We start from the raw sequence: 224,474 nt of genomic DNA, 5'->3' as shown, positions 1-224,474 counted from the left end.
GTGGGCGTGTCGGCCTTCGCGCACAAGGCCGGCCTGCACGCCAGCGCGATCAAGGTGGACCCCAACCTCTACCAGCACATCGACCCCGCCCAGGTGGGCAACGACATGCGGATGCTGGTCTCGGACATGGCCGGGCGCGCCTCGGTCGAGCTCAAGGGCCGCGAGCTGGGCTACGAGCTGAACGCGGTGGAGTCGCGTGAGCTGGTGGACCGGGTCAAGGAGCTGGAGTCGCGCGGCTACACCTTCGAGGCCGCCGACGCCTCCTTCGAGCTGCTGCTCAAGGACACGCTGGGCGGGCGCAGGCGGCACTTCACCGTCGAGTCGTGGCGGACCATCGTCGAGCGGCTGCCCACCGGCGAGGTGGTCAGCGAGGCCACGGTCAAGCTGCACGCCAAGGGCGAGCGCATCGTCGCCACCGGCGAGGGGAACGGCCCGGTCAACGCGCTGGACCGGGCGGTGCGGATGGCGCTGGAGAAGCTCTATCCCGAGCTGGCCAAGCTCGCCCTCACCGACTTCAAGGTGCGCATCCTGGAGGGCCACCAGGGCACCGACGCCATCACCCGGGTGCTGATCACCTCCAGCGACGGCGCGGGCGAGTGGGCCACGGTGGGCGTCGGTGAGAACCTCATCCAGGCGTCCTGGCAGGCCCTGGAGGAGGCGGTCACGTACGGCCTGCTCCGGGCCGGGCGCGAGCCGGACTGAGGCGACCGGCCCCGGCCCGGCCGCACGGCGGCCGGGTCACCCGGGGCGGCGTGGCGCGGTGGGCAGCGCACCACCGTGCCACGCCGCGGCGGTCAGGCCAGGCCGGACGGGCCGGCCCGGAAGCTGACGTCGCCGTCGGAGGTCTCCACGGTGACCTTGCCGCCGGAGCAGCTCACCCTGGGCGAGTCCACCCCGGGGACGACGATCGTGAGCAGCGGGTCGGCCGAGGCGGGCGAGAGCACCGCGGGTGCGGACCGCTTCTGCAGGTAGGCGGGGGAGACCCAGCCCTGGAACGGCCCCTTCGCCCCCTTGACCACCTTGAGCCCGCTCACCGGCGCGCACGAGGGCACCTTGAGCTGCACCAGCGTCGCCTTCCAGCCGTTCTTGTCCCGCACGACGACCCGCCCGGCCTTCGTGGAGACGGTGGACAGGTCGGCGGCGAAGTGCCAGATGTTGGAGATCTTGGAGCCCTTGACGGTCGAGTCGAGCACCGCCATCAGGTCCTCGCCGTGGTGGACGAGCACCGACCGGTTGCGGCTCACGCCGTACGCCTTGTCGGTGAGCCGGTAGGACTGCTCGTCCCGGCCGATCGTCGACTTGACCAGCGGGGAGACGGTCCCGCCGCGGAAGGCGGCGCCGGCCACCACCGGCACGTTGTGCGCCTGCGGGGTCATCGTCCAGTGCCGGTAGGCGGTGTCCTCGTAGGAGTCGAAGCCCACGTCCACCAGCACGTCGCGGCCCTGCGCGTAGTACGTCACGCCGAGGTGGTCCTCGTGGCCGTGGAACTTCAGGGCGGGGCCGAACCTGATCGAGTAGTAAGCGGACTTGGGGTCGTCCCAGGCCGTGCGCCCGTAGACGTACCCGGCGCCGCCGAACACCTTGACCGTCTGCTTCGGCTGCTCGAAGTGGCCGCCGGGCTTCACGTCCGCGCCGCCGTCGCCGATCGGCACCATCTGGCCGTTGGGCTGGGTGGAGTGGCTGATGAAGCCCTCCAGCGACTTCCACCGTCTGGAGATCTCGGCGGGCACCTTGCGGTCACAGGACTTCAGGTTGGCGATCGCGACCGCGAGCCGTTCGTGCACGTAGAGGGCGTAGCGGGGGGCCTGTTCGCGCAGCGCGCCCTGGGAGTCGACGTCCAGCCTGACCGTCTCGGTCAGCCGCCTGACCGCCAGGTCGGACCACTCGTCGCGGTTGTACCGGCAGCCGATGCCGAGCAGCGCGATGTCCTGGTCGATGCCGTGGTTGTGACCCTTCTCGTACAGCTTCGGGTCCGACAGCATGCGGGCGTGCTCGGACATCGTCCTGGTCAGCCAGTCGGCGCTGACGTGCTTGCTCAGGCACACCAGCGCGGGCGCGCGCAGCGCGATCGGGTGCTCCGCCCACGCGTCGGGGGCGGTGTTCCGGCCGCCGCGCGGGTTGTCCTGCACCCAGTCCTTGGCGATCTCGGTCGCCCTGGCGAGGTAGGCGGCGTCGCCGTTGACCTCGTAGTCGGCGACGAGGCGGCCCATCCAGCGCAGGGAGTGGAAGACCATGTCCCAGGACCGGTTCTTGTACGGGCTCCAGCGCCAGTTGACGTTCTTGGGGACCTTGACGGCGGGCAGGCCCAGGAAGGACAACTGGCCGCTCATGATGTCGCCCGAGGTCGGGGTGGCGGGCAACCAGTCGCCCTGGCACTCGGCGGTGCGCTTGACCTCGTCGGCACCGGCGGGCTGCGCCGGGCTCACCACTCCGCCGAAGGCGAGCAGGACGAGGAGGGAGAGGGAGAGGGCACGTGTGCGGCGGCGCACGCCAGTTTCCTTCCGGGTGGGACGACGGGAGCGGATCATGCTCCCGAATCCCATCGAACCGGTCAAGTCGCTGTGGTCACATCCGCCACATCGTTATCACTCTCCCAGCGGCCTCACGAGGACTTGGGCCCCGAGTTCTGCACCACCTCGAAGGACCACAGCTCCGAACCGGAGGCGGCAGGGCCACGGCCGTGTCCGTGTCCCTGCCCCTGCCCGGCTGCCTGCCCGTGCCCGTGTCCCTGCGCCGCGTCGCCCTCCCGCTCGCCGGCCGCCTGGGCGTGGCCGGCCTGGAACGCCTGGCTCTTCTGCCAGCGGTCGAAGTCCTCCTCGCTCCGCCAGCGGGTGTAGACGAGATAGCGGTCGGTGCCGTCGACCGGGCGCAGCAGCTCGAACCACTCGAACCCGTCGGACGCCTCCACCATCCCGGCCCGCCCGGAGAACCTGCGCTCCAGCTCCTCCCGCATCTCCGCGGGCACGGTCAGGACGTTGATCTTCACGACACTCGGCATGCGAGCTCCTTATCAAGGATGGGATCCCAGCATCCCACCACCGGCGCGACGGTCACTGGAGGGAACGCTCGCGCCGCCCGCGCGGTTCCATCCGGAGCTGCACGACGGTGGGCAGCCGTTCCACCTCCAGCGTGTCGCGCATCCGCGGGATCGCCTCGTTGCCGAGATGGTCGCGCAGCGCCATCACCGGCGTGTCCTCGTCGGTGACCAGGCGCAGCCGCATGCCGGGCGCCAGGCCGGTGCCGGTGACGGCGGCATGGGCGGCCTGGACGGAGGGGTAATGCTCGACGTCGGCCTCGATGGCGTGGGTGACGCCGCTCGACTCGATCTCCGTCGTGCCGGCCGGCCCGTGTTCGAGGCGCAGGCCGGTGCGCGTGTCCTTACGTCCCTGGGCGAGCAGCCAGCGCAGGCCCAGCAGGGCGACGATCACCGAGACGGCGGCGATCACGTACCAGATCCAGGGATTGTCGGCGAAGAGCCTGATCGTGCCGTGGCCGACCAGGAACCCCCATTTCTGCCCGAAGCCGAACAGGCCGAGCCCCCGGGCGAGCGTGAGCCCGCCGAGGGCGAGCAGTACCAGGCCGCAGAGGCCCAGCCCCCAGCGATTGCCGCGTGCGGTCGTGCGTTCCATGGTCACTTCCTTCGAACCGTCACGCCGACGTGCGGGGCGCTCGCCGGAGAGAGTGAATCGATCTTGTCGTGGATCGCCCGCCGTACCGTCTCCTCCAGGGTCCGGGTGTCCCGCAGCGGCGTGGTGGCCTTGACGTGCACGTAGCCGCCGCGCGCATGGCCGCGGGCGGCGGTGACGCCGTCCACGGACTCGGCGGCGCGGGCGAGCGAGCGGGCGAAACTGCGGCGCTGCATCCCCATGATCAGGTTCGGGTCGCCGGTGCGCAGCGCGATGTACCGGCCCCGGCCGGGCACCAGCGCCATCAGCAGCAGCAACAGTCCCAGGATGGCGGCGACGCCGGCGCCGAGCAGCAGCGCCGGGTTGTTCCACCTGGTGGTGAACGCCCAGTTCAGGATGCGGTCGTAGGGCACGATCCGGAACGGTGTGCCGAGCAGTGCGGAGATCACCTCGATCGCGCTGACGAGGCCGAGCAGCAGCAGCACGATCGCCGCGATGGTGCCGGGCACCGCGCGGCGCGGCCGGAAGGCGCGTACGGCGGCGCGGTTGGCCCGCCGGGAGTACCGGGCACCGGCCGGCGGCTCGGCGGGTCGCAGGTCGTTCCGGCCGTCCGCCCCGATCGCGGTCATGATCCACACTCCGGTCGCCGCGGACGCTCCGCGCGTCCTGGTTCGTCCTGTGTCCCCGGGCTCCCCTGCGTCTCCGGCCGCGAGTAGTCGGGAGCCAGCCGGTCGATCTCCGGCTCGTTCCGCTCGGTGTGCTCGGTCCGCTCGGTGGGCTTGGTGTGCTCGGTGGGCTTGGTGGGTTCGGTCTGCTTGGTCGTCCCGGTCTGCTCGGCGGGCTCGGTGGCGGCGGGTGCCGTGTCCTCGGGCGGTGTGCCCTCGGAGGCGAGGGGCGGCTGCTGGACGGGCATCAGGGCGGCGACGTCGATGTCGATGTGGCCGACGGAAAGGCCGGTCAGCTCGTGCACCCGGCTGGCGACATAGTGCCGGAGCTCGTCGGTGACCCGGCGGATCGGCGCCGGGTAGGCCACCGACACGTCGAGCCGCAACGTGGTCAGGCTTCCGTCGACGACCACCCGTGCGGGACGCCGCTTCCACGGCATCCCGCGATGGCGGACCTCGACCACCCCCGGGACCTCCTCGGCCGCCCGTTCGGCGATCTTGGAGACCACGTTCTCCGGAATCCGGATGGCGCCGCGCGCCTCCGGGGCGATCACCGTCGCCTCACGGCGAACGGCGAAAGGTCGATGGTGCCACCCTCCATCACCCGTCCGATGAGGACGCCGGCCGCCCCCAGGACGAGCACGATCACGAACGCCGGCCAACCACCGAACGCGCCGGCGAAGCCGAGCGCGATCCCTACGGCCAGGCCGACGAGCGGCCACAGCGGAAACGTATTCATCGTGAGTCCCCCCAACTCTCAAATGTTCAGGTCGTCGATCGCCACGTGGATCGGCCGTCCCCCGGCGAGCGGGGCCACGGCCTCGCGCACCTGGTCGGCGATCTCGGGTAGCGGCCGGCCGTAGTGGGCGACGACGGCGATCTCTATCTCGTCGTCCCGCACGGCCACGCCGTGGATCCGGTGGCCGGGCAGGTAGCTCGCCACCGTGCCGAACGGGCCGGTGGAGAGTCCCGCCACGTCCGGGCAGGACCGGACGCGTTCGGCCAGCTCACGGGCGAGTCGGTCGTCACCGGAGCCGGCTCCGCCCACCGTGCCGGTCTCGCCGGTCCCGGTGGCGGGGTCCTCGGACTCCGTGGCGGTCATGGTCGTGCCGGGCTCGGTACGAGGGGTCGGTCCCGGCTGAGGTTCCGCGGTCGCGGACGGATCCGCTCGCGGTGCGGCCGGCCGCCCGGCGGCGGATCCGGTCTCGGAAAGGTGCTCGGGCGCCTGCTCGGACCCGGACGAGGGCCCGGCCCCTGGGGTGGGTCCTGTGGAGTCGTTCGGGACGCCGTCCGGGACGCGTCCCCGGGGGCGGCGGCTCACCGGACTCGCGGCTCCTCGGGCTCCCGCTCTCTCTCCTCACCGGGGAAGCGCACATCGTCGATCTTGATGTTCACCTCGGTGACCTCCAGCCCGCACATGCGCTCCACAGCGGTGATCACGTTGCGGCGCACGGCGGCTGCGAGGTCCGGAATGGCGGTGCCGTATTCGACCACCAGAGCCACGTCGACGGCGGCCTGCCGCTCGCCGACCTCCACGGACACGCCCTGGTGAGCGGGGGACGTCTTGTCGCCGACCATGATCCCGCGCATCGCGCCGAGGGCCCGTGCGGTGCCGGCCCCCATCGCGTGTACGCCGGACACGTCGCGGGCGGCGAGACCCGCTATCTTCGCCACGACCGTGTCGCTGATCGTGGTCCTGCCTCGGCTGGTGGTAAGGGACTGCTCGCCCGATGCGACGGGCGACTGCGTACGGGCGCGTGGCACCCCGGCCTCTGTCGTGGCCTCATGCATGGTGTCGGGCACGGTGCGTTCCTTCCTCGGACAGTTATATACACCTCCATAACCGCAGGTCATCGGCACAATCAGGGTTGATCAGGTTTTTAGGGTATATTTCCAGGCATATTCCACTGAATGGGGCGAAACGTCACAAAACGGTCGAGGGCGTCAAGCGCCTCGCGGGCTCAGTAGGCTCGTGCCGTACGACATCCGACTCTCAGGGGTAGTCAGCAGTGCGCATAGCGAGGTTCTCCACCGGCGAAGGCGTGACGTTCGGCGTGGTCGACGGCGGTCCGGGACAGGAGTTCGTCCAGGCGATCTCCGGTCACCCGTTCGGCGCCATCCAGTTCTCCGGCGAGCGGCTCCCGCTCGCCGAGGTGCGGCTGGTCGCGCCCATCCTGCCGAGCAAGGTCGTCGCGATCGGCAAGAACTACGCGGAGCACGCGCGTGAGATGGGCGGCGAGCCCCCGGCCGAGCCGGTCATCTTCAGCAAGCCCTCCACGTCCGTGATCGGGCCGCGCGAGGCCATCGCCTACCCGGAGAAGCTCTCCGAGCGGGTCGACTTCGAAGGCGAGCTGGCCGTGGTCATCGGCCGGCTGTGCCGGGAGGTCCCGGTCGAGCGGGCGAGCGAGGTGATCTTCGGTTACACCTGCGCCAACGACGTCACCGCCCGCGACCTGCAGGCCAAGGACGGCCAGTGGACCAGGGCCAAGAGCTTCGACACCTTCTGCCCGCTGGGCCCGTGGATCCAGACCGAGCTCGACCCGAGCGACCTGGCGATCACCACGACGGTCAACGGCGAGATCCGGCAGAGCGCGCGCACCTCGCAGCTCATGCACGACGTCCCCGCGCTGGTCGCCTACGTGAGCGCGGTCATGACGCTCATCCCCGGCGACGTGATCCTCACCGGCACCCCCGCCGGGGTCGGCCCGCTGAGCGTCGGCGACGAGGTCGGCGTCGGCATCGAAGGAATCGGCACTCTCACCAACCGGGTGGTCTCCCGTGATTAGGGTTCGTTTCGCTCCCTCGCCCACCGGCATGTTCCATGTCGGCGGAGCCCGTTCCGCGCTGTACAACTGGGCGCTGGCCGAGCGGTCGGGCGGCCAGTTCGTGCTCAGGATCGAGGACACCGACGCCGCGCGCAACCGGCCCGAATGGACCGAGGGCATCATCTCCGCCCTGGCCTGGATCGGCATCAGCGGCGACAAGCCGGCCTTCGAAGGCCCCTACTTCCAGTCGAGCTACGAGACCCAGCACCGCGCCGCCGCCGAGAAGCTCTACGCCGGCGGCAAGGCATACTTCTGCGACTGCACCCGCGACCAGCTCGCCGAGCGCACCGGCTCCGAGCAGCGCGGATACGACGGCTTCTGCCGCGACCGCGGGCTGCGCCCCGGCCCGGCCAGGGCGCTGCGCTTCCGCACCCCCGACGAGGGCGCGACCGTGGTCGACGACGTGATCAGGGGCCGGGTGGAGTTCCCCAACAACGCGATGGAGGACTTCGTCATCGCCCGCGCCGACGGCTCCCCGCTCTACGTCCTCGCCAACGCGGTGGACGACATCGAGCAGCGGATCACCCACGTCGTGCGCGGCGAGGAGCACCTGACCAACGCGGGCAGGCAGCAGCTCCTGTGGCCCGCGCTCGGCGCCACGCCGCCGGTCTGGGCGCACCTGCCGGTCATCGTCAACGAGCAGCGCAAGAAGCTGTCCAAGCGCAGGGACAAGGTCGCCCTGGAGTCCTACCGGGACGAGGGCTACCTCCCGGAGGCCATGGTCAACTACCTGATGCTGCTCGGCTGGGGGCCGGGCGACGACCGGGAGCTCATGCCCTGGTCGGAGATGGCCCCGCTGTTCCGCCTGGAGGACGTCAACCCGTCCTCGGCGTTCTTCGACGAGAAGAAGCTGCGCGCCTTCAACGGCGAGTACATCCGGGCGCTGCCGCTCGCCGAGTTCGTCGCCCGCTGCCGGCCGTACCTCGACCCGAGCTGGGACGTCGAGGTGTTCGGCAGGGTCGCGGAGCTGGCGCAGACGCGGGTCGCGGTGCTGTCGGAGATCACCGCCAACGTCGACTTCCTCTTCCTGGCCGAGCCGGTCTTCGACCAGCAGAGCTGGGACAAGGCGATGAAGGCGGGCGCCGAGGAGATCCTCTCCGGTTACCTCGCCCGGCTGGAGACCGTCTCCTTCGACCCCGAGTCGCTCAAGACCGCCCTGGAGGAGGTCGGCCTCGAACACGGCCTCAAGCTGGGCAAGGCGCAGGCCCCCGTCCGGGTGGCGATCACCGGGCGGACGGTGGGCCTGCCGCTCTTCGAGTCGATCGAGGTGCTCGGCCGGGAGCGCGCGGCCGACCGGCTCCGCGCGGCCCTGGGCAGGCTGCGCGGCTGAGGCCGGTCACCGGCGCCGGCCGCCACGCGGAGGGCCGGGCGTCACAGGAGGCCGCGACGCTCCAGCAGGGGCTCGATGCGGGGGTCGCGGCCCCGGAAGTTGCGGAACGCCGTCATCGGGTCCAGGCTGCCGCCCCTGCTCAGCAGCTCCCGGCGGAAGTGGTCGCCGTTCTCCCGCAGCAGGCCGCCGTTCTCCTTGAACCACTCCACGCTGTCGGCGTCGAGCACCTCGCTCCAGATGTAGGAGTAGTAGCCCGCGCTGTAGCCACCGGCCCAGATGTGCGCGAAATAGGTGCTGCCGTAGCGCGGCGGCACCAGCGGCAGGTCCAGCCCGGCGTCCGCCAGCGCCCCGCGCTCGAAGGACACCGGGTCGGCCGGATCCTCCGTGAACGTGTGCCAGGCCCAGTCGAGCAGCGTGGCCGCGAGGTACTCCACCGTGGCGTAGCCCTGGTTGAACCGCTCGGCCTCCAGCATCCGATCCACCATCGCCTGCGGCATCGGCTCGCCGGTCTCGTGGTGGCGCGCGTAGTTGGCCAGCACCTCCGGCCAGACCGCCCACATCTCGTTGACCTGGGACGGGTACTCCACGAAGTCGCGCGGCACCGCCGTACCGGAGAAGCGCGGGAACGGCACCGCGGAGAACAGCCCGTGCAGCGCGTGGCCGAACTCGTGGAACATCGTGTTGACCTCGTCGAAGGTCATCAGCGTGGGCTCGCCGGGCGGCGGCTTGACGATGTTGAGGTTGTTGACCACGACCGGCTTCTCGCCCAGCAGGTCCGACTGCTTGACCAGGCTGTTCATCCACGCCCCACCCCGCTTGGACTCGCGGGCGTAGAAGTCGCCGAGGAAGAGGCCGAGCGGCGTGCCGTCCTCCTCGAACACCTCGAAGACGCGGGTGTCCGGGTGGTGTCCGGGCAGGTCGGGGCGCTCGGTGAAGGTCAGGCCGTAGAGCAGGCCGGCGGCGTGGAAGACGCCGTCGCGCAGCACCCTGTCCAGCTCGAAGTAGGGGCGCATGGTGGCGGTGTCCAGGTCGTAGCGGGCCTGGCGCACCTTTTCCGCGTAGAACGCCCAGTCCCAGGGGGCGATGTCGAACCCGGCCTCGGCGCGCAGGTCCTCGGCCTCCCGGTGCGCGTTGGCGACCGCGGGCGGCACCAGCTTGCCGAGCATGTCGGCGACGGCCTGGGTGCCGGGGGCGGTCTGGTCGGCCACCACGTACTCCGCGTGGTCGGCGTAGCCGAGGAGCCTGGCCCGCTCGGCGCGCAGTCTGGCCATCCGGACCACGATCTCGGCGTTCACCGTGGCGCCCCGGCCCACCGACGCCCGGTGCACCCGCTCGCGCAGCGCCCGGTTCGTCAGCGTGGCGAGCGGCGGCTGCCCGGTCGGCAGCACCAGCGGGATGACGTACTTGCCGTCCAGGCCGCGCGCCCTGGCCGTCTCGGCGGCGGCCTCCACGGAGACGCCGTCCAGCTCGGCCGGGTCCTCGACCACGATCGCGGCGGCGTTGGTGTCGGCCAGCAGGTTCTGCTCGAAGGCCGTCGCCAGCTCGGACAGCTCCCCGTTCAGCGTGACGAGCCGCTCCTTGTCGGCAGCGGACAGCTCGGCCCCGGCCCGCACGAAGTCGGTGTGGTAGCGGGTCAGCAGCCAGGACTCCGCGGGCGGCAGCGTGTCCTTCGCCGCGTGCAGCGTCTTGATCCGCTCGAAGAGCGCCCGGTCGAGGTGGATCGCGTCGCTGTGCTCGGTCAGCCGGGGCGTGATCTCCTTCTGGATCTCGCGCACCTCGGGCGTGCTGTCGGAGGACGCCTGGTTGAAGAAGACGGCGGAGACCCGGCCGAGGACCGCGCCCGAGCGCTCCAGCGCGCCGATGGTGTTCGCGAAGGTCGGCGGCTCGGGATCGCCGGCGATCGCGGCCACCTCGGCGAGCTGCTCGGCCATGCCGCGCTCGAAGGCCGGCAGGTAGTGCTCCGCGCGGATCTCCGCGAACGGAGGCAGCGAGTAGGGCAGCGTGCTCGCGGTGAAAAACGGATTTTCCGGCAAGATGTGGATCTCCTCACGCGTCGGCTCGGATGGCATCCTTCCTACTCGGCGACGCCCGCCGACGCCAAGTGGGTATTCGTTTTGGCCTTGGCGCCCAAGCTGGGCTATTCTTTCGGACGTCGCCAAGCGAGACTTCCCAGGGGAGACCGCTCGGTGGGGTATGGTGTAATTGGCAGCACGACTGATTCTGGTTCAGTTAGTCTAGGTTCGAGTCCTGGTACCCCAGCAAGTGAAGCCGGATGCTCCGCAACGAGCACCCGGCTTTTTCGCGTTCTCCCCGCCCATCCACCGATCGGTTGATGCCCGGGATCCACCGATCGAGCCGCCATCGAGGCGATCCGCCGGCCCGCCCCCGTGGCGCACGCTGTGGACCATGACGGTTATCGAAGTAGACGGCCTGCACAAGAGGTACGGCGAGCGGGTGGCGGTCGACGACGTGTCGTTCGACGTGGCCGCCGGGGAGATCTTCGGCATCCTCGGCCCCAACGGCGCGGGCAAGACCACCACGGTGGAGTGCGTCGAAGGGCTCAGACGCCCCGACCGCGGCACCGTGCGGGTGCTCGGCCTCGACCCGCGCGCGGACGCGGCCAAGCTGCGCCCCCGGGTGGGCGTCCAGCTCCAGGAGAGCCGCCTCCCCGACCGGCTGAAGGTCTGGGAGGCCCTCGACCTCTACAGCTCCTTCTACCCCCGCCCCGTGGACTGGCGGGCGCTGCTGGACGACTGGGGGCTCGCCGACCGGCGTGACGCCCCCTTCGGCAAGCTCTCCGGCGGCCAGAAGCAGCGGCTCTTCGTCGCGCTCGCCCTGATCGGCGACCCGGAGATCGTCCTGCTCGACGAACTGACCACCGGCCTCGACCCGCAGGCCAGGCGGGACACCTGGGAACTCGTCGAGCGGATCAGGGACGCCGGCGTCACGGTCGTCCTGGTCACCCACTTCATGGAGGAGGCCGAACGGCTCTGCGACCGGCTCATGGTCGTCGGCGCCGGGCGGGTCGTGGCGGTGGACACCCCCGAGGGGCTCATCGCCCGCGCCGCCCTCGCCCCGCGGGTCCGCTTCCGCTGTGTCCGGCCGTTCGACGAGCGGCTGCTGCGCGACCTGCCCGAGGTCACCGCCGTGCGGGTGCGGGGCTCCCACGTCGAGGTGGCGGGCGGCGGCGACCTGCTGCACGCGGTCACCTCCGCGCTGGCCGGGAACCAGGTCACCGTCGCCGACCTGCGCACCGAACAGCCCACCCTGGACGACGCCTACGTCGCCCTCGTCGGCGGGCGGGAGAACGTGTCATGACCCGGCTCACCCGCTACGAGCTGCGGCTCTTCCTGCGCGACCCGGCCGCCGTCATCGTCACCGTGCTGCTTCCCGTCGGCATGGTCGTCTTCTTCGGCGCGATCATCTCCCCGGCCGACGGGAACGACCCGATCGAGACGTTCTTCCCCGCCGCCGCGATCGCGCTCGGCCTGGCCCAGCTCGGCATGAACCTGCTGCCCACCACGCTGGTCGGCTACCGGGAGAAGGGCATACTGCGGCGCATGGCCACCACGCCGATCCCGCCCTCCCGGGTGCTGGGCGCACAGCTCCTGGTCGGTTCGCTGCTGGCGGTGGTCTCGATGGTCTCGGTGGTCGCCGTGGGGACGCTCGGGTTCGGGTTCGACCTGCCCAGGCGGCTTCCCGCGTTCGCGGTGACGTTCGTGCTCGGGGTGCTGGTGCTCTTCGCGGCCGGCCTGATCATCGCGGCGGTGGCGCCGAACGGGCGGGTGGCGAGCGGGGCCGGTGTCGTGCTCTTCTTCGTCAGCATCGTCTTCGGCGGGGTGTTCACCCCGGCCGAGAGCATGCCCGCCTTCATGCGGACCGTCGGGGACTACACGCCGGTGGGCGCCTTCGTGCAGGCCACCCGGGCGAGCTGGGCGGGGGAGTGGCCGCAGCCGCAGCATCTGGCCGCGATGGCGGTCACCGCCGTGGCGCTCGCGCTGCTCTCGGCGAAGATGTTCCGGTGGGAGTAAGCGGATGACGTGGCTGGTGCCCGACGAGGCGGCCGACCCGGGAGGCCGCCGGGGAAGGTGGATCTTCCTCGGCATCGGGTACGCGCTGCTCGCGGTCTCGGTGCTGTGGGCGGCGGCGCTGGACCGGCTGGACCCGGTCACCACCGGTCTGGCCGCGCTGGCCGCCGCCTGGCTGCCCTGGCTGCTGTGGGTCTACCCGCGCCGCGGGCGGCAGGCGCCGGTCGCGCTCTACTACGCCGGGCTGCTGGCCGTCGGCGGCATCCTGCTGGCCAGGAGCGACAGCTTCGCCCCCTTCGTCTCCCTGGGATACCCGCTCGGGCTCGCGCTCTTCCGGGCCAGGGTCATGATGGCCGCGGTCGCCGCCACCGCGATCACCATGGTGCTCGCGCAGACCTCCGCGACGGACGACGCCTCCGCGCTCGCCATACTGCTCGGCATCTCGGTGCCGCTGCTGATCGCCGGCTGGCAGCTGGGCTCGGAGAGCGAGCAGCGCAGGAAGGCGGGCGAGCGGCTCGCCGCGGCGCTGGAGGAGAACGCCGGCCTGCACGCCCGGCTCGTCGCCCAGGCCAGGGAGGCCGGCGTGCTGGACGAACGGCAGCGCCTCGCGAGGGAGATCCACGACACCATCGCCCAGGACCTCATCGCCCTCATCACCCAGTTGCGGGCGGCCGACGGCGCCGCGGACGAGGCGGACCGGCGGCGGCACACCGGACAGGCGCAGGCGCTCGCCGGACAGGCCCTCACCGAGGCCAGGCGGTCGGTGCGGGCGCTGCGCCCCGAGCCGCTGGAGGGCTCGGCGCTGTCCGACGCGCTCGTCCACCTGGCCGAACGGTGGAGCGAGACAGCGGGGATCGGGCACACCTTCGAGGTCACCGGCACCCCGAGCCGCCTGGCCGCCGGCATCGAGGTCACGCTCTACCGCGTCGCCCAGGAGGCCCTGGCCAACGTAGCCAAGCACGCGAACGCCACCAGGGCCGGGCTCACCCTGTCCTACCTGGACGACATGGTGCTGCTCGACGTGCGCGACGACGGCCGCGGCTTCGACCCCGGCGCGGCGGGCGGCGGCTTCGGCCTCGGCACCATGCGCCAGCGGGTACGCGGCGCGGGCGGCACGCTGTCCGTCGAGAGCGCCCCCGGCCAGGGCACGGCGGTCGCCGCCGCCGTCCCCGCCCTCCCCGCCGACCTCACCGACCCCATTGACCCCATTGACCCCGCCGACCCCGGCCAGTCCGCCGTCCCCACCGACCCTGGCCATCAGGCCGGGCCCGCCGTCTCCGCCGACCCCGGCCACCCCGCCGTCTCCGCTGACCCCGGCCACCCGGCCGCGCCCGTCCTCCCCGCCGGCCCTGCCGACCCCGGGCATCCCGGCGCGCCCCTCGTACAGGAGGCTCCGTGAGCACGCCCGTCAGAGTGCTGATCGTGGACGACCACCCGATCGTCCGCGACGGTCTGCGCGCCGCCTTCGGCCCCGTCCCCGACATCGAGGTCGCCGGCGAGGCCGCGGACGGGGCCGAGGCCGTACGGCTGGCCGCCGAGCTGGCGGTGGACGTGGTCCTGATGGACCTGCGGATGCCCGGGATGGACGGCGTGCGGGCCATCAGGCTGCTCAGGGAGGCGGCCCCGGCGATCAGGGTGCTCGTGCTCACCACCTTCGACTCCGACGCCGACGTGCTGCCCGCCATCGAGGCGGGCGCCACCGGTTACCTGCTCAAGGACGCGCCCACCGCCGAGCTGCTCCGCGCCGTGCGTGCCTCGCACCGCGGTGAGACAGTGCTCGCGCCCTCGGTGGCCGGCCTCCTGGTCGGCCAGGTGCGCCGCCCGGCGCGCGGCGCGCTCAGCCCGCGCGAGCTGGAGGTGCTGCGGCTGGTGGCCGGCGGCTCCACCAACAAGGAGGCCGCCGCCCGGCTGTTCATCAGCGAGGCCAGCATCAAGACCCACCTGCTGCACGTCTACGCCAAGCTCGACGTGCGGGATCGGGCCTCCGCCGTGGCGGAGGGCTACCGCCGCGGTCTGCTCGGTCCGGCGGATGGTCGTTAACGCGTTTTGTGGACCCTCGCGGGTGCGGTAGAGTTACACCTGTCGCCGGGGGGAAAGCCCCGGAAACACCGGGAGAGCGGAAACGCCCTCCCGGAGCTGTGCGCAAGGTCCCGTCGTCTAGTGGCCTAGGACGCCGCCCTCTCAAGGCGGTAACGCCGGTTCGAATCCGGTCGGGACTACATAGTGAAAACCCTCTGGGAGATTATCCCGGAGGGCTTTTTTATTGTCTGGACCGAAATGTCCGCCGCCCCCGGTCAGGCGCGGACCGGGGGCGGCGTCGCTCAGCCGCGCAGGTGCTGTTCGAGGACCTTGAGGACGCCGAGCGCCGCCGTGGGCCCGGCGTTGAGGTAGAACATGTCGTCGTCCACCGGGATCGCGGTCCCGCCCGCCACGGCGGTCAGCGTCGGCCACAGCGGGGCGCCGGTCAGCGTCCCGGCCGCGGCGGCGCCGCCCTGGACCCCGGAGAAGATCCAGTCGGCGTCGGCCAGGTCGAGCTGTTCGTTGCTGATGTCCTGCGAGGTCGCGTCGAACCGCTGGCTCCCCGGTCGGCCGAGCCCGGCGTCCTGCGTGCTCCTCTGGCTGGTCACCCGGCACCGGGGCGGGACCGCGTGACCGGGCCCGCCCGGCGCCGCTCCAGGAGGCCCGCGATCGTCGTGGCCGTCCTGCTGGCGGCCTGCGCGCTGCTGTGCGCGGTCACCGTCCTCACCGGCACCTACCGGATCGGCGCGGGCCAGGTGCTCGGCGTGCTTACCGGGGGCGGGTCGGGGACCGGCCGGTTCATCGTCCTCGGCCAGCGGCTGCCCAGGGTCACCGCGGCCGTGCTGGTCGGCGCCGCCCTCGGGCTGTCCGGGGCGATGTTCCAGAGCCTGTCCCGCAACCCGCTCGGCAGCCCCGACATCGTCGGATTCACCACCGGATCGGCCACCGGCGCGCTGGTCGCGCTCTTCGCCGGCGTGGGCGGCCTCGGCGTGGGCGCGGGCTCGCTGCTCGGCGGGCTGGCCACCGCCGCCGTGGTCTACCTGTTCACGCTCACCGGCGGCGGCACCGGCAACCGGCTCATCCTGGTCGGCATCGCCGTGGGAGCCATGCTCGCCTCGGTCAACGACTATCTGATCACCAGGGCCGACCTGGAAGCCGCGGAGAACGCCAAGACGTGGCTGTACGGCAGCCTCAACGCCGTCTCCTGGCCGCAGGTCGCCCCGCTGGCGCTCGCCCTGCTCGTGCTCGTGCCGCCCGCGCTGGCCACGGCCGGGCCGCTGCGCCTGATGGAGATGGGCGACGACACCGCCGCCGCGCTCGGGGTGAACCTCGCCCGCACCCGGCTCGCCGTCCTGCTGCTCGGCGTCGCGCTGACCGGGGCCGCCATCGCCGTCGCCGGGCCGATCGGCTTCATGGCACTGGCCGCCCCCCAGCTCGCCCGCAGGCTCACCCGCGCGCCCGGCATCGCCCCGGTGGCCGCGATGGCCATGGGCGCCTGCCTGCTCGCCGTCGCCGACCTGCTGGCCCAGCGGCTCCTCGCGCCGTTCCAGATCCCGGTCGGCCTGGTCACCGGGGCCCTGGGCGGGGCCTATCTGCTGTGGCTGCTGGCCGCCGACCGGACCCGCCCCCGGACCGCCTGAACGGCGTCCGGCGACGGGCCCGCGCGCTCAGTTGGCCGAGGACCTGGCCTTGAACAGGGCGCGCTTCGCGATCTTGCCCACCTGGCGGTCCGGGTGGGCCTGGGAGATGAGCTCAAGCAGCTCCTCGAGATGCGGGTGCGGCACCTTCCAGATGATCTCCAGCAGGCTGGACAGCGGCGCGGGGCCGATGTCGTGCAGGCTGCTGACGAACTCCTGGCGGCCCAGGCCGGCGGAGATGGTCCACATGTCCAGGATCAGCCAGTGGGTGTCCGCCTGGGTCGGCTCGGGGGCGTCGTCGACGTCGAGCTGGGTCAGGTGGGTGGCCGCGTAGGGACGCAGCGACGGCTCCTCCAGCGCCTCCAGCCACGCGGGCACGGCCGCCTCGCCGAGCATGCCGACCATGCTGGCCGCCTGGACCCTGATCAGGGCGTCGGCGTCGTCGTCGGCCGCCGCCTGGAGCAGCTCGCGGGCCGCGCGCTCGGGCTCGCGCAGCTTCATCCACGCCTCGAACTCGGCGTCGGCCTCGTCCTCGGGCAGCTCGGAGCTGAAGGAGAGCAGGTCGAGCGCCGTCATCGCGTCGATCGCCGGCCGGGCGTCCACCTCGATGTCCGCGTCGTCCACCAGGTGCACGACGCCTTCGACGCCGAGCGGCGTGAGCTGTGCGACGTCGTCCTCCACCGCGACCATGCCGTAGCCGGTCAGCCACTCGATCGTGGGCGACAGCGGGTCACCGTACGCGGCCTCCGCAGCGGCCCACGCCTCCGTGCCCAGGTCGTCGAGGTCGGCGGCGGCCTCGGCCAGCTCGGCGCGCAGCTCGGCCAGCGGGCGGGGGGCGCCGGCGAGCAGCAGCCGGACCAGGAACGCCCGGGTGAGCCCGGCCAGGGCCAGGGTGATCTCGTCGTCGTCCAGCTCGGGGTCGCCGTAGTCGATCGAGTGCAGGCCCTGCATCCAGGCGTCGAGCACGTCGTCGTCGTTGTCGAACGGCCAGGCGGCGGTGTCCTCGGCCACGCTCACCGTGTCGTCACCGACGGGGGTGAGGAACTCCAGGTCGACCGCGAGGTTCCAGACGTTCCACAGGGCGGGGACGGCCTGGGCGAGCGGCTCGCCGGACCGCTCGGGACGGGGGAGACCGGTGGCGGCCAGGGCCTGCACGATCTCCTCGTCGTCGAGCAGGCTGTCCTCGCCGACGGTGCGCTCGGCGCCGACCCAGACCGCGAGGTCACGGGCGGTGGCGATCAGGGGCACCGCGCGGGCGGCGACGGCCAGCTCGGAGTCTGGCCGGAGCCGGATCGTGGGCAGGTCGCCGAGGTCGTCGGCGAACGGCTCGAAGCTGCCCAGGCCCTCGTCCTCCTCCTCGTCTTCCTCCTCGTCCAGCTCGTCCTCGTCGGCGATGACGTCCTCCATCGCCTCGACGAAGTCGTCCTCGATCTCCTCCAGCTCGGCCAGCAGGTCGGCGATCGCGTCGGAGCTCTTCGCGAGCCGGCCGGTGTCGGACAGGAAGGCGAGGTAGGCCCGCACGGCGGGCACCATGCCGTCGGCGGCCCGGTCGGGATCCTCGACGACCTGCGGCATGCGGTCGAGAAGCACGGTGCGCAGATCGGCACGCCTCCACCGGCCGACGTCGTTGGAGGCGGTCAGGCGATGCCACAGGGCGGCATGGCCGACCAGGTCGGGATCGCTGTCTGGCGCGTGCTCAGGCGCCCAAAGGATGAACTCTTGGAGCAGGGGACGCAGCTCAGCGGCGGCTGCCTCGATGCGATCTGTCACCCGCCCAGGCTAGTCGGAGCGAAGGGTGCTCGGCCCCTCATATCCCTCGTCGGGGCATGGCTTTCGCGCATCCCTGCGTCCCGGACGTCCCCACCGCCCCGTGCGCGTCAGTTCGCCCGGCGCATCGACTCGGTGATGCGTTCGGCCGCGGCGACGACGGGAGCGGCGTGCAACCGGCCGGGAGTGCGGGTGAGCCGTTCGATCGGGCCTGAGACGGAGACTGCGGCGATCACCTTGCCGCCGAGGCCGCGGATGGCCGCGGAGACGCTCGCCACGCCCTGCTCGCGCTCGCCCACGCTGTGCGCCCAGCCGCGCCTGCGCACGCTGGCCAGGGTGGCGGCGGTGAACTTCGCGCCGCGCAGCCCCCGGTGCAGCCGGTCGGGCTCCTCCCAGGCGAGCAGCACCTGCGCGGCGGAACCCGCGGTCATCGGCAGCGCGGAGCCGACCGGTACGGTGTCCCGCAGGCCGCTGGCCCGCTCGGCGGCGGCCACGCACACCCGCTCGTCACCCTGGCGGCGGTAGAGCTGGGCGCTCTCGCCCGTGATGTCGCGCAGATGGGTCAGCACCGGGGTGGCCACGGCGAGCAGCCGGTCCTCGCCGGCCGCGGTGGACAACTCGGACAACCGGGGGCCGAGCACGAATCTGCCCTGCGTGTCGCGGGTGACGATCCTGTGGTGCTCCAGGGCCACGGCCAGCCGGTGCGCGGTGGGCCGGGCCAGGCCGGTCGCCTGCACGAGCTGCGCCAGGGAAGCCGGTCCGGCCTCCAGGGCATTGAGCACCAGAACGGCCTTGTCGAGTACGCCGACTCCGCTAGAGTTGTCCATAACCCGATACTGACGTCTCGCCATATGAGAAAGCAAGTTCACGTGGAGACGGGGCGCGGCATCGCAGGATGAAGGCATAGGGAGGCGAAGGCAATGGGCCGCACTTTGGCCGAGAAGGTCTGGGAGCAGCACGTCGTGCGACGTGCGGAGGGAGAGCCCGACCTGCTCTATATCGACCTGCACCTCGTGCACGAGGTGACCAGCCCGCAGGCGTTCGACGGCCTGCGCATGGCGGGGCGCCCGGTGCGCAGGCCGGAGCTGACCATCGCCACCGAGGACCACAACGTGCCGACCGTGCTCGGCCCGATCAGCGACCCCGTCTCCCGCACCCAGGTCGAGACCCTGCGGAAGAACTGCGCGGAGTTCGGGATCAGGCTGCACCCGATGGGCGACGCCGGGCAGGGCGTCGTGCACATCATCGGGCCGCAGTTCGGGCTCACCCAGCCGGGCATGACGATCGTGTGTGGCGATTCTCACACCTCCACGCACGGCGCGTTCGGCGGCATCGCGTTCGGCATCGGCACCTCCGAGGTCGAGCACGTGCTGGCCACCCAGACGCTGCCCGCCTACCGGCCGAAGACGATGGCCATCGAGGTCGCCGGCGAGCTCCCGGTGGGCGTGACCGCCAAGGACCTCATCCTCGCCATCATCGCCAAGATCGGCACCGGCGGCGGCCAGGGCCACATCGTCGAATACCGCGGCGAGGCCGTCAGGAAGCTGTCGATGGAAGGCCGGATGACGGTCTGCAACATGTCCATCGAGGCCGGGGCGCGGGCGGGCATGATCGCCCCGGACGAGACGACGTTCGCCTACCTCAAGGGCCGCCCGCACGCCCCCGAGGGCGAGGAGTGGGACCGCGCGGTCGAGTACTGGAAGTCGCTGCGCACCGACGACGACGCCGTCTTCGACACGGTTGTCGAGATCGACGCCTCCACCCTCACGCCGTTCGTCACCTGGGGCACCAACCCGGGCCAGGGCGTGCCGCTGGGCGCGGTGGTGCCGAGCCCCGAGGAGTTCGACGACCCCGTGGCCCGCTCCGCCGCCGAGCGCGCGCTCGCCTACATGGGGCTCAGCGCGGGCACGCCGCTGCGCGAGGTGGCCGTGGACACCGTCTTCGTCGGCTCGTGCACCAACGGCAGGATCGAGGACCTGCGCGCCGCCGCCGAGATCCTGCGCGGGCGCACGGTGGTCACCCGCACCCTCATCGTCCCCGGGTCGATGCAGGTCAAGAAGGCCGCCGAGGCCGAAGGACTGGACGACGTGTTCCGCGCGGCGGGCGCCGAGTGGCGCGAGGCCGGCTGTTCGATGTGCCTGGGCATGAACCCGGACACCCTCGCCCCCGGCGAGCGCAGCGCCTCCACGTCCAACCGGAACTTCGAGGGCAGGCAGGGCAAGGGGGGCCGCACCCACCTGGTCTCGCCCGCGGTCGCCGCCGCGACGGCCGTCACCGGCCGCCTGACCGCCCCCGCCGACCTCTGACAGGAGCCAGCCATGGAAGCCTTCACCACGCACACCGGGCGCGCGGTCCCGCTGCGCCGCAGCAACGTCGACACCGACCAGATCATCCCGGCCGTCTGGCTCAAGCAGGTCAGCCGCACCGGCTTCGAGAAGGGGCTCTTCTCCGCCTGGCGGGAGGACCCCGGTTTCGTCCTGAACGACCCGGCCTACGAGGGCGCCTCCGTCCTCGTCTCCGGCCCCGACTTCGGCACCGGCTCCTCCCGCGAGCACGCGGTGTGGGCGCTCCAGCAGTACGGCTTCCGCGTCGTGATCGCGGCCCGATTCGGGGACATCTTCCGCAACAACTCCACCAAGATGGGCCTGCTCCCCGTGGTGCTGCCCGGTGAGACCGTCGAGGCCATCCAGGCCGCCGTGGAGGCGGACCCGGCCCTGGAGGTGACCGTGGACCTCGCGGAACGCCAGGTCAGGTGGGCCGGCGAGGCGGCCGGCTTCGAGATCGACGACTACACCCGCTGGCGGCTGATGGAGGGCCTGGACGACATCGGGCTGACCCTGCGTGCGGAGGACGACATCTCGGAGTACGAGAATGGTCGGCAGTCATGGCTGCCGACAACCGTTTGACAGATTCCGCGAGCCCCGAAGAGCTGGCGCGGCGGTTGCGCGATGCGCACCGCCGCGTTCGCGCGCTGGCCGTTTCCCCCGCCGAGCGCGCCCGATTCGCCCGGCGCCTGCTGGCGATCTGCGAGGTCTCCAAGCGGGATATCCCGCACGCCGCGACCCGCCTCTCGGCCTTCCTGAACGATCTGGACGCGCTCCCCGGCGATCCGGACGGCCCCGAATATGACACGCCCAGTCGGCAAAACATTGCTAGTGGTGATTGAGTCCTCGGCGTTCGTCCCCTAATTTCAAGCGGGTAAGGGGTTTCTAACCGTTGCCTGGTGTGCTGGAACCCCATCCGTTAGAGGGGGAGCAACCGAGATGAACAAGCGGGAACTCGTCGACGCCATCGTGGATCGGGTCGGCGACAAGAAGACGGCCACCGAGGCCGTGAATGCCGTGCTGGAAACCATTCAGAAGGCGGTCGCTGCCGGGGACAAGGTCTCCATCACTGGATTCGGCGCCTTTGAGATGGTGCACAAGCCCTCCCGTACGGCGAGGAACCCTTCGACCGGCGCGCCCATCAAGGTGGACGAGAGCTGGGCCCCGAGGTTCCGCCCGGGCGCCGACTTCAAGGAAGTCGTCAACGTCGGCGGCAAGAAGGCCGCGAAGAAGAAGTAACGTTCCCGAGTGGTCGCCCGGGTCCTCCGCGGACCCGGGCGATCGGTGTTTCGGACACCCCTAATTCGGGCGTCAGGTCTCCGTGGGAAGCGGGAACGTGGACAGCGTGATCACGGTGATCCGGCCGTCGCCGTCCACCAGGATGTTGACCCGCTGCCCGGACCGCAGCAGCCGGAGCGGCCCGGCGTCGAAGGCCGCGGTGTCGAACGGGACCTGCGTCCCGTCGTCGAGGAAGACCGACCCCGATCGGGTCGCCGGATCGAAACTCCGCACGGTCGCCTGCACGAAAGCCACCCTAACCGCGCCCGCCCGCGAGGCGTCCGGGTGTGCGGTGTCGGTCCGCGAGGCGCCCGCCCGCGAGGCGCCCGCCCGCGAGGCGCCCGCCCGCGAGGCGTCCGGGCGTGAGGCGCCCGGGTGCGAGCGTCGGTCCGTGAGGCGCCAGGGTGCGAGCGTCGGTCCGTGAGGCGTCCGGGTGCGTGGGCCGGGTTTCAGCGGCTGATCAGCGCGGCCACCAGGGCCGTGCGTGGCCCCACCCCGAGCGCCAGGGCCGCCTCCAGGTCGGCGGGGGTGTCGACGTCGCGGCGCATCGACGGGATGCCGTCGAGGATCAGCTCCTTGGCGCCGCGGCCGAGATGCCTGGCCCGCGACTCGCCGCCGAACCCCGGCAGGAACGGCACGCCCGGCAGCGTCCCGTAGAACGTGGTGCCGATCTCGGCCGCGTCCGGCAGGAACGACACCTCGAACTCCGCCGCCGCGGCCAGCACGAGATCCAGCTCGGCGGGCCGCAACGCGGGCAGGTCGGCCTGCAACGCGCCGACCGGATCGTCCGGCGCCAGCCGTACGGCCTCGGCGGCGCCGTGCCGGAGGGCGGCGTTGAGGCCCGCCTCCGGATCGCCGACCACGTGCGCTCCCACGCCGGACAGCTCGCGCGCGGCGAGCGGGTCGGCGGTGACCACCACGACCCGCGCCACGCGCGGGCAGACGAGCGCCGCCTCCACCGTGTCGCAGGCGACCGCCACCGCCAGGGACTCGCGGTGGGCGCCCGCGGCCTCGGCCAGCCGGGTCTTGGCGGCGACCAGGGGTTTGACCGGTACCACCAAGGACCAGCCGGAATTCTCCGCTGCGTGCATAACCTTAAGCATCGCGCCTCGACAGTCCCCGCGGCGAACCGGGAGACTTGGGGCGCCCGCCGCGTGCCTTGGAGGAGCCGATGAGCCGCCCCGGTCGACCATCCCGCTTCTGGGAAGCGGTGGCTGTTGGGATCATGAAGCCGTTGATGCTGTTGTTCACCAGGCGTGACTGGCGGGGGAGCGAGCACCTGCCGCGCACCGGCGGCGTCATCGTGGCGACCAACCACCTGTCCTGGACCGATCCGGTGCTGGTGTCCCACTTCCTGTTCGACAACGGGCGGTGGCCGGTGTTCCTCGCCAAGTCCGGCGTCTTCGGCGTCCCGGTGGTCGGCAAGATCATCGCCTGGCTGCGCACGATCCCGGTCTACCGGGGCACCGGCGACGCCGCCCGGTCGCTCAGCGCCGCGGAGGAGGCGTTGCGCGGGGGCGCCTGCGTGGTCTTCTACCCCGAGGGCACCTGCACCCGCGACCCCGACCTGTGGCCGATGACCGGCAAGACCGGCGTGGCCAGGCTGGCGCTGGCCACCGGGGCGCCGGTGATCCCGGTGGCGCACTGGGGGGCCCAGGTGCTGCTGCCGTACGGGTCGAAGAAGCCGAGGCTCTTCCCGCGGACCACTTTCCGGTTGCTCGCCGGGCCGCCGGTGGACCTGTCCAGGTACGCGGGGCGGTCGCCGGACGGTGACGTGCTGCACGAGGCGACGGCCGACATCATGGCGGCGATCACGGTCCAGCTCGGCGAACTCCGGGGAAAGCAGCCGCCCGCGCGGCCCTTCGACTCGGAGTCCGGGCAGGCCCCCGAAAAGCACTCCGACCAGTGAGTTCGGCGTACGGTGAGGAAATGACCAAAGCTGCTGTTTTCGGAACCGGCTCCTGGGGCACCACGTTCGCGATGATCCTCGCCGAGGCCGGGACGCAGACCACGCTGTGGGGCCGCAGGGCCGAGAGCGTGGACGCCGTCAACCGGCGGCACGAGAACCCCGACTACCTGCCGGGCATCGAGCTGCCGCCCTCCCTGCGGGCGACCACCGACCCGGCCGAGGCGCTGGACGGTGCCGACTTCGCGGTGCTGGCGGTGCCCTCGCAGACGCTGCGGCGCAACCTCGCGGCCTGGGCGCCGCACATCGCGCCGGACACGGTGCTGGTGAGCCTGATGAAGGGCATCGAGCTGGGCACCACCAAACGGATGAGCGAGGTCATCCAGGAGGTGGCCGAGGTGCCCGACGAGCGGGTCGCCGTGATCTCCGGGCCCAACCTGGCCCCGGAGATCGCCCAGCGCCAGCCCGCCGCGACCGTGGTCGCCTGCACGGACGAGCGGGTGGTGGAGCGGCTCCAGGAGGCGTGCCACGTGCCGAGGTTCCGCCCGTACACCAATCCCGACGTGGTGGGCGTCGAGCTGGGCGGCGCGGTCAAGAACGTCATCGCGATCGCCGTCGGCGTGGCCAGCGGCATGGGGCTCGGCGACAACGCGCGGGCGATGCTGACGACCCGCGGGCTGGCCGAGATCGCCCGGCTGGGCGCGGCGCTCGGCTGCGACCCGCACACCTTCGCCGGCCTGGCCGGAATGGGCGATCTCGTGGCGACTTGCGCCTCCCCACTGTCGCGGAACCGCACTTTCGGCGAGAATCTTGGCCGGGGTATGACCATGGCCGAGGTCATGGCCGCGACCAAGCAGACCGCCGAAGGCGTCAAGTCCTGCGAGTCGGTGCTCGAACTGGCCAGAAAGCATGACGTGGAGATGCCGATCACCGAGGTCGTGGTGGGTGTGGTGCACGACGGAATGACTCCCAGCGAGGCCGCGATGCTGCTGATGTCGCGGACCCCCAAGCCGGAACGGTACGGAGTGTGACGAGTTCACGACGCATGCGCCGGAGATTCGGCGAGAACACCCGCTCGGTGCACCTCCCGGTGGCCGAGCCGCCCGCGCAGACCCCCCTCGGCCAGCCGGTGTGGCGCAACGCCGCCTGGGCCTTCGAGAACTCCGCGGACTACGCCGACGTGCTGGGCGGCCGTGCGCCCGGCTACGCCTACAGCAGGATCGACAACCCGACCACCGCCTCCTTCGCCGCGGCGGTGGCCTCGCTGGAGGGGGCCGCCGCCCCGGAGGACGTGGCCGGGCAGGCGTTCGCGTCCGGCATGGCCGCGGTCACCGCGGTCTTCATGACCTTCCTGCGCTCCGGCGCGCACGTCGTGGCCCCCGCTCCCGTGTACGACGGGACCTACTCGCTGCTGACCAACGTGCTCGGCCGGTTCGGCGTCACGGCGGACTTCGTCGACTACTCCGACCTGACCAGGGTGCACGCCGCGATCCGGTCCAGCACGAAGATCATCTACGCTGAGACGCTGGCCGACCCGACCATGACGGTGACCGACATCCGCGGGCTCTACCAGCTCGCCCGGGCCGCCGGCGCGGTGCTCGTGGTGGACTCCACCTTCGCCACCCCGGTGGTCTGCCGTCCCCTGGAGCACGGCGCCGACCTCGTCCTGCACTCGGCGACGAAGTACCTCGGCGGGCACGACGACTCCACCGGCGGCGTCGTCGTCGGCCGCCCCGCCCTGATCGACAAGCTGCGCGAGGTACGCGTCGACACCGGGGGCTCGCTCTCCCCGGACGACGCTTACCTGCTGCGCCGCGGCCTGGAGACGCTGCCGCTGCGGGTGCGCAGGATGTGCTCCACCGCGATGGTCTTCGCCGCCTCCGTCGCCAAGCACCCGGCCGTGCGCAAGGTGGACTACCCGGGCCTGCCCGGACACCCCGGCAACGAGCTGGCCCGCCGCCTCTTCGACGCCGGTCCCGAGGGCACCAGGTACGGCGGCTGCGTCACGGTCACCCCGCACGGCGGTTACGAGGCCGGCATGACCCTGGCCGACGGCCTGCGCCTCGCCGGCGTCGGGGCCTCGGTCGGCGGCACGCACACCAAGGCCGCGCACGTCGCCTCCAGCTCCCACCGCAGGCTCGGCGAGGCGGCCCTCGCCGCCTCCGGCGTGGACGCGGGAGCCGTGCGCTTCGCCATCGGCCTGGAGGACGCCGAGGACCTCATCGCCGACGTGACCAGGGCACTGGACGCCCTGCGCGTGGCGGGGCCGACACGCACCTGACAGCGGGATTGACCGCCCAGACGCGATAGATTCGGGCATCATGAACGAACAGCGCGAGTCCCGGCCGCGAGTCGCCATCGTCTTCGGCGGCCGCAACTCCGAGCATGCCGTCTCCCTCGTCGGGGCGGGAAGCGTGCTGGAGGCGATCGACCGGTCCAAATACGACGTCGTTCCGGTGGGCATCGCCCAGGACGGGCGCTGGGTGCTCGCCTCGGGTGAGCAGCGCTTCGCGATCGAGGCCGAGGTCGACGAGTCGGGCACCGCGCTGGCCCTGCCCTCCGGAGAGGGTGCGCTGCTGGCCATGGAGCCCGGCCGCATCCCGGTCGAACTCGGCAAGGTGGACGTGGTCTTCCCCGTGCTGCACGGCCCCTTCGGCGAGGACGGCACCATCCAGGGCCTGCTGGAGATGGCCGGGGTGCCCTACGTGGGCTCCGGGGTGCTGGCCAGCGCCGTGGGCATGGACAAGGCGTACATGAAGGTGGTGCTGGCCGCCTCCGGGCTGCCGGTCGGCCCGTACGTGGTGGTCCGGGACCGGGACTGGCGGCTGGAGCGGGAGCGGGTGCTCAAGGAGGTCGAGGAGCTCGGCTGGCCGGTGTTCGTCAAGCCCGCCAGGGCCGGGTCCAGCCAGGGCATCTCCAAGGCGTCCGACCGGGAGGAGTTGGAGCGGGCCGTCGAGTTCGCCCGCGGGCACGACCCGAAGGTGCTGGTCGAGGCGGCGATCGCGGGCCGCGAGGTCGAGTGCGCGGTGCTGGAGTCGCTCGGCGACGCGCCCCCGTCCGCCAGCGTGCCGGGAGAGGTGCTGCCGGCCGAGGACCACGAGTTCTTCGACTTCGCCGCGAAGTACTACGAAGGCCAGATGTCGCTGGCGGTCCCCGCCGACCTGCCCGCCGAGGTCGCCGAGAAGGTGCGCGCCATGGCCGTCCGGGCCTTCGAGGCGCTCGGCTGCGAAGGGCTGTCCCGGGTGGACTTCTTCTACACCCCGGACGGCGACCTGGTCGTCAACGAGATCAACACCATGCCGGGTTTCACCGCGCTGTCGGTGGCGCCGCAGCTCTGGGCGGCCACCGGCCTGCCGTACGCGGGCCTGGTGGACCACCTGATCCAGCTCGCCCTGCACCGCCCCAAGGGGCTGCGCTAGCCGGGCAGGGCCTTCTTGACCGGCCCGGAGAGGTCGGCCAGGACGTTGCCCGGCGTGTGCTCGCGGGAGATCGTCACCTCGACGTACCCCTCGCCGGTGACCGCCGTGAACAGCGTGGGGGTGCGCGGGTCGGGGAACCAGCCCACGCCGTCGATCTCGGTGAGCTGGTCCGTGGGGGCCATCGTCACCGGACGCGGCACCCCGCACCGCAACGCGATCTCCGCCGAGCCCCAGACCGCCACATAGGGCGACTTGGGCGTCGACTCCACCCGGTCCACCCCGTCCAGGGAACGCGGCAGCAATCCGTCCAGCTTCACGCAGGCCGCCGCCGTCGTCCCCTCGGGGGTCGGCGGCTCGACCTGCACGGCGCCGCCGCAACCGGCGAGCGCCAGCGCGGTCAGGGCCGCGGACCCGGCGGCGAGGGCGAACCTGCGAGTCATCAGATGTGCACGATGGGACACGTGAGAGTACGCGTGATCCCTTCGACCGCCTGGATCTGGGCCACCACCAGCTTGCCCAGCTCGTCGACGTTGTTGGCCTGGGTGCGCACGATGACGTCGTAGGGACCCGTGACGTCCTCGGCCTGGGTGACGCCGGGGATCGAGGCGATCTGACGCGCCACACCCGCGGCTTTACCGACCTCGGTCTGGATAAGGATGTAGGCCTGCACCATCACGTCCTCCCGGGCGGGCAGAGCTGGATTGGATCAGCGCCGAAGGGCCACCGTACCCTGTGTTGCGACAGGAGGTGCACCATCACAGTCGGAGATCTCGGCGAATTCGGAGTTGTTGCGCGGATTGCTGGGCGCTTGCCCCAGGGTGAGACGGTCCTGCTGGGCCCCGGGGACGATGCCGCACTGGTCGGCGCGCCCGACGGACGGGTTGTCATCTCGACGGACTTGTTACTTGAGGGTAGACATTTCCGTCGCGATTGGTCCAGCGGGTACCACATTGGGAGAAAAGCCGCAGCGCAGAACCTCGCCGACATCGTCGCCATGGGCGCCGACCCCACCGGGCTCGTGGTGGGACTCGGCGTCCCCGCCGACCTGGAGGCCACCTGGATCGACGCGCTGGCCGACGGCTTCCGTGACGAGTGCGCCCTGGTCGGCGCCACCGTCGCCGGGGGCGACACGGTCCGCTCCGACCTCATCGTGCTGGGTGTCACCGCGCTGGGCGACCTCGGCGGACGCGCCCCGGTCGTCCGCTCCGGCGCCCGCCCCGGCGACGTCGTGGCGGTCGCCGGCCGCCTCGGCCCCTCCGCCGCCGGCCTGGCCCTGCTCCTGGCCGGTGGTCCCGGTGCCTCCGGGGCCGTGGCGGGGGCCGGTGGGCCCGGGGTCGCGGTGGGTGCCGGTGGTCCTGGTGGCGCGGTGGGTGGGCCGGAGGAGACGGCGGACCCGTTCGCCTGGCTGGTGGACGCGCACCGGTGCCCCCGCCCGCCGTACGCGTGCGGTCCCGGCGCGGCCCGGCTCGGCGCGACCGCGATGCTCGACGTCAGCGACGGCCTGCTCCAGGACCTCGGCCATGTCTGCGCGGCGAGCGGCGTCTCGATCGACCTCGACCCGGACGCCTTCACGCCCTCCGCCCCGCTCAGTGCCGCCGCCGCCCACCTCGGCGCCGACCCGCTGGAGTGGATCCTCACCGGCGGCGAGGACCACGCGCTGGCCGCGACCTTCCCGCCGGAGGTACGGCTGCCGCCGGAATGGCTGGTCGTCGGCCGGGTCGGCGAGGGCCGGGAGGTGACCGTGCGGGGCCGTCCGCCGGGTCGTGCGGGCTGGGATCACTTCAAAGAGTGACTTTGTTAACGCTTGAGACTTACGTGAACGTTGTGACAATTGCGTATAGCAAGTGTTATGAAGATGGGCGGCCATGATTTCCGACGGGAAGGGCTGTGATGGGCCGCCACGGGGAAGAAGGATCGGAGCCCAGCCGCAGGCGCGGTCGCCGCAGGCCGCGCGCGGCTGAGACGCGTCCTGGCGCGAGCCTGCCAGATCCACAGCCCGCCGGAGACCGCCGGCGTTCTGACGACGAAGCCTCCGAGTGGACGGCCGAATGGCGGGCCGCCGACGACGAGTCTCCCGGGGAGACAACCGGCCCCTGGGCCACCACACCAGGGGAGACGACCGGTTCCTGGACCACCACACCTGGGGAGACGACCGGCTCCTGGAACCTCACGCCCGGCGACCCGCCGGGCTCCCGAGCCTCCGCGTCCGGCGAACCGGCGGCTTCCTGGGCCTTCACGCCCGGCGAACCGGCAGGTTCCCAGGCTTCCGCGCCCGGTGAGCCGGCGGGCGGGTGGGCCGCCGCTTCCGACGAGGCGGCGGACCGGTGGAGTGCCACCTCCCCCGGAGACCTGACCGGCCCGTGGACCGCCACTCCCGGCCGGGCCACGCCCCCGGGTGAGACCGCCGGCCGGCCGGCCGCCGAGTGGCCCGACCCGCACGCGGGGGACAGCCCCGCCGCGTTCTCCGGGGCGCAGGCATGGGGGCGGGGCGAACCGACCGCCTGGACGGACGACCCGGATACCGCCGGACGGACGCACGGCGGTGGTGCGTGGGGGGCGGACGACACGGATGCCGGTGGACGACCGCACGGCGGAGCGCGTGGGGCGGACGACTTCGGCGGTTTCGACGGTCAGCGCGGGGCGGGGAGTCTGGGAGACGCGCCGGCGGCGACCGGGGGCGGGTGGCCGCTCGGGCCTTCGGGCGAGCTCGTGGGGGAACCCGCCTGGCCGTTGGCCGCGCCGGTCTCCGCGGCGGGCGCCACGCCTCCGCCCGCCGGGCCGGCCTCCGGGCTCGACGACGAGAGCGAGGGGGAGACGACCGACCAGTGGGCGCCGGCCTGGGAGGTGCAGCCGACCGACCGGCTCGTCTACTCCAGCCGCACCGGCGCCGCGCCGGAGGAGCCCCCGGCGGCCGGACGCGGTGCCGCTCCGGGCTCGGGCCGGGCGGGACGGGGTACGGCCGAGGCCGCCGGCCTGCATGAAACGGGCTGGACCGAGCCGCCGTCGAAGGCGGAGGCGGGCGGCGACTTCCTCGATCCCGAGGTCGCCGGGCTGGACGTCCCGGCCAGGCGGCGCAGCCGTACCATGCTCCTCTCCGCGGCCGCGGTGGTCGTCCTGCTCGGCGGGACCGCGGCGGGCGTGCAGCTGATGTCCGGCTCGCCGGAGAAGGCGACCCCGCTGGCGTGTGACCGGGGTACGACGTGCGCCACGACGGGGCCGAACCAGGTCGTGCCGGACGACACCGATGAGCCCGTCCTGCCCGAGGAGACCGAGTCGGAGCCCGCCGAGGAGCAGCCCACGGCCGACGACTCCACCGCGCCCCCCGCGGACCCGATCTCCGCCCCGGCCGACGCGCCGCAGCGTACGACCCCCGCGAAACCCCGCAAGGAGCGCGCCGAGACCGGGCCCGACATGGAGTCCCAGGCGACGCCGCCCCCGGATGTCGACGACACGCAGCAGGGCGCGGTCCAACAGCCGCTGGACGCCTCCGCGCCCGCCGAGGACGGCGAGATCGGCACCCCCGCCAGCTCGGCCCCGCCCACCTCCGTACCGTCCGCCAGCCCGCGCCCGCCGACGAGGGACCCGCAGGAGCCGCAGGGGCCGCGACCGACGTCCGGTCCGTCGGGCGACGGCGACGGCCCCCACTGGCCGCCGATCGACATCGAGATCGGCTTCGACCTGCTCCGCGCCAAGCCCGCGAGCTACACGGCGTCGATCGTGCTCTCCAACGACTCCGGCAGCGACCTGGCCGGCACGGAGGTGAGCATCCCGGTCGGCGGCGTGGTCAGCGACGTCAAGGGCGTCACCTGGAAGCAGCGCGGCTCCACGCTCGTGCTCGACGCCCCCAAGGTCCGGGCCGGCAAGGACGTGGTGATCACCTTCACCGCCACCGGCACGGCCAAGCCGCCCACGTCCTGCTCGGCCCCCGGCACCTCCTGCAGGACCAGCTGACCCACCCGCCCTGCCCGGCCCCGGCACCTCCTGCAGGACCAGCTGACCCACCCGCCCTGCCCGGCCCCGGCACCTCCTTACAGAACCGCCGGACCAGTCGCGGCGCCTCCACCGCAGCGGGGGCGCCGCGACTCCCCGGCACGATCCGGCCCCGCCCGGCTCCGGGCCGCGCTGTGTCCCGGGCTGCGCGCCTGGTCTTCGGGGCGTCGTCGTGTGCCGTGTCCATTGGCCCATCCCGGCACGGCCTCGCTCGGCTCCGTGCCGGGCCGCGCTGTGTCCCGGGCTGTGCGCCGTGCCCACCGCCCTGGGTGGTGCCGTGTGTCGCGTGCCGTCCTCGGGCGGTGCCGTTGAGGGACGGGGCGGGGGAGGGGGGAGGGGGAGCGCGTTTGGTTGGATGTTGTTCATGACGGTTTCGACCCCTCCTCTCGTGCTGACGGTCGCCGGATCCGACTCGGGCGGCGGCGCGGGCATCCAGGCCGACCTCAAGACCATGCTGGCGCTCGGCGTACACGGCATGAGCGTCATCGCCGCGGTCACCGCGCAGAACTCGCTGGGCGTGCAGGGCTACTGGGAACTGCCGCCGGAGGCGGTGCGCGCCCAGCTCGACTCGGTGCTCGGCGACATCGGCGCCCAGGCGATCAAGACGGGCATGCTCGCCTCGCCCGCCCTCGTCGAAACGGTGGCGCGGGTCCTCGCCCAGGCGGGCGCGCCCGTCGTGGTGGATCCGGTCGGCGTCTCCAAGCACGGCGACACGCTGCTGGCGGCCGAGGCGGTCGAGACCGTCAAGTCCCTCCTCCTCCCCACCGCCACCGTGGCCACCCCCAACCTGTGGGAGGTCGCCCAGCTCACCGGCGTCAAGGTCGAGGACGAACGCGGCCTGCGCCGGGCGGCCGAGGCCGTCCTGGCCCTCGGCCCGACCTGGGCGCTGATCAAGGGCGGCCATCTGCCCGGCGAGCCCGTCGACCTGCTCACGGACGGCGACCAGGAGTTCCTCCTCACCGCCGGACGCCACGACAACCGCCACACTCACGGCACCGGCTGCACCCTGGCCTCCGCGATCGCCTCCCACCTCGCCCTGGGCGAGGACGTGCCCACCGCCGTCCGCAAGGCCAAGGAGTACGTCACCGGCGCCATCGCCCACGGCTTCCCCCTCGGCGCAGGCATCGGCCCCGTGGACCACGCCTGGCGCTGGCGCTGACCCCCATACCGGCCCCCCTTACCGGCCACCCCCGAGGATCGGACACCCGCTCACAGGGCCCCGCCCCGGCCCGCGCGGGCCTGTGAGCGGCGGCGGCGCGCCGTGGTGTCCACGCGCCCGGTGGACGGTGGCCGGTACGACGGCACACGTGGGCCTGTGACCGGCGGCGGCGCGCCGTGGTGTCCACGCGCCCGGTGGACGGTGGCCGGTACGACGGCACACGTGGGCCTGTGAGCGGTGGCCCAGCGCTCATGAGGCGAGCTTGAGCGACGTGGCGAGCCGGTTTGACGCGCCCGCCCCGCCAGACCTCCGCGAGCACGGTGGGCGATCACGTGCAAAGCAAAGACCCGGCGCTTCGGGAGGCGCCGGGTCCTTGGGAAGATCTTGGGGTCAGCGGGCGACCTTGCCCGCCTTGATGCACGAGGTGCACACGTTCAGCCGCTTCGGGGTGCCGCCGATCTTGGCCCGGACCGTCTGGATGTTGGGGTTCCAGCGGCGGCGGGTGCGGCGGTGCGAGTGCGAGATGTTGTTGCCGAACGTCGGCCCCTTGCCGCAGACGTCGCAGACGGAAGCCACGGTATCGCTCCTTAGATCAGTCGATAAGCCCGAGCCTCAGCCAGTGAGGACGGTCGTCGGGCATGCCGGGACAACCGGCCAGCCACACGAGGATATCCGATGCCCACCGATGCCCGCGCACGCGAGCCCGCCGGACAGGCGAAGAGGATAATCTCTCCAGTCACCGTAGCGCATAGGCGGCGCCCGCCGCTTCATCCCCCGGGGGATCGGCGCTGATCATCGGCGTGGCGCGGGCGGGACGTGGCGCGAATCTGTCGGCCGCGCAGGGTAAAACTGGATGGCGTGACGAGCTTTGACGAGCCGCTGTCCACGGCGCTCGACCGTAAGACGGCCGGGCTGCTGGAGGACGTGCTCGATCTGCGTACCGTGGGCGAGCTGCTGCGGCACTACCCGCGGCGCTATGCCGAGCGCGGCGAGCTGACCGCGATCGACGCGCTGGAGGTCGACGAGCACGTCACCGTGGTGGGCGAGGTGGCCAGGGTGATGCGCAAGCCGATGCGCAACAAGGGCGGCACCTGGCTGGAGGTCGAGGTCGCCGACGCCCGGCGCAACCGGATCTACCTGTCGTTCTTCGGCAAGGCGTCGCACGCGGCGGAGTCCAGGCTCAAGCCGGGGCGGCGCGGCATGTTCGCCGGCAAGGTCGGCATGTTCGGGCGCGGCGACCGGCCGCGCTGGCAGTTGGCCCAGCCCGACTACGAGCTGTTCGAGGAGGAGGGGGAGTCCGCCGGGGCGGAGGAGTTCGCGGCGGCGCCGGTGCCGATCTACCCGGCGGGCAAGGACCTCACCTCGTGGGTGATCCGCAGGGCCGTGGGCATGATCCTCGACACGCTCGGCCCGCTGGAGGATCCGCTGCCCGCCGGGCTGCGGGCCGCGCACCGGCTGCCGGGGCTGGCCGAGGCGCTGGTGGCGATCCACCGGCCCCGCGACTTCGGCGACGTGACCCGGGCGCGCGGCCGGCTGAAGTTCGACGAGGCGTTCCTGCTCCAGGCGGTGCTGCTGCGGCGGCGTTCCGCGGCGGCGGCGTGGCCGGCCAGGCCGCGCCCGCGCAGCGACGACGGGCTGCTCGCCGCCTTCGACGGGCGGCTGCCCTTCGACCTGACCGAGGGGCAGCGGAAGGTCGGCGAGGAGGTCGCCGCCGACCTGGCCAGCCCGCACCCGATGCACCGGCTGCTCCAGGGCGAGGTCGGCGCGGGCAAGACGGTGGTGGCGCTGCGCGCGATGCTCCAGGTGGTGGACGCGGGCGGCCAGGCCGTGCTGCTGGCGCCGACCGAGGTGCTCGCCCAGCAGCATCACCGCTCGATCAGCGCGATGCTGGGCGATCTCGCCACCGGCGGCATGTTCGGCGGCACGGCCGTGGCGCTGCTCACCGGTTCGCTGGGCGCGGCGGCGCGGCGTTCGGCCCTGCTCGACGCCGCCTCGGGGGCCGCGGGCATCGTCGTCGGCACGCACGCGGTGCTCCAGGACCGGGTGCAGTTCGCCGACCTCGGCCTGGTCGTGGTGGACGAGCAGCACAGGTTCGGCGTGGAGCAGCGTGACGCGCTGCGTGAGAAGGGCGGCGGCGGCCGTCCGCACGTGCTGGTGATGACGGCGACCCCCATCCCGCGCACGGTCGCGATGACGGTCTTCGGCGACCTGGAGGTCTCCACGCTCTCCCAGCTCCCCTCGGGCCGCGCCCCGATCACGACGCACGTGGTGCCGGCCGCCGAGAAGCCGCACTACCTGGAGCGCGTCTGGGAGCGCCTGCGAGAGGAGATCGCGCTCGGGCGGCAGGCGTACGTCGTCTGCCCGCGGATCGGCGACCAGGAGGGCGATGAGGGCGACCTGGAGGCCGATGTCGGGGCCGACGGCGACCGCCGGCCGCCGCTCGCCGTGACGGATGTCGCGCCGATGCTGGCCGAGGGGCCCCTGCACGGGCTGCGGGTCGAGGTGCTGCACGGCCGGCTCGCGCCGGAGGAGAAGGACGCGGTGATGCGGTCCTTCACCAGGGGCGAGATCGACGTGCTGGTGGCGACCACGGTGATCGAGGTGGGCGTCGACGTGCCCAACTCGTCGGTCATGGTGATCATGGATGCCGACCGTTTCGGCGTGTCCCAGCTCCACCAGCTGCGCGGGCGGGTGGGCCGCGGCGGGCTCCCCGGCCTGTGCCTGCTGGTCAGCGACTCGCTGCCGGCCACCCCCGCCAGGGCGCGGCTCGACGCGGTGGCGGAGACGCTCGACGGCTTCGCGCTGTCCCGGGTCGATCTGGAGCAGCGGCGCGAGGGCGACGTGCTGGGCGTGGCGCAGTCGGGCCGCAGGTCGTCGCTGAAGATGCTCCAACTGCTGCGCGACGAAGACGTCATCACGGCGGCGCGGGAGGAGGCGGCCGAGCTCCTGGCGGCCGACCCGGAGTTCGAGGCCCACCCGGTGCTGCGCGCCGAGATCGAGCGGCTGGTGGCCGACGAGCGCGCGGGCTACCTGGAGAAGACCTGAGCGGCCCGTGGGATCGCGGGCAGGCCACGAAGGGGTCTCGAAAGGCCACGAAGGGGTCTCGAATGAGAACGTGAGGGGGACTCGCACCGGCTCCTGGCCGCATGATGTGACCAGGGCCCAGCCGGGGACGGCCTCCCCCCGAATGCCGTCCCCGGCTGGGCCCCACCCTCGGGTCAGGTGCCGAGGGCACCGGCGTGCGGAAGGGCTCACGATCACGCCGGCCGGCCTTCCCCTGGGTCACCTGAAGGCCGCAGAACTCATCATGGGGGCCCGGCTCCCTGATGTGAACGACCCTTACACATTCCTCGCCACTCCTTGCTCACTCTTGAAGCTGTGACCGGGGGAGAACGTGGAGTAGCCGAGAAGTCCGCGCGGATCCGCCCGATAATGGGGGCTATGACGCGGGTGATCGCAGGAAGCGCCGGTGGCAGGCGGCTGGCGGTGCCGGCGGGCAAGGGCACGCGGCCGACGAGCGACCGGGCCAGGGAGGGGATCTTCTCCACGGTGGGCTCGCTGCTCGGCCCGCTGGACGGCACGCGGGTGCTGGACCTGTACGCCGGATCGGGCGCGGTCGGGCTCGAAGCGCTGTCGAGGGGGGCGGTCGCGGCGCTCCTGGTCGAGTCGGACGCCAAGGCCGCGAGGACGATCAGGGCCAACATCGACGCGCTGGGGCTGCCCGGCGCCGAGCTGGCCGCGGACAAGGTCGAGCGGGTGCTGGCCCGCGGCTGCGGCTCGCCGTACGACTTCGTGTTCGCCGACCCGCCGTACGCGGTGACCGACGCGCGGGTGAACGAGGTGCTGGAGCTGTTGCGGGACCACGGCTGGCTCGCGGCGGACGCACTGATCGCGGTTGAGCGGGAAAGTCGGGGAAATGACGTTAAATGGCCCTCCGGGTACGTAGAGGAGAGGGTGCGTCGATATGGCGAAGCGGCCGTTTGGTACGGTCGCGCCGCCGGGAACCCGTAGAACTGGGGGTGCGCCTTGCGCCGTGTCGTCTGCCCGGGGTCGTTCGACCCTGTGACCAATGGCCACCTGGACATCATCGGCCGGGCGTCCCGGCTGTATGACGAGGTGGTCGTCGCCGTTCTGATCAACATCGAGAAGAAAAGCCTGTTCACGGTGGAGGAGCGCATCGACATGCTCCAGTCCGTGACCAAGGAGTACGGGAACGTCCGGGTGGACAAGTTCCACGGATTGCTCGTGGACTACTGCAAGCAGCGCGGCATCCCCGCGATCGTCAAGGGGCTGCGCGCGATCAGCGACTTCGACTACGAGTTGCAGCAGGCGCAGCTCAACTACCGGATGTCCGGAGTGGAGACGCTGTTCATGTCCACGAACCCGGAATACTCCTTCCTGTCCTCCAGCCGGATCAAGGAGATCACCCGCTACGGCGGGGATGTGTCCGGCCTGGTGCCCGACCTGATCCACAAGCTCCTGGTCGAGCGGCTCAGGGGCTGACCCCCGGCTGGTATTCTTTCTATTCGGCCTTGCACGACGGCGTTGATTCGCCATGCCTGATGAGAGCAGGATGACTCTGCGTAGCCTCGATCCCCGAGCCCCCTGGGTGATCTCGACCCATGAGCTGGGTCGGCGACCGGGATCGATGCGGCAGATGGTCCGGTCTCTTCCGGCTCCGGAGAATCTCGGCGTCGACATGATCGGCGTCCCCAAGGACGCCGATGTCGAGCTGGACATCCGGCTTGAGTCGGTGATGGAGGGTGTGCTCGTCACGGGCACCGGGCGGGCCCCGCTGAGCGGGGAGTGCGCGAGGTGTCTGGAGCCGCTGACCTCGGAGATCGAGGCCGGGTTCCAGGAGCTTTTCTTCTACTCCGCGGAGGACGCCGCAGAGGACGACCAGATCCTCGACGGCGACCTGCTCGACCTCGAGCCGACCTTCCGTGACGCGGTGGTGCTCGCACTGCCGCTCAGCCCGGTCTGTCAGGATGACTGCCCGGGCCTGTGCACGGAGTGCGGGATCAGGCTGGCGGACGCCGGCCCTGATCACCGGCATGACAAAGTCGACGCCCGCTGGGCGCGACTGCAGGGTCTGATAAGCGAACACGACAACGATCAGGAGGGCTGACGTGGCCGTCCCCAAGCGGAAAACATCGCGGAGCAACACCCGCTCCCGCCGCGCGCAGTGGAAGGCCGCCGCGGTGGCGCTGGTGGACTGCCCGCAGTGCCGGCAGCCCAAGCGGCCTCACGTGGCGTGCCCGAGCTGTGGCACCTACAACCGCCGTCAGGTCATCGAGCCTTCGGCCTGATCGCGCGAGCCGGGCGGCGGCCGGCCGGGAGCCTCTGAGGGATCCGGCCGGCCGTACCGCAGGCGGCGCAAGCGGTGGCTGAACGCCCGCGGCTGTGGTGGACGCCGGGATCACGACGTGATCCTCCCGGCGCCCACCACGTCTTCGGGCACTGGCTCGTTTCCCCCCTCACGCCACCGCGTTCCTCGTGACGGAGCGTCGCGAGGGTTCACACGGTCGGATCAGCCGCCCGAGGAGGAAACGTGGGCGCAGGTGCCAAACCGGTGGCCGTCGAGGTCGCCAGAGACGAACTTGAGAAGGTCGTGATGGTGCGGCTGGACGCCGCACTGCTGGAGCGCGCGCTGACGCACCGCTCCTACGCGTACGAGAACGGCGGGCTGCCCACCAACGAGCGCCTGGAGTTCCTCGGCGACTCGGTGCTGGGGCTCGTCGTGACCGACACGCTCTATCGCAACCACCCCGACCTGCCCGAGGGGCAGCTCGCCAAGCTGCGCGCCGCGGTGGTCAACATGCGCGCGCTCGCCGACGTGGCCCGCTCGCTGGACCTCGGCAGGTTCCTGCGGCTCGGCCGGGGCGAGGAGGGCACGGGAGGCAGGGACAAGTCCTCGATCCTCGCCGACACCCTGGAGGCGCTGATCGGCACGGTCTACGTGGACAAGGGGCTGGACGAGGCGTTCCGGGTCGTGCACACGCTGTTCGACCCGCTGATCACCCGGTCCGCCTCGCTGGGCGCCGGGCTGGACTGGAAGACCTCGCTGCAGGAGCTGACCGCCTCCGAGACGCTCGGCGTGCCCGAGTACCACGTCGACGAGAGCGGTCCCGACCACGCCAAGTCGTTCACCGCCGTGGTGCGGGTGGGCGGCGAGGACTACGGCAGCGGTTCGGGGCGCAGCAAGAAGGAGGCGGAGCAGCAGGCGGCCGAGGCCGCGTGGACCCGCATCCGGGCGCTGCGCGACCAGGTCCAGAGCCCCGCCCAGGGCCCTGTTCAGAGCCCCGGCCAGAGCCCTGTCCAGGGGTCCGTCCAGAGCCCGGTTCAGAGCCAGCCGGCCAGGTGAGGCCCGATGCCCGAGCTGCCAGAGGTCGAGGTGGTCCGGCGGGGCCTTGAGCGCTGGGTCGCCGGTCGTACGGTGGCCAAGGCCGAGGTGCTCCACCCGCGTGCCGTCCGGCGGCACGTGCCGGGCGCCGACGAGTTCGCCGCGCGCCTGGAGGGCCGTACGATCGGCCGGGCCGAGCGCCGGGGTAAATACCTCTGGCTGCCGCTGAACGGCGGCGAGGAGGCTCTTCTGGCCCATCTGGGCATGAGTGGGCAACTGCTCGTGGTGGAGCCGGACTCGCCGCAGGAGAAGCATCTGCGGGTCCGGCTCCGGTTCGACGACGGCGGTCCCGACCTGCGCTTCGTCGACCAGCGCACGTTCGGCCACCTCCTGGTCACCGCCCTCGTACGGCACGACAGGCCGGTTCCCTCGCCGATCGCGCACATCGCGGCCGACCCGCTGGAGGCGGCCTTCGACGACGACGACTTCGCCCGCAGGCTGCGGCTGCGGCGGACCGAGATCAAGCGCGCCCTGCTCGACCAGTCGCTGATCAGCGGCGTGGGCAACATCTACGCCGACGAGTCGCTGTGGCGGGCCAGGCTGCACGGGGCCCGGCCGACCGGCGGGCTCACCCGGCCCAAGGTCGGCGAGCTGCTGGCGGCGGTTCGGGACGTGCTGGGCGAGGCGCTGGAGCAGGGCGGCACGTCCTTCGACAGCCTCTACGTCAACGTCAACGGCGAGAGCGGCTACTTCGACCGGTCACTCGCCGTGTACGGCAGGCGCGACCTGCCGTGCTCGCGGTGCGGGACACCGGTGATCAGGGAGCCGTTCATGAACCGATCCTCATATAGCTGCCCGCGTTGTCAACCCCGGCCGAGGGCGCGGGCGTGACCGGGGAGGAGGCGCCCGTCCGCCTCACCGCCTGGGTCCGCGGGCGGGTGCAGGGCGTGGGTTTCCGCTGGTGGACGCGGTCCCGGGCGCTGGAGCTCGGGCTGCTGGGATGGGCGAGGAACACCGCGGACGGCCGGGTGGAAATAGTCGCCGAGGGGTCTCGCGACTCCTGTGTCAAGCTCCTCGAACTCCTGCGCGGTTGCGACCCGCCGGGCCGGGTCGATGGAGTGGTGGAACGCTGGGGAGAAGCGCGAGGTGGCCTCAGCGGTTTCCGGGAGCGCTAGCCGCTTCCCCTAAACGCGCCAAATGAGGTATATTTGTATGTCGGGAGTGCCCGCTGGTGCATCTAGCCGGAGCGTTCAACTTGACCGGCCTCAGCACCGGTGCGACTCTTGATAGGAACCACGCGCACCCCTCCCGCGGCATGAAGTGCGCGAACCAGTCTGGTCACTCAGCGTGGAGGACCCTTTACCATGGCGAAGGCTCTACTCGGCCACGTCGGCGGTCCTGACCCTCGGATGGTCTCGGAAATGCGCCGTCTCCAGCAGCGAATCCGAGACCTGGAGGCAGAGCTCATCCGGCTCCAGGCACAGAACGACGCTCTTTCGGCACAAAGCCGGGAGGAGGCGTTCAACCGTCTGCAGGATCGCGAGCCGGCCCTCACCTGAGAGGTCGGGAAGCATCATCAAATAGTCCAGGGACGCCTCGCGGAGGCGTCCCTCGTCATGTGCGAGGCCCGTGGTGACCCACGGGCCTCAATCGTTTCCCCGCCCGTGTACCAGCGGACACGCGCCCGTGAACGGTAGTCTGCCCCAATGGGCAGGGGCGCCCGGGCCGTGCGCTGACGGGGAAGGGGACGCGGATCCGTGTATCTCAAGAACCTCACCCTGCGCGGCTTCAAGTCGTTCGCGTCGGCCACCTCGCTGAAGTTCGAGCCCGGCATCACCTGCGTGGTGGGCCCCAACGGCTCGGGCAAGTCCAACGTGGTGGACGCGCTGGCCTGGGTGATGGGCGAGCACAGCGCCAAGTCCCTGCGCGGCGGCAAGATGGAGGACGTGATCTTCGCGGGCACGTCCTCCCGGGCGCCGCTGGGCCGCGCCGAGGTCACCCTGACCATCGACAACACCGACGGCGCGCTGCCGATCGACTACACCGAGGTCACGATCAGCCGGCTGATGTTCCGGTCCGGCCAGAGCGAGTATGCGATCAACGGCGACACCTGCCGCCTGCTCGACATCCAGGAGCTGCTGTCGGACTCCGGGATCGGCCGTGAGATGCACGTCATCGTGGGGCAGGGCCAGCTCGACGCGGTGCTGCACGCGGGCCCCGAGGAGCGCAGGGCGTTCATCGAGGAGGCCGCGGGCGTCCTGAAGCACCGCAAGCGCAAGGAGAAGGCCCTGCGCAAGCTGGACGCGATGCAGGCCAACCTGACCCGCGTCCAGGACCTCGCCACCGAGCTGCGCCGCCAGCTCAAGCCGCTGGGCCGGCAGGCCGAGATCGCCAGGAAGGCCGCCGTCATCCAGGCCGACCTGCGCGACGCCCGGCTGCGGCTGCTCGCCGACGACGTGATCACGCTGCGCGAGACCCTGCACAGGGAGGCCGCCGACGAGGCCGCCGTGCTGGCCCGCCGTACACAGGTGGAGTCCGAGCTGGAGCGGTCCCAGTTGCGGGAGAGCGAGCTTGAGGCGGCCGAGGGCGCCGCGCAGCCGCGGCTGAAGTCCGCCCAGGAGACCTACTTCCGGCTGGCCTCGCTGCGCGACCGGCTGCGCGGGCTGTCCGGGCTGGCCGCCGAGCGCCACCGGCACGCCGCCGACGCCGCGGCCGTCGAGCGCAGGGGCCGGGACCCGGAGGACTACGAGCGGGAGGCGGGTGAGATCCGCGCCCAGGAGGAGGAGCTCGCCGAGGAGCTCGCCTCCGCGCAGGAGATGCTGGAGCACGCGGTGGCCGGGCGTTCCGCCGCCGAGGCGGCGCTGGCGGCCGAGGAGCGCAGGCTGGCCGCGGAGTCCCGCGCCGCGGCGGCCAGGCGCGAGGAGCTCGCCAGGATGCGCGGGCAGGTCGGCGCGGTGCGCGGCAGGGCGAACGCCGCGCAGGAGGAGATCGGCCGTCTGACCAGGTCCCTCGCCGACGCCGAGCAGCGGGCGGCCGACGCGCAGGCGGAGCACGACGCCCAGGCGGCGCAGGAGCCCGGCGCCGACCCCGCGCTGGCGGAGGAGCTGGAGCTGGCCCTGGAGCGGGTCGAGACGGCCAAGGAGGCCGTCGAGGCCGCCAGGGCCGCGGTCGAGCGGATGAGACAGGACGTGGAGCGGCCGCGCGCCGCGCTCGCGGCGGCGAAGTCCGCGGTGGGCACGGCGCGCGCCGCCGACCAGGAGGCGCAGCGCGCGATCGCCGCGCTCCAGGCCCGCAAGGAGGCCCTGGAGCTGGGCCTGCGGCAGGGCGTGGACGGCGCGGCGGCGCTGCTCGCCGGCGGCCTCGCCGGCGTGCTCGGCCCGCTGGCCACGATGGTGACCGTCAGGCAGGGCGCGGAGACCGCGATCGCCGCCGCCCTGGGCGCCGCGGCCGAGGCGGTGGCCGTCGGCTCGCTGCCCGCGGCGGTCGGCGCCGTGGAGTTCCTGCGGGAGCGGGAGGCCGGCCGGTCCAGCCTCGTCGTGGCGGCCCTCACCGGGCCGGTGCCCACCGGGCTCGCCGGCGCGCGCCCCGCCGACCGCCGGCCCGCGGTCGCCGGGGAGTGGGCGCTGGATCTCGTGTCCGTCCCCGAGAACCTGCGTCCGGCCGTGACCGCGCTGCTCGGCGACGTCGTCGTGGTGGACGACCTCGCGGGCGCCAGGGCGCTCGCCGAGGCGCACCCCGGGCTGCGGGCGGTCACCTGGGCCGGTGACCTGGTCGGCGCGCACGTCGTCCGGGGCGGCTCGGCGGACGGCGGCGGCTCCGCGCTCCAGCGGCGCGCCGTGCTCGACGAGGCGGTCACCGCGCTCGGCGAGGCGGAGGCCACCGCCGAGCTGACCGGCGAGCGGCTGGACGAGGCGATCGAGGCCGAGCGCGCCGCGCAGGCCGCGGTGGAGGCCGCCCAGGCGCGGGCCGCCGAGGCGCAGTCCGGCGTCAGCTCCGCGCAGAGCGGGGTGAGCGCCGCGCAGGCCGTGCTCGACCAGGTGCGGGCGAGGCAGCGCGACTCCGACCAGAAGGCGGCGGCCGTGGCCAGGCGGCTGGCGCAGCTCGCCGCCGCCGCCGAGGCGGCCCGCGCCGAGACCGTCCGCACGGCCCAGGGGGTGCGCGCCGCCGAGGAGGCGCGCGACCGCGACGTCGCCGGGCTGGCCGAGCTGGAGGAGCGCCTCGCGCGGGCCGAGTCCGAGATGGACCACGAGCCGGAGCCGACCACCGAGATCCGCGACGAGCTGGCGGCCACCTGCGAGGTCGCCAGGCAGTCGGAGCTGGAGACCCGGCTCGCCGTGCGCACGGCGGAGGAGCGGGTCAGGGGCATCTCCGGCCGGGCCGACGCGCTGCTCCGCGCCGCCGAGCGGGAGCGGGCCGATCGCGCGGGCGCGGCGGCCGAGCGGGCCCGCCGCCGCAGGCAGGCCGCCGTCGCGCAGGCCGTGGTACGCGGCGCCGATCGGGTGCTGACCGTGCTGGAGTCCTCGATCACCGCAGCCGCCGCCGAGCGGGACGACGCCGAGCTGGCCAGGGGCGAGATCGACACCTCGCTGAAGGCGACCAGGCTCCGGGTGCGGGAGCTCACCGCCGAGCTGGACAAACTGGTCAACCGGGCACACGGCAGCGAGGTCGCGCGGACCGAGCAGCGGCTGCGGCTGGAACAACTGGAGGCGCGGGCGGTCGAGGAGTTCGGCGTCGAGGGCGAGGCGCTGGTGGCCGAGTACGGCCCCGCCGTACCGGTGCCCGCCGAGCCGGAGCCGGTGCCCTACGTGCGGGCCGAGCAGGAGAAGCGCGCCAAGGTCGCCGAGCGGCAGATGGCCCAGCTCGGCAAGGTCAACCCGCTGGCCCTGGAGGAGTTCGCGGCCCTGGAGGAGCGGCACGCGTTCCTCACCTCCCAGCTCGAAGACCTGAAGAAGACCCGGCGTGACCTGCTGACCGTGGTCAAGGAGGTGGACGAGCGGGTCGAGCAGGTGTTCTCCGCCGCCTACGAGGACGTCGCCCGCGAGTTCGAGACCATCTTCACCAGGGTGTTCCCGGGCGGTGAGGGGCGGCTGCTGCTCACCGACCCCGCCGACATGCTGACCACCGGCGTCGAGGTGGAGGCCCGGCCGCCGGGCAAGAAGGTCAAGCGGCTGTCGCTGCTGTCCGGCGGGGAGCGGTCGCTGACCGCCGTGGCGTTCCTGATCTCCATCTTCAAGGCCAGGCCCTCGCCGTTCTACGTGATGGACGAGGTGGAGGCCGCCCTGGACGACACCAACACCCAGCGGCTGCTCACCCTTTTCGAAGAGCTCAGGCGCAGCTCCCAGCTCATCGTGATCACCCACCAGAAGCGCACCATGGAGATCGCCGACGCGCTCTACGGCGTTTCGATGCGCGGCGACGGCGTCACCCACGTGGTCAGCCAGCGCCTGCGGGAGCGCGAATCCGCCTGAGGCTGCCGGAAAAGGGTTTCCACCGGAGAGGCGGGGCGGGTCGGAGCATTTGCGCTTGTCTGGGAAACTAAGCGCTGTGGATGGTTACCTCGGCATCATCGTGATCGTGGTCGTCGTGGCCCTGCTGGCGGCGGGAGGACTCTTCCTGCTGTTCCGGCCGGGTGGCAAGGCCGCGCCGCCACCGGTCCAGCCGCCCGAGACCCACCCGGTCCCGAAGGAGAAGGAGGCGCCCGCGGAGGGCGTCGCCGCCCCCGAAGAGGCGGCGACCACCACCGTGCCGCCGCCTACCGTGCCGCCGCCCGCGGTGCCGGTGGAGCCGCCGGTCCTCAAACCGGAGATCGAGGTGCCGCCCCCGTCCGCGGGGCGGATGGTGCGGCTGCGCGCCCGCCTCGCCCGCTCCCAGAACGCGCTGGGCAAGGGCCTGCTCGACCTGCTCTCCCGTGACCGGCTCGACGACGACGTGTGGGAGGAGATCGAGGAGACCCTGATCTCGGCCGACGTGGGCGTCGCGCCGACCCAGACGATGGTCGAAGAGCTCCGCACCAAGGTCAAGGTGCTGGGCAGCCGCACGCCGTCGGAGGTGCGGGGCCTGCTGCGCGAGCAGCTCCTCGTCCAGATCGGCGCCGACCTGGACCGCACCCTGCACACCAAGCCGCACGGCGAGCGCCCGGCGGTCCTGCTGGTCGTCGGGGTCAACGGCACCGGCAAGACCACCACCACCGGCAAGCTGGCGAGATCCCTGATCGGCGACGGCAAGAAGGTCCTGCTCGGCGCGGCCGACACGTTCCGCGCCGCCGCCGCCGACCAGCTCCAGACCTGGGGCGAGCGGGTCGGCGCCGACGTGGTGCGCGGCCCCGAGGGCGGCGACCCGGCCTCGGTCGCCTTCGACGCCACCGCCAAGGGCATCGAGGACAAGGTCGACGTCGTCATCGTGGACACCGCCGGCCGCCTGCACACCAAGACCGGCCTGATGGACGAGCTGGGCAAGGTCAAGCGGGTCATCGAGAAGAAGGCCACGGTGGACGAGGTCCTGCTCGTCCTCGACGCCACCACGGGTCAGAACGGCATGCGCCAGGCCCAGGTCTTCGCCGAGGTGGTCGACGTCACCGGCATCGCCCTGACCAAGCTCGACGGCACCGCCAAGGGCGGCATCGTCATCTCCGTGCAGCGCGAGCTGGGCGTCCCGGTCAAGCTGGTCGGCCTCGGCGAGGGGCCGGACGATCTGGCCCCCTTCGATCCCGAGGTCTTCGTGGACGCCCTGCTGGGCGACTGACGCGTGCCCGGCGGGCCGGCCTTCCCGGCCCGCCCGCCGGTCAGTGCGGCTCCGGCGCGGCCAGGTGGGCGAACTCCGGGTGGTGCCAGGGCAACCGCACCGGATCGGCCGGCGGCTGCCCGGCGTGCAGCCGCTCCAGGAGGCCGACGAGGCCCCAGGGCACGACGTTCTCCCCGGTGGTCCGCAGGTCGGCGACGCTCCACCAGCGGTGCTCCCCGATGTCGCGGCGCTCGTGGTCGGTGAACCCGGACGTGTCCACGGTGAACCCGGTCACCCGCAGGAAGAAGTACGACTCCACCGAGTAGTAGAGCAGGCCGTCCCAGCCTCCCCGCCAGTGCCCGGCCCCGACGGCGACGACCCGGCCCAGGTTCTCCGGCGTGACGAGGTATCCGGTCTCCTCGCGCAGCTCGCGGGCCGCCGCGACCTCGACCGGCTCTCCCGGGTCGAGTCCGCCGCCCGGGGTGAACCAGGTGCCGTCCGAGCCGCGGAACAGCAGGATGCGGTCGTCCTGGTCGGCGAGGAGGACGCGGGCACTGGGGCGCATGATGATCTCGGTCACGAGACAGGAGACTAGGACGGGCCGGGCGGCGAGGGCGACCCCATTCGCTCGCCTCAAGGTCATCACGCAGCCACGCCGAGGTCACCGCCGGCGGCAACGATTCCGGCATGATCGTACAAATTGCCCGCCGTGTGGCCGGTGCGCCGCTCGCCGCGGTCCTCGCCGGGGTCCTCGCCACGGTTCTCGCCGGGGTCCTCGTGCCGGCCGGGACGGCCGCCGCGGCGACCGCGGAGACGGCACGCGGGCGCCCGGGGGCGGGCCGCCCTCCGGGTCAGGGGGAGGGGCGGATGCCGATGGGGACGACGAGGGGGGTGCCGGCCACCGGGTCAGAGATGATCTTGGCGTCCAGGTCGAAGACGTCGCGGAGCAGGGCTTCGGTGAGGACCTCGTGCGGGGTGCCGGCCGCGACGACCCGGCCCGCGCGCATGGCGACCAGGCGGTCGGCGTAGCGGGCGGCGAGGTTGAGGTCGTGCAGCACCATGACGATGGTGCGGCCGGCCTCGGCGTGCAGGCGGCGGACGAGCTCCAGCACCTCGACCTGGTGGGCGAGGTCGAGAAAGGTCGTCGGCTCGTCGAGCAGCAGCAACTCGGTGCCCTGGGCCAGCGCCATCGAGATCCAGGCGCGCTGCCGCTGGCCGCCGGACAGCTCGTCCAGCGGGCGGTCGGCCAGGTCGAGCAGCCCGGTCATGGACAGCGCCTCGGACACCGCGGACTCGTCGTCGGAGGACCACTGGCGGTACCACGTCTGGTGCGGATGGCGGCCCCTCGCCACCAGGTCGGCCACGGTCAGCCCCTCGGGGGCGACGGGAGCCTGGGGGAGCACGCCGAGGATCTTGGCGACCTCGCGGGTGGGGATCCGGTCGATCCGCTTGCCGTCGAGCAGCACCTCGCCGCCCGCCGGTTTGAGCAGCCGGCCCAGCGCGCGCAGCAGTGTGGACTTGCCGCACCCGTTGGGACCGATGATCGTGGTGACCGTGCCCGCTTCGATGCCGAGATCGAGGCCGTCCACGATGATCCGGTCGCCGTACCCGAGCCGGACACCGCTTGCCTGCAGTCTCATGAGCGTGCCTCCCGGCGGACGCGGATCAGAAGGTAGACGAGGTAGGGGGCGCCCAGGACGGCGGTGACGACGCCCACCGGGAGCTCGACGGGGGCGAAGAGCGTCCTCGCCACCAGGTCGGCGGCGTTCGCCAGCACGGCCCCGGCGACCGCGGAGACGAGGAGGGGCGGGTGGGACGTGCCGGCGAGCCGGAGCGCGATCTGCGGGGCGGCCAGCGCGACGAACGCGATCGGCCCCGCCGCGGCGGTGGCGACGGCGGCGAGGAGCACGGCGGCGAGCAGCATGAGCGCCCTGGCGAGGTTCATCCGCACGCCGAGCCCGGTGACCGTGTCGTCGCCGAACCGCAGCGCCCCCAGGGACCGGGTGCCGAAGAGCGTCGCGGGGACGAGTACGGCCAGCGCCAGCGCGACCGGTGTCACGTGCTCCCAGCCGCGGCCGTTCAGCGACCCGCTGATCCAGGTCATGGCCTTGCCCGCGTCCTCCACGTCGCCCACGGTGAGCAGCCAGTACTTCACGTTGGTGAACACCGCGGTCACGCCGATGCCGACCAGCACCAGGCGGTATCCGTCCAGGCCCCTGCGCCAGGCGAAGGCGTAGACGATCAGCGCTCCGGCCAGGCCGCCGAGCAGGGCCGTGGCGGGCACGCCCAGGCCGGCGAGGGCGCCGCTGGCGCCGCCGTACATGGCGCCGTTGGCGACCAGGACGGCGACGACGGTGACGCTGGCGCCGGTGGTCACGCCGAGGACGTCGGGGCTGGCCAGCGGGTTGCGGGCGATGGCCTGGGTGATGGCGCCGGACAGGCCGAGCGCGGCGCCGACGAGCGCGCCGGTCAGCGCCCTGGGCAGGCGCAGCTCCATGACGACGAAGTGGGTGGGGCCCTCGCCGGTGATCGCGGCCAGGACGTCGGCGAGGCTGAGCTGAATGTCGCCGATGCGCATGTTGAGCGCCATGAGCAGGGCGAGCAGCACGAGCCCGGTGATCGTGACCGCGACGGCGCGCGGGTGCAGCCGCCAGGAGGCCGAGGCGAGGCGGACGGCCCGGGTGCCCGCGCGCACCCGGCCGGAGGCGGCGGGGGTGCTCACAGGCGCACCGGCTTCCTGCGGCGGACCAGCGCGACGAAGAAGGGCGCGCCGATCAGGGCGAGCACCACGCCCACCTCCAGTTCCCCGGGCGGCGCCACCAGCCGCCCGATCACGTCGGCGAAGAGCAGCAGCGCCGCGCCCAGCAGCCCCGCGTACGGCAGCAGCCAGCGCTGGTCGGGGCCGGACAGCGGCCGGACGAGGTGCGGGACGATCAGGCCGACGAAGGCGATGGCCCCGCAGGCGGCGACGGCCGCCCCGGTGAGCAGGGTGACCGCGGCCACGCCGACGACGCGGGTGAGGGTGATGTGCCGGCCGAGCGCGCGGGCGACGTCCTCGCCGAGGGACAGGGCGTTCAGGCCGGGCGCGTTGATCAGGGCGAGCAGCAGCCCGGCGGCGACGAACGGCAGGACCTGCCAGACGATCGCGGTGCCCCGGCCCGCGATGGCGCCCACCTGCCAGAACCGGAAGACGTCCATGGCCTGCTGGTCGAGCAGGACGACGGCGGAGGTGAGGGCGTAGAGGAAGGCGCTCACCGCGGTGCCGGCCAGGGCCAGCGTCACCGGGGTGGGGCCGCCGCGCCCGCCGGCCATGCCGAGCGCGAAGACGCCCACGCTGGCGACCAGCGCCCCGGCCAGCCCGAACCAGATATAGGCGTAGAGATCGGTCACGCCGAAGGCTACGATGCCGATCACCATGAAGAACGCCGCGCCCTGGGTGACCCCGAGCAGGCCGGGATCGGCCAGCGGGTTCCTGGTGTGCCCCTGCATCAGCGCGCCGGCCACGCCGAGCGCGATCCCGGCGAGCACGCCGAGCGCGGTCCGCGGCACCCGCAGTGAGCGGATGATCAGATCGTTCTCGGTGCCGGTGGGGCCGGTGAGGGCGTGCCAGGTGTCGCCGAGCGGGACGGGCTTGGTGCCGAGGGTCAGGCTCAGCAGCGCGGCGACGGCGAGGGCGGCGACCAGCGTGAGGAGCACCAGGACGCGGCGGCGCCGGATCGCGGGCACTCCCCCGGGCAGTCGTCCGGGCGGCGCGTACGCGGTGGTGCTCACCCCTGTTCGTCCCTTCTCGTGTCGGCCGGCTGCCTGACGGCTTTTGGTGTTGGCCGGAACCCCAAGAAGTATGCCAGTTTAGGTATAGCTAATCTTAATGAGGTTAGCCTTACCTGATTTGAGGAGAACGGTCATCATGAGAGCGTTGCGAGCCCTGGTGCTCGGCGTGGCCGCGGTCGTGCTGTCCACCGGCCTTGCCGCATGCGGGTCGAGCGAACCCGCGCCGGCGGCCGGCCCCGCCACCGCGAGCCCCGCCGCGGGCGGCGCGGCGTTCCCGCGCACGGTCAAGCACGCGATGGGCGAGACCACCGTACCGGCCGAGCCGAAGCGGATCGTGGCGCTCGACCAGAGCTTCGTGGACGCGGCGCTCGCCCTCGGCGCGAACGTGGTGGGCTTCTCCACCTACCGCTCGATCCACGAGGCGCTGCCCGAGTACCTCGGCCCCGACCTGGCGCAGTACGGCAAGGAGGCCACGTCGGTCGGCACCCTGGAGGCGCCGAGCCTGGAGCAGATCATCGCGCTCAAGCCCGACCTGATCCTCTCGGCCAAGGTGCGGCACGAGGCCCTCTACGACAAGCTGGCCCAGATCGCGCCCACGGTCTTCAGCGAGACCACCGGCGCCATCTGGAAGGACAACCTGCGCCTCGTGGGCCAGGCCATCGGCAAGGAGGACCTCGCCGAGCAGAAGATCAAGGAGTACCAGGACCGCGCGGCCAAGATCGGCCAGGAGATCAAGGACAAGAACGGCGGGAAGCTGCCCACGATCTCCGTCGTGCGCTTCGCGGGCGAGCCGACGGTCCGGCTCTACGTGGAGAACTCCTACTCCGGGCTGGTGCTCAAGGACGTCGGCTTCCCCCGCCCCGAAGGCCAGCCCACCACCACCGAGACGATCGCGGTGGACGTCAGCCAGGAGAACATCGCCCAGCTAGACGCCGACGAGATCTTCGTCTCCACCTACGGCGACCCGTCCTCCGAGGCGCCTAAGGCGAAGTTCGTGAGCAACCCGCTCTGGGACCGGCTCAAGGGCGAGAAGCGCGACGTCAGCGACATCACCTGGATGACCGCGTGCGGCATTCTGGGCGCCCAGTCGATGCTCGACGACATCGCCGGCTTCTTCCAGGTGGACCCGGCCAAGGCCGCCTGACCCCGCTCCCGCGCCGAGGGCGCGCGTCCCGGAAGAGGACGCGCGCCCTTTCGCGCGTCTTCTCCCGCGGCCGGAGTGAACCGGGTAGGTGGTCACACACGTCTATCGATACGGGTTAACGCCCTCGTCTGAGGGCAGCGGACACGCACGGCCGGGCGAGGGAAGGGGGTCATCGGGCGCCGTGCGGCAGGCGGTGCGGGCCGGACTAGCCGAGGATCTGTGATGCTGACCACACTTTCCACTCAATCGAGTAAAGAGTGTTACGCTAATGAGACTTGTCCGGCCGTAGGCGTGACGACTGCCGCCTCGGGCACGGCGAGCTGGGAGCCCCCTGATCAGGCAGAACTCTTAACAGGGCGTTTATCGATGCCCTGTCACCATGAGACAAGCCATCAGAAGGATCAACGGTCCGTCATGGTTGCGTACGGACGGGGTAGCGGGGGGAAGAGCACGAGGGGGATTGGGATGATCTCTATAAGCGAAGAGCAGCGCCAGGCATGGTTCGAGCGTGACGTCGTGCCGGTGACGGCTCAGCTTTACGCCTCCGCCATGCGTCTCACCCGTAACTCGGCCGACGCCGAAGATCTCGTCCAGGAGACCGTGGCCAAGGCGTTCACGTCCTACCACCAGTTCCGCGAGGGGACGAATCTCAAGGCGTGGCTGCACCGCATCCTGACGAACAACTTCATCAACGACTACCGCAAGCGCCAGCGTTCGCCCAAGCTGTCGGCGACCGAGGACATCGAGGACTGGCAGCTCGCCGCCGCCGAGTCGCACATGTCCACCGGCCTGCGCTCCGCCGAGAACGAAGCTTTGGACCAGTTGCCCGACGGCGTCGTGATGGACGCGCTGCGCGCCCTGCCCCAGGACTTCCGCGAAGCGGTCTACCTCGCCGACGTGGAGGGTTTCCCCTACAAGGAGATCGCCGAGCGCATGGGCACCCCGATCGGCACGGTCATGTCGCGGCTGCACCGTGGCCGCCGGCAGCTCCGGGCGATGCTGGAGGAGTACGCGCGCGAGGTCGGCGCCGTGCGCGTCGCCGCGCCGTCCGCCGCCTGAGTCCGCCTGAGTCGGCCTGAGTCGGCCTCACGGCAGGTACATGTGCAGGCGCACGCGCAGGACCCCGCCCTCCGTGCGGATCTCCACCAGGTCGCAGAGCTGGCGGCTGATCCACAGCCCGTATCCCCTGGGAGACGCCGGCCCGGGCGGTAAGTAGCCGGGCAGCGGCACGTCCAGCCTGCCGGACTCGTCGGTGATCTCGCAGATCAGCTCGCGGCCCGCGGTCCAGATCGTCAGCCTTCCGTGCCCCGCCCCGTGCTCCACGGTGTTGGCGGCGATCTCCGAGACGCTCAGCACCAGCGACCCCGCGGTGTCCCGGTCCAGGCCGGCCGCGTGCGCGGTGTCCGCGACCGTCCTGCGCAGCCGGGCGAGGTCCCGCGAGGTGAACGCCATCCCGGCCGCCCGGGGCGGCGGGTCGGCGAACGGCACGCCGTCCCCGGCGGGCCGGTAGTCGGCCGGCCGGACATAGTCCGCGCTGGGCCGCAGGCCGTCGCCGTCGAGACACCAGGGGTGGGTGCGGGCCGTCTCCGCGAGCACGTCCGCGGGGGTGGCGGCGCGGTCGTACAGGCACAGGACGAGCACCGGGGCCTCCGCGAAGGCCAGGTTGATCGCCGACTCGTAGCGCAGCCACTCGCGCACGTCACGCTCGTCCCGCCCGGCCCACACCGGTTCGCCGATCAGCGTCGTGCCGCGCCTGGCCCACGGCTCCGCGTACTCGTGGTAGGCGGTGAGGGTGCGTGCCGGATGGGTGTACCAGGTGGGGCCGATCCGCCGGTCGATCCGCCCGAAGTCGTCGCCGAGCGCCGCCGAGAGCAGGCCCAGCTTGTCCCTGCCCGCGACGACGAGGGTGTCGCGCCCGTGGTCGAGCGACCGCCGGACGAAGGGCAGCACCGAGTGCAGGTAGGTCTGATCGGAGTCGTAGATCGCGGCTACGTGCGCGAACGACTCTGGGTCGAAGAACGCCCGCTCGGGCTGCACGCGCATGAACGTAACAAGCCCACGGCGGGGATGACAACGTCTCAGGCGGCGGCGATCAGCCCGACCGCGGCCAGCGCGGCGACCACGCCGGCCACCTGGAGCGCGTGCAGCCGCTCTCCGAGCACGTGCCTGGCCAGCAGCAACGTGCTCGCCGGGTAGAGCGAGACGAGCACGGCGACCAGGCTCAGCAGCCCGCGCTGCACGGCGAACAGGTAGAGCACGTTGGCCGCCATGTCGAGCACGCCCGCGGCCACGATGACGCGCAGCGTGCCCCGGCCCGGCCGCAGCGACCGGCGGGTGGACACCGCGAGCAGCGCCACCAGGCTGATCGAGACGAGCCGCGCCCCGAACAGCGACCACATGCCGGTGTCGGCGGGAGCCTGGTGGAGCAGGATGAAGAAGCCGCCGAAGCCGGCGCCGGAGGCGAGCGCGGCGATCAGCGGTCTGGCGGTGCCGGTCGAGGCGCTCCTGACCGGGTCGCGGCTCACCAGCGTCACCGCCAGCAGCGCGATCACCACTCCGGCCAGCGCGAGCGGCTCGGGCCGCTCCCCGGTGGCCAGTCCGAAGAGCACCGGCAGCGCCGCCGAGGTGGTCGCGGTGGCGGGGGCCACCACCGACATCACGCCGTTCGCCAGCGCCCAGTAGAAGAGCAGCAGCCCGGCGGCCCCGGCGAGACCGGCCGACATGCCCCACAGCACGCCCGCCCAGGACGGCACGCCGGGCAACAGGGGGAGCAGCGCGATCACGAACGCCATCCCGGCGCTCTGCGAGAGCACCACGACGGCGAACACGCGGGATCTGCGGGTGGCGAGGCCGCCGAAGAAGTCGGCCGTGCCGTAGACGACCGCGCACACGGTCGCCAGCACCACTGCGGTCACAGGGGGGCTCCAGTTCAATTGATTGCACCAGTAGTACAATGGAGAGTACAACACAGTGCACATACTTTTCACTACACTGCACTCATGCCGGATCAGGGGACGCTCACCGCCGCCATCGCCAACAACGTCCGGGCGCAGCGGGCCCACCGCGGGATGACGCTGGACGAGCTGGCCGCGCGGTCCGGGGTCAGCCGCGGGATGCTCGTCCAGGTGGAACAGGGCCGTACCAACCCGAGCGTGACCACGCTGGCCCGGATCGGCGACGCGCTGGGCGTGACCGTCGCCCGGCTGGTGGAGGTCGCCGACACGCCCGTGGTGCGGGTCGTGCGGGCCGCCGACGTCGTCGAGTTCCGGCACGGCGAGGGGTCGGCGCGGCTGCTCGTCGGCACCGACGCCCCGGCCATCCTGGAACTGTGGGACTGGCGGATCGCGCCCGGCGACCACCACGACGGGGGCGCCCACCCGCCGGGCACCCGCGAGATGCTCACCGTGCTCACCGGGCGCCTCACGCTCACGGTCTACGGCGAGAGCCACGTCGTGGGCGCCGACGAAGCCGTGGTGTTCAGCGCCGACCGCCCGCACCGCTACGCCAACGAGGGCGACGAGGAGCTCAGGCTGATGATGGTCGTCACCGAGCCGATGACGCCGCCGGACCTCTAGCGGACCACCGAGCGGACCACCGAGCGGACCGCCGAGCGGCCCGCCGAGCGGCCCGCCGAGCGGCCCGCCGAGCGGCCCGCCGGAGATCCGGACCCGCGGCCACGTCGCCGGGGATGCCCGGGTGCCGTCGCGGCGAGAACGGCCGCGTCTGCCCGGGTATGCCCCTAACAAACCCGACCCACTCGATCTGACTCGGTCTGATCGGCCGGAGAGATGGTGGGTACATTCCCTTTGTGCGTGTGCACTGGGGGTGACGGGTGAACGAAGCGGGCGCGGCGATCGGCAAGCTCCGGGTGGAGTTGGCCGCCCTCGGTGTCGCCGACGCCTACGAGATAGGCGACGACGCCACGCTCTCCGTGTGGGTCGGGCTGGTCGTGTGCTACCGCGACGGCTGCTACCGCTGGCGGGAGGGGGCGGTCCGGCGCAGCCATCTCGGTAATGACCCGGTCGGATGTGCTCTACGCGTGGCGCGTCGCTATGCGGAGGTGCGCGCCGATGTTCCACCCTGGTGGGAGGATCTCGCCAGGATCCTGCGAGGGGACGTGTCCGACCGGCGGTGATCCCTCGCCGTGTCTTCGGGGGGATGCGTGCGGTTCCGGGCTGTGGCGCTGGGGGTGTCACTTCTCTTAGCAGGGCAGCTCGTCGCGGGATGCGGCGGTCTGGTGGGTGGGTCGCGCCCGGCTCCGGCGCCCACGCCGCCCAGGAAGCCGGAGGACGTCGAGCGGCAGAAGCTGGCCGCCCGGCTGCGCGCCCAGCAGCCCATGCGCCGCCCGCCCACCGGGGTCTTCCGGGCCCGCCAGATCGACTGCCGCCGGCTCAAGTGCGTCGCCCTCACCTTCGACGACGGCCCGGGTGAGCATACCGGCCGGCTCCTGGACATGCTGGCCGCCTACCACGCCAAGGCCACCTTCTTCGTCGTGGGCGAGATGATCGTCCCGGAGCGCTGGAACCTGCTGCTGCGCATGGTCACCGACGGGCACGAGCTGGGCAACCACACCTGGGACCACCCCGCGCTGACCGGGTTGAGCCGCCGCGGCATCGAGGAGGAACTGCGCAGGACCGCGCACGCGGTGCACAGGGCGACCGGGATGCGGATGCGGCTGATGCGCCCGCCGTACGGGGCGACCGACGATCGGGTGCGCGAGGTGACCGAGCGGGAAGGGCTCGCCCAGGTGCTGTGGGACGTGGACACCTTCGACTGGCGGGACCGGAGGCCGGAGATCGTGGCGCGCCGCGCGCTCAGGGCGCGGGCGGGCTCCATCGTGCTGCTGCACGACATCCACCGCTCCAGCGTCAACGCGATGCCGGAGATCCTGCGCGACCTCACGGCCCGGGGGTTCACCTTCGTCACCGTCACCGAGCTCTTCGGCGCCCGGCCGATGCTGCCCGGCAGGCGCTACCCGGAGCCGTGACCGCACGTGGGAGCATGAGCCCATGGCATTCAGCGGGTTCCCCGACGAGGCGTTCGTCTTCTACGAGGGCCTGGCCGCGGACAACTCCAAGACCTACTGGACCCGGCACAGGACGACCTATGAGGAGGCCGTGCGCGCTCCCATGGTGGCGCTGGGGGAGGAGCTCACCGCGGAGTTCGGGACGGCACACCTGTTCCGCCCCTACCGGGATGTACGTTTTGCCAAGGACAAATCTCCGTACAAAACGCACCAAGGTCTCTATGCCCCGGTATTCGATGGCACCGGCTACTACGTCCAGCTCGACGCCGAGGGGATCTACGCGGGCGCCGGCTTCTACGCCGGGTCGAGTGACCAGCTCGGCCGGTTCCGTGACGCGGTGGCCGAGGAGCTGACCGGGCCGGCGCTGGAGAAGATCGTCGAAGGGCTTCGCGCGGCGGGCCACGCGATCGAGGGCGACCGCCTCAAGACCCGGCCGCGCGGCTTTCCCGCCGACCACCCCAGGATCGAGCTGCTGCGGCACCGGTCACTGCACGCCGGGCGGCGCTTCGAACCCGAGCCGTGGGTGTACACCCCGGAGGTGCAGGCCCGGGTCCGCGCCACCTGGCGGGAGCTCCGCCCGCTGGTCGAATGGCTCACCGACCACGCCAAGCCCTGAGCGGTCAGAAGCCGGCGGGCGGCGGAAGCGGGGCGATCTCCCGGGCGAAGTAGGCGGAGAACGGCTCGCCGATGGCGAAGATCGCGGTCAGCTCGGCCGTACAGGCCTCGATGACGCCGGGGGCTTCGATCCGGCGGGCGCCGGTGTGCTCCCCGGCGGCGTCGTACAGGATCTCGTACATGAGGCCGGAGCCGACGATGAGCTGTTCGGGGAGCCGGCCGTCCGCCTCGACGCCGGATAAGGCGGCGGCGTCCACGGCTCGGACGGTCTCCCCCGCGGCGGTGCGGGCCAGGAAGACGTGCATCTCCCACTGCAGGTAGGGGCTGACCGGCCGCTCGACGATCCGGGCCCGGCGCAGCCTGGCCAGCGAGGCGGACTGCGCCCGCAGCGCCGGGCGCATGCCGTCGATCAGGGCGCGGGACCGGGCCCAGTCGCCCTCGCGGGCGGCGGCCCAGCTCGGCACGTCGGGCTCGCGGAAGTACTGCATCCGCTCCAGCTTCCAGCACGGCTCGGTGCCGGCGCCGACCCGCGCGTTCACCTCGGCGTCGTAGACCTTCTTGGCGAGCACGGCGGCGGGGGTGTCACGGATCAGCCGGGAAAGGTGGGCACCGGGCGCTGCGACCTCGGTCACGGGCGGAACTCCTTCTCAGAGAGGTTGGGGCGACCCCCATCCCCCCCGAGTGCAGACCCATGCAAACACTCACGGCACGCCGTGGCAAGAAGATCCGGTAACACCTCGCAGGGAAAAACGTGACGGCCCGGTGAGCGCGGACGCTCACCGGGCCGCCGGGACGATCAGTTGGTGCGCTTGGCCCGGGCGGCGGCCCGGCCCCGGGTGGCGGCGTCGAGCACCACCTTGCGGATGCGCACCTTCTCGGAGGTGACCTCCACGCACTCGTCCTCGCGGATGAACTCCAGCGCCTGCTCCAGCGAGAGCACCCGCGGCGGGATGACCTTCTCGGTCTCCTCGCTGGTGGAGGAGCGCATGTTGGTGAGCTTCTTCTCCTTGGTGATGTTGACGTCCATGTCGTCGGACCGGGAGTTCTCCCCGACGATCATGCCCTCGTAGACCTCGGTGGTCGGGGAGACGAACAGCGTGCCGCGCTCCTGGAGGTTGAGCATCGCGAACGCGGTGACCACACCGGCCCGGTCGGCGACCAGGGAGCCGCTGTTACGGGTGCGCAGCTCGCCGAACCACGGCTCGTAGGCGTCGAAGACGTGGTGCACCAGGCCGGTGCCCCGGGTCTCGGTGAGGAACTCGGTCCGGAAGCCGATCAGCCCGCGGGCCGGGACGACGAACTCCATCCGGATCCAGCCGGTGCCGTGGTTGGTCATGTGCTCCATACGGCCCTTGCGCACCGCGAGGAGCTGGGTGATGGCGCCGAGGTACTCTTCCGGGCAGTCGACGGTCAGCCGCTCCACCGGCTCGTGCACCTTGCCGTCGATCTCGCGGGTGACGACCTGCGGCTTGCCGACGGTCAGCTCGTAACCCTCGCGGCGCATCTGCTCGACCAGGATGGCCAGCGCCAGCTCGCCACGGCCCTGGACCTCCCAGGCGTCCGGGCGGTCGGTCGGCAGCACGCGCAGCGACACGTTGCCGACCAGCTCCTTCTCCAGCCGGTCCTTGACCATCCGGGCGGTGACCTTGGAACCCTTGACCTTGCCGACGAGGGGCGAGGTGTTGGTGCCGATGGTCATCGAGATGGCCGGCTCGTCCACCGTGATGAGCGGCAGCGGGCGCGGGTCCTCCGGGTCGGTCAGCGTCTCGCCGATCATGATGTCCGGGATGCCGGCGATGGCGATGATGTCACCGGGACCGGCCTCCTCGGCCGGCTTGCGCTCCAGCGCCTCGGTCATCAGCAGCTCGCTGATCTTCACCCGCTGGACGCTGCCGTCGGTGCGGCACCAGGCGACCTGCTGGCCCTTCTTGATCGTGCCCTGGTGGACCCGGCACAGCGCGATCCTGCCGAGGTAGCTGGACGCGTCGAGGTTGGTGACGTGCGCCTGGAGCGGCGCGCTCGGGTCGTAGATCGGCGCGGGGATCGTCTTCATGATCGTCTGGAACAGCGGCTCCAGGTCCTCCGCGTCCGGCATGCCGCCGTCCTGCGGGCGGTTCAGGCTGGCGCGGCCGGCCTTGGCCGAGGCGTAGACGATCGGGAAGTCGATCTGCTCCTCGGTGGCGTCGAGGTCGATGAACAGCTCGTAGGTCTCGTCCACCACCTCGGCGATCCGGGCGTCGGGCCGGTCGACCTTGTTGATGCACAGGATGACCGGCATCTTCGCCGCCAGCGCCTTGCGCAACACGAACCTGGTCTGCGGCAGCGGTCCCTCGGAGGCGTCGACGAGCAGCACCACGCCGTCCACCATGGACAGCCCGCGCTCGACCTCGCCGCCGAAGTCGGCGTGGCCGGGGGTGTCGATGATGTTGATGGTGACGTCGTCGTGCCGGACGGCGGTGTTCTTCGCGAGAATGGTGATGCCCTTCTCGCGCTCTAGGTCGTTGGAATCCATGACCCGGTCTTCGACGTCCTGGTTGGCGCGGAACGCGCCGGACTGCCAGAGCATGGCGTCCACCAGCGTGGTCTTGCCGTGGTCGACGTGCGCGATGATCGCGATGTTACGCAGATCGTCGCGGCTGTTCAGTGGCATGATGGAGTCTCGCTCTGCGATCGTGGGGCCGCCGCCGGACTGTGCGGCGGGACCATTTTAATTGATCCACATTGACCCCGCCGACCTGCGCCGACGACGCCCACGTAGGCTCGTGCCCATGCCTCTCGCTCCGCATTTTCCGGTGACGCTGCGTACCAAGGACGGCATCCGCCTCGACGCGGTGCACACGCCGGCGCGCGGCGGCGGCGAGGTCGGCATCGTGGTCGGGCACGGGTTCACCGGCGGCTGGCGGGAGCGCACCACCCGGCGCATCGCCCACGTGCTCAGCGGCTTCGGCGGCGTGATCTGCTTCGACTTCCGCGGCCACGGCAGGTCCACCGGCCTGACCACCGTGGGCGACCTGGAGGTCCTCGACCTGGACGCCGCCGTACGGCACGCCAAGGTCACCGGTTACCCGAGGGTGGCCGTGGTGGGCTTCTCGATGGGCGGGGCGGTCGCCGTACGGCACGCGGGGCTGCACGGGGGCGTGGACGCCGTGGTGGCGGTGAGCGCGCCGGCCCGCTGGTACTACCGGGGCACCAGGCCGATGCGGCAGGTGCACTGGGCGATCGAGCGGCCGTTCGGCCGGTTCGCCGCGCGGGTGGTCAAGCGGACCAGGATCACCACGAGCCCGTGGGACCCGATCCCCATCCCGCCGCACGAGGCCGCCGCGCTCATCTCGCCCGTCCCGCTGCTCGTGGTGCACGGCGACGCCGACACGTTCTTCCCGCTGGAGCACGCCCACCAGCTCTACCAGGGCGCCCAGCAGCCCAAGGAACTCTGGGTGGAGCCGGGCTTCGGGCACGCCGAGACGGCGGCGACCCCGGAGCTCATCCGGCGAATCGGGCGTTGGATCAGGACAACCCTTACCGACACTTGATCGATGCGGACACTTCCCACCAAGTCGTCCGGGTGATCCTGAAGGTGGTCAATCCTTGACTGCGCGGGGGAACGCCGATGCGAAGCATCTATGTGGCGGGACTCGGCCGGGGGCACGGCCGGCAGCTCATCGAGCTAGGCATGATGGAGCTGCTGTCCAGGCGGGCCGAGCGAGTGGGGGTATATCGGACGATCACCTCGTCCGAGGACGGAGGTCCTGATCGAAACGTCGAGCTGATCCGCAGCCGCTACCGGCTCGCCGGGTACGGCATCGGTGCGACGGCGCAGGACGCCGCGCAGGCCCACCCGGACGAGCTGATCGCCCGTCTGGCCAAGGGCTGCCAGGACACCGGCGACGGCTGCGACGCGATGCTGGTGCTCGGCGACGCGCGGCGGGACGCGGCGTTCAACGCGCGCCTGGCGGCCGAGCTGGACGCCCCGGTGGTCGTGGTGGCCGGTGGGCGCGGCAGACGCGCCGACGAGACCGCGAGCGCGCTGCGCGAGGCGTGGGAGGTCTTCACCGGGCACGGCTGCACGGTGCTGGCGTTGATCGCCAACCGGATGCCGCAGAACGTGCCGGTCGATCCGCAGGCGCCCGTGCGCTGCTTCGTCATCCCGGAGAAGCCGTCGCTGGCCGCGCCCACGGTGCGACAGGTCGCGGCGGCGGCCAGGGCCACCCTGGTGCAGGGCGGCGACGACGGCATGCAGCGCGACGTGCTGGGCTTCGTGTTCGGCGGGGCGACGCTGCCGGTGTTCCTCGACCACCTGAAGGACGGCGACATGGTGGTCACGCCGGGGGACCGGGCCGACGTGCTGCTCGGCTCGCTGGCCTCGGACTCGGCCCAGGTGGTCCGCCCGGCGGGGGTGATGCTCACGCTCGGCGAGAAGCCCGCGTCGAACGTGCGCGCCCTCACCGCCCGGCTGGCCCCCGAGATGCCGGTGCTGTCGGCCGGCGGGGACAGCTTCTCGGTCGCCGCCCTGCTGGCCGGTCTGGAGGGACGGATCACGCCGGGCGACCACCGCAAGATCGAGGCCGCGCTCGGCCACTTCGCCGCGCACGTGGACGCGGACACACTGGCCGGTCACATCGAGCCCGCCCGGTCCGAGCGGATCACCTCCAAGATGTTCGAGCACATGCTCGTCGAACGGGGAAGGGCCGGCCGCAGGCACATCGTGCTGCCCGAGGGCCAGGAGGAACGGGTGCTGCGCGCCGCCGACCTGGTGGTCCGGCGCGGCATCGCCGAGCTGACCCTGCTCGGCCCGGTCGAGCCGATCCGCCGCCGCATCTACGCGCTCGACCTGGCGCTGCACGACGTCCGGGTGATCGACCCGCTCTCCTCGCCGCTCACCAGCACGTTCGCCGACCGGTACGCGCTGCTGCACGAGGACGAGGGCATGACGACCAGGAGGGCCGCCGACCTGCTCGGCGACCACGACTTCTTCGGCGCCATGATGGTCAGCAGCGGCATGGCGCACGGCATGGTGTCCGGGGTGACGCACACCACGGCGGCCACGCTCACGCCGGCGTTCCAGCTCATCAGGCCGGCGGGGGGACGCACCGCGGTCTCCACGGTGGTCTTCGCCTGCCTGGCGGACCGGGTGGTGCTCTTCGGCGACTGCTCGATGATCCCGGAGCCGGACGCCTCCCAACTGGCCGACATCGCGATCACGTCCGCCCGTACGGCGGAGCGGTTCGGGATCGAGCCGGTGGTCGCGATGCTCTCCTACTCCAGCGGCCCGGCGGGCGCGGGCGGCGACGTCGAGCGGGTGCGCCAGGCGGCCGAGATCGCCCGCCGCCGCGCGCCCGGGCTGCTGGTCGAGGGCCCGATGGGGTACGACGCGGCGATCGATCCGGACGCGCCGCCCGGGGCGGCGGCCGAGTCGCCGGTCGCCGGACGGGCCACGGTCCTGATATTTCCGGACCTGGAGATCTGCGAGAGCGCCTGCAAGGCCGTCCGCGCCTTCCCCGAGGCGATGGCCCTGGGGCCGGTGGTCCAGGGTCTCCGCCAGCCGGTCAACGACCTGCCCAGGGACGCGACCGTGGACGACATCGTCAACATGATCGCGGTCACCGGCATCCAGGCCCAGGGGATCGAGCTCTGAGGTTCCACGGAGGCGGCGGAAAATTTTCTTCGCCGCCTCCGAACTTCTGACGGACAGGGCGCGTCTACTTTCAGCGGATGGAACGAATCCACTGGGATATGTCCATTACCGGCGAAGCCGCTCGTACGCGGTGCCGGAGGACATCCTCGGTGGTGCCGGCAGCCCGGCGTCGCGGGGGCACGCGGGGAGGGGCGCCGGCCCGTCCACCCGCGGCGCGCGGAGCCACCGGCTCCGCGCGCCGCTCGCATCTCATCCCAGCCGGGCGATCGACTTGTACTCCAGGTAAGCGGCCAGCCCCTCGGGACCCAGCTCACGGCCGAGGCCGCTGGCCTTGTAACCGCCGAAGGGCACCCCGGCGTCCAGCGTGTTCATCATGTTCACGCCGTAGGTGCCGGCCCGGACCTGGCGGGCGATGTCCATGCCGTGCTCGGCGTCCGCCGTCCAGACCGAGCCGGCCAGGCCGTACTCGCTGTCGTTGGCGATCCGTACGGCGTCGGCCTCGTCCTCGTAGGGGATCACGGTGAGGACCGGGCCGAAGATCTCCTCACGGGCGATGCGCATGTCGTTGGTGGCGCCGGCGAAGACGGTCGGCGTGACGTACCAGCCGCGGTCGAAGGGCCGGCCGAGGCCGCCGACGACCGGCTTGGCGCCCTCGTCGATGCCGATCCTGATGTAGCCCTCGACCCGCTCCTGCTGGCGCTTGGCGACCAGCGGCCCGATGCCGGTGCCGGGGTCGGCGGGGTCGCCCACGACCTGCCCGGTCACCATCTCGCCGATCGCCTGGACCACCTCGTCGTACCTGCCGCGCGAGGCGAGGATGCGGGTCTGGGCCACGCACGCCTGGCCGTTGTTCATCAGTGACGCCATGGAGAGGAAGCCCATCGCCGAGGGCAGGTCGCAGTCGTCCAGGATGATCGCCGCGGACTTGCCGCCCAGTTCCAGGCTGCACCGCTTGAGCTGCTCGCCGCAGATGGCCGCGATGCGGCGGCCGGCCGCGGTGGACCCGGTGAAGGCGACCTTGTCGACGCCGGGGTGGGAGACCAGGTGCTCGCCCGCCTCGCGGCCGGCGGCCACGATGTTCACCACGCCCGCGGGGACGCCCGCCCGCGCGACGAGGTCGGCGAGCAGGTAGGAGTCGAGCGGCGTCTCGGGCGCGGGCTTGACCACCACGGTGCACCCGGCGATCAGGGCCGGGGCCAGCTTGGTCATGATGACGAACTGCGGCACGTTCCACGGCACGACGGCCGCGACCACGCCGACCGGCTCCCTGCGCACGGTGACCGGGCCGAACAGGCCGGGACGCTGGTCCTCCACCTCGAAGGCGCTTCCCAGCTCGGCGAAGTAGCGCAGCATGCCGAGCGGCTGCGGAGCCTGGGCGAGCTGGGAGAACGTGATGGGGGAGCCCATCTCGGCGGTGATCAGCTCGGCCATCTCGGCCTGGTGCTCGCCGTACAGCTCGGCCAGCCTGCCGACCACGGCGGCCCGCTCGGCCATGGTCATCCTGGGCCACGGGCCGTGGTCGAACGCCTCGCGGGCCGCGGCCACCGCGCGGTCCATGTCGGCGGGGGTGCCGTCCGGCACCCGCCCGACCACCTCTTCCGTGTGCGGGGAGATCACGTCGATCGTCGCGGTGCCCGCGGGGGCGACCCAGTCGCCCCCGATGAACAGCCGGTCGTGCTGGATCATGTCTCCTCCTGGTCGGGCGGGGGGTGTCTTGAACTAGTGCTTGGTTGTTTCGGTCAGTCTCCGCCCGGGTGCGAGAGCCGCACAAGGGCCGGATCCGCCAGTCACAGAATCATGTTCTACCAACGCGAATGCAAGTAGGCATTTTCCGCTTAGCCTTCTATCTCGTCACATCCGGGAGAAACTTCATTAAGAGTGCATGGGTTCCATCATTCGGGTGACAGGCGCCAAGATCTCCTTCTATAGTTCCGTGCGACCAGGCCGCACCAGTGGGGGCAGAGGGAGGGACGCGTGAGAGCAGGCCGCCCCGCAGCCCTGGCGCTCGCCCTCGCCGCCGTGCTGCTGTCCCCCACCCTCGCCGGCGCGTCCGCCGCGCAGCGGGCCAAGCCCACCCCGCAGGCCGAGCTGGACAAGCTCACCAAGCAGGCCGCCTCGCTCAACAAGCGCTACCGCGGCCAGGTGCAGAGCCTGGAGGACGTCCGCGTCCAGGCCAAGAAGGCCACCGACCGCGTCGCGAAGGTCCAGCGCACCCTCAGGGCCGCCGAGCGCGAGGTGACGACCTACGCGCAGACCACGTACATGGGCGGCACCCTCGACTCCGCCAGGCTCCTCGGCCTCGGCACCGACACCGGCTCCGTTCTCGGCACCGCCGCCACGATGTCCCACCTCGCCGGCGAGCGCGCCCGCAAGCTGGAGCAGATCAGGCTCCTCGTCGAGGAGTCGGAGAAGGCCAAGAAGGAAGCCGACGGCAAGATCGAGGAGCTGAAGGACGAGATCGCCACGCTCAAGTCCAAGCGCCGCGACATCGAGAAGCTCCTCGCCAAGTACGGCTTCCAGACCCCCGGCGGCACCGACGGCCTGACCTCCCGGATGGTCTCCGTGCGCAACCTGGTGCTCGGCAGCTACCCCATGCCCTACGGGTACGGCTGCCTGCGCCCCGGCGATCCCGGCGACCACGGCAGCGGCCGGGCCTGCGACTTCATGCTGAGCGCCGGCGGCCGCATGCCCGGCGCCGTCGACATGGAACGCGGCGACGCCCTCGCCCAGTGGGCCATCGACAACGGCGCCCGCGTCGGCGTCATGTACATCATCTGGAAACAGCGCTACTACGACGTCCGCACCGGCACCGGCTGGCGTCCCATGTCCGACCGCGGCGGCATCACCGCGAACCACTGGGACCACGTCCACGTCTCGGTCTTCTAACCGCCGGTGAGACGGACCGGTCTTTTCGGCCGGTGAGAACGGCCCGGTTCGCCGGTTCCCCGGTTCCCCGGTTCGTCGGTTCGTCGGTCGCCGGTCGCCGGGAAAACGGGGTGAGGCCGCGGGTTCGGTTTCGGTAGCCTCGGGCTCATCGCTCTCGTGGTCCAGCGGCCGAGGACACACACGCCCACCGCGGTGGGGTGGCGGGCGCCGGTTCGAATCCGGCCGGGAGCACTGCGCGGAGAGCGCGCCTGTGACGAGTGAGGGGAGCCGGTCGTGCGTTATCGCATCGCTGTCGTCATCCCCCCGTCGCGGTATGAGGTGATTCTGGTGTCTTCGTCGCTGCCCGGCGCCGGCTGCGCGGCCGGCGCGGGACGTCCGTGACGAACCCCTGACTCTGTCGCCCGGTGCCGTACCGGGATTCACGCCTGCCGTTCTGTCAGGGAATCGCGCTGTCCTGTCACCAGCGTCCTGAAAGGACATGGGACCGTGCGTGTCAACGTGCATCTCGACAACCCGCTGACCGGCGTCCGCAACCTGGGCATCCTCGCCCACGTCGACGCCGGCAAGACCACCGTCACCGAACGGATCCTCCACGTCACCGGCGCCACCCGCAGACAGGGCGAGGTGCACGAGGGGACGACCGTCACCGACTTCGACCCCCAGGAGCGCGATCGTGGGATCACCATCTTCGCCGCGGCGGTGAGCTGCGCCTGGGACGGCCACCGGATCAATCTGATCGACACCCCGGGCCACGTGGACTTCTCCGACGAGGTGGAGCGCGCGCTGCGGGTGCTCGACGGCGCGGTCGCGGTCTTCGACGCCGTCGCCGGGGTCGAGCCGCAGAGCGAGGCGGTGTGGCGGCAGGCCGACCGGCACGGCGTGCCGCGGATCGCCTTCGTCAACAAGCTGGACCGGGCCGGCGCCGACCTCGACACGGCCGTCGCGTCGATCCGCGACCGGTTGGGCGTGGTCCCGCTGGTGGTCCAGCTGCCGATCGGACGGGAGGACGGGTTCACCGGCGTGGTGGATCTGCTGCGGATGCGGTCCCTGGTCTGGGCCGCAGGGCGTGGCGGCTTGGAGGAGGGGCCGGTGCCGGAGGACCTGCGGGAGGAGGCGGAGCGGCGGCGCCGGCTGCTTGAGGAGACGGTGGCCGAGCTGCATCCGGGCGCGCTGGAGGAGTACTGCGCGGAGCCGGCGATCTCCGGGCCGACTCTGGCCGCCGCGCTGCGCGACCTGACCCTCGGCGGTGAGGGCGTGGTGGTGCTGTGCGGGTCGGCCTACCGCGACCGCGGGATCGAGCCGCTGCTGGACGCCGTGGTCGCCTACCTGCCCTCGCCGGCGGACATGCCGCCGGTATCCGGCGGGCACGACGGCGAGGTGCGGGAGCGCGCCGCCGACCCGGCGGCGCCGTTCGCCGCGCTCGTGTTCAAGGTGAACTCGACCGCCACCGGGCGGCTGACCTACCTGCGGGTGTACTCGGGAACGATGCGGAAGGGAGACGTCGTGCTGGACGCGGGCGCCGGGCGCACCGAGCGGATCAGCCGCGTCCTGCGGGTGCAGGCCGACCGGCACACCGAGGTGGACCTGGCGGCGGCCGGGGACATCGTCGCGGTGGCCGGGCCGAAGGCGGCCCGCACCGGCGCCACGCTGTGCGCGCCGGCCGCGCCGCTGGTCCTCGAACGGCCGGCCGTGGCCGATCCGGTGGTCTCCGTGGCGGTCGAGGCGCGCCGGAGCACCGACGCCGACCGGCTGGCGGCGGCGCTGGCCCGGCTGGTCGAGGAGGATCCGTCGACGGCGGTCCGGACCCACCCGGAGACCGGTCAGACGCTGCTGTCCGGGATGGGGGAGCTGCATCTGGAGGTCGCGGTGGAGAAGATCCGCCGGGTCCACGGGCTGGACGTCGGCATCGGCCGGCCCCAGGTGACCTACCGGGAGACGGTGGTCCGGGGCGTGTCCGGGCTGCTGTACCGGCACGTCAAGCAGGACGGCGGCGCCGGCCAGTTCGCCCATGTGGTGCTCGACGTCGAACCGCTGGCGGAGGGCTTCGTGTTCGGCTCGGCCGTCGTCGGCGGCCGGGTGCCGCAGGAGTACGTCCGGGCGGTGGCGGCGGGCTGCCGGAGCGCGCTGGCCGAGGGTCCCCTCGGCGGCCATCCGGTGACCGGTCTGCGGGTCACGCTGACCGACGGGGCGACCCATCCCAAGGACTCCTCGGAGATGGCGTTCCGCGCGGCCGGCCGGTTCGCGCTGCGCGAGGCGCTGCGGGCCTGCGTGATGGCGTTGCTGGAACCGGTGGCCGAGGTCACGGTCACCGTGCCGGAGGACGCCGTCGGCGGGGTGCTGGGCGACCTGGCGGCCCGGCGTGGCCGGGTCTCGGCCTCGGAGGCGCGGCAGGGCACGACGATGATCACCGCCACCGTGCCGCTGGCAGAGCTGTTCGGCTACGCGACCCGGCTGCGCAGCCGTACCCGGGGCCGCGGCACGTTCACCACCCGCCCGGCCGGCTACGCCCCCGCGCCGCCCCGGTGACCCACGGAGACCGGCCCGCCCGCACCCCGGGCGGGCCGGGCTGGTCAGCGGCCTGCTATGTGGCGCTTCAGCCAGTGGTAGGACGCCTTCGGAGTACGCCGCCCGCTGGCGAAGTCGACGTGCACCAGGCCGAACCGCTGGGTGAAACCCTCGGCCCACTCGAAGTTGTCGAGCAGCGACCAGACGTAGTAGCCGCGCACGTCCACCCCCTGCGCCATGGCGGCGTCCACCGCCTGGATGTGCGCGTCGAGGTAGTCGATCCGGTCGAGGTCCTCGACCACGCCGTCCGCGCCGGGGACGTCGGGGTAGGAGCAGCCGTTCTCGGTGACGTAGATCGGCGGCAGTTTCTCGCCGTACCCCTCCTTGAGGGAGACGAGCAGCTCGCGCAGGCCGTCGGGGACGACCGGCCAGCCGAAACCGGTGCGCGGGTGGCCGGTGAGCTCGGCGGCCTCGAACGGCAGCCCGGCCGCGGGGCCGGCGGCGGCGATCAGGGTGGGGTTGTAGTAGTTGACGCCCAGGCCGTCGAGCGGGGCGGCGATGACGTCCAGGTCGCCGTCCAGGACGAAGGGCATCGAGGACACGCCGAGCCCCGACATGTCGGGATAGGAGCCGGTCAGCACGGGGTCGTTGAACAGCCGGTTGTGCAGGGTGTCGTAGGCGCCGGCGGCGGCCAGGTCGGCGGGGGAGTCCGAGGCGGGCCGCACCGGGGTGCAGTTGTTGGTGATCAGCACCTGCCCCGCGCCGTGCGCGCGCAGCGCCTGTACGGCGAGGCCGTGGCCGAGCAACTGGTGGTGGGCGGCGGGCAGGGCGTCGATGAGCAGCGTCCGGCCGGGCGCGTGCAGGCCGAGCGCGTAGCCGTACGCCATGTGCACGAACGGCTCGTTGAGCGTGATCCACAGCCCCACCCGGTCGCTGAGTCGATCAGCCACCTTGGCCGCATATTCTGCGAAATATCCGGATGTGTTGCGGTTGAGCCAGCCGCCCTCGTCCTCCAGCGCCTGCGGCAGGTCCCAGTGGAACAGCGTCGCCGCCGGCACGATCCCGCACTCGCACAGGGCGTCCACGAGCCGGTCGTAGAAGTCAAGGCCGGCCCGGTTGACCGCGCCGCGCCCGTCCGGCTGGATCCGCGGCCAGGAGAGGGAGAAGCGGTAGGAGTCGGCGCCGAGGTCGGCCAGCAGCGCGACGTCCTCGGTCCACCGGTGGTAGTGGTCACAGGCCAGGTCGCCGGTCTGACCGTCCTTGATCCTGCCCGGCTGGTGGCTGAAGGTGTCCCAGATGGACGGACCCTTGCCGTCCGCCGTGGCGGCGCCCTCGATCTGGTAGGAGGCGGTGGCCGTTCCCCAGAGGAACATGGGCGGTCTCCCGTGTTGTGAGTATTACTCATGTTAGCGCCCGGCCTTCTGGGCGAGCGCATGATGGAAGGATGGCGAACGGAGAGACGCTGCGTCGACGTCCGGCTCAACGCCGCAGCGTGGAACGCGTCGAGCGGATGCTGGACGAGTGCGCCCGGTTGCTGGACGAGGTGGGACTCGACGCGCTGACCACCAAGGAGGTGGCGCGCCGCGCCGGGGTCCCGATCGGCACCTTCTACCAGTTCTTCCCCGACAAGCAGGGGCTGGTGCGGGCGCTCGCGGCACGCAGCCTGGAACTGCTCCTCGCCAGGTTCATCGCCCGGCTGGCCGAGGCGGACGCGGCGCACTGGACGGACGTGACCGACCTCGGGATCGACGAGTTCGCCGCGATGAAACGCGACACGCCGGGATTCGGCGCCATCGACCTCGGCGCCGCGCTCGGCGACGATCCGGTGACCAGGGCCGGGGAGCGGCTGTTCGAGGCGGTGCGGGAGCAGGACGCGGCGGTGGCCGACCGGCTGCGGGCGCTCCTCGGCGGCCCGGCCGGCGCCGACCTCGACCGCGCGCTGCTCGTCACCGTCGAGGCGGCCGGAGCCGTGCTGAAGTTCGCCTTCCGTGCCGCCCCCGAGGGCGACCCCGCCCTGATCGAGGAGTGCAAACGGCTGGCCCGCCGCTACCTCGCCGACCGTCTCCCCCAGGTCTAGGGCATGGTCTAGGGCTCCCCGAGCACCTTGACCTGGAGCCGACTCCAGGTGAGATCCTCGCCTTATGAGTGTGTACACACCAGGACAAGTGGTGGAGGAAACCGGCTTCAGTCTGGACACGTTGCGCTACTACGAGCGCATCGGCCTGCTGGAACCGATCAACCGCAACGCGGCGGGGCAACGGCGGTTCACCGAACACGACCTCGGCTGGCTCGGCATGGTCAGGTGCCTGCGCGACACCGGGATGCCGATCGCCGAGATGCTGAGATTCGCGCAGCTGACCAGGGACGGCGAGCACACGATCGCCGACCGCATCGAACTGCTGGCCGAGCACGACCGGCGGGTCGAGGCACAGGTGGCCCTGCTGCGGCAACAGCAGACGGCGATCCAGTACAAGATCGACTGGTATCGCGGCGTCCTGAGCCTGACCGCCGGCCAGAACGAGTCCGCCACCATGCCCTGACGCCCGCCCCTCCGACCGGGGCCGTCCACCGGCACGCCGCCTGCCGAGCCCCGCCCCGGCGCGCGGCCACCTCACCGGCGCGCGGAGAACTCTCCGCCCGCCGCGGACGCGGCCGGATCGGCCGTCGCCGGCAGGCTGGGTACCAGGTACTGCCGGCAGGCTGGGTGCCAGGTACTAAGGAAGGTGGGCGAAATAGGTCCTGGTCTCGCCGAGCCACCCCTTCTTTCCGTCGAGGTCGTCCAGCGCCTGGCCGATCTCGTCGTCCAGGAACCGGCGCTGCCTGCGGAAGTGGGCGGCCTCGTCACCGAGCTGCCCGAACCGGGTGGCCTGGGCGGCGTCCATGCCCGGTGAACCGGTGAGCTGCCCGGCTCTGATGTGGCGCTCGGCTTCCATCAGCTCCGCCGGGAGCCCGGCGACTCCCTCCCGCTCCCTGCCGGCCGCGCGCAGCAGTGCCACGTCGTCGCTCGCGCCGAGTTCGGCCAGGGCGCGCTGCTGACGCGGGGGGAGAAGGACGTGGTCCGGCAGGGACACGTCGAACATATGGTTGTCCAGCCGCCGTCGGGCGTAGGCGGATCCCTCGTACGCGAGGTCTTGCTCCCACCTCGCATTCGCCTCTTTCCGCACAGTTCGCACCGCATGCTCCAAGGGCTTCGCCACGCGGCGCAGCGCCGCCTCGTCCGTCTCCAGCTTGGCCCGTGTCCGGGCCAGTGACGCGACGGCCGCCTGATAGCTCTCCTGGGCGGTGGGCGCGGACCGTGGTTTCCGCAGCGGCTGGGTGAGACCTCTGAACATCTGGCCGATCTTCCGCATGCCGGTCCGCAGCAAGCTGATGACCCGGGTGACCATGCCGCCCAGCCTGCTGAGGATCGCGGCGCGCCAGGCGGGATTGGCCAGCGTCCCCACCGCGAGCCCGCCGCCGTACGCGGCGATCAGGTCCAGGTGCGACCGGACCCAGGTGTGCAGGTCGCCGGCGACCCGCAGCACGCCGCCCGCGATGTGGCCCTGCCTGGCCAGGCTCTCCGCCTGGCTGAGGACTCCGCCGGCTCCCGAGACGCGTTCGCTCGCCGCGTGGGCCGCCGGGCCGGTGTTCGCGGCGGCCAGTCGCTGGACGGACCCGCCGTCGGAGGCGATCTGCCGCTGCACCCCGGCGGATCCCTCCCAGGACGAGGCCGCCGGGGCGACACCGGGCACGTCCGGCATCCGCGTCAGGCCCATCAGCCGGTAACCGCTGTCCACCAGCACGTCGCCCATCAGGCCTCCATGACATGGGCGATGCCCGTGACGTTGGCGGTCTCGGCGGTGACGTCGTTGTCCGCCATGACCATCTGTCCCGCACCGGTGAAGCCGAGCTGCGCGGTCACCTCGTCCCAGGTCTCCATGAACGCGGAGAGGCACTCGAAGTAGGGACCGGCGACCTCTTCATGGGGCACCGGGGACTCTCCGTCGAGATGGCCGCCCATCTGCGTCCTGTACTGCGCGTGTTCCTCCGCCAGGCGTCGCAGGCCGCGCCCCGCGGCGTGGCTGCCCGCGGCGTCGATGACCTGGGCGTCGACCTGGGCGTCGTCCGTCATCCGTCGACTCCCCGTCCAGCGTGGCGTCGCCTTCCCGGCACTTCTCCGGCAGCCATTCGGAAACCTCCCGAACCGCATCGATCTCGTAGGTCATGGTTCATGCGGATGCAAGATCAATGTAGCGGAGAGGTAACCGACATTTCCGGCGGACCCGCTCTTTGAAGGTCAGGTGGCGTAGGCGCTGGCCTGGAGGGTGTACAGCTCGGCGTAGAGGCCGCCGAGGGCCATGAGCTGCTGGTGGGTGCCCTGCTCGGTGACCTTGCCGTGGTCCAGCACGTAGATCCGGTCGGCGTAGCGGACGCTGGCCAGGCGGTGGGTGATGAGCAGCACCGTGCGGCCCGTGGCGTGCCGCCTGATCCGCTCGAACAGCGCGTGCTCGGCCCGGGCGTCCAGCGCGGCGGTCGGCTCGTCGCAGATCAGCAGCGGCGCGTCCCGGTGGAAGCCGCGGGCCACCGCGATGCGCTGCCACTGTCCGCCGGACAGCTCCTTGCCGTTCTTGAACCGCCGGTCGAGCAGCGTGTCGTAGCCGTGGGGCAACTCGGCGACCACCTGGTCGGCGCCCGCGACCTCGGCGGCGCCCAGCAGTGCGGCCTCGCCCTTGTCGTCGCCCATCGTGATGTTGTGCTGGGCGGTGAGCGGCCAGCGGCTGTGGTCCTGCGCGATCACGGCGATGCGGGTGCGCAGGCGGTGCGGGTCGATGGTGGCGAGGTCGGCGCCGTCCCAGGTGACCCGGCCCTCGTCCGGCTCGTACAGAGCGGAGAGGATCTTGGCGAGGGTGGTCTTGCCCGAGCCGTTCTCCCCCACCAGGGCGACCACCTCGCCGCGGTCGATGTGCATCGACACGCCGCGCAGCGCCGGGCGGTCCGCGCCGGGGTAACCGAAGGTGACGCGACCGCCAGCGGCACGGTGCCCGTCGCGAGCAGCACGCCGAGCGCGACGAACACCGCGAGCGTGCCGATCCCGCTCAGCGCCTCGCCCACCACCCGGGCCACGGTCTGCCTGCGGGCGAGGCCGAGCATGACGTCCTGCTCGGCGCCGGCGACCCGGTCGTACAGCCGGAGCAGGAAGTCGCGCATGGTGAAGGAGCGGGTCTCGGCGGCCGTGCGCCGGTCGGCCATCAGCTCGGTGATGATCCACTTGCGGCGGCGGGCCGGGATCAGCGCGTAGTCGGTGGCGTAACCCATCCGGGCGGCGCGGACGGCCGCCCACGCGTCCGGCAGCACCGCGAGGACCAGCAGCGGCAGCAGCAGCGGGTGCAGGAAGCCGAGCACCCCGGCCACGGCCGCGAGCCCGATCACCCCGGTGAGCAGGTCGATCGTGGTGTCCACCACCGTGTCGGCCACCGCCATGCCGCGCAGCCGGGCACGCTGCAACTCGTCGTGGAACTCCGGGTCGTCGAAGGACACCAGGTCCACCTGGCTGGTCAGCCCGAAGAGCCGCCGCTCGGAGGCCCGGCTGACCTGCGGCCCGAGCCGCGCCTGCGCCCAGCCCGCGCCGGCCTGCAACGAACTGCGCAGAATGGCCGCGACCGCGACCAGGACCAGGTCGGGCACCGCGGCGCGCACCCGGTCGGGGGTCGGCCCCGCGCTGAAGAGCGCCTCCAGCACCCCGGTCGTGGCCAGCAGGCCGAACGCGGTGAAGACGCCGCCGAACAGGCTGAGCGCGATGGCCAGCGTCGTGTCCCGCGGGCTCGCCCCCCACGCCATCCGCACGGCGTGCCCGACGAGGAAGGGCAGCCTGCGGGCCACGGTGAGGAAGCCGGTCCCCGACAGGTCCTCCGCGTGGGCGAACCAGTCAGGCGCGTTGACCTCCGCGAGGTCGGGGACGTCGCCTCCGGATGCCTTCTCCGGGGGAGGCCGGTCGGTGCCGGTGCCGGGGGTGAGATCAGCCGCCATACCCGCAGTGTGAACGCGGCCACCGACAGTTCGCCATCGTTGTGACTTACGCCGGGACCGAAACCGGACAGAGGGTGGGCACACTCTGCTTATTGGTGTAACACTTTCCGTGACGGCTTGAACCGCCACACGCCGAGGGCTGATGACCGCGTACAGCAACCTCCCGCTCGAACCCAACGACTTCGTCGGGCGAGAGTCCGACCTCGAAGAGCTCGCTCATCTGATGACGGCCACCCGGATGATCACTCTTTGCGGCGCCGGCGGCATCGGGAAGACCCGGCTGGCCCTGCGCCTCGCGCGGCAGGTGGCCGGCCGTTTCCCCGACGGGGTCTGGCTGGTCGAGCTGGCCGACCTCAGCGACCCCGGCCAGCTCGCCGAGCGGATCGCGGCCCCGCTGGAGGTGACCGCGGAGAGCTCGGGCGAGTTCATGGAGGCGCTGCTGGCCGCGCTGGGCGAGGCCCGGTTGCTGCTCGTGGTGGACAACTGCGAGCACGTCATCGAGGAGTGCGCCCTGCTGTGCTCCCGGGTCACCGCCACCTGCCCGAACGTCGTGCTCCTCGCCACGAGCCGGGAGCCGCTGCGGGTGCCCGGCGAGTCCATCTGGCGGGTGCCGCCGCTGGCCCTCGGGCCGGCCGAGGCTCTCGCCGACGGCGCGGGGGGCACGCCGAGCGAGTCCGTGCGACTCTTCCTCGACCGGGCCGGCGCCTCCCGCCCCGACCTGACCTGGACCCAGGCGGACGTGGCGCGCATCGCGGAGCTGTGCGCCGAGCTGGAGGGCATCCCGCTCGCCATCGAACTCGCCGCCGCGATGACCCGCTACCTGTCCGTCGCCCAGATCCGCGAGCGGCTGAGCGACCGTTTCCGGCTGCTGACCTCCGGCGACCGTACGGCTCCCGCTCGCCAGCGCACCCTGCTCGCCACCGTGGAGTGGAGCTACCGGACCCTCAGCGAGCCCGAGCGGCTGCTGCTGCGCCGCCTTGCCGTCTTCACCGGCGGCTGGACTCTGGAGATGGCCGAGCTGGTCTGCGCGGGGGAGGGCGTCCGGCGGGAGGAGGTGCTGCGCACGCTCGCCATGCTGGTGGACAAGTCGCTGGTCGTCATGGACGGCGAGGTGGCGGGGGAGATCCGCTACCGGATGCTGGAGACGATCCGGGAGTATGCCGGGCTCAGGCTGGCCGACGGCGGCGAGGCGGACGAGCTGCGCCGCAGGCACCTCGGCTGCGTCCGCGAGCTGGCCCGCAGGTGCGGCGAGCTGATCGGCAAGCGCACCCGCGACACCTGGCCCGCCGTACGGCGGCAGCTCGCGGTGCTCGACGCGGTGCGGCCGAACATCAGGACCGCGCTGGTGTGGGCGGTGGAGACCGGCGACGTGGAGAGCGGCCTGCGGGTGCTGCTCGACCTGCGCTGGGCGCTGATCGGCAGCGGCAGGTTCGACGACGTGGCGCCGCTGCTCGACCGGATGCTCGACGAGGCCAAGGGCGTGCCGGAGGGCCTGGCGGGGGAGGCCATGGCACTCCGCGCCGAGCTGCACTTCTTCTCCGGCGACCTCGTCTCGGCCCGGCACTGGACGGCCGCCGCGCTGCGGCACTCCAGGGCGGGCGGCAGCCGTACCGGGGAGGTGCTGGCGCTGGTGCAGGCGGCGGTGGTCGATCCCGGCAATCCGGACGCGGGGGAGGACCCGCTCGGCGCGGCCCTCGCGCTGGCCCGGGCGGACGGCGACGTCTACCTGGAGTGCTACGCGCTCTATGCCAGGGGCATGCTCGCCCAGCGCGCGGGGCGGCTGCGCGACGCGGCGCGCTGCTATGCCGAGGTGCTGGAACGGCAGGGCGACGCGCGCGCCTGGGCGATGGCGATGGCGGTGATCGGCCTGGCCGAGGTGGCGCACGCGCGCGGCGACCTCGCGGGGGCGCTCGCGCACTACGAGCAGGCGCAGGAGCTCCTGGCCGAGCTGGACTACCGGGGCGAGCGGATCCGCTGCCTGACCGGGCTCGCCCGGGTGGCGATCTCGCTCGGCGACCACGCCACCGCGCGGCGGCGGCTGAGCGAGAGCCTGCGGCTCAGCAGGGGCCGCGGCCGGCACGCCAGGGCCGCCGAGCTGATCAGGGTGTTCGCCGAGCTGGCCGGGCGCGAGGGGGACCTGCCGCGGGCCGTGCGGCTGCTCGCGGCGGCGACGGCGATCCAGCAGCGCACCGGGCACCCGGCGGGGCCGGGCGAGGGGGGCAGGCTGGAGGAGCTGCTCGCCCCGGCCCGCGCCGAGCTGGGCGAGGCGATGGTGAACAAGCTGTGGAGCGAGGGGCTGGGCCTGCCCGCCGGCCACTCCATCGACTACGCGCTCTCCGGCACGCTGACGGGCGCACGCGGCGGGACGGGCGGCGGGACCTGCGGTGGGACCGGCGGCGGGGCGGTCGTCCGGGAGGAGGCGCGCCCGCCGGGCAGCGGCCTCACCGCCAGGGAGCTGGAGATCGCCGAGCTGATCGCCCGCGGCCTGACCAACAGGGGCATCGCCGACGAGCTGGTGATCAGCCCTGCCACCGCCGCCCGGCACGTGGCGAACATCCTCGCCAAGCTGGGCTTCTCCTCGCGTACACAGGTGGCCACCTGGATGCTGGAGCGGCGCCGGCGCTGACCCCGTCCGCCCGGTGGCCTACACACCTCGCGGGCCGGCGGGATACACGGGTGCTTACGCACTCTGACGCATGTGCCCGGGTCCGGCGCCGCCATACGTTGGCCTCGTGATCGCGGCGACGCTCCCTCGCCTTCCCGCTACTCTGGCCGGCGGCGGGCGGGTTTCCGCACCGGGGGATCCGGCGCCGCGGTCACCCAGGGGCGTCACCCGTCCCGCGGCGGTCGAGGCGTCCTCGGAGGGGTGGAGGCCGAGATCGCGGGGGCGGGTGACAGCGGGTCCGGGCCGTTCGGTCCGGGCCCGCCCCGAATACACATCTGCTTACATACATCTGCCGATGTCCACGCAGGGCGGGCGGCCTTACCTTCTGCTCCATGACACGCACCACTTCGCCGGTGGCGGGCACGGTCACCGAGGCGGTGTTCGGCGACGCCCACGAGCGGGGTGACCGCCCCGCCCTGATCGACCTCGGCGCGGGCCGGATGTACGGCTACCGCGATCTCGCCGACGAGGTGTGGCGGGCCGCGTCCGGGCTGGTCCGGCGCGGGGCGCGGCTGGGCCAGGTGGCGGCGGTGCGGGTGAGTTCGCTGGCGGTGCAGACCGTGGTGGTGCACGCGGTGATCGCGGCGGGCGGCGTCGCCGCGTCGGTCCCGCCGGGGACGGGTGGTGAGGAGGCGGCGCGGCTGCTCACCGGCTGGGACGCCCGGCTGCTCTTCACGACGCCCGACCTGGCGGAGTCGGCGGTGGCGGCGGCCGAAGGGTCGCGGGTCAGGCAGGTGATCTGCCGCGGCCCGGCGCGGGACACCCTCGACTTCGGCGAGCTGCTCGCCCTCGATCCCACCCCGCTCCCGGTGCTCGATCCGGCCGCCCCCGCGCTGCTGTCCGCGGACGGCGCCCGGCTGACCCATCACGACCTGCTCGGCCGGATCCGCGAGGTGGACGCGGTGGCCGGGCTGGAGACGTCCGACGTGGTGCTGGTCGCGGTGCCGGCCGGTGACGGGGCGGCGACCACCGACCTGGTCGCCCTCGCCCTGATGAGAGGGGCGCTGGTGGTGGCCGCGCCGGGCATGTCGGGCCCGGAGCTGGCCGGCGGGGTGCACGATTTCGGGGTGACGGTCGCGGCACTTACGGACGGTTCGATCACCCGTTCCTTCTGACACCGCCGCGGAGATCGGTTGCGCAGACGTTACCGGTGCACACCTTGACGACCGGTCGGGCCAAGTGGGTAACTGACAACGCTGTCAGTTACGTGCTGGTGGCGCTCGGGGGGCCGTTTCGCGCGTTCACGCAACCGTGGAACTCCAACCCGAAGGGATGGGTATCGATGCGACGACGGTGGATGCCGGCCGTCGCCCTGGTCGGCCTGCTCTCCCTCGCCGCCTGCGGTGGCGGCGGCGGTGACCAGGGCGCGACCGGTGGCGAGTCGGCCTCCCGGCAGGTCGAGGTCTACTCCTGGTGGACCGGCCCGGGTGAGGCCGACGGCCTGAAGGCGATGCGGGGGATCTTCGAGAAGCAGAATCCCGACCTGACGTTCTTCGACGCCGCGGTGGCGGGCGGTTCCGGCAACAATGCGAGGGCGGTGCTGGCGGCCAAGCTCCAGGCCGACACCCCGCCGGACACCTTCCAGGGCCACGCGGGCGCCGAGTTGCAGGGGTACATCAAGGCCGGCGACCTGGAGCCGGTCAACTTCCTCTACGACGAGCTGAAGCTCAAGGGCGTCTTCCCCGACCAGCTCGTCCAGCAGATCACGGTGAACGGGCAGATCTACTCGGTGCCGGTCAACATCCACCGCTCCAACGTGCTGTGGTTCAGCCCCTCCGTGCTGAGGGAGGCCGGCGTCGCCGGGCCGCCCGCGACGATCCCGGAGTTCGTCGCCGCGCTGGAGAAGGTCAAGGCCACCGGTAAGATCCCGCTCTCGATCGGCTCGGAGTGGACGCTCACCCACCTGCTGGAGAGCGTGCTCCTCGGCTCCCTGGGCCCCGACGCCTACACCGCGCTGTGGGCGCCCGGCGCCGACTGGAGCACCCCCCAGATCACCAGGGCGCTGACCGACTTCAAGACCATCGTGTCCTACGCGGGTCCGCCGCAGGACGACTGGCAGCCCGCGTCCAAGCAGGTCGCCGACGGCGAGGCCGCGTTCAACATCATGGGCGACTGGGCCTACGGCTTCTTCCACAACCCGCCGGACGGCGGGCTGGGCAAGCAGTCCAAGGTGGACTTCGACTGGGCCCCCGCGCCGGGCACGGACGGCACCTTCATGTGGCTGTCGGACAGCTTCACCCTGCCCAAGGGGGCGAAGAACCGCGACGGCGCCGTGGCCTGGCTCAAGGTGGCGGCCAGCAAGGAGGGGCAGGACGCGTTCAACCCGAAGAAAGGCTCCATCCCGGCCCGCAAGGACGCCGATCCCGCCCTCTACACCGACTACCTCGCGGACGCGCTGAAGGACTGGAGCGAGGACAGGCTCGTCGGCTCCATCCAGCACGGCGTGGTCGCGAACCAGCCCTGGCTGGCCGCGATCAACGAGGCGGTCGGCCTGTTCCAGGCGGGCCAGGACGTCGCGGCGCTCCAGGCGGCGCTCGCCGACGCGGCGGCGGCCAACGCCCAGTGACCTGACCGGTGCGAGGGCGCTCCCGCCGCGAGCGCCCTCGCACCGCCGTTTCCCGTTGGGGGGAGTCTTCGCGTGACTCGCATGCGCAGGTGGCTGCCGGGGCTGCTGCTGCTTTCGCCCTCGATCGCAGCCATCGCGATCTTCGTGTACGGCATGCTGGGCTGGAACCTCCAGGTGGCCATGACGGACCGGCACGACGAGATCTCGGAGGGGCGGTTCGTCGGCCTGACCAACTTCGTGCAGCTGTGGGACCAGCCGCGCTGGCACATCTCGGTCGAGCACGCGGTGGTGTTCACGCTCGTCTTCGTGGGCGGCGCGCTGCTGCTGGGCTGGCTGCTGGCGTTCCTGATGGAGCGCGGGATCAGGGGCGAGGGCACCTTCCGGGCGATCTACCTCTTCCCGATGGCGATCTCCTTCGTCGCGACCGGCATCGTGTGGCGCTGGCTGATGAACGCGGGCACCGGCGAGCGCGCGGTGGGCCTGAACGCGCTGCTCGACGGGCTGGGCCTGGGCTTCCTGCAATGGCAGTGGTTCCGCGACCCGGACTGGGGGATGGCCGCGATGGCCATCCCGGCCGTCTGGCAGATGTCCGGATATGTCATGGCATTGTTCTTGGCCGGCTTCCGGGGCGTACCCGATGAGCTGCGCGAGGCGGCCCGGGTGGACGGCGCCTCGGAGTGGAAGGTCTACCGGCACATCGTGCTGCCCCTCCTGCGGCCGGTGACCCTCTCCGCGCTGATCATCCTGGGGCACATCTCGCTCAAGGTCTTCGACCTGATCGTCGCGGTGGCCGGCACGCAGGTCGTCACCGACGTGCCCGCCGTCTTCATGTGGGTCGCCGTCTTCGACTCCCACGACCCGGCCAAGGGGGCCACCATCGCCGCGTACATCGTGCTGTCCGTGACCGTCTTCGTCGTGCCGTACCTCATCTGGTCGGTGCGCCGGGAGAGGCGGGAGTCGTGACGGCCGTCGCGCGGCGCGCGCGGGTCCTGCCCGGCGTGCGGTTCGCCCTGCTCATCGCCTTCGTCCTGGTCTTCCTCGTCCCGGTGTACGTCCTGCTGGCCACCAGCTTCAAGCCGTTGACCGAGGCCGACCCCGGGCAGGCGTGGAACCTGCCGCGGACCTGGACGTTCGAGGCGTGGCGGGTGGCCTGGGAGAAGCTCGCCCCCGGACTGCTGAACAGCGTGCTCATCGCGGTCCCCGGCGCGCTGATCTCCGCGGCGCTCGGCTCGATGAACGGCTACGTGCTGTCCAAGTGGCGCTTCCCCGGCGCGGACGTGGTGTTCACGCTGTTCCTGTTCGGGATGTTCATCCCCTACCAGGGGGTGATGATCCCGCTGGTCCAGCTCATGACCACGCTGGACATCTACGGCGGCCTTCCCGGGCTGATCCTGGCCCACGTGGTCTACGGGATCCCGATCTGCACACTGATCTTCCGGAACTACTACGTGACGATCCCGGACGAGCTGATCGAGGCGTCCCGGGTGGACGGCGCCGGGATGCTGCGCGCCTACCGCTCGGTGGTGCTGCCCGTGTCGGGACCGGCGTTCGCCGTCGTCGTGATCTGGCAGTTCACCTCGCTGTGGAACGACTTCCTGTTCGCCGTCTTCCTCACCGGGCCGCAGAGCTGGCCGGCCACCGTGTTGCTCAACAACATCGCCGGCGCCCAGGCCACGCCGTACAGCCAGCAGATGGCCGCGGCCATCCTGGCGTCGATCCCCACGATGGTGGTCTACGTGCTGCTCGGCCGGTTCTTCATGCGCGGCCTGATGGCCGGGGCGCTCAAGGGCTGACCGGCGGCGCGGCCACCGGCTCGCCCGGCAGGTAGACGGTCCTGCCGTCCCGCCGGGCACGCCGGGCCGCGGGCAGCCGGGCCATGGCGACCGGCAGCAGCCGCGCGGTCGCCTCCGGCCAGGGGAGGAAGGCCACGTCGTCGAGCTCCTCGCTCTGTAACCGGATGCCCGCCGTACCGGGGAGGGTGCCGCCGTCGAACATGAAGTGCACCATCGTGCGCGGCCGGTCGCCCTCCGGCGGCGCCCAGTCGACCACCAGCAGCGGCCCCGCCGCCACCACCAGCCCGAGCTCCTCCTCGATCTCCCGCGCCGCGCACTCGTGCGGCGCCTCCCCCTCCTCGATCACCCCGCCCGGTACGGCCCAGCCCGGCCGGTAGTTCGGCTTGACCAGCAACACCCGGTCGTCGGCGTCGGTGAAGAGCATGCTCGCCGAGGCGTAGACCATGGGCAGACCGGCGTACCACTCCCGAGGCGCGACGAAGTCCTGTGCCACGATCCACCCCTTTTCCGGTTCTGTGCGGCGATCTCACGTTATCGAACCCGGCGCGGACGCCTGGGCGACCGGTTCAGTGGCCGGTTCGGTGGCCGGTGCGGGGGCGGGGCGTCGGGTGGGACGTCAGGCGGGGAGGGCGGAGGTGAGGAGGGCGGTGGCGGCGGCGCGGGCGTCCTGGGCGGCGGCGCCGCTGTGGTCGATCAGGCCGCGGGCCTTGACGCCGTCGTAGAGCAGGAGCAACTGGCGGGCCAGGGGAGCGGGCCCGGCGGCTCCCGCGTCGGCGAGGAGGCTCTCGAAGACGGCGAGCATCCGGGTGTGGTGGGCGGTGAGCGCGCGGTGGGCGGGATGGTCGGCGGCCAGCGACGCCGCGGCGCTGTTGATCAGTAGGCAGCCGTGGTAGGCCGGGTCGGGCAGGTCGGCCACCAGCAGGTCGAAGGGAGCCATGACCCGCTCGACCGGGTCGCCCTCCCGTCGGGCGAGCTCGGCGTCCAGTGTGCCGAACCACGCGTCGTCCGCCCTGCGCAGCACGGCCTCCAGGATCGCCTCCTTGGACGCGAAGTGCGCGTAGACGGTCGGCTTGGCGACCTTCGCGTGCTGGGCGAGCGCGTCGATCGAGACGCCGTAACCGTCGGCGTAGAACATCGCGTGCGCCGAACGCAACAGCCGCTCCCGGGTCGCGGCCGGTGACGCCGCACGGGTCGAAGATGATGCCACCCGACCATTCTAACCGGTGAGTTCAGTCTGATATTGTCCACTGACCTTACTGGTTAGTTCAACGATGGAAGCAGGTGGCAGTGCGCGCTCTCGTCTACGATCCCGCCGTACCGCAGGGAATTCGCCTCGCCGACGTCCCCGAGCCGGAGCCGCGGCAGAACGAGGCCCTGGTCCGGGTCGGGGCGGTGTCGCTCAACTTCGGGGAGCTGGCGTTCAAGGACCGGCGGCGGCCGGGAGACGTGCTCGGCAACGACGCCGCGGGCGTCGTCGTGCGGGCCGCGGCCGACGGGTCGGGGCCGGCCGAGGGGAGCCGGGTGGCGACGTTCGGCGGCGTCGGCGGGTGGGCCGAGCTGCGCGCCGCGGACACGGCCAACCTGGCCGTCGTGCCGGAGGGCGTGGACCTCGGGGCCGCCGCCGCGCTGCCCGCCGCCGGGGTCACCGCGGCCCAGGCGGTGCGCAGGCTGGGCACGGTGACCGGCCGCCGGGTACTGATCACCGGCGCGTCCGGCGGGGTGGGCCGCTTCGCCGTACAGCTCGCCGCGCGGGCCGGGGCCCACGTGATCGCCTCGGTCGGCGGGCCGGCCCGCGGCGCCGGGCTGACCGGGCTCGGGGCGGCCGAGGTCGTCGTCGGCCTCGGCGGCCTGACCGGCACCGTGTACGGCGTGCTCGACAACGTGGGCGGCTCCCTGCTCGCCGAGGCGTTCCACCGGGTGGAGGACGGCGGGGTCGCGCTGTCCATCGGCATGGCGTCCCTCGAACCGACCGTCATCGACTGGGAGGCCGAACGCGTGCAGGGCCGCAGGAAGCGCATCGAACCGTTCGCCGTGGCCGCGCCCTTCGCCGGCGACCTCGCCGGACTGCTCGACCTGCTGGCGCGGGGCGCGCTGGACCCGCAGGTCGGCTGGCGCGGCCCCTGGGAGCGGGCGCAGGAGGCGGCGAAGGCGCTGTTCTCCCGCGAGGTCCTCGGCAAGGCCATCCTCGACCTGCCCCGGACCTGACCCGCCAGGCCGGGCTCAGCGCGGGGCTCGCCGGAGCCGCGGAGGATGAGGCGGGTGGGCAGGCGGATGCGGCGCGGCCGGGGCGGTGACGGTGAGGCGGCCGTTGCCGGTCAGCAGGGCGGTGGGCGGATCGGGCAGGGCCGCCATCCCGTCCAGCGCCCGCCGCACCGGTCCGGTGCGGGCGGGCTCATGGCGATCAGCCGCTCGTCCACGGCGAGCCCCGCCTCGGCCAGCGCGGCGCGGTAGCCATGCTCGCGCTCCCGCGCGGTGAAGATCGACGGGCCCCCCATCGCCGTCCATGCCCCCGCCGTCCGAGTAGAACGGGTCGGAGACGTCCTCGATGACCAGGCCGATGGTGGTCGGGCGGCCCCGAGGGGGCTCGGTCACGGCCGCATCATCTCCCATGCGCGGCCACCCTGACAACGTTGTCAGCCGGAGGACGAAGAGGTCAGCGGGGTGCCGGCGGCGGTGGCGTGCAGGTCGGCCTCGATCCGGGCGGCGGTGGCGAGGAGGGGCGGGAGCAGGTCGCGCCGGGCGGAGGCGACCGTCGTACGGCTGGCGTGGGTCGAGATGTTGACCGCGGCGACCGTCTTCCCCGACCGGTCCCGGACCGGCACGGCGAGGGACCGCAGCCCCTCCTCCAGCTCCTGGTCCACCAGCGCCCACCCCTGCGCGCGCACCCTGGCCAGCTCGGCCCCGAGCGCGGTCGCCGAGGTGACCGTGCGCGCGGTGAGCCTGCGCAGGTCGGCGCGCTCCAGGTAGTCGGCCAGGTCGCCGGCGGGGAGCCCGGCCAGCAGGACGCGGCCCATCGACGTGCAGTACGCGGGGAACCTGGTGCCGATGTTGATCGCCACCCGCATGATCCGGGTGGTCGCCACCCGGGCCACGTAGACGACGTCCTCCCCGTCGAGCACGGCGACGGAGGCGGACTCGTGCACCTCGGCGACGAGCCGTTCCAGGTGCGGTTCCGCGACCTCGGGCAGCGACAGGCTGGACAGGTAGGCGTAGCCGAGTTCGAGGATCCGGGGCGAGAGCGCGAAGAGCCGCCCGTCGGTGCGCACGTATCCGAGGCCCACCAGCGTGAGCAGGAACCGCCGGGCCGCGGCCCTGGTCAGCCCGGTCTCCCTGGCCACCTCGCTGAGCGTGAGCTCGGGCGTGGTGGCGCTGAACGCCTTGATCACCGCGAGGCCACGGACCAGCGACTGGACGTGCTCGGACGCGCGGTCGGCCGGCTCCGTCATCCCCGGTCCTCCGTGGCCTCTCCGGCTTCGGCGGAGATCTCGGCGAGGGTGCGCTGCGCGACGGCGAAGGCGGTGTTGGCGGCGGGCACCCCCGCGTAGACGCCGGTCTGCAGCAGCACCTCCTTGATCTCGTCCGTGGTCAGGCCGTTGCGCAGGGCGGCGCGCACGTGCATGGCCAGTTCCTTCTCGTGGCCGAGCGCGGTGAGCACGGCCAGCGTGACACAGCTCCGGGTGCGTCGGTCCAGGCCGGGGCGGGTCCAGATCTCGCCCCACGCGTAGCGGGTGATGAAGTCCTGGAAGTCGGCGGTGAAGTCGGTGGTCGCCGCGGTCGCCCGGTCCACGTGCTCGTCCCCGAGCACGGCCCGGCGCGTCGCGTTCCCTGCGGTCCACTGGTCCATGCGTCAGCTCCCTGCGTGGTCGAGGTGGTCGATGAGGTGCGCGGTCACCGGTCCGGGCTGTTCCACGTTCGCCAGGTGCGCGGCGTCGGCGAGGGTGACCAGCCGGGCGCCGGGGATGCCCGCGGCGATGGTCCGCGCGTGCGGCTCGGGAGGCGTGGAGGGGTCGTCGGCGGCGGCGAGGACCAGGGTGGGGGCGGTGATCGCGGGGAGGTCGCCGGTGAGGTCCATGTCCCGGATGGCCAGGCAGCACGCGGCGTAGCCCGCGGCCGGGGTCCGCCTGAGCATGTCCACGTGCGCGGCGACCACGTCGGGCCGCCGCTCGGCGAAGCCGGGGGTGAACCAGCGGCCGACCACCGCCTCGGCGATCGAGCCGGTCCCGTCGCGCAGCACGGCCTCGACGCGGTCCGTCCAGACGGAGGGCGGGCCGAGCCTGGCCGAGGTGCACAGCAGGGCCAGCCGGTCGATCCGCTCCGGCGCGTGGGCGGCGAGCCACATACCGGTCATGCCGCCCAGCGACAGCCCGGCGAAGTGCGCCCGCCCGATGCCGAGGTGGTCGAGCAGGGCGAGCACGTCGGCGCCCAGGTCGGCGATCGTGTACGGCCCGGCGGGCACCGGGGAGCCGCCGTGCCCCCGGTGGTCGTACCTGATCACGCGGAACCTGGCGGCCAGCTCGGCGACCTGCGGGTCCCACATGGCGGCGGTGGTGCCGAGGGAGGAGGCGAGCAGCAGCGGGGGCGCGCCGGGGTCGCCGAGGATCTCGTGGTGCACGGGGGTCATGGTGCTCCATAGTGGTGGAGGGCCGGGCCGGCCGCCAGGGCCCGCTCGGCGTCGTGGTGGGCGGTCAGCGCCCGGTCGATGAACACCTGGGCGGAACCGAGGTAGAGCGCCGGGTCCAGCGTCTCGTCGATCTCCTCCGGCGACAGCCGTACGCCCGGGTCGGCGAGCAGCACCTCGCGCAGCGGGCGGTCCTGCTCCACAGCCGTGGCGCAGGCGGCGTCGACGGTACGGCGGGCGTCCGGGCCGCCGCCGAGCCTGGCCACGACGTGCTCGGCCATGAGCAGGCCGTCGGTGAGGTCGAGGTTGGCCCGCATCCGCTGGGTGTCCACCCGCAGCCCTTCGAGCACCTCGCGCAGCCACGCCGCCGCGCTGCCGGTGAGCCGGAGCAGGTCGCTCAGCGTCTCCCACTCGGCCTGCCAGGACCCGGCGGCGCGCTCGTGCTCCTGGGCCATGCCGTCGAGCAGGGAGGCGACCAGCGGGGGCACCCGCTGCGCGCAGGCCAGCGCGGACATCGCGCCGACCGGGTTGCGCTTGTGCGGCATCGCGCTGGAGGTGCCCCGGCCGGGCGCGGCGGGCTCGGCGAGTTCGGCGACCTCGGTCTGCGCGAGCAGCTTCACGTCTGTCGCGATCTTGGCGAGCGCGCCGGTGGCGGTGCCGAGCGCGCAGGCCAGCTCGGCGACCGGGGTGCGGTCGGTGTGCCAGGGCAGGGCGGGCTCGGCGAGGTCCAGCGCCGCCGCGAAACCGGCGATCACCTCGTGGCCCCGGCCGCCGAGCGCGGACAGGGTGCCCGCCGCGCCGCCGTACTGCGCGGGCAGCCGCAGCCCGGCCAGCCCGGCACGGCACCGGTCCAGCGCGGAGAGCCACCCGGCGGCCTTGAGGCCGAAGGTGATCGGCACGGCGTGTTGCAGCACGGTACGGCCGGCCATCACCGAGCCCCGGTGCTCCCCGGCCAGGTCGGCGCAGGCGGCGGCGACCCCGCCCAGGTCGGCGAGGATCGGGCCGAGCGCCCGCCGGGCGACCAGCATCGCGGCGGTGTCGTTGACGTCCTGGCTGGTCGCTCCCAGGTGGACGTGCTTGCGGAACTCCGGCGGCACCAGCGCGCGCAGCGCGGCCACCATGGGGATCGCCGGATTGCCCGCGGGCCCGGCCCGTCCGGCGATCGCGGCGAGGTCGTGCCGGCCGGGCACGCAGGCGTCGGCGACGGCGGCGGCGGCCTCGGCGGGCACCAGGCCGATCCCGGCCTGCGCCGCGGCGAGCGCCGCCTCCACGTCGAGCATGGCCGCGAGCCACGCCGCGCCGGACACCTCCGCGGCGGCGCCGCCGCGGGCGAACGTCCCCGCGAACATTCCGGTCGTCACCCGCCTTCCGTCCCCGTGCAGATCCCGGCCATCACACGCCTTCCGTCCCTGCGGAGATCCCGGGTCATCACACGCCTTCCGTCCCTGCGGAGATCCCGGGTCATCACACGCCTTCGAGTACGACCGCGAGGCCCTGGCCGACGCCGACGCAGATGGCGGCGAGGCCGTAGCCGCCGCCGCGGCGGTGCAGGTCCCAGGCGAGGGTGCCGAGGATGCGGGCGCCGGAGCAGCCGAGCGGGTGGCCGATCGCGATGGCGCCGCCGTGCGTGTTGACGATCGACGGGTCCAGCTCGGGCCACTCCGCCAGGCAGGCCAGCGACTGGGCGGCGAACGCCTCGTTCAGCTCCACGGCGCTCAGGTCGGACCAGGACAGGCCGGCCCGCTTGAGCGCGGTCCGCGCGGCCTCGACCGGGCCGATGCCGAACAGGTGCGGCTCCACCCCGGCGGCGGCGCGGGCGACGATCCGGGCCAGCGGGCGGCGGCCGGCCCCCGCGGCCCCGGCCTCGTCGCCGAGCAGCAGCGCCGCCGCGCCGTCGTTCAGCGGTGAGGAGTTGCCCGCGGTCACGGTGCCGTTCTGCCGGAACACCGGCTTGAGCCTGGCCAGGGACTCCGTCGTCGAGTCGGGACGCAGGCCCTCGTCCCTGGCGAGGCCGGCGATCGGCACGACCTCGTCGGCGAAGACGCCCTGCTCCCACGCCTCCGCCGCCCGCCGGTGGCTGCGCACGGCGAACTCGTCCTGGGCCTCCCGGGTGATGCCGTACCTGTCGGCCAGGATCTCCGTGCTCTCGCCGAGCGCGACCGTCCACTCCGCGGGCATCGCCGGGTTGACCATCCGCCAGCCGAGCGCGGTGTCGTACATGGTCTGCGGGCCGCGCTCGAAGGCGCGGGCCGGCTTGGGCAGCACCCACGGGGCCCGGGTCATGGACTCGGAGCCGCCGGCGACGACGAGGCTGGCGTCGCCCACCGCCACCGCCCGCGACCCGGCGATGACCGCCTCCAGGCCGGAGCCGCACAGCCGGTTGACCGTCGTGCCCGGCACCGTGACGGGGAGACCGGCGAGGAGCGCGGCCATCCGGGCGACGTTGCGGTTGTCCTCGCCCGCGCCGTTGGCCGCGCCGAAGAAGACGTCCTCGATCCGCGCGGGATCCAGGTCGGGCGCCCGCTCGGTCACGGCGCGCACCACGTGCGCGGCCAGGTCGTCGGGCCGCACGCCGGCCAGGGCTCCGCCGAGTTTGCCGATGGGCGTGCGCACGGCGTCCAGCACGAACACGTCGGTGGTCACGTTCTCCTCCAGGGTCCGGGGTGAGGTCCGGGGTGAGGTCCATGATGGTCCACCCGGTACGGCGAGCCGGCACGGACCCCGCGTTCGAGTAGCGAACGGCTGTTCAGAATACTCACCATGATCCTTGACACCTCCCGGACAGCAGGTGAAACTTCCGCGATATCGGGGCGTTCGTCCACAGAATATGCGTTCGTATGCCGAACACTTTCCCGCCCAGGGGGTCCCATGCGCCGCTTACCGATCACCGCCGTGGTGCTGTCCGTCCCGGCGTCCGCCCGCGGCTCGCAGGACGACGGCACTCCTGATCCTGCGCCCGTGATCGTGCCGGGATGACGACGGTCTTCGCCAATCCCGGATCCACCGAGATCCCGCTGCTCGCGGACTTCCCCGACGACCTGGAGTTCGTGCTCGGGCTGCACGAGGGGGCGGTGGTCGGCATTCCTCTCGGCGGCCATGGGCGGGCTCGGGTTCGCGCTGCCGGCCGCCGCCGGGCTCAGGATGGCCGATCCGCGGCGGCCCGTGGTGGCCGTGATCGGGGACGGGGCGGCGCTCTACGGCATCCAGGCGTTGTGGAGCGCGGCGCACTACGGCGTGGGGACGCTGTTCGTCGTGCTGTCCAACGGGCGGTACGCCGTGATGGACCGGCTGGCCGAGGCGGCGGGCGCGGGCAGGGTGCCGTGGCCGCCGTTCACCGAGGTCAGCGTGTCCGGCCTGGCCACCGCCCTGGGCTGCCCGGCCCGCCGGATCACCGGCCACACCGGCCTGACCGCCGCCCTGGACGAGGTGATCCCCTCCCTCGCCACCCGGAACCACCCCCTCCTCCTGGACGTGGCCGTCACACCCGACCCCGGCTTCACCCCGTGAACCGCCGCGCCGTGGAGTGCCACAGCCCCCTCGGCGACCGGAAAACGCACCGGCTAACATTCGATGCCTATGACGCAGCTCGAAACGCCGGTACGGCGAAAGGTCGCGTTCGGGCTGCTCGTCGCGGGGTTCGTGCTGGCCGCGGTGAACATGCGGCCGGCGCTCGCCGGGATCTCCCCGCTGCTCGACGAGATCATGGCCGACCTGGGGCTGAGCGCCACCGCGGGCGGGGCGATCACCACGGTGATGGTGCTCTTCCTGGGGGTGCTCGCCCCGATCGCCCCGGTGCTGGTGAACCGGATGGGGCTGGACCGCACGCTGCTGGCGGGGCTGCTCGTGCTCGCCTCCGGGGTGATGCTGCGCAGTCTCGACGGCCTGGCCGGGCTCTATCTCGGCGCCGCCCTCGCCGGCACGGCCATCGCGATCATGAATGTCGTCATGCCGGGCGTGGTCAAGCAGCACTTCCCCGACCGGATCGGGCTGTTCACCGCGATCTACGTCTCCGGGCTGGTGGTGGGCGCGGCGGCGGCCTCAGGGCTGATGGTCCCGTTGGAACGCGCCACCGGAGCCGGCTGGCGGGTGGCCGCAGCCTCGGTGGCGGTCCCGGCCGTGGCCGCCGCGCTGCTGTGGCTGCCGCAGGCGCTGCGCCCGTCCGGCCGCCGGGCGGCCAACGGCCCGCGCCCGTACCGCGCGCTGCTGCGCAGGCCGATGACCTGGTACGTCATGGCCTTCATGGGCCTGCAGTCGCTGACCTTCTACATCATGCTCGCCTGGCTGCCGACGATCTTCCTGGACGCCGGGCTGCCCGCCGAGGAGGGCGGCTACCTGCTCAGCCTCACCAACCTCGCCCAGGTCGCGGCCACCCTCGCGGTGCCCGTGCACGCGGGCCGGTCGCGTACCCAGGTGCCGCACATCCTGGTCGCCGGCGCGCTCACCGTCGCCGGGTACCTCGGCGTCTGGCTGGTCCCCACGACCGTCCCGTGGCTGTGGATGGTCATCCTGGGCCTGGGGCAGGGCGCGTCGATCGCGCTCGCCCTGCTGATCATCGCCCTGCGCGCGCCCGACCCGGCGTCGGTCACCGCGTTGTCCGCGGTGGCGCAGACGTTCGGCTACACGCTGGCCGCCCTCGGCCCGCTGTTCATCGGCCTGCTCCACGAGATCTCCGGCGGCTGGACGCTGCCGCTCCTGGTCGGCCTGGCCCTCTGCGTCGTCCAGTCGGTCTTCGGCACCCTCGCCGGGCGGGCTCCCGGCTGAGGTCCGGCTGAGGTCCCTGTCATCTCGATGGTCAGTTGGTGCCGGTGTGCGGTACCGTATTAGGTAAGCCTTACCTACTGACGCACGACGGGGTGTGCCGGATGACGCTCGCGCTCTTCACCGATCCGCTCGCGGGACTGCGTGATCTGCTCACGCTGATCGCGGCCCGGCGCGGGGGAGCTCTCGGTGTCGTCCTCGAGCCGGTGACAGAGCCGGGGCCAGGCTGGATCCCGGCGGCCGAGCTGGCGCGCGAGCCCTTCCTGCTGGGCGCGGTGCTCGACGACGCCGCCGAACACCGCGGCGGCATCCCCCGGCACGTGGCGGGCGCGCTGCTGTGGAAGGGATACGGCTACTGGCACACCGCGCCGATGGCGCTCGGCTGGGCGCTCAACCGGCGGGTGCCGATCATGCGCTTCGAGGACACCCTGGTCCGCCCCGCCGACGGCGGTGTGACGGTCGCGGCGACGTCGGTGCGCACCGCCGTGCTGCCCGGCGACCCGTCCGCGGGCGAGCCCGGCACGGTCGTGGTGGACGATCTCGGCGCGGCCGTACGGGAGGCCCTGATCACCGGCCAGGCGCCGCTGATCGACGCCGTCGCCGCGCTGACCCGGGTGGGGGAGCGCACGCTGTGGGGGTCCACCGCGGAGGCGCTGGTCCATCCGCTGGTCGCGCACGCCGAGATCCTGCCCGGCGACGCCGCGGCCGGTGCGCCGGCCCTGCTCGCCTCGGTCGGCGCTCCGGTGGACGGCCTGCTGGAGTGGACCGCCGAGGGCTACCGCCGCCGCACCTGCTGCCTGTGGGCCACCGTCCCGGACACGACGGCCTGCGCCACGTGCTGCATCGGCCGCTCCCGCCTCTGACCGGCGAGCCCTTTGGCCTGCCCGGCCACAGTGCGAGCGGACGGTGCTCCGGAGCACCGGCGCCCGGGCATCGCCAAGCTGCCCTATCGAGCCTAGTGGATGCGCTTCCAGTAAGCGGAAAGGGCTTCCCAGACGATCTCCCGGTCCGACTTCAGGCTCGCGTGCTGGTCATGCCAGAGGCCCGTGAAGCCTCGCTGAACGTCGTACGGGTGTGTCCCCCGCTTGAGATTGAGCTCGACGGTCTTGTTGGCGAACGGGCCGAACCACCCGGGCTTTCCGGCCAGGTCCGCTTTGCTCCATTGTGGCCCCAGGATGGGCCCGAGGGCCGCTATGGTTGCGTCTCTATCGGGGGGCAGCAGCGGCCGGTCGCCCACGAGCGACATGTTTCCCTTGATCAAAATGTTGTACAACGCTTGGATGGCCTCGTCCAAGCTGCTTTTCGACCATGGACCACCGACCAACGTACGTTCGCCGTCACCGCCTTTCGTGCCGTCGGTTGTCTTCATCGTACGGCCCTTGGCCATGTTGAATTCGTGGCCGAACTGGCCAATCCGTTTCTGGAAGAAGAAAGGGTTCTTTCCGTCTTCGGCAAATTTGGCGAGTGCGAAGATGGCGTTCACGGGAGCGGTGACCATGGTGATGCCCGTGGCCCACTTGATGTCGTGCCACCGCTTGGCCGGACTCTGCTTCCAGTCCCTGCCTCTCAGGCTCGCATAGCTCGGGGCAGGCCAGGATCGGGCGGCGAGGCCCGCGCCGGTGCTGAGCGCGGCCATGCCGAAGCCCATCTCGGCGGCCTGCTTCCAGTTCCAGTCGCCGCCGGTGGCCCATCCCGCGGTCGCCAGCACCGTTGTGCTCACCGTTCCCCCGACCAGAAGCCGGGACAACGCCCGCTCCCAGGTGGCCGACTCCATGGCCTCGGCCAGGCCCTTGAGCCCGGGGCCGCCCCGGCGCAGGAGCGCGGGCAGCGCGGCGTGCGCGCCGGCCATCAACCCGCCGGCGAGCGCTCCGAAGGACATGTCCCGGACCAGCTTCGCCGGATCGACGGTGCCGGTGGCGAACAACTGATCGATCGCGCTCAGCCCACCGGAGAACATCGCGCCCAGCGCGGCCTGGCGGATGATCAGCACGATGATCCGCAGGGCCAGGCCCTCCGCCCGGAGCAGTTTCTTCACCACGACGTCGAGCAAAGGGCCGAGCCGGGGGGCCAGGAGCTTCGCGACGAGCATCAGTGACAGCACGAACGCCGCGGATGCCGTGAACTGCCATCTGGCCTTGACGATCGCGTCATAGGCGATCTGGCCGCAGTGGGCGAGATGCTCGCACCGGCGCTGGAGGTCCGCCAACTGCCCCTGCTCGCCGTGCACCCCCTGCGCGGCCCGTCCGAACTCGGCCGTGGCCGGCCCGTCCCCCTCTCCGGCCGCCCGCCCGGCCTGTCCGGCGACCTGCTCCCTGACGTCGCCGACCACGCGGGCCAGCGCCGCCGCGGCATCCCGCAGCCGCGCCACACCGTCGAGATCGGCATCCGGCCACGCGGACCCGAATCCCACAGATTGGAGAAACCAGAACGCCTGGCTGACGAAGTCGGGCGGTGGCGTGGTCGTCGGCAGGGCACCCACGCTCAGCGCGGGCTTGTACTCCTCCGGAGCCTTCAACCATGCCGGGCACGACTGCGTGTACGAGGTCCCGCTGTTCGCCGTCTCGGCCGTGGCGTACCGCTCCCCGCAGACGGCCAGCCCGGCCGCCATCCCGCGTAGCAGGTTCACCGCCATGACCAGCTCTTTCAGCAGATCATTACGTACCTGGGCGAACCCCGGCCTGCCCGCCTGAGGATCGCCCTCGAACAGCGCACGGCCCAGATCGTCCTGACCGAAGGGCCGTTCGTCCATCGCCCGGCAGAACCCGTCCACGCCCTGGGCCAGATCGTCAGCGGCCTCCCGGACGCCTTTTCCCGCGCTGACCCAGGTCTGCGGGTCGAACTGCAGTATCCCCGCAGAGGCAACGTTCTCGGTGGCGATGTCCCTCAACTCCGTGATCCACAGCGAATGCTCGCAAACTCTAGCCGGAGCATCCACGGCGACGGACGGCGGGCCGCCTTCGGGGGGATTCCCGGGGCAGGCGCGAACGTGGTCGCGCGCTCGGAGAGCCTGAAGGCGGTGCGGTCGGCCAGGGCCGCGCGCACGAGCGCCTCGTGCTCCGTCAGCTCTCTCCCACGAACGAGCCCCCGGTCTACGGTCTGCGCCGCGCCGGGGGCCTGTCCTGGTTGTCGAGGGTTCAGGCGACCTGTTCCGCGTCGACCGGCTCGTCCACCGGGCGCAGCTCGTCCGCGTAGCTGACCGAGACCCGCCGCATGACGCCCGAGTCGCTGATCGAGTACTGCCCGAGCCGCCACAGCGGCGGGGAGTAGGCGTGGATGGACACGCTGCCCGGCTGCGCGCCGGTGAGGCGGTGGATGTGGTCGGGGCCGAAGGAGAAGGACTCGCCGTCCGTCACCAGGGTCTCCAGGTGCTCGCCGCCGATCCGCGGGTTGCACTCCTTCAGCGCGCCGGACACCACCCGGACCGCGCCCGAGGAGATGTCGTGGTCATGCCAGCCGGTGTCGTCCTCCGGCCGCCAGCACAGCAGCCAGATGTCGACGTAGGCGTCACGGTAGAGCGAGGCGTAGTGCCGCCCGCCGCCGTCCTCGGGGAAGTCGACCTCGGCGGCCCACCGGCCGGGGTCACCGGCCAGCTCGTCCACGAGCTCCCGCAGCTCGCGCCGGTCGAGGTTGCGCTCGGGGATCGCGTCCCAGTCCCGGGCCGGCGTCACGGACGCCGGTGGCTCGGCGGCCTCGGTTGTCTCTGGTGTCTCGGTTGTCCGGGGTGTCTTCGGTGTGACCGGGGTGAGTGTCGCCGTGCCCTCCGGGAGCCGCGCCTCGCCGGCACACGGCTGACCGCCTCGGTAGTGGTTCATGGATGCGACTCCTTTCGTGTCGGGCCCGGCATGGCCGAGACGCCCAGCAATCGATACGGATTGACGGTGTGGATGGCGTGGTCCGCGGCGGCGCCCAGCCCGGTGGGCGGGGCGCTCGCGTAGGGCAGGTCGGAACCGTTGACCACGACGTCGATGCCCAGCTCGCGGACGACGGCGTCGATGGCCCGCGGGCCGTAGGAGGAGGTCTCGACGTAGACGCGGGTGTCGATCTGGCCGCGGCCGGCGCCGCCCCGGGTGATCACGCGTTCGAGGTGCAGCGGGGCCAGGCCGGCGAGCAGGGCGAAGCAGACCCGCAGTCCGGCGTGTCGCGGCCGGCCGTACGCGTGGAAGGCGTACCAGGCGGCGTGCATCTGCTGCACGTAGGGCACCACCGCGGCCCACCAGCCCGGCTCGCCCACGCCGCGCGCGGCGGCCGGGCCCGGGTGCACGAACAGCGGCCGGTCCCGCTCGGCGAGCACGTCGAGCACGCCGGCCAGCCGGTCGAGGCCCGCGGCGTCCAGCATGGCCGTCGCGGGGACCTGGAGGCCGACGAGCCCCCGGTCGAGGTCCCGGCGGAGCCGGTCGGGGTCGGGGTCGGCGACGCAGGTGGCGGCCCAGGCGCGGAAGGGCGCGGGGAGGGCGAGCGCGCCCGCGTGGTAGGCGTCGATGATCGGCCAGGCCTCGCCGGGCGGCAGGTGCTCGACGCCGAGCGGGCTGGACAGCGACACCAGGGCGAGGTCGAGGTCCCGGTTCAGCTCGGTGCGGCGGGGCACGTCGTGGTCGAGCGGATCGACCTCGTAGGGCGGCTCCCCGTCGAGGTGGAGGGTCCACCCGTCGAGCCGGGGCGCGGCGGCCCGGCGGCGGAGCGCGTCGAGCAACTCCGGCGTCCAGACATGCTGGTGCACGTCAACGCTCATCGGGCCTCCTTCCGGTGCTCCCCTTATTCCCTACTCGGAATGACGGTAATACTAACACCCTCCCAGATGGAAGAGATGTGAAACGGTTCAGTGATCCGTTTCAGTGAACCGTTTCACCCCGAATCGTGTCAACCGTACACTTTCGTGACTCGACGGCGTACTCGGCTTCCGGGCGGTACTCGGCGTAGGCTTGCGAGGTGACGCAGCCACGCAAGCGAGCGACGATCCGTGAGGTGGCCAAGGCGACGGGCTTGTCACCGGCCGCAGTGTCCTACGCGTTGCGGGGCATGCAGGTCTCCGAGGAGACCATCGAGCGGGTCAAGCAGGCCGCCGCCGAGCTCGGCTACGAAGCCGACCCCATCGCCCGGGCCCTGGCCAGCGGCAGGACCGGCACGATCGGGTTGCTCTGCGGCTCCCTGGAGGACCTCTGGCAGCAGGCCCTCGCCGTGGGGATCGGCAGGGCGTTGAAGGACAAGGACCGCTACGCGCTGATCCTCGACGCCGTCGGAGACCCCTCCCGTGAGGGCAGGCTCGCCCAGCAGCTCCGCGACCAGCGAGTGGACGGGCTGATCGTGCAGCCGGTGGACCCCGCCGCCGGGTTCTGGGCCGACCTGTGCGCGACGCTGCCGGTCGTGGCCATCGGCGACGCCCTGGCCGGCGCGCGTACGGCGGGCGAGGTCGTCTTCGACAACCGCCTCGGCACCACGATGGCCCTGGAGCACCTGCGGGACAACGGCCACCACCGGCTGGCCGTGCTCACCCCCACCAGGTCGAGCACCCCCGACCGCCCGGCCGACGTGCACGTGGCCGCCGAGGCCGACCGGCTCGGCCTGGACATCGAGATGGTCACCGCGCCCCAGTCGCTCACCGGCGCGACCGAGGTGGCCAGGGACCTCCTCGGTGAGGAGAAGGACCGGCCGAGCGCGGTGTTCTGCTTCGCCGACTCCATCGCCTACGGCGTCTACGCGGCGGCGGCCGAGCACCGGCTGAGCATCCCCGGCGACATCTCGGTGATGGGGTACGACAACCATCCGATGTCCCGGCTGCTGCACCCCGGTCTCACCACCGTCGACTGGGACATCGACGGCATCGTGCTGGCCGCCGTCCGGCTGGTGGTCGCCGCGGTGGACGGCAACAACCGGCGCAGGCGCATCGTGCAGGCCCCCAAGCTGCGCGAGCGCGGCTCGGTCGGCAGGCTCGCCGCCCGCTGACCCGGCGGCTCCGCCCGTTCAGCGGCCTCCGTTCAGCGGCCTCGGGCGGCGCATCCGTTCAGTGGCCTCGGTCAGCGGCCCCGTTCAGCGGCCTCGGGCGGCGCCCCCGTTCAGCGGCCTCGGTCAGCGGCCTCGGGCGGGGCCGAGTTCGCGGTCGCCCGCCAGGCTGATCGCCAACCGGGCGGCCTCCAGGTCGGCGTCGAGCGAGTGGTCCTGGACGGGCAGGCCGAGCGGGTCGGACAGGTCGAGGTCCGGGTCGCCGGGGGGCTGGTGGATCCCGCGCAGCCGCATCGCGCGCATCGCCGCGACCAGCTCGCACGCCAGCAGGACCTCCAGCGGCCGGATCGCCTCCAGCGTCCGCCGTGCCGCGTGGGTGCCGAACCCGGCGTGGTCCTCCGCGCCGCGCGAGATCACCGTGGAGCCCGTGGTCACCGGCTGGGCCAGGAACCGCAACTCGGCCAGCGCGTCCTGCGCGACGTACTCCAGGATCATCATCCCGGACCGCCCGGGGGCCTCGGCGAGGAACGGCGCCAGCCCGGTGTACCGCGGCTCCATCAGCGCGCCCAGCCGCGCGGCGCTCAGGGCCGCGGTCTGCGCGACGGCCGCGCGCAGCCCGTCCAGCGCCAGCGCGACCGGGCCGGAGTGGAAGTTGCCGTTGTGCCAGGCGTGCCCGTCGCCGCCGATCAGCGGATTCTCCGCCGCCGCGTTCATGTCCACCTCGACGACCTGCTCGGCCCGCGCCATCGCCTCCATCGCCGCCCCGTGCACCTGCGCGAACGCGCGGAAGCCGTACGGGTCCTGCACCCGGCCGGTGGGGCCGGGGACGGGCAGCGACGCGCGCAGCAGCGTGGCGACGGCGGCCTGACCCGGATGCGGGCGGCCCTCCTGGACGGCCGCGGCCAGCGGCTCGACCGAGGCGTCCACCGCGACGAAGGACCGCGCGGCGACCGAGATCGCGGTGGTCAGGAGGCGGCGCAGCCGGTGGCAGGCCAGTGCGGCGTCCCCCAGCGTCGCGGCCCCCGAGCTGATGAACGGCAGCGCCTCGCCGTACCCGAGCGCGAACCGCGGCCCGCCCTCCCCGCCGGTCGGCCTGCCGCCCGCCTGCCGCCAGGGCAGCTCGCCCAGCAGGCAGAGGGCGGCGGTGGCCAGGGCGGCGAGGTCGCCGGTGCCGACGGCCCCGTAGGTGCGCATGGGCGGGGTGAAACCGTGGTTGACGGCGTCGGCGAGCGCGTGGGTGACACCGGGGTCGATGCCCGAGCCGCCGCGCAGGATCTGGTTGGCCCGGACGACCAGGGTGGCGCGGGCGCGCTCCTCGTCGATCAGCGGCCCCGCGCCGCCGGCGTGGCTGCGCAGCAGGTCGAGGTCGAGCGCGTTCTCCCGGAGCCCGGTGTCCTCGCTCATCACGGCCACGTTGGCCCCGACACCGGTGTGCCTGCCGTACACGGGGCCGGGAAGCGTGGCGGCCAGTTGCCATGCGGCCCGGGCGCGGCCGGTGTCGCCGACCTCGGCCCGGGCCCCGGCGACGGCCACCTGGTAGACCTGGGCACAGGTGAGGTGGTCGCCGTCGAGAAGGACGTGCGGGTGGTTCACATGCGTACGTTATCGGTCAATCGGGGATGATCAGGTCGAGGATCCAGCTCACGACGCCCACGATCAGCGCCCCCCACAACGCGGCCCAGAAGCCGTCCACGTGGAAGGGGAGGTGCAGTTGCTCGGCAATCCAGCTCGTCAGCAGCAGCAGCGCGGCGTTCACGATCAGTGCGAAGAGGCCCAGGGTGAGCACGTAGAACGCGCAGCCGATGGTGTGGATGATCGGCTTGAGCACGGCGTTGACGAGGCCGAAGATGAGGGCGACGGCGAGAAGGGTGAGGACGTTCCTCGTCGTGGTGTTGCCGGAGACGGTGATCCCGGCGACGAACTGTGTCGCCACCCAGAGTGCGGCGGCCACGATGAGGATTTTGACGACTATTTTCACGCTGCGGCATCCTCCCATGTCGATCGGTCGAGCGATAGAGCCGCGCCGGCCGGGGAGCGCCGGTGATTCGAGGCTAGCGCGCCGGGACCGGCGCCGTGCGGACACGACCTTTCCCAGGTGAACGCCGGGAGAGGATTAGCCGCGCGGGGCCCTGGGTAGCGTGGCGTGATCACCACGGAGACGGGGAAGGCAAGAGAGGGGGTGGGCATGAGATGGAAGCGGAGAAACTGGAGTCGCTGCCGGCCAAGGAGTTGCACGACCGGGCCGTCCGTTATGCCGTGCGGCACGGGGACCTCGGGTTCCTGTGGGACCTGCTGAAGGTGATCCCGGCCGCGGAGGTGGCCAGCGGTCACGAGGACGAGGCGGTCAACGACCTGAGCAAGGTCTCCGCCCTGCTCAGTGACGCCGTGGCCGCGGGCGAGGGCCGCCTGGGCGAGTCGCTGCGGCCGATCTACATCGACTACCTCAACCGGCATCCCGACGCCTGACCGCCGGGTGCGGGGTCACCCCGCCAGCAGGGTGCCCCCCACCGGGCCGTAGGCGGCGAAACCCGGCGTGCTCACCGGCCGCCGCTCCGGGGCGGCGATCAGCACCTCGTACGGCCCCGCCTCGGCGAGCCGCACGGCGAACCTCCTGGCCATCGTCGGCCCCAGCGCCGAGATCGCGGAGGCGTAGGCGCCGGCCATCACGAGATCCGGCCCCACCACGGTCACCGACCGGCCGGGCGCCCGCGTGTCGTTCACCGCGGCGGACGCCGTGGCGATCGCCAGGTCGTGCGCGTAGACGGCGGTGCGCACCCGGCCGGTGCCCGGGTCGCGGACCTCGACCCGCCAGCGCCGGCCCGGGGTCGCCGACCCGCGCACCCGCACCGCGTTCCCCGCGCGCACCTGGTGGTCCACCGCGCCGGCGGCGAGGAGGGCGCGGGACAGGCGCTCCACCGACTCCTCCCTGACCTCGCGCTTCGCGCCGAAGGCCGATCCGGTGTCGCGCAGCCAGGTGAAGGCGTCGTCGAGCACGGGATCCAGCTCGCGAGGCGGCAGCGCCGTACGGATGTCCACCTGGACGGGAACGCCTGACACCTGCTCGGCACGGGCGGCTCCGGGAAACGCCATCGTTCCATCCCTCCCTGTCGCGGGCATCGCGTCCGACCGGCGGCGTTGCGGACCCGCGCGCCGGACCGCACGATCCCGGCCAGCATCCCACGGGCCGCGTAATGTCCCCCTAAGCGTTTTACGCGGCTTTGCCGGCCCTGCGCCCTAAGCTCCCTCCGGAGAACCCTCGCGCCCGGAAGACAGGGGATCATGGCCGAGACCGACACCAGCGCCCGGCTCCTCGTCGTGGACGACGAACCCGAGCTGCGCAACGCGCTGTCCCGCGCGCTGCGCCTCGCCGGATACCGGGTCGCGGTGGCGGCCGACGGCAGGGCCGGGCTCGGGGCGGTGGCCGCCGACCGGCCCGACCTCGTGCTGCTCGACCTGATGATGCCCCGGATGAGCGGCATCGAGGTCTGCCGCCGGCTGCGCGAGAACGGCGACGGCACGCCGGTGCTCATGCTCACCGCGCTGGACGGCGTACGCGACCGGGTGGCCGGGCTCGACGCCGGGGCCGACGACTACCTGATCAAGCCGTTCGCCCTGGAGGAGCTCTTCGCCAGGGTCCGCGCGCTGCTCCGCCGCACGCCTCCCGGCGAGGACGTCACCCCGCCCGCCCACGGCGACGTGCGGCTGCTGCCACGCGGCCGGCAGGGCGTCCGCGGCGACCGCGTCTTCGACCTGACCCGTACCGAGTACGCCCTGCTCGACCTGCTGATCCGCAACGGCGGCCAGGTGCTGACGAGGGAGGTCATCCTCGACCGGATCTGGGGCTACGCGTCGGCTCCCGGGTCCAACTCGCTGGAGGTCTACATCGGCTACCTGCGCCGCAAGACCGAGGCGGGCGGCGAGCCGCGGATCATCCAGACCGTGCACGGGCTCGGCTACGCGCTGCGGGACCCGTCGTGACGGGCGCGACCGCGGGCGGCGCGGCGGCCGTCGCCGGGGGCGCGCGTTCCGGCGGCGCCGGGTTCGGGTGGCGGGTCCGGTTGCGGCTGCGGGTACGGCTCGCGCTGGCGGCCGGGGTGGCGGCGGCGCTCAGCGTGATCGCGGTGATGACCCTGGCGTACTTCGTCGCGTGCAACCGGGTCGAGGACACCTTCGGCGGCTACCAGGGCCAGGAGCCGCCGCCGACCGGCCTGCTCGACCGGGTCGCGGCCATGCAGACCTCGCTGGGCTGGCCGTTCGTCGCCGTCTCGCTGGGCGGCCTGGTCCTCGCCGCCCTCTTCGCCTGGCCCGCCGCCCGTACGGCGTTGCGCCCGGTCGCCGACCTCACCAGGGCCGCCGAGCACGTCGCCGAGACCCGCGACCTCAAGCTGCGGGTCGGCCTGCACACCGGGGACGACGAACTGGGCAGCCTGGCACGCAGCTTCAACACCATGCTGGACGCCCTCGAACGTTCCGCCGACGCCCAGCGCCGCCTCGTCGCCGACGCCTCCCACGAGCTGCGCACGCCGCTGACCGCCCTGCGCACCAACGTGGAACTGCTGCTGCGCGCCGACCGCCTGGGCGAGGACGACCGCAGGGAGATCGGCCAGGCCGTCGTCTCCGGCTTCGAGGAGCTGACCGCGCTGGTCTCCGACGTGGTGGAACTCGCCAGGGACGAGGAGCCGGTGGCCCTGGTCGAGGACGTGCGCCTCGACGAGCTGGTCGGCCACGAGGTCGAACGCTCGGCCGCCTACTGGCCCGCCATCCGCTTCCGGCACGACCTCGAACCCACCGTCGTGCGCGGCGTCGAGCAACGCCTGTCCCGCGCCGTCGCCAACCTGCTGGACAACGCCGGCAAATACGGCCCCGACGGCACCGAGGTCCAGGTACGGCTCCGCGGCGGCGTGCTGACCGTGCGCGACCACGGCCCCGGCATCGCCGCCGAGGACCTGCCGCACGTCTTCGACCGCTTCTACCGTGCCCGCGACGCCCGCTCCCTGCCCGGCTCCGGGCTCGGCCTCGCGATCGTCCGCCAGATCGTGGACAGCCACGGCGGCCAGGTCACCGCCCATCCCGCCCCCGGCGGCGGCACCCTCATCCGGCTGACCCTGCCCGCTTTCGCCTGACGCGTCCGAATGCCAGGGTGGTCAGTAGGCTGCGGGTATGGCGATCGTAAATGTGGAACGTACCGATGACGGCTTCGTGGCGCGCAACGACCGGGGTGGTGAGGTGCGGATGGGGAGCTCGACCGAGGAGGGCGTCTTCACCCCCGTGGAACTGCTCCTCGCGGCCGTCGGCGGCTGCAACATCGTGACCGTGGAACCCCTGACCGCACAGCGCGGCCACCGTCTCGTCCGCCTCGCGATGACCGTGCAGGCCGACAAGGTCGAGTCCAACCTGCTGGGCCCGGTCACCGTCACCTACGACGTGGAACTGCCCGAGGGCGACGCCAAGGCCGACGAGGTCTTCCGCGCCGTCGCCCACCGCGTCCACGAGCGGCACTGCACCGTCAGCCGCACCCTGGAGAAGGGCACCGAGGTCAAGGTCGTCCTCCCCGAGTAGCCCCCCGCCGGGCATACCGGGTCAACCCCGGGTGTAGCCCGAAAAACAACCCTCATATGACGCCCCCATTGCCCTGCCCTCGGTACTGTTTAGTCAGGTCAAGGGGCCAGGATCGCCCCGAAGCCGGCACAACAGAAGACTTTCTACCGAAGGCGGATGCGTTGGGGGAACGCCATCTGCCGACGGGACCGGCGATCTCTGGGGGGAGATATCGGCAGGTCCCGGTAGATCGGGGCCGGACAGTTGGGGGACTGGCCGGCCCCGAACCTTTTCCCCCCACCTTTCCTCTCCTCTCCCGCCCCCATGGATCTTCGCAAGGACACACCGCCCCGCTCCCGCGCTCTTGTGGATGTGCGACCACGGTCCGGCTGCTGCTAGAGTTACACCCGTCGCAAGCGCCGCTAGCTCAGTTGGTTAGAGCAGCTGACTCTTAATCAGCGGGTCCGGGGTTCGAGTCCCTGGCGGCGCACCCATATGCGGTTGACGTGGGCATTCTCGCTTCGGTGGGGATGCCCACAGTCGTTTGTGCGTTCTGGGTGCTGCTGGGTGCTCGTTTGTCGTGATCTTGCTCGTTTCATGATCACTAAAGGTCAGCTGGGCCGGGTGCGGGACCGGTCGCCGGTGCGCTCCAGTACCAGGCCCCCGCGAAAATTCTGACAATCTTTCCATGATCGTTTCTTGCCGGGTCGAGCGGTTGGCCCCGGCGGTGATGCCTGGGAGGTAGGCCGCCAGTTTGTGCTGTGGTGATGGTGTAGTGGCGGCCTTCCCAGCCAGTAACGTTCGCCTGGGCAGGGAGCAGGGTCCGAAGAGGTGGCCCCTCCAGAAGCTTGCTGGAGGCCATGCCACACCGATGGCAACGGGGGCATGCGCCGTGGTAGGCGCGTGCCCCCGTCAGGATGCACGGCCGTGCCGGGTTCGACCTATTGCGCCACCGCATCCTGCTGCAGTGAAGATCACTCAACGCCACCACCGATTACGGGCCAGAGCCGGTCACTGGACAGACCCCAGGGCAGCGTTCTCATGTTGTAAGACCGAGTAGCTGTAGGCCGTCGTCGGGGTGGCTGCGGTAATGGTCGGTGGCGGCGGCGATGTTGGTCCAGCCGATCAGGCGGGCCAGGCCGATGGCCAGGTTGCGCAGGCTCGCCAGGATTCGGGGAGCGGCGCCGGTTCTCACCTTGCAGGCGTCCTCTCTGTAGGTCACGTCTCGGATGTAATGCAAGATCTCCACGCTCCAGTGGCCGCGGATGAGCGTGGCGAGCTGCGGCGCGTGGGGGACCCGGCCCGGTGGGAGGCTGGTGACTGCGTAGATCGTGACGATCGTGATCTTGCCGGTCTTGCGATCGGTGCGGCGGCGTTTGACCTGGATGGCCTGAGCGGCGTGTGGGAAGGGCAGTCCCCGGCGTGCGGTGCAGATCTTCAGGCGGCGGATCTCGCGGCGGCCGTGTCCGGTCTCGTCGGTGCGGTCGTTGAGGATGGCCTCCCGCCAGGGCAGGGCTTTGAACCGGCGGTGCAGGGTGGGCTGGTTGCCCTTGACGATGAGCAGGTAGTGGCCGCCTGCGGTGACGATGTGGCGGGCGTGTTCATGCTGGGTGTGCAGGGCGTCGGCGGTAACCACCACTCCGGACAGGTCCAGGGTGGCCAGTAGTGGCGCGAACGCGGGGATCTCGTTGCTCTTGGCGGTGACCTGGGCTTGGGCTACGACGATCTGGCTGTCATGACGGACGGCGGCCGGCAGATGGGTCACGTCTTCGCCGGTGCGGCTGCCACGCAGGGTCTTGCCGTCCACGGCCAGGCCGAGCAGCGGTGTTCTGGTGCCTGTGGGGGCGGGGCGCGTCATGTTCTCCGTTGCCAGGCGCCTGGTCAAAGGCGGCAGAAGGCTCCGGCTCCGCCTCGCTCAACGCTGGCAATGGGCCACCCTGATCGCCTCCGCGATCACCCACTTGCAGACACTACCGGCGCCCTGACCAGCCCCCACCGACCCGACAAAACCCAGGAAGGACAAACCCGCGGGCCCGTGGAACCCCGCCCACCCGGCGCGACAGCCGGGACGCAACGCTGACCAGGACACGCATCTTAATACCAGCCGAACCACTCAACCGACCACACGAAGATCACGAAAGATCGAGGCAAGTCAACCAAAGTGACTCCACGAAAGCCGGGGAACATCAAAGTCTCCACCGATGCCGGGGCGGTTCAAGACGACATCGATGATCGTAACTATTACGGCCAGCGTTTCGAGGTCGAGTTGTCCGGACGTGGTCTGTGGTTGCTGCGCCCGGCCCGCAAAGGTGAGCCCGAGCGGGCCGGGGCGTCTTTGATCAAACCGTTGCGGCAGATCATCGAGTTGATCATTCAGACTTTCAAAGGACAGCTTGACCCGGAGCGTCACGGCGATCGTACCCCTGCCCGCGTCATCGCCCGAGTGCTGATCCGGGTCTTGGCGCTGACGGCGGTTATATGGCACAACGACAGATCGGGTGAGCCGATCAAGCGATCACTGATCGCCTACGACAACTGAACGTGACCTACATATCCCTTGGACTCAAGCATCTAGTCGCCAGGAGCCCATTACCATCGCGCTGCACGATCCCCGACGCAGGCCGGACCGAACAAGTCGTGTGAGTGTCTATACCTGCACCTGAATAGCTCCCTTCAGAAATACTGGGTATTCTATGACAAACCTTGAGCTGTAGGGTGCACTGTCGCCTACTCCACGGCCTCCTTCGGAAAAGAAGGTCTTTTGATTTTCCGAAGGAGGCCGCATCGGCGGCGCTATATCTGAATTCGACTTCAGCTAAGAGGAGTCTCCATTTCGAAATTTTTCGATCCATCGAAAAAGCAGATGAACTACTGGCGCTACAGCCCAGACGGCTATACCAATCGCCGTTATCTGCTGCCCCCAGGTGAGGCGCTCCAGATCTTGCGCGCCGCTTCTGACGACTAGTCCGGCTACCATTATTGCTACGCCAATGATTACCAGGCTCCACGTAGCAACTTTCCGCATGACTGTTATCTTTCCATTCACTCAGGTCGCCTGCGGCGCGAACTTTATATCACACATAGAATTCCCGATGAGTTACGGCCGTCGTTATGCATCCAGCTCCGCTGGACGAGCATTACACTTATCCTCCATCAAGGGTATATTGTAATTGTCACACGTTAGACGTACACCATCCCCCCCGCTTTTACGATTAGCAGCAGATATATTTACAACGTCAATGGTGAAGCGGGCCGCCGCCCCAGTACATGCCAGCGCAATACCTTTAGCAAGAGGGCCGGGAGTTATGCCGGCGACACCAGCGCATGCGCCGGACATTGCAGCGTAGACGGTTAGCTTGTCGGCCAGATCGGCCGCATCGTCCGACGTTAGATAGATTTCACACCTCGTCTTATATAAGCCCACTTTGCAAGTTCCATAACTTTTAAGCTTTGGGACGCCACCGCCGCCGCACCCTAAAGAACAGGGGTCTATAGAGCCAATCCAGGCGGTACGCCAGTCTCCCTCGCCAAGTGCAGAAAATTCCTCTTTTGTCATAGACTCCCTAGTGTGTTCGTACCCGATCATGAATCGAACTCGGACATCGGTTTCTTGGAGCCAAAATTCTCGGGCCGTCATGCCGGGGGGTATATCATAGCCGTTAGGCAGCTTGCCTGCTTCTTTTGCAGTCCAGTCTCGAATATCGAGGAGATCCCAAGGGGTAGAGCCATCCGAAGGGCGCAAGTCTGCAATCTGCGTCGCTTGCGTAGGAGTGTCGGGCGCGTTTTGGCAGTAATAGTTGCACGGGAAACCGCCAGGATTGGAACCGTAATCGATGACGTTCATCGTCTCATGACCGTTATGGTCAGTTCCAGTGAGAGGAGAGGCGTTGGCATAGGTATATCGGTTGCCCTGGACAGAGGGAAAGGGGGCAATGGTGACGGTATCTCGGGAAGAAAACCTTCCACTACCGGGTTGGTACCAGCGAGAGTGCATGTTAACGCTGCCGGTGTGGGGATCGGTGTACTCGCTTTGGTAGCCGAGGGCACGCGGTAAGCCAGAGGAGGTAGCCTGACCGAAGGGGTCGTAAGCAGTCGAGCCGGTCAGGGCATTCGCGGAGAAGGTGGCAACAAGGTCGCCGTGCAAGTCGGTCAGTGCTCCACCGGGTGTAGCACCTTCCTGAAGCCCAAGGATATCTCCGAATGGGTCGCGACTGTACTTGGCCTGAAGGGTGTTGGAGCCATCGGTGATCGCGGCGATGTCATTACTCAGGCCGGTGTAGTAGAAATTCTGCTGGCTAACATCCTTAGTCCGCGTGGTCATGCGTCCTAGGCCGTCGTATCTGTATGTTGTGTCATCATCGGTGATGAGTTGGTCGAAAGCATCAAAAGCCAGGTTGCGGGTAGCCCCGTCCTTAGTCTGCGAGGTGAGGGTGCCGCGCGTGTGCGGGAAGGCGTGGTGGATGGCGTCTTCGAAACCTGCCAGGCCGTCGGTGCAGGCGATGAGGATGTCACGCACGCCCCGGTTGCGCAGGTCGGTCATCACCGACGTCCAAAACCGGGCGGACTCGCCGGCGGTGGCGGCAGAGTCTTGGCCAGCCAGATCCCCAGCACGTGCTTGTCGCCGTCGGCGTCGATGCCGACCGCCAGATAGGCGGGCTTGGCCTGGACGCTGTGGTTGTCGCGGACCTTGACCACGATGGCGTCCAGGAACACCACCGGGTAGACCGCCCCGCCTCCAACGGCCGGGCCTGCCAGGCGCGGACCTTCTCCAGCACGGCGTCGGTGATGTTGGAGATGGCCTCGTGGTGATGAGGCTCAGCGGAAGTGGCTCTGGCGATCTTTGTGTGGTGCCGTCACAGACGGTGGCCGAGACCTCGAGTCAGGGGCTGATCGCAATCGTGTAACTGGCCACGTGCAGGAGCGGCCGCCCCGTGAGGATCTTGTTCGACCAAGAACGTGATCACCACTTGAGCGGCCGCGAGGTTCATTGTGCCCTGTGCGCAGCATGCGGTGGCGGGCGATGCCTGCTGCCTGAGGATGTTCTTCCCCCATCTGGCCGAGCTGGTCGTCGACAAGGTGACCGATCATGGGAACCACGTGCTGGTCACGGCACACATCGGTGACGGGCCGACGCCCTGCCGGACGTGCGGAACACCCTCATCTCGAGTGCATGGCCACTACCGCCGGCTGCTGAACGATCTGCCCGCCGGGGGCCGCCCAGTCCTGATCGCCCTCACGGTCCGCCGCCTAACCTGCCAGAATCCGGAGTGCCCGGTCCGGACGTTCGCCGAACCCGTGCCCGGTCTCACCCAGCGCTATGCCCGCCGCACGCAACTGCTGCGGCGGCTGCTGGAGTTGATGGCGCTGGCCCTGGCCGGGCGCGCCGCCTCCCGGCTACTGGGCTTACTCGGCGTACACGTCGGCAAGGACACCCTGATCCGGCTCGTCCGCGCCCTGCCCGACCCCGAGATCGGCCAGGTCACCGTGCTCGGGGTCGACGACTTCGCCAAGAAACGCGGGCACTCCTACGCCACCGTGCTGATCAACATGGACACCCACCAGCCCATCGACGTGCTGGACGACCGGACCGCCGACACTTTCGAGCACTGGCTACGCGACCATCCCGGCGTGCAGGTGATCTGCAGAGACCGGGCCGGAGCCTACGCGGCAGGCGCCACAGCCGGGGCACCCGAGGCGACGCAAATCGCTGATCGCTTCCATCTGTGGCGCAACCTCTGCGACGCGGTCGAGAAAAACGTCATCACCTGCCGCGCCGGCCTGCGTGAACCCGACGCCGACGACGCCGGGCCCGCCCACGAGGAACCCGGCGACCACCAGCGCGACAACTTGCCGCTCCAGCCCCAGCCGATGTCAGATCAGCCACCACAGGAGGAACACCCGGCTCATCGTCCGCACGCGTGAACGCTACGCCGCGGTGCAGGATCTGGCAGCCAAAGGCTGGACGATCTCGGCGATCGCGCGCAAGCTACGGCTGTCCCGGCCCACCGTCCGCCGGTTCGCCCACGCCGAGGTGGTGGAGGACCTGCTGACCAAGGCGACCGGACGGTCCGACCTGCTCACTGCCTACCTGCCCTACCTGATCCAGCGGTTCAACGACGGCTGCACCGATGCCGCCCGCCTCACCCGCGAGATCCGAGCCCAGGGCTATCGCGGCAGCCCGCAGACCGTCCGCCGGTATCTGCACCCGCTGCGGTCCTCAGCCGCCGAGGCGCAGGCACCATCCACGGCCCCGACCGTCCGCGAGGTCACCCGGTGGATCACCAGCCACCCCGACCGGCTCTCCTCCGACGACCAGGCCAAACTCGCCGATCTGCGGGCTCGCAGTCCCCGCCTGGACGCCACCGCCGACTATGTCGCCGCCTTCGCTCAAATGATGACCACGCTGACCGGCACGGCCGAGAACCTGCACGCGTGGATGGCGGCCGTCGACGCCGACGACCTGCCCGGCCTGCACTCCTTCACCCATGGCATCCGCCGCGACCTGGACGCGGTCGTCAACGGCCTCACCCTGCCGTACAGCTCAGGCGCGGTCGAGGGCAACGTGACGAGAGTCAAGGCGCTCAAGAGGAGCCGATACGGCCGAGCCAAGTTCGACCTTCTCAGGAAGATCATCCTCTGCGCCCACTGAACGTTCTCACGATCCGTGACGGCACCACACAAAGATCGCCAGAGCCAGTTTCAGCGAGCGCCATCAGTGGGACAGTTCGGTGTCGTAGATCTGGCGCAGGTGGTGCTGGATGTCGCGCACGCTCATGCCGTGCGAGTACAGGCTGATGATCATGTCGTCCAGGCCGCCGGAGACGCGGCCGGCCCGTTTGGGCACCAGGATCGGCTCGAAGGTGCCGGCCCGGTCCCGGGGCACGGCCAGCCGGACCGGCCCCACCCCGGTCTGCACCGTCTTGCCGATCCTGCCGTTGCGGGAGTCGCCGCTGCCGTGTCCGGCCACCTCGTGCTTGCCATAGCCCAGATGCGACGACAGCTCGCCCTCCAGCGCGCGTTCCAGCACCGCCTTGACCAGCTCGCCGAGCATCGAGCCCTCACCGGTCAGCCGCAGCCCGCCCGCGCCATCGCGGGAACGCTCCAGCAGCAGGTCCAGCACCTGATCGCCGAGCAGGTCCCGCAGCGGCACCTCGCCGCCACGATGGGGGGATTTTTCCCCGCCATAATGAGCAGCCGCCCCCAGCAGCACCGATGCGTCATCGCGCTGGTCTTGCCCCACCGCGGCCAGCGCGGCTCTTCCCCGTGTCGTGGACATGATCGTGTTCTCCCCCGAGATGGTGAATGATCGTTCTAGACTCCCGTCTACGTTTGGTGATCATTTCCACACCTGGAGTGATACCCCCTCCTGTTCCAGCCAGTGGCTCGAAGAGCTGCTGACCAGGCGGATAAGTGACGGCTGACCCGGTGCAGCGGCCTGCGGGCGGCCTGTACGCAGGGGTGCGATGCGGATGCGGTGGGCAGGCGCGGGTGCCGGGCCGGCTGGGCCGTCACCCGTGATCGGTCGCACGTTCCGGCCCGGCATGCGGGTAGAGCACGTTCGTCGCCGCCGGGGTGTCCACCGGATATACGATGTTGAACCATTATGATGCCGCCCTGAACGTCGCGGCGTTGCAGATGGCGGGCCGTGACACGAGGGGGCCACGTGTCGGCGCCTCATACTTTGCTCGCGCTCGACTCTTGCAATTATTCAGAGTGCCGAGACTGACACCTAGAGGCCATATATCAATAGGTGTCAGCCTCGGGATTCTATTTGTTTAACTAATTACAGCAGAAGATCCATTCGCTTGACTGGCTCATTCTTCATAGTCCTCGAATTCCCAGTAGCCCAACCTTGCCACCTTTTCAGCTAATGAACTCCAATCGTTGGCTGTCAACGAATCGATACGGCGTCGCAGGTAGCTTTCGATTTGATCTTTGTCAAACCTTGCAACGATCAAGCTGTGACGGCCATCGAATATTCCGTGTTCCGACACGATCGCACTGATACGCAGAGGGGAGTAGATTGTTATGTCGAAAGACTCTGAACCACCCCCCTCTGCCGGTCCTACGAAGACTTGGATGAATACTTCGAAGTTGTCTGGATCGCTCGGAAATTCCGATTCCCAGTCCAGGTCGGGGCTGAGAATTCCCTTCAGTTCTGCTCTCACGCGCTAATCCACAATGTCCAGATGTCCGTTGTTTTGCCAGCGTTTCGATAGTTGCCCCGGCACCCTCGACTCGAAGTTCGCTTGAACTTTTCCTATCTTATCTTTGTTGCTGGGAGGGCGATACTGACGCATATTGTCTGCGCTAATCCAAACTTCCTTCCCTTCCTTGTTCACTACCGTCCTGTAGCCGGAGCCCACCCACGCTTCGCCTGCCAGTCTCGCTTCTGCGCGCGTGCCAACACCGACGCCAAAGTTTCCCTTCCCCTGAGCTGCCCCGCGAACGATACCGCTAATTTTAGCCCAGTCGCATTTTGTACTACATGCGGATGCGAGTCCGGCCGATACTTGGGTTAACTTGGGTACGGCTTTTCCTGCTATTCGAATTCCCTTGACGGCCGCTCCGCCGGCTACCGTGATTGCCATAAGAAGGCAATTGGTCACATAGCCATCTGCGCAACGCGTTGCATCTCCGACAATTAAGTCGAGAACCTTATAAAGTGCGCTATCCTTGAAGTTTGCGACCATCATGTCGCCCCACACTTTACCCTTTATGCCAAGTTGTGTGGAGATAGCGCGGCAGTTGGAGTAATTCCTTTGGTCTCTGAGCTGTGCTTCCGTGAGACAATTCTTGGCGAAGGCTTGCGCGAGCTGAGTTGTTGCAACGGTCTGACGCATCGCCTCGCACATTTTTGCGCCATGAATCTTCTTGCATTCTTGCCAAGTATCGATCTTTCCGCCGCCGCACCCCTGAAGACAAGCATCGATCGTGGCGAGATCGGTGGTTTTGATCGTACCCCAGAGCCAAGAAGCTCCTTCTTCGCTCATGTTTGGCCTGTAGTTCATAACGAAGAAATCGCGCTCGTAACTGTGGCGGTCCCAGAAATCGCTCATTCCCTTTGGCAGTGGCGTGCCGTCAAGCATGACACCGGCTTGCTTGGCGGTCCATTCTCGAATATCTAGAATCTGGGAGTTGTACTCGAGTTCGTGACCCGGTAGGCCGTTAAACCCGAGTGTCACGATGGGAGTTTCGGGAGTCGGAGTATTTGGGGCGTTTTGACAGTAATAGTCACAGGAAAAGCCAGCCGGGTTGGAGCCGTAGCCGACGATAACGTTCAACGTGGCATGGCCACTTGGGTCGGCTCCGGTAAGTGGTGCCGCGTTGGCATAGGTATAACGATTGGCCTGAACGCTCGGACTGGGATCGAGAGTGAGAGTGTCACGGGAGGCGAAGCCTCCCGTGCCGGGTTGATACCACCGGGAATGCATGTTGACCTTCCCGGTGTCCGGGTCGGTATACCCACTCTGGTAGCCGAGAGCCTGCTGTACCCCGGTTTTGGCCGCGACCTGGCCGAACGGATCATAGGCCGCTGAGTTGATCAATGCTGCGGCAGAAAAGGTAGCGACCAGGTCACCGTGTAAGTCTGTCAGCGCGCCAGCCGCAACTGTGCCGCTTTCCTGGACGCCGAGTAATTCTCCAAAGGGATCGCGGGCATACTTAGAGCGCACCACGCCGGCGAGGTCAGTGGTAGCGGACATGTAGTTACTTAGGCCGCTGTATATGAAATTTTGGTGGGCGCCCGCCTTAGTCCGGCTCGTCATTCTACCCAAGGCGTCATAACTGTAAGTGGCTTCGCCGTCGGCAATGAGCTGGTCAAAGGCATCGAAAGTCAGACTCTGAGTGGTGCCGTCCTTAGTCTGAGAGGACAGGGTGCCACGAGGAGTATATGTATTGGTGGTTCCATCACCCGAGGTAAGTCGATTTCGCTGGTCGTAGACGAAGGCCGCGTTGTGAGCTTTGGTACGATTACCGGCAGCGTCCCATTCGTACGCGGCGGTAACTCCGGCAGGGTTGGTCCAAGAAGTTAAACGCCCAGAATGGTCGTAACTGTAGGTATTGCTACCCGCTCCAGCGAAGCCAATTGTGTCCTTGGAGGTGAGGTTGTCGTCCTTATCCCATCCGTAAGAGATCTTCGCCAGCTGCGCTCCAGTAGCACCGCGCAGGGTATGAGCAGTGAGTCGGTTCATTGAGTCGTAGTCGAAGATTTGGGTGCTGGCCTGGCCGGTGGCGGTGAGGGAGGTGAGTCGGTGGGCGTTGTCGTAGCCGTAGGTGAGGGTGCGGCCGGCTACGGGATCTGTGGCGGTGGCCAGACGGTTTGCGTTGTCCCAAGTGAAGGTGGCTGTGCCCGAAGCGTCGGCCCGCTGGGCGGGATTACCAAGCGCGTCGTAGTTGACTGCGGTCTCCTGGATGCCTGCCTTGGTGACCTTGGTGAGCAGGCCGCGATCGTTGTACTCGACCGTATAGTCGCCGATGATGGTGGCTCGTCCGACCAGGTCGTAGCCGAAGGCTCGGTCAGCGGTGGCGACTCCCGCGCCCGTTCCAGTTTGGGCGGTTAGGCGGCCCAGGTGGTCGAAAGTGCGGTCGATTCGTACTCCGCCGGGTTGAATCGTCGCAGTCTCGTTACCTGCCGCGTCATAGACGCTTGTCCAAGTGCGGTCAGCGAGATCGGGGTGAGCCGTGGTCGCGGGCTCGGTAGTCGTTTCGATCAGGCCGAGGGTGTTGTAGCTGGTCCAGGTGGTGTTACCACGGCCGTCGGTAAGGCGGGTTCGGGCGCCAGTGGCGTCGTAGCCAAAGCTGATCGTGATCGACTCGGTGGCCGAAACGGGTTCGACTTGAGAGGTGGGCAGGTTAAGAGCGTTGAACGCTTTCCGAGTAACGTGCCCCTCTGGAGAGGTGACACTGGTCTGGTTGCCAGCGGCGTCGTAGCCGTAACTATAGGTACGTTGCACCACACCGGAGGCATTCAGGTCCTTTGTCGTGACCTTACGTCCGGCAAGATCGTAGTCGATCGTGGTGGCGTTGAAGAGCGCATCGGTCACTCTGGTGAGACGTCCGGCCAGGTCGTACAACGAGGTTGTCTTGTGGCCAAGCGGATCGGTTACATCAGTGATCTCGCCAGCGGGGTTGACCTGGTAGCCGGTGCTCCTGTTACCTGGACCTGGTGCGGTGCTCTTGATCAAGAAGCCAGCGTCGTTGTATTCCAGTTTCGTGATGTAGGCCGCGGTGGCTGGCGTCCGCTCGATCGTAGTTTCGGTGATCTTACGACCGAGGTCGTCATAGGTAGCCTCGATGCGGGCCCCGCTCGGGTCAACGGTGGCGAGCACTTCGCCTACCAAGTCGTACTCCTTGACCCAGCGGCCTGGCGTCTGGCCCTGTGGCGTGGGGTCGGTGACGCGTACCTGCCGGCCGAGAGCGTCATACTCGTAGGTCGTGCTGTAGCCGCGGGGATCGGTGGTGCTGATCAACTGACCAGCGTCGTCATAGGTACTTCGAAAAGTTGGTGTGATGGGGATGCCACCGGGCGGTGCATAAGCCGGGACAGTGGTAGAGACAATTCGACCGGCCTTATCAAAACTCGTGGTCCGTGTGCGGCCCTCAGAATCGGTGATGTGGGTCTCTTCGCCCGTGGCGTTGTAGCCAAAACGACTAATGGGCTGAGCCGTGGTGGCGTGGCCCGACTTGTCGACCTGTACCGGCGGTGCGATCGCTTCCACCAGGCGGCCGGAGGCATCATGACGAAGGTTGGTGGTGAAATCAGTTGCGGCACCACCTGTGTTGCCACGTGGGTCGGTGATTGAGGTGAGCAGGCCGCGATCGTCGTAGGTGGCGGTGGTGACGAGGTCGTCGGTGCCGTTCTCGATGGTCTCGCGGGTGACTTGTCCCGTCTTGTTGTAGATGGACTGGGTGACTTCGGTTCTGCTACTTCCCGCTCCGGCGCGAGTGACCTTGATCGGGTTGTCGACGGCGTCATAGGCGAGAGCGACCGTTCGATCCAGTCCGGACGGGTCCAAGCTCTGTGAGATCAGACGCCCGGCGGCGTCATAGTCGAACTCGATGCGGGTGGGCGTGTGCGTGGATGTGGAGGTGCCGCCGGTGGTCTGCTCGGTCAGATTCCCAGCCGGATCGTAGACGTCATCCTGCAGGACGACATCGCGGGTGGTGGTGGCGCCGTTGAGCTTGACGTTGTCGCCGATCTTCTGCGACAGCCGGTTGTCCATCCAGTAGGTGTAGGTGGTCTTGCGGTTCATCGCGTCGGTCGTCGAGGCGAGACGGCCGCCATTGTCGTACGTGCGCGTTTCCAGCGTCACGTCGGTGGCCGGTTGCGGGGCCACCGGGCTGCCGGTCCACCCTTTCAGAGTGCGCACGGTCGGCTCACCGCGCTTGCTGTATGCCTGATCGATCATCGCGCCGCGTGGATCGGTGGTGCGGGTGATCCAGCCGCGGTGGTTCCATTCCTGGCGGGTGACGCCGCCTTCGGGGTCGGTGGTGCTGGCGAGCCTGCCGTAGTCGTCGTAGGTGTAGGTGGTCACTCGCTCCGCGTCGCCGCCGGTGAGGTCCGCCCGGGTGTCGGTCAGCTTGTTGCCGTCCGGGTCATAGGTGTAGCGGGTCTGCGCGGTGTGGGTGACGTTGGCGATTTCGTTCTTCACGCCGGGGCCGGTTTCGGTCAGGACCCGTCCGCGGCCGTCGTAGGTGAAGGTGGTCTTCACCCCGTCCGGCTGGGAGTCCGACACCTGAGTCTTGGACGTCGCCCGGCCGAGCACGTCGTAGTCGAACGTCGTGGTCAGGCCTTCGGGTTCGACCTGTTCCGCGAGGTCGCCTGCGGCGGTGTACTTGTAGCTCCAGATGGCCTGGTTGGGTGCGGTCTTGGACTTGGGCAGCCCGGCCGGGGTGGTGCCGCCTCCGGCGGCGGGTTCGGTGCCATCGGTGTAGGTGTAGGTGGTGGAGCGGCCGTTGGGGAAGTCCGGGGTGGCCGGGGTGGTCTCCTTCGTCCGTTCGCCGTACTGGTTGTACTCATACCGGGTGAGGTAGGTGTTGTCGTCCTCGTCGTCGGACCGGCCGTCCCGGTACTCGGTCACCCGGTCGTTGCGCGGGTCGAACGGGTCGTCCTCGTTCAGGTAGTAGGTCCAGAATTCGATCGCGCACTCGCCGGGCGCCCGGCAGTACTTGTGGCCGATTTGGTTGCCACGCTCGTCCTGGTAGATGTCGTTGGGGATGTCGTTGCGGTCGATGACCTTGGTCAGGAACCCCGCCTGGGTGTACTCGTACCAGGTCGTTTTGAGGAGCTGGTCGGTCTCGCCGCGGATGCGGTAGCCGCGCCATGCGTCGTAGAGGTAGGTCAGGGTTTCGTTGTGTGGGTCGGTCACCTTGACCTCGGCTTCACCCCACTCGTCGACTGCCGACAGGGCGCCGATTTTCCAGGTGCCGCCGTTGTTGTCGACGTGGGTGGCCAGCCGGTCGGTGCGCTCGTCGTAGGTGTTGACCGCCTGCACCCGCCCAGAAGGGAGAGTGACCTTCGTCAGCTTGTGCGGCACTTCGGCACGGGCGGCGTAGTGCGCCTGCACCTCAGCCGCCGTCAGCGGCGTGCCATAGACCGCGACTTCGTCGATCTGGCCCTGGAACGGGAACGCCGCGGTACCGGAGGGAACGGCCGGCGAGGTGGCGGAGACGGCGACGCCGTTGCCGACCGTGGCGAACTGCCGCCAGGCGGACACCTGGCCATTGATCGTGCCGACCTGCTGGCCGTCGAGGAACAGTTTCTGCTCCGCTCCGGCGACAGTCAGCACCACATGGTGCCAGGCGTTGTCATTCACCACCCCAGCCGAGGTGATCGGCGCGGTGACGGCGTCCAGGGAGCCGCGCAGCTTGCCATCGGTGCCCACATACAGCATGGGGCCACGGGCGATGCCGCTGGTCTGCTGAGTGCCCGCGGCCATCAGCACACCGGACTGGCCGGTCTTGAACCACGTCTCCACCGACAGCTGGTCGCCCAGGTGCGGGATCGTGTTGTCTAGGAGTTTCATCGCCGAGCCGGCGGCGAAGCGCGCCGATGTGTCCGTGGTCCCGGTCAACGCTCCTGGCTGGCCGAGGGTCACCGACTGGTAGGTGGCGTTTCCGGCGCCGGTACCCAGGTCCGTGGCCGTGCTGCCGGTGGCCTCGCCCAGCCGCCAGTAGCCGAACGGATCAGAGTTGAGCACGGAACTGCGGTACTGCGATCCGGTGCCGTACTCATAGGAGGTGCAGTTCGGGGCCGCGACCGGCGCGCACACCTGCACCAGCCGGTTGCCGTCGTAGGTGTAGGTCCACGTCAGGGCGGTACCGTTCACCGGGTCACTCGCCACCGACCCCACGTGGTCACCGGTCCAGGTGAAGTGCAGCGCCCGGCCGCCGGCAGCGGTCACCTTCTCCAGCTTGCCGCCGGCGGCATAGGTCAGGTCCTGGCTGCGGTTACGCTGATCGGTCACCTTCGTCAACCGGCCCTGCGCGTCGAACAGATACGTCGTGGCCGCCTTGTCTGTCAGCCGCCAGGTCCCCCCGGTCTGCTCGGCGAGGGTGGCGAACATACCCGGCGGCGGCTGGAACGTTCCGTCCCCATTGGACCGGAACCGCACCTGACGACCGTCCGGGTTCGTCACCAGCGCCGAGACCGACGTCCCGCGCGTCTCCTTGACGATCTTCATGTCCCAGCGGGTCGACCATCCCGCCCCGAAGATGCCGTCCGTGCGCGGGTCCAAGCTGTTGTACGTCCGCACCACCGACAGCGGCGGACCAGCGGAGGCGACCGTCAGATCGGTAGCCGTCGTGGTGTAGTTACCCGACTGCTGATCGAAACCCAGTCCCTTGACGCCCGCCTCGGCCAACTGAGAGTTGACCGCCGGCTGACGAACACCGGTCACAAAGGACAACACGGGCGAAGTCGTGGTCAGGCTCGATGAGTCCCGTACTGTGACCGTCCACCAGTACTGGGTACCCCACTTCAGCTTGCCGCCTGGAACGCTCCAGGTATTGCGGTTGCCCGAGATATGGCGAGGTGGTGCACCCGGTCCCGGACATCGTCTCGACGTCGCAGATCTTGAAGTTGTACGACAGCGCTGATCCACCCTGTCCCCACGCGCGCAACGCCGGGGTCAGCGAATCCACCAGATAACCATGCTTGGGATACACATCGATCAACGCCGGAGCCGCCGCGACGGCGTCCGCCGCCTCCGCCCGGCGTACCCCCGACGGCAAGCCCTCACCCACCGGATCCCCCTCCGGGGCGGGGCCCGGCGCACCGCGTTCCTCCACCGGAACAGCTTCACTCGGCGGTTGCGGATCTGTCCCCCATCCATCAGCAGGTGCCGAGGCGGAGCGCGTGGTGGAGGTCGACGACCCCAGCCGGCTCGCCGATCCCAGCGCCTGCACCGGTATCGGACCTCCTGGCGCGACCACACCGGGAAGAGAGACCGAGAAAGCCGCCGATTCCCCCCACGCCGGCGTTCCGTAAACACCCGTCAGCCCCGGTATCATCGCTAAGACGAAACCGGTGGTTAAGCGCATCTTCCATCGGCCCGGTAAATGGTGTATGGGGTCCTGTTGACGCATATGGCGTCACACTTCCTTCCGGAGACTTATGCTCCTGTGCTAGGCATCAGCTCAAGCTTTGACAGAAAAAACTTCGGGCAAACGATCAAAAACTACACATGGCGTGATCGATCCGACAAGCGTGTCCTGCATCACATTGCGGAGAGCAGATTTTCGGCCATGCTGGACACGCCGACCGGCGTCCACAGCCAGGAAACGTGCGCCGAAGCAGCGCGGAAGCTCGATAATCTGAGCCTCTTCGCCTCCGGGAAACATCCTGACCGAAAAAGGAAAGCGCACCGTTCAGGCCTTGGACTTGAGGGCTATGTGACCGCTCCTGGTTGTTGATCACTGGGCTCCTTTCATCCTCGTGCGGCCTGCGCGACACGGTGATTTTGAAGGACGGCGATGGCCTTGCACACGTGGCCGGCCTTGCCGGGGCTGCAGCGAAGCTTTCGGAGGATGCGCCAGCTCTTGAGCTGGGCGTTCGCGCGCTCGCCCGGACCGCGCAGCCGTGCGTGTGACCGGTTGGTCCGCTTCTGTGATTCGGCTTTGTTCCTGTCCTTGACCCTGCTGGTTAACTCGCGGCGCGTTGGGTGTGGTCCGTGACGTGGCGGTGGGCGCTCGACAACGCGCTGATGGAATCGAAGATCGGCTTGTACAAGACTGAGCTGATCAAGCCGAGAGGGCCCTGGCGCAGTGAGCTGATTCCAACAGGATGTGGCAGGTCGTGGGCTTGCTGTGGATCGCTGGGTTCGGTCCTGACGTAGAGAAGCCTCTGGTAGAAGGGTTGTCGACCAAGATCAACCTGTAACCAGAGGCTTCGAGTTGCTGTTCTATCGTGCTGCGCTGCCCTTGTCACGCCGGACCTTGACCTACCTGGCCGGCGTGATCCGCCGCCATCGAGCCTCGATCGGTTCAACCTGGCGCCGGCTCAACCCCGGACAGCAGGCCATGCTCGTCCTCGTCCACCTGCGCAAGGGTGAGACATTCGCCGAGGTCGCCGCCGGATTCGGCGTCGGGGTGGCCATCGCCTGGCGCTACGTTCACGGGGCCGTCACCCTGCTCGCTCAGCGTTCGCCCACCCTGGACCAGGCACTGCTAACAGCCAAGCGCACCGGATACGCCTTCGTCGTCCTGGACGGCACGCTCATTCCGATCGACCGCGTCGCCGCCGATCGCCCGTACTACTCCGGCAAGCACAAGCACCACGGCATGAACGTCCAGGTCATCGCCGCTCCGGACGGCACACCGCTGTGGACCTCGGGATCCGCGGCTGGTGAAGCCGCCCTTACGGACGCGGCGGCGGACACCGTTGAGACCGGCGGGAATATCGAGGGTGAGGTACCAGTTGCCGTGGGCGCCGGTTGTCAGCTTGGGGCAGTGGGCGCCGAGCTGACGTCCGGTTTGTGGATTCCGGTAGCCGCAGCGCTTGTGGACGTGACCGGTGACGGGCATGGCGACACTCCGATCAAGATGAGGTAATGGTGAGTGAATCGTGGGGATGTTTGCGATGATGAAGGGGGCCGGGTCAAGCGAGGGGGGGTGAAGTGGGTGTCCTACAGTCCGAAGTTGGCGGCGGCGTTGTCGGGTGCCACGCTTCGTCAGCTCGCGCATTGGCGTAAGGCCGGTTCTGGCCGTGGCGCAGTGCTGGAGCCGGAGGTCTCGTCGGTGCGTCCGGTGCTGTATTCGTTTCGGGATCTGGTGGCGTTGCGTACGTGTGTGAAGCTGCGCAATGACGCGTCCTTGCAGAAGATTCGCCGGGCTTTGGACACGCTTCGCGACGACCTGCAGGAGCGTGAGCATCTGTCGGCTTATCAGTTGGTGACCGATGGTTCGACGATCTACTTGGTCGAGCAGGGTCAGGCCACCGATCTGGTGCATCGCAAGGCCCACCTCGTCATCCATGACATGGTCGAGGTGTTGCGGCCGTTCTACCGCGATGGACGGCACATTCCGGACCTGCTACGTCCCCGGGAGCACGTCACGGTCGACCCGGCGGTCCGCGGTGGGATGCCGGTGATCGAAGGGACCCGCGTGCCGTACGACGAGATCGCGGCGCTGCTGCGGGATGGTGTTCCGGCTGAGCGGATCGCGGATTACTACCCGAGCGTGTCGGCCACCGCGGCGTTGGACGCCGCCGACTTCGCCGACTACGTCGACAGTTACGAACCTCCAAGGGAGCAGCGTGAGGCTGCTGCTGGATGAGAACGTCCCCCGCCCGCTGCACCAGGTCCTGACGAGCTTCGTACTGAATCACGACATCGTCCACCTGTTGGATCTTCCTGGCTGGTCGGGCACGCGCGATGAGAGCCTGTATCCGCGAGCCGCGGCCGAGGGGTTCCACGTGGTTCTCACCAACGACGGTCGTCAGATGCAGCGACCGCGGGAAGTGGCCGCTATCGCCGCCTCTGGTCTGCACCGGATCGAATATCCGCACAAGCACCCTGGGCTGGTCGGGATGGGTGCCGCGATCGCGACGGTCGCCGCTGGATTGCCGAGCGCGCTGGCGTTGCTGGAGGAATCCAGCGGGTCACGTTTGATCACTTTGCGTGGCGTCGATCCCACGTTGGCGAGTCGGCTGCGGGTGATCGATCCTGCGCTGAATTCGCCCAAATTCTGGCCCACGTCTCCGTAGTCTGGGCGGAGCCGCCGGCAAGCTTTTGACGAGGACGGAGGTCTCAGGGTGGTCTCGACGCTAGCCGGGCACTGATTCGTCCCCGCTCCGGTCTGCTGGTTTGCGCCAGCGCGGCAGCGCCATGCACCTGATCCCGTGGCCGTCCCACGAGCACGCGGGACGACCGGGGGAACGGACGGTTGTCGAGATGCCGGCGCTGGACCGCGCCGCTCGGGCCCCAATGCGCGCCGCACCGATGCAATCTCTCAATCACAGGAAAGACGGCGATGACGGTCATACCCTGGAGTCCGATGCCGGGCGGAAAGGTCAACAAACTGTGACCAACAATCAGGCGGGGAAGAGCAGCCTGCAGGTTGCGGAAATCCTGTTCTCTCCGCTGTTCACCCTTGACGAGCTTGGGCCTCTGGGGCAAATAGCCATCACCTGCTCGGTGAAAGAGAAGGGCTGCTCGCACAGCCCTTCCTGCCGACAGCGGGGAAAACACGCGGCGGAACCGACTACCACGAGCTTGAAGGAGTTTCGGGAACATCGCCATCACGAGCGGGTGTGCCGAACATGTGGCGGCGCGGACCTGCCTGCGTTGAGCCCGGAGGAGATTGCAAGCGTTGAGAAGCTGGCGTCGTTACTGCCCCCACGGTTGGAGGCGGCGCAGCGGAGGGCTGAGGCCGAACGCGTCGTGGTGGCTCGGGTGCGTGCTGCTGATGCACTCGATGAGCGGGCACGGGCGATCCTCGATGGGTGGGAGTGGAGACTCGCTGAGGAGCGGCAGCGGCTGAAGGACGATCCGCCGATGTCCTGAACGCCGTGACTCGTTGCTGCGAGGACGGGACGTGCACGGCAGAAGCCGACGTGTCGTTCGATCCGCGCACGCTGAAGGTCGATTTCCGGTGCCGGGCCAATTCGATGCATGGCCGACTGGCCTGGGATGACGAGACCTACGAGGTATGGAAGCATTGGGATGAGGTCGAATACGACACTCTTGCCCTCATCGCCTCGTTGATCGCTGAGGGTGACTCGCGCTGGAGCGAGGTCTACGGCACCCGGGCAGACGACTGGCGATCGGTGACCGCCGCGCTACGGGCTTTCGAGGAAGCGAACCCGCAGCCCATGGACCTCGGCCTCAACGTTCGGTGTGGGCTGTGCGATCGGCGGATGGCGCTCCACGAGAGGGAAAGCCGTGCGGACGTGCCCTCGGTGTATGCGTGCGGGCACCGGCATACGGATGGTCGTTTCCGCCGCGAGGAGAAGGCTGATATCCACCGTGTGGTCGACCGCGTTTTGCTCGACGCGCTCAACGGACGCATCTCCTGGGTGATGGCGCCCGAGCTGGCGCCGGCTCCCGCTGCCCTGGTCGCCTATGCCGACTATCTCACGGCGAAGATCGCAACTTACGATGCGCACATCGGCGCGGCGAAGGCAGACGCGGCTCTTTCGCGGCAGCGCACCGACCTGGTGGCGCGATTGGAGCAGGTCGGGATGATTCAGGAACACGGAGTGTTCACGGTGGCCGGCCTGGATGCACTTGTGCGGGAGCCCTGGCGCGACAGGCCGACGCGCGATGATGGCGTGTTTACGGATCTCGGACGAGCGCTGCTGGTTGATCGGGTCGTGTGCCATCGCGACGGCATCGAGGTCTTCACTCATCTCGATGAAGGCACCGCTCTTTATCGGAGACTGTACGCGGACGATCTCCGGAAAGAAATCCGCGTGGCTCATATCCAGTTGAAAATGCTGGAGGACGAACTTACGGAACTGGAGGAGACGCCGGCAGGCCCTCCAGACTCACCCTCATCGTGACATGAACTCCGACCAGTGAGCTGAGTGGACCTGTCCCGGATGGCCGGACAGCCAGAGGGCGGGTCGTGGTGGCGCTGCCGTACATCGCGGCGGGGCGTTGTGCGGCCGCGGGGTCTTGCCGGTGGCGCTGGTGCCTCAGCACAGCTCAACATCGGTGGAAACGGTCGGCGGCCCGGCGAGGGTACCTCTCCTACCCCATGGCCGAAGGGGTGATGAGTCCTGCGCGGTCGAATCGTTGTATGAGGCTTGGCTTACGGAGGTGTTTCTGACGCAGGGGCGCGAAGCGACGGGTGAATTCGTCGGAGCGGCCGGCGCGTTGGGCCACGATTTGAAGGTCCTTGAGGAGTTCGACGGTCTTGTCGTATTCGGTGGGTTTCTTGGTGGCGATCAGCGCGTCGATCCGTGCCCAGGCGGTGTCCTCGTCCTGTGCCAGTGCGGTGAGCCGCTTTTCGCGGGCCTGCGCCCGTTGGCGTTCGAGACGGGCCTGTTCGGCCGCGTGTTCGGCGGCGCGCCGGCGCTTGCGGTCCTGGCGGCGTTCGGTCGCGGCGTCCAGCAGGTTGGCCACGGTACGGCTGGGAGGCACCGTGCCACCGGCGGGTTCGCCCTGAAAACGGCGTAGCAGTTCCATCCGGACCTGGGCGGCCCGGTCCTGGACAACCCGCAGGAGCAGGACGTCTTTCTCAGCCGCGGGAAGCGCGGTGATCCACGCGGCGAGTGCGCGCCGGTCGCCGGTGGGCGCGGGGGGCATCGGCGGGCTGGCCTCGGCGGCGACGGTGAGCAGGTCGGGGTCCAGACGGAGGTAATCGGCCAGGGCTTGCTGCGGCGCGGTGAGAGAGCCCAGTCCTGCTGGTAGGGGAGGTTCGAGTGCCTCTTGGTCGGCGTAGTCGAAGGCGTCCTCGTCGCGTTCCCAGGCGCCGTAGGCCGACAGCCAGGCCAGGTAGAGCGGGCGCAGGTCGCCGGCGGCGAGTTCGGCGCGGACGCCGACGAGGGCGGCCAGCAGGCCTTCGGGGTCCTGGTCGAAGTCGGCCTCCTCGTCCTCGCTGGTCAGGTCGAGGATCAGGTGCTCGCGCGTGGTCCAGGCGGTCACCTGGTCGCCGGCGCAGTAGGGCTCGACGACGTCCGGGGGCAGGAGCGTGCGTGGCAGGCGGAGCATCACCTGCTGGGTGCCCCAGTTGGTGACGTAGAGGTGGGCGTCGTAGTAGCGCTCCATCATCCGGCGTGGGTCGCCGCGGAAGTCGCCCCAGTGGTATTCGTTGGTGAAGCTGGTGGAGGTGATCCGGGCGCGGGTGGACAGCGCGCGGACCTCGGCCTGCTGGGCGGTGTTCAGGGGGCGGTCGATGGTGAGGAACTCGTAGTACTGGAACTCGCTCACCGGCTCAGCCCTCCCATCGGCGGTAGGCGTCGATCCACTCGGCCCCCACAGGGCGTGGGGTCGGTAGCGGGAGGTCCAGGATGCCGATCGCCTGGCGGTCCCGGCCACGTCGGCAGATCGCGACGATCCCCGTCCCGGCCAGCGGGTCGATCTTCTCAACCGTGACCTCGACGCCGAGCACGACCGTCTGGAACGGCATGGCGAGCTGTTCTTCGAGCATCACGTGGAAGCCGGTGCGCTGTTCGTCTTCGTCGTAGGCGTCGACAGTCGCCTGCTCGATCAGGGCGTCGAGCCGTGCCAGGTCCGCACGAGGGGTCACGAAGATCCAGGATAGCCTGGCATGTGCGGTGCCTCTGCGGGAATCGCTCACCCCGTCGAATACGAGCTGCGCCCCATCGGCCGGGACCGACCAGGCGATCGCCGATCCGGATAAGCGCTCGCTGCACCGGGATCAACCTCCTACGGTTTGGCGACGGTGGTGTTGCGGGCTCGGTCCGGGCTCGTATGTCCCGCGACAGGGTGGTCGAGCGTGGCCCTACCCGGCATGGAGAATCGGTTGTTCGTATCCAGACCGGCCTGAAACGCTAATGCGCGGCACCCTTCAGCAGTTGCCGACACCTGATGCAGCCCACTCTTAATCAGCGGGTCCGGGGTTCGAGTCCCTGGCGGCGCCGCGCGGCCTGCCGACGCTCCGTAGACCGCGTCGAAGGCGTGTGTCATTCCGCTTTCGTACAGGGCGAGGGCCATGCCCGCGGAGATCGTGCCGCGCATGCCGCCGCCTTCGATGGCCAGGGCCACCCGGTGGCCGTCTCGGCGCTCACCCGGGCGGCTGCCGCGGCGGACCCGGTCGGCCAGGACGCGCAGCACCTCATGCCGGCCGGGCTCGGTCACCGGTTCGCGTTGTGTATGCCCTTCTCGTTTCGCGGCGCCGGTCATGGTGCCGGAGTACCGTCGCCGGACAGGTAGGAGCGGGCCTGTGCCCAGATGCCGCGGTCGGGTTGAATGGCTGTCCAGGTGATGGACCTGATCCGTCCCCGCCCTCGGTAGCGCCGCATGATGGTGACGTGGTCCGGCCAGGCGACGAAATCGCGCAGGGCTTGTTCGTTCTGCCAGATCGCCACCGAGCCGCATCTGCCCCGTAGCGGCTCCGTCCACAGCCACATGCCGACCGCTCCGGGCAGACGGAGCCAGTCACGGCGCAGGCTGAGCCCGGCCTGGTAGACACCGGGCAGATCGTGTAGCCGACTGACCCGGAAGTCTGTGACGCTGACCAGTACCGGGCCGGCGACGGCGGCCGCCTGCCCAGGCGTCCAGCGCGTTCTCAGCATGACGCCTGCCACGACGGGGAGCGGGCGAACGCCGCCGTGACCGCGGCGGCGGAGTCGTGACAGGCACGGAGCGGGTCGATTCCGAGGTCGCCGCCATCCTCGATGGACCACTGCGCCCGCGTGCCCACGGCGGCGGCGAAGCTGCGGTTTTCGCCGACCATGTGCCACAACAGTTCGCCCAGGTTCCACGCCGCGCACGGTGTGGGCCGATCGAGGTCCGCGATAGTGACCTGGGCGATCACCTCTCCGGCAATGTCCAAGGCGCGCCGATCCAGGTCCTGGACATCGACAGCGGTGGGAACAGTCATCGCCAACCCTTCTTTGTACGAACGTTCGTGCTGAGATTAGGGTCGTATCACACCCCAGGTCAAGCGGCTATTCTGAACCGAACGTGCGTACAAAGGAGGTCGAAGATGCCGGGAAGGCCGCGGGACGAGCGAGCACGCAACGTGATCCTGCGCCGGGCGGCGGACATCGCTTCTCAGGACGGGCTGGAAGGGCTGTCGATCGGTCGACTGGCCGCCGATCTCGGCGTGAGCAAGAGCGGCCTGTTCGGCTACTTCGGTTCCAAGGAAGAGCTTCAGCTCGCCACGATCCGCACCGCGATGGGCGTGTACGTCGACGAGGTCGTCCAGCCCGCATTGACCGTGCCGCCGGGCCTGGGGCGGGTGCGCCGACTGTGCGAGAACTGGTTGGGCTACTCGCAGCGGCGGGTCTTTCCGGGCGGCTGCTTCTTCTTCGCCGTCGCCGCGGAGTTCGATGCCCGGCCGGGCCGTGTGCGGGATGCCATCGCCGAGGCCGGCCTCGAATGGGCCCGCTTCGTGGCGCGCGCCATCGACGACGCCCGCCAGCTCGGCGAGATCGCCGACGACACGGACGCCGATCAGCTCGCTTTCGAGCTGATCGCTTTCCTGGAGGCCGCCAACGTCACCTCCTTGCTGCACGACGACGCGAACGCCTATGAGCGGGCCAGAACCGCCATCCGCAAACACCTCGACACCGCGATGATCGGCCCATGAAGGCCCCGGAGTCCTGGCTCAGCGAACCGCCCCGGCTTAGATGGGGACCTTGGTCTCCAAAGACCAGGGGCACACCACGGCCGCCACCAAACTCGGGGTACATCATCACGAAGCTGGGCAGTTTCCTCACCAGACACCTGCGAAACCGCGCGGTCGCCTGTCCCTCGCGGACCGGTTCTGGCCTTGGGGACTGGCTGAGTGCAGGAATTAGCGGTAGGCCCGTGGGTGATCAACTTGGTGCCGTGTGGCGAGCCAGCTTGACCGCTGAGATCAGCTGGATGGCGGCGAGGGCAGGGATGAGGATCAGGTCGGGGATCACGCCGACGATCAGGCCACCCAACAGCGCACCGGTGACGGACCCGGCGGTCATGACGGCGGCGAACGCCAGCCAGGGACCGCTCATCTGACCGTGCGCGGCGGCCGCCACCAGCGCGCCCAGCAGGTATGAGCCGCCCAGCACGAAGGTCCGCGCCCTAGAACCGCTCCCGTTCCTCGGGTTCTCCGGGCCTGACGTGCAGGAGGGCGGGCGCTGCGCGAGAAGCGGCCGCCGAGCTTCTAGCTGCGGAAACGGCCCTCACGAGCGTAGACGCAGGTGCCGCCGCCGCAGGACGGGTCGGCGTTCCAGGCGTCGTCGTAGGAGACCGTGCGGTGCCGCTTGATCGCGCCCGACTTCACCACGGCCTGGTGGTGCCCCGGCGGCACCAGGCCCTCGAAGTGCTTCACGAAGTTGCCGAGGATGTTCCTGTAGTAGATCCGGTGCCGGGCCCAGAGGTTGCTCTGCCGCTGCGGCAGCATCAACAAGATCTCCATCGACCAGGAATGGCAGCGCCAAGGGCTCGGCCGCCGCCTGATCCACCGTGCCTTGCGCGACGGACCGGCGTTGCCGGGATCTGAACCAGTACCGATGGCGTCGCCTGGACCACGGTCAACGAGCCGGCGCCTCCCGGCCGCCAGGGCCTGGATGACGTGGTGTACGGCCGGAAGGGATGGCTCGTGACCGACCGGCGACCGTCATTCACGACCGTGAGCGCTTGGATGGGCCCGCGGAAGCAGGGAACACGGCCTCCTGGGCAGTGGCGAATTCTACGGCTGGACAGGGGGCCGAGGTCAGGGCGGACGCGTTTCAGCGGACCGGTTCAGCCTCCGTCGATGAGGCGGGTGGCGTCGGTGCGGAAGGCGATCCGGACGAAGGTCAGGTGGGCGTTGGCCGGGTCGGTGGACGCCTGGCGGTAGCGGTCGCGGTAGGCGGCGTGCTTGGTCCAGGCGTAGTGGATGATCGACTCGTCCTTGTCGAGCAGGAAGCGGAACGACTCCTTGTTGCCGTTCCAGAGTTCGGCGCCGGTGGCCATCCGCCGCAGGGTCCTGGACAGGAGCTGGCGCATCACCGTGTGTCTCGGCAGGTCGATCCACACCACGGTGTCGGCGCGTGACCAGACCAGGTCGCGGACCGCGGAGTAGTTGCCGTCCACCACCCACGCGTCGCCGGCCGTGAACCGCTCGACCTCGGCACGGAACTCCTGGCGCGGCCGGGGCCGCCAGCCGGGCATGTGGAAGATCGAGTCGAGTTCGAGCCAGGGCACGCCGAGCCGGCCGGCCAGCCCGGCGGCCAGGATTGACTTGCCGGAGCCTGAGTTCCCCACCACGGACACACGTCGCACCGGTCAAATCTACTCAGAGCCGCACTCCCTGTCCCGGCACGACGGCGGCACACCCGGCGGCGGACGCGGCCGGTGCCGTGGCCGACGCCCCGGCCGACGACGGGGCTGACGACGCGGCCGAGGAGAAGGCCCGCTGGTCAGAGCCAGCCGCGGGCCTCGGCGACGCGTGTGGCCTCGGCGCGGTTGCGGGCGCCCGTCTTGCCGATCGCCGACGACAGGTAGTTGCGGACCGTCCCCTCGGTCAGGAACAGCCGGCGGGCGATGTCGGCCACCGTCGCGCCGTCCGCGGCGGCCCGCAGCACGTCGCCCTCGCGGGCGGTCAGCGGGCTCGGGCCCACGGTCAGGGCGGTGGCCGCGAGCCTGGGGTCGAACACCCGCTCGCCGTTCATCACCCGCCGTACGGCGCCGGCCAGCTCGGCGGCGGGCGCGTCCTTCACGACGAAGCCCGCGACGCCCGCGCGCAGCGCCCTGCCCAGGTAACCGGGTCGCCCGAAGGTGGTGACGATGATCACATGGCAGCCGGTCAGCCGTTCGGCGACCTCCAGTCCGGACAGGCCGGGCATCTCGATGTCGAGCAGCACGACGTCGGGGCGGTGGGCGGCCACGGCGGGCGGCACCTCGTCGCCCCGGCCCACCTCGGCCACCACCTCGATGTCGTCCTCCAGGCCGAGCAGCGCGGCCAGGCCGCCGCGCACGAGGTCCTGGTCGTCCGCGATGAGCACCCGGATCACCGCGCCTCCAGCGGTACCCGGGCGCGCATCCGGATCAGCGCCTCCAGCGGTACTCGGGCGCGCATCCGGATCACTGCGCCCCCCAGCGGTATCCGCTCGAGCAGCCGGATCATCGCGCCTCCAGCGGTATCCGGGCGAGCAGCCGGTAGCCACCGCCGGGCAGCGGTCCCGCGTCCAGTGTGCCCCCGGCCACCGCCACCCGCTCGGCCAGGCCGGTCAGCCCGTTGCCCCGCCGGCCCGGCTCCGGGCCGCCGGCCGCGTCCGCCGGGCGGCTCGTGCGGGGGCCGTCGTCCCGGACCTCCACGCTGGCCTGCGCGGGATCGACGCGGACCGAGATGGCGCAGCGGCCGGCCCCGCTGTGCCGCAGCACGTTGGTGGTGCCCTCCCGTACGGCCCAGGCGAGCAGCGACTCGGCGAGGACCGGGACGGGATCACCCGGCGGTGCCACCTCGCAGCTGATCCCGGCGCCGCCGAGGGCGTGCCGGGCGTTGTCCAGCTCGTCCGGCAGGGACAGGGCGCGGTAGCCGGCGACCGCGTCCCGTACCTCGTCGAGCGCCCGGCGGGCCGTGTGCTCGACGACGGTCATCTCGGCGGCGGCCCGTTCGGCGTCGCGCCGGGCCAGCCGGGCGGCCAACTGGCTCCTGATCGTGATCGAGGTCAGCGTGTGGCCGAGGATGTCGTGCAGGTCACGGGCGAAGCGCAGCCGTTCGTTGTCCACCGCCAGCCGGGCGACCTCGGCCCGCGCCGCGGCGAGCTCGTGGACGAGCCTCCCCATGCCGAGCAGCGCCCGCACCACCGTCGCCTGGACCACGACCAGCACCGGCACCCACCAGAAGTCCGCGACCGGGACGCCGAAGACGAGCAGCGCGGACACCTCCACGGCCGCCGTCGCCGCCACCCCGGCGTGAAAGACCCACCCGGGCAGCATGGCGAGCGCGGACACGACGAACAGGAACGAGCAGTAGGCCCAGCGGTGGCCGAGCACCGGGAACAGCGCGAGCACGGCGGCGCACAGCCCGGCCAGTTCCCACGGCAGCAGGGGCATCCCCAGCACGCTCAGCGCCCGCCAGTTGATCCGGAGCCAGCAGCAGGCGAGCCCGGCGGAGGCGGCGAGCGCCCAGGCGATCTCGGCGGGGCCGGGCCCTTCGCCGAGGAACACGGCCAGCGGCCAGCAGAGCAGCAGCAGCCACAGGAGCGACGCCACCCGCAGCAACCGCCTGCCGCGATGGATCATCGACTCCTGTGGCCACATCCGTCCTCCCACCCGATCGTCACAGGGCTCGCCGGTAGCGCCACACCGCCAGCGCGCAGAACAACAGTGTCCAGCCGGCCAGCACGGCGACCGCCGTACCGGTCGGCGCGAGCCCGTCCAGCGCCCGCCAGCCCAGCGACCCCGCCTGGTACGCCGGACTGTACTCGGCCACGGCCCGCAACCCGTCCGGCAGCGCCTCGACCGGCACCCACAGGCCGCCGAGGACCGACAGCCCGAAGTAGACCACGATCATCGCCATGTTGGCGGACTGCCCCGCCAGCGAGTAGCCGAGGGCGACGCCCAGCGCGGCGAACGGCAGCACGCCCAGCCAGATCAGCGGCACCAGGACCACCCACGTCGTCCCGGCCAGCCGTACCCCGCCCAGCGCCGCGCCCGCGGCGAGTACGGCGACGATGCTCGGCAGCACGCCCAGCATGCCGGCGACCAGCTTGGCGACGACGTAGCCGTGGCCGGGCAGCGGCGTCACGGCGAGCTGGCGCAGCCACCCGCCGGTGCGTTCCAGGGCGATGGCGCCGCCGATGAACAGCGCGCCGCCCAGGGAGCCGTAGGTGGCCATCGACACCATGGAGTAGGCGGCGAAGTCCGTGATCCCGGTGCCGGCGGACACCGGGAGGACCTTCGTCCACAGCAGGTAGAGGGCGAGCGGGAAGCCGATCAGGAAGACCATGCTCACCGGGTTGCGGAACGTTCTGGCGATCTCCAGCCGCAGCAGCGAGCCCATCACAGCTCCCCTCCCGTGAGCCGCACGAACGCGGTCTCCAGGTCGGCGCCGGCCGTCCGCACCCCCCGGACGCCGTCGTACGCGGCGAACAGCGCGCGCAGCGTGGCGTCCGGGTCGCCCGTCGTCAGGGTGACCGCCGTCCCGTCCACCTGTACGGCGTGCACGCCGGGCAGCCGGTTCAGCGCCTGGCGGTCCGCCCCGTCCAGCCGGAACCGCACCTCGCCGTCGCCGACCATGGAGGTGATCCGCGCGACGTCGCCGTCCGCGATGACCTTCCCCCGGGCCAGCAGGACGATCCGGTGGGCGTTGTCGGCGGCCTCGGCCAGGTAGTGCGTCGAGAAGATCACCGTATGTCCCAGCGCCGCGCGTTCGCGCACCCGCCGCCACAGGGCGCGGCGGCTCTCCACGTCGAGACCGACGGTCGGTTCGTCCAGGACGAGCAGCCGGGGGTCACCGGCCAGCGCGAGGCCGAACCTGACCCGCTGCCGCTGGCCGCCGGACAGCCCGTGCACCCGCCGGGTCGCGAACTCCGTCAGCCCCGCCGCGGTGAGCACCTCGTGGACCGGCACCGGCGCCGGGTACATCCCCGCCACGGCGGTGACCAGCTCGTCCACCCGCACGTCGTCGATCAGCCCGCCGTCCTGCAACAGCGCGCCCACCCGGCCGGTCCCGACGGTCGCGGCCGGCGACCCGCCGAGCAGGCTCGCCGTCCCCGCGTCGGGGTCCACCAGGCCGAGGGCGACCGACAGCAGCGTCGTCTTGCCCGCCCCGTTGGGGCCGAGCACGGCCACCGTCTCCCCGGGGCGGATCTCCAGGTCGACGCCGTCCAGGGCGGCTACCCCGCCGTATCGTTTCCGCACGTCCGTGAGTCTCATCGCGGTTTCCATGCCGTCCAGCCTGGTCGGCGGCGCCGTTCCGATGTAGTGCCGCGTGCCACGCCTCCCGGCATGACGGATGTCATACCGGGCGCGCGACCCTTCACGGCTTCAGCTTGAGCCGCTTCCCCGACGCGCCCGGGAACACGACGACCAGGTGCTGCTCCTCTCCTGTGTCGTCGACCCGGACGTAGACACGGAGCCGGTAGCGGCCCTTCCCCGTGATCGCCAGGTTCGGCATCGGGGCACCCGCGCCCACATCTCCGCCGTCGCCCATCTCCGGCACGGTGAGCCGGCCGCTGCGGCTGACGATCGGCACCTCGTTGACCTGATCCCACCCGGCCGTCCGCCGTGGCGGCGCGGTGCGGAGGGCCTTGACCGTAAGGCACAGATCGACGATGTCTTCGACGTGCCCGACGAGCACCGCGCTGCCGGCCACCCCGATGAGGGTGCTGTCGTCGTAGACCTTGTCCATCGCCCGGTCCGCCGCCTCGTGGGCCGCTTCGTCTTCGGGGTCGTGGACCAGATAGCCGGGATCGCCGTCGACGAACAGGAAGTATCTGGCCGTGGCCTGGACGACACCCTTCGTCCGGGGCCACGGGTCGCGGCACGTCGCGTTCTTCTCGGCGAGGTAGGCGGCGTTCGCCGCCTCCGTCTCCTCGGTCGACCGCAGCAGTTCGGGATGGGTCGCGCCGATGATCTCCGGGCACACGTAGACGAGGTCCCACGGGTCCGCGCCCCAGGCGGGCCGCGCGCTCCCGGCCCGGGTCAGAACCGCCTCCTGCCCGGCGCGGTCCTTCGTACGGCACAGCGCCCGCCCGTACGCGAGGATCGCCTGGTCCGACAGGCTGTCCGGGAACATGGGCGGGACTCCGCCCTCCATGCTCCGCGCCCGGCACAGGAACGCGGCGTCGCGTTCCGCGGGTTTCAGGTCGCCGAAGCTGGGCCGGTCGTGGCAGTCCATCGACCAGCCGGTGTAGGTGAGGCGCGGGCTGTGCTCCGGGTGGATCAGTGCGATGATCGGCAGTGCGGTCACGGCCGCCACCGCGACGCGGGTCACGCGCCGCCGCGCGGGCGGGAGGTCCGCCGGGCGGCCCTCGGCGGGCAGTTCACGGGCGGTCGCCGCGAGCCACACGGTGCTGAGGAGCGCCACCGCGTCCATCATGACCGTGATCGCCAGATTGCCGCCGGAGATCCTCACGAGGAGAAAGTTGAGCGGGATCACCAGCGCGTAGACGCCCACCGACAACCACCCGGTGGCCTGCGTGCCACGGCTCCACCGGCCGTCGCGCCGCTGCCCGGCGATCGTGACGACGTTCGCCGTCACTACGCCCAGCAGGAAGCCCAGTTCGACGATGCCGCCCGTGCCGAGCTCGGGGAGGTCGAGTTCGTCGAGCAGTTCGTCGGCCATCCCGGCCAGCTCGACCGCGAACATCGCTCCGGCCGTCGCGCGCAGCAGGCGGGACCGCCAGCGGATGACGAGCAGGAAGAGGACGTCGATCGCGGTCCACAGCGCGAGCTGGAATGCCGCGTCGACCGCGTCGGGGAGCAGCGCGATCGGGTACCACAGCACGAGGGAGTACGCCACCGCCAGATACAGCAGCCGGCGCAGCGCCTTCTCCCGGCGGTCCAGCGGTCCCGGCGCGGGGGCACGCAGGATCAGCCACAGGAACGCGGCCTTCACCAGGGCGGCCACGAGCAGCGCCACAGTCTCCCAGGTGTCCAATCCGCCGCGCGTGTGGAAATCCGCATACGCCGGCGGCGACCATTCGACGGCCATCCAGAGCCAGGCGTCACCGAGCACCAGGCCCGCGACCGCCGCCGCAAGAACCAGACCCACTAATCCAATTCTGATAATCCGCCAGAAACTATCCGAAAGCACGGGACGCGATCTTAGCGCGGCACCGCCGTACAGGCGGACACGGCGGAACGAGCGGTCCCGCCCAGCCGACCAGACTCCACGATCTCCAGGCCGGGTCACGATCGGCGGCCAGGCGCTTTCCAAGTCGTCGCCGAATGCGGATGGTTATGTATCCGTGTCGAAGCCGGGTGCTCTGGGGAGGGCCGGCGGGCGTCAAATGGAGGCCACGTCGTCGTTTCCGGGAGCGGATCATGTCACGACGCCCTTCGGTGAAAATCGTCTGTTTGATGCTTGCCGCATTTCTCCTCGCCGGATGCGGTTCCGGCGCGGGTACCGTACCCGACGGGTCTGACCAGGGTTCCGGTGCCACCTCGGACGGCCAGGGCGGGGAATCGCTTCCGGAATCGGGCGGCGAGGGCGAGCAGGAGCACAACGGGAACGGCGGCGGAGGCCAGAACCCGGACCCCGGGCCGCCGGACGGAGGCGGACAGGAAAAGTCGATCGAAGTGTCCAGTCCGCTGCTGAGCGGTTTCTACCCCGAGGTGTTCGGCGAGTTCCGGGACGAAGAGCGCGTCCAATGCCGCGCCGTGAACAACGAGGGGCATCCCGGGACTCTGCGTGTCACCCGGGTGGAGACGAGCGCGCGGCGTTCTTCGCCGAAGGTCTTCTTCGTCGGGTCGAAAGCCGGCCGGGCCTGTAACGGGTTGAGCCAGGCAGGAGCGGCCGCGCAAGGTGCCGGACCCTGCCAGGGCGCGGAACTGCCGCGCTCCGGAGACCAACTGGTTTTCTGCGAGCTGTGGGTCGAACTGCGCCCGGACGCGGTGGGTGACTACTACGGGGCGGTCGCCATAACGGTGGAAGGTGACTGTGCCGCGGGTGAGGAGGGCGGCCCGATCTGCGCGGAGGCCAGAGATCGGGCGAACTCCCCGGTGGAACGCCCGATCACCTTCCGAAGCAGGCATACGCTCGAACTGCGGGCGTGCCTCGCCGAGCCGCGTCCCCGCGGGGGAGGCGAGTTCGAGCGGTCCTGCGACGAGCTCCGTGCCGAACAGGGGCTGACCTCGTCCCCGTCCGAAGAGTCCGAGACCTCGGAGGAGACCACGGACGAGACCCCAGAGGAGACCGAGGACCCGGTCGAGGAGTTCCCGGCCGATTCGCCGCCGCCGGCGGAGTCGTGAGCCGGAGGCGGCGGATCACCATCGGCGGCGATCCCCGGTACGTCCGGCGCCGGCCGCCGGAGAGAAGTCCCGCGCCCGAACCCCAGGAGGGCCCGCCTCCGTGGGAACGCCTGATGCAGGTGGCCCAGGTCCTGGCGCCCACCACGCTCGTCACCGGGCTCATGATCTACTACGGCTACGTGGCGACCTATGCCAAGTTCCGGTATTTCGGGATCGCGCTGGAGGCCATGGACCTCACGGTGCAGGAGTTGATCCTCTACGGCACGGAGACCATGTGGGTGCCCCTCGCCACGCTGCTGCTGCTGGTCCTCGCCTTCGTCGGCATCCACGCCGTGCACCTGAGACTGATCGCCACTGGAAAATGGCCGAGGCGGGTGCGGGGCGCCGGGATCGTCATGATGGTGGTGGGACTGGGGCTGGTGATCCGCTCGGTGGTCGGAGTGGTGGTGCCCCAGGTGGCGCGGGACGAGACCGCCGGGGTCACTCCGCTCTCCCTCAGCGTGGGCGCGCTGCTGATCGCCTACGGCGGGTACGTCGTGATGCGGACGTGGAGCCGGCCGCGCTGGGTGACCGTGCTGGCCGTCCTCACCACCGTGGGCCTCGTCATGTCGGGCGCGGTCTGGGCCACCAACAGTTTCGCGTCCGCGTTCGGCCGGGGTGTGGGCATCACCATCTCGCGTCACCTGCACGAATATCCCGAAGCGGTGATCGACACCACCGAGCGGCTGAAGACCCTGGCGGCACCCGACAGGATGCAACTCCTGCCCACCGCGAAGGGGGAGAAGTTCAAGTACCGCTACCGCGGCATGCGCCTGCTGACCGAAGCCGGCGGCCGGCTCTTCCTGGTGCCCGAGAAGTGGACGGCTTCCTCCGGCACCCTCGTCCTGCCCTACAACGCCGACATCAGGGTGCATTTCCTACCTGAAGAATGACCTCCCGACGCGGCTGCCCGGGTGTGCCGATGCCTCCGGGAGACCTACTCGCCGGTCACGGCTATGTGGCTCCACACCAGGCAGCCGCGAGGGTTCCGCGTGGTGCGGACGCCCCACGCGGCGGACACCCTGTCGACCAGGGCGAGGCCGCGGCCCGACTCGTCCGTGGAGTTCTCGAAGACACCCGGGGGCAGGGCGATGTGCGGCGCTGAATAGGCGGATCCGGAGTCCGTGACTTCCAGGCGGAAGTACTCGCCGTACGCGAACAGCCGGGCGCCGATGGAGGGACGCGCTCCCGGGTCGGAGTGCCGTACCGAATTCGTCACCAGTTCGGACACGACCAACTGCACGGTGAAGGCGGCCGGATGGGTTTCGCCGACCCAGGAGGTGAACCGCGCACGGGCGAGCCCGGGAGAGTCCGCGGAATACGGCAGGTGGATTTCGCCCAGCAGGGTTGCCTGGAATGGGATAACGCGCATTTTGAAACTTCCCATCTGTGTGCGATGCGCCATGTTTGCCCGGTTCCGTATCGGTCGTGTCGTCGGGGTGCTCAAAGGAGTTGTGGTGCTCGTTGTATCCCCTTGGGGTATTCCAAGGTTGCCTCCCGCCCGCTAGGTTTTACATGGCAATGGCACTACAGCTTCACGACACATGGGTGCCGGTGTTGGCTGTAGTAATCACTACTCTTGTAGCGGCCTGGAGGGGGCATGGGGAATTCGGTGTCAACCCCGGAGAAACTGCTGGGGGCCGAGATTCGACGCCTGCGTCATGAGCAGGGGATAAGCCAGGAGCATCTGGCCGCGAAAATCCAGTTCTCGCCCGCGATGGTGGGTTTTGTCGAGCGGGGTGAACGCACTCCCACGCAGGATTTCGTCGCGCGGTGCGAAGCCGCGCTTGGGGCGCGTACGCTACAGCCTCTTTGGGGTGAGTGTGCTCCGAAGAACGCGCCGAGATGGTTTCGCCCCTGGACCAAGATCGAGGCCGAGGCGCGCACCATCCGGATATGGGAGCCGCTGCTCGTTCCGGGGCTGCTGCAAACCCACGACTACGCCCGCGCCGTTCTGAGCGCCGAACCGGCGGTCAGCCGGGAGCGCGTGGAAGAACTCCTGAAAGCCCGCATCCAGCGGCAGAACGTCTTCGACCAGCCGTCGCCGCCGGTGGTGTCGGTGCTTATAGACGAGGGCGTGCTGTATCGGCCCGTCGGCGGGGTCGCGGTGATGCACCGGCAGTTGGAACACCTCGTGGAAATGATGGCCCGCCCCTGCGTGACCGTACAGGTCGTGCCGGTGGCGGTGGGCGCGACCGCAGGTCTGTCGGGAGCGTTCGCCCTCGCTCAGGTAGCCGGTGCGCGAGATGCCGCTTACCTGGACAACCCCATCAATGGCCAGGTAACCGATCGCGAGGACGAGGTCCACGCGATTACACTGCGATTTGACGCGGTCCGTGCGTGGGCGCACCCACAGCACGTGTCGGAGCAGGTCATACGAGAGATGAAGGTGAAGTATGAGCCTCAAGGATGAGATGGCGTCTGAGCTGGCCACCGCGGCTTGGCGGACCGCTACCAAGACCAGCAGCAACGGCGGCAACTGCGTGGAGGTCGCTCCGCTGTCCGGCGGGCGGGTGGCTCTGCGGGACACCAAGGACAAGGGGCAAGGCCCCGTGCACGTCTTCACCCCCGGTGAGTGGGACGCGTTCCTGGACGGGGCGAAGCGCGGCGAGTTCGACTTCTGACCGAGCCGGGGGAGCGCCCCCACCGGGGTGGCCGGTGGGGGCTTCCGGCTGAGTTACAGGTCAGTGAATAGGCGCTGAAATTTCTTCTGGGCCGCTTTGAGGTCACTCGCCGTTTTTCGGGGTCTCCCATAATTCGGGGCAGCGGGGGTTCTCGTCTGACGAGGCGGTTGCGATGAAGAGGTGGGTCGGCGTCGTCCTTGCGCTGGTGCTCGGGGCCGTGGTCGTGGTGGCCGTCGTCTGGGACAACGGGGGCGGCGAGCCGGAGCTGAAGGTGGTCAGGGGGGTCATCGGGTCGGAGAAGAAGCCGTTCTTCGACGATCCGCGGGTGCGGGCCGCGTTCGCCGAGCACGGGCTGCGGGTGGAGGTGGACACCGCGGGGTCGCGGCAGATCGCCACCGAGGTGGACCTCGGCAGGTACGGCTTCGCCTTCCCCAGCAGCGCGCCCGCCGCCGAGAAGATCAAGGCCGACCGCAAGGCCGCGCGGACCTTCTCCCCGTTCTACTCCCCGATGGCCGTGGCGACCTTCGAGCCCATCGTGGGCATCCTCACCCGGGCGGGAGTCGTCAAAGGCCAGGTGTTCGACGTCAAGAAGTACCTGGAGCTCGTGGCCGGCGGCGCCCGGTGGGACCGGCTTCCCGGCAACACCGCGTACCCGGCGCGCAAGCGGGTGCTCCTGACCACCACCGACATCCGCACCTCCAACTCCGCGTCGATGTACCTCGCCCTCACCAGCTACGTCGCCAACGGCGAGGACGTGGTGAACGCGCCGGGCCAGATCGACGCCGTGGCCAGGGCGGTCGCGCCGACCTTCCTGGACCAGGGGTACTCGGAGTCGAGCAGCGAGGCGCCGTTCGAGGACTACCTGGCGCTCGGCGCCGGCAAGACGCCGATGGTGATGATCTACGAGGCGCAGTACGCGGCCCGGATCTTCGCCGGGGACGGGTCCATCCGGCCGGACATGCGGCTGCTCTACCCGGCCCCGACCGTGCTGAGCAAGCACACGCTGGTGCCGTTCGACGCCGACGCGGTCAAGGTCGGCGAGCTGCTCACCGGTGATCCCGAGCTGACCGCGCTGGCGGCCAGGCACGGCTTCCGCACCGGCGACCCGAAGGCGTTCGCGGACCTGGCCGCACAGCACGGGGCGCCGGTCGCGGCCGACCTGGTGGACGTCGTCGAGCCGCCGACGTTCGACCGGCTGGAAGAGCTGATCGCCGGGATCGAGCGGCTCTACGCGAGCAACGCCGTCCCCGCGTCCTGACCCCCCGCGCCACCCCCCGAAGGAGAGCCGTGGCAGACAACGATCTGGTGCTCACCCCGCCCGAGCCGGTGGCGGCGGTGCCGGCCGAGAAGGCGGCGACCATGCTGCCGCTGCCGGACGGGCGGGCCGAGGAACTGGCGGAGAAGGCCAGGGGCTTCGCGGCCGAGCTGGCCGGGCTGGACCCGCGGGCGCCGGAGTTCGGCCGCAAGGTGCACGACATCTCCTCGATGGGCGACACCGAGATCCGCGCCGCCTCCCAGGTGGCCAACCGGATGCTCAAGCGCCCGGTCGCGGCCCTGACCGCGGTCAAGGGGGAGGGCTCGGACGCCCAGGCGCAGGTGGCGGGGCAGCTCGTGGCGCTCCGCCGTACGATCGTGGACCTCGATCCGAAGCAGGCGGTGAGCGGGCCCAAGAAGCTGTTGGGACTTATCCCCTTTGGCGACCGTTTAAGGGACTATTTCGCGAAATATCACTCCGCGCAGCGGCACATCGACGACATCATCCGCGCCCTGAAGTCCGGGCAGGACGAGCTGCTGAAGGACAACGCCGCCATCGAGGGCGAGAAGGCCCACCTGTGGGAGACGATGCAGCGGCTCCAGGAGTACGCCGTGCTCGCCGCGGCCATCGACGCCGAGCTTGAGGCGCACATCCTGCGCATCGACGCCACCCAGCCCGAGCAGGCCAAGGGGCTGCGCGCGGACGCCCTCTTCGGCGTCCGCCAGAAGCACCAGGACCTGCTCACCCAGCTCGCCGTCTCCGCGCAGGGCTACCTCGCCCTCGACCTGGTACGCAGGAACAACCTGGAGCTCAGCAAGGGCGTGGACCGCGCCACCACCACGACGATCTCGGCGCTGCGCACCGCGGTGACCGTCGCCCAGGCGCTGGCCCACCAGAAGCTGGTCCTGGACCAGATCGGCGCGCTCAACGCGACCACCTCCGACCTGATCCTGGCGACCAGCGAGATGCTGCGCACCCAGGCGGCCGAGATCCACACCCAGGCCGCCTCGGCCACCATCGACATGGACACGCTGCGCCGGGCGTTCGACAACGTCTACGCCACCATGGACATGATCGACGCCTTCAAGGCCAAGGCCGTGGAGAGCATGGCGGCCACCGTGGACAACCTCACCGTCGAGCTCGACCACGCCAGGACCCACCTGGAACGGGCCAGGCGCCCGGCGGGCGAGGTCGCCCCGTGAGGCGGCTCGCGGCCGTGCTCCTCACGGCGGCCCTGACGCTCACCGCCTGCGCCTCGGCGGACACGCCGGGGGAGATCGAGGACGGCCCCGACGTGCTGCGGGTGCTCGCCGGCAGCGAGGTCAAGGACCTGGAACCGCTGCTGGCCAGGGCCGCCGACCAGGCGGGCGTACGGCTGGCGCTGAGCTACGCCGGCACCCTGGACGGCGCCGAGCGGGTGGCGAGCGGCGGCGCGGACGGCTCGTACGACGCGATCTGGTTCTCCTCCAACCGGTACCTGTCGCTGATCGACGGCGCGAACGCCCGGCTGTCCACCCAGACCAAGGTGATGGCCTCGCCGGTGGTGCTCGGCCTCACCGCCGCCAAGGCCCGCGAGCTGGGCTGGGACGGCAGGCCGGTGACGTGGTCGGACATCGCGGACGCGGCCCGCGAGGGCCGGTTCACCTTCGGCATGACCAATCCCGCCTCCTCCAACTCGGGTTTCTCCGCACTGGTCGGGGTGACCGCCGCGCTGTCCGACGCGGACGGGGCGCTGGACGCCGCGCGGATCACCTCGGTCACCCCGCGGCTGAAGGAGTTCTTCTCCGCGCAGCGGCTCACCGCCGGGTCCTCCGGCTGGCTCGCCGACGCCTACGTACGGCAGGGCGGCGTGGACGGCCTGGTGAACTACGAGTCGGTGCTGCTCGGCCTCGGCGCCCGGCTGCCCGAGCCGCTGACGCTGATCTATCCCACCGACGGCGTGGTCACCGCCGACTACCCGCTCACCCTGCTGGCCTCGGCCGCGCCGGAGAAGAAGGCGTTGTACGACAAGGCGGCGGCGTGGCTGCGCTCCACGCCGGTCCAGCAGGAGATCATGACGACGACGTTCCGGCGGCCGATCGTGCCCTCGGTGCGGCCCGACGCGAGGTTCGGCACCGCCCAGCTCCTGGAGCTGCCGTTCCCCAACCGGCGCGCCGCCGCCGACGGCCTGATCGACGCCTATCTCAACCAGGTGAGCGTCCCCTCGCAGGCGCTGTTCGTGCTGGACACCTCCGGCTCGATGGCCGGCGCGCGCATCGACGGCCTGCGTCAGGCCCTCGTCGCCCTGACCGGCGCCGACACGTCCGCCTCCGGCACCTTCTCCCGCTTCCGGAACAGGGAGAAGGTGACGATGATCCCGTTCAACTCGGCTCCGGCGGCGCCGGAGGAGTTCACCCTGCCGGAGAAGGCGCCCGAGCCGGTGCTCCGGCAGATCAGGGGCTTCGCCGAGGGCCTGCGCGAGGGCGGCGGCACCGCCATCTACGACGGCCTGCGCGTGGCGTACGAGCGGGCGGGGGAGCAGCTCGCCGCCGCTCCCGGCTCCTACACCTCCGTCGTGCTCATGACCGACGGCGAGAACACCGAGGGCGCCGACTACGCCGCCTTCGAGGCGTTCTACCGGGCGCTGCCCGCGGAACAGCGGCGGGTGCGCACGTTCGTCGTGCTGTTCGGCGAGAGCGACGTGGCCGAGATGACCAAGCTGGCCGCGCTCACCGGCGGCGCCACCTTCGACGCCCGCACCGGCTCGCTCGCCGCGGCTTTCAAGGAGATCCGTGGCTACCAGTAGGGCCCTGGCCTATCTCGGCTCGACCAGGAACATCACCGGCTGCGTGCTGGCGCTGCTCGGCCTGGTCGGGTACTTCCTGGGCCTCGCCGGCGACCTGTGGCCGGTGGTGGTGGCCGGGCTGTACGGGGTGGGCGCGCTGCTGGCGCCGCCGGACCGGGTGCGGCTGACGATCTCGCACGGCGAGGTGGAGACCCGGCGGCTGCGGGCCGACCTCGACGCCCTGGTGCGCGGGACCGTCGAGTCCGGCCGCTTCCCGGCGGACGTGCTCGACCGGCTGACCGGCCTGGCCGAGGTGCTCGGCGGCATCCTCGACCGCGCGGAGGTGCTCACCTCCTCACCCGACCACCTGCACGTCGTGTCGCAGACGATCCGCGACTACCTGCCCGCCGGCCTGGAGTCCTACGCCAACCTGCCCAGGACCTACGCGCTCACCCGCCGCGTCGAGGGCAGGCGCAGCGCGCACGAGGAACTGCTCGCCCAGCTCGACCTGCTCGACGGCAGACTGCGCGAGATCGCCGAAGCGGTCCACCGCGGTGACGAACAGGCGCTCCGCGACCAGGGCCGCTTCCTCCAGGACCGGTTCGGCCGCGGCGACCTCGACCTCTGACCGGGCTCGGCGACGCGGACGCGGGCCGCGCGTCCTCCTCCGCGGCCCGCGTCCGCGTCGCGGCCCGCGGAGGAGGACCCGGTCAGGGGAGGGACGGGCGGCGGGGGCGCGGAGGAGGACCCGGTCAGGGGCTGGGCGGGCGGCGGGGGGCGGTGGCGGAGCCGGGGAGGGTCACCGCGACGGCCGCCGCCCTGTTGGCCGCCACGAGCGCCTCGTCCAGGGCGGTGCCGGAGACGAGTTCGGCGAGCAGGACCCCGGTGTGGGCGTCACCGGCTCCCGTCGTGTCCACGGCCTTCACCCGGGGCGCCGGGACGGCGATGATCCGGTCCCCCAGCGGGCCGCCGCCGGCGTGGCAGCCCAGCGCCCCCTCGCGCACGACGACGACCGCGTCCGCGGCCAGCGCCGGGTGCCGCCGCACCGCCTCGACCAGCGCGGCACCGCTCAGCCGGTCCACCCCGGCGCCCGCCCCGTCTGCCCTGCCGGTCCCGCTGGTACCGCCGGTTTCGGTCGCCCCGTCCGTCTCGTCCGGCCGGGCCGGGGTGGCCAGCAGGCGGGCCTCGCGCTGGTTGAGGGTGAGCACGGACAGCCTGCCCAGGGCCGCCCGGAGCCGGTCGGCCGGGATCTCCGCGACCAGCGGGCCGGGGTCCAGCGCGACCCGCGCGTACGGCGGCAGCCCGGTGAGCCACGCCGCCAGGACCGGCCCGCTCACCGGGTAGGCGAGGTCGTAACCGGACACCGCGACGAAGTCGGCCGGACCGGGCCGTAAGGTCGCCAGGTCGCCGGGCGTGAGGCACGCCTCCACGCCGGGCATCGTGACGAACGTGCGTTCCCCGTCCGGCTCGACCATGATCAGGCAGAACCCGGTGTCGCCGCCGTCCCTGCGCCCGCCGGCCGCCTCGATGCCCTCCTCCGCCAGCGCGGCCCGGACGAGGTCGCCGTGCAGGCCGGTCCCGTGCGGCGACCCGTAGACACAGCGGGCGCCGTGCCGGGCCGCCGCGGCGGCGAGGTTGAAGCCGCCGCCCACCTGGGTGCGGGTGGCGGTGGCGAGCACGTCCGCGCCGCGCTCGGGCAGCCGGGGCACCTCGACCGCGACGTCCACGAGGATGCTGCCGAGCGAGATCACCCGTCCCGTCTCAGTCACGGGCGCTCCCCGCGACCTTCGCCGCTGGGACGGCGGGCACCGGCGCGCGCCGCCCGGTCGCCGCGCGGCCGAGGAGGGCGCCCGGGGCGCGGTCGCGGGCCGGGCTCATCGGGTGCGGCCGAACGTGCGGTGCAGCCGGAAGTGCTCGGGGTGCGGCAGGCTGGTCACGTGCCGGTCGAGGTCTCGATCAGCCCGTTCTGCTGGAGCGTGGCGAGCGCCTGCCGTACGGTTCCGCGGCTCACCGAGAACTCCTCCGCCAGCTCCAGTTCACCGGGAAGCCGGTCACGGTTGCCGATCTCGCCGCGGCGGATGCGTTCCGCCAGCTCACTCGCGATCTGTCGGTGTTTGACAATCATGGCGACCTTTTGGGTAGTACATACCTGTCTGGACAGATTTAGCAGTACATGGTGGCCCGATGTCAACAGTTCGGCCCCGTCGATCGCCGTACGATCAGGGGCCATGACGAGCATGCGGCCGGAAGTCCGGCAGATTTCCTCAGACGTCGTCTACGCCAACGCCTGGATGACCGTGCGGGAGGACCGCATCGAGTTGCCGGACGGCTCTCCCGGCCTGTACGGATACGTGGTGAAACCGGACTTCGTCCTGGTCATCCCGGAGGAGGACGGCGGCTTCCACCTGGTGGAGGAGTACCGCTACCCGATCGGCCGCCGCTCGTGGAGCTTCCCGCAGGGGCACGCGGAGGCCGCCACCCGGGAGGACGAGGCCCGCAGGGAACTGGCCGAGGAGACCGGCCTGCGCGCGGCCGGGCTGCGCCCGCTCGGCCGGCTCGACGCCGCGCACGGCCTGGTCACCAACGGCTGCCACGTCTACCTGGCGACCGGCCTCACCGTGGGCGAGGTCGCCCGCGAGCACACCGAGCAGGACATGCGCCAGGAGTGGGTCTCCAGGCGGGACTTCGAGCGGATGGTCCGCGAGGGCGTGGTCGCCGACTCGACCTCCGTGGCCGCTTACAGCCTGTTCCTGCTGCAGGAGCGCGCCCTGTGAACAATGGCTCCGGGTGAACGAGTTCAATATATGGGCATTCCGCATTAAGTGATCGAATCGCCCGAAATCCCGGTAAGATCAGCGCGGCGCGGGCGGGAATGACCGGCCCGCCCTGTCTGACTGATGTCACGCCGAGGAGAAAACCGTTGAGTGGCGACACCGTCCGCGAAGAACAGGCGATCGGCCGGGTGACCCATCGCCTCACCGAGGTCTTCGCCGACTCCCACTCCGCCGAGCAGGTCACGAGCGTGATCGGGGCGGCCCGGCACCGGTTCGAGGGCCATCCCGTCCGGGATTTCGTCCCCGTCCTGGTCGAGCGTCTGGCCCGGCTGGAACTGGAAACGGCGGCGAAGGAGAAAGCCTCCGCGGCGGCGCCGGTCGAAGTCGCGCCGGTCGAAGTCCCGCCGGTCGAAGTCCCGCCGGTCGTTCAACCGGAACCGGCTCCCGAAAACCCGTCGAATACCAGCGACGACATCAAGCATTCAGAAATCAGTCACTCTTCGGACATCTCTCGTAAATCGCGAAATCAACAACGGCACACCAGGAACAAGGTATTTCTTTCCGCCGGTGTGGCGGGGGTCGTCGTGGTCGCCGCGGTGGTCGTGGTGGTGACCGGCGGCGGGGACGGGGCGGCGGCTCCGGCCGCGCCCCCGCTCACCCTGGTGCGCGGCGTGGTCGGCTCCGAGAAGCGGGCGTTCTTCGACGACCCGGAGGTGCGGGCCGCCCTTGCCCGCCAGGGGGTGCGGGTCGAGGTGCAGCCGGCCGGGTCCCGGCAGATCGCCACCTCCGTCGATCTCGACCGGTACGACTTCGCGTTCCCGTCCAGCGCCCCGGCGGCCGACCGGATCCAGCGGCAGCGCGGCGTCAGCGTCAAGTACACGCCGTTCTCCTCACCGATGGCGATCGCGACCTTCCAGCCGATCGCGGACCTGCTGACCGAGGCGGGGGTGGCCGGGCACGACGCCGTCTGGACCTTCGACGTCGCCCGCTACCTCGACCTGGTCGCCAAGGACACCCGCTGGGACCAGCTCAAGGGCAACACCGCCTACCCCGTCAAGAAGAACGTCCTGGTCTCCACCACCGACCCGCGCAGCTCCAACTCCGCGGCGATGTACCTGGCCGTGGCGGGTTACGTCGCGAACGGCGACGCGGTCGTGCAGGGCGCCGAGGCCGAGAAGAAGGTGCTGCCCCTGCTGTCCCGGCTCTTCCTCAGCCAGGGCTACACCGACAACACCACCGAGGGCCCGTTCGAGGAGTACCTGTCACTCGGCATGGGCCCGGCGCCGATGGTCTGGATCTATGAGGCGCAGTATGTGGACGCCACCGTCCAGGGACGCACCAAGCCCGGCATGGTGCTCATGTACCCGTCGCCGACCGTGCTGTCCAAGCACACCCTGGTGCCGCTCGACTCCAACGGCGACCGCGTCGGGCGCCTGCTGACCACCGACCCCGAACTGCAACGCCTCGCCGCCGAGCACGGGTTCCGCCCGGCCGACGCCGCACTGTTCGACAAGGTCGCCACCGAGCACCGGGTCCCCGTCGAGAAGAACCTCATCGACGTGGTCGACACCCCGTCCTACGACACCCTCGAACACCTCCTCTACGGAGTGGCCCTGTCCTACGGCTGACGCCCTTTCGCCGGGCGTGCGGCGCGCCCGCCCGGCGTCGTGCCGCCTTCCGCGCCCGTCAGCGGGTCGGTGCCGAGTGCGTCGAGTTCGACGCTCAGGGGGACAGACTGTACAGCTCAGATGCCGATCTGGTCGTCAGAGTGGACAGCCGGACCAGCGGATCAGCTCGCTCTTGCAGTCGGTTTGCGAGTTGCGGTGTGCTTCGTGCGTATACCAACGCGTCCGAGGAGGTACGCCGTGAGCATCAACGAGACCCTCACCAGTCAGGAGCGTCTGGCCGACCTCGATCTCGATCAGCTTCGCCAGCTCGTCGGGCTGGTGGAGTACGACGCCGAGGGCGACCCGTTCCCGGTCACCGGCTGGGACGCGGTCGTCTGGTCGGTCGGCAACGCGAACCAGGCCGCGCTGCTGTACCAGGTCGTGTTCGGCATGGAGCTGGTGGCGTACTCCGGCCCGGAGACCGGCAACCGCGACCACCACGCCTACGTCCTGCGCTCGGGCGCGGTCCGGTTCGTGATCAAGGGCGGGGTGGCCCCCGCGAGCCCCCTGCTCGACCACCACCGCCGCCACGGCGACGGCATCGTCGACATCGCGCTCGAAGTGCCGGACGTCGATCGCTGCGTCAGCCACGCCCGGGCCCAGGGCGCCACCATCCTGGAAGAGCCGCACGAGCTCTCCGACGAGCACGGCACGGTGCGGATCGCCGCGATCGCCGCCTACGGCGAGACCCGGCACACGCTCGTCGACCGCTCGCGGTACCACGGCCCCTACCTGCCGGGGTACGTCGCGGCCTCCTCCGGCTACGTCAAGCCGGACGGGGAGCCCAAGCGGCTGTTCCAGGCGCTCGACCACGTCGTCGGGAACGTCGAACTCGGCCGGATGGACGAGTGGGTGGACTTCTACAACCGGGTCATGGGCTTCACGAACATGGCGGAGTTCGTGGGCGCGGACATCGCCACCGAATACTCGGCGCTGATGAGCAAGGTGGTCGCCAGCGGCAACCACCGGGTGAAGTTCCCGCTGAACGAGCCGGCCTGGGGCAAGAAGCGTTCGCAGATCGACGAGTACCTCGACTTCTACGACGGGCCGGGCGCCCAGCACCTGGCCCTGGCGACCAACGACATCCTGCGCACGGTGGACGTGCTCAAGGCCAGGGGAGTCGAGTTCCTCGCGACGCCGGACTCGTACTACGAGGACCCCGAGCTGCGGGCGCGCATCGGCGAGGTCCGGGTGCCGATCGAGGAGTTGCAGTCGCGCGGGATCCTGGTGGACCGGGACGAGGACGGCTACCTGTTGCAGATCTTCACCAAACCGCTCGGCGACCGCCCGACGGTGTTCTTCGAGTTCATCGAGCGGCACGGGTCGCTGGGCTTCGGGATCGGCAACTTCAAGGCGCTGTTCGAGGCGATCGAACGCGAGCAGGCCAAGCGCGGCAACTTCTGATCCGGCGTGGAGGAGGAGAGAACAGTGGCGTTCTACCGTCGCGTGGGCGACGTCCCCCCGAAACGGCACACCCAGCATCGGACCCCCTCGGGCGGCCTCTTCTACGAGGAGCTGATGGGGGAGGAGGGGTTCTCGTCGGACTCCTCACTGCTCTACCACGTCGGTGTGCCGTCGGCGATCGTGGACGCGACGCCGTACGAGTGGCCCGACCAGACGACCACAGAGAACCGGCCGCTCAAGCCCCGCCACCTGCGGCTCCACGAGCTGACCAGTCCTGACTGGAAGGCCGTGGACGCGGTCACCGGGCGGCGCCTGGTGCTGGGCAACGCCGACGTGCGGATCTCCTACGTCGCCGCGGGGGAGACCTCGCCGCTGTATCGCAACGCGGTCGGCGACGAATGCGTCTACGTCGAGTCAGGCGCCGCGACCGTCGAGACGGTGTTCGGCGCGCTGACCGTGGGCCGGGGCGACTACGTGATCCTGCCCCGGGCGACCACGCACCGCTGGGTCCCGGCCGGCTCCGAGCCCCTGCGGTTGTACGTGATCGAGGCGAGCTCGCACATCACCCCGCCGAAGCGGTACCTGTCGCGGTACGGGCAACTGCTGGAGCACGCGCCCTACTGCGAGCGCGACCTGCACGGGCCCGCCGAACCGCTGCTGGCCGAGGGCCGCGACGTGGAGGTGCTGGTGAAGCACCGTGGCTCGCGGGGGATCACCGGGACGCGGTACGTGTATCCGGCGCACCCGTTCGACGTGGTCGGCTGGGACGGCTGCCTGTACCCGTACCGGTTCTCCATCGCCGATTTCGAGCCGATCACCGGGCGGGTGCACCAGCCGCCGCCCGTGCACCAGGTGTTCGAGGGCCACAACTTCGTCATCTGCAACTTCGTGCCACGCAAGGTGGACTACCACCCGATGTCGGTCCCGGTGCCGTACTACCACTCCAACGTGGACTCCGACGAGGTCATGTTCTACTGCGGCGGGAACTACGAGGCGCGCAGGGGTTCCGGGATCGGGCCGGGCTCGATCAGCCTGCACCCGGGCGGGCACAGCCACGGACCCCAGCCGGGCGCCGTGGAGCGTTCGCTGGGCGTGGAGTTCGTCGACGAACTGGCCGTCATGGTCGACACGTTCCGGCCGCTGGAACTGGGCGAGGCCGGGCTGGCCGGCGAGGACCCGGCCTACGCCTGGACCTGGTCCGGACGGGGGCCCGGATCGTGAAGGTCGGCCCGCTGGTGCTGCCCGCCTCCGCGCTGCGGAACCTCGGGCCGTTGCGGTTCCCGCTCATCGAGGCGATCGCCGGCCGGTACCGCGCCAAGTTCCGCACCGGTGGCGTCCGCGCGGATCTCCATCCCGGCGAGGCGGAGCTCGCGACGGCGGTCGCCGCCGCCGTCGCGGCAGGGGTGCCGTTCAAGGCCACCGCCGGGCTGCACCACGCGCTGCGCAACACCGACTCGGAAACCGGGTTCGAGCAGCACGGCTTCCTGAATCCGCTGCTGGCCGCCGACGCCCTCGCGCACGGAGGATCCGAGCGCGACGCGGGCGCGCTCCTCGCCGAACGTGACGGCCCCACCGTGGCCGGCCTGGTGCGCGGGCTCGACGAGGCGCGGGTCCGGCGTGCGCGGTCGTCGTTCACCTCGTTCGGCACGTGCAGCATCACCGACCCGCTCACCGAACTGGTCGGGCTGGGCGTCCTGACCACACCCGCCACGGAAGGGGCGTCGTGAACGTCATCGAGATCCCCGACGGCTCGCCGTTCGGGCGCGACAACCTGCCCTACGGGGTGTTCTCGGCGGCCGGCGGGCAGCCCCGGGTCGGGGTGCGGCTGGGGGACACCGTGGTGGACCTGGCGCTGCTGCTCGGCGATCCGGTGTTCGCGGCGCCGTCGCTGAACCCGTTCCTGGCGCAGGGGCCTGCACGGTGGGCGCAGGTGCGGGAACGGATCCGCGCCGCCGCCGGCGGGCCGGTGCCGGACGAGGCCCGGCATCCGGTGCGTGACGTGCGCCTGCACCTGCCGTTCGAGGTCGCGGACTACGTGGACTTCTACGCCTCCGAGCACCACGCCTCGAACCTGGGCCGGTTGTTCCGGCCGGACGCCGCGCCGCTGCTGCCGAACTGGAAGCACCTGCCGGTCGGCTACCACGGCCGCGCGGGCACCGTCGTCGTCTCCGGCACCGGCATCGTCCGGCCCTGCGGGCAGTTCAAGGCTCCGGACGAGGCCGCGCCGCGCTTCGGGCCGAGCCGCCGGTTGGACATCGAGGCCGAGCTCGGGTTCGTCGTCGGCGTCGGGTCACCGCTGGGCGGGCGGATCGGGGTGGACGGGTTCGCCGAGCACGTGTTCGGCGCGGTGCTGGTCAACGACTGGTCCGCCCGCGACCTGCAGGCGTGGGAGTACGTGCCGCTGGGCCCGCATCTGGGCAAGAGCTTCGCCACCTCGATCTCCCCGTGGGTGGTGCCGTTGGCCGCGCTGCGGGCCGCGCGGGTTCCGCTGCCGGGGCAGGACCCCGAGCCGCTGCCCTACCTGCGCGGCGGCGAGGACTGGGGTCTCGATGTGGACCTGGTGGTGACGTGGAACGGCCAGGAGGTCGCCCGCCCGCGTTACCGCGACATGTACTGGTCGCCCGCGCAGATGCTCGCCCACCTGACCGTCAACGGCGCCTCGGCGCGGACCGGGGACCTGTTCGCCTCCGGCACCGTCTCCGGCCCCGAGAAGCACCGGCGGGGGGCGTTCATCGAGCTCACCTGGGGTGGCCGTGAGCCCGTCACGGTGCGGGGGGAGGAGCGCACCTTCCTGCTGGACGGCGACGAGGTCACCATCTCGGCCACCGCTCCCGGCCCGGACGGCACCCGGATCGGGTTCGGCGAGGTGACCGGCACGATCCAGCCCGCGGTGGGCGGTTGACCGCCGCCGACTGACGGACGGGGGACGGCGGCCTGCCGTCCCCCGTCCGCGGCTACTCGCTGACGACCGTCGGGGCGGCCCACCACCTCGTGACCCAGTACGAGCTGCCGAAGTCGCGGATCACCCAGCGGTGGTACGACGCCGGCCACATGATGTACACCGACCGGCGCGGCGCCGTGGATCTGGCACGCGACCTTGAGGCGTTCCTCTCGGGCGCCACCGTCGGCGAGGGCTGAGCACGGGGGCCGCGATCGAACGGTGGTCCCGTCGTCCGCCGTTCCCGCAGCGAGATGACCCTGACCGTACCGGAGTGCCGGATGATGAAGTCCCCGAAGCGGGGCGTTGGGGGAGGGGGCCGAAACCGGGTTCCGGGCCTGATGGAATACTCGATCGGTTGTCCGGGCGTTGATCGCGTCCGGATAGCCTGGTGGGCGCGCGGGGACTGGTTGCCCGTCAATTCCTATAGGTATAGTGGGGTATCATGTCGGGTTCTCCAGTGGTCGCCGTCGTGGGTGGCGGCGCCAGCGGCGCCTTGGCCGCGGTTCACCTCCTCCGCGAAGCGCGGGCACGCTCCCTGACACTGGAGGTCGTGCTGATCGACCGGTACGGCAGGCACGCGCTGGGCCAGGCATACTCCACCGCCGATCCCCACCACCTGCTCAACACCAGCGCCGACAAGATGAGCGCACTGCACGACGACCCCGCCCATCTGCTCACCTGGGCCCGTGGCAACGGCCTGGACCTCGCCGGGTCCGACTTCCTGCCGCGCGGCGACTACGGGCGCTACCTGCGCGACGTGCTGGCCGACGCCGAGGACGTCCCGGCCCGCGTCGTCCGCAGGGTGACCGCCACCGCGACCGGGCTGACCAGGCCGGCCGGCGGCCACGGGGTGCGGGTGGAGCTGGCCGGCGGCGAGTGGATCGACGCCGACGCCGCCGTGCTGGCCCTGGGCAACCGCGCCCCGGCCGCCTGGCCGCAGATCGTGGACGCGGACACCCCGCGTTACGTCGCCGACCCGTGGGCGCCGGACGCGCTGGCCGGGATCTGCGACGGCACCCCGGTGCTCGTCATCGGCACCGGCCTGACCATGGTGGACATCGCGGTCACCGTGACCCGCGCCCGGCCGGACGCGGTGGTGTACGCGGTGTCCAGGCACGGCCTGCTGCCCCGGCGGCATCCCGACCCGCTGCCGGTCCCGGTGCCGACGCCGATCCAGGACGGGCCGCTGCCCCTCGCCGGCCTGCTGCGCGCCGTACGGCTCGCCGTGCGGGACAACGGCGGCGACTGGGCCGGCGTGGTGGACGGGCTGCGCTCGCACGCCCCCGGCCTGTGGACCCGGCTCAGCCCGGCCGACCAGCGGCGTTTCCTCAACCTGGCCGCGCGCTTCTGGGAGGTGCACCGGCACCGCATCCCGCCGGTCACCGCCGCCAGGATCGCCGAACTGCGCGACGGCGGCCGGCTCCGGGTGCTCCGCGGCCAGGTGATCCGGTCCACGGCCGCGCCCGGCGGGCTGCACGTGCACGTGGGCGTGGACGGCGCCGTCCAGGTGCTCGACGTGGGCTGGCTGGTCAACGCCACCGGCCCCGGCTCCGACATCGGCCGCGACCCGTTCCTCGCCCGGCTCATCGAAGCCGGCGACGCCCGGCCGGACCGGCTGCGGCTCGGCCTGGACGCCGGTCGGGGCGGCGCGGTGCTGGACGCGGAGGGCCGCTCCGACGGCCGGGTCGTCACCCTCGGCCCTCTGCTCCGCGGCACCCTGTACGAGACCACCGCGATCCCGGAGATCCGCGCCCAGGCGGCGGCCATCGCGCCACGTCTCATCGAGACGATCGCCGCCCCGGTCAGCGTGTCCCTGACCGCCGAGCCGGAATTCTGATCCGCGGGGTTTCCGGGCCGCGGGGTTTCCGAGCCGCGCGGATTCCGAGCCACGGGCCAGGACGGGGCGATCGGCGTCAGGTGTGCTGTTCCCGCTGGGCGGCCGCCTGCGCGCGGAGTTGCGCGGCGCGTTCCTCCAGTTGTCTCGCCTGGTCCTCGGTGGACGGCGGCGCGGACTCGGCCTCCTGGTGGGCCGCGGTCATCTCCGACCGGAAGATGCGCAACGACCGTCCGACGGACCGCGCGGCGTCCGGCAGCTTCTTCGCCCCGAAGAGCAGCACCAGGACGACGGCGATGATGATCAGCTCACTCGGCCCCAAATCTGCCATGACAAGTCCTTTGATATGAAATGTCGCACTATGTCGAGATTAGGTGCCGAGGGGGTGGGGTGCTCATCCGGGCTCGGTCAGGCGCTCTGAGCGGTCGGCGGGGGACGCCCGACTACGGCTCGGGAGGCGAAGCCGCCCTCAGGGACCCACCTCCCGCAGGAACGCGGCTATGAAGCCGTACAGGGCGAGGTCCGAGAGGAAGTCCGGGCGAGGGCCGTCCGGCACCCAGGTCCACCACGGCGGGAGAGAAACTCCGCGGTGAGCCCCTGTGCCGCGTCGCCGCCGATCAGCCGGCAACCGATCAGGCAACTGGTACGGGGCAGCATCGCACTGTAAGCATCCTCGTCCTCCACAGGAGGAATTGTCGTCGCGTTTCCCCCAAGGACAAATGCCATGAGAGCACGACAGGGAGCCTCGCTCAGTTCCGCGGTTTGCGCCAGGTGATGCTGTAGCGAAACAGGAGGTGGCGGCGGTACTCGGAGCCGGGCAGGATCTCGGCGGCCAGCGCCCGCATCTGCGGGTACGTCACCGGCGGCGGCCACACCAGGGGGGACGGATGCTCCCAGTGCCCTTTCACAGCGCGGTGCAGGGTGCCGACGGCGACGCCCGCGAGGTCGCGCGGCAGGTCGCCGGGCATGGTGCTGCGGGCGAGGCCGACGACGGCCAGGACGCCGCCGGGGCGCAGCAGGTGGCGCATGCGGGCCAGCCCGGCGGCGGCGTCCATGTGGTGCAGGGTGGCCACGGACGCGACGACGTCGAACGAGGCGGGCTCGAAGGGGTGGGTGAGGAAGTCGCCGAGGATGTAGCCGACGTCGTCCGGGTGCTCGCGGGCCAGGTCGATGCTGGGCGCGTCGAGGTCGATGCCGGTGACGTCCGGCACGGTCCGCCGCAGTTCGCGGGCAAGCATGCCCTCACCGCAGCCGACGTCGAGGGCGCGCCGGGCGCCGTGGGGGACCGCCTGGAGGATCCGGGGGTGGTAATGGATGTTGTGGTTCCATCGCCTGCCGTTCTGCACCGTCATGCGATCATCCTGCCGAACATCCGTTCGCGGTTGAGCCCGGCGACCAAGAACGCGGGACACGCCTGGCTCGCAGATGCTCACTCAGCCGGGTCGGGACGGCGGGCGTGGGTGAGCCGGCGGCCGAGGGCCTGCGCCGGTCGTTCGATGTACCGGTAGCCGAGCGCGGCCGTACCGAGGACCACGGCCAGCAGCAGCGCGGCCCAGCCCAGCCGCCCGGCCAGGGAGATCTGCGCGGGGTCGGCGGTCAGCCGCCTGACCACCTGGATCGCCAGCGGGTGCAGCAGATAGACCGAATAGCTGATCAGGCCGAGTCCGGCCAGCCAGCGGGGCAGTGCGCGGCGGCGCAGCGCCCGGGCGACCAGGAAGGTCAGCCAGGCCGCCGCGACCGCCGCGGACCAGCTCCACCGGTACGCCCACGCGCGGTCCTCCGGCATGCCCCAGCCGGGGCCGAACCACATCGCGGCGCCGATCGACGCCACCGGCACCAGGACGATCAGCCGGCCCGCGCCCGCCCGGAGCCGCCCGTGGTCCAGCCGGTGCAGGGCGGTCCCGGCGAACATGGTGGCGAGGATGGCGAGGCTCTGCCAGGCCCCCACCCTGCTGTTGGCGCCGAGCAGCGACACGGCCAGCACGGCCAGCACCGCGGCCCCGCAGAGCCGCACCCGGCGGTCGCCCGAGGCGATCGCCACCGCCGAGACGGCCAGCACGACGACGGTGGCCAGCACCACGGTGCCGGTGCCGAGGCCGCGCGACAGCGCGCCCGCCGGAAGCACGCCGCCGGCCAGCACGGCCGCCGCGGCCAGGCCGACCGCGCTCGCGGTGCTCGCCCGGTGCACACCGAAGACGAACATCGCCGTCACCAGCAGGTAGAACAGCATCTCGTAGGAGAGCGTCCAGAACACGTTGACGACGCTGGTCACCTGGAGCAGGTCCTGCAACATCGTCAGGTGCGCGACCGCCGAGGTGACCGGCTGCGCGGCCACCTGCCCCGGCAGCGCCCAGTACACGGGGAGCAGGGCGAAGATCGTCCCGACGGTGGCGGCGACGATCCACAGCGGGTACAGGCGGAACACCCGGTTGACCCAGAACCGCCCCACGCTGCCCCCGCGCTCCAGCGAGATCGGCACCACATAGCCGCTGACCAGGAAGAACACCATGACGCCGTACTGCCCGAAGTCGAACCACGGGCTGACGTGCGCGCGGACCTCGGGGAAGAGCGGGTCCAGGGCGTGCTCGAAGACCACGACCAGCGCCGCCATGCCGCGCAGCGCGTCCAGCCACGCCTGTCTCGGCGGCGGCTGTCCCTGCGCCCCCTGTCCCGGCGGCGGCGCGGTCGGCCGGGCCGCCGCCCGGGGACCGGCGTCGCTCCGTTTCACCACGTGGATGGACATCCGGTCACCCTAGGCGGTCAACCTGGGTGACGGTCGAGGATTGGGTAAAGGCCGCGCCTCATCCGGCGGGCAGCGCGGGACGGAGACCAGGGGAACGGTCTCGTCGACGACCCCTGGCGTACGCCTCGGCCTCGACGGTCGCGCCGGTGCGCCTGCCGCGGCCGGCCCGGTGAACCCGAAGTCCGGGTGCGAGGGGATCACGAGGTGGAAGGCGTCGGCGGGGTCGGTCAGCGGCTCGACCACCTCCAGGAACCCCGCGATCGGCCCGGGCCGGCCGGGAGGTCAGTCACGGTCCTCGTTGCGGTGCACAAATGCAGGCATGCTTGAGACGTCGGCTCGGTTGCTTCGGCTGTTGTCGTTGTTGCAGCAGCATGGGGACTGGTCCGGTCCGCAACTGGCCGACCGGTTGGGGGTGACGGTGCGCACCGTGCGCCGTGACGTCGATCGGCTGCGCGAGCTCGGTTACCCGGTGCACGCCACGATCGGGAACATCGGCGGGTACCGGCTGGGCGCAGGGGCCGCCATGCCGCCGCTGCTGCTCGACGACGAGGAGGCCGTCGCGGTCGCGGTGGGATTGCGCACCGCGGCGAACGGCACGGTGGCCGGGATCGAAGAGACGTCGCTGCGGGCCCTGGCGAAACTGGAGCAGATCCTGCCTCCGCGGCTGCGGTACCGGGTCTCGGCGTTGGACGCGGCCACCGTGGCCCGGCACCGGCCGGGTGCGGTCGTCTCGGCCGAGGTGCTGACCACGATCGCCGCGGCCTGCCGGGACCACCAGCGGCTGCGCATGGACTACCGCGGCCACGACGGCACCGACACCACTCGTACGGTGGAGCCGCGCAAGCTTGTCCACGCCGGACGCCGCTGGTACCTGGTGGCCTACGATCCCGACCGGGCCGATTGGCGGACCTTCCGGGTCGACCGGCTACGGCCGCGAACCCCGGCCGGCCCGCGGTTCAGCCCACGCGAGCAGCCCCGCCAGGCAGGGAATTCCGGCCGCCGGTAGCGCTCCGCCTGTTCAGGAGAAGTCGGCGGCGTGGTCTGTGGCCCACAGCGCGAAGGTGCGGGCCGGGCGGCTGGTGAGCCGCTCGACGGTGTCGTACACCCGCGCGGGATGGCCGACCGACTTCTCCCACTGCTCGAACAAGGTGTCCAGAACGAACGGCGGCATGAAGCGGCCCATCTGCTCGCGGGCGACCCCGGGGGCAGCTCCTGGTAGACCAGCGGACGGCCGAGCGTCTGGCCGATCAGGGCGACCTGCGCGGCGGCGGTGAGAGACTGCGGGCCGCTCAGCGGGTACACCTGGCGGGCGTGGCCGTCCCGCCTCAGCGCGACGACGGCGGCCTCGGCGAGGTCGGCCTCGTGGATCGGTGCGCTGGTGGCGCCGGCGTAGGGCGCGCGGACCACGTCGCCGGCGCGGATCTGCCCCGCCCAGGGCAGGGCGTTGGTGGCCATGTGCGCCGAACGCAGGAACGTCCAGACCGGCTCGGCGGCGCGCAGCGCCCGCTCGATCTCGGCGTGGTAGGCCGCGATCGGGTTGGCCTGCTCGGCGGCGGTGTCGTCGACTCCGGCGGACGACAGCAGGACGACGCAACAAGCAGCCCGGAATGGCCTACCTCGACGCGCCCAGCATCCCGGACGGGCGGGTCGCGATGCTGATGCGCACCTTCGCCTGGGGGCTCACCGCGGGCGGGCAGTTCGATGACGAGCCGGCGATCGCGGCCATCAGCGCGCATACTGCCGGCTGGCCGGCCGCCACCAAGATGGCCGACGAGACGACGGCCGCCCTGTCCCCCCACCTGGCCCCTTTCTGGCCCCTTTCTGGCAGGGGGCTGGCATCTGGCCTGGCACCTCTGGCAGCAAGATCAAAAAGGGGTTGGGCGGGAATCCCACGCCCAGCCGCACGCACGAGAACGCCCCCTGCCCTCGGGTGAGGACAGGAGGCGTCGTATTGGAACCTCGGCGGGTGCACATCCTGGGGGAAGTGTGCCCCCGACGAGGAGTTCAGAGGGCGTCAGACGGAGATGCCACGCCGCGCAGAGATGATGCCCTGCTGCTCGGCGATTGCGGAGACGAGCGCGTGCGGGTGGTCCCGGCGGATCTGCGCGTGGATCCCCAACTTCCTCTCCTTCTCGGTGGGCGGGTCCACCTTGGTGGCCCACCAGCCGCTGTTGAGGACGGTGAACCGCCAGGCGGGGAACGTCTGGTCGAGGACGTTCAGATGGATAGCCTCCTCGGCCGGCGTCACTGGAGGTTCTTCTTCGGGGTGAGGACGTACTTGATCCGCATCGCTACCGCGTGCCGGTTCGCGACGGGGGCGATCGGCTTGCCCCACGACCACCAGTACTGCCGCACGCCGTCGGCGTCCGCGGCGACGGTGATGGACTCGCTGAGCTGCGGTACCTGCGGATTCGTCACGATCAGTTTCGGCTCGCCGCCATCTTCTACCTGGGTGCCCAGGGACAGACTGCCGAGGACGTCGGCGAGGGCGGTGAGGTGCGAGACCTCGGACGTCGCCTGCCGGCCGCTCATCGGGCGTCCTGAAATACGCGCGGCCGGGGGACGACAGGCATCGTCGCGTGCATCTGCTGGGCGAGGTCCTCGATCGTGCGCGCCCACAGCGTGAGCGGCTCCGGGGCCGGCCAGGCGGCGATGGCGCAGAACTGGCGGCGATGCAGGCTGTAGAGGACGAGCCAGGCCGGGTGCTTGGCGTTGAGGCGTGCCGCGGCCTCCCGTTTCGCTGGGTCGTGGTTACCACGGTAGAGAATCGGGAGCTGGCTGAGCGGCTGCTCTGTCTTAGGGTTATGCATCGGGTCGCACCTCCATGCGGCCAAGGGTCCGGCCGGTGTTCTCCTCACCGCGTCCGGACCCGTCTATCTGCGGTCTCGAACGCCCATCTCAACGCGTTGAGTTCCTGCACGACGAGTGCGATTGGGGGACACTGGGGGACAACGGAGTGTCCCCTAACCTGCGGCGGAGAGGCGTCACGGCATGTCTCCGAAGGTGCCCGCATGGGCTGCGCGCCTGCAGAGCGCGCGACGCGACCATGGATGGACTCAGCGTGAAGTGGCGAAACGCCTAGCCCAAGTGGCAGGAGAGCACGTCAACCTCCCCGAGCGAGAGTCGCTCGTCCGCCGAATCAAGGACTGGGAGACTGGCCGCCATCGACCGAGGGACCCATATCCGATACTGCTAGCGCGCGTCTTCGACACGACTGAGCGGGAGTTGTTCGCCGAGCCCTCCGTACATGACCATGATGATGTGCTTCGCCGAGAGTTCCTTGGGGTGTCCGCCGTCGTCACCGGGCTCGCCATCACCGCCTCCCCCACGAGCCGTCTTCCCCACGGACGGCGTATCGGTGCTGATCAGATAGACCACCTGCTGCGGCGGACAGCCCGCCTGCGCTGCCTGGATGACCACCTCGGCGGCGCCGACACATACCGGCTTTACGCTGCCGAACTCGCGGTGACCAGCGCGCTAGCCGATGACGCGAGTTACACGCAGGAGACTGGCCGGGCGCTGCTGTCGGTGCTGGCTGAGCAGGCTCAACAGGCCGGATGGGCCGCTTTCGATGCAGGTTGGCATCAGGAGGCGCGCCGGCTGTTCAAGCAGAGCTTGTCGGCCGCTACGGACGCCGGAGACACGTCGCTCATCGCGAACTCTCTTGCCTATCTGGCGTACCAGAAGGTGAGCAGTGGCCACTCTGGGGCGGACGAAGCTGACGCCGCGTGCCGGGTGGCAACACGTCGCACCCCACCAGCCGTGCGGGCTTTGCTCTTCGAGCGGGCCGCGTGGGCGCACGCGCTTGAGGGACGGTCCCATGAGGCAGAGGTGACGCGGGCACTTGGTAAAGCCGCCGAAGCTCTGGACAGCTCCAGCAGTCTGCCTTCTCCAGAGTGGGCCCAATGGGTGGATCGCACTGAGTTGCAGATCATGACTGGTCGTTGCTGGAGTACCCTCCGACGTCCGCTGCGCGCAGTTCCAGCTTTGGAGGCTGCTCTAGCGCAGTACGACGACACGCACGCCCGAGACAAGGCCCTATACCTGACATGGCTCGCAGAGGCCCACCTAGATGCAGGAGAGGTCGAGCAGGCTGCGGCCATCCTTGGCCGATCCGCCGACCTGTGCGCCGACGTGGCATCCGTCCGGCCGCACAAGCGGATCAAGAGTGTCCTGCAACGACTCGACGCACACGGGGACGAGCCGTGTGTGTCGGAGCTACGTCAGCGCCTGGCTACGCTGTCGTTCGACGTAGCCAGCCCAGATACGCCTCCGAGCCCCCGTCGATCGCTGTGAACGTGACCTCCGGGTTGTCCCAAGGGTGCTGGTCGATGAGGTGTTTCTCAAGGGCGGGATAGCGATCGGCAGTAGTCCGTAGGAAGACCTGCCATTCCTCGCCTTCGCCGAGTTCGCCTTGATGCCAGAACATCGATACGGCCGGCCCGAAGACTTGGCCGGAGGCGGCGAGCTTCGCTTCGACCGCTGAGCGGACAAGGCTCAGCGCAGCGTCGCGGGTGGCGGCGGTCGTTGATACCTGCACGTAGTCCGTCATGGCGAACAGTAGATCACCGCCGACGACGCTTCGCCAGCCTGACCAGGCTTTTCCCGGGTCCGGGAAAACGGGACATACGCAAAATAGCTCCCCCCACCGCCTCTCGAAGGAAGCAGTGGGGGCGATACGCGCCCGTACACCGTGACGGACGCCGGATTGATCAGTTCAACTCGGTTCCCCGAGGGCTCATCAGCAGATCACATGGGTTCGAGGCGGCCCTGCACGACGAGCGGCCGGCCGCGGCCGTCCTTCGGATCGGCGACCGGGGTCACCTTCCGCTGCGACGTGAACCACGCCCAGGCGAAGTAGAGCGCGTCGAGTAACTGCTCGACGCCGGTCTCACATGTCGAGCGCCTCCGGCAGAACCAGAGCTAAACCATTGCGTCCGACGTTGCCGGTGGCGCCGGTGGCCAGAAACATGCGCACTCCACGAGATACCCGAGGGACGGGACCTGTTGTCCGCTGCCCTGTTGATGACGACCCTGTCACCCAAGCAGGACACGGCGAGCCGTACAACGCCGAACCGGGCAAGTGCGACGCCCTGGACTGGCATCCCGTGACCGGGCTGCCCGGCGACATAGTCGTCTACCCGGCGGCGGCCGTACGGGCGATCCTCGACGGGGAGCCGTTCGACGTCTTCGGGTTCGACCGGTGAGCCGTTCGACCGGTGAGCCGTTCGACCGGTGAGCCGTTCGAACCGTGAGCCGGGAGGCGACCTGGGCGGCGGCGGTTATTGCGGATGGGACATAATTGCCAAACAGTCTCAATTAGGACATGCAGAGAGGTCCCACGTGTCAGCTCATCCCCCCGCCGGGGCCGGGCGTCTGCTCGGATCGGAGAAGCGGAGCCTGGCCGGGATGGCCGTCTTCGTCACCGCCCTGCACATCGCCGGCTGGGCCGCGCTGATCCTCGTCGTCGCCCCCAGGCACTACGCGGTCGGCGGGCAGGTCTTCGGCGTCGGCCTCGGCGTCACCGCGTACGTCCTCGGGATGCGGCACGCCTTCGACGCCGACCACATCGCCGCGATCGACAACACCACCAGGAAGCTGATGTCGGACGGCCGGCGCCCGCTGTCGGTCGGGTTCTGGTTCTCGCTGGGCCACTCCTCGATCGTGTTCGGGCTGTGCCTGCTGCTGTCGCTCGGCGTCCGCGCCCTGGCCGGGCAGGTGGGCGACGACTCCTCGGCCCTCCAGCAGGTCACCGGGGTGATCGGGACCGCGGTGTCGGGCGTGTTCCTCATGCTGATCGCCATCCTCAACCTCGCCGTGCTGCGCGGCATCCTCCGCGTCTTCCGCCGGATGCGGCACGGCCACTACGAGGAGGCCGAGCTGGAGGCCGAGCTCGGCAAACGCGGCTTCATGAACCGCATCCTCGGCGGCGTCACCAGGGCGGTCACCAAGCCGTGGCACATGTACCTCGTCGGGCTGCTGTTCGGCCTGGGCTTCGACACCGCCACCGAGATCTCGCTGCTGGTGCTGGCCGGCGGCGCGGCGGCCTTCCAACTGCCGTGGTACGCCATCCTCGTCCTGCCGGTCCTCTTCGCCGCCGGGATGAGCCTGCTGGACAGCATCGACGGCACCTTCATGAACTTCGCCTACGGCTGGGCCTTCTCCAAGCCGGTGCGCAAGGTCTACTACAACATCACGATCACCAGCCTGTCCGCCGCCGTCGCCCTGATCATCGGCCTGATCGAGATCATCTCGCTGCTCGCCGACAAGCTCGGCGTCACCGGCGGCCCGCTCCGCTTCATCGCCGACCTCGACCTGGACTACGTCGGCTACGGCATCGTGGCGCTGTTCGTGCTCACCTGGATCGCCGCGGTCGCCGCCTGGAAGCTGCTGCGCATCGAGGAGCGCTGGACCCCGCCCGTACGGCGGACCGCCGACGAGTCCGTGTGACAACGGCACGGCCACATGCACAACGCCCACCAGGCCATGAACGGGCGAGCGGTCATCGTCGTGGCGGCGGAGTGACCGGTCAGTCCTGGTGGCCCAGGGCGGTGGCGAGGGTGCGCGCGGCCTCGCGCACCAGCGCGCCGTACTCCGGGCGCAGATCGTCGGGCATCCGGCTGGCCGGGGTCGAGACGCTGAGGCCGGCGACCGGCCCGTCCGGACCCGGTACGGCCGCGGCCACCGCGGCGATGTCGGAGCGCCACTCGCCCCGGTTGTCCGCATAACCCCGCTCCCTGACCTCGGCCAGCTCGGCGCGGATCCGGGCCGGATCGACGAGCGTCGTGCCGGTGAACCCGGCGGGCCCGGCCGCGAGGACCCGGTCCACCACCTCCCCGGGCAGCAGGGCGAGCACCGCCTTGCCGTTCGCGGAGGCGTGCAGCGGCAGCCGGATGCCCAGCGGCAGCACGATGCGCAGCGGCTTGTCGGTCTCCAGCCGCTCGACCAGCACCACGGCGTCGGTCTCCGGGACCGTCAGGTGGATCGTCTCGCCGGTGCGCCTGCGCAGGTCCTCCATCACCGGCCGGGCGGTGTCGCGCAGGCTCAGCTCGCCGGTCGCCCGCCGGCCCACGTGCAACGCCTTGGTGGTCAGCAGCCAGCGGGTGACCTCCCCGCCGGCCGGGCGGATCCACCCGGCGTCGTGCAGCGTGCGCAGGGACCGCTGCACGGTGCTCTTGGGCAGCCCGACGCGACGCGCCAGCTCACCGACGCCGACCGGCTGGAGGGCGGCGACCTCCTCCAGCACGCGCAGCGCGTTCACCACGTTCTGCATCCATTGACTCCTTTACGAGGGCAATTCTAGTATCGACGTACCGCTGAACGGCACGCGTGCCGTCACACGGCACAGAGGAGGTCATGTGGGGCGTCACTTCCTTCAGATCCCCGGCCCGACCAACGTCCCCGACCGGGTCCTGCAGGCGACCGCCCGGCCCACCATCGACCACCGCGGCCCGGAGTTCGCCCGGCTGGCCCTGGAGATCCTGGAACGGCTCCGCCCGGTCTTCCGCACCACCGGGCCGGTGATCGTCTACCCCTCCTCCGGCACCGGCGCGTGGGAGGCCGCCCTGGTCAACACGCTCTCCCCCGGGGACAGGGTGCTCGCCTTCGAGACGGGTCATTTCTCCACTCTGTGGTGCGACATGGCCCGGCGGCTCGGACTGGAGGTGGAACTCGTCCCCGGCGACTGGCGGCACGGCGCCGACCCGGACGCCGCGGCGGAACGGCTCGCCGCCGACCCGTCCATCGCCGCCGTCATGGTCGTGCACAACGAGACCTCCACCGGCGTGCGCAGCCGGGTGCCGGAGATCCGCGCCGCGATCGACCGCGCGGGCCACTCCGCCCTGCTGCTGGTGGACACGATCTCCTCGCTCGGCTCCATGGACTACCGGCACGACGAGTGGGGCGTCGACGTCACCGTGGGCTGCTCGCAGAAGGGACTCATGCTCCCGCCCGGCCTCGGCTTCAACGCCGTGAGCGGCAAGGCGCTCGCCCACCGCGGCGGCTTCCCGCGCTCCTACTGGGACTGGGAGCCGATCGTCGCCGCCAACGAGCGCGGCTTCTACCCCTACACCCCGCCCACCAACCTGCTCTACGGCCTGCGCGAGGCGCTCGCCATGCTGGCGGAGGAAGGGCTGCCCGAGGTGTTCGCCCGGCACGACCGGCACGCGGAGGCGACCAGGCGGGCGGTGCGCGCATGGGGCCTCGACGTCCTGTGCGCGGACGAGCGGGAGTACTCCAGCTCGCTGACCGCCGTCGTGATGCCGCCCGGCCACGACGCCGACGAGGTGCGCCGGCTGATCCTGGAGCGCTTCGACATGTCGCTCGGCACCGGGCTCGGCAGGCTCGCCGACAAGGTCTTCCGGATCGGTCACCTCGGCCACTTCAACGATCTCAGCCTGGCCGGCACCCTCGGCGGGGTCGAGATGGGGCTGGCCGCGGCGGGCGTGCCGATCAAACCGGGCGGGGCCGGCGCCGCGCTGTCCTGGCTCGGGCGGCGCGGGTGAACCTGCGTACGGCACTGGCGCCGGTCTTCACCGGCGAACTGCGCGAAGACCCCTACACCAGGCACCTGTACTCCTCCGACGCCAGCATGTACGCCATCGAGCCGCTGGCCGTCGCCTTCCCCCGGCATGCCGGGGACGTGGCCGCCCTGGTCGCGGTCTGCGCCGAACTGGGCGTGCCCGTGCTGCCGCGCGGCGCGGGCACCAGCCTCGCCGGGCAGACCGTCGGCAGGGCCGTCGTCGTCGACTTCTCCCGGCACATGAACCGCATCCTCGACATCGACGCCGGCGCCATGCGCGCCCGCGTCCAGCCGGGCGTGGTGCAGGACCAGCTCAACCGGGCGGCGGCCCGGCACGGCCTGATGTTCGGCCCGGACACCTCCACGAGCAACCGCGCCACCATCGGCGGCATGATCGGCAACAACTCGGCCGGCAGCCACTCCATCCGCTACGGCTCCACCATCGACCACGTCGAGACCCTCGACGTGGTGCTCGCCGACGCCGGGACCGCGCGCTTCGGCCCCGACGGCGGCGACGACCGGCTGCACCGGGGGACCCGCGAGATCATCGAGTCCCTCGGCGACGGACTGGCCGGCTTCCCGCCGTTCTGGCGGCACTCCGGCGGCTACCGGCTCGACCGGGTGCTCGACGGCGGCACGACGAACCTCGCGAAACTGGTCGCCGGCTCCGAGGGCACCCTGGCCGTGGTCACCGAGGCCGAGGTGCGCCTGGTGCCGAGACCCCGGGCGCGGGCCATCGCGGTCGGCCACTTCACCGCGACCACGGCCGCGGTCGCCGCCACCCGGGACGCGCTGGAGCGGGACGCCGCGTCGGTGGAGCTGATGGACCGCACCATCCTCGACCTGTCCCGGCAGCGGGTGGAGTACGCCGGGCTCGGCGGCATCCTGTCCGGGGACCCGCACGCCCTGCTCTTCGTCGAGTTCTTCGGCGACGACGAGGACGAGGTGGCCGCCCGGGTCGACGACCTCGCCGCCGCGTGGCAGGCCGGCGGGCACGGCTACCACACGCTGCGCGCGGTCACCGCCCAGCAGCAGGCCGCCGTGCTGAAGGTGCGCAAGGCGAGCCTCGGCCTGCTCATGGCGTCGAGCACCGGCACCCGCAGGCCGCTCGCCTTCGTCGAGGACACCGCCGTCCCGCCGGACACGCTGGTGCCCTACGTCGAGGAGTTCGCCGCCGTGCTGGCCAGGCACGACCTGAAGGCCGGCTTCTACGGCCACTGCTCGGTCGGCTGCCTGCACATCCGGCCGTTCGTCGACCTGCGTGAACCCGCCCAGGTGAGCGCCATGCGCGCGGTCGCCGAGGAGATCGCCGCGCTCGCCGCCCGGTACGGCGGGGTCAACTCCAGCGAGCACGGCGACGGCCTGGCCCGCTCGGAGTTCAACCGGCGGCTCTTCGGCGACCGGGTGTACGAGGCGATGCGCCGGGTCAAGCGGCTGTTCGACCCCGAGGGGAGGCTCAACCCCGGCAAGATCGTCGATGCCGGGCCGATGACGGAGCACCTGCGCGACCCGGCGCTCCCCGCCGCCCCGCCGCTGCGCACCACCCTCGCCTTCGCGGACGGCATGCGCGGCGCGGCCGACCGGTGCATGAACATCGGCGTGTGCCGCAAGGAGGACACCGGCGTCATGTGCCCGTCCTACATGGCCACCAGGGACGAGGAGCACTCCACCAGGGGCCGGGCCAACGCCCTGGTCAAGGCCCTCTCCTCGGCCGACCCGCGGGCCGCGCTCGGCGACGAGCGGCTGCACGGCATCCTCGACCTGTGCCTGGAGTGCAAGGCGTGCACCTCGGAGTGCCCGCTCGGGGTGGACATGGCCTCGCTGAAGAGCGAGTTCCTGCACCAGTACCAGGAGATCCACGGCACGCCGCGGCGCTCGCGGCTCTTCGCCTCGATCCGGCGGCTCAACCGGCTCGGCTCGGCCGCCGCGCCGGTGTCCAACTGGATCGCCGGGGCGGCGCCGGTCCGCGCGCTGCTGGACCGCGCCCTCGGCATCAGCCGCCGCCGCCCGCTGCCCGCCTTCCACCGGGAGACCCTGGCGCGCTGGTTCGCCCGCAGGACCCCGCCGGCCGGGCCCTTCCCGCGCGGCGACCTGGTCCTGCTCGCCGACTCCTTCACCTCCTACGGCGAGCCCGCGATCGGCAGGGCCGCCGTCGAGCTGCTGGAGCTCGCCGGCTGGCGGGTCCTGCTGACCGAGGGCTGCTGCGGCCGGGCCGCCGTCTCCAAGGGGCTGCTGGACCAGGCCAGGGCGTCGGCGCGGGCCATGGTCACCCTGCTCGCGCCGTACGCCGAGCGCGGGGTGCCGATCGTCGGCATCGAACCCTCGTGCCTGCTCACGCTGCGCCAGGAGTACGCGGCGCTGCTGTCCGGCGACGAGCGGGTGCGGATGGTGGCCGCCCAGGCCCGGCTGATCGCGACGCCGCTGCTGGAGGCCATCGACGACGGCGGCCTCGTGCTGCGCGGCACCGGCGAGACGACCTCCGTCCTGCTGCACGGCCACTGCCACGAGAAGGCGGGCGTCGGCACCGAGGCGACCCGCGCCCTGCTCGCCCGCCTCCCCGGCGCCGAGGTGACCGAGCTGGACGCGGGCTGCTGCGGGATGGCGGGATCCTTCGGTTTCGAGTCCGAGCACTACGACCTGTCCATGAAGATCGGCGGCCTCCGGTTGTTCCCCGCGGTCGCCGAGACCACGCCCGGCACCCTCATCGCGGCCACGGGGGTCTCCTGCCGCCAGCAGATCGCGCACGGAACCGGCCGCACCGCACAACATCCTGTCCAGCTCGTCCGCGCGGCGGTCGTCCCGCCGGGGGAGGTCCATCCAGCACACTGATCCGCCTCGGGGGAGATCGGAGCCGTTGCCCGTGTCCGCAGAGCTCATCTCCATACTCGCCCTGGTCGCCATGTTCGTGGTGGCCACCGTGCTCCCGGTCAACCTGGGCGCGCTGGCCTTCGTCGGCGCCTTCCTCGTCGGCACGCTCGCGGCCGGGATGTCCACCGACGACATCCTGGGCGCCTTTCCCGGCAACCTCTTCGTCATCCTGGTCGGCATCACCTACCTGTTCGCCATCGCGACCAGGAACGGCACGGTGGACTGGCTGGTACGCGCCGCCGTACGGGCCGTGCGGGGGAGGCTCGGGGCCATCCCGCTGGTGATGTTCGTCATCTCGGCGCTGCTCACGGCGATCGGCGCGCCCGCGCCCGCGGTGGCGGCGATCCTCGCGCCGATCGCGTTCGGGTTCGCGGCGGAGTACCGGATGCACGCGCTGATGATCGGGCTGATGGTCGCGCACGGCACCCAGGCGGGCGCGTTCTCGCCGATCAGCGTGCTGGGCGGGATCGTCAACCAGGTGGTGCTGGACGCGGGGCTGCCGAAGAACGACATAGTGCTCTTCCTGGCCGGCTTCTTCTTCAACACGGCGGCGGCGGTCATCGTGTTCCTGATCTTCGGCGGCCTCCGGTTGCTCCGCCGCGGCTCCGTGGCGCCGCCCGCCGCCGCTCCGGCCCCCGCGGGCGCCCCCGCAGGCCCCGCGGGGACCGCTCCCGGCACGGCCACCGCCACCGCCACCGCCACCGAGGCGCGTACCGGGGCCGACCTGACGACCTCCCTGCGGCCCACCCCGCACCAGGCGCTCACTCTGGCCGGGCTGGTCGCGCTGTGCGTGGCGGTGCTCGTCTTCCAGCTCGACGTGGGGCTCACGGCCATCACCGTGGCCGTGCTGCTGTCGCTCACCGCGCGCGGCTCGCAGAAGGGCATCGTGGAGAAGATCGCCTGGTCCACCGTGCTGCTGGTCGGCGGCGTGGTGACCTATGTGGGCGTACTCCAGGAGATCGGCACCATCGACTACGTCGGCGGCGCGGTCGCGGGCATCGGGGCGCCGCTCGTCGCCGCCCTGCTCATCTGCTACGTGGGCGGCGTCGTGTCGGCGTTCGCCTCCTCGGTGGGCATCCTCGGGGCGCTGATCCCGCTGGCCGTGCCGTTCCTGCTCCAGGGGGAGCTGGGGGCGGTGGGACTGATCGCCGCGCTGTCGGTGTCCTCGACGATCGTGGACGTCAGCCCCTTCTCCACCACCGGGGCCCTCCTGGTCGCCAACGCCCGGGGGATGGAGACCGCGGTCTTCTACCGCGGCCTGCTCGTCTACGGCGCCGTCGTCGTGGCGGTCGGGCCGGCCCTCACCTGGCTGGTGCTGGTCGCCCCCGGGTGGCTCGGCTGACCGGCCGGGCTCAGGAGGGCTTGTTGCGCAGCGGGACGTCGCGGATGATCGGCCAGGTGAGGGCGAGGCCGACCAGGAAGCAGGCGAGCCCGATGGCCACCGCCGTGAGAGTGCCGGCGGTGATGTCGGGCTGCGGCACCCGGTTCAGGAGGGGCAGGTAGAGCTGGGCGCCGACGCTGCTCTCGGCCAGGACGATGAGCGCGATGCCGACGGGCACGGTGAGCAGGCCGCCGCCCCGCCAGCGGTAGAACCCGGCCATCATGAAGGCGCCGCCGGTGATCCAGACGAGACTCTCGATCAGGAAGGTGACGAACACCAGCGGCACCTGGGTCGGCGCGTCGTACAGGTGCGGCTCCTGAAGCGCCTGGGACCAGCCGGCGAGGCCGTACAGCCCGGCTTCGAGGAGGTAGCCGAGGGTGAGCAGCGCCGCGGCGGCCGGGGCGTACAGGCAGGTGGTGACGGCCGCGTGCCAGCCGAACTGTCTGCGGGTCTGCCCGTGCGCGATGTAGAGCGGCATGAACTCCTTGATCAGCGCGACGCCCACGAACAGCAGGAACCAGCGGGACACCTGGATGGCGCTCTCCCAGGCGCTGAAGCGGAGCGTGCCGAAGACGGCGATGGCCACCGTGATCAGCGTGACGACGACGTAGAAGACGCCCCATACCAGCGCCATGAAGAACAGGTTCGCCGCGAGCAGGCGGCTCGGGAACCTCACGACGGCTCTCCCTCGGGTTCGGTGAGACGGATGAACAGGTCCTGCATGGCGCTCGGCCCGAGCTCCAGCCCGGCCTCGCGGGCCTTCCTGCGCTGCGCGTCGTCGAGCTCGCCGTAGATCATCGTGGACTTGGTGCCGCCGAGCCGTTTCTCGCCGAGTGTGGTGAGCCCGGCGGTGAAGGCGTCGACCTGTGCGGCGGGGCCGGTCACGGCGGTGCCGCGGGCGAGCAGCCGCTCGCTGTCCTCGTGCAGGACGAGCCGTCCCCTGTCGATGATCACCACCTCTTCGAAGAGCGCGCCGGCCTCCTCGATGAGATGGGTGGACAGGATGATCGTGCGCGGGTTGGCCATGTAGTCGGTGAGCAGCTCGTCGTAGAAGGCGTGCCTGGAGGGGGCGTCCATGCCCAGGTAGGACTCGTCGAACATGGTGATCGGCGCCCGGGAGGCCAGCCCCACCACCACGCCGAGCGCCGAGCGCTGGCCCTTGGACATGGAGCCGACCTTCATCTTGCGGGTCAGCCGGAACCTGTCCATGAGCGATTCCGCGTAGGCGGCGTCCCACCGGGGGCGCAGCCACTCGGCGAAGTACAGGGCGTCGTTCGCGGTGCCGATGTCCACGGTCTCGCCGGTGTCCCGGATCAGGCAGATGTCCGGCGTCACCTTGCTGTTCTCGAACACCGGCCGGCCGCCGACGAGCACGGTGCCCGCGGTCTGCCTGCGGAAGGCGGCGAGCACCGACAGCAGGCTCGTCTTGCCCGATCCGTTGCGGCCGAGCAGCCCGTAGATCTTGCCTGCGTCGAGGGTGAACGTCAGATCCCGCAGTGCGGTGACGTCTCCGTAATCCAGGCGTAAGCCGCTGACCTCGATCTTCACCTGTCCTCCTCCAGTTCCCTGATCCTCGCGATGACACCGTCGAGCGGAATGCCGATCGCCCTGGCCTCGGCGACCATCGGATCGACCACCTCGGCGTAGAAGCTCTGACGGCGCCGGGCGCTCAGGTCGTCGCGCGCGGCGGGGGAGACGAACATGCCGATGCCTCTCTTCTTGTAAAGGACTCCCTCGTCGACCAGGTGCTGGAAGGCCTTGGCGGCGGTGGCCGGGTTGATCCGATAGAAGGCGGCGTACTGGTTGGTCGACATCACCTGCTCGTCGCCCTGCAGTGCCCCGCTCAGCACATCGGCTTTGATGCGGTCGGCGATCTGCCGGTAGATGGGGCTTCGGTCGTCGAACATGACACCCACTTCGATGGTTCCTTATTCCACTAGTGAACCATAGAAGCGAAGGAGAGCGACCGTCAACTCTCAGCTCTGACAAGTCACCCTTTTCACCCCGTTGACGAGGTCGTAGCACGTATGTAACATTTGGCCAACGCACTGCAAGAAACTTGCAAATATCTGTTCAATCGTCTCGCAATCTCCGCAACTTTCGGGGCTGGGCCGCCGCGTGCCCGCTCCACCCCCCAACGGAGAGGCCCAGAGATGTCGGCTCCGGCATTCCATGGCCGGTCGCCCCCCCAGGCGGCCGTGGTCCCAGCGCTCAACGTCCCTACGTAGCCCCCGGCGACCATGGCGAGCTCGCCTGGCAGGGGCGCGGCCGTGGCGGCCGCAGCGGTACCTCTCGTTCCAACGGAGAGATTGAGAAACAGATGCGAAAGAAGCACCCTCTGTTACGACTGCTCGCGGCGGTGCTCGCGAGCAGCATGCTCGTCGTCATGGGGCCGGTCACGTCCGCCTCGGCGGCGGGCGGCCCCAACCTCGCGACCGGCAAGACGGCCGGAGCCAGCAGTTCCAGCGGCGGCCACGGCGCGGGCAGCCTCAACGACGGGAACCAGGCGACCTACTGGGAAGGGACCGGCAGCTTCCCGCAGTCGGCGCAGGTCGACCTCGGTGCGAGCACCGGCATCGACCAGGTCGTGGTGAAGCTCCCGGCGGAGTGGGAGACACGGACGCAGACCTTCGCGGTGCAGGGCAGCGCCGACGGGACGAGCTTCACGACCATCGTGAACTCCGCCGGATACGTGTTCGGCCCGGGCTCGAACAACACGGTGACGATCAACTTCCCGGCCACCAACACCAGGTACGTCCGGCTGAACGTCACGGCCAACACCGGCTGGACCGCCGGCCAGGTCGCCGAGCTGGAGGTGTACGGCGCCGCCAACTCGACCATGAACCTCGCCCTGGGCAAGACCCTCAGCGCGAGCGGCACGGTCGCACCCTACGGGGCGGGCAACGCCAACGACGGCAACCAGGCCACCTACTGGGAGAGCACCAACAACGCCTTCCCACAGTGGATCCAGGCCGACCTCGGCTCCTCGGTCGGGGTGAACAGGATCGTGCTCAAGCTGCCGACGGGCTGGGAGTCGAGGACACAGACGCTGACGGTCCAGGGCAGCGCGAACGGCTCGACCTTCTCCACCGTCGTCGCCTCGGCCGGGTACGCCTTCAACCCCGCCACCGGCAACACGGTGACCATCAACTTCAACACGACCACGGCGCGCTACATCCGGCTGAACATCACGGCCAACACCCAGTGGCCCGCCGGGCAGGTCTCGGAGTTCGAGCTCTACGGCCCGTCCACCGGTGACACGCAGGCGCCGACCGCGCCGGGCAGCCTCGCCTACACCCAGCCGGCGACCGGCCAGATCAGGCTGACCTGGAACGCCTCCACCGACAACGTGGGCGTGACCGGCTACGACATCTACGCGAACAACGTGCTGCGCGCGAGCGTGGCCGGCAACGTGACCACCTACACGGACACCCAGTCGGCGATCACCACCGTGTCGTACTACGTGCGGGCGAAGGACGCGGCGGGCAACCAGTCGGGCAACAGCAACACCGTGACCCGCAACGGCCAGCCGACCGTCGATCCGCAGGCGCCGACCGCGCCGGGCAACCTCGCCTACACCCAGCCGGCGACCGGCCAGATCAGGCTGACCTGGAGTGCGTCCTCCGACAACGTGGGCGTGACCGGCTACGACATTTACGCAAATAACGTCCTAAGGGGCAGTGTTGGCGGAAATGTCCTGACGTACACCGACGAGCAGCCGGCGACCGCCACCGTGTCGTATCACGTGCGGGCGAAGGACGCGGCGGGCAACGAGTCCGGCAACAGCAACACCGTGACCCGCAACGGCACCGGCGGCGGCGGATCCAACCTGGCCGTCGGCAAGCCGATCACCGCGAACGGCACCGTGCACACCTTCGTGGCCACCAACGCCAACGACAACGACGTCAACACGTACTGGGAGGGCGCCGGCGGCAGCTACCCGAACACGCTGACCGTCGCCCTGGGCGCGAACGCCGTCGTCAACCAGGTCGTGCTGAGGCTGAACCCGTCCTCCGCCTGGGGCACCCGCACCCAGAACATCCAGGTGGTCGGCCGCGAGCAGAGCGCCACCGGGTTCACCAACCTGGTCGCGGCGGCGAACTACACCTTCAACCCCGCCACCGGCAACACCGTGACGATCCCCCTCAGCGCCACGGTCGCCGACGTGCAGCTCCGGATCACCGGCAACACCGGGGCGCCCGCGGGGCAGGTCGCGGAGTTCCAGGTCATCGGCGTCCCCGCGCCGAACCCCGACCTGACCGTCAGCGCCATGTCGTTCACCCCGGCGTCCCCCACCGAGACCGACTCCGTGACCCTCTCCGCCACCGTGCGGAACATCGGCAGCGCCGGCTCCGGCGCGACGAACGTCAACTTCTACCTCGGCACCGCGCTGGCCGGCACCGCCCCGGTGGCCGCCCTCGCGGCCGGCGGCACGGCGACCGTGACGGTCAACGCGGGCACCCGCGACGCGGCGACCTACCCGCTCAGCGCCAAGGTCGACGAGAACAACACCGTCATCGAGCAGAACGACACGAACAACGCCTACACCAACCCGACCTCGCTGGTCGTGCGTCCGGTGGACAGCTCCGACCTGATCGCCTCGCCGGTCTCCTGGTCGCCGAACAACCCGGCCAACGGCAACAACGTGACCTTCTCCGTCGCGATCAAGAACCAGGGCAACGTGGCCTCCGCGAGCGGCGCCCACGGCATCACGCTCACCCTGCTCAACGCCACCACCGGCGCGGTCGTGCGCACCCTGACCGGCTCGCACACCGGCACGATCGCCCCCGGCGCCACCGCGAACCCGGTCAACCTGGGCTCGTGGACCGCCGCCAACGGCAAGTACACCGTGCGCGTCGTGCTCGCCGACGACGCGAACGAGCTTCCGGTGAAGCGCGCGAACAACTCCACCCAGCAGCCGTTCTTCGTCGGCCGCGGCGCGAACATGCCGTATGACATGTACGAGGCCGAGGACGGCGTGATCGGCGGCGGCGCGGCCGTCGTCGGGCCGAACCGGACGGTCGGCGACATCGCCGGCGAGGCGTCCGGCCGCAAGGCGGTGACCCTGAACTCCAACGGCAGCTACGTCGAGTTCACCACCAAGGCCAGCACCAACACCCTCGTCACCCGGTTCTCCATCCCGGACGCGGCCGGCGGCGGCGGCATCAACTCCAGCCTCAACATCTACGTCAACGGCACCTTCCTCAAGCCGATCCCGCTGACCTCCAGATACGCCTGGCTCTACGGCAACGAGGCGAGTCCCGGCAACTCGCCCGGCGCCGGCGGTCCCCGGCACATCTACGACGAGGCCAACATCATGCTGGGCACGACGGTCCCCGCGGGCAGCAAGATCAGGCTGCAGAAGGACCCGGCGAACTCCACCACCTACGCGATCGACTTCATCAACCTGGAGCAGGTCTCGCCGATCGCGAACCCGGACCCGGTGAAGTACACCGTGCCCACCGGTCTCACCCACCAGGACGTGCAGAACGCGCTGGACCGGGTCCGCATGGACACCACCGGCAACCTGGTCGGCGTCTACCTGCCGCCCGGCGACTACCAGACGTCGAGCAAGTTCCAGGTGTACGGCAAGCCCGTGCAGGTCGTCGGCGCGGGCCCCTGGTACAGCAGGTTCTTCGCACCGGCCACCCAGGACAACACCGACGTCGGCTTCCGTGCCGAGGGCTCCGCGCGGGGCTCCTCGTTCACGAACTTCTCCTACTGGGGCAACTACACCTCACGGATCGACGGCCCCGGCAAGGTCTTCGACTTCGGCAACATCTCCGACATCACCATCGACAACGTCTGGGCCGAGCACATGGTCTGCCTCTACTGGGGCCTGAACACCGACCGTGTGACGATCAAGAACTCCCGGATCCGCAACACGTTCGCCGACGCCATCAACATGACGAACGGCAGCACGGACAACCACGTCACCAACAACGAGGCGCGCGGCACCGGTGACGACAGCTTCGCGCTGTTCTCGGCCATCGACGCGGGCGGCTCCGACATCACCGGCAACGTCTACGAGAACCTGACGTCCACCCTGACCTGGCGTGCCGCCGGCGTCGCGGTGTACGGCGGGTACGACAACGTGTTCCGGAACATCTACATCGCGGACACGCTGGTCTACTCGGGCATCACGATCAGCTCGCTGGACTTCGGCTACCCGATGAACGGCTTCGGCGCGAGCCCGCCGACCAGGTTCGAGAACATCTCGATCGTCCGGGCCGGCGGCCACTTCTGGGGCGCGCAGACCTTCCCCGGCATCTGGGTGTTCTCCGCCTCGAAGGTCTTCCAGGGGATCCGGGTCAGCGATGTGGACATCGTGGAGCCGACCTACAGCGGCATCATGTTCCAGACCAACTACGTGGGAGGCCAGCCGCAGTTCCCGGTGACGGACACGGTCTTCACCAACGTCTCCATCACCGGCGCCGCCAAGAGCGGGGACGCCTACGACGCCAAGTCCGGCTACGGCATCTGGGTCAACGAGATGCCCGAGCCCGGTCAAGGCCCCGCCCGCGGTTCAGCCACCTTCAACAACTTGCAAATGAGCAACAACGCCGTGAATATCAGGAACACCACCTCGACGTTCACGCTCAACATCAACCCGTAGGACTGGGCTGATCGTCACCACCGGGAGGCCCGTCCTCCCGGTGGTGACGCGTCTCACCATCCACTTTTTCGGACGATACGTAAACAAAGTGTGGAGTGATTGAATACGATCTACAGAAGTTGGATCGTGGAACGATGCACCACCCCGAGGGAGCCCCATGTTCTCGCGAGCGCATGACCTGAGCTGGGGAGACGGCGGTGAAAGGCATGTTCCGGCCGGCCTGGACCTCAGCAGGCCGAGCAGCGCCCGGGTCTACGACTACATGCTGGGCGGCAAGGACCACTTCGCCGTCGACCGGGCGGCGGGCGAGCTCCTCAAGAAGAACATGGGGCCCGGCTGGGACAGCAGGCGCAACGGGCTGGACAACCGCGCGTTCCTGCGCAGGGTCGTCCGCTACCTGGTCCGCGAGGTGGGCATCCGTCAGTTCATCGACATCGGATCCGGCCTGCCCACCCTGGGCAACGTGCACGAGGTCGCCCAGGAGTCCGACCCCGGGGCGCGGGTGGTCTACGTGGACAACGACCCGATGGTCCTGGTGCACTGCCGGGCGCTGCTGGGCGACAGCCCGACCACCAAGATCATCTCCGCCGACCTCCGGCGGCCGGAGACGGTCCTCGACCATGAGGCCGTGCGGGGCTTCATCGACTTCGGGCAGCCGGTCGGTCTGCTGCTCTTCGCGATCGTGCACCACCTGCGCGACGACGAGCGGCCGGGCGACATCATGGCCGTGCTGCGGGACCGCCTGGCGCCGGGCAGCCACCTGGCCATCTCGCACTTCTTCAACCCCGGCGCCGAGCGCCCGGAGGTCGCCGCCAAGGTGCTGGCGGGCGAGCGGATCTTCAACGAGAAGCTGGGCACCGGCCGGTTCCGCCACCACGACGAGATCCTGCGGTACTTCGGGGACTTCGAGCCGGTCGAGCCCGGCCTGGTGATGCTGCCGGACTGGCGGCCGGACCCCGACACCGACCGTTCGATGTTCCCGGGCTACCACATGTTCGCCGGGGGAGTCGCCCGCAAGGGGTGATCAGGCGACGGGGCGTGGTTTCGGCCAGCCCATTTTGTCGATCAGCGCCAGCAGCGCGGTCGAGCGCGGGGCGTCCAGGATGAGGCAGCGGTTGAGGTCGGTGGCGAGCGTCCTGACGTCGGTGGCGGCGGACCTGTCCAGGGTGGCGATGGCGAGATGGCCGCCCCTGGCCGCCAGCCACAGGAACGGCGCGTACGGCCGGCACTCCAGCAGCAGGTCCACCTGGAACGCGACCGGCTCGGTGAGGGTGAGGGTGAGCTTCGCCAGCGGCACCTCCGGGTCGTTCCACACCGACCAGCGCAGCCGCCCGCTGAGCCGGTCGCCGACCGCGGCCACGCCGGAGGACTCGATGTCGGCGATGACGTCGGCGAGCAGCGGCGCGGCCCGCAGCACCCGCTCGTCCACGTGCAGGACGAACATCGCCTGGTCGTTCAGCGCGGCCAGGCCGGAGCCGTGCGCCGCGGTGGAGATCAGGCCCGCGCCCGCGGCCGGCACCGCGCCGGTCAGGAACCGCCGGCGGCTGGCGTCGAGCAGCCGCAACTCGTCCATCGCGCCGGCCTCGGGCCAGGGCGGATGTGCCGCCCGGGTGCCCGAGCCCGGTCTGGGCGGGGTCTCCCGCCGGGCGTCGTGCTCACTGGACCGTCCGTTGCGCTTCATCCATCACCTCACATGCCAGATGGCGGTATGACCGATTTTTGGGAATGTGTCGGTAAATTTGGTGCAGTGTATTGAATGCGCTGGTTCGTGGGGGATTTTGAATTGGAGGATAGTGATGAGCACGAGCTTAGCGGAGATTTGGCAAAATGCTGAAGCTTGCAGCCGTGCGTTATTCGGCCGCCCTGGCGTGATGGCGGTCCGGGAGTGTCATCGCAGGTGGAACGGGTTCACCTGGGGTCGGCTGTGGCTTTCCCGTGAATTCCGGCAATGGCGTCCGGGGTGGGCGGGCGGATGATATGGGGCGTGGCGGGGGTGGACGGTTTCCGCGCTGCGCGAATTCCTTCCGGAGGTGCCGGGCGGGTCGATCTGTCCGACATATCGGTCACACCCGACTCGGCCCGCCGTACCTGCCGCGGTGCTCGCCGTAGTCGCTGTCTCGCGAGCCTGCCGTACCCGCCGGATCCGTCGTGCCCGTGGCGGCGTGCCCCGGGGGCCGGATCCTGGAACCTGGGTCTTGTCGATTAATCCTTAGTAAGGTTTCCTATTTATTACGCGCGTCAGCGCGTCATGCCCGCCACCTCCGACCACCCCCCTAGGAGGAGAGTTTTCGTGCACCTGCGACACAAGGCGGCCATCGGGACCGCCGCCGTCCTCAGCCTCGGATCCGCGCTCGTGCTGTTGCCCGCCGGGCCGGCCGGGGCGCACGGCTCCATGTCGAACCCGCCCAGCCGGGCCTACGTGTGCAAGAACGAAGGACCGGAGACGCCCAAGTCCGCCGCCTGCAAGGCCGCCGTCGCGGCGGGTGGCACGCAGGCCCTCTACGACTGGCACGAGGTGTCCCGGCTGGACGCGGGCGGCCGGCACCGGGAGATCATCCCGGACGGCCAGCTCTGCTCGGGCGGCCGGGAGAAGTACCGCGGCCTGGACCTCGCCCGCACCGACTGGCCCGCCACGCGGGTCTCCTCCGGCCCGTTGACGATCACCTACCACGCCACCGCGCCGCACGCGAACAGCAACTTCGAGTTCTACATCACCAAGCAGAGCTGGAACCCCTCCCAGCCGCTGCGCTGGTCGGACCTGGAGCACATCAGGACCTTCAACAACCAGAATCCGACCACCTTCACCAACTGGACGATCAACCTGCCGCAGCGGAGCGGGCGCCAGCTCGTCTACTCGATCTGGCAGCGTGTCGTCGGCAGCGAGGAGGCGTTCTACACCTGCTCCGACGTGGACTTCGGCGGCGGGAACCCCACCAACCCCACCCCGACGCCCACGCCGACCCCCACCCCCACCCCGACACCCACGCCCACGCCCACTCCGACGCCGACCCCGCCGCAGCAGGGCGGCACCTGGTCCGCGGGCACGGCGTACGCGGCGGGCGCGCGGGTCACCTACGGCGGCGCGACCTACCAGTGCGTCCAGTCGCACACCGCGATCCCGGGCTGGGAGCCGCCGAACGTCCCCGCCCTCTGGCGTCGCGTCTGATCCCCGGGCCGGGCGTCCCCGGCCGCCCGGCCCGCATGTCCGGGAGAGAAGGAGCCTTCGATGAAGCGCGTGCCCGCGCTCGTGTGCGCCGTCCTGCTGCTCGCCGGTTGCGGCGGGCAGCCCACGCAGGTCACGCACGGATCGCAGCAGACACAGGGGTCGCATGAGTCGCATGACTCGCACGGGTCACACGGGGTGGACGCCGTGCGGGCCGGTGACGCGGGCTTCAACGCCGACGACGTGATGTTCCTGCAGATGATGGTGCCGCACAACGTCCAGGGCGTGGAGATCGTACGGCTGGCGCGAGAGCGCGAGGTCCGCCCGGAGGTCAGGGATCTGACCGAGGCCATCGCGACCACCCAGAAGGCCGAGAACGCGACCATGGCGGGCCTGCTGGAAAGCTGGAAGCAGCCGCCGACGGCGGCACCGGACGAGCACGCCGCGCACGGCGGCATGCCCGGGGTCGAGCCGGAGGAGATCGCGGTGATCGCCCGTTCCGCGCCCGCCGACTTCGAGGCCGGGCTGCTCAACATGCTGATCGCCCATCAGGACGACGCCGTCCAGCTCGCCAGGGCCGCGTCCGCCGGCGGGCGGAACGCCCAGGTCAGGGAGCTGGCCCGGCGGGTCGACGTCTCCCGCAGCGCCCAGATCGCGCAGATGCTCGCCCTGCTCGGCCAATGACCGGGAACCCGGCCGGTCCGCCTCAGGAGACCTGGGGGAACCGGCCGTGGTCGCCCTGGATCCAGCCGGGGTAGGTCGCCGGCCGCGCGCTCGCCCGGCCGAGCTCGTCGAGGTCCTGCGCCGTGAGCTCCAGGTCCACGGCCGTGAGGTTGTCGTCGAGCTGGCCGGGCCGCCTGGCCCCGACGATCACGCTGGTCACGCCCGGCTGGGCGAGCACCCAGGCGAGGGCGACACGGGCGACGCCGGTGTCGTGCCGGGCGGCGACCGCCCGCAGCGCGTCGATGATGTCGTAGACGTGCTCCCGGTCCACCGGCGGGAAGTCGGCCTTGGCGCGCCGGGCGTCGCTCTCCGCCACGCCGGTCCGGTCGAACTTGCCGGACAGCAGGCCGCCGGCGAGCGGGCTCCACACGAGCAGGCCGAGCCGCTGGTCCCGGACCAGCGGGAGGATCTCCTGCTCGATGTCCCGCCCGGCGAGCGAGTAATAGGACTGCAGCGCGCAGAACCGGGCGAAGCCGCGCCGCTCGGAGACGCCGAGGGCCTGCATCAGCTGCCAGGCGGCGAGGTTCGAGGCGCCGACGTAGCGGACCTTGCCCTGGCGCACCGCGTCGTCGAGCGCGGCGAGGGACTCCTCGAACGGCGTCAGCGGGTCGAAGTTGTGGATCTGGTAGAGATCGACGTGGTCGGTGTTCAGCCGGCGCAGGCTGTCCTCCAGCGACCGGGTCAGGTGCAGCCGGGACTGGCCGACCTGGTTCGGGCCGGGGCCCGTCCGCGCGGTCGCCTTGGTGGCCAGCACCACGTCGTCCCGGCGGGCGCCGAGCACCCGGCCCAGCAGCTCCTCCGACTCGCCCATGCCGTAGACGTCGGCGGTGTCGATGAGGTTGACCCCCTGGTCGAGGGCGGCGCCGACCAGCCGGTCCGTCTCCTTCTCGTCCAGGCCGCCCACCGTGTCCCAGGGCTGGACGCCACGCCCGCCGAAGGTCATCGCTCCGAGTGCGACCCGTGAGACGAATGCCCCAGTTGTACCAAGTTGTGCGTATTGCACCGTTATGTACCTTTCTATGGGTGACGCTCGCACGCTAACAACCGCACCGGGGAGCGATCCATGAGAGAGAGTCCGTCATCCATGCGCGATCGTCCGGACGACGCCGAGTCGCTGAACGACATCCTGACCCTGCTGAACATCCACGGCGCCAAGCCCTCCAGGTTCGAGGCCGGCGGATGCTGGGCCCTGCGGTTCGGGGCCTACCGGCACGTCAAGGTCGGCGCGCTCGTGTCCGGATCCTGCCGGATGGCCGTCGACGGCGTGCCGCCCGTGTGGCTGCGGGAACAGGACTGCTACCTGCTGTCGGGCGGCCGGCCGTACGAGGTCGCCGGTGACGAGACCACCCCCGCGGCCGACGGCCACGAGGTCTACGCCCGCTTCCCGACCTGGGACGTGCGGTACGGCACCGTGCCGGACGCGCCGGACCGGACCGTGCTCATCGGCGGCAGCATCTCCTTCGACGCGGTCACCGCCGAGCTGCTGCTGGGCAGCCTGCCGCCGATCGTCAAGGTGCCCGCCGGCAGCCCGCAGGCCCGTGCGCTGCGCCCGATGCTGCGGATGCTCGCCGAGGAGAACGCCACCGAACCGTTCGGCGCGGGCGTGATGACCGCCCGGCTGACCGAGATCATCTTCATTCAGGCGCTGCGCACGTATCTCGACGGCGAGGGGGTGCTGCCCGGCTGGCTCGGCGCGCTCCGGGATCCGCAGATCAGCGCCGTGCTGCGGGTGATGCACCGGGAGGCCGCCCGCCGGTGGACGGTCGCCGACCTCGCCGCGGCGGCCGGCATGTCCCGCTCCAGCTTCGCCGCGCGGTTCAAGGCGGCGGTGGGGCTGCCGCCGCTGGACTACCTCATGCACTGGCGGATGAGGTCGGCGGCCGAGGCGCTGCGGACCGGGCGGCGCACCGTCGCCTCCGTCGCCGCCGAGTCGGGGTACGCCTCGGAGAGCGCGTTCAGCAACGCGTTCAAGCGCGTCACCGGCCACCCGCCGGCGCACTACCGCGACCTGCCGCCGGCCCCGGCCGCCGAACCGGAGCCCCACGGTTAGGAGACCGGTAGGGGAGGCCGCCCGGCGTTTGCCGGAGCCTTACCGTACGGGCCGCCGCCGGGACGGGCGGACCGGGACGCCTTCCCGCCCGGCAGCGGGCGGTCACCCGGCGGCCCGCCGAAACAGGGGGTAAGCGCGCGGGCCGGTTTCTTTGCTACTCGCGGGTAACCAAGGGTGATCCCCGCTGATTAGCGTGGGAGACAGCGCCGCAGGACGCTCCTCCGAAGGCGCGCGGCGGCCCGACGGCCCGGGACACCTCCCGGGTTCGATCTGCAGGATTCACCGAACAGGGGAGTGAACCCCCATGCTCAGACAAGCCCTAGCCGCCGGTGTCGTCGCGGCGGCCACGCTGGTGACCTCGGACGCCGTCGCGCAGACCGCCGCGTCCGCCGCCCCGAACACGCCCTGCGCCGCAGGCTCGGCCGCCGCGCCGTGCGAGTGGCGCCGCGCGGGAGACCGGATCTGCCAGTACTGCAAGATCGAGGGAGAGTGGGTCTGGTCCGGCTGTCGCGGCCGGCTCAGCGACTATCCGTACCGCTCGGAGTTCGACTCGGGGGACGGCCCGGCCTTCGTCGAGGAGCGGCTGGACTGGCCGCGGTTTCCAGGCGTGCGACTGCGGGGCGAGGACGTGATCGGGGAGTACATGTACTCCGAGGCGATCAAGGCCAGGAGGGGCCCGCTCGTGATCAGGACGGGCAGGATCCCGGCCGGGTTCGGCTACGTCGAGAGCAGCCGGGTGTCGAAATGGTTCTCGACCCAGGAGTAAACCGCACGCATGGCCGCCGGGGCGGGCCCGTACCGGAGGCGGCCGTCCGCGCCGGGACGCCGGGCGGGCGCGCGGATTCCGGCGCGACCGGGCTCCGGCCGCCCCGCGAGGGCCGTTCGCGGGGCGTCCGGCCGGGGCGGGCTACGGCGGCGGTGGCTCGATCGCTCGTGTGGGATTCTTTGCTACTCATGGGTAACTAACGCCGAATCGGTCTGGTTAGCGTGGAAAGAGATCAAGCACCGTGCGGCGTCCCGCACGGGAGCGGTGCGGTGCTCTACCGGCCCGGGGCAGTGCCTCGGGGCCCGACCCGCAAGGGAGTGAACCCCCATGCTCAAGCGGACTCTCACCGCGACCACCATGACCACGGCCGCCCTACTGGGCGCCGGAGCCATGGCGACGCAGGCGGCCGCCGCCGCGAGCGCGTCGGAACCCGAGACCTCCTCGCTCTACCCGTGCGCAGCCACGGCCGGCGTGGGATGCGAACGGGTCGCTCCGCCCGATCCGGACGACGACGACGCGGCGGCGGCCAAGCCGCTGACGAGGGCGCAGGCCTTCAGCATCGGCGACCTGCTCGACCCGTTCGACATCATCGGCACGGTCACCAAGCCGGTCACCGACATCCTGGGCAAGATCCCGAAGGGACCCATCAATGTGCCGGCCCAGGTCCCGCCCGTCGTCCAGCCGGCCGAACCGATCAGGGTCATCGGCAAGGCCAAGCCCGCCGAGGCCGAGGCGGCTGCGGCCGCGGCCGCAGCCGCCGCCGCCGCGAAGTTCGAGTCCGAGCAGGCCAAGCGGAAGTTCGAGACCGAGGCGGCCCAGCGGGAGTTCGAGCTGGCCCAGTCTCAGCGGGAGTTCGAGGCGAGCAAGGCCAAGAGCGACTTCGAATCGGCCCAGGCCAAGAGGGAGCTGGAAGCGGCGAAGACCAAGAGCGACTTCGAGATGGCCCAGGCCAAGAAGAAGTTCGAGGCGGAGCAGGCCAAGCGGAAGTTCGAGTCGGAGCAGGCCGAGCGGGAGTTCAAGGCCGGCGCCGGCAAGACGGGGACCGCCGTCACCGTCACCGGCATCGGAACCACCGGCTCCGTCACCGCCGACACGGTCGCCGCCGTCACCGGCGAGCCCGCCCAGGTGACGACCGAGGGCGCCGAGCGCACCCAGGACGTCCAGCAGGCCGGCATCCAGCAGGCCGACGTCCAGCGCAGCGAGGACGAGCAGCAGCCCGTCAAGGCGATCGCCGACAAACAGGACAAGATGATGGCGGCCGTCGCGGACATGGTGAAGGAGCGCGTGTCCGAGTAGGCGGCCGGGCACTCCGCCCGGCCGAGGCGGTGCCCGCCGGCACGACCCGAGCCGTGACCGCCGGCGCATCGCAGGACCGCGTACCGGTCGCCCCGTGAGGAACCTCTCACGGGGCGACCGGCATGCCCGGGCAGGCCCCGGTTCAGTGGGTGAGCGGGCAGGTGGGCGGGCGGCCGGAGGAAGGCCAGACGTAGGGGAGGTCGTCCGGGACGCCGGCGAAGAAGGGGCCGTAGTGGGCGGGGTTCTTACGGAGCAGGGCCGAACGGTGGCTCAGGTGGAAGGCTTCGTCGCCGAGCCAGGGGGGAAGCTCGCCCGCGTCCGCCAGCCCGGCCTGTGACCGGACGGCCGTGACGCCGCAGGCGGCGGCGAGTTCCCCGGTCATCGTGGCGGCGCAGGTGTCCACCCGGTCCAGGGCCAGCCACGTCGCGCAGATCTCCAGGCCGTACCGGACCAGCGCCTCCTCATAGCCCGCCCACATGGCCACGACGGGATGGTGCCGCCAGCCGTACCCCCGGACGGTCAGCGCGCGCAGCACCTGGAGGGTCTCGACCCGCTGCTTGCCCAGCCGCAGCGGGTCCAGCACCTCGGCCGTCTCCCGGAACGAGGGATGCGGCAGGAACGTCTGCATCCGGTTCGCCTACCCGGTCATCCGCCGGGCAAAGATGCCGGGCAACCGGCCCCGGAGGCGGCGGGTCAGGTCGTGGTGCAGGTCACCGTGGACGGGGTGGCGTTGGTGCCGGTCCAGGTGGCGTTGAAGCTGGCCGTGGTGGTGCCGCCAGTGGCCAGGGAGCCGTTCCACGCCTCGTTCCTGACGGTCACGCTCGCACCGGTCTGGGTGTGCCTGCCGCCCCACATCTGGCTGATCGTCTGGCCGCCGGGGAAGGCGAAGGCCGCCGTCCAGGAGGCGGTGGCCGGGCCGGTGTTGCGGACCGTCAACTCGCCCTGGAAGCCGCCGGGCCACTGGTTGACGACCCGGTAGGACGCGGTGCACCCGGCCCCCGGCACGGTCGGGGTCACCGTGGGCGTCACGGTCGGCGTCACGGTGGGCGTCACGGTGGGAGTGGGGTCGGAGCCGTCCGGGGGGACGCGGATGATGCGGTCGTCGGCCGCCACGGGGCTGCCCCGGCCATCGCGGTTGCTGGTGGCGACCCAGAGCCAGCCGTCCGGGCCGACCGCGACCGCGCGCAGCCGGCCGTACGCGCCCTGGAACTCGGCGACCGGCGTGCCGGCGCCGCCGCTCGCGGTGACCGGGACCGTCCACAGCCGGGTGCCGCGCAGGGCGGCGGCGAACAGCGTGCCGTTGGCGTAGGCCAGGCCGCTGGGCGAGGACTCGGCGGTGGACCAGGTGACGACGGGATTGCGGAACTGGCCGCCGGAGCAGACGCCCTCGCAGGTCGGCCAGCCGTAGTTGCCGCCCGCCACGATCTGGTTGATCTCGTCCCAGGTGTTCTGGCCGAACTCGGTGGCGAACAGCCGTCCCTGGTCGTCCCAGGCGAGACCCTGCACGTTGCGGTGGCCGTAGCTGTAGACGAGGGAGTCGCCGAACGGGTTGCCCGGCGGGACGCCGCCGTCCGGGCGCATGCGCAGGATCTTGCCCGCCGGGGTGTTGAGGTTCTGCGCGTTGGCGGTGACGCCCGCGTCGCCGGTGGCGACGTAGAGCATGCCGTCGGGGCCGAAGGCGATCCGGCCGCCGTCGTGGAAGTTCGCCCGCGGGATGCCGGACAGCAGCACCTGCTGGGTCTGCGGCGCGGTCAGCCGGAACCGGACCACCCGGTTGTCCGAGGCGGTGGTGAAGTAGACGTAGACCCACTGGTCCTGCGCGTACGACGGGGAGACGGCGACGCCCAGCAGACCGCTCTCCCCGGCGGCGGAGACGCCGGGCACGGTCGCCGCGACCGTCGGGGTCGTACCGGGACGCACCCGCATGACGCGGGCGGTGTTCCGCTCGGTCACCAGGGCGCTGCCGTCGGGCAGGAACGCCATGGCCCACGGCACCTGGAGCCCGGTCACGGACACCTGGGCCCGGGTGAAGTCGAAGCCCCCGGTGAGGGCTCCCGCGGCGGGCGGCGAGGCGACGGCGAGCAGCACCGCCGCCAGCGTCGCGCACACTGTGACGATCAGAGCAGGGACGGAACGCTTCGGCATCGCGGACTCCTGGTCGGTGGGAGTGGGATCTCGGTCGCCTCCGTGTCCGGGCACCCTAGGCGTACCGTGCCGGGACCGGCAACGGGACCCGACTCCCACTCCTCCCTCCCCGTGCCCACGACCTGCCCGTTCAGCACATGGCCGGCCGGGCGGCCGGGGAAACTTTCACACCCCGGCGAACGGGACGGCCGCCTTGCCCGCCGCCCCGGTGCGCGTCGGGTGGGTCCACAGGCCGCGGCTCTCCAGGATCGGCAGCACGCCCTCGCCGAACCAGTAAGCCTCCTCCAGGTGCGGGTAGCCCGACAGCACGAACTCCGACAGCCCGAGCGCGGCGTACTCCGCGATCCGGTCCGCCACCTCCTGGTGGCTGCCGACCAGGGCGGTGCCCGCGCCGCCGCGCACCAGGCCGACGCCCGCCCACAGGTTGGGCGCGACGAGCAGGTCCGCGGTGCTGCCGCCGTGCAGGTCCAGCATGCGGCGCTGCCCCTCGGACTCGCTGCGCCGCAGGCCCTCCTGCACCTTGCGGATCGTCTCCGGGTCGATGCCCTGGAGCAGCCGGTCGGCCACCGCCCACGCCTCGTCGGCGGTGTCCCGGGTGATGATGTGCAGCCGGATGCCCGACCTGAGGGTACGGCCCTGCTCGACGGCCAGCTTGTTGATCCAGTCGAGTTTCGTGGCCACCGCGGCGGGCGGCTCGCCCCAGGTGAGGTACACGTCGGAGTGCCGGGCCGCGACCGGGCCCGCCGGGCCGGAGGAGCCGCCGAAGTAGATCGGCGGCAGCGGGTCCGGCACCCGCGGGATCGTGGCCCCCTCGACCTGGAGGTGCTTGCCCTCGAAGGTCACCGGCTCGCCCGCCCACAGCCCGCGCACGATGTGCAGGAACTCGTCGGTCCGCTCGTAGCGGGCGGCCTTGTCCAGGAAGTCGCCGTAGCCGCGCTGCTCGTGCGGCTCGCCGCCGGTGACCACGTTGAGCAGCAGCCGGCCCCGCGAGTGCCACTGGTAGGTCGCCGACATCTGGGCGGCCAGCGTCGGGCTGATCAGGCCAGGCCGGAAGGCGATCAGGAACTTCAGCCGCTCGGTGGACTCCACCAGCATCGCCGTGGTCAGCCAGGCGTCCTCGCACCACGCGCCCGCCGGGGTCAACGCCCCCACGAAACCCAGGTCCTCGGCGGCACGGGCGATCTGGCCGAGATATCCGAGCGTCGCCGGCCGGTCGCCGGAGGCGGTGCCGGCGGCGAGGCCGTGCCCGCCGCCCACGATGTACCGGCTGTCGCCGTAGGTGGGCAGGAACCAGTGGAAGGTCAAACTCATCGGGACGTACTCCTCACATCAGGAATGGGTGCGCAGGACACGCCGCTCGACCAGGCCGAGCAGCACGTCGCAGGTCTTGCCGAGCGCGGCCAGCAGCAGGATCGCCAGCAGGAGGATGTCCGTCCTGCCGGTGTTCTGGCTGTCGGTCAGCAGGAAGCCGAGTCCCATCGACGACGCGATGAGCTCGGCGGCGACCAGGAACAGCCAGCCCTGGGCCAGACCGAGGCGCAGGCCGGAGAAGATGGACGGCGCCACGCCCGGCAGCATGATCCGGCCGAGCAGCGAGGCGCCGCGCAGGCCGTACGCCCTGCCGAGCTCCACGAGGTGCGGGTCGGTGTGCGCGAGGGCGGCGGACAGCGTGGTGTAGACCGGGAAGAAGCTGCCGATCGCGACCAGTGTGATCTTGGGGCCTTCGCCGATGCCGAGCCACAGCACCAGCAGCGGCACCCAGGCCAGCGACGGCACGGCGCGCAGCGCGGCGATGCTCGGCGCGAGCAGTGTGCGGACCGTGGCCGACAGGCCGACCAGCGCGCCGAGCGCGAACCCGAGCGCGGAGCCGGCGGCGAAGCCGATGAGCACCCGCTGCACGCTGATCGCGATGTGCTGCCAGAGCAGCCCGCCGTCCACCAGTTCGCCCAGCGCCTGCGCCACCGACAGCGGCGGCGGGAGCTGCGCCACGGAGTAGACGCCCGTGGACGCCGCCGCCTGCCAGGCGGCCAGCAGCGCCACCGGCAGCACCAGCCCGCCGGCGACGGTGATCAGCCGCCGCCGCGAGGCGGGTCTCCCGGCGGCGGGACGGGCGGCCGGGCGGGCGGTGGTGACGGTGCTCATCGCCCGGCCGCCTCCTGCGCGAACTTCGGCTCGAACAGCCCGTCGAGCGCCGTGGTGGCGTCCTGCTCGGTCCTGACCTGCTTCTCGTCCACCATCGTGGGCAGGATCCGCTCCAGCACCGCGCGCTGGTCGGCGCCGGGGACCGGGCTGATGTTCACGTCGGTCCGCTCGCTCAGCACCAGCTTGGCCACCTCGGTGGACACCTTGGACTCCTTGGCCAGCAGGGCGACCGCCTGGTCCGGGTTCTGGCCGATCCACTCCCTGGCCCGCTCGTAGGCGTTCACCGTGGCCTGCACCAGGTCGGGGTGCTCGGCGATGAACGCCTCCCTGGCGTTGAGCACGCCGTAGGAGGAGAAGTCGCGGTTGCGGTAGAGCAGCCTGGACCCGGAGTCGAGCTGGCTCTGCGCCATCATCGGGTCCAGCCCGGCCCACGCGTCCACGTCGCCGCGTTCCATGGCGGTCTTGCCGTCGGCGTGCTGGAGGTTGATCACCTCGACGTCGGTGCCGCTCAGCCCGGCCGCGTGCAGTGCCTGGAGCAGGAAGAAGTAGGCGTCGGTGCCCTTGGTGGCCGCGATCTTCTTGCCCTTGAGCTGCTTGACGTCGGTCAGCGGAGAGTCCTTGGGGACGACGAGCGCGACCCACTCGGGGCGGCTGTAGACGTCCACGATCTTGATCGGCGTGCCGTTCGCCCGTGCCTGGAACGAGGCCGCGCCGGCCGTGGAGCCCAGGTCGATGACGTCGCTGCGCAGGTTCTCGTTGGCCTTGTTGCTCCCGGCGGACAGCGTCCAGGTGACCTTGACGCCCTTGGCGGCGAGCTCCTGCTCCAGCCACTTCTGGTCCCGGACGACCAGGCTCTCCGGGTTGTAGTAGGCGTAGTCGAGGCGCAACTCCGTGCCGCCCTGCCCGGCGGCCGAGGCGGGACGGCCCGAGGAGTCCTCCCCGCTGACGCATCCGGCGGCCGTCATGGTGAGCAGTGCCAGGCCGAGCGCCAGTGCGATCCGGCGGGTCATACGACGGTCTCCTTCGGTGCGGGGGTGGTGCGCTGTGGCACGCCGAGGCGGGTGAGCAGGTCGTCGCGGAGGAGGGCGGCGTCGGCCGGGTCGAGCTCGCCGGGCACGTGGACGGTCGCGGCCACCGTGGTGCCCGGCGCGCCGCCGGGCTCGGCGGCGAGCAGGACGATCCGGTCGGCGAGTCGCAGGGCCTCGTCCACGTCGTGGGTGACCAGCAGGATCGTCGTGCCGGCCCGGCGCTGCACCTCTTCGACGAGGTTCTGCATCCGCAGCCGGGTCAGCGCGTCCAGCGCGGCGAAGGGCTCGTCGAGCAGCAGCACGCCGGGCCGCCGGGCCAGGGCGCGGGCGAGAGCCGTACGCTGCGCCATGCCGCCGGACACCTGGCGGGGGCGGTGCCCTTCGAAGCGTTCCAGTTCCACGACGCCGAGCCAGTGCCTGGCCTGCGCCGCCCGCTCCGAGCGGGGCAGGTCGCGGGGCAGGCCGAGGGCGACGTTGGCCGCGAGGGTACGCCAGGGCAGCAGCCGGGGCTCCTGGAAGACGACGGCGCATCGCGGGTCGATGCCGGTGACCTCGGCCCCGTCGACCTTGACCGAGCCCGAGGTGGCGTGGTCCAGCCCGCCGACCAGGCGCAGCAGGGTGGACTTGCCGCACCCGGAGGCGCCGAGCAGGGCCACCACCTCGCCCGGCGCGACCTCCAGGTCGATGTCCCGCAGGACCACGTGCGCACCGAATGCGCGCCCCACATCGCTCAGGGAGACGCCCGCGGGCGCGATCCCGGCGATATGCGGGCTCAACTGACCTCCACTCACGATTTCCGACCATAACCTACTATTCCGACACTTTAAAGTGGGAATATGACCGGAAGTCGGGTGGCTACCTCTGGAGCAGGCGGCGCTTCTCGGCCTCCAGCACCTCGATCAAGGCGTTCTGCTCCTCCATCCTGGTGATCTCCGCTCCCGCGTCCCCGGAGTCCTTGACGTCGTCGAAGGCGCGCTCGCCGAGCTCGTCCCGCAGCACCGCCAGCCGCTCGTCGATCTCCCGCAGCCGCTCGCGGATCTCACCCTCGCCCTGTCCCTCGTCCTGTGTGGTCATCGCACCTTTCCCCCTCTCTCGGACACAGCCGTCCCTTACCCTGCGGGGTGCCCTATTCACGGCGCCGGGACCGGCGCCCGCCGGGCGGGCGCCGGTCCTCGCGCGATCACGGGGTGAGGAGGCCCCGCCGGTAGGCGCGGACGAGCCGCCGGGGGACCGGCAGCTCGCGGCCGTCCACCGTGACGGGGACGAGGCCGGGCCGGGCCGCCTTCCACCGGGCGCGCCGGCTTCGGGTGTTGCTACGCGAGGTCCTGCCTTTGGGGACCGCCATCGGTGCTGCCCTCCTTTCTGGTCACCAGCTCGACTTGGTCACGCCGGGCAGCTCGCCCCGGTGGGCCATCTCCCGGAAGCGCACCCTGGACAGGCCGAACGCGCGCAGGTGGCCGCGGGGGCGGCCGTCCACGGCGTCCCGGTTGCGCACCCGGGTGGCGCTGGCGTCACGCGGCTGGCGGCTCAGCGCCCGCACGGCCGCCGCCCGCTCCGCCGGGTCGCCGGTCCTGACGATCTCCTTCAGCTCGGCCCGGCGCTCCGCGTGCCGGGCCACGACCGCCCTGCGCCGCTCGTTGGCGGCGATCTTGCTCTTCTTGGCCATCAGACCTTCTCCCCCCGGGCCCGGATGCGCGCCACGGCCGCCTCCACGCCGATCCGGTCCACGGTCCTGATCGCCCGGGCGCTGAGCCGGAGCCGGACGAAACGGCCCTCGGAGGGCAGCCAGTAACGCCGGTGCTGGAGGTTGGGGCTCCACCGGCGGCGGGTCCGCCGGTGGGAGTGCGAGACGTTGTTGCCGAACACCGGGGTCGTCCCGGTGAGCTGGCAGTGGGCGGACAAGGGGTCAGCGCTCCTCTCGGAACGTCACGTGCCGGCGCACGATCGGGTCGTACTTGCGCAGGGTCAGCCGGTCGGGGTCGTTCCGCCGGTTCTTGCGGGTCACGTAGGTGTAGCCGGTGCCCGCGGTCGATCGCAGCTTGACGACCGGTCTCAGCTCGTTTCTGGCCACGTGGGTCAGCTCCCTTCGGGGTTGCGTGGGTATGCCATGATAGCGATAACCGTTTTCATTTGCGAAAGGGAGACCTCGTGTCCGTTCCCGTCGTCCTCGTCTCCGGCCTGCACGCGCCCGCCCGCGGCGCGGTGGTCCGCCGCCTGCTCAGGGAGCACCCCGGCGCGATCGCCATCCACCACGACCTGCGCGACGTGACCCGCGGGAAGGTGGAGCGCGTGGTCCGCGCCGCCACCGGCGTCCTGGACATCGACGAGGTACGGCTGGCGCACGGCTGCGTCTCGTGCACCATCCGCGAGGACCTCGTGCCCGAGTTGCTCCGCCGCGCCGGCACCGCGTCCCTGCTGATCGCCGACCTGTGGGACTCCGTCGAGCCGCGCTCGGTCGCCGAGGCGCTGGACGGCGTCCCCGACGGGGCGCCGGAGAGCGCCGCCGGGGCGTTCCGGCTGACCGCGGTGCTGACCGCGCTGGACAGCGTGCACATGCCCGCCGACATCTGCCGCGGCGACCTGCTGTCCGACGCGGGCAAACCGGCCGCCGCCGGCGACGGGCGCTACGTCGCCGAGGTGCTGGCCAGGCAGATCGAGTACGCCACCGGCCTGGTCGTCGAACGCGGACTCGGCGACGACGAGGACGTCGAGCTGACCGTCACCGTGCTCGGCCACCTCGCCCCGGTCACCCCCACGGTCCTGCCCGGCCATGCCCTCCCCGACGTCGCGGGACCCGGCCTGTGCACCGGCGAGCTGGCCGCCCGCGTCGACCCGGCCACCGCCCGGCTCCCCGTCGACCGCGAGACCGGCGAGATCGGCACCGTCGTGTGGCACCGGCTCCGCCCGCTGCACCCCGGCCGGCTGTACGAGGCGGTGGACGAGCTGGTCACCGGCTCGGTGCGCAGCCGCGGCCGGTTCTGGCTGGCCAACCGGCACGAGCGCATGCTCGCCTGGGACGCGGTCGCCGGCGTCATCTCCATGGAGGACGCGGGCCCGTGGCTGGCCGCGCTGCCCGAGGCCGCCTGGGAGATGGTCACCCCCGCCCGCCGCGCCGCCGCCGCCCTCGACTGGGCCCCCGCCGTCGGCGACCGCGTCCAGCACCTCGTCTTCACCGGCCCCGACCTGGACCGCCGCCGCATCCACGACCTCCTCGACTCCTGCCTGCTCACCCCGGAGGAAAGCGTCGCCGGTTCGGACGTGTGGGCCGGTTTCGACGACCCCTTCGCCCCGTTGCTCGACCGTGCGGAGACGAAGGAGACCGCGTGACCGGCGGACCCGGCGGACCCGGCGGACCCGGCGGATAAGCTTCGCGAAGCGCTCTTTTCTGGGCCGCCGTGGGTGTGTGGGTGGTGGGGGCCGCCGCGGGTGGGAGGTTGGGGTGGGTGTCAGCGCCTTACGTTCCGGGGATCCGGAGCGGGTGGGGCCGTACCGGATTCTCGGGCGGCTGGGGCAGGGCGGGCAGGGGGTCGTCTTCCTCGGGGTGCGCGCAGGGGAGGAGGCCGGCGAGCGGGTGGCGGTGAAGATGCTGCACGCCACGCACGCGGAGCGGCCCGAGGCGCGGGCCAGGTTCCGGCGGGAGATCGAGGTCGCGCGGCAGATCGCGGAGTTCTGCACCGCCCGGGTGCTGGACGTGGGGGAGGCGGGTGACTCGCTCTACGTGGTGAGCGAGTTCATCGAGGGCGTCTCCCTCCAGCACGGCGTCGAGCGGGACGGCCCGCGCACCGGCACCCCGTTGCAGCGCATCGCGGTCGGCACGGTCACCGCGCTCGCGGCCATCCACCAGGCGGGCATCGTGCACCGCGACTTCAAGCCGGGCAACGTGCTCCTCGGCCCGGACGGCCCGCGGGTCATCGACTTCGGCATCTCCCGCGCGCTGGACGCCTCCGCCGTGCAGACGACCGGCGGCGCGTTCGGCACCCCGACGTACATGGCGCCGGAGCAGATCGACGGGCCCGGCGTCGGCCCCGCCGCCGACGTCTTCGCCTGGGCCGGCACCATGGTCTTCGCCGCGACGGGCCGGCCCGCGTTCGGCGAGGACAGCGTGCCCGCGATCCTGCACCGGGTGCTGTCCGCCGAGCCCGACCTGTCCGGTGTGCCGGACACCCTGCGCCCTCTCCTCGCCGCCTGCCTCGCCAAGGACCCCGGCGCCCGGCCGACCGCCCCTGACCTCCTCCTCCGGCTCATCACCCACACCCCGCCACCCCCTGCCCTCCCCGTATCCCCGGCGCCTCCTCCCCAGCAGGCGCCTCGCCGGGACCGGGGTGGGGACACCGCGCCGCCCGCCGTGGCCGGGCCCGGATGGAACGTGCCAGGCGCGGCCGTCACGGTGCCGCCGCGGGCCGGTGGGCGGCGGTTGCGCCGGCGGGTGTACGTCGCGCTCGGCGCGGGGGTGGGGGCGGTCGTCGTGGCGGGCGCCGTCGTGCTGCCGCCCCTGCTGGACTCGCGGGGGGAACCGGATACGCGGGGGGAACCGGTCAGCCGGCCGTCCGCCGAGCTCACGCCCGCCGCCGGCACCCCGCCCACGGCCGGACCCCCGCCCGGCCCCACGCCGCTCGCCCTGCCGACCACACCGCCCGTGCGGGCCGGCGGGCAGACGGGCCGGGCGGTGGCCGTGCTGAGGGGCCACACCGACGACGCGCAGTCGGTCGCCACGGCCCACGTCGGCGGCCGGACGGTGATCGTCTCGGGCGCCAACGACCGTACGGTGCGGCTCTGGGACCTCACCTCGCGCAGGGCGCTCGGCACGCTGACCGGTCACACCAACTGGGTACGGCAGGTCGCCACGACCGAGATCGACGGCAGGCCGGTCGCCGTCTCGGTAGGCGACGACAGGACGCTGCGCGTGTGGGACCTCACCACCCGCAGGGCGCTCGGCAGGCCGATCACCACGTCGGAGTCGCTTTTCTCGGTGGACACCGCGATCCTGGACGGCAGGCCGGTCGCGATCGCCGGCGGCGGCGAGGGCAGGCTGTGGGTGTGGGACCTCGGCACCCGGAAGCGGGTCGGCGAGGCCCGCCGGGCGCACAACGGCGCGATCTTCGACCTGGCGGTGGCCGAGACGGGCGGCGCGCCGGCGGTGTTCACCGCGGGCCAGGACGGCCAGGTGCGCATGTGGCGGCTCGACGGCGGGGAGAACGACGGGCAGACGGTCACCACCCACGACGCGCAGGTCTCGGCCGTGACCACCGCCGAGCTGGACGGCTCGCTCGCCGTGCTGTCCGCGGGCGCCGACCAGGTCATCAAGGTGGAGGACCCGCTCTCCGGCGGCGAGGTCCGCGCCCCGATCAGGGGCCACACGGGATGGATCTACACCCTGGCCGTCACCCGGATCGGCGAGGGCGTCGCCGTGGTCTCCGGCGGCAACGACGGCACCGCCCGGGTGACCGACCTCGCCACCCGCAAGCTCGTCGGCCGCCCTTTCGCCGCCCACGACCACAACGTCTTCGGCGCCGCCGTCGCCGAGGACGGCGACCGCCTCCTCGCCGTCACCGCCGGCGGCGAGGACAACATCCGCATCTGGCGCCTCACCTGACCACAGGCCCGGAACGCGTCACCTGAGGCCGGGCCGCAAGCCCGAGGCCGGTCCGCGGACCTGAGAACGGGCCGGAGACCTGAGGCCGGTCCCGGGCATCTGAGCGGTCCCGGAGACCTGAGCCGGTCCCGGAGACCTGAGGCCGGTCCCGGAGACCTGAGGTCGGTCCCGGGGGCCTGAGGGTTGGGCCGGGGGCCTGAGGGTTGGGCCGGAAGCGGAGCGGGCCGCTCCCCCGGGGAGGGGGAGCGGCCGTGGGGGACGGGCGGGGATCAGCTGCCGCAGTGTTCGAAGGGGCTGTCGTAGACGCCGGAGCCGGCCCGGCCGCCCCACTTGACGCACTTGTTGGCGGCGGCGGCTCTCACCGGCCCTGCGTAGTAGGCGAAGTTGCCGCTGTCGGTGATCCGGGCCGAGCCTTGGACCTCCAGATAGGCGGTCGTGGCGGTGGCGGTGCCGACCGAGGTGCTCTTCATGGTGGCGACGCAGTTGCTGGAGCCGTTCCACAGCAGGTAGACGGTGCCGGCGGAGCCCAGAGCGGCCTGGTCGATCACGTCGTAGCCGCTGCCGCAGACCTCCTGCGGGGTGTACGGGTTCGGGGTGCCGCCGCCGGAGCAGGAGTTGCGCGACGTCAGCGTCTGGTTCGGGTACCCGAAGGTGGTGCCGTTGAAGACGGCCCGGGTGATGTTGGCCGGGTAGGCGGCGGTTCCCGACCGCACCTCGTAGTGCAGGTGGGGTGAGATGTTGTTGCCCGGCGAGCTGCTGTTGCCGACTTCGCCGATCTTCTGGCCCTGGGCCACCGACTGGCCGGCGCTGACCGAGCGGACCCGCAGGTGGGCGTAGTAGGTCGAGTAGCCGCTGCCGTGGTTGATCTTGACGAGGTTGCCGTAGCCGTTGGTCGAGCCCTGATGCGCCGAGATCTCCACGGTGCCGGAGGCGGCCGCCACCACGGTGTCGCCCAGGTCGGCGTCAGCGGTGCCGCCCCGGTTGAAGTCGATCTCGTAGGACCGGTGGGCGCTGCTCGCGCTGGAGTTGCCGGTCCACGACTGGTTGCAGGGGAAGGGGAGTTGGAAGTTGGTCGCCGCGGACGCACCCGGCGCGGTGACGATGCTGCTGGTGAGGCCGAACAGCAGAGCCAGCCCCGCCGTGACGAGCGCTCTGAGCTTCATCAGGTCCCTTTCTCGTCTCACTCACGTTGGGCCCCCGTTGGCCAACAGCGTCCGGATAAGTCATATAAATAGCGTCCAAAACAGATATAAACGCCGTACGACATGAGTCACTATCACCGGTAAAACCCCACCCTCTTAAGGAGAGCGGGCATGGTGGTTGATCGGCCGACATTCAACGTCCTCGGGCCACTCCAGGTCCGGTCCACCGCACACCTCGGCGGGACGAAGCCGCGCATGTTGCTGGCCACGCTCCTGCTCAACGCCAACAGTCAGGTCAGTGTGGACGTCCTCGTCGAGGCGCTCTGGCCGGCGAACCCCCCGCGTTCCGCCGTCGCCAACGTGCGCACCTATGCCAGCGCGCTGCGTGGCGCGTTCGCCGCGGCGGGGGTGGAGGCGGGGGTGCTCACCGGCCAGTCCGGGTACACGATCGAACTGCCGCCTGAGCAGCTCGACCTGCTGGTCTTCCAGCGGCTGACCGCCGAGGCCAGACGGGACGGCGGGCCGGAGGCGCTCGGCCTGTTCGAGCGGGCGCTCGCCCTGTGGCGCGGCGCCCCGCTGGCCGACCTGCCGGGCAGCGCCCTGTGGGACGCCCGGCTGCAACCCCTGGCCGAGGCCCGGCTGGCGGCGGCCGAAGACCTCGTCGCGCTGCTGATGGCACGCGGGCGGCACTCCGAGGCGATCGCCGAGTTACGCGGGTTACTGGTCGAGCATCCGTTCCGGGAAGGCTTGTGGCGGCGGCTCATGCTCGCCCTGCATCACAGCGGACGCCAGGCAGAAGCGCTCCTCGCCTACGCCACGATCAGGGAACGCCTCGTCGCCGAACTCGGCGTCGAACCCGGCCCCGGCCTCCGCGAAGCCCACACCACCATCCTCACCGGGACCCCCCATCCCGGAAACGGCCAGGCCGCCTCCCGCCCACACGATCCGGACGGCGGGCCCGTCCCCCTCCCGTACGTGGCCGACGGCTGGCGGGTGCCCTACCAGCTACCGGCGGACGTGCCGGACTTCACCGGCCGCGCGGAGATCGTCGCCCTGCTGACCGAGGCGCTGGTGGATCGGCCGGGGGAGGGGACGCCCGTGGTGGCCGTCGTGACGGGGCCCCCGGGGGTGGGCAAGTCGGCGCTCGCGGTGCACTGCGCGCACGCCGTACGGCCGGCGTACCGGGACGGGCAGCTCTACCTGGACCTGGGCGGGACCACGGCGGCGCCGCCCGATCCCGGCGACCTGCTGGCCGAGGCGCTGCGGTCGCTGGGGGCCGGGGCGGGCATGCCGGACGGGGTGCGGGAGCGGTCGGCGCTCTACCGGTCGCTGCTCGCGGACCGGCAGTTGCTGGTGCTGCTCGACGACGCGGCGAGCGCCGGGCAGGTGGAGCCGCTGCTGCCGGGCAGCGGCTGCGCGGTGCTGGTGACCAGCCGCAGGAGGATCACCGAGCTGCCCGCGACGGTCCGCGTGGCGCTGGCGCCGATGCCTCCCTCCGAGGCCGGGGAGTTGCTGGGCAGGGTGGCCGGGGCCGGGCGGCTGGCGGGGGAGGAGGAGGCGGTCGCGGACATCCTGCGCGCCTGCGGGCACCTGCCGCTGGCGATCAGGGTCGCGGGGGCCAGGCTGGCGGCCCGGCCGGGCTGGTCGGCGCGGACGCTGGCCTGCCGGCTGGCCGAGGAGCCGGGACGGCTCGCCGAGCTGCGGGCGGGCGACCTGGAGGTGCGGGCCAGGTTCGAGTCGAGCTTCCGGCTGCTTCCCGAGGACCCGGCCCGCACGCTCGACCTGCTGGGCCACCTCGGCGAGTCCTTCCCCGGCTGGGTGATCGGCGCGGCGCTGGGCGGTCACGGCGGCGAGCAGGTGGCGGACGCCCTGGTGGACGCGCACCTGCTGGAACCGGTCGCCGAGAACGGCCTGCTCCGCTACCGGCTGCACGGCCTGACCCGCTCGGTGGCCAGGGAACGGGTGGACCCGGGCACGGCCGTCCCGGCGCTGGCCCGGGTGCTCGGCGCGTGGCTGGCGAACGCCGAGCACGCGATGGCCCGATTACCCACCCAGGTCTTCAGCCTCGTGTCGGCGACCGCACCGCGCTGGGAACCCGCCAGGGCCGCCGCGGGCGACCTGATCGCCGACCCGCTGGCCTGGTTCGACGCCGAACGGGACGCGCTGGCCGAGGCCGTACGGCTGGCCGCGACGGCCGGGATGGCCGACTCAGCCTGGGGCCTGGCCGCGGCCCTCGTGCCCTACTACGACCTGCGCTCCCACCACGACGCCTGGCGGCGGACGCACACGGTCGCCCTGGGCGCGGTGCGCAGGGCGGGGGACCGGTACGGCGAGGCGGCCCTGCTGCGCGGCCTGGCCCAGCTCTCCCTCTACCAGGACGACTACGCCGAGTCGGGCAGGATGTTCCTCAAGTCCCACATGATCTTCCGGGAGCTGGGCGACCGGCGCGGCGAGGCGATCGCGATCTGCGGGCGCGGCGCGGTCAGCCAGTTCCTGGGACGGCACGTGGAGGCGCTCGGGTTCTTCCGCCAGGCGCTCGGCATGTTCGTGGCCGGCGGCGACACGGTGGGGGAGGCGTTCGCCCGGCAGGCGCTGGGCCGGGTGTGCCTGGAGTCGGGCGACCTGCCCGCCGCGTTCCGCTGGCTGCGTGAGGCGTTGCGGCTGGCCAGGGAGCTGGGCGACCGGCACAGGGAGGCGTGCGTGTGCACGCAGTTCGGGCGGCTGCACCACATGGGCGACGACGCGCGGCGGGCGATGCGCTTCCAGGGGCAGGCGCTGGAGATCTTCGAGGATCTCGGGGACAGCCACTGCGCGGCGTACGCGCTGCGCAATCTCGGCAGGCTCCAGGCTGAGCGGGGGCGGCGGGGGCACGCCTCGGTGCAACTGGAGCGATCACTGACGATCTTCCGGCGGCTCGGCGACCGCCTCGGCGAGGCCAGCACCACCCAGATGCTCGGCGAACTCCACCGCGAGGCCGGCGACACCGCGCTGGCCCGGAACTACTTACGGCACGCGCTCACATTGCGAAGGGAACTCCAGACCAGCCGGCTGTGAATTCGCGGTAATTCTCCCGGCGACGACCGAAGCAGGAAATTGTCGATCACAGATCGCCCTCTGTCAATGACCTTTACCGGCGTCCACGGGCCCTTTTACGGTGCAGTCGGCCTCGGCTTTCCCTTCTCAGGAAAGCCCCGCACGAGGAGGATTCATGATGGCTGCCCGAACCCGCCGCTTACGCCCCCTGGCGGCGTTGGCGGCCGGTGCGCTCGCCGCACTGCTGTGCCTGCCCGGCCCCGCCGCCGCCCAGCCCGCCGGACCGGAGGCGGGGCCGTTGAACACCGCCTTCGCCGCCGCCGCCACCGCCCACGACGTCCCCCGGGACCTGCTCGTCGCCCTCGCCTACGCCGAGACCCACCTCGACGGGCACGCGGGCGAGCCGAGCGCGAGCGGCGGCTACGGCGTGATGCACCTGGTCAGCAACCCCGTCAACCACGCACTGGAGAAAGCCGCCGAACTCACCGGCCTGCCCGCGGCGGAGCTGAAGACCGCCGACGCGGCCAACATCGAGGGCGGCGCCGCCGTGCTCCGCGCGCACGCCGACAAGCTCGGCCTCGACGCCGCGGCGCGCAAGGACCCCGCCCGCTGGTACTCCGCGATCGCCGCGTACGGCGCCGCGGGCACGCCCGAGGTGGCGAAGCTCTACGCCGACACCGTCTACGACCTGCTGGGCGCCGGGATCAGCGCGGTCACGAAGGGCGGTGAGACGGTGACGGTGCCGGCGCGCGTCGTCCAGCCGGACCGCGGCGCCTACGCCCGGACGCCCGAACTCGGCCGCGGGATCGCCGCCGCGGTGGACTACCCCCCGGCCCGCTGGGTCCCGGCGAACGCCGCCAACTACGCGGTCTCCAACCGGCCGGCCAGCGACGCGATCGACCGTATCGTCATCCACGTCACCCAGGGTTCCTACGCGGGCGCCATCTCCTGGTTCCAGAACCCCGCCTCCCAGGTCTCCGCGCACTACGTGGTGCGCTCCTCCGACGGTCAGATCACCCAGATGGTCAGGGAGAAGGACCGGGCCTGGCACGCGGGCGACGCCAACCGGCGGTCCGTCGGGATCGAGCATGAGGGCTTCGTCAACGACGCCTCCTGGTTCACCGACGCGATGTACCGCTCCTCGGCCGCCCTGACCCGCGACATCGCCGACCGGTACGGCATCCCGAAGGACCGCACGCACATCGTCGGCCACTCCCAGGTCCCCGGCGCCACGCACACCGACCCCGGCCCGAACTGGAACTGGACCACGTACATGCAGTACGTCACCGGCGGCACCGGCCCGGTCAACCCCTACACCCCCGAGCAGGTCTGCGGAGACGGCTACGAGGTGATCGACCAGGCCGCGCTCGGCACCGCGGGCACCGTCTACCTGCTGTGGAACGGCTCGGCCGGGCGCAACTGCGTGACCACCCTCAAGCGCACCTCGCTCGGCACGGCCACCGCGACCAGCGCCTATCTGGAGGTCCAAGGCTCGGCACGGATCACCGACAGCGGCAACTTCGGCTACTACGCCGGGCCGGTGCGAGCCGCCGCCGCCAACAAGTGCGTCAAGTGGGGCGGGAAGGCGGGGTCGTCGGTGTACGACAGCCCCTTCGAACACTGCGGCTGAGCCGTCAGTCCCGCTCCTCCCGACCCGGGTGACCGAACCAGACGATCTTCCCGCTGCGCGTGCGGCAGGCGCCCCAGCGGGCGGAGAACGCGGCGACCAGATGCAGGCCCCGGCCGTTCTCGGCGGTCGGGTCCGGCTGCCGCAGCTCCGGCATCGTCGCGTCGCCGTCGGAGACCTCGCACAGCAGGCCGCCGTCCCGGGCCAGGCGCAGGCCGATCGGCCGCCGGGCGTGCCGGATCGCGTTGGTCACCAGCTCGCTGACCAGCAGCTCCACGGTCGGCGCCACCGCGTCGAGCCGCCAGCGGGTGAGGGCGGCCCGGGCGAAGGCCCTGGCCTGGGAGATGACGCAGAGCGAGGAGGCCAGCGCGGTCTCGGCGACGTCGTCGCGGCGCGGCCCGCCGAGGCGGGCGACGAGCAGCGCGACGTCGCCGCGCCCGGCGGCCCGGCCGAGCGGGCGGATCGCGTCCTCGCAGAGCTGGTCGAGCGGGCGCGGCGGTCCGGAGACCCGCTCCAGCAGTCCGGCGAGCCCCTGCCCGGTGCCGGCCAGGCCGTCGGTGCTCAGGATGAGATGGCTGCCGTCGGGGACGTCGAACTCGACGGTGCGGAAGCGCGCCCCGCCGGCGCCGATCGGCGGACCGGGAGGCGCGTCGAGCACCCTGCCGGCGCCGCCGGGGGTGACGAGGATGGGCGGCAGGTGCCCGGCGTTGGCCAGCCGGCAGCGGCGGGTCGCCGGGTCGTAGGTGACATAAAGGAAGGTGGCCGGGTGCCCGTCGCACAGCCGCCCGGCGAGGTCGTCGAGCCTGCCGAGCAGCCGGGCCGGGTCCGGGTGCAGTCCGCACAGCGCCCGCATCGCCGTACGGAGCCGGGCGAGGACCGCGGCGGACCGCCAGCCGTCGCCCATCACGTCGCCCACGGCGAGCGCCGTACGGCCGCCGGGCAGCGGCAGCGCGTCCAGCCAGTCGCCGTGCGGGCGCCCGCCGTCCGGGGCGCCGACGGCGGGGAGATGGCGGTAGCCGACCTCGACCCCGTTGAGCGCGGGCGGGGCCGGCGGCGTCAGGCCCTCCTGGAGGACGCGGGTGATCCTCGTCTCCAGCGCGGCTCCGGCCATCGCCGCCCCGCCGGGTAGCGGCAGCCGGCAGTGCAGGGAGGAAGGAGAACGTCGCGCCGGTGGGAAGTCCGCATCCTCCACCTTGTCCCTCGGCAAGGGCACTCTCCTGAGCACTCGGAGACACGGCACCCCGTCTCCCCACGGTTGGTGAGCGAAGTATTACATTTGGCCAGATCACTCGTCCGTCGAATTCGGTAATCAAGCCGTGGCGAAGGGTGACCGCGCGATTGGCGCAGGTGGCACCCGGCCGCCCTCACCACGAGGGGACCGGCGGCATTACCATCTCGAAAGCGCCGGGAACCCAAGCTTCGGTCGACAGTGCGGAACGGTTGAGATGGACGACGGTGAACGTGTGAAGCTGCCCCCCGAGGTGGGGCGGCTATTCGCCGACGGCGGAGTCGGGCGGACGCTCTCGATCGAACTCCCGCCCGGCGAGGTCGTGTGGCCCGACCCCGGTTACGCGCCGCACCTGTCCTGCGAACGGCCCGCCTTCTGGATGAGCGACGGCCCGGTGTCCGCCGAGACGTGGGCCCGGCTGCGCGCCGACCACTCCCGCTCCGGCCTGTGGCCCGTGCTGCTGGAGGAGTCCGTGCAGTCGTGGTCGACCGGGCAGATCGCGCCGGACAGCCCGGACGAGGTCGGCAACTACAGCGCCGCCGCGTTCATGGCCGAGGTGTGGGACGACTGGGTCGAGCAGGTGCACGAGGAGCATCTCGGCGAGCTCGCGCCCTTCGGCCGCCGCTGCCCGGGGCTCGCCGCCCCCGCCGTGCTGATGGCCGACCCGGGGTACGTCGCCGACTGGTACGCGGGCCTGCTCGCCGAGCGCGGCGCCCCGCTCGGCCTGGCCGCGGTGGAGCGCGGCGCCGACGCGCTGGCCGTGATGGGCTGGCAGGGGGCGCTGCACCACAACGAGTGGACCGCTCCGCTGGCCGCCGTGGTGCGCAGCTGGGAGGAGCGTTTCGGGGCGCGGGTGGTCGGCATGGGGTTCAACACCCTGGAGGTGAGCATCGCCGCCCCGCCGGTGACCCCGGAGCACGCCCTGCACGTCGCGGCCGAGCACTGGGCGTTCTGCCCGGACAGCATCATCCAGGGACCGGGCACCCTCGCCGACTACGCCGAGCAGATCAGGGGCAGGAACGCCTGGTCCTTCTGGTGGGACTGAGACTCCTCACCCGGCGGTCCCGGCCCGCCGCTGCGCGACGCGGCGCTCGATCTCGTCCCAGCCGATCGGGAGCTCGCTCGCCGGGACGGTCCAGAAGACGAAGGTGGAGTCACAGGGTGAGGTGCTTTCCGGCGGCGGGGTGCGGTTGAGTCGGTGTGAGGCTCACTTCCCGGCGGCGGGCTTGCGGTTGAGTCGTCTGCGGGTCCAGCGGACCGCGCGCTGGGCGATGGGCCCCGCCAGGCTGATGTCGGCCGTCGCCCTGCGCAGGGACGCGGTGACCGCACGCGACTCGGCCACCGCCTTCTCCAGGTCGGCCGAGGTGCGCCTGAGCTCGGCGCTGATCTGCTTCAGGGTGCCGGCGTCCACCGCCGGCGCGGGCTTCTTCTTGTGGTTGACCCGCAGGAGCTGCCATCTGCCCAGGTCGTCCACCGTGTGCCAGAGCTGCGGAGTGGCCGCCAGCCATTCCTGCAACCGGGTGAACAGCGGCGCAGGATCGCCCCAGACGCCGTACAGCTTCTGCGTGGTGACGCAGATCGGCACCAGGTCGAGGTTCGCCACCGCCTCCCACACGGCCATGGCCACGCCCGGCGTGTGCTCGCTGCGGTAGTCGTCGAACACCACGACCCCGCCCGGCTGGAGCACCTTCCGCGCCGTGATGACGTCCTGCCGCACGTGGGCGTACAGGTGCGAGGCGTCCACGTGTACGAACCTGCACGAAGCGGGCTGGACGTGGTCGAGGACCTCCGAGGTCGGGCCGTGCACGATCCGCGGCAGGGTCTCGTGGAAGGTGAGGTAGTTCTCCTCGAACTTGCGCCGGGTGAGCGTCGAGTACGACCGGGTGGTCTCGGCGTTGTTCGACTCGTCGGGGGCGTCCGACTCGAACAGGTCGCAGACGGTGAAACCCTCGCCCGGGCGCAGGTGGCTTCCCATCAGGATGGCGCTCTTGCCCATGTAGGCGCCCATCTCCAGGAGATCGCCCGGTGGCTCGTCTGCCGCCTTCTGCGTCAGGAACCAGGTGAACAGGCGCTGATCCGCCTCCCAGAACCAGCCGGGAACGCGGTCGAGGGCCTGGGGGGTGAGTCGTGTGTCAGCCTCCGACATAGGCGGACGATAACAACGTCAAGTGTGAAAAAGGAGGGAGGTCGCTATGCCGTCCGCGGGCGTTCGCCTCCTGTTGGGATCGCGGTCATCTGGCTCGGGGGAGCACCGGGCAGCGGGGAGGGGGCGGTCGTGCGCAGGCCGTCGAGGACGACCTGGAGGTTGCGGCTCCACTGCAAATCGCCAGCCCGCAGGCCGATCGTGCTCGGCCCGGTCGCCACGGCGGCCAGCAGGAAGGCGACATCCTGCCACGCGACGTCGGGCCGCATGAGGCCGGCCGCCTGGGCGCGCTCGACCAGGAGCCTGATCCGCTCCCGCACCTCGCTCAGCGCGCGGTCCAGCGCGGGGCCGCAGGCGCCGCCGAGCGCCTCGCCGACGCCGCAGCTCTCCGCGCGCAGCCGGACGAACGCGGTGGCGAAGCCGTGGAACCCCTGCCAGGGGTCGGCGGCGCCGAGCGCCTGATCGGCGGCGGCCACCGCCTCGCCGAGCACCTCGTCGAGCACGCTCTCCAGGAGCGACTCGCGGGAGGAGACCCGCCGGTAGAAGGTGCCGATGCCCACACCGGCCCGCTGGGCGATCTCGTGCGCCGTCACCTCGACGCCGACCTCGGCGACCGCCGCGCGGGCCGCCGCCACCAGCCGCTCCAGATTGCGCCGGGCGTCGGCCCGGGGACGCTGCCCCTCACCGGCCAGCAGTCGATCCACCGCGCTCATGCGGGCAGCCTAGCAAAAGTGGACGCCGCAGGTCCGGTTGGCTAGAGTAACCGGACGTGAGAGGTCCGCTTGGGAGTGAGGGAGGTCCCGCCATGGAGATCCGGGTGGGCGTCATCGGCGCGAGCCCCGACCGCGGCTGGGCGGCCAGGGCACATGTCCCGGCGCTGCGGGCGCTGCCCGGTTACGCGCTCACCGCCGTCGCCACCAGCAGGGCGGAGAGCGCCCGCGAGGCCGCCCGCCGATTCGGCGCGGCGCACGCCTTCACCGACCCGCGGCGGCTCGCCGAGCACCCCGACGTCGACCTCGTCGCGATCACCGTCAAGGTGCCCGCGCACGCCGAGCTGGTCCGCGCGGCGCTGGAGGCGGGCAAGCACGTCTACTGCGAGTGGCCGCTGGCCCGCACCACCGAGGAGGCGCGCGCCCTGGCCGACCTCGCCGGGCAGGCGGGCGTCCGGCACGTGGTCGGTCTCCAGGCCCGCCACGCCCCCGCCGTCGGCTACGCCCGCGAGCTGCTCGCCGCCGGCCGGATCGGCCGGGTCACCTCCGCGACGGTGTACGCCACGCGGAGCAAGGGCGCCGGGACGACGATCCCCGCCTGGGCCGCCTACACCCTCGACCGGGCCAACGGCGCCGGCCTCCTGGAGGTCGCCGGAGGGCACACCCTCGACGCGGTGGAGCACCTCCTGGGCGAGATCACCACGCTGTCCGCCGCCCTGTCCGTCCAGCGCCCGGGTTACACCGTCGAGGAGACCGGGGAGGCCGTCGAGGTCACCGGCCCCGACCACCTCCAGCTCCACGGCGCCCTGACCGGCGGCGCCGCCCTGTCGGCGCACATCCACGACGCCAAGGTCACCGACGCCCGCACCCGGATCGAGATCGCGGGCACCGAGGGCGACCTCGCGATCGTCTCCGGGGCGCTCGGGGCCGGCGGGGTGCAGATGAGCGAGCTGCGGGTGCTCGGTTCGCGCGGCGACGGCTCCTGGGAGGAGCTCCCCGTCCCGGTGCGGCACCGCCGACTCGCCGAGGTCGTCCAGGACGTCCAGGCGCTCAACGTCGCCCGCCTCTACGCCGGCCTGGCCGACGACCTCCGCACCGGCGCCCGCACCACCGCCGACTTCGGCGCCGCCCTGCACGTGCACCGCCTCCTCGACGCCGTCCGGCGCTCCGCGGCCACCGGCACCCGCCAGACGCTCGCCGCCTGACGGGAAGGGCGGATCAGCGGCCGGGAGACAGGACGTGGCCGACGATGTGGGCGTACATGCGGACCGGGCTGGGGGTGGTGGCCGGGGTGAGGAAGCCGGGCAGGAGGGGCAGGCCGGAGGTGAGCGGGCGCAGCCGGGCGTAGACCGCGCCGGCGTCGGCTGGGCGGTCCTCGGGGCGCTTCTCCAGCAGGTCGGCGACCAGGCGGGCCAGCTCGGCGGGCACGCCGGGCAGCGGCGGCGGCGGGTCGTTGACCTGCTTGACGAAGACGGTGTACTCGGTCGGACCGGTGAAGAGCTGGTCGCCGGTGAGCATCTCGTGCAGCACGCAGCCCAGCGCGTACAGGTCGCTGCGGGCGTCGGCCACGCCGCTCTGGATCTGCTCGGGGGCCATGTAGGCGGGCGTGCCGAGGATCTGGCCGATCCGGGTGAACTGCGCGGTGCCGGTCTCGTGCAGCCGGGCGAGGCCGAAGTCGAGCACCTTGACGCTGCCGTCGGGGCAGAGCATCAGGTTGCCCGGCTTCAGGTCGCGGTGGCAGATGGACAGCGCGTGCGCGGCCGACAGCACGGCGCACGCCTGCGCGGCGATGGCCGCCGCCCACGGCACGGGGAGCGGGCCGTGCTCGCTCACCACGTCGGCGATCGTCACCCCGTCGATGAACTGCATCACCTGGTAGAGGCGCTGGTCGGCGGTCCCGAAGTCGTAGAGCACGGGGGCGCCGGGATGCTCCAGCCTGGCCAGGATGCGCGCCTCGCGGGTGAACCGCTGCTCCAGCTCGGCGTCATGCCCGCCGGGCACCCGGAGGAACTTCACGGCCACCTTCCGGTCCAGATGGAGGTCGTGGCCCGCGTACACCGCGCCCATGCCTCCCTGGCTGAGCGGGAGGTCATCCAGAACGTACCGGTCGGCGATGACCATCCGCCCCTCCTGTTGACCTTTCAGGCATCCTGGTCATACGGCTGTAGATGGCCGTCCACCAGACCCTCGAAGCCTAGCCGGATGAGCGACTCGCCCAGCGCCGCCGTCTCGCGCAGCCCGTCCTCCAGGGCGACCAGCTCGCGGAACGCCCTGCCGTACGCCTGCTGTTCGGGCAGCGGCAGCCGGGGGAGCCTGGCCCGGCGGGCGTCCGCCCGGCTGGCGCCGGGGCGTGAGCCGGCCGAGGCGCCGGCGAAGCGCAGGAAGCCGGCCAGGAAGTCGGGGTCCAGCCGGTCCGGGTCCACCCGGTAGAGCGTGAGCTGCGGGCCGAGCACCGCGCCCGCGGGAAGGGACTCTCCCAGCACCCGCACCGCGCCCGGCGGCGTGATCACGACGTCGCGCGCCTCCAGCGGCACCAGCCCGGCGTCGTCGGCGGTCCGCCCCGAGGGCCGCTGTCCGGCCGCGACGTCGTCGGCCATGAGCACCGGCACGTCCCCGCCGCCGGTCGCCATCTTGAACGGCGCCTGGTGCACGGCCACCAGCCCGGCCCTGACCAGCTCGCCGACCGAGGTCATCAGCCGCTCGCCGGGGCCGCCGGCCAGCCGCAGATCGGGCGTCGCGCCGGCCAGCGCGTCCGACGCCGCGCGCAGCCGGGCGCGGGTCGCGGCGAAGTCCCGCCCGAGGTCCTCGCCGCTGCGGCGCGGCCGGTGCCGCGTCGGGCTGAGGTCCACCTCGTCGTCCAGCAGGTCGATGATCCGCACCGTACGGCCGGCGCCGGGCGGCACGCTCTCCACGTCGCGGGTGTAGGCCGTCCAGGCGCGCTCGGCGAGCGACAGGTCCTCGCCCGCGTCCACCAGCAGCAACCGGGACGGCGGGCGCAGGCCCGGCTCGGGACGACGCAGCAGCCACAGGTCAGGACCGGTCACGGAGAGCGTGACGACGCCGCGCAGGGCCCCGGCGCGGAGCAGGTTCCCGCGGATCCTGCGACCGGAACGCCGGCTCGCCGCCGCGGGCGGCATCAGGATCGCCACCGTGCCCCCCGGCCGCACCCGGGACAGGCAGTGCTGCACCCAGGCCAGCTCGGACTCCCCGCGCGGTGGCAGCCCGTACTCCCAGCGTGGGTCGCCGGTGAGCTCGTCGAAGCCCCACGCGCGCTCGTTGAACGGCGGATGGCAGACCACGGCGTCGGCCATGCCCCCGGGGAAGGCGTCACGGCGCAGCGCATCACCTGAGATGATCTCCGCGTGGGCTCCGCGCAGCAGCAGGCGGGCGGCCGCGATCAGCGCCGCCGCGTCGTCGACCTCCTGGCCGAGCACACGCGTGTGCCCGCCGGGACGGCCCGTGGCCCGCGTGGCCCGCGTGGCCAGCAGCAAGGTGCCGATGCCGCAGGCCGGGTCGAGCACGACGCCGGCGCCGGGCGGGGCGCTCAGCCGTACCATCAGGTCGGCGATGTCGGGCCGGGTGGTGTCGAGGCGGCGGGCGTGCGCCTCGGTGTACCGCGCGCAGAGCAGCTCGAACGCCTCCGCGGGGCCGCGCTCCGCGGCCAGCTCGGCGATCAGGAAGGCCAGCTCGGGATCGTAGGGCCGGGGCGGGTCGGCGGGCGGGTGCGGCAGGTCGGCCGTGGCGGCGGTCACCGCGACGGGCAGCAGCTCGGCGAGGCCGTCGGCGGCGGCGAGCTGCCGCCAGCCCGCGGGATCGCGCACCAGATAGAGCAGGAAGGCGCCCGCCCGGCCCACCGAGGCGCCGAGCCGCAGGTCCTCGCCGGAGGCGCGCAGCCGCTGCCAGACCCGGTCGCCGAGGGAGACCTCGAAGTCCTTGCCGTTCTTGCGCAGCCAGCCCTCCACCTCGTGCAGCGAGAACTCCGGGTTGGTGGCGGTGCCGCCGACGGGCCGGGGGAAGTCCGCATAGCGACGGCGCCAGTTGCTCACCGCGGCACGCCCGACCCCGGCCAGCCGGGCGATGTCGCCCGCGTTGACGGTAGCGTCGCTGCTCATGGCGGTCAGACTAGTTCACCATGTCCTGGCGGTCTACAACATCTTTGCTTGTGAAGTGACTCAACCAGTGATTTACTTCTTCCATGGCACACAACCTGCGCTACGCCGCCGCCTCTGACGTGGGCCTCCGCCGCGAGCAGAACGAGGATTCCGCGTATGCCAGTCCGCGGGTGCTCGCCGTCGCCGACGGGATGGGCGGTTACGCCCACGGCGAGGTGGCAAGCTCCGTCGCGATCACGGCCATCGCGGCTCTGGACCACAGCTTGCACGCGGCCGAGCCGAGTGTCGACCTGGTTGACGCATTGCGGACAGTGGTGAAGGAGGTCAACCATACGCTGGGCGGAATGTCGGAGGAGGACCCGGGGTTCCGCGGGATGGGCACCACCCTCACCGCCATGCTGTGGGAGGGCCGCAGGTTCGCCCTGGCGCACATCGGCGACTCCCGTGCCTACCTGCTCAGAGACGGTGCGCTCTACCAGATCACGCATGACCACACGCTGGTGCAGACGCTGGTCGACGACGGCCGGATCACCCCCGAGCAGGCGTCGGTCCACCCGCGCAGGTCGATGCTGCTCCGCGTGCTGGAGGGCACCGGCGACGGCGACCCGGACATCCGGTTGCGCGAGGGCGAGGCCGGCGACCGTTACATGCTGTGCTCGGACGGCCTGACCGCCGTGCTCGGCCCGGAGGAGCTGCACGAGGTGCTCACCGAGGTGGCCGACCCGGAGGAGGCGGTGCACCGGTTGATCGAGTTGGCCAACCAGGGCGGCGGCCCGGACAACATCTCCTGTGTGGTGGCCGACCTGGTGGACTACGGCGACGACACCATTCCGGCCGGTCCGCGGCTGATCGTCGGTGCGGCGGAGTCCGAGGAGGAGTGACGGCCCCTCTCCGGGGACCGAACCTGAAACTTTCAACCGTCCGGCGGGGCGGGTGCGCAGGTGGCGGCGGCGCCGGTTGAGCGCCCCCGAGCGTAGGTTCACAAACCTCGCCGGGGGCGTTTAGCCTGAATGGGAGCGCTCCCACTTGTGACTTACTGGAGGCCGGCGTGCCCTATCCCACAGCGACCTCCGTGATCGAGGGGGTGGACGTGCCCCGGCGCACCTACGAGAGCATCCTCCCCGGCGAGGTCACCAGCGTGCGCGCCGCGCGCGGCATGGTCCTGCGCCACCTGGCCGCGCACGGCGACATGGCCGACGACTGCGCGCTGATCGTCAGCGAACTCGTCACCAACGCCGTCCTGCACGGCGGCACCGCCGTACGGGTCAGGCTGATCCTTGCGGGACGCGGGGTGTACGCCGAGATCGCCGACGACGGGGAGGGCCTGCCCGCGGAGACGGACGGCGACCTCGACGCCACCGGCGGGCGGGGGCTGCTGATCGTCGGCCGGCTGGCCGGCGACTGGGGGGTCGTGCCGGCGCCCGGCGGAGGGAAGGTCGTGTGGTTCGTACTGGGCGAGGCGGCCTGAGCTAGCCGGCCGGCTTCCAGTCCGGGGCCAGCACCGACATCAGGATCGCGTCGTGCCACCGCCCCTCCCAGTGCAACGCGTCCCTGAGCACGCCCTCCTGCACGAAGCCCACCTTGCGGTAGACGTGCCTGGCCCGCTCGTTGAAGTCGAAGACCTCCAGCGACACCCGGTGCAGCCCGACGGCGCCGAAGGCGTGGTCCAGCACCAGGCGCAGCGTCTCGGTGCCGTAGCCCCGCCCGTAGGCGCGCGGGCCGATCAGGGCGATCCGCAGCGTGCAGGACAGGTTGTTGGCGTCCAGCTCGTACAGCACCACCTCGCCGACGTAGGAGTCGTCGGCCGCGTCGCAGATCGCGAGGTCCAGCCGCTCGTCGTGCTCGTGCCGGGTCGCGTACCACAGGTCGGTGTGCTCGCGCCCGAACCGGCCGTGCGAGCCGGTCAGCCGGATCGTCTCCGGATCGTTGACGAGCTCCCACAGGCCGTCGGCGTGCTCGGGACCGGCCGGGCGGAGGACCACACGCTCGCCCTTGAGCGTCGGTTTGCTGGCGAAGTTCACCGACAGTGCGTATCAGGCCCCCGGCCGCCGGGCAAACGTATATCAGCCGAGCCGGTCCAGGATCTGGGTGGCGATCTCCTCCGGCGTCAGCTTCGACACGTCGAAGGTGAGGTCCGCCACCTCCTGGAAGTAGGGGCCTCGTACGGCTCGCTGCTTGGCCAGCATGGCCCGCAGGTCGGGCTCGAAGTGCGGCCGGTGCGAACCGGACAGCATGCGCTCGGCGAGCACGTCGTCCGGCGCGTCCAGCCACACGACGACGGCCGGCTGGAGCAGGGCCCGGATGTCGGCGCGCTCGATCGTGCTGGCCGCCGCCGCGATCACCGGCGGCGGCTCCTCGGCCAGCGCCTCGCGCAGATGCTCGGCCTCCCGGTCGTGCAGCAGGTCGGCTCCCAGTTGCTCGGCCATCTCGGCGGCGGACAGGCCGTACCGCCGGCGCATGTCCGGATCGCTGTCCCGCATCTCCCGGCCCAGCGCCTGGGCGAGCGGCCTGGACACGCTGGACTTGCCGGAGCCCATCAGGCCGACGACGACGATGGGGGCGGAGAGGGGAAAGGGCCTCGTCACGCGAACACCTCCGAGGGGTCGGGTACGGCGAACAGGATTTACCTGCCCAGAAGCGCGGATCTCACCGGCTCGGACGTTTGATATCCGTGGAGAGGAAAGTAAGCATGCGCTGGTTTCCAAGGAGGTAATCCATGACCATCGCCGGGAGCATCATCCTCATCATGCTGGGAGCGATCCTGACATGGGCCGTCGATTACAACATCGCCGGTCTGGACATCAACATCGTTGGTGTCATCCTCATGCTGGGCGGGCTGGCCGGCCTGCTCTTCGGCGTCTACCGGGTGAGCATGGCCCGCCGTACCGTCGTCGTGGACCGGGAGGAGGCCCCCGTCGCGCAGCCCGGCGCCCGCCGCGTGGTGACCGAGCGCCGCTACGACGACCCTCGCATCTGACCTGCTGTTTCGGTGCCGGCGCGGCGGGCAGGCGTAGGGCTTCGGGAGGTGTCTGTCATGCCCGCACGCGAAGAACTGCCGTCCACGCTCAGACGATCGGGCAGGGACGCGCAGAACACCTGGATCAAGGCGCACGACTCCGCGGTGGAGACGTACGGCGAGGGCGAAAGGGCCCACCGCACCGCGTTCAGCGCGCTCAAGCACTCGTACGAGAAGATCGGCGACCACTGGGAGCGGAAGGCCAGGAAGGGCCCGTCCGACCCGCAGGCCGCCAGGAGCACGCCCAGGCGGGGCAGGACGGGTGAAGGCGTGGACGAGAACGCGTCCAAGCAGCACCTGTACGACACGGCCCGGCGCCTCGACATCAAGGGCCGCTCCTCGATGAGCAAGACCGAGCTGACCGAGGCCATCAAGAAGGCCAACCGGCGGGCCACCGCCAAGGCCCGGTCGCGCTGACCGGAGTCGGCCGACCTGCCGGAAGCGGCCCCGCCACTCGTGGCGGGGCCGCTTCCGCCGTGCGGGGCGGTGTCGTCAGAGCAGGTCGCGGACCGCGCGGACGATGGCGTTCCTGTCGATGCCCGCGTCTTCGAGCTGCTCCCGCGGGGCGGCCGAGCCGGGCATGACGCGCACGGCCAGCTTGATCACCCGGGGGCCGAGGTCGGCGACCGCGGAGAGCACGGCCTCGCCCAGCCCGCCGGCCGGCCAGTGGTCCTCCACCGTGATCATGGTGCCGGTGCGGGTGGCGGCCCCTCTGAGCGCCTGCGCGTCCAGCGGCTTGATCGAGTAGAGGTCGATGACCTCCACCCGGACGCCGTCCGCGGCCAGTTCGCCGGCCGCGGCCAGCGCCTCGTGCAGGGTGACCCCGGCCGCCACGACGGTCGCCACGTCCTGCGGCGAACTGCGCAGCACCCGGCAGCCGCCGATCGGGAACTCCTCGCCCGGCTCGTAGATCACCGGCATCTCGCCCCTGGACGTGCGCAGGTAGCCGACGCCGGCCCGGTCCGCCATCGCCGCGACCAGCTTCGCCGTCTGGTTGGCGTCACACGGGTAGAGCACGGTGCTGCCGTGCACCGCACGGAACATGGCCAGGTCCTCCAAACCCATCTGCGACGGCCCGTCCTGCCCGATCGCGACGCCCGCGTGCGAGCCCACCAGCCGGATGTCCGCCCTGCTCACCGCGGCCATCCGGATGAAGTCGTGGGCCCGGGTGAGGAACGCCGCGAACGTCGTCGCGTACGGCGTCCAGCCGCGCACCTGCATGCCCACCGCGGCGGCCACCATCTGCTGCTCGGCGATGTAACACTCGAAGAACCGGTCCGGGTGCGCCTCGGCGAAGGTCTGCGCCTTGGTCGAGTCGGCGACCTCCCCGTCCAGCGCGACCACGTCCCCGCGCGCCGACCCCAGCGCCGCGAGCGCCTCGCCGAACGCGGCCCGGGTCGCCACCTTCTCACCCACCGGGAACTCCGGCAGCCGCACCGGCTCCTTCCGCACCTCGCGCACGACCCCGCCGCCGTCCGGCAGCGGCACCGCCACCCGCAGGTCGCGGCGCCCGCCCAGCTCGGCCACCGCCAGGTCCGGATCGGCCAGCGGCTTGCCGTGCTTGCCCTCGCGGTTCTCCACCGCGACGACCCCTTCGCCCTTCCTCGTCCTGGCCAGGATCGCCGTCGGCCGTCTGCGCATCGAACGCGCGTCGGCCAGCGCGTAGTCGATCTGCCCGGGGTCGTGCCCGTCGATCTCGATCGTGTGCCAGCCGAACGCGCCGAACCGCCGCGCGTACGCCCCGGTGTCCCAGCCGTACCTCGTCGGACCGCGCTGGCCCAGCCGGTTCACGTCCACGATCGCGGTGATGTTGGCCAGCCCCTCGTAACCGGCGTGCTCGGCCGCCTCCCACATCGACCCCTCGGCCATCTCGCTGTCCCCGCACAACACCCACACGTGGTAGGGCATATGGTCCAGCCGGTGCCCCGCCAGCGCGATCCCGACGCCGACGGGCAACCCCTGGCCGAGCGACCCGGTGGCCACGTCCACCCACGGCAGCCGGGGCGTCGGATGGCCCTCCAACCGGCTCGACCGCCTCCTGAAGGTCAGCAGCTCCTCGTCCGAGATCGCCCCCGCCGCCTTGTACAGGGCATAGAGCAACGGGGAGGCGTGCCCCTTGGAGAAGATCAGGTGGTCGTTGGCCGGGGAGTCCGGGTACGCGAAGTCGTAACGCAGGTGCCGGGCGAAGAGCACGGCCATCAACTCGGCCGCGGACATCGACGACGTCGGATGGCCCGAGCCCGCGGCGGCCGAGGCGCGCACCGCGTCCACCCGGAGCTGAGCGGCCAGATCGGCCAGATAGTGCAGGTCAGGCTGGGACATGGGACGGCTCCTTCGGTCGGCGCGGGCCGGCGCCGCCGTACCGGCGGCCGCCGGGGGGTCCGTGCTCGACTACCCGGACGGCCTGCCGGAAACCTCCCGCCCGTACGGCCGCGCCGTACGGGCCGGCCGCCGGCCGTGTCAGCGATGTGCGGCGCGGCGGCGGGCGACGCCGAGGAGCGCGCCCGCGGCGAGACCGCCGACGGCCGCGGCGGTGAGCCGGCGGTGCTGGGAGAACCAGACCTGGAGGCTGCGCCCGTGCGAGCGGTTGTCGAAACCGCCGTGCGCGCCGTAGTCGCGGTCCTTGTCGGCCGGCTGCCACAGGTTGGCCACCCCGGTCGGCGGCTTCTCGTCGGTCTGCTGCGACTTCACGCCGTAGCGGGCGAGGTACCGGTCCACCAGCGCGGGGGCGACCCGCTGAGCGAGCAGGGTCGCCGCGGTCGAGCCGCCGACCCAGTACTCCTTGCGCCCAGGATGGCGTGCCGCGAAGACCAGCGCGTCCGCGGCCACCTCCGGCTGGTAGATGGGCGGCACCGGCTGCGGGTGGCCGCGCAGGCGGGACAGCACCCAGTCGAACTGCGGCGTGTTCAGGGCGGGCAGCTGCACCATGGTGATCTTGATGTCGCTGCCCTCGCCGAGCAGCTCGGTGCGCACCGACTCGGTGAACCCCCTGATCGCGTGCTTGGCGCCGCAGTAAGCCGACTGGAGCGGGATGCCGCGGTACGCGAGGGCGGACCCGGCCTGCACGATCGTGCCGTGGCCGCGGGTCCGCATCATCTCCAGGGCGACCCTGGTGCCCCACACGTAACCCAGGTAGGTGACCGCGGTGGTGCGCTCGAACTCCTCGGGCGCGATCTCGGTGAACGGGGCGAACACGGAGGAGAACGCGATGTTCATCCACACGTCGATCGGGCCCAGCTCGTCCTCGATCTGCTTGGCTGCCGCCTTGACCTGCGCGTAGTCGGCGACGTCGGTCTCGTAGACGATGCCGCTGCCGCCCGCCGCGCCGACCTCGACGGCCGCCGCGGACAGTCCGGTGGCGCCGCGGGCGAGCAGCGCGACGACGGCGCCCTCGTCGCCGAGGCGCCGCGCGACAGCCCGGCCGACGCCCCCGCTCGCGCCCGTCACCACCACGACCTTGCCCGCGAACGCGCCGTCCTGCGCGGGACCGGTCTTGAACGGGGCCTCCACTGGGGCGTCATTCCATTCCGGCACTGTCATCCTCCTCGTTTTCCCGTTGGGACTGGCGGTGGACGGCTACCGCGATGTCGATGACCGCGATGACCGCGACGACCGCCATGATCCCGGTGAGGACGGGCACCTGCGACACCAGACCAAGCGCGCCCATCGCGATGGCGAAGAACAAGAGGAACGAGCCGAGACGGATGTGCACCACGTCCGTCGGCGTGCCCGCCACCGATGGCCTCTCCCGCGGTCGGTTACGTGCGCACATGACCCCTCCTGCCTGGTTGGGACCAGTACCACGACCCCGTACCCCCAGCGGGCCCCCTCATGCGGCCGCCCGGCGGGGCCCGCGGCGGCGGTTTCGCCGGTCCGGGCGCGGGCAGGCGTGTCGTCCTGACAGGTCATTCGCGGAAGGGAGTGAGCATGAGCGCGGAAGCTCCGCAGTATGTCGCCGCGCGGGTCCAGCGCGCCCTCGCCGAGGACGAACGGACGCACGAACTCGGCATACGGGTGGATGTGCGGGGAGACCAGTTGTTCCTGCGCGGGCAGGTCTCCTGCGAAGGGCGCCGCGAGACGCTCGCCGGAGTCGCCCACGAGGCGGCCCCCGAGCTGAAGGTACGCAACGAGCTGACCGTCGTGGAGATCCGTGATCCCCGGGAGGAGGAGTCTCTGTGAAGACGCGCATCGCGGCGGTGGGCGACATTCACCTCGGCGAAGACGTGCGCGGCCGGTTCCGGGCGCGGCTGGAAGGCATCGAGGAACGCGCCGACATCCTGCTGATCGCCGGAGACCTGACCCGGCACGGCACCGTGCAGGAGGGCAGGGTCGTCGCGGACGAACTACGCGGCCTGCCCATTCCGGTGGTCACCGTGCTGGGCAACCACGACTATCACTCCGACGCCGAGGAGGAGATCTCCGGCCTGCTGCGCGACGCCGGCGTCACCGTACTGGACGACAACTCGACGGTTGTCGACGGTCACAGCACGCTGGGCATCGTCGGAGGCAAGGGTTTCGGCGGCGGCTTCGCCGGCAAGTGCGCCTCCGAGTTCGGCGAGCCGGAGACGAAGGCGTTCGTCCGGCACACGAAGGAGATCGCCGAGCGCTGGCGGGTCGGGCTCAAGGAACTCCAGGCCGACCACAAGGTGGTCCTGTCGCACTATTCCCCCGTCAAGGACACCCTGGACGGCGAGCCGCCGGAGATCTACCCGTTTCTCGGCAGCTACCTGCTGGCCGAGGCGGTGGACGCCGAAGGCGCCGACCTCATCCTGCACGGCCACGCCCACCTGGGCTCGGAGAAGGGCATGACACCCGGCGGGATCAGGGTCCGCAACGTCGCACTGCCGGTACTGGGCCGGGCGTACGCGGTGTACTGCCTCGACGGCTGCGACCCGGACGAGGAGTAGTCCCCACTCCCGAGGGTGACCCCGGGCTTCGTTCGGTGCCTTTCGGGGGTTTGGTGCCTTTCGGGGGTTTGTGGACAAGGGTTCGCCCTCACCCGTGGCGGGTGAGGGCGGACGCCCCTCGTAGCGGCCCCGATGAATGATCATGGGGCTGGAGTCGTCAGGGGCGGTCGGCGGCCCGCTCCGAAAGCGGTGCCCGCCGCACCCTGATCAGCCGGTGGATGGTGGAGTTTCGGTGGCCGCCCGCGGGGCGCGGGCGTCATGGGTGGAAGATGCTGACGCCTCCCGGGCCCACGAGGAAGCCGACGACGATGAGCACGATCCCCCACAGGAGGTCGCGCCGGGCGAGGATCACGTAGATCCCAGCGATGACGAGTATTACGGCGATGATCCAGAGCAATGTAGCCATGGACCTCAACTGCCCTCAGAGCCGTATGGCTAACGTCTTGCTTCCGTTATGAGTCCCGTTTTGTGCTGGTTTGCAAGGTGGGGCGCCGACCTGCGGTTCCACCGGTACGGCAGGCCGTTCGCGGGGCGCCGACCTGCGGTCCCACCGGTACGGCAGGCCGTTCGCGGGGCGTGGATCGGGGCGTTCACCGGCGGCGTTGATGGCCTTCAGCGGGACAGGGCTGTGCGCACGGGTGTGATGATCTCGTCGACGAGCCAGTGCGCGACCTGTGCGGGGTAAGGGCTTCGCAGGCTCAGCACGATGTGCGTCATGCCGGCGTCGACGAGCCCCAGGATCGCCTCCCGGTCACCGGCCGGGTCGTCGTAGGAGACGATGTACTGCACGGAGCGGGTGATCGTCTGCCGGTCCCGGCCGATGGCGGCGCAGTGGGCGTCCAGGACGCGGGCGCGTTCGGTGATGTAGTCGAGGGTGTTGTGCGGGGGGCCGGGGATGTTCCAGATGTCCGCCTGCTCGGCCACCAGGCGCAGAGTCTTCGTGCCCCAGCCGCCGATCAGCAGCGGCGGGCCGGGTCGTTGGACGGGCTTGGGCTCGTTCCGGTTGGCCTTGAGGGTGTAGTAGCGCCCGTGGAAGTCGAAGACGTCTTCCGTCCACATGTTCCTGAGGATGGCGATGGTCTCGGCGAGGCGGGCGATGCCCTCGGCCGGGGGGACCAGGGTCAGGCCGTAGGCGTCGTACTCCGCGACGGCGGGGTTCTCGCCGGCGACGCCCCCGGCGCCGGCGGGCTGATGGGTGCCGCCCACGCCGAGTCCCATGATCAGGCGGCCCTGGGAGATCACGTCCACTGTGGTGGCGATCTTGCCCAGGACGGCGGGCTCACGGATCCGGTTGCTGGTCACCAGGAGTCCCAGCCGTAGACGCCGGGTCTGTGCGGCCAGGGCGCTCAGCAGGGTCCACCCTTCGAGGACCTGGCCGTTCTTGGGTCCGGCGACAGGCATGAGGTGATCCCACAGCCATGCGTCCGCGATCTGCGGCAGGGTGTCGGCCTCCTGCCATACGCGGGAGATCTCCTCGTAGGTGGTGCGCATCGGGGTGGTCTTGATGCCAAATGTCACCTGGTCTTGGTGCTGGTCGCTCATCGCGTGTATGCGCCCTTCGGCTCGATGCGCCGCCTCCGGAAGGCGGCTACACCGTCACCATAGCGGATCGTCAGCAGCCCTGATTGTCAGCACCTGGGATAGGGTGGGGGCATGACAGGTGAATCCAGCTCAGAGGTCCTCACCTCCCGCCTGGGCTATCTGCTCAAACACGCGTATCTGCGGTTGACCGAGGCGTCCACGCAGGCACTCGCTCCGTTCGGCATCGACGGCCGCGAACTGGCCGTTCTGGCCGTCCTCGCCACGCAGTACCCGCTGTCCCAGTTGGAGGCGGCAGGCAGACTCGGCATCGACCGCACCACGATGGTGGCGCTCCTCGACACCCTGGAGACCAAGGGCCTCGTCGAGCGCCACCGCAGCGCCCAGGACCGGCGCAGGAACACCGTGCAGCTGACACCAACGGGCCAGGACTGCCTGCGCCGCGCCGAGCAGGCCCGCGAGGAGATGGAACAGCGGTTTCTCGCCCCACTTCCCCCCTCGGACGCGGACCGATTGATCCACGCCCTGCAGACCATCGTCACGACCCCGAAGAATCCCGGCCTGTGACGCATCCCCGGGCCCCGCTCGGCCTCGGTCTCCCGTTCACCGAAGACGTCGCCCCCCGGAGGATTGCCTCCGTTGCCGTGGCCGCACGCCGATGTGGCTGTGGCCGCACGCGGACGACGGCTTGCATGTCGAAACGGCCACGCACAACCTTGGCCAGGAGCGGCCCGGTGTGTGCGTGGCCGTTCCACGGGCGTCGCCTTGCTCCGCGTGAACCTCTCAGCGTTCCGTGCGCTGCTTGTCCGTGTCTTGCCTGTCTGAGTCCTGCCTGTCTGAGTCCTGCTTGTCCGTGCTCTGCTCGCTCCGGCGGAGCCGTAGCAGGTCGAGGGCCGGCTGGAGCAACCAGAGCCAGCCCGCGGTCAGCGCCACCGCCGCCGCGAACAACGCCGCCGGCCAGGCGTTGAGGACCACCTCCGCGACCAGCGCGACCGAGCTGGTCATCGCCACCGCGAGGAACACCGCCCCCGCCACGCCCAGCTCGTTGGCACGGTGCAGCATCTTCTCCTTGAGGTTCGACCGGAACAGCACCCGGTGCTGCGCCGCCGGCGTGATGAAGCAGACCGACGCGAACGCCGCGCTCATCAACGCGATGAAGAACAGCCAGTACCCCAGGTTGTCGACCTTGGGAAACCCGGCCGCGAACGGCAGGGTGAACAGGAACGCGAAAAGCACCTGCACCCCCGTCACCGCCACACGTAACCCCTGGAGCAACTCGGCCAGCTCCCTGTCCACCCGCTCCTTATGCGTCTCATCCCCACCCCTGGCACGTCCCCGACCACCGGTGACCTCGCGGTCTTCCGCGTGGACGCGTCCCTGGTCGTAGTCGCGTTCGCGGTCCTCGGTCCTGGCGTGTCCCCGGGCGTCGCCGTGTTCGCGGTTCTCGGCCGTGGCGTGTTCCCGGCCACCGGTGACCGTGCGGTCCTCGTCGAGATCGTTGCCGGTGTTTCCGCGGGGTGCCGGTGTCGTGGGCGTGTTGAAGGCGTTGCGGGGGGCCGGGGGCGCCGGGGCCGCAGGCTTGTCGAAGGCGTGGCGGGGGGCCCGGGGTGCCGTCGTGTCTCGGGTTCTGCCGTGCGTCGCGTCACGGGCCGGGGCCGGGGTGGTGGCGGGGGGCTGCGCGTCGGGGGTCGTCGCGCGGTTCTTGTCAGAGCCGGTCATGCTCATGCCGTACCGTCCTCTTGGGCTTCTCCTGGTGCTTTGCCGGTCTTCTCCTGTTGCGCGGCAGAATTTCGGCAGAGCCGCACTACCCGGACCCGGCTTTCCCATGTCTAGGTCGCGGTTGATCGGGTAGCCCGCTTCCATGGGCAGCCACAGCCACGAGGTCACGGATGCGATCCTGGAAACACTCAAGCTGGCCGGGACGGCGCTTAAAGACGCAGGTGTGCGATTCGCTCTCGCCGGAGGCTGTGCCGCCTATGCGCGCGGCGCCGCCCCGTCACTCCACGACGTCGACTTCGTACTCGTACACGACGACGTCCCGATCGCCCTCGACACCCTGAGCAAACTCGGCTTCCGGACCCAGCGACCCCCCGAGGACTGGCTCGTCAAGGCCTTCGACGAGGGCAGGCTCGTCGACCTCATCTTCCGCGTCTCCGACCGCCCGGTCACCCCCGAACTGATCAAGCGCTCCGAGCCGCTGAAGGCGTCCGCCGTCATCCTCCCCGTCCTCGAAGCCACCGACCTGGTCATCTCCTGGCTGATGCCCCTCTCGGAGCACAGCTGCGACTACGGCTCCCTGCTTCCCCAGGTCAGAGCCCTCCGCGAACAGGTCGACTGGAACCGCGTGGCCTCCGTCGTCGCCTCGTCCCCGTACGCCTTCACGTTCCTGACCCTGCTGGAACGCCTCAACATCATCGCCCCCGTAGAACCCTCCGGCAGCCCCGTCTGGCCCTAACCCCCAACCAGCCCCGCCCACCCCAGCCTGCCCCCGGCCTCCAACACCCCCGCTGGACCCGCGTCTACGGCCCCCGCTGGAAGAGGTCGATCTCCCGTCCGCCGGGGCACGGGGCATGGCCCGCCCGGCCTCCTTGCCAACCGGGGACATACGCGTCGCCAACCGAGGCGACATGCCCCCGATCTCCGGAGAAACCGCCCGCTCGGGGGAACTCCTCCCGGCGGCCCTCCCCGTCACCGTAGCCGCGTCACCATGCGGCACCACATGGCCGCCCGTTTACAACCGGTGCCGCACGCCGAAGGGGGCCGCGCCCGGGCGCGGCCCCCTCGCTTACTTCGCCTGAGCGGCGTGCGGCCTGTCAGAGGGCCCCGCCATGGGGGAAGCGGCCGTAGTAGTCACCCAGCCGCTGGCGGTACTCGACCTCCTTGAAGCGCGCGTCGTCGAACTCCGGCGCGTCCTTGATCTCCTGCTTCGTACGGCTGACGTGCACCTTCTTGTCCTGCGGGTCGATCTGCATGACGGTGCTGGCGGGCAGCATGACCTTCTTGCCGAAGATCCACGGCCCGGTGTCGACGACGAGGTAGCTCTGACCCACCTCGTAGGTCGCCTCGTCCACGGACCCGATCTTGCCGTCCGTGGCCTGAACGTCGTACCCCACCAGCTCAAGGCCCTGGGGGGCGTCATGCACGTCGGTCCGGAAAGTCCAGAGCTCCGAAGTCATCGGACTTCTCTCCTCTCGATCGGTCCCTTCTCGCTACCCCGCCCCGCCCCGGTAAACGTCAAGCCACCACCACGTCCACCTAACCCCCAGGTAAGCCCCACCACGATCCCGACATGTACGAACCCCCCGCCCGAGTCCTGTATTCTTTTCCACGCAGGGCGCCGCTAGCTCAGTTGGTTAGAGCAGCTGACTCTTAATCAGCGGGTCCGGGGTTCGAGTCCCTGGCGGCGCACCACCTCGCAGGCCGCTGACCTGCGGTTTCTCAAAACGGCTCGCCTTCTGGCGAGCCGTTTTCGTTCTTCCTGGGCTCCTGGCGGGCTCGCGTGTACAGATCGTGTACATCGGCCGGTGGCGGCGGTCGTACCGGCCTCGCGAAACGCGGTGCGGCTGTGTCGGGCCCTGTGCACAGGCCCGGCCTGGAGCCCGGCCTGTCCACCTCCGATCACACCGAACTGGTGGTGGCCCGTCGGCGGATCTCCGAACTGGAGACCGAGCTGGCCGTGACCAGACGAGCCGCTGAGCTGCTGCGAGAGGTGGTGTCCCCAAAAGACGGTTCGAGGTCATCGCGCTGATGGCCGCCGAAGGACTGTCCATCCAGGTGTGCTGCCGGGTGCTGGGCGTGCCGGAGTCGGGCTTCTACGCGTGGCGTAGCCGTCCCCCCTCGCCTCGATCAGTCCGGCATGCATGGCTGACCGGCGTCATCGAGCAGGTCCATGCGGCCTCCCATGGCGTCTACGGTGGACGGCGGGTCCATGCCGAACTCGTCCTGGGACGCGGCATCGCGGTCGGGCACGGGGCCGTGGAGATGCTGATGCGCCGGGCCGGGTTGAAGGGACTGTCGGGCAACCGGCGACGCCGCCCGGTCCGGCAGGTGCCGACCGCCGCTGACCTGGTTGACCGCCGGTTCAGCCGGACAGCACCGGACCAGTTGTGGGTCACCGACATCACCGAGCACCCCACGCGTGAGGGCAAGGTCTACTGCTGCGTGGTCCTGGACGCCTGCTCCCGCCGGGTGGTGGGCTGGTCGATCGACTCCAGCCAGACCGCGGCATTGGTCACCAATGCTCTCAGCATGGCGATCCATAATCGCGCGCCACAAGCCGGAACAGTGATCCATTCCGACCACGGGGTGCAGTACACCTCCTGGGCGTTCACCGATCGGGCCAAGGCCACCGGCCTCGTTCCGTCCATGGGGTCGGTCGGTGACTGCTACGACAACGCGGTGATCGAGTCGTTCTGGGGACGGATGCAAACTGAACTGCTCAATCGCCGGCGGTGGAGGACCCGCATCGAACTCGCCAACGCGATCTTCGAGTACCTGGAGATCTTCCACAACCGGCAACGACGCCACAGCGCGCTGGGGATGCTCACTCCGATCGAATACGAGATACTTCACGCAAACACACAGCTGGCATGACAGCCAACCGAGCCGACTCCACGGAACTCGGGGTACATCAGTCGAGCCGGAGGACCCGCGGGTCGAGTCTGGTCTTGGTCACATGACTGTGCCCGTCGGCGCTGACCTCGGTGAGGCCGTCCGCGCTCATGCCTTCCCCGACCACCCGGTCGGCAGATGTCTCCGCCTCCTGGAGTCTCCGCATCGCCCGTCGCGTCTGAGCCATGAACCGATCGAGCAATTCCTGGTCATGCTCAGAGGCGTGAGTCATCCATACTCCCGAACAATCAGCCTCCTCCTGGGGCGACAGCTGGCTGATCGGTGGATTCGCTGCGACCGTGAGCGCCTGCCATGGCGCGAAGCACAGCAAGAGCTTGGTGCGATGATCGCCGGAACCGGTGCCGAGCTGAGCATGGCGGCGGGACGTATATGCGGCGCCGAGGACACCAGCCTGCAAGCGGTCCGGGAGTTGCAGGAGAATCTGTGAACATCGAAGTGCCAGGTGAGGTCCGGCCGATGATGGCAGCCATGCAGGTCGCTTATCCCGCTGTCGACACGGACGGCATGGAAAATAGTGGCGACGGCTTCCGAGCGGCAGGTGCCTCCGTCGGCCGGTCCGCCGCCGGAGCGAGGGCCGAGCTTGCGAAGACGATCGGGATAGGTGGGAATCCGGCGAGCTATACCGGCTCGGGGGCTGCGGCCCTGGCCGACCGCACTTCGCTGATCGATGATTTGACGGCGCAGGTCAGCTCCGCCGTAGGGAACATCCCGGAGGTGGTCGGAGGTGCTGCCAGGGTGGTGAAGGGCAGCCAGACAGCATTGATCACGATAGCCGCCGGCACCGCTCTTGCGGTGTACACGGCTTACCTGCTGGGCGGCCCGACAGGTCCCGCGAGGGCCAACGCGGAACTACTCAAGGGGCGGCAGAAGTGGGGACTGGTCCTGCGTGAAGCCGACCAGGGCGCGAACAGAACCCTGGCCGAGATCTTCGACCGTCTCGTCACCCGGCCGCTGCAAAGAGCCCTTGAACACCTCAGGCCTCATCAACCCCGCCTCGCACCCGCCGGACCGAATAGCGTCAGCCCATCAGCCTCCATAGGTACTCGAGCGGGCGACAACATCGCAAAAAGCTTTGGGAAAGATGAAAAACAGGTTGGCCGTGCGAATATGGGTGCCTTTGGCAAGGGGAGAGGGGACGATCCCTGGGCAGACAAGGATACGACCGGCTCGAGTGACAACGTTCCCACGCAGCAGGTTCCGCGTTCCGGCGAGCCGTGGGACGAAAGCGAAGAGAGGGTGGAGCCTCTGGATTCTGATTGACCTGGCAGGACAGCCGCATTTAGTGATCTCTGAGGCATCGTCGCTGGTAGTGGGATCACCTGGCTCGGGCTTGATGTCGCGGTTGTCATCGTGACTAGAACCGGATATGGGCATCATTCCGGCGGAGCCGTGACCGTCGTGGCGATCGAAGCCGACGGGCTTGGGGGCGGGAAGCGGCCTACGGGACCACGGCCGTGCAGCCGCCAGAGCGCGGGCGTTCCATCCTGGGAATCAGGTCGGTGCCGATGGCGAGCGCCGACGCGCGGACGCAGTCGCCATGTGCCTGAACGCGCCCGAGGCAGTGCCCCGAGCGGGCATCCCACGACAGCGAGCCGTCCCGCCCGCCGGGCACCACCAGCGACCGGTCCGGATGTGACGCGATCGCCGTCGGACGGGCGGGCGGGACGAACGCTGTCACGACCGCCCCGGTCCCCGCGTCGAGAACGACCACCCGGCCGGTCGGCGCCCCACACACCGGGCACGGCGCCGGCTCGTCGCGAGTACGGTCCATGACCCGAATGAGGTCGCCACTTTCTCGACGGCCGGGGCAGATCGTCCCGCGAACACCACACTCGTAAGATCGCCGATCTTCGGCACGGCACAGCCTGGCAGGGATCACGCAGCGCCGGCACCGATTGCGGGCCAGAACTCCCGGTAGCGGCCGGAGTGGAAGACGAGCGGCTCCCCCTCGGCCCGCTGGTAGCGCTCCACTGCCCCGACGAAGATGTGATGGTCGCCGCCGTCGTGGACGCGCTCCGTACGGCAGACGAAACTGGCCAGCGTCCCGGCGAGTATCGGCAGGGGCGTGCCGAGCAACTCCACCCCGGCGAACTTGTCGGTTGAGGGCGTGGCGAAGCGCCTGGACAGGTGGTCCTGGTCGGCGGCGAGGACGTTGACGGCGAACCGCCCAGCCCGCAGGAAGAGCGGCGCGCTGGGCGCCCGGTTCGACAGGCACCAGAGCACCAGCGGCGGATCGAGCGAGACCGAGGTGAAGGAGTTGACGGTCACGCCGGCCCGCTCCCCATCGGCGGTCGCCGTCGTGATCACCGCCACCCCGGTCGCGAACTGCCCGAAGGCCTCACGGAGCGATCTCATGCCGCGACCGTGCTCAGGTAGGTCTCGGCTCGGGCGGCGTCCATGAACCAGTCGGCGTAGTCGGCCGGATTGTCGAAGCCGTTGACGAAGCGGGAGGCGATCTCCGGGTGTTGTCCGGCGGCCCCCAGGAGCGCCAGGTGGTGGGGTTCGGCAGGCGCCAGCAGGGCGTTGGTCCAGTTCGTGACATGCTGGGCCTGCGTCCAGAAGAGATCGAAGGTCCGCCGCATCCAGTCCGCGTCGAACGGCTGCGCGCCCCGTTCCACGATGGCCTGCAGGTAGGTGGCGGCGCACTTGGCGGCGTTGTTGCTGCCCTGCCCGGTGATCGGGTCGTTGAGCACCACGACGTCGGCCACGCCGAGTACCGGTGCGCCGGAGGGCAGAACGGCGACAGGACGGCGAACCGTGGGGGCGAAGCGGCCGGTCAGGACCGCGTTGGCGTCGGTGAGCTCGATCCCGGCGCAGCGCTCGGCCTCCCACGGGAAGAAGGTTTCCAGGATCTGGCGGCTGCGCGCCAGATGCTCGGCGGGGCCGCGCACGTCGCCCCAGCAGTCCATGGGACCGCCCGGCACGCCCTCGAACACCATGATCTCGCAGGGGCCGGTGTGCGTGAGCCCGGGGAAGACGAAGTACTCGCCCACGCCGGGGAGCAGGTTGAAGCAGACCGCCGAGTGATCGGGGCGGGGGGCGAGACCGTTGACGTAGGTGACCGCCAGCGCGCGTTGCGGAGCGGCGTACGGGGAGCGCGAGGGGTCCCGCTCGAAGAGCGAGGCGATCTGTCCCTTCCCCGCGGCGACGAGGACCAGGTCGTACCGGGCGGCATAGCTCTCCAGGTCCTCGGGGGTGGCGTCGTGCAGGACCAGCTTGCCGCCGAGCCGTTCGAACTCGCCCATCCAGGCCGGCATCTTCAGCCGCTGGTCGACCGAGCGGGCCGGGACGTCCAGCCGCGCCGCCCAGTCGAGCAACTTGTCTCCCTCCGGGCCGGGAACCGTGAGCGCGATGCCCTCGATGGGCGGGCAGACGTCGGCCCACCAGTCCAGGCCGAGCTCACGCTCGTAAGCCTGCGCGGTGCCGAACATAGCCTGGCCGGACATCACCCGGCCGTCGCGGATGGATTCGCGGGTGCGATTGGAGACCACCGTGACGTCGTAGCCGTGCTGGAGCAGGCCGATGGCCAGGTGGAGGCCGGCCTGACCGGCACCGACGATGAGGATGTCGCGCATGGTGGTGTGTCCCTTCGGTGTCAGGAGTGGGGTTGCGATCGGCGCCTGACAAGAAAGGTACGGCCGGTGCGTCCGCCCGAGCCATCCGCGGAGCGCGGATCTCATCCACCTGACGCGGAACCCCTGCGCAACGTCTCCGACGGCGGTTGCCCGTACCTCTCGCGGTACTGGGCGGCGAAACGTCCCTGGTGCAGGAAGCCCCATCGGGCGGCCACCGTGGTCACCGTGGCCCTGGCGGGGTCGGCCGTCCTGAGCTCATCGTGGACCCGCGCCAGTCGCACCTGCCTGAGGTGGGTCATGGGGGTCAGCCCGAGATGCGCGCGGAAACCTTCCTGCAGAGAGCGGCTGCTGACCGCGACGGCGCCGGCGATGTCGGTAGTGGTGAGCGGGAGGTGCGCGTGCCCTTCGATGAACTCCATCGCCCGGCGCACGACCTTCGGCAGAGCGGGCGGCCTGGGTGCCGTCAGCCGTTCCAGGTAGTTGGAGGGCTGCATGGTCAGCAGCAGGGTGATCAGGGCGTTCTCCAGGTGTGCGATGGCCAGCGGATGGCCGGTCAGTCCGTCGTCGCGCTCGGCCTCCCTGACGAGCAGGTCGGCCATGCCCCGCCAGGATCGGGTCCAGCCCGTCGTCAGGTCCATGCCCGGGTCGAAGACGACCGGGTCGTCAAGTTGTTCGCCGAGCATCTGCTCCAACGCGCGCTCGATCGAGGTGCGCTCGAACTTGACCACCAACTGGGGGCAGCCGGCGGCCCAGCGCATGTCGAGGTGGCGGGTCGGCGAGGGCAGCGAGGCCAGCGACGAGGTCGAGACGATCTCCTTGTCGCCGACGCGGATCAGGCTTCGCCCGGCGAGCGGGATCATGACCAGGAAGAACGTATCGAGGTCGCCTGGTTCGATGTGCACGTCGGCCCCGTAATCGAGGTAACTGACGCGGACCGAGCCGAGCTGGACGGAGTTGAACCGGGCCGACAGCAGGTCCGCGTCGCCGGCCAGATCCAGCCGGTGCGGGCAGAACACCTTGGCGACCTCGCCGCGGACCTCGTCGAGGTCGGAGCTGGCGAAGACGGCACGATTGCTGAGGAGCACACCAAATGATCGCCGTTCTCGACCCGGTCTTCAATGTAAAAGGACGCATAAGAGAGCCTGTCGCCCGGAACACGCGGTGGCATTTTGGGGCATTTCGAGAACGGCGAAAGGAGGCGGAGCATTGCAAGGAAGGACATCGGGGCATGGCCTGACACAAAAGCCAGTGACTCTTAATCAGCGGGTCCGGGGTTCGAGTCCCTGGCGGCGCACCCACTCGCAGGGCGCTGACCTGTACTTTCTCGAAACGGCTCGCCTCCTGGCGAGCCGTTTTCGTTCTCCCTGGGCTCCTGACGGGTGGCAAGGCGCGGGGACCGCGCCCGCGTACGGCTTGGCGGCCACTCCGCCAAGCCGTACGCGCACCGTCGCTAGACGGCGACCTTGTCCAGAATGGCGGCCACCTCATCCGCCCTGAACACGAACCCCGCGTGTGACGTGTCCAGGGTGTGCACGTCGTACGGGTTGCCGGGCGTCAGCGCGTCGGCCTCGGCGATCAGCCTGTCCTGCATGGCCACCGGGACGGACCGGTCGCCGGTGAGCCGGATGTAGGAGCGGGCGATCGTGCCCCACGTCGCGGCGTCGACGCGGGCGTCGGCCGTCATCACCGCGATCGACTCGTCCGGCTGCAGAATGTTGAGGAAGGCGCGGAACTGCTCGTCGCTGACGTCGGCCATGGTCGCGGCCTTGAGCGCGTCGAGCAGCTCGGCGTCGGCGGTGCGGTAGTTGGCCCGGCCGACCCCGAGCCGGGCGGGATCGCCGACGTTGAACGCCGCCAGCGGCGCCATCAGGTTGTCCGCGAACTCGGGCTCCTGCATGTACGCGATCGGGCTGGGAAGCCGGACGCACGACCAGGCCGAGATGTAGACGAGCCGGCTCA

217 protein-coding genes, 5 tRNA genes and 8 pseudogenes (2 of these 230 only partly in view) are annotated in these 224,474 nt (G+C 71.1%); 117 read left to right on the top strand and 113 right to left on the bottom strand.

What is annotated here, in order from left to right:
• Positions 1–702: the 3' end of a citramalate synthase gene (gene cimA / locus QSK26_RS06145; RefSeq protein WP_285773977.1), read on the top strand. Its footprint begins 873 nt before the window's first position; only the last 702 of its 1,575 coding nucleotides appear in the window; the start codon falls outside the window, past its left edge; the stop codon is at positions 700–702.
• 92 nt (positions 703–794) lie between these two features.
• Here cimA and QSK26_RS06140 read toward each other — a convergent pair whose 3' ends face one another.
• From QSK26_RS06140 to QSK26_RS06105, 8 genes are all read right to left on the bottom strand, one after another.
• Positions 795–2,489 (bottom strand): heparinase II/III domain-containing protein, encoded by a 1,695-nt coding sequence (locus QSK26_RS06140; protein ID WP_285773976.1) that lies wholly within the window; start codon positions 2,487–2,489, stop codon positions 795–797.
• Between the two features lie 113 nt (positions 2,490–2,602).
• Positions 2,603–2,998 carry an antibiotic biosynthesis monooxygenase family protein gene (locus QSK26_RS06135; RefSeq protein WP_285773975.1) on the bottom strand — a complete coding sequence of 132 codons (396 nt, stop codon included), beginning with the start codon at positions 2,996–2,998 and terminating at the stop codon, positions 2,603–2,605.
• A gap of 52 nt (positions 2,999–3,050) precedes the next feature.
• Positions 3,051–3,629 carry an Asp23/Gls24 family envelope stress response protein gene (locus QSK26_RS06130; protein WP_285773974.1) on the bottom strand — a complete coding sequence of 193 codons (579 nt, stop codon included), beginning with the start codon at positions 3,627–3,629 and terminating at the stop codon, positions 3,051–3,053.
• 2 nt (positions 3,630–3,631) lie between these two features.
• A complete protein-coding gene (locus tag QSK26_RS06125; RefSeq protein ID WP_285773973.1) occupies positions 3,632–4,255 on the bottom strand; it encodes a DUF6286 domain-containing protein in 624 nt (207 codons plus the stop codon).
• Positions 4,252–4,845: an Asp23/Gls24 family envelope stress response protein gene (locus QSK26_RS06120; RefSeq protein WP_285773972.1), complete on the bottom strand. Its 594-nt coding sequence runs from the start codon at positions 4,843–4,845 to the stop codon at positions 4,252–4,254. Before QSK26_RS06120 ends, QSK26_RS06125 begins: the two co-directional genes overlap by 4 nt.
• Complete coding sequence (locus QSK26_RS06115) at positions 4,842–5,030, bottom strand: hypothetical protein (RefSeq protein ID WP_285774198.1); 189 nt, start codon at positions 5,028–5,030, stop codon at positions 4,842–4,844. The genes QSK26_RS06120 and QSK26_RS06115 overlap by 4 nt, the downstream gene beginning before the upstream one ends.
• An 18-nt stretch (positions 5,031–5,048) precedes the next feature.
• A complete protein-coding gene (locus tag QSK26_RS06110) occupies positions 5,049–5,393 on the bottom strand; it encodes an Asp23/Gls24 family envelope stress response protein (RefSeq protein WP_285773971.1) in 345 nt (114 codons plus the stop codon).
• Between the two features lie 215 nt (positions 5,394–5,608).
• Positions 5,609–6,082 carry an Asp23/Gls24 family envelope stress response protein gene (locus QSK26_RS06105; protein ID WP_285774191.1) on the bottom strand — a complete coding sequence of 158 codons (474 nt, stop codon included), beginning with the start codon at positions 6,080–6,082 and terminating at the stop codon, positions 5,609–5,611.
• A 218-nt stretch (positions 6,083–6,300) separates the two neighbouring features.
• Here QSK26_RS06105 and QSK26_RS06100 point away from each other — a divergent pair, with 218 nt between their 5' ends.
• Together QSK26_RS06100 and gltX are read left to right on the top strand one after the other, a co-directional pair.
• Positions 6,301–7,077, top strand: coding sequence for a fumarylacetoacetate hydrolase family protein (locus QSK26_RS06100; protein WP_285773970.1), 777 nt, complete (start codon positions 6,301–6,303; stop codon positions 7,075–7,077).
• Between the two features lie 28 nt (positions 7,078–7,105).
• A complete protein-coding gene (gene gltX / locus QSK26_RS06095) occupies positions 7,106–8,446 on the top strand; it encodes a glutamate--tRNA ligase (RefSeq protein ID WP_285773969.1) in 1,341 nt (446 codons plus the stop codon).
• 41 nt (positions 8,447–8,487) lie between these two features.
• On the opposite strand, the gene QSK26_RS06090 is transcribed toward gltX, so the two are convergent.
• Positions 8,488–10,479: a M3 family metallopeptidase gene (locus QSK26_RS06090; protein ID WP_285773968.1), complete on the bottom strand. Its 1,992-nt coding sequence runs from the start codon at positions 10,477–10,479 to the stop codon at positions 8,488–8,490.
• 154 nt (positions 10,480–10,633) lie between these two features.
• Here QSK26_RS06090 and QSK26_RS06085 point away from each other — a divergent pair.
• From QSK26_RS06085 to QSK26_RS06060, 6 genes are all read left to right on the top strand, one after another.
• Positions 10,634–10,705 (top strand) — tRNA-Gln (locus QSK26_RS06085).
• Positions 10,706–10,852: 147 nt separating this feature from the next.
• The gene (locus QSK26_RS06080) at positions 10,853–11,764 is read left to right on the top strand and encodes an ABC transporter ATP-binding protein (RefSeq protein WP_285773967.1); all 912 of its coding nucleotides are present in this window, start codon (positions 10,853–10,855) and stop codon (positions 11,762–11,764) included.
• Positions 11,761–12,477: an ABC transporter permease gene (locus QSK26_RS06075; RefSeq protein WP_285773966.1), complete on the top strand. Its 717-nt coding sequence runs from the start codon at positions 11,761–11,763 to the stop codon at positions 12,475–12,477. Before QSK26_RS06080 ends, QSK26_RS06075 begins: the two co-directional genes overlap by 4 nt.
• A 4-nt stretch (positions 12,478–12,481) precedes the next feature.
• Entirely contained in the window at positions 12,482–13,873 is a 1,392-nt protein-coding gene (locus QSK26_RS06070) for a histidine kinase (protein WP_285773965.1), read from the top strand.
• Positions 13,870–14,514, top strand: a complete 645-nt coding sequence (locus tag QSK26_RS06065; protein ID WP_285773964.1) for a response regulator — start codon at positions 13,870–13,872, stop codon at positions 14,512–14,514. The genes QSK26_RS06070 and QSK26_RS06065 overlap by 4 nt, the downstream gene beginning before the upstream one ends.
• A 106-nt stretch (positions 14,515–14,620) precedes the next feature.
• Positions 14,621–14,693 (top strand) — tRNA-Glu (locus tag QSK26_RS06060).
• Between the two features lie 102 nt (positions 14,694–14,795).
• On the opposite strand, the gene QSK26_RS06055 is transcribed toward QSK26_RS06060, so the two are convergent.
• Positions 14,796–15,101: a TroA family protein gene (locus QSK26_RS06055; protein ID WP_285773963.1), complete on the bottom strand. Its 306-nt coding sequence runs from the start codon at positions 15,099–15,101 to the stop codon at positions 14,796–14,798.
• Between the two features lie 21 nt (positions 15,102–15,122).
• Between QSK26_RS06055 and QSK26_RS06050 the strand changes: the two genes are divergently transcribed.
• On the top strand, positions 15,123–16,133 hold the full coding sequence (locus QSK26_RS06050) for a FecCD family ABC transporter permease (protein ID WP_285773962.1): 1,011 nt from the start codon (positions 15,123–15,125) through the stop codon (positions 16,131–16,133).
• A 27-nt stretch (positions 16,134–16,160) separates the two neighbouring features.
• Here QSK26_RS06050 and QSK26_RS06045 read toward each other — a convergent pair whose 3' ends face one another.
• Together QSK26_RS06045 and QSK26_RS06040 are read right to left on the bottom strand one after the other, a co-directional pair.
• The gene (locus QSK26_RS06045) at positions 16,161–17,900 is read right to left on the bottom strand and encodes a hypothetical protein (RefSeq protein WP_285773961.1); all 1,740 of its coding nucleotides are present in this window, start codon (positions 17,898–17,900) and stop codon (positions 16,161–16,163) included.
• A gap of 107 nt (positions 17,901–18,007) precedes the next feature.
• Positions 18,008–18,724 (bottom strand): IclR family transcriptional regulator, encoded by a 717-nt coding sequence (locus QSK26_RS06040; RefSeq protein ID WP_285773960.1) that lies wholly within the window; start codon positions 18,722–18,724, stop codon positions 18,008–18,010.
• 93 nt (positions 18,725–18,817) lie between these two features.
• On the opposite strand from QSK26_RS06040, the gene leuC reads away from it, so the two are divergent.
• From leuC to QSK26_RS06020, 4 genes are all read left to right on the top strand, one after another.
• Positions 18,818–20,203: a 3-isopropylmalate dehydratase large subunit gene (gene leuC / locus QSK26_RS06035; protein WP_285773959.1), complete on the top strand. Its 1,386-nt coding sequence runs from the start codon at positions 18,818–18,820 to the stop codon at positions 20,201–20,203.
• Between the two features lie 12 nt (positions 20,204–20,215).
• Positions 20,216–20,803, top strand: a complete 588-nt coding sequence (gene leuD, locus QSK26_RS06030; RefSeq protein ID WP_285773958.1) for a 3-isopropylmalate dehydratase small subunit — start codon at positions 20,216–20,218, stop codon at positions 20,801–20,803.
• Positions 20,782–21,063, top strand: a complete 282-nt coding sequence (locus QSK26_RS06025) for an SCO5555 family protein (protein WP_285773957.1) — start codon at positions 20,782–20,784, stop codon at positions 21,061–21,063. The genes leuD and QSK26_RS06025 overlap by 22 nt, the downstream gene beginning before the upstream one ends.
• Before the next feature lie 97 nt (positions 21,064–21,160).
• Positions 21,161–21,460 carry an HU family DNA-binding protein gene (locus QSK26_RS06020; protein ID WP_285773956.1) on the top strand — a complete coding sequence of 100 codons (300 nt, stop codon included), beginning with the start codon at positions 21,161–21,163 and terminating at the stop codon, positions 21,458–21,460.
• A 72-nt stretch (positions 21,461–21,532) separates the two neighbouring features.
• Here the strand turns inward: QSK26_RS06020 and QSK26_RS06015 are convergent, their stop codons facing one another.
• Together QSK26_RS06015 and cofC are read right to left on the bottom strand one after the other, a co-directional pair.
• Positions 21,533–21,745 carry a hypothetical protein gene (locus tag QSK26_RS06015; protein WP_285773955.1) on the bottom strand — a complete coding sequence of 71 codons (213 nt, stop codon included), beginning with the start codon at positions 21,743–21,745 and terminating at the stop codon, positions 21,533–21,535.
• A 203-nt stretch (positions 21,746–21,948) separates the two neighbouring features.
• Entirely contained in the window at positions 21,949–22,590 is a 642-nt protein-coding gene (gene cofC, locus QSK26_RS06010; protein ID WP_502888672.1) for a 2-phospho-L-lactate guanylyltransferase, read from the bottom strand.
• 134 nt (positions 22,591–22,724) lie between these two features.
• Here cofC and QSK26_RS06005 point away from each other — a divergent pair, with 134 nt between their 5' ends.
• The 4 genes from QSK26_RS06005 to QSK26_RS05990 are packed head-to-tail and all read left to right on the top strand — an operon-like array spanning position 22,725 to position 26,824.
• On the top strand, positions 22,725–23,408 hold the full coding sequence (locus tag QSK26_RS06005; RefSeq protein ID WP_285773953.1) for a lysophospholipid acyltransferase family protein: 684 nt from the start codon (positions 22,725–22,727) through the stop codon (positions 23,406–23,408).
• 20 nt (positions 23,409–23,428) lie between these two features.
• A complete protein-coding gene (locus QSK26_RS06000) occupies positions 23,429–24,436 on the top strand; it encodes an NAD(P)H-dependent glycerol-3-phosphate dehydrogenase (protein ID WP_285773952.1) in 1,008 nt (335 codons plus the stop codon).
• Between the two features lie 14 nt (positions 24,437–24,450).
• Positions 24,451–25,686 carry a trans-sulfuration enzyme family protein gene (locus QSK26_RS05995; protein WP_285773951.1) on the top strand — a complete coding sequence of 412 codons (1,236 nt, stop codon included), beginning with the start codon at positions 24,451–24,453 and terminating at the stop codon, positions 25,684–25,686.
• Between the two features lie 40 nt (positions 25,687–25,726).
• The gene (locus tag QSK26_RS05990; RefSeq protein ID WP_285773950.1) at positions 25,727–26,824 is read left to right on the top strand and encodes a D-alanine--D-alanine ligase family protein; all 1,098 of its coding nucleotides are present in this window, start codon (positions 25,727–25,729) and stop codon (positions 26,822–26,824) included.
• Here the strand turns inward: QSK26_RS05990 and QSK26_RS05985 are convergent.
• Both QSK26_RS05985 and QSK26_RS05980 read right to left on the bottom strand, forming a co-directional pair.
• Positions 26,821–27,264, bottom strand: a complete 444-nt coding sequence (locus tag QSK26_RS05985) for a DUF3515 domain-containing protein (RefSeq protein ID WP_285773949.1) — start codon at positions 27,262–27,264, stop codon at positions 26,821–26,823. The genes QSK26_RS05990 and QSK26_RS05985 overlap by 4 nt on opposite strands.
• Positions 27,264–27,497, bottom strand: coding sequence for an Lrp/AsnC family transcriptional regulator (locus QSK26_RS05980; RefSeq protein WP_285774190.1), 234 nt, complete (start codon positions 27,495–27,497; stop codon positions 27,264–27,266). The genes QSK26_RS05985 and QSK26_RS05980 overlap by 1 nt, the downstream gene beginning before the upstream one ends.
• A gap of 123 nt (positions 27,498–27,620) precedes the next feature.
• Here QSK26_RS05980 and QSK26_RS05975 point away from each other — a divergent pair, with 123 nt between their 5' ends.
• From QSK26_RS05975 to thiD, 3 genes are all read left to right on the top strand, one after another.
• Positions 27,621–28,616: a thiamine-phosphate kinase gene (locus tag QSK26_RS05975; RefSeq protein ID WP_502888679.1), complete on the top strand. Its 996-nt coding sequence runs from the start codon at positions 27,621–27,623 to the stop codon at positions 28,614–28,616.
• 917 nt (positions 28,617–29,533) lie between these two features.
• Positions 29,534–30,775 carry a hypothetical protein gene (locus tag QSK26_RS05970; RefSeq protein ID WP_285773948.1) on the top strand — a complete coding sequence of 414 codons (1,242 nt, stop codon included), beginning with the start codon at positions 29,534–29,536 and terminating at the stop codon, positions 30,773–30,775.
• Between the two features lie 403 nt (positions 30,776–31,178).
• Positions 31,179–31,973, top strand: a complete 795-nt coding sequence (gene thiD, locus QSK26_RS05965) for a bifunctional hydroxymethylpyrimidine kinase/phosphomethylpyrimidine kinase (RefSeq protein ID WP_502888671.1) — start codon at positions 31,179–31,181, stop codon at positions 31,971–31,973.
• Positions 31,974–32,363: 390 nt separating this feature from the next.
• Here thiD and rpmB (QSK26_RS05960) read toward each other — a convergent pair whose 3' ends face one another.
• Complete coding sequence (rpmB, locus tag QSK26_RS05960) at positions 32,364–32,549, bottom strand: 50S ribosomal protein L28 (protein WP_285773946.1); 186 nt, start codon at positions 32,547–32,549, stop codon at positions 32,364–32,366.
• A gap of 282 nt (positions 32,550–32,831) precedes the next feature.
• On the opposite strand from rpmB (QSK26_RS05960), the gene recG reads away from it, so the two are divergent.
• The 11 genes from recG to ftsY all read left to right on the top strand — a co-directional run bounded on the left by recG (position 32,832) and on the right by ftsY (position 45,057).
• Complete coding sequence (gene recG / locus QSK26_RS05955; protein ID WP_285773945.1) at positions 32,832–35,018, top strand: ATP-dependent DNA helicase RecG; 2,187 nt, start codon at positions 32,832–32,834, stop codon at positions 35,016–35,018.
• Between the two features lie 396 nt (positions 35,019–35,414).
• Entirely contained in the window at positions 35,415–35,984 is a 570-nt protein-coding gene (gene rsmD / locus QSK26_RS05950; protein WP_285773944.1) for a 16S rRNA (guanine(966)-N(2))-methyltransferase RsmD, read from the top strand.
• Between the two features lie 15 nt (positions 35,985–35,999).
• Positions 36,000–36,476: a pantetheine-phosphate adenylyltransferase gene (gene coaD / locus QSK26_RS05945; protein ID WP_285773943.1), complete on the top strand. Its 477-nt coding sequence runs from the start codon at positions 36,000–36,002 to the stop codon at positions 36,474–36,476.
• A gap of 52 nt (positions 36,477–36,528) precedes the next feature.
• Positions 36,529–37,101: a YceD family protein gene (locus tag QSK26_RS05940; RefSeq protein WP_285773942.1), complete on the top strand. Its 573-nt coding sequence runs from the start codon at positions 36,529–36,531 to the stop codon at positions 37,099–37,101.
• Between the two features lies 1 nt (position 37,102).
• Positions 37,103–37,282, top strand: a complete 180-nt coding sequence (gene rpmF / locus QSK26_RS05935; protein ID WP_285773941.1) for a 50S ribosomal protein L32 — start codon at positions 37,103–37,105, stop codon at positions 37,280–37,282.
• A 305-nt stretch (positions 37,283–37,587) separates the two neighbouring features.
• Positions 37,588–38,337 (top strand): ribonuclease III, encoded by a 750-nt coding sequence (rnc, locus tag QSK26_RS05930; RefSeq protein ID WP_285774188.1) that lies wholly within the window; start codon positions 37,588–37,590, stop codon positions 38,335–38,337.
• Between the two features lie 6 nt (positions 38,338–38,343).
• Positions 38,344–39,207: a bifunctional DNA-formamidopyrimidine glycosylase/DNA-(apurinic or apyrimidinic site) lyase gene (gene mutM / locus QSK26_RS05925; protein ID WP_285773940.1), complete on the top strand. Its 864-nt coding sequence runs from the start codon at positions 38,344–38,346 to the stop codon at positions 39,205–39,207.
• Entirely contained in the window at positions 39,204–39,491 is a 288-nt protein-coding gene (locus QSK26_RS05920) for an acylphosphatase (RefSeq protein ID WP_285773939.1), read from the top strand. The genes mutM and QSK26_RS05920 overlap by 4 nt, the downstream gene beginning before the upstream one ends.
• A gap of 189 nt (positions 39,492–39,680) precedes the next feature.
• The gene (locus QSK26_RS05915) at positions 39,681–39,875 is read left to right on the top strand and encodes a hypothetical protein (RefSeq protein ID WP_285773938.1); all 195 of its coding nucleotides are present in this window, start codon (positions 39,681–39,683) and stop codon (positions 39,873–39,875) included.
• A 198-nt stretch (positions 39,876–40,073) separates the two neighbouring features.
• On the top strand, positions 40,074–43,784 hold the full coding sequence (gene smc, locus QSK26_RS05910) for a chromosome segregation protein SMC (protein ID WP_285773937.1): 3,711 nt from the start codon (positions 40,074–40,076) through the stop codon (positions 43,782–43,784).
• A 76-nt stretch (positions 43,785–43,860) separates the two neighbouring features.
• Positions 43,861–45,057 (top strand): signal recognition particle-docking protein FtsY, encoded by a 1,197-nt coding sequence (gene ftsY / locus QSK26_RS05905; RefSeq protein WP_285773936.1) that lies wholly within the window; start codon positions 43,861–43,863, stop codon positions 45,055–45,057.
• A 40-nt stretch (positions 45,058–45,097) separates the two neighbouring features.
• On the opposite strand, the gene QSK26_RS05900 is transcribed toward ftsY, so the two are convergent.
• The 4 genes from QSK26_RS05900 to QSK26_RS05885 form a co-directional block, all read right to left on the bottom strand.
• A complete protein-coding gene (locus QSK26_RS05900) occupies positions 45,098–45,616 on the bottom strand; it encodes an NUDIX hydrolase (protein WP_285773935.1) in 519 nt (172 codons plus the stop codon).
• Between the two features lie 271 nt (positions 45,617–45,887).
• Positions 45,888–46,676: an ABC transporter ATP-binding protein gene (locus QSK26_RS05895; RefSeq protein ID WP_285773934.1), complete on the bottom strand. Its 789-nt coding sequence runs from the start codon at positions 46,674–46,676 to the stop codon at positions 45,888–45,890.
• On the bottom strand, positions 46,673–47,758 hold the full coding sequence (locus tag QSK26_RS05890; protein WP_285773933.1) for a FecCD family ABC transporter permease: 1,086 nt from the start codon (positions 47,756–47,758) through the stop codon (positions 46,673–46,675). The genes QSK26_RS05895 and QSK26_RS05890 overlap by 4 nt, the downstream gene beginning before the upstream one ends.
• Positions 47,755–48,807, bottom strand: coding sequence for a FecCD family ABC transporter permease (locus QSK26_RS05885; protein ID WP_285773932.1), 1,053 nt, complete (start codon positions 48,805–48,807; stop codon positions 47,755–47,757). Before QSK26_RS05885 ends, QSK26_RS05890 begins: the two co-directional genes overlap by 4 nt.
• Positions 48,808–48,943: 136 nt before the next feature.
• Here QSK26_RS05885 and QSK26_RS05880 point away from each other — a divergent pair, with 136 nt between their 5' ends.
• Together QSK26_RS05880 and QSK26_RS05875 are read left to right on the top strand one after the other, a co-directional pair.
• Positions 48,944–49,951, top strand: coding sequence for an ABC transporter substrate-binding protein (locus QSK26_RS05880; RefSeq protein ID WP_285773931.1), 1,008 nt, complete (start codon positions 48,944–48,946; stop codon positions 49,949–49,951).
• A 465-nt stretch (positions 49,952–50,416) separates the two neighbouring features.
• Positions 50,417–51,010, top strand: coding sequence for a sigma-70 family RNA polymerase sigma factor (locus QSK26_RS05875; protein WP_285773930.1), 594 nt, complete (start codon positions 50,417–50,419; stop codon positions 51,008–51,010).
• Positions 51,011–51,037: 27 nt separating this feature from the next.
• Here QSK26_RS05875 and QSK26_RS05870 read toward each other — a convergent pair whose 3' ends face one another.
• Together QSK26_RS05870 and QSK26_RS05865 are read right to left on the bottom strand one after the other, a co-directional pair.
• Positions 51,038–51,994 (bottom strand): anti-sigma factor RsbA family regulatory protein, encoded by a 957-nt coding sequence (locus QSK26_RS05870; RefSeq protein WP_285773929.1) that lies wholly within the window; start codon positions 51,992–51,994, stop codon positions 51,038–51,040.
• 35 nt (positions 51,995–52,029) lie between these two features.
• Positions 52,030–52,866: an EamA family transporter gene (locus QSK26_RS05865; RefSeq protein ID WP_285773928.1), complete on the bottom strand. Its 837-nt coding sequence runs from the start codon at positions 52,864–52,866 to the stop codon at positions 52,030–52,032.
• A gap of 84 nt (positions 52,867–52,950) precedes the next feature.
• Between QSK26_RS05865 and QSK26_RS05860 the strand changes: the two genes are divergently transcribed.
• From QSK26_RS05860 to QSK26_RS05845, 4 genes are all read left to right on the top strand, one after another.
• On the top strand, positions 52,951–53,526 hold the full coding sequence (locus QSK26_RS05860) for a helix-turn-helix domain-containing protein (RefSeq protein ID WP_285773927.1): 576 nt from the start codon (positions 52,951–52,953) through the stop codon (positions 53,524–53,526).
• A gap of 257 nt (positions 53,527–53,783) precedes the next feature.
• Positions 53,784–54,086, top strand: a complete 303-nt coding sequence (locus tag QSK26_RS05855; RefSeq protein WP_285773926.1) for a hypothetical protein — start codon at positions 53,784–53,786, stop codon at positions 54,084–54,086.
• 102 nt (positions 54,087–54,188) lie between these two features.
• Positions 54,189–54,938, top strand: a complete 750-nt coding sequence (locus QSK26_RS05850) for a polysaccharide deacetylase family protein (RefSeq protein WP_285773925.1) — start codon at positions 54,189–54,191, stop codon at positions 54,936–54,938.
• A gap of 22 nt (positions 54,939–54,960) precedes the next feature.
• Positions 54,961–55,593 carry a DUF2461 domain-containing protein gene (locus tag QSK26_RS05845; RefSeq protein WP_285773924.1) on the top strand — a complete coding sequence of 211 codons (633 nt, stop codon included), beginning with the start codon at positions 54,961–54,963 and terminating at the stop codon, positions 55,591–55,593.
• Positions 55,594–55,597: 4 nt separating this feature from the next.
• On the opposite strand, the gene QSK26_RS05840 is transcribed toward QSK26_RS05845, so the two are convergent.
• Positions 55,598–56,224 (bottom strand): DUF6879 family protein, encoded by a 627-nt coding sequence (locus QSK26_RS05840; RefSeq protein WP_285773923.1) that lies wholly within the window; start codon positions 56,222–56,224, stop codon positions 55,598–55,600.
• 164 nt (positions 56,225–56,388) lie between these two features.
• Positions 56,389–58,242, bottom strand: a complete 1,854-nt coding sequence (typA, locus tag QSK26_RS05835; protein WP_285773922.1) for a translational GTPase TypA — start codon at positions 58,240–58,242, stop codon at positions 56,389–56,391.
• Between the two features lie 118 nt (positions 58,243–58,360).
• Here typA and QSK26_RS05830 point away from each other — a divergent pair, with 118 nt between their 5' ends.
• Both QSK26_RS05830 and pta read left to right on the top strand, forming a co-directional pair.
• Positions 58,361–59,122, top strand: coding sequence for an alpha/beta hydrolase (locus QSK26_RS05830; RefSeq protein ID WP_502888670.1), 762 nt, complete (start codon positions 58,361–58,363; stop codon positions 59,120–59,122).
• 77 nt (positions 59,123–59,199) lie between these two features.
• On the top strand, positions 59,200–61,224 hold the full coding sequence (gene pta / locus QSK26_RS05825) for a phosphate acetyltransferase (protein ID WP_285773920.1): 2,025 nt from the start codon (positions 59,200–59,202) through the stop codon (positions 61,222–61,224).
• Between the two features lie 249 nt (positions 61,225–61,473).
• Here pta and QSK26_RS05820 read toward each other — a convergent pair whose 3' ends face one another.
• Positions 61,474–62,910: an aldehyde dehydrogenase gene (locus QSK26_RS05820; protein ID WP_285773919.1), complete on the bottom strand. Its 1,437-nt coding sequence runs from the start codon at positions 62,908–62,910 to the stop codon at positions 61,474–61,476.
• 288 nt (positions 62,911–63,198) lie between these two features.
• On the opposite strand from QSK26_RS05820, the gene QSK26_RS05815 reads away from it, so the two are divergent.
• The 3 genes from QSK26_RS05815 to fusA all read left to right on the top strand — a co-directional run bounded on the left by QSK26_RS05815 (position 63,199) and on the right by fusA (position 66,636).
• Positions 63,199–64,110: a coiled-coil domain-containing protein gene (locus QSK26_RS05815; RefSeq protein ID WP_285773918.1), complete on the top strand. Its 912-nt coding sequence runs from the start codon at positions 63,199–63,201 to the stop codon at positions 64,108–64,110.
• Positions 64,111–64,260: 150 nt separating this feature from the next.
• Positions 64,261–64,341 (top strand) — tRNA-Gly (locus QSK26_RS05810).
• Between the two features lie 255 nt (positions 64,342–64,596).
• Positions 64,597–66,636 (top strand): elongation factor G, encoded by a 2,040-nt coding sequence (fusA, locus tag QSK26_RS05805; protein WP_285773917.1) that lies wholly within the window; start codon positions 64,597–64,599, stop codon positions 66,634–66,636.
• Between the two features lie 44 nt (positions 66,637–66,680).
• On the opposite strand, the gene QSK26_RS05800 is transcribed toward fusA, so the two are convergent.
• Positions 66,681–67,988, bottom strand: a complete 1,308-nt coding sequence (locus tag QSK26_RS05800) for a GH1 family beta-glucosidase (RefSeq protein ID WP_285773916.1) — start codon at positions 67,986–67,988, stop codon at positions 66,681–66,683.
• A gap of 71 nt (positions 67,989–68,059) precedes the next feature.
• Between QSK26_RS05800 and QSK26_RS05795 the strand changes: the two genes are divergently transcribed.
• Both QSK26_RS05795 and QSK26_RS05790 read left to right on the top strand, forming a co-directional pair.
• Positions 68,060–68,692 (top strand): TetR/AcrR family transcriptional regulator, encoded by a 633-nt coding sequence (locus tag QSK26_RS05795; protein WP_285773915.1) that lies wholly within the window; start codon positions 68,060–68,062, stop codon positions 68,690–68,692.
• A gap of 91 nt (positions 68,693–68,783) precedes the next feature.
• Complete coding sequence (locus QSK26_RS05790) at positions 68,784–69,155, top strand: MerR family transcriptional regulator (protein ID WP_502888669.1); 372 nt, start codon at positions 68,784–68,786, stop codon at positions 69,153–69,155.
• 174 nt (positions 69,156–69,329) lie between these two features.
• Here the strand turns inward: QSK26_RS05790 and QSK26_RS05785 are convergent, their stop codons facing one another.
• From QSK26_RS05785 to QSK26_RS41710, 3 genes are all read right to left on the bottom strand, one after another.
• Complete coding sequence (locus tag QSK26_RS05785) at positions 69,330–70,406, bottom strand: hypothetical protein (RefSeq protein WP_285773913.1); 1,077 nt, start codon at positions 70,404–70,406, stop codon at positions 69,330–69,332.
• Positions 70,406–70,726, bottom strand: a complete 321-nt coding sequence (locus QSK26_RS05780) for a hypothetical protein (protein ID WP_285773912.1) — start codon at positions 70,724–70,726, stop codon at positions 70,406–70,408. The genes QSK26_RS05785 and QSK26_RS05780 overlap by 1 nt, the downstream gene beginning before the upstream one ends.
• A 165-nt stretch (positions 70,727–70,891) precedes the next feature.
• Positions 70,892–71,530, bottom strand: a complete 639-nt coding sequence (locus tag QSK26_RS41710) for an ATP-binding cassette domain-containing protein (protein WP_352244291.1) — start codon at positions 71,528–71,530, stop codon at positions 70,892–70,894.
• A 1,233-nt stretch (positions 71,531–72,763) separates the two neighbouring features.
• Here QSK26_RS41710 and QSK26_RS05770 point away from each other — a divergent pair.
• From QSK26_RS05770 to QSK26_RS05750, 5 genes are all read left to right on the top strand, one after another.
• Complete coding sequence (locus QSK26_RS05770) at positions 72,764–75,247, top strand: ATP-binding protein (protein ID WP_285773911.1); 2,484 nt, start codon at positions 72,764–72,766, stop codon at positions 75,245–75,247.
• A gap of 371 nt (positions 75,248–75,618) precedes the next feature.
• Entirely contained in the window at positions 75,619–76,401 is a 783-nt protein-coding gene (locus QSK26_RS05765) for an AMP-binding protein (protein ID WP_285773910.1), read from the top strand.
• A gap of 167 nt (positions 76,402–76,568) precedes the next feature.
• Positions 76,569–77,852, top strand: a complete 1,284-nt coding sequence (locus QSK26_RS05760) for an ABC transporter substrate-binding protein (protein WP_285773909.1) — start codon at positions 76,569–76,571, stop codon at positions 77,850–77,852.
• A gap of 81 nt (positions 77,853–77,933) precedes the next feature.
• On the top strand, positions 77,934–78,815 hold the full coding sequence (locus QSK26_RS05755; protein WP_285773908.1) for a carbohydrate ABC transporter permease: 882 nt from the start codon (positions 77,934–77,936) through the stop codon (positions 78,813–78,815).
• Entirely contained in the window at positions 78,812–79,645 is an 834-nt protein-coding gene (locus QSK26_RS05750; RefSeq protein WP_502888668.1) for a carbohydrate ABC transporter permease, read from the top strand. Before QSK26_RS05755 ends, QSK26_RS05750 begins: the two co-directional genes overlap by 4 nt.
• Here the strand turns inward: QSK26_RS05750 and QSK26_RS05745 are convergent.
• Positions 79,635–80,138 (bottom strand): NUDIX domain-containing protein, encoded by a 504-nt coding sequence (locus QSK26_RS05745; RefSeq protein WP_285773907.1) that lies wholly within the window; start codon positions 80,136–80,138, stop codon positions 79,635–79,637. The two genes, QSK26_RS05750 and QSK26_RS05745, sit on opposite strands and share 11 nt — an antisense overlap.
• Positions 80,139–80,261: 123 nt before the next feature.
• Positions 80,262–80,852: a TetR/AcrR family transcriptional regulator gene (locus QSK26_RS05740; protein ID WP_285773906.1), complete on the bottom strand. Its 591-nt coding sequence runs from the start codon at positions 80,850–80,852 to the stop codon at positions 80,262–80,264.
• 74 nt (positions 80,853–80,926) lie between these two features.
• On the opposite strand from QSK26_RS05740, the gene QSK26_RS05735 reads away from it, so the two are divergent.
• Entirely contained in the window at positions 80,927–81,850 is a 924-nt protein-coding gene (locus QSK26_RS05735) for a zinc-binding dehydrogenase (protein ID WP_352244290.1), read from the top strand.
• 110 nt (positions 81,851–81,960) lie between these two features.
• On the opposite strand, the gene QSK26_RS05730 is transcribed toward QSK26_RS05735, so the two are convergent.
• From QSK26_RS05730 to QSK26_RS05705, 6 genes are all read right to left on the bottom strand, one after another.
• A complete protein-coding gene (locus QSK26_RS05730) occupies positions 81,961–82,140 on the bottom strand; it encodes a hypothetical protein (RefSeq protein ID WP_285773905.1) in 180 nt (59 codons plus the stop codon).
• Between the two features lie 138 nt (positions 82,141–82,278).
• Positions 82,279–83,091, bottom strand: a complete 813-nt coding sequence (locus tag QSK26_RS05725; RefSeq protein ID WP_285773904.1) for an IclR family transcriptional regulator domain-containing protein — start codon at positions 83,089–83,091, stop codon at positions 82,279–82,281.
• Complete coding sequence (gene pcaC / locus QSK26_RS05720) at positions 83,088–83,489, bottom strand: 4-carboxymuconolactone decarboxylase (protein ID WP_285773903.1); 402 nt, start codon at positions 83,487–83,489, stop codon at positions 83,088–83,090. Before pcaC ends, QSK26_RS05725 begins: the two co-directional genes overlap by 4 nt.
• A gap of 3 nt (positions 83,490–83,492) precedes the next feature.
• Positions 83,493–84,266: a 3-oxoadipate enol-lactonase gene (gene pcaD, locus QSK26_RS05715; protein ID WP_285773902.1), complete on the bottom strand. Its 774-nt coding sequence runs from the start codon at positions 84,264–84,266 to the stop codon at positions 83,493–83,495.
• Positions 84,263–85,624, bottom strand: coding sequence for a 3-carboxy-cis,cis-muconate cycloisomerase (pcaB, locus tag QSK26_RS05710; protein ID WP_285773901.1), 1,362 nt, complete (start codon positions 85,622–85,624; stop codon positions 84,263–84,265). The genes pcaD and pcaB overlap by 4 nt, the downstream gene beginning before the upstream one ends.
• A gap of 103 nt (positions 85,625–85,727) precedes the next feature.
• Positions 85,728–86,906: a thiolase family protein gene (locus QSK26_RS05705; RefSeq protein ID WP_285773900.1), complete on the bottom strand. Its 1,179-nt coding sequence runs from the start codon at positions 86,904–86,906 to the stop codon at positions 85,728–85,730.
• A 348-nt stretch (positions 86,907–87,254) separates the two neighbouring features.
• Between QSK26_RS05705 and QSK26_RS05700 the strand changes: the two genes are divergently transcribed.
• The 3 genes from QSK26_RS05700 (at position 87,255) to QSK26_RS05690 (ending at position 89,884) form a co-directional block, all read left to right on the top strand.
• Positions 87,255–87,770: a thiamine pyrophosphate-dependent enzyme gene (locus QSK26_RS05700; protein WP_285774185.1), complete on the top strand. Its 516-nt coding sequence runs from the start codon at positions 87,255–87,257 to the stop codon at positions 87,768–87,770.
• Positions 87,771–87,839: 69 nt separating this feature from the next.
• Entirely contained in the window at positions 87,840–89,024 is a 1,185-nt protein-coding gene (locus QSK26_RS05695; protein ID WP_285773899.1) for a CynX/NimT family MFS transporter, read from the top strand.
• Positions 89,025–89,125: 101 nt separating this feature from the next.
• Positions 89,126–89,884, top strand: coding sequence for a (2Fe-2S)-binding protein (locus QSK26_RS05690; RefSeq protein ID WP_285773898.1), 759 nt, complete (start codon positions 89,126–89,128; stop codon positions 89,882–89,884).
• Between the two features lie 92 nt (positions 89,885–89,976).
• Here QSK26_RS05690 and QSK26_RS05685 read toward each other — a convergent pair whose 3' ends face one another.
• The 3 genes from QSK26_RS05685 to QSK26_RS05675 all read right to left on the bottom strand — a co-directional run bounded on the left by QSK26_RS05685 (position 89,977) and on the right by QSK26_RS05675 (position 93,750).
• Entirely contained in the window at positions 89,977–91,908 is a 1,932-nt protein-coding gene (locus QSK26_RS05685) for a sugar transferase (RefSeq protein ID WP_285773897.1), read from the bottom strand.
• A 247-nt stretch (positions 91,909–92,155) separates the two neighbouring features.
• Positions 92,156–92,833: a cysteine dioxygenase gene (locus QSK26_RS05680; protein WP_285773896.1), complete on the bottom strand. Its 678-nt coding sequence runs from the start codon at positions 92,831–92,833 to the stop codon at positions 92,156–92,158.
• Positions 92,830–93,750: an amidohydrolase family protein gene (locus tag QSK26_RS05675; protein ID WP_285773895.1), complete on the bottom strand. Its 921-nt coding sequence runs from the start codon at positions 93,748–93,750 to the stop codon at positions 92,830–92,832. The genes QSK26_RS05680 and QSK26_RS05675 overlap by 4 nt, the downstream gene beginning before the upstream one ends.
• Before the next feature lie 197 nt (positions 93,751–93,947).
• Between QSK26_RS05675 and QSK26_RS05670 the strand changes: the two genes are divergently transcribed.
• Positions 93,948–94,961, top strand: a complete 1,014-nt coding sequence (locus QSK26_RS05670) for a LacI family DNA-binding transcriptional regulator (protein ID WP_285773894.1) — start codon at positions 93,948–93,950, stop codon at positions 94,959–94,961.
• Between the two features lie 123 nt (positions 94,962–95,084).
• Here the strand turns inward: QSK26_RS05670 and QSK26_RS05665 are convergent, their stop codons facing one another.
• Entirely contained in the window at positions 95,085–96,551 is a 1,467-nt protein-coding gene (locus QSK26_RS05665; protein ID WP_285773893.1) for an aromatic amino acid lyase, read from the bottom strand.
• Positions 96,552–96,567: 16 nt separating this feature from the next.
• Entirely contained in the window at positions 96,568–96,936 is a 369-nt protein-coding gene (locus tag QSK26_RS05660) for a phage holin family protein (RefSeq protein WP_285773892.1), read from the bottom strand.
• A 212-nt stretch (positions 96,937–97,148) separates the two neighbouring features.
• On the opposite strand from QSK26_RS05660, the gene QSK26_RS05655 reads away from it, so the two are divergent.
• On the top strand, positions 97,149–97,424 hold the full coding sequence (locus tag QSK26_RS05655) for a hypothetical protein (RefSeq protein ID WP_285773891.1): 276 nt from the start codon (positions 97,149–97,151) through the stop codon (positions 97,422–97,424).
• A gap of 15 nt (positions 97,425–97,439) precedes the next feature.
• Here the strand turns inward: QSK26_RS05655 and QSK26_RS05650 are convergent, their stop codons facing one another.
• Positions 97,440–98,048, bottom strand: coding sequence for an FAD:protein FMN transferase (locus QSK26_RS05650; RefSeq protein WP_285773890.1), 609 nt, complete (start codon positions 98,046–98,048; stop codon positions 97,440–97,442).
• Between the two features lie 189 nt (positions 98,049–98,237).
• Between QSK26_RS05650 and QSK26_RS05645 the strand changes: the two genes are divergently transcribed.
• From QSK26_RS05645 to QSK26_RS05630, 4 genes are all read left to right on the top strand, one after another.
• Positions 98,238–98,936: a response regulator transcription factor gene (locus tag QSK26_RS05645; protein ID WP_285773889.1), complete on the top strand. Its 699-nt coding sequence runs from the start codon at positions 98,238–98,240 to the stop codon at positions 98,934–98,936.
• Positions 98,933–100,081, top strand: coding sequence for a HAMP domain-containing sensor histidine kinase (locus QSK26_RS05640; RefSeq protein WP_285773888.1), 1,149 nt, complete (start codon positions 98,933–98,935; stop codon positions 100,079–100,081). The genes QSK26_RS05645 and QSK26_RS05640 overlap by 4 nt, the downstream gene beginning before the upstream one ends.
• 37 nt (positions 100,082–100,118) lie before the next feature.
• Positions 100,119–100,517 (top strand): OsmC family protein, encoded by a 399-nt coding sequence (locus tag QSK26_RS05635; protein ID WP_285773887.1) that lies wholly within the window; start codon positions 100,119–100,121, stop codon positions 100,515–100,517.
• Between the two features lie 395 nt (positions 100,518–100,912).
• Positions 100,913–100,986: transfer RNA gene (locus QSK26_RS05630), tRNA-Lys, on the top strand.
• Between the two features lie 549 nt (positions 100,987–101,535).
• Here the strand turns inward: QSK26_RS05630 and QSK26_RS05625 are convergent.
• Positions 101,536–102,354 (bottom strand): ISAs1 family transposase, encoded by an 819-nt coding sequence (locus QSK26_RS05625; RefSeq protein ID WP_285773886.1) that lies wholly within the window; start codon positions 102,352–102,354, stop codon positions 101,536–101,538.
• Between the two features lie 357 nt (positions 102,355–102,711).
• On the opposite strand from QSK26_RS05625, the pseudogene QSK26_RS05620 reads away from it, so the two are divergent.
• Positions 102,712–103,035: pseudogene (locus QSK26_RS05620) on the top strand (IS982 family transposase); the annotation flags it as partial.
• Positions 103,036–103,605: 570 nt separating this feature from the next.
• On the opposite strand, the gene QSK26_RS05615 reads toward QSK26_RS05620, so the two are convergent.
• Both QSK26_RS05615 and QSK26_RS05610 read right to left on the bottom strand, forming a co-directional pair.
• Positions 103,606–104,889, bottom strand: a complete 1,284-nt coding sequence (locus QSK26_RS05615) for an RHS repeat-associated core domain-containing protein (protein ID WP_502888678.1) — start codon at positions 104,887–104,889, stop codon at positions 103,606–103,608.
• Positions 104,890–104,934: 45 nt separating this feature from the next.
• Positions 104,935–105,292: pseudogene (locus QSK26_RS05610) on the bottom strand (transposase); the annotation flags it as partial.
• A 241-nt stretch (positions 105,293–105,533) separates the two neighbouring features.
• Here QSK26_RS05610 and QSK26_RS05605 point away from each other — a divergent pair.
• Both QSK26_RS05605 and QSK26_RS05600 read left to right on the top strand, forming a co-directional pair.
• Positions 105,534–106,418: an ISL3 family transposase gene (locus tag QSK26_RS05605; RefSeq protein WP_285773884.1), complete on the top strand. Its 885-nt coding sequence runs from the start codon at positions 105,534–105,536 to the stop codon at positions 106,416–106,418.
• A 13-nt stretch (positions 106,419–106,431) separates the two neighbouring features.
• The gene (locus QSK26_RS05600) at positions 106,432–107,145 is read left to right on the top strand and encodes a transposase (RefSeq protein ID WP_285773883.1); all 714 of its coding nucleotides are present in this window, start codon (positions 106,432–106,434) and stop codon (positions 107,143–107,145) included.
• Between the two features lie 66 nt (positions 107,146–107,211).
• Here QSK26_RS05600 and QSK26_RS05595 read toward each other — a convergent pair.
• The 4 genes and pseudogenes from QSK26_RS05595 to QSK26_RS05580 form a co-directional block, all read right to left on the bottom strand.
• A pseudogene (locus tag QSK26_RS05595) lies at positions 107,212–107,640 on the bottom strand (transposase); the annotation flags it as partial.
• 670 nt (positions 107,641–108,310) lie between these two features.
• Positions 108,311–108,664 carry an Imm8 family immunity protein gene (locus QSK26_RS05590; protein ID WP_285773882.1) on the bottom strand — a complete coding sequence of 118 codons (354 nt, stop codon included), beginning with the start codon at positions 108,662–108,664 and terminating at the stop codon, positions 108,311–108,313.
• Between the two features lie 3 nt (positions 108,665–108,667).
• Positions 108,668–115,408, bottom strand: a complete 6,741-nt coding sequence (locus QSK26_RS05585) for a LamG-like jellyroll fold domain-containing protein (protein WP_285773881.1) — start codon at positions 115,406–115,408, stop codon at positions 108,668–108,670.
• A 1,017-nt stretch (positions 115,409–116,425) separates the two neighbouring features.
• Positions 116,426–116,671, bottom strand: a pseudogene (locus tag QSK26_RS05580) (transposase family protein); the annotation flags it as partial.
• 220 nt (positions 116,672–116,891) lie between these two features.
• Between QSK26_RS05580 and QSK26_RS05575 the strand changes: the two are divergent.
• From QSK26_RS05575 to QSK26_RS05555, 5 genes and pseudogenes are all read left to right on the top strand, one after another.
• A pseudogene (locus QSK26_RS05575) lies at positions 116,892–117,368 on the top strand (transposase family protein); the annotation flags it as partial.
• Between the two features lie 249 nt (positions 117,369–117,617).
• Positions 117,618–118,271: a DUF433 domain-containing protein gene (locus QSK26_RS05570; RefSeq protein ID WP_285773880.1), complete on the top strand. Its 654-nt coding sequence runs from the start codon at positions 117,618–117,620 to the stop codon at positions 118,269–118,271.
• Complete coding sequence (locus QSK26_RS05565; RefSeq protein ID WP_285773879.1) at positions 118,252–118,701, top strand: PIN-like domain-containing protein; 450 nt, start codon at positions 118,252–118,254, stop codon at positions 118,699–118,701. The genes QSK26_RS05570 and QSK26_RS05565 overlap by 20 nt, the downstream gene beginning before the upstream one ends.
• 187 nt (positions 118,702–118,888) lie before the next feature.
• On the top strand, positions 118,889–119,500 hold the full coding sequence (locus QSK26_RS05560; protein WP_285773878.1) for a hypothetical protein: 612 nt from the start codon (positions 118,889–118,891) through the stop codon (positions 119,498–119,500).
• Positions 119,501–119,550: 50 nt separating this feature from the next.
• Positions 119,551–120,498 carry an isoprenoid biosynthesis enzyme family protein gene (locus tag QSK26_RS05555; RefSeq protein WP_285773877.1) on the top strand — a complete coding sequence of 316 codons (948 nt, stop codon included), beginning with the start codon at positions 119,551–119,553 and terminating at the stop codon, positions 120,496–120,498.
• A gap of 190 nt (positions 120,499–120,688) precedes the next feature.
• Here the strand turns inward: QSK26_RS05555 and QSK26_RS05550 are convergent, their stop codons facing one another.
• From QSK26_RS05550 to QSK26_RS05530, 5 genes are all read right to left on the bottom strand, one after another.
• Positions 120,689–121,870 (bottom strand): hypothetical protein, encoded by a 1,182-nt coding sequence (locus QSK26_RS05550; protein WP_285773876.1) that lies wholly within the window; start codon positions 121,868–121,870, stop codon positions 120,689–120,691.
• Positions 121,871–121,874: 4 nt separating this feature from the next.
• A complete protein-coding gene (locus QSK26_RS05545) occupies positions 121,875–122,189 on the bottom strand; it encodes a calcium-binding protein (protein WP_285773875.1) in 315 nt (104 codons plus the stop codon).
• Between the two features lie 140 nt (positions 122,190–122,329).
• Complete coding sequence (locus tag QSK26_RS05540) at positions 122,330–122,806, bottom strand: hypothetical protein (protein WP_285773874.1); 477 nt, start codon at positions 122,804–122,806, stop codon at positions 122,330–122,332.
• Complete coding sequence (locus QSK26_RS05535; protein ID WP_285773873.1) at positions 122,803–123,198, bottom strand: hypothetical protein; 396 nt, start codon at positions 123,196–123,198, stop codon at positions 122,803–122,805. Before QSK26_RS05535 ends, QSK26_RS05540 begins: the two co-directional genes overlap by 4 nt.
• The gene (locus tag QSK26_RS05530; RefSeq protein WP_285773872.1) at positions 123,192–123,506 is read right to left on the bottom strand and encodes a maleylpyruvate isomerase N-terminal domain-containing protein; all 315 of its coding nucleotides are present in this window, start codon (positions 123,504–123,506) and stop codon (positions 123,192–123,194) included. Before QSK26_RS05530 ends, QSK26_RS05535 begins: the two co-directional genes overlap by 7 nt.
• 105 nt (positions 123,507–123,611) lie before the next feature.
• Here QSK26_RS05530 and QSK26_RS05525 point away from each other — a divergent pair, with 105 nt between their 5' ends.
• The gene (locus QSK26_RS05525) at positions 123,612–124,217 is read left to right on the top strand and encodes a TetR/AcrR family transcriptional regulator (RefSeq protein WP_285773871.1); all 606 of its coding nucleotides are present in this window, start codon (positions 123,612–123,614) and stop codon (positions 124,215–124,217) included.
• Positions 124,218–124,446: 229 nt separating this feature from the next.
• On the opposite strand, the gene QSK26_RS05520 is transcribed toward QSK26_RS05525, so the two are convergent.
• The 8 genes from QSK26_RS05520 to QSK26_RS05485 all read right to left on the bottom strand — a co-directional run bounded on the left by QSK26_RS05520 (position 124,447) and on the right by QSK26_RS05485 (position 131,315).
• Positions 124,447–124,677: a hypothetical protein gene (locus QSK26_RS05520; protein WP_285773870.1), complete on the bottom strand. Its 231-nt coding sequence runs from the start codon at positions 124,675–124,677 to the stop codon at positions 124,447–124,449.
• 95 nt (positions 124,678–124,772) lie between these two features.
• A complete protein-coding gene (locus QSK26_RS05515; protein WP_285773869.1) occupies positions 124,773–125,027 on the bottom strand; it encodes a hypothetical protein in 255 nt (84 codons plus the stop codon).
• A 326-nt stretch (positions 125,028–125,353) separates the two neighbouring features.
• Positions 125,354–125,875: a P-loop NTPase family protein gene (locus QSK26_RS05510; RefSeq protein WP_285773868.1), complete on the bottom strand. Its 522-nt coding sequence runs from the start codon at positions 125,873–125,875 to the stop codon at positions 125,354–125,356.
• A gap of 137 nt (positions 125,876–126,012) precedes the next feature.
• Positions 126,013–126,606 carry a response regulator transcription factor gene (locus QSK26_RS05505; RefSeq protein WP_285773867.1) on the bottom strand — a complete coding sequence of 198 codons (594 nt, stop codon included), beginning with the start codon at positions 126,604–126,606 and terminating at the stop codon, positions 126,013–126,015.
• Positions 126,607–126,715: 109 nt separating this feature from the next.
• On the bottom strand, positions 126,716–127,858 hold the full coding sequence (locus QSK26_RS05500; RefSeq protein ID WP_285773866.1) for a sensor histidine kinase: 1,143 nt from the start codon (positions 127,856–127,858) through the stop codon (positions 126,716–126,718).
• A gap of 19 nt (positions 127,859–127,877) precedes the next feature.
• Positions 127,878–128,600 (bottom strand): ABC transporter permease, encoded by a 723-nt coding sequence (locus tag QSK26_RS05495; RefSeq protein WP_285773865.1) that lies wholly within the window; start codon positions 128,598–128,600, stop codon positions 127,878–127,880.
• On the bottom strand, positions 128,600–129,460 hold the full coding sequence (locus tag QSK26_RS05490) for an ABC transporter ATP-binding protein (protein WP_285773864.1): 861 nt from the start codon (positions 129,458–129,460) through the stop codon (positions 128,600–128,602). The genes QSK26_RS05495 and QSK26_RS05490 overlap by 1 nt, the downstream gene beginning before the upstream one ends.
• Before the next feature lie 118 nt (positions 129,461–129,578).
• On the bottom strand, positions 129,579–131,315 hold the full coding sequence (locus tag QSK26_RS05485) for a hypothetical protein (RefSeq protein ID WP_285773863.1): 1,737 nt from the start codon (positions 131,313–131,315) through the stop codon (positions 129,579–129,581).
• Positions 131,316–131,587: 272 nt separating this feature from the next.
• Here QSK26_RS05485 and QSK26_RS05480 point away from each other — a divergent pair, with 272 nt between their 5' ends.
• Positions 131,588–132,514 (top strand): hypothetical protein, encoded by a 927-nt coding sequence (locus QSK26_RS05480; RefSeq protein WP_285773862.1) that lies wholly within the window; start codon positions 131,588–131,590, stop codon positions 132,512–132,514.
• 113 nt (positions 132,515–132,627) lie between these two features.
• Complete coding sequence (locus QSK26_RS05475; protein ID WP_285773861.1) at positions 132,628–133,446, top strand: hypothetical protein; 819 nt, start codon at positions 132,628–132,630, stop codon at positions 133,444–133,446.
• A 44-nt stretch (positions 133,447–133,490) separates the two neighbouring features.
• Here QSK26_RS05475 and QSK26_RS05470 read toward each other — a convergent pair whose 3' ends face one another.
• Entirely contained in the window at positions 133,491–133,925 is a 435-nt protein-coding gene (locus QSK26_RS05470) for an ATP-binding protein (protein ID WP_285773860.1), read from the bottom strand.
• 228 nt (positions 133,926–134,153) lie between these two features.
• On the opposite strand from QSK26_RS05470, the gene QSK26_RS05465 reads away from it, so the two are divergent.
• The 6 genes from QSK26_RS05465 to QSK26_RS05440 all read left to right on the top strand — a co-directional run bounded on the left by QSK26_RS05465 (position 134,154) and on the right by QSK26_RS05440 (position 139,824).
• Positions 134,154–134,966 carry a helix-turn-helix domain-containing protein gene (locus QSK26_RS05465; RefSeq protein WP_285773859.1) on the top strand — a complete coding sequence of 271 codons (813 nt, stop codon included), beginning with the start codon at positions 134,154–134,156 and terminating at the stop codon, positions 134,964–134,966.
• Positions 134,950–135,177 carry a DUF397 domain-containing protein gene (locus tag QSK26_RS05460; RefSeq protein WP_285773858.1) on the top strand — a complete coding sequence of 76 codons (228 nt, stop codon included), beginning with the start codon at positions 134,950–134,952 and terminating at the stop codon, positions 135,175–135,177. The genes QSK26_RS05465 and QSK26_RS05460 overlap by 17 nt, the downstream gene beginning before the upstream one ends.
• 172 nt (positions 135,178–135,349) lie before the next feature.
• A complete protein-coding gene (locus QSK26_RS05455; protein WP_285773857.1) occupies positions 135,350–136,435 on the top strand; it encodes a hypothetical protein in 1,086 nt (361 codons plus the stop codon).
• A 29-nt stretch (positions 136,436–136,464) separates the two neighbouring features.
• On the top strand, positions 136,465–137,634 hold the full coding sequence (locus QSK26_RS05450; protein WP_285773856.1) for a toxic anion resistance protein: 1,170 nt from the start codon (positions 136,465–136,467) through the stop codon (positions 137,632–137,634).
• Positions 137,631–139,217, top strand: a complete 1,587-nt coding sequence (locus QSK26_RS05445) for a vWA domain-containing protein (protein WP_285773855.1) — start codon at positions 137,631–137,633, stop codon at positions 139,215–139,217. The genes QSK26_RS05450 and QSK26_RS05445 overlap by 4 nt, the downstream gene beginning before the upstream one ends.
• The gene (locus QSK26_RS05440; protein WP_285773854.1) at positions 139,204–139,824 is read left to right on the top strand and encodes a hypothetical protein; all 621 of its coding nucleotides are present in this window, start codon (positions 139,204–139,206) and stop codon (positions 139,822–139,824) included. The genes QSK26_RS05445 and QSK26_RS05440 overlap by 14 nt, the downstream gene beginning before the upstream one ends.
• A gap of 124 nt (positions 139,825–139,948) precedes the next feature.
• Here the strand turns inward: QSK26_RS05440 and QSK26_RS05435 are convergent, their stop codons facing one another.
• Together QSK26_RS05435 and QSK26_RS05430 are read right to left on the bottom strand one after the other, a co-directional pair.
• Entirely contained in the window at positions 139,949–140,965 is a 1,017-nt protein-coding gene (locus tag QSK26_RS05435) for a PfkB family carbohydrate kinase (protein WP_285773853.1), read from the bottom strand.
• A 164-nt stretch (positions 140,966–141,129) separates the two neighbouring features.
• Positions 141,130–141,321, bottom strand: coding sequence for a GntR family transcriptional regulator (locus tag QSK26_RS05430; RefSeq protein WP_285773852.1), 192 nt, complete (start codon positions 141,319–141,321; stop codon positions 141,130–141,132).
• A gap of 103 nt (positions 141,322–141,424) precedes the next feature.
• On the opposite strand from QSK26_RS05430, the gene QSK26_RS05425 reads away from it, so the two are divergent.
• The 9 genes and pseudogenes from QSK26_RS05425 (at position 141,425) to QSK26_RS05385 (ending at position 149,819) form a co-directional block, all read left to right on the top strand.
• Positions 141,425–141,970 (top strand): NUDIX domain-containing protein, encoded by a 546-nt coding sequence (locus QSK26_RS05425; protein WP_285773851.1) that lies wholly within the window; start codon positions 141,425–141,427, stop codon positions 141,968–141,970.
• Between the two features lie 98 nt (positions 141,971–142,068).
• A pseudogene (locus tag QSK26_RS42080) lies at positions 142,069–142,248 on the top strand (three-helix bundle dimerization domain-containing protein); the annotation flags it as partial.
• A gap of 291 nt (positions 142,249–142,539) precedes the next feature.
• Complete coding sequence (locus QSK26_RS05415) at positions 142,540–143,598, top strand: type 2 periplasmic-binding domain-containing protein (RefSeq protein WP_285773849.1); 1,059 nt, start codon at positions 142,540–142,542, stop codon at positions 143,596–143,598.
• Between the two features lie 237 nt (positions 143,599–143,835).
• Positions 143,836–145,041, top strand: coding sequence for a 4-hydroxyphenylpyruvate dioxygenase (gene hppD, locus QSK26_RS05410; RefSeq protein ID WP_502888667.1), 1,206 nt, complete (start codon positions 143,836–143,838; stop codon positions 145,039–145,041).
• 24 nt (positions 145,042–145,065) lie between these two features.
• Positions 145,066–146,262 carry a homogentisate 1,2-dioxygenase gene (locus QSK26_RS05405; RefSeq protein WP_285773848.1) on the top strand — a complete coding sequence of 399 codons (1,197 nt, stop codon included), beginning with the start codon at positions 145,066–145,068 and terminating at the stop codon, positions 146,260–146,262.
• Entirely contained in the window at positions 146,259–146,768 is a 510-nt protein-coding gene (locus QSK26_RS05400; protein ID WP_285773847.1) for a hypothetical protein, read from the top strand. The genes QSK26_RS05405 and QSK26_RS05400 overlap by 4 nt, the downstream gene beginning before the upstream one ends.
• A complete protein-coding gene (gene fahA / locus QSK26_RS05395) occupies positions 146,765–147,943 on the top strand; it encodes a fumarylacetoacetase (RefSeq protein WP_285773846.1) in 1,179 nt (392 codons plus the stop codon). The genes QSK26_RS05400 and fahA overlap by 4 nt, the downstream gene beginning before the upstream one ends.
• Before the next feature lie 89 nt (positions 147,944–148,032).
• Positions 148,033–148,179, top strand: a complete 147-nt coding sequence (locus tag QSK26_RS05390; RefSeq protein WP_285773845.1) for a hypothetical protein — start codon at positions 148,033–148,035, stop codon at positions 148,177–148,179.
• A 245-nt stretch (positions 148,180–148,424) separates the two neighbouring features.
• Positions 148,425–149,819: an FAD/NAD(P)-binding protein gene (locus tag QSK26_RS05385; RefSeq protein WP_285773844.1), complete on the top strand. Its 1,395-nt coding sequence runs from the start codon at positions 148,425–148,427 to the stop codon at positions 149,817–149,819.
• A 76-nt stretch (positions 149,820–149,895) separates the two neighbouring features.
• On the opposite strand, the gene tatA is transcribed toward QSK26_RS05385, so the two are convergent.
• The 3 genes from tatA to QSK26_RS05370 form a co-directional block, all read right to left on the bottom strand.
• Positions 149,896–150,147, bottom strand: coding sequence for a Sec-independent protein translocase subunit TatA (gene tatA, locus QSK26_RS05380; protein WP_285773843.1), 252 nt, complete (start codon positions 150,145–150,147; stop codon positions 149,896–149,898).
• A gap of 418 nt (positions 150,148–150,565) precedes the next feature.
• Positions 150,566–151,168 (bottom strand): class I SAM-dependent methyltransferase, encoded by a 603-nt coding sequence (locus tag QSK26_RS05375; protein WP_285773842.1) that lies wholly within the window; start codon positions 151,166–151,168, stop codon positions 150,566–150,568.
• 77 nt (positions 151,169–151,245) lie between these two features.
• Positions 151,246–152,559: an acyltransferase family protein gene (locus tag QSK26_RS05370; protein WP_285773841.1), complete on the bottom strand. Its 1,314-nt coding sequence runs from the start codon at positions 152,557–152,559 to the stop codon at positions 151,246–151,248.
• A gap of 319 nt (positions 152,560–152,878) precedes the next feature.
• Here QSK26_RS05370 and QSK26_RS05360 point away from each other — a divergent pair.
• Positions 152,879–153,541 (top strand): annotated as a pseudogene (locus QSK26_RS05360) (helix-turn-helix transcriptional regulator); the annotation flags it as partial.
• A 36-nt stretch (positions 153,542–153,577) separates the two neighbouring features.
• On the opposite strand, the gene QSK26_RS05355 reads toward QSK26_RS05360, so the two are convergent.
• From QSK26_RS05355 to QSK26_RS05340, 4 genes are all read right to left on the bottom strand, one after another.
• Positions 153,578–153,730 (bottom strand): hypothetical protein, encoded by a 153-nt coding sequence (locus QSK26_RS05355; RefSeq protein WP_285773840.1) that lies wholly within the window; start codon positions 153,728–153,730, stop codon positions 153,578–153,580.
• A gap of 843 nt (positions 153,731–154,573) precedes the next feature.
• Positions 154,574–154,807, bottom strand: coding sequence for a hypothetical protein (locus tag QSK26_RS05350; protein WP_285773839.1), 234 nt, complete (start codon positions 154,805–154,807; stop codon positions 154,574–154,576).
• Positions 154,804–155,091: a hypothetical protein gene (locus QSK26_RS05345; protein ID WP_285773838.1), complete on the bottom strand. Its 288-nt coding sequence runs from the start codon at positions 155,089–155,091 to the stop codon at positions 154,804–154,806. The genes QSK26_RS05350 and QSK26_RS05345 overlap by 4 nt, the downstream gene beginning before the upstream one ends.
• The gene (locus QSK26_RS05340; protein ID WP_285773837.1) at positions 155,088–155,369 is read right to left on the bottom strand and encodes a hypothetical protein; all 282 of its coding nucleotides are present in this window, start codon (positions 155,367–155,369) and stop codon (positions 155,088–155,090) included. The genes QSK26_RS05345 and QSK26_RS05340 overlap by 4 nt, the downstream gene beginning before the upstream one ends.
• Positions 155,370–155,550: 181 nt before the next feature.
• Between QSK26_RS05340 and QSK26_RS05335 the strand changes: the two genes are divergently transcribed.
• Positions 155,551–156,855, top strand: coding sequence for a helix-turn-helix transcriptional regulator (locus tag QSK26_RS05335; protein WP_502888666.1), 1,305 nt, complete (start codon positions 155,551–155,553; stop codon positions 156,853–156,855).
• Here the strand turns inward: QSK26_RS05335 and cutA are convergent.
• Complete coding sequence (gene cutA / locus QSK26_RS05330) at positions 156,794–157,111, bottom strand: divalent-cation tolerance protein CutA (RefSeq protein ID WP_285773835.1); 318 nt, start codon at positions 157,109–157,111, stop codon at positions 156,794–156,796. The two genes, QSK26_RS05335 and cutA, sit on opposite strands and share 62 nt — an antisense overlap.
• Before the next feature lie 418 nt (positions 157,112–157,529).
• On the opposite strand from cutA, the gene QSK26_RS05325 reads away from it, so the two are divergent.
• The gene (locus QSK26_RS05325; protein ID WP_285773834.1) at positions 157,530–157,766 is read left to right on the top strand and encodes an NUDIX hydrolase; all 237 of its coding nucleotides are present in this window, start codon (positions 157,530–157,532) and stop codon (positions 157,764–157,766) included.
• A 136-nt stretch (positions 157,767–157,902) separates the two neighbouring features.
• On the top strand, positions 157,903–159,009 hold the full coding sequence (gene nicT, locus QSK26_RS05320; protein WP_285773833.1) for a Nickel transporter NicT: 1,107 nt from the start codon (positions 157,903–157,905) through the stop codon (positions 159,007–159,009).
• Positions 159,010–159,088: 79 nt separating this feature from the next.
• On the opposite strand, the gene QSK26_RS05315 is transcribed toward nicT, so the two are convergent.
• Positions 159,089–159,832, bottom strand: a complete 744-nt coding sequence (locus QSK26_RS05315; protein WP_285773832.1) for an IclR family transcriptional regulator — start codon at positions 159,830–159,832, stop codon at positions 159,089–159,091.
• Between the two features lie 85 nt (positions 159,833–159,917).
• On the opposite strand from QSK26_RS05315, the gene QSK26_RS05310 reads away from it, so the two are divergent.
• Genes QSK26_RS05310 through QSK26_RS05300 form a run of 3 tightly spaced genes read left to right on the top strand, consistent with a single transcriptional unit; the run spans position 159,918 to position 165,290 of the window.
• On the top strand, positions 159,918–161,063 hold the full coding sequence (locus tag QSK26_RS05310) for a pyridoxal-phosphate-dependent aminotransferase family protein (protein WP_285773831.1): 1,146 nt from the start codon (positions 159,918–159,920) through the stop codon (positions 161,061–161,063).
• Positions 161,060–163,909, top strand: a complete 2,850-nt coding sequence (locus tag QSK26_RS05305) for an FAD-binding and (Fe-S)-binding domain-containing protein (RefSeq protein WP_285773830.1) — start codon at positions 161,060–161,062, stop codon at positions 163,907–163,909. Before QSK26_RS05310 ends, QSK26_RS05305 begins: the two co-directional genes overlap by 4 nt.
• 31 nt (positions 163,910–163,940) lie before the next feature.
• Complete coding sequence (locus tag QSK26_RS05300; protein ID WP_285773829.1) at positions 163,941–165,290, top strand: SLC13 family permease; 1,350 nt, start codon at positions 163,941–163,943, stop codon at positions 165,288–165,290.
• A 10-nt stretch (positions 165,291–165,300) separates the two neighbouring features.
• Here the strand turns inward: QSK26_RS05300 and QSK26_RS05295 are convergent, their stop codons facing one another.
• From QSK26_RS05295 to QSK26_RS05285, 3 genes are read right to left on the bottom strand one after another with little or no spacing between them, the layout of a single operon-like run.
• Positions 165,301–166,005, bottom strand: coding sequence for a hypothetical protein (locus tag QSK26_RS05295; protein ID WP_285773828.1), 705 nt, complete (start codon positions 166,003–166,005; stop codon positions 165,301–165,303).
• On the bottom strand, positions 166,002–166,877 hold the full coding sequence (locus QSK26_RS05290; protein ID WP_285773827.1) for an ATP-binding cassette domain-containing protein: 876 nt from the start codon (positions 166,875–166,877) through the stop codon (positions 166,002–166,004). Before QSK26_RS05290 ends, QSK26_RS05295 begins: the two co-directional genes overlap by 4 nt.
• Complete coding sequence (locus QSK26_RS05285; protein WP_285773826.1) at positions 166,874–167,236, bottom strand: GntR family transcriptional regulator; 363 nt, start codon at positions 167,234–167,236, stop codon at positions 166,874–166,876. Before QSK26_RS05285 ends, QSK26_RS05290 begins: the two co-directional genes overlap by 4 nt.
• 413 nt (positions 167,237–167,649) lie before the next feature.
• On the opposite strand from QSK26_RS05285, the gene QSK26_RS05280 reads away from it, so the two are divergent.
• Positions 167,650–171,945 (top strand): discoidin domain-containing protein, encoded by a 4,296-nt coding sequence (locus QSK26_RS05280; protein WP_285773825.1) that lies wholly within the window; start codon positions 167,650–167,652, stop codon positions 171,943–171,945.
• 157 nt (positions 171,946–172,102) lie between these two features.
• A complete protein-coding gene (locus QSK26_RS05275) occupies positions 172,103–172,969 on the top strand; it encodes an SAM-dependent methyltransferase (protein WP_285773824.1) in 867 nt (288 codons plus the stop codon).
• Here QSK26_RS05275 and QSK26_RS05270 read toward each other — a convergent pair whose 3' ends face one another.
• Complete coding sequence (locus tag QSK26_RS05270; RefSeq protein WP_285773823.1) at positions 172,970–173,626, bottom strand: hypothetical protein; 657 nt, start codon at positions 173,624–173,626, stop codon at positions 172,970–172,972.
• Positions 173,627–174,235: 609 nt separating this feature from the next.
• Here QSK26_RS05270 and QSK26_RS05265 point away from each other — a divergent pair.
• Both QSK26_RS05265 and QSK26_RS05260 read left to right on the top strand, forming a co-directional pair.
• On the top strand, positions 174,236–175,111 hold the full coding sequence (locus tag QSK26_RS05265) for a lytic polysaccharide monooxygenase (RefSeq protein WP_285773822.1): 876 nt from the start codon (positions 174,236–174,238) through the stop codon (positions 175,109–175,111).
• Positions 175,112–175,171: 60 nt separating this feature from the next.
• Entirely contained in the window at positions 175,172–175,792 is a 621-nt protein-coding gene (locus tag QSK26_RS05260; RefSeq protein WP_285773821.1) for a DUF305 domain-containing protein, read from the top strand.
• 22 nt (positions 175,793–175,814) lie between these two features.
• On the opposite strand, the gene QSK26_RS05255 is transcribed toward QSK26_RS05260, so the two are convergent.
• Positions 175,815–176,834, bottom strand: coding sequence for an aldo/keto reductase (locus tag QSK26_RS05255; protein ID WP_285773820.1), 1,020 nt, complete (start codon positions 176,832–176,834; stop codon positions 175,815–175,817).
• An 81-nt stretch (positions 176,835–176,915) separates the two neighbouring features.
• Between QSK26_RS05255 and QSK26_RS05250 the strand changes: the two genes are divergently transcribed.
• From QSK26_RS05250 to QSK26_RS05240, 3 genes are all read left to right on the top strand, one after another.
• Entirely contained in the window at positions 176,916–177,881 is a 966-nt protein-coding gene (locus tag QSK26_RS05250; RefSeq protein ID WP_285773819.1) for an AraC family transcriptional regulator, read from the top strand.
• 304 nt (positions 177,882–178,185) lie between these two features.
• Positions 178,186–178,647, top strand: coding sequence for a hypothetical protein (locus tag QSK26_RS05245; protein ID WP_285773818.1), 462 nt, complete (start codon positions 178,186–178,188; stop codon positions 178,645–178,647).
• 327 nt (positions 178,648–178,974) lie between these two features.
• Complete coding sequence (locus QSK26_RS05240; RefSeq protein ID WP_285773817.1) at positions 178,975–179,943, top strand: hypothetical protein; 969 nt, start codon at positions 178,975–178,977, stop codon at positions 179,941–179,943.
• Between the two features lie 142 nt (positions 179,944–180,085).
• Here the strand turns inward: QSK26_RS05240 and QSK26_RS05235 are convergent, their stop codons facing one another.
• The 11 genes from QSK26_RS05235 to rpmG all read right to left on the bottom strand — a co-directional run bounded on the left by QSK26_RS05235 (position 180,086) and on the right by rpmG (position 187,329).
• Positions 180,086–180,571: an MSMEG_6728 family protein gene (locus QSK26_RS05235; RefSeq protein ID WP_285773816.1), complete on the bottom strand. Its 486-nt coding sequence runs from the start codon at positions 180,569–180,571 to the stop codon at positions 180,086–180,088.
• Between the two features lie 65 nt (positions 180,572–180,636).
• Positions 180,637–182,088, bottom strand: a complete 1,452-nt coding sequence (locus QSK26_RS05230; protein WP_285773815.1) for a PQQ-dependent sugar dehydrogenase — start codon at positions 182,086–182,088, stop codon at positions 180,637–180,639.
• 165 nt (positions 182,089–182,253) lie between these two features.
• The gene (locus QSK26_RS05225; protein WP_285773814.1) at positions 182,254–183,399 is read right to left on the bottom strand and encodes an LLM class flavin-dependent oxidoreductase; all 1,146 of its coding nucleotides are present in this window, start codon (positions 183,397–183,399) and stop codon (positions 182,254–182,256) included.
• A gap of 18 nt (positions 183,400–183,417) precedes the next feature.
• Entirely contained in the window at positions 183,418–184,230 is an 813-nt protein-coding gene (locus QSK26_RS05220; RefSeq protein ID WP_285773813.1) for an ABC transporter permease, read from the bottom strand.
• Positions 184,227–185,240, bottom strand: a complete 1,014-nt coding sequence (locus tag QSK26_RS05215; protein ID WP_285773812.1) for an aliphatic sulfonate ABC transporter substrate-binding protein — start codon at positions 185,238–185,240, stop codon at positions 184,227–184,229. Before QSK26_RS05215 ends, QSK26_RS05220 begins: the two co-directional genes overlap by 4 nt.
• Positions 185,237–186,034, bottom strand: coding sequence for an ABC transporter ATP-binding protein (locus QSK26_RS05210; RefSeq protein WP_285773811.1), 798 nt, complete (start codon positions 186,032–186,034; stop codon positions 185,237–185,239). The genes QSK26_RS05215 and QSK26_RS05210 overlap by 4 nt, the downstream gene beginning before the upstream one ends.
• Before the next feature lie 79 nt (positions 186,035–186,113).
• The gene (locus QSK26_RS05205; protein WP_285773810.1) at positions 186,114–186,332 is read right to left on the bottom strand and encodes a hypothetical protein; all 219 of its coding nucleotides are present in this window, start codon (positions 186,330–186,332) and stop codon (positions 186,114–186,116) included.
• A 106-nt stretch (positions 186,333–186,438) separates the two neighbouring features.
• Positions 186,439–186,603 (bottom strand): 50S ribosomal protein L32, encoded by a 165-nt coding sequence (gene rpmF / locus QSK26_RS05200; protein ID WP_285773809.1) that lies wholly within the window; start codon positions 186,601–186,603, stop codon positions 186,439–186,441.
• 21 nt (positions 186,604–186,624) lie between these two features.
• On the bottom strand, positions 186,625–186,924 hold the full coding sequence (gene rpsN, locus QSK26_RS05195; RefSeq protein ID WP_285773808.1) for a 30S ribosomal protein S14: 300 nt from the start codon (positions 186,922–186,924) through the stop codon (positions 186,625–186,627).
• Positions 186,924–187,160: a 50S ribosomal protein L28 gene (gene rpmB, locus QSK26_RS05190; RefSeq protein WP_285773807.1), complete on the bottom strand. Its 237-nt coding sequence runs from the start codon at positions 187,158–187,160 to the stop codon at positions 186,924–186,926. The genes rpsN and rpmB (QSK26_RS05190) overlap by 1 nt, the downstream gene beginning before the upstream one ends.
• A gap of 4 nt (positions 187,161–187,164) precedes the next feature.
• Positions 187,165–187,329: a 50S ribosomal protein L33 gene (gene rpmG, locus QSK26_RS05185; RefSeq protein ID WP_285773806.1), complete on the bottom strand. Its 165-nt coding sequence runs from the start codon at positions 187,327–187,329 to the stop codon at positions 187,165–187,167.
• 77 nt (positions 187,330–187,406) lie between these two features.
• Between rpmG and QSK26_RS05180 the strand changes: the two genes are divergently transcribed.
• Positions 187,407–188,585 (top strand): CobW family GTP-binding protein, encoded by a 1,179-nt coding sequence (locus QSK26_RS05180; RefSeq protein ID WP_285773805.1) that lies wholly within the window; start codon positions 187,407–187,409, stop codon positions 188,583–188,585.
• 112 nt (positions 188,586–188,697) lie between these two features.
• Positions 188,698–190,851 carry a protein kinase domain-containing protein gene (locus QSK26_RS05175; RefSeq protein ID WP_285773804.1) on the top strand — a complete coding sequence of 718 codons (2,154 nt, stop codon included), beginning with the start codon at positions 188,698–188,700 and terminating at the stop codon, positions 190,849–190,851.
• Positions 190,852–191,120: 269 nt separating this feature from the next.
• Here the strand turns inward: QSK26_RS05175 and QSK26_RS05170 are convergent, their stop codons facing one another.
• On the bottom strand, positions 191,121–192,014 hold the full coding sequence (locus QSK26_RS05170) for a M23 family metallopeptidase (protein ID WP_285773803.1): 894 nt from the start codon (positions 192,012–192,014) through the stop codon (positions 191,121–191,123).
• 150 nt (positions 192,015–192,164) lie between these two features.
• Between QSK26_RS05170 and QSK26_RS05165 the strand changes: the two genes are divergently transcribed.
• Both QSK26_RS05165 and QSK26_RS05160 read left to right on the top strand, forming a co-directional pair.
• Positions 192,165–195,047, top strand: coding sequence for an AfsR/SARP family transcriptional regulator (locus tag QSK26_RS05165; RefSeq protein WP_285773802.1), 2,883 nt, complete (start codon positions 192,165–192,167; stop codon positions 195,045–195,047).
• A gap of 154 nt (positions 195,048–195,201) precedes the next feature.
• Entirely contained in the window at positions 195,202–196,656 is a 1,455-nt protein-coding gene (locus QSK26_RS05160) for an N-acetylmuramoyl-L-alanine amidase (protein WP_285773801.1), read from the top strand.
• A gap of 4 nt (positions 196,657–196,660) precedes the next feature.
• Here QSK26_RS05160 and QSK26_RS05155 read toward each other — a convergent pair whose 3' ends face one another.
• Entirely contained in the window at positions 196,661–197,860 is a 1,200-nt protein-coding gene (locus QSK26_RS05155; RefSeq protein WP_285773800.1) for an ATP-binding SpoIIE family protein phosphatase, read from the bottom strand.
• A 256-nt stretch (positions 197,861–198,116) separates the two neighbouring features.
• On the opposite strand from QSK26_RS05155, the gene QSK26_RS05150 reads away from it, so the two are divergent.
• Complete coding sequence (locus QSK26_RS05150; protein ID WP_285773799.1) at positions 198,117–198,926, top strand: DUF4253 domain-containing protein; 810 nt, start codon at positions 198,117–198,119, stop codon at positions 198,924–198,926.
• A gap of 162 nt (positions 198,927–199,088) precedes the next feature.
• On the opposite strand, the gene QSK26_RS05145 is transcribed toward QSK26_RS05150, so the two are convergent.
• Together QSK26_RS05145 and QSK26_RS05140 are read right to left on the bottom strand one after the other, a co-directional pair.
• The gene (locus QSK26_RS05145; RefSeq protein WP_285773798.1) at positions 199,089–200,027 is read right to left on the bottom strand and encodes a class I SAM-dependent methyltransferase; all 939 of its coding nucleotides are present in this window, start codon (positions 200,025–200,027) and stop codon (positions 199,089–199,091) included.
• 44 nt (positions 200,028–200,071) lie between these two features.
• Positions 200,072–200,737 (bottom strand): TetR/AcrR family transcriptional regulator, encoded by a 666-nt coding sequence (locus QSK26_RS05140; RefSeq protein ID WP_285773797.1) that lies wholly within the window; start codon positions 200,735–200,737, stop codon positions 200,072–200,074.
• A 92-nt stretch (positions 200,738–200,829) separates the two neighbouring features.
• Here QSK26_RS05140 and QSK26_RS05135 point away from each other — a divergent pair, with 92 nt between their 5' ends.
• Positions 200,830–201,939 carry a Gfo/Idh/MocA family protein gene (locus QSK26_RS05135; protein WP_285773796.1) on the top strand — a complete coding sequence of 370 codons (1,110 nt, stop codon included), beginning with the start codon at positions 200,830–200,832 and terminating at the stop codon, positions 201,937–201,939.
• 13 nt (positions 201,940–201,952) lie between these two features.
• Here the strand turns inward: QSK26_RS05135 and QSK26_RS05130 are convergent, their stop codons facing one another.
• Both QSK26_RS05130 and QSK26_RS05125 read right to left on the bottom strand, forming a co-directional pair.
• A complete protein-coding gene (locus QSK26_RS05130) occupies positions 201,953–202,855 on the bottom strand; it encodes a serine/threonine-protein kinase (RefSeq protein WP_285773795.1) in 903 nt (300 codons plus the stop codon).
• A 20-nt stretch (positions 202,856–202,875) separates the two neighbouring features.
• Complete coding sequence (locus tag QSK26_RS05125; RefSeq protein ID WP_285773794.1) at positions 202,876–204,846, bottom strand: N-6 DNA methylase; 1,971 nt, start codon at positions 204,844–204,846, stop codon at positions 202,876–202,878.
• Between the two features lie 83 nt (positions 204,847–204,929).
• Here QSK26_RS05125 and QSK26_RS05120 point away from each other — a divergent pair, with 83 nt between their 5' ends.
• Positions 204,930–205,727, top strand: coding sequence for a PP2C family protein-serine/threonine phosphatase (locus QSK26_RS05120; RefSeq protein WP_285773793.1), 798 nt, complete (start codon positions 204,930–204,932; stop codon positions 205,725–205,727).
• A gap of 167 nt (positions 205,728–205,894) precedes the next feature.
• Positions 205,895–206,314 carry an ATP-binding protein gene (locus QSK26_RS05115; RefSeq protein WP_285773792.1) on the top strand — a complete coding sequence of 140 codons (420 nt, stop codon included), beginning with the start codon at positions 205,895–205,897 and terminating at the stop codon, positions 206,312–206,314.
• A 1-nt stretch (position 206,315) separates the two neighbouring features.
• On the opposite strand, the gene QSK26_RS05110 is transcribed toward QSK26_RS05115, so the two are convergent.
• On the bottom strand, positions 206,316–206,867 hold the full coding sequence (locus QSK26_RS05110) for a GNAT family N-acetyltransferase (protein ID WP_285773791.1): 552 nt from the start codon (positions 206,865–206,867) through the stop codon (positions 206,316–206,318).
• Between the two features lie 42 nt (positions 206,868–206,909).
• The gene (locus tag QSK26_RS05105; RefSeq protein WP_285773790.1) at positions 206,910–207,431 is read right to left on the bottom strand and encodes a shikimate kinase; all 522 of its coding nucleotides are present in this window, start codon (positions 207,429–207,431) and stop codon (positions 206,910–206,912) included.
• A gap of 131 nt (positions 207,432–207,562) precedes the next feature.
• On the opposite strand from QSK26_RS05105, the gene QSK26_RS05100 reads away from it, so the two are divergent.
• Entirely contained in the window at positions 207,563–207,823 is a 261-nt protein-coding gene (locus QSK26_RS05100) for a DUF6458 family protein (RefSeq protein WP_285773789.1), read from the top strand.
• Positions 207,824–207,880: 57 nt separating this feature from the next.
• Positions 207,881–208,279, top strand: a complete 399-nt coding sequence (locus tag QSK26_RS05095; protein ID WP_285773788.1) for a ChaB family protein — start codon at positions 207,881–207,883, stop codon at positions 208,277–208,279.
• Between the two features lie 75 nt (positions 208,280–208,354).
• Here the strand turns inward: QSK26_RS05095 and QSK26_RS05090 are convergent, their stop codons facing one another.
• The 3 genes from QSK26_RS05090 to QSK26_RS05080 form a co-directional block, all read right to left on the bottom strand.
• The gene (locus QSK26_RS05090) at positions 208,355–210,184 is read right to left on the bottom strand and encodes a transketolase (RefSeq protein WP_285773787.1); all 1,830 of its coding nucleotides are present in this window, start codon (positions 210,182–210,184) and stop codon (positions 208,355–208,357) included.
• Between the two features lie 138 nt (positions 210,185–210,322).
• Complete coding sequence (locus QSK26_RS05085) at positions 210,323–211,372, bottom strand: SDR family oxidoreductase (RefSeq protein WP_285774181.1); 1,050 nt, start codon at positions 211,370–211,372, stop codon at positions 210,323–210,325.
• Between the two features lie 7 nt (positions 211,373–211,379).
• Entirely contained in the window at positions 211,380–211,598 is a 219-nt protein-coding gene (locus QSK26_RS05080) for a hypothetical protein (RefSeq protein ID WP_285773786.1), read from the bottom strand.
• Between the two features lie 191 nt (positions 211,599–211,789).
• On the opposite strand from QSK26_RS05080, the gene QSK26_RS05075 reads away from it, so the two are divergent.
• The gene (locus QSK26_RS05075; RefSeq protein ID WP_285773785.1) at positions 211,790–212,041 is read left to right on the top strand and encodes a BON domain-containing protein; all 252 of its coding nucleotides are present in this window, start codon (positions 211,790–211,792) and stop codon (positions 212,039–212,041) included.
• A complete protein-coding gene (locus QSK26_RS05070) occupies positions 212,038–212,769 on the top strand; it encodes a metallophosphoesterase family protein (RefSeq protein ID WP_285773784.1) in 732 nt (243 codons plus the stop codon). Before QSK26_RS05075 ends, QSK26_RS05070 begins: the two co-directional genes overlap by 4 nt.
• Before the next feature lie 256 nt (positions 212,770–213,025).
• On the opposite strand, the gene QSK26_RS05065 is transcribed toward QSK26_RS05070, so the two are convergent.
• Both QSK26_RS05065 and QSK26_RS05060 read right to left on the bottom strand, forming a co-directional pair.
• The gene (locus QSK26_RS05065) at positions 213,026–213,175 is read right to left on the bottom strand and encodes a GPGG-motif small membrane protein (RefSeq protein ID WP_285773783.1); all 150 of its coding nucleotides are present in this window, start codon (positions 213,173–213,175) and stop codon (positions 213,026–213,028) included.
• A gap of 206 nt (positions 213,176–213,381) precedes the next feature.
• Positions 213,382–214,287: an LLM class flavin-dependent oxidoreductase gene (locus QSK26_RS05060; RefSeq protein ID WP_285773782.1), complete on the bottom strand. Its 906-nt coding sequence runs from the start codon at positions 214,285–214,287 to the stop codon at positions 213,382–213,384.
• 135 nt (positions 214,288–214,422) lie between these two features.
• On the opposite strand from QSK26_RS05060, the gene QSK26_RS05055 reads away from it, so the two are divergent.
• On the top strand, positions 214,423–214,875 hold the full coding sequence (locus QSK26_RS05055) for a MarR family winged helix-turn-helix transcriptional regulator (RefSeq protein WP_285773781.1): 453 nt from the start codon (positions 214,423–214,425) through the stop codon (positions 214,873–214,875).
• 216 nt (positions 214,876–215,091) lie between these two features.
• Here QSK26_RS05055 and QSK26_RS05050 read toward each other — a convergent pair whose 3' ends face one another.
• Positions 215,092–216,027, bottom strand: a complete 936-nt coding sequence (locus QSK26_RS05050) for a DUF6328 family protein (RefSeq protein WP_285773780.1) — start codon at positions 216,025–216,027, stop codon at positions 215,092–215,094.
• Between the two features lie 223 nt (positions 216,028–216,250).
• On the opposite strand from QSK26_RS05050, the gene QSK26_RS05045 reads away from it, so the two are divergent.
• The gene (locus QSK26_RS05045) at positions 216,251–216,763 is read left to right on the top strand and encodes a hypothetical protein (RefSeq protein WP_285773779.1); all 513 of its coding nucleotides are present in this window, start codon (positions 216,251–216,253) and stop codon (positions 216,761–216,763) included.
• Positions 216,764–217,121: 358 nt separating this feature from the next.
• Here QSK26_RS05045 and QSK26_RS05040 read toward each other — a convergent pair whose 3' ends face one another.
• Positions 217,122–217,484: a PRC-barrel domain-containing protein gene (locus tag QSK26_RS05040; protein ID WP_285773778.1), complete on the bottom strand. Its 363-nt coding sequence runs from the start codon at positions 217,482–217,484 to the stop codon at positions 217,122–217,124.
• Positions 217,485–217,642: 158 nt separating this feature from the next.
• Here QSK26_RS05040 and QSK26_RS05035 point away from each other — a divergent pair.
• Positions 217,643–217,719: transfer RNA gene (locus QSK26_RS05035), tRNA-Lys, on the top strand.
• Positions 217,720–218,034: 315 nt separating this feature from the next.
• Positions 218,035–218,901, top strand: a pseudogene (locus QSK26_RS05030) (IS3 family transposase); the annotation flags it as partial.
• A gap of 37 nt (positions 218,902–218,938) precedes the next feature.
• On the opposite strand, the gene QSK26_RS05025 reads toward QSK26_RS05030, so the two are convergent.
• Complete coding sequence (locus tag QSK26_RS05025) at positions 218,939–219,106, bottom strand: hypothetical protein (RefSeq protein ID WP_285773777.1); 168 nt, start codon at positions 219,104–219,106, stop codon at positions 218,939–218,941.
• Between the two features lie 257 nt (positions 219,107–219,363).
• Between QSK26_RS05025 and QSK26_RS05020 the strand changes: the two genes are divergently transcribed.
• A complete protein-coding gene (locus QSK26_RS05020) occupies positions 219,364–220,200 on the top strand; it encodes a hypothetical protein (protein ID WP_285773776.1) in 837 nt (278 codons plus the stop codon).
• A gap of 178 nt (positions 220,201–220,378) precedes the next feature.
• Here QSK26_RS05020 and QSK26_RS05015 read toward each other — a convergent pair whose 3' ends face one another.
• The 5 genes from QSK26_RS05015 to QSK26_RS04995 all read right to left on the bottom strand — a co-directional run.
• Positions 220,379–220,711 carry a hypothetical protein gene (locus tag QSK26_RS05015; RefSeq protein ID WP_285773775.1) on the bottom strand — a complete coding sequence of 111 codons (333 nt, stop codon included), beginning with the start codon at positions 220,709–220,711 and terminating at the stop codon, positions 220,379–220,381.
• A 104-nt stretch (positions 220,712–220,815) separates the two neighbouring features.
• Entirely contained in the window at positions 220,816–221,295 is a 480-nt protein-coding gene (locus tag QSK26_RS05010; RefSeq protein WP_285773774.1) for a flavin reductase family protein, read from the bottom strand.
• On the bottom strand, positions 221,292–222,515 hold the full coding sequence (locus tag QSK26_RS05005; protein WP_285773773.1) for a styrene monooxygenase/indole monooxygenase family protein: 1,224 nt from the start codon (positions 222,513–222,515) through the stop codon (positions 221,292–221,294). Before QSK26_RS05005 ends, QSK26_RS05010 begins: the two co-directional genes overlap by 4 nt.
• Positions 222,516–222,616: 101 nt before the next feature.
• Complete coding sequence (locus QSK26_RS05000; RefSeq protein WP_285773772.1) at positions 222,617–223,600, bottom strand: AraC family transcriptional regulator; 984 nt, start codon at positions 223,598–223,600, stop codon at positions 222,617–222,619.
• Positions 223,601–223,965: 365 nt separating this feature from the next.
• Positions 223,966–224,474, bottom strand: partial view of an alpha/beta fold hydrolase gene (locus QSK26_RS04995; protein ID WP_285773771.1) — the 3' portion only. 364 nt of this gene lie beyond the right edge of the window; only the last 509 of its 873 coding nucleotides appear in the window; its start codon lies beyond the right edge, outside the window; its stop codon occupies positions 223,966–223,968.

Source organism: Microtetraspora sp. NBRC 13810 (assembly GCF_030268685.1).
GTDB lineage: Bacteria > Actinomycetota > Actinomycetes > Streptosporangiales > Streptosporangiaceae > BSRQ01.
This window is presented reverse-complemented; position numbering and strand designations above follow the sequence as displayed.

Bases quoted from the DNA above. Each gene is read 5' to 3' on its own strand.
- QSK26_RS06135 (WP_285773975.1), bottom strand. From the start codon at position 2,998: ATGCCGAGTGTCGTGAAGATCAACGTCCTGACCGTGCCCGCGGAGATG.
- QSK26_RS06130 (WP_285773974.1), bottom strand. From the start codon at position 3,629: ATGGAACGCACGACCGCACGCGGCAATCGCTGGGGGCTGGGCCTCTGC.
- QSK26_RS06125 (WP_285773973.1), bottom strand. From the start codon at position 4,255: ATGACCGCGATCGGGGCGGACGGCCGGAACGACCTGCGACCCGCCGAG.
- QSK26_RS06115 (WP_285774198.1), bottom strand. From the start codon at position 5,030: ATGAATACGTTTCCGCTGTGGCCGCTCGTCGGCCTGGCCGTAGGGATC.
- QSK26_RS06110 (WP_285773971.1), bottom strand. From the start codon at position 5,393: ATGACCGCCACGGAGTCCGAGGACCCCGCCACCGGGACCGGCGAGACC.
- QSK26_RS06105 (WP_285774191.1), bottom strand. From the start codon at position 6,082: ATGCATGAGGCCACGACAGAGGCCGGGGTGCCACGCGCCCGTACGCAG.
- gltX (WP_285773969.1), top strand. From the start codon at position 7,106: ATGTTCCATGTCGGCGGAGCCCGTTCCGCGCTGTACAACTGGGCGCTG.
- QSK26_RS06080 (WP_285773967.1), top strand. From the start codon at position 10,853: ATGACGGTTATCGAAGTAGACGGCCTGCACAAGAGGTACGGCGAGCGG.
- QSK26_RS06075 (WP_285773966.1), top strand. From the start codon at position 11,761: ATGACCCGGCTCACCCGCTACGAGCTGCGGCTCTTCCTGCGCGACCCG.
- QSK26_RS06070 (WP_285773965.1), top strand. From the start codon at position 12,482: ATGACGTGGCTGGTGCCCGACGAGGCGGCCGACCCGGGAGGCCGCCGG.
- QSK26_RS06040 (WP_285773960.1), bottom strand. From the start codon at position 18,724: ATGGACAACTCTAGCGGAGTCGGCGTACTCGACAAGGCCGTTCTGGTG.
- leuC (WP_285773959.1), top strand. From the start codon at position 18,818: ATGGGCCGCACTTTGGCCGAGAAGGTCTGGGAGCAGCACGTCGTGCGA.
- leuD (WP_285773958.1), top strand. From the start codon at position 20,216: ATGGAAGCCTTCACCACGCACACCGGGCGCGCGGTCCCGCTGCGCCGC.
- QSK26_RS06025 (WP_285773957.1), top strand. From the start codon at position 20,782: ATGGCTGCCGACAACCGTTTGACAGATTCCGCGAGCCCCGAAGAGCTG.
- QSK26_RS06020 (WP_285773956.1), top strand. From the start codon at position 21,161: ATGAACAAGCGGGAACTCGTCGACGCCATCGTGGATCGGGTCGGCGAC.
- cofC (WP_502888672.1), bottom strand. From the start codon at position 22,590: ATGCACGCAGCGGAGAATTCCGGCTGGTCCTTGGTGGTACCGGTCAAA.
- QSK26_RS06005 (WP_285773953.1), top strand. From the start codon at position 22,725: ATGAAGCCGTTGATGCTGTTGTTCACCAGGCGTGACTGGCGGGGGAGC.
- QSK26_RS06000 (WP_285773952.1), top strand. From the start codon at position 23,429: ATGACCAAAGCTGCTGTTTTCGGAACCGGCTCCTGGGGCACCACGTTC.
- QSK26_RS05995 (WP_285773951.1), top strand. From the start codon at position 24,451: ATGCGCCGGAGATTCGGCGAGAACACCCGCTCGGTGCACCTCCCGGTG.
- QSK26_RS05990 (WP_285773950.1), top strand. From the start codon at position 25,727: ATGAACGAACAGCGCGAGTCCCGGCCGCGAGTCGCCATCGTCTTCGGC.
- QSK26_RS05985 (WP_285773949.1), bottom strand. From the start codon at position 27,264: ATGACTCGCAGGTTCGCCCTCGCCGCCGGGTCCGCGGCCCTGACCGCG.
- QSK26_RS05980 (WP_285774190.1), bottom strand. From the start codon at position 27,497: ATGGTGCAGGCCTACATCCTTATCCAGACCGAGGTCGGTAAAGCCGCG.
- thiD (WP_502888671.1), top strand. From the start codon at position 31,179: ATGACGGTTTCGACCCCTCCTCTCGTGCTGACGGTCGCCGGATCCGAC.
- rsmD (WP_285773944.1), top strand. From the start codon at position 35,415: ATGACGCGGGTGATCGCAGGAAGCGCCGGTGGCAGGCGGCTGGCGGTG.
- QSK26_RS05940 (WP_285773942.1), top strand. From the start codon at position 36,529: ATGCCTGATGAGAGCAGGATGACTCTGCGTAGCCTCGATCCCCGAGCC.
- rnc (WP_285774188.1), top strand. From the start codon at position 37,588: ATGGTGCGGCTGGACGCCGCACTGCTGGAGCGCGCGCTGACGCACCGC.
- mutM (WP_285773940.1), top strand. From the start codon at position 38,344: ATGCCCGAGCTGCCAGAGGTCGAGGTGGTCCGGCGGGGCCTTGAGCGC.
- QSK26_RS05915 (WP_285773938.1), top strand. From the start codon at position 39,681: ATGGCGAAGGCTCTACTCGGCCACGTCGGCGGTCCTGACCCTCGGATG.
- QSK26_RS05895 (WP_285773934.1), bottom strand. From the start codon at position 46,676: ATGAGACTGCAGGCAAGCGGTGTCCGGCTCGGGTACGGCGACCGGATC.
- QSK26_RS05880 (WP_285773931.1), top strand. From the start codon at position 48,944: ATGAGAGCGTTGCGAGCCCTGGTGCTCGGCGTGGCCGCGGTCGTGCTG.
- QSK26_RS05875 (WP_285773930.1), top strand. From the start codon at position 50,417: ATGATCTCTATAAGCGAAGAGCAGCGCCAGGCATGGTTCGAGCGTGAC.
- QSK26_RS05870 (WP_285773929.1), bottom strand. From the start codon at position 51,994: ATGCGCGTGCAGCCCGAGCGGGCGTTCTTCGACCCAGAGTCGTTCGCG.
- QSK26_RS05860 (WP_285773927.1), top strand. From the start codon at position 52,951: ATGCCGGATCAGGGGACGCTCACCGCCGCCATCGCCAACAACGTCCGG.
- QSK26_RS05845 (WP_285773924.1), top strand. From the start codon at position 54,961: ATGGCATTCAGCGGGTTCCCCGACGAGGCGTTCGTCTTCTACGAGGGC.
- typA (WP_285773922.1), bottom strand. From the start codon at position 58,242: ATGCCACTGAACAGCCGCGACGATCTGCGTAACATCGCGATCATCGCG.
- QSK26_RS05830 (WP_502888670.1), top strand. From the start codon at position 58,361: ATGCCTCTCGCTCCGCATTTTCCGGTGACGCTGCGTACCAAGGACGGC.
- pta (WP_285773920.1), top strand. From the start codon at position 59,200: ATGCGAAGCATCTATGTGGCGGGACTCGGCCGGGGGCACGGCCGGCAG.
- QSK26_RS05820 (WP_285773919.1), bottom strand. From the start codon at position 62,910: ATGATCCAGCACGACCGGCTGTTCATCGGGGGCGACTGGGTCGCCCCC.
- QSK26_RS05800 (WP_285773916.1), bottom strand. From the start codon at position 67,988: ATGTTCCTCTGGGGAACGGCCACCGCCTCCTACCAGATCGAGGGCGCC.
- QSK26_RS05795 (WP_285773915.1), top strand. From the start codon at position 68,060: ATGGCGAACGGAGAGACGCTGCGTCGACGTCCGGCTCAACGCCGCAGC.
- QSK26_RS05785 (WP_285773913.1), bottom strand. From the start codon at position 70,406: ATGGGCGACGTGCTGGTGGACAGCGGTTACCGGCTGATGGGCCTGACG.
- QSK26_RS05780 (WP_285773912.1), bottom strand. From the start codon at position 70,726: ATGACGGACGACGCCCAGGTCGACGCCCAGGTCATCGACGCCGCGGGC.
- QSK26_RS05770 (WP_285773911.1), top strand. From the start codon at position 72,764: ATGACCGCGTACAGCAACCTCCCGCTCGAACCCAACGACTTCGTCGGG.
- QSK26_RS05765 (WP_285773910.1), top strand. From the start codon at position 75,619: ATGACACGCACCACTTCGCCGGTGGCGGGCACGGTCACCGAGGCGGTG.
- QSK26_RS05760 (WP_285773909.1), top strand. From the start codon at position 76,569: ATGCGACGACGGTGGATGCCGGCCGTCGCCCTGGTCGGCCTGCTCTCC.
- QSK26_RS05755 (WP_285773908.1), top strand. From the start codon at position 77,934: ATGCGCAGGTGGCTGCCGGGGCTGCTGCTGCTTTCGCCCTCGATCGCA.
- QSK26_RS05730 (WP_285773905.1), bottom strand. From the start codon at position 82,140: ATGGGGGGCCCGTCGATCTTCACCGCGCGGGAGCGCGAGCATGGCTAC.
- QSK26_RS05725 (WP_285773904.1), bottom strand. From the start codon at position 83,091: ATGACGGAGCCGGCCGACCGCGCGTCCGAGCACGTCCAGTCGCTGGTC.
- pcaC (WP_285773903.1), bottom strand. From the start codon at position 83,489: ATGGACCAGTGGACCGCAGGGAACGCGACGCGCCGGGCCGTGCTCGGG.
- pcaD (WP_285773902.1), bottom strand. From the start codon at position 84,266: ATGACCCCCGTGCACCACGAGATCCTCGGCGACCCCGGCGCGCCCCCG.
- QSK26_RS05695 (WP_285773899.1), top strand. From the start codon at position 87,840: ATGACGCAGCTCGAAACGCCGGTACGGCGAAAGGTCGCGTTCGGGCTG.
- QSK26_RS05690 (WP_285773898.1), top strand. From the start codon at position 89,126: ATGACGCTCGCGCTCTTCACCGATCCGCTCGCGGGACTGCGTGATCTG.
- QSK26_RS05680 (WP_285773896.1), bottom strand. From the start codon at position 92,833: ATGAACCACTACCGAGGCGGTCAGCCGTGTGCCGGCGAGGCGCGGCTC.
- QSK26_RS05675 (WP_285773895.1), bottom strand. From the start codon at position 93,750: ATGAGCGTTGACGTGCACCAGCATGTCTGGACGCCGGAGTTGCTCGAC.
- QSK26_RS05655 (WP_285773891.1), top strand. From the start codon at position 97,149: ATGGAAGCGGAGAAACTGGAGTCGCTGCCGGCCAAGGAGTTGCACGAC.
- QSK26_RS05650 (WP_285773890.1), bottom strand. From the start codon at position 98,048: ATGGCGTTTCCCGGAGCCGCCCGTGCCGAGCAGGTGTCAGGCGTTCCC.
- QSK26_RS05645 (WP_285773889.1), top strand. From the start codon at position 98,238: ATGGCCGAGACCGACACCAGCGCCCGGCTCCTCGTCGTGGACGACGAA.
- QSK26_RS05635 (WP_285773887.1), top strand. From the start codon at position 100,119: ATGGCGATCGTAAATGTGGAACGTACCGATGACGGCTTCGTGGCGCGC.
- QSK26_RS05625 (WP_285773886.1), bottom strand. From the start codon at position 102,354: ATGACGCGCCCCGCCCCCACAGGCACCAGAACACCGCTGCTCGGCCTG.
- QSK26_RS05605 (WP_285773884.1), top strand. From the start codon at position 105,534: ATGTTCTTCCCCCATCTGGCCGAGCTGGTCGTCGACAAGGTGACCGAT.
- QSK26_RS05560 (WP_285773878.1), top strand. From the start codon at position 118,889: ATGCCGGCGCTGGACCGCGCCGCTCGGGCCCCAATGCGCGCCGCACCG.
- QSK26_RS05540 (WP_285773874.1), bottom strand. From the start codon at position 122,806: ATGACCGGCGCCGCGAAACGAGAAGGGCATACACAACGCGAACCGGTG.
- QSK26_RS05535 (WP_285773873.1), bottom strand. From the start codon at position 123,198: ATGCTGAGAACGCGCTGGACGCCTGGGCAGGCGGCCGCCGTCGCCGGC.
- QSK26_RS05530 (WP_285773872.1), bottom strand. From the start codon at position 123,506: ATGACTGTTCCCACCGCTGTCGATGTCCAGGACCTGGATCGGCGCGCC.
- QSK26_RS05525 (WP_285773871.1), top strand. From the start codon at position 123,612: ATGCCGGGAAGGCCGCGGGACGAGCGAGCACGCAACGTGATCCTGCGC.
- QSK26_RS05515 (WP_285773869.1), bottom strand. From the start codon at position 125,027: ATGGAGATCTTGTTGATGCTGCCGCAGCGGCAGAGCAACCTCTGGGCC.
- QSK26_RS05500 (WP_285773866.1), bottom strand. From the start codon at position 127,858: ATGTGGCCACAGGAGTCGATGATCCATCGCGGCAGGCGGTTGCTGCGG.
- QSK26_RS05495 (WP_285773865.1), bottom strand. From the start codon at position 128,600: ATGGGCTCGCTGCTGCGGCTGGAGATCGCCAGAACGTTCCGCAACCCG.
- QSK26_RS05480 (WP_285773862.1), top strand. From the start codon at position 131,588: ATGTCACGACGCCCTTCGGTGAAAATCGTCTGTTTGATGCTTGCCGCA.
- QSK26_RS05475 (WP_285773861.1), top strand. From the start codon at position 132,628: ATGCAGGTGGCCCAGGTCCTGGCGCCCACCACGCTCGTCACCGGGCTC.
- QSK26_RS05470 (WP_285773860.1), bottom strand. From the start codon at position 133,925: ATGCGCGTTATCCCATTCCAGGCAACCCTGCTGGGCGAAATCCACCTG.
- QSK26_RS05465 (WP_285773859.1), top strand. From the start codon at position 134,154: ATGGGGAATTCGGTGTCAACCCCGGAGAAACTGCTGGGGGCCGAGATT.
- QSK26_RS05460 (WP_285773858.1), top strand. From the start codon at position 134,950: ATGAGCCTCAAGGATGAGATGGCGTCTGAGCTGGCCACCGCGGCTTGG.
- QSK26_RS05455 (WP_285773857.1), top strand. From the start codon at position 135,350: ATGAAGAGGTGGGTCGGCGTCGTCCTTGCGCTGGTGCTCGGGGCCGTG.
- QSK26_RS05430 (WP_285773852.1), bottom strand. From the start codon at position 141,321: ATGATTGTCAAACACCGACAGATCGCGAGTGAGCTGGCGGAACGCATC.
- QSK26_RS05425 (WP_285773851.1), top strand. From the start codon at position 141,425: ATGACGAGCATGCGGCCGGAAGTCCGGCAGATTTCCTCAGACGTCGTC.
- QSK26_RS05385 (WP_285773844.1), top strand. From the start codon at position 148,425: ATGTCGGGTTCTCCAGTGGTCGCCGTCGTGGGTGGCGGCGCCAGCGGC.
- tatA (WP_285773843.1), bottom strand. From the start codon at position 150,147: ATGGCAGATTTGGGGCCGAGTGAGCTGATCATCATCGCCGTCGTCCTG.
- QSK26_RS05375 (WP_285773842.1), bottom strand. From the start codon at position 151,168: ATGACGGTGCAGAACGGCAGGCGATGGAACCACAACATCCATTACCAC.
- QSK26_RS05370 (WP_285773841.1), bottom strand. From the start codon at position 152,559: ATGTCCATCCACGTGGTGAAACGGAGCGACGCCGGTCCCCGGGCGGCG.
- QSK26_RS05355 (WP_285773840.1), bottom strand. From the start codon at position 153,730: ATGCCGCCGTTCGTTCTGGACACCTTGTTCGAGCAGTGGGAGAAGTCG.
- QSK26_RS05345 (WP_285773838.1), bottom strand. From the start codon at position 155,091: ATGAGCGGCCGGCAGGCGACGTCCGAGGTCTCGCACCTCACCGCCCTC.
- QSK26_RS05340 (WP_285773837.1), bottom strand. From the start codon at position 155,369: ATGCATAACCCTAAGACAGAGCAGCCGCTCAGCCAGCTCCCGATTCTC.
- QSK26_RS05335 (WP_502888666.1), top strand. From the start codon at position 155,551: ATGTCTCCGAAGGTGCCCGCATGGGCTGCGCGCCTGCAGAGCGCGCGA.
- cutA (WP_285773835.1), bottom strand. From the start codon at position 157,111: ATGACGGACTACGTGCAGGTATCAACGACCGCCGCCACCCGCGACGCT.
- QSK26_RS05325 (WP_285773834.1), top strand. From the start codon at position 157,530: ATGCGCACTCCACGAGATACCCGAGGGACGGGACCTGTTGTCCGCTGC.
- QSK26_RS05315 (WP_285773832.1), bottom strand. From the start codon at position 159,832: ATGCAGAACGTGGTGAACGCGCTGCGCGTGCTGGAGGAGGTCGCCGCC.
- QSK26_RS05285 (WP_285773826.1), bottom strand. From the start codon at position 167,236: ATGTTCGACGACCGAAGCCCCATCTACCGGCAGATCGCCGACCGCATC.
- QSK26_RS05280 (WP_285773825.1), top strand. From the start codon at position 167,650: ATGCGAAAGAAGCACCCTCTGTTACGACTGCTCGCGGCGGTGCTCGCG.
- QSK26_RS05275 (WP_285773824.1), top strand. From the start codon at position 172,103: ATGTTCTCGCGAGCGCATGACCTGAGCTGGGGAGACGGCGGTGAAAGG.
- QSK26_RS05270 (WP_285773823.1), bottom strand. From the start codon at position 173,626: ATGAAGCGCAACGGACGGTCCAGTGAGCACGACGCCCGGCGGGAGACC.
- QSK26_RS05260 (WP_285773821.1), top strand. From the start codon at position 175,172: ATGAAGCGCGTGCCCGCGCTCGTGTGCGCCGTCCTGCTGCTCGCCGGT.
- QSK26_RS05250 (WP_285773819.1), top strand. From the start codon at position 176,916: ATGCGCGATCGTCCGGACGACGCCGAGTCGCTGAACGACATCCTGACC.
- QSK26_RS05245 (WP_285773818.1), top strand. From the start codon at position 178,186: ATGCTCAGACAAGCCCTAGCCGCCGGTGTCGTCGCGGCGGCCACGCTG.
- QSK26_RS05240 (WP_285773817.1), top strand. From the start codon at position 178,975: ATGCTCAAGCGGACTCTCACCGCGACCACCATGACCACGGCCGCCCTA.
- QSK26_RS05235 (WP_285773816.1), bottom strand. From the start codon at position 180,571: ATGCAGACGTTCCTGCCGCATCCCTCGTTCCGGGAGACGGCCGAGGTG.
- QSK26_RS05230 (WP_285773815.1), bottom strand. From the start codon at position 182,088: ATGCCGAAGCGTTCCGTCCCTGCTCTGATCGTCACAGTGTGCGCGACG.
- QSK26_RS05225 (WP_285773814.1), bottom strand. From the start codon at position 183,399: ATGAGTTTGACCTTCCACTGGTTCCTGCCCACCTACGGCGACAGCCGG.
- QSK26_RS05220 (WP_285773813.1), bottom strand. From the start codon at position 184,230: ATGAGCACCGTCACCACCGCCCGCCCGGCCGCCCGTCCCGCCGCCGGG.
- QSK26_RS05215 (WP_285773812.1), bottom strand. From the start codon at position 185,240: ATGACCCGCCGGATCGCACTGGCGCTCGGCCTGGCACTGCTCACCATG.
- QSK26_RS05205 (WP_285773810.1), bottom strand. From the start codon at position 186,332: ATGACCACACAGGACGAGGGACAGGGCGAGGGTGAGATCCGCGAGCGG.
- rpmF (WP_285773809.1), bottom strand. From the start codon at position 186,603: ATGGCGGTCCCCAAAGGCAGGACCTCGCGTAGCAACACCCGAAGCCGG.
- rpsN (WP_285773808.1), bottom strand. From the start codon at position 186,924: ATGGCCAAGAAGAGCAAGATCGCCGCCAACGAGCGGCGCAGGGCGGTC.
- QSK26_RS05170 (WP_285773803.1), bottom strand. From the start codon at position 192,014: ATGAAGCTCAGAGCGCTCGTCACGGCGGGGCTGGCTCTGCTGTTCGGC.
- QSK26_RS05165 (WP_285773802.1), top strand. From the start codon at position 192,165: ATGGTGGTTGATCGGCCGACATTCAACGTCCTCGGGCCACTCCAGGTC.
- QSK26_RS05160 (WP_285773801.1), top strand. From the start codon at position 195,202: ATGATGGCTGCCCGAACCCGCCGCTTACGCCCCCTGGCGGCGTTGGCG.
- QSK26_RS05145 (WP_285773798.1), bottom strand. From the start codon at position 200,027: ATGTCGGAGGCTGACACACGACTCACCCCCCAGGCCCTCGACCGCGTT.
- QSK26_RS05140 (WP_285773797.1), bottom strand. From the start codon at position 200,737: ATGAGCGCGGTGGATCGACTGCTGGCCGGTGAGGGGCAGCGTCCCCGG.
- QSK26_RS05135 (WP_285773796.1), top strand. From the start codon at position 200,830: ATGGAGATCCGGGTGGGCGTCATCGGCGCGAGCCCCGACCGCGGCTGG.
- QSK26_RS05130 (WP_285773795.1), bottom strand. From the start codon at position 202,855: ATGGTCATCGCCGACCGGTACGTTCTGGATGACCTCCCGCTCAGCCAG.
- QSK26_RS05125 (WP_285773794.1), bottom strand. From the start codon at position 204,846: ATGAGCAGCGACGCTACCGTCAACGCGGGCGACATCGCCCGGCTGGCC.
- QSK26_RS05120 (WP_285773793.1), top strand. From the start codon at position 204,930: ATGGCACACAACCTGCGCTACGCCGCCGCCTCTGACGTGGGCCTCCGC.
- QSK26_RS05100 (WP_285773789.1), top strand. From the start codon at position 207,563: ATGACCATCGCCGGGAGCATCATCCTCATCATGCTGGGAGCGATCCTG.
- QSK26_RS05095 (WP_285773788.1), top strand. From the start codon at position 207,881: ATGCCCGCACGCGAAGAACTGCCGTCCACGCTCAGACGATCGGGCAGG.
- QSK26_RS05090 (WP_285773787.1), bottom strand. From the start codon at position 210,184: ATGTCCCAGCCTGACCTGCACTATCTGGCCGATCTGGCCGCTCAGCTC.
- QSK26_RS05075 (WP_285773785.1), top strand. From the start codon at position 211,790: ATGAGCGCGGAAGCTCCGCAGTATGTCGCCGCGCGGGTCCAGCGCGCC.
- QSK26_RS05065 (WP_285773783.1), bottom strand. From the start codon at position 213,175: ATGGCTACATTGCTCTGGATCATCGCCGTAATACTCGTCATCGCTGGG.
- QSK26_RS05055 (WP_285773781.1), top strand. From the start codon at position 214,423: ATGACAGGTGAATCCAGCTCAGAGGTCCTCACCTCCCGCCTGGGCTAT.
- QSK26_RS05050 (WP_285773780.1), bottom strand. From the start codon at position 216,027: ATGACCGGCTCTGACAAGAACCGCGCGACGACCCCCGACGCGCAGCCC.
- QSK26_RS05040 (WP_285773778.1), bottom strand. From the start codon at position 217,484: ATGACTTCGGAGCTCTGGACTTTCCGGACCGACGTGCATGACGCCCCC.
- QSK26_RS05025 (WP_285773777.1), bottom strand. From the start codon at position 219,106: ATGGCTCAGACGCGACGGGCGATGCGGAGACTCCAGGAGGCGGAGACA.
- QSK26_RS05015 (WP_285773775.1), bottom strand. From the start codon at position 220,711: ATGGACCGTACTCGCGACGAGCCGGCGCCGTGCCCGGTGTGTGGGGCG.
- QSK26_RS05010 (WP_285773774.1), bottom strand. From the start codon at position 221,295: ATGAGATCGCTCCGTGAGGCCTTCGGGCAGTTCGCGACCGGGGTGGCG.
- QSK26_RS05005 (WP_285773773.1), bottom strand. From the start codon at position 222,515: ATGCGCGACATCCTCATCGTCGGTGCCGGTCAGGCCGGCCTCCACCTG.